Source organism: Pseudomonas viciae, assembly GCF_004786035.1.
In the GTDB taxonomy this organism is placed as follows: domain Bacteria; phylum Pseudomonadota; class Gammaproteobacteria; order Pseudomonadales; family Pseudomonadaceae; genus Aquipseudomonas; species Aquipseudomonas viciae.
Window position 1 is genome coordinate 780,001 of sequence record NZ_CP035088.1, and the last position, 230,686, is coordinate 1,010,686.

Annotated in this window: 175 protein-coding genes, 3 tRNA genes, 2 rRNA genes, 1 other RNA gene and 2 pseudogenes (2 of these 183 running past the window's edge); 111 read left to right on the plus strand and 72 right to left on the minus strand. The window is 58.7% G+C overall.

Going from position 1 to position 230,686, the window contains the following annotated elements:
- The 8 genes from EPZ47_RS03475 to yfiB form a co-directional block, all read left to right on the plus strand.
- Nucleotides 1-2,604: ribosomal RNA gene (locus tag EPZ47_RS03475) — 23S ribosomal RNA — on the plus strand; it begins 288 nt to the left of the window's first position.
- A 149-nt stretch (nt 2,605-2,753) separates the two neighbouring features.
- Nucleotides 2,754-2,869: ribosomal RNA gene (gene rrf / locus EPZ47_RS03480) — 5S ribosomal RNA — on the plus strand.
- 154 nt (nt 2,870-3,023) lie between these two features.
- Nucleotides 3,024-6,476, plus strand: coding sequence for an exodeoxyribonuclease V subunit gamma (gene recC, locus EPZ47_RS03485; RefSeq protein ID WP_135843546.1), 3,453 nt, complete (start codon nt 3,024-3,026; stop codon nt 6,474-6,476).
- Nucleotides 6,473-10,162 (plus strand): exodeoxyribonuclease V subunit beta, encoded by a 3,690-nt coding sequence (gene recB / locus EPZ47_RS03490; RefSeq protein ID WP_135843547.1) that lies wholly within the window; start codon nt 6,473-6,475, stop codon nt 10,160-10,162. The genes recC and recB overlap by 4 nt, the downstream gene beginning before the upstream one ends.
- On the plus strand, nt 10,159-12,249 hold the full coding sequence (gene recD, locus EPZ47_RS03495) for an exodeoxyribonuclease V subunit alpha (protein ID WP_135843548.1): 2,091 nt from the start codon (nt 10,159-10,161) through the stop codon (nt 12,247-12,249). Before recB ends, recD begins: the two co-directional genes overlap by 4 nt.
- Nucleotides 12,250-12,388: 139 nt before the next feature.
- The gene (gene yfiR, locus EPZ47_RS03500) at nt 12,389-12,964 is read left to right on the plus strand and encodes a regulatory sequestration protein YfiR (protein ID WP_135843549.1); all 576 of its coding nucleotides are present in this window, start codon (nt 12,389-12,391) and stop codon (nt 12,962-12,964) included.
- On the plus strand, nt 12,961-14,229 hold the full coding sequence (dgcN, locus tag EPZ47_RS03505) for a diguanylate cyclase DgcN/YfiN (RefSeq protein WP_135843550.1): 1,269 nt from the start codon (nt 12,961-12,963) through the stop codon (nt 14,227-14,229). The genes yfiR and dgcN overlap by 4 nt, the downstream gene beginning before the upstream one ends.
- Before the next feature lie 3 nt (nt 14,230-14,232).
- Nucleotides 14,233-14,736, plus strand: a complete 504-nt coding sequence (gene yfiB, locus EPZ47_RS03510) for an outer membrane lipoprotein YfiB (RefSeq protein ID WP_135843551.1) — start codon at nt 14,233-14,235, stop codon at nt 14,734-14,736.
- On the opposite strand, the gene EPZ47_RS03515 is transcribed toward yfiB, so the two are convergent.
- Complete coding sequence (locus EPZ47_RS03515; protein WP_135843552.1) at nt 14,733-15,680, minus strand: LysR family transcriptional regulator; 948 nt, start codon at nt 15,678-15,680, stop codon at nt 14,733-14,735. The two genes, yfiB and EPZ47_RS03515, sit on opposite strands and share 4 nt — an antisense overlap.
- Before the next feature lie 138 nt (nt 15,681-15,818).
- On the opposite strand from EPZ47_RS03515, the gene EPZ47_RS03520 reads away from it, so the two are divergent.
- From EPZ47_RS03520 to gntB, 8 genes are all read left to right on the plus strand, one after another.
- A complete protein-coding gene (locus EPZ47_RS03520) occupies nt 15,819-17,345 on the plus strand; it encodes a CoA-acylating methylmalonate-semialdehyde dehydrogenase (RefSeq protein WP_135843553.1) in 1,527 nt (508 codons plus the stop codon).
- Between the two features lie 10 nt (nt 17,346-17,355).
- Nucleotides 17,356-18,243: a 3-hydroxyisobutyrate dehydrogenase gene (gene mmsB / locus EPZ47_RS03525; protein WP_135843554.1), complete on the plus strand. Its 888-nt coding sequence runs from the start codon at nt 17,356-17,358 to the stop codon at nt 18,241-18,243.
- Nucleotides 18,244-18,553: 310 nt separating this feature from the next.
- A complete protein-coding gene (locus EPZ47_RS03530) occupies nt 18,554-19,516 on the plus strand; it encodes a proline dehydrogenase family protein (RefSeq protein WP_135843555.1) in 963 nt (320 codons plus the stop codon).
- An 11-nt stretch (nt 19,517-19,527) separates the two neighbouring features.
- Nucleotides 19,528-20,589 (plus strand): threonine aldolase family protein, encoded by a 1,062-nt coding sequence (locus tag EPZ47_RS03535; protein ID WP_135843556.1) that lies wholly within the window; start codon nt 19,528-19,530, stop codon nt 20,587-20,589.
- Nucleotides 20,586-21,890 carry a hypothetical protein gene (locus EPZ47_RS03540; RefSeq protein WP_135843557.1) on the plus strand — a complete coding sequence of 435 codons (1,305 nt, stop codon included), beginning with the start codon at nt 20,586-20,588 and terminating at the stop codon, nt 21,888-21,890. Before EPZ47_RS03535 ends, EPZ47_RS03540 begins: the two co-directional genes overlap by 4 nt.
- Nucleotides 21,887-23,095 (plus strand): MFS transporter, encoded by a 1,209-nt coding sequence (locus EPZ47_RS03545; RefSeq protein ID WP_135843558.1) that lies wholly within the window; start codon nt 21,887-21,889, stop codon nt 23,093-23,095. The genes EPZ47_RS03540 and EPZ47_RS03545 overlap by 4 nt, the downstream gene beginning before the upstream one ends.
- A gap of 3 nt (nt 23,096-23,098) precedes the next feature.
- Nucleotides 23,099-24,214, plus strand: coding sequence for an aminotransferase class V-fold PLP-dependent enzyme (locus EPZ47_RS03550; protein WP_238346741.1), 1,116 nt, complete (start codon nt 23,099-23,101; stop codon nt 24,212-24,214).
- 195 nt (nt 24,215-24,409) lie between these two features.
- Complete coding sequence (gene gntB, locus EPZ47_RS03555; RefSeq protein ID WP_135843560.1) at nt 24,410-25,396, plus strand: guanitoxin biosynthesis L-arginine gamma (S) hydroxylase; 987 nt, start codon at nt 24,410-24,412, stop codon at nt 25,394-25,396.
- Between the two features lie 73 nt (nt 25,397-25,469).
- Here the strand turns inward: gntB and EPZ47_RS03560 are convergent, their stop codons facing one another.
- Nucleotides 25,470-25,814 (minus strand): cupin domain-containing protein, encoded by a 345-nt coding sequence (locus EPZ47_RS03560; RefSeq protein ID WP_135843561.1) that lies wholly within the window; start codon nt 25,812-25,814, stop codon nt 25,470-25,472.
- Between the two features lie 97 nt (nt 25,815-25,911).
- Entirely contained in the window at nt 25,912-26,793 is an 882-nt protein-coding gene (locus EPZ47_RS03565; protein ID WP_135843562.1) for a LysR substrate-binding domain-containing protein, read from the minus strand.
- A 216-nt stretch (nt 26,794-27,009) separates the two neighbouring features.
- Between EPZ47_RS03565 and EPZ47_RS03575 the strand changes: the two genes are divergently transcribed.
- On the plus strand, nt 27,010-27,774 hold the full coding sequence (locus EPZ47_RS03575; RefSeq protein ID WP_135843564.1) for a sulfite exporter TauE/SafE family protein: 765 nt from the start codon (nt 27,010-27,012) through the stop codon (nt 27,772-27,774).
- Here EPZ47_RS03575 and EPZ47_RS03580 read toward each other — a convergent pair.
- On the minus strand, nt 27,764-28,078 hold the full coding sequence (locus tag EPZ47_RS03580) for a putative quinol monooxygenase (protein ID WP_135843565.1): 315 nt from the start codon (nt 28,076-28,078) through the stop codon (nt 27,764-27,766). The two genes, EPZ47_RS03575 and EPZ47_RS03580, sit on opposite strands and share 11 nt — an antisense overlap.
- A 202-nt stretch (nt 28,079-28,280) precedes the next feature.
- Here EPZ47_RS03580 and mdaB point away from each other — a divergent pair, with 202 nt between their 5' ends.
- The 3 genes from mdaB to EPZ47_RS03595 all read left to right on the plus strand — a co-directional run bounded on the left by mdaB (nt 28,281) and on the right by EPZ47_RS03595 (nt 30,891).
- Complete coding sequence (mdaB, locus tag EPZ47_RS03585) at nt 28,281-28,871, plus strand: NADPH:quinone oxidoreductase MdaB (RefSeq protein ID WP_135843566.1); 591 nt, start codon at nt 28,281-28,283, stop codon at nt 28,869-28,871.
- Nucleotides 28,872-28,982: 111 nt separating this feature from the next.
- A complete protein-coding gene (locus EPZ47_RS03590; protein ID WP_135843567.1) occupies nt 28,983-29,894 on the plus strand; it encodes a LysR family transcriptional regulator in 912 nt (303 codons plus the stop codon).
- A 103-nt stretch (nt 29,895-29,997) separates the two neighbouring features.
- Nucleotides 29,998-30,891, plus strand: coding sequence for an NAD-dependent epimerase/dehydratase family protein (locus EPZ47_RS03595; RefSeq protein WP_135843568.1), 894 nt, complete (start codon nt 29,998-30,000; stop codon nt 30,889-30,891).
- A 123-nt stretch (nt 30,892-31,014) separates the two neighbouring features.
- Here EPZ47_RS03595 and EPZ47_RS03600 read toward each other — a convergent pair whose 3' ends face one another.
- Nucleotides 31,015-32,460 (minus strand): SulP family inorganic anion transporter, encoded by a 1,446-nt coding sequence (locus EPZ47_RS03600; RefSeq protein WP_135843569.1) that lies wholly within the window; start codon nt 32,458-32,460, stop codon nt 31,015-31,017.
- 333 nt (nt 32,461-32,793) lie between these two features.
- Here EPZ47_RS03600 and EPZ47_RS03605 point away from each other — a divergent pair, with 333 nt between their 5' ends.
- From EPZ47_RS03605 to EPZ47_RS03620, 4 genes are all read left to right on the plus strand, one after another.
- Nucleotides 32,794-34,143, plus strand: coding sequence for a GntT/GntP/DsdX family permease (locus EPZ47_RS03605; RefSeq protein ID WP_135843570.1), 1,350 nt, complete (start codon nt 32,794-32,796; stop codon nt 34,141-34,143).
- Between the two features lie 22 nt (nt 34,144-34,165).
- Nucleotides 34,166-35,026 (plus strand): MurR/RpiR family transcriptional regulator, encoded by an 861-nt coding sequence (locus tag EPZ47_RS03610; RefSeq protein ID WP_135843571.1) that lies wholly within the window; start codon nt 34,166-34,168, stop codon nt 35,024-35,026.
- 1 nt (nt 35,027) lies between these two features.
- On the plus strand, nt 35,028-36,500 hold the full coding sequence (locus EPZ47_RS03615; RefSeq protein ID WP_135843572.1) for an N-acyl-D-amino-acid deacylase family protein: 1,473 nt from the start codon (nt 35,028-35,030) through the stop codon (nt 36,498-36,500).
- A gap of 124 nt (nt 36,501-36,624) precedes the next feature.
- A complete protein-coding gene (locus tag EPZ47_RS03620; protein ID WP_135843573.1) occupies nt 36,625-36,993 on the plus strand; it encodes a glyoxalase superfamily protein in 369 nt (122 codons plus the stop codon).
- A gap of 87 nt (nt 36,994-37,080) precedes the next feature.
- Here the strand turns inward: EPZ47_RS03620 and EPZ47_RS03625 are convergent, their stop codons facing one another.
- The 6 genes and pseudogenes from EPZ47_RS03625 to EPZ47_RS30725 all read right to left on the minus strand — a co-directional run.
- Complete coding sequence (locus tag EPZ47_RS03625) at nt 37,081-39,909, minus strand: RHS repeat-associated core domain-containing protein (RefSeq protein WP_135843574.1); 2,829 nt, start codon at nt 39,907-39,909, stop codon at nt 37,081-37,083.
- Nucleotides 39,906-44,387 (minus strand): SpvB/TcaC N-terminal domain-containing protein, encoded by a 4,482-nt coding sequence (locus EPZ47_RS03630; protein ID WP_135843575.1) that lies wholly within the window; start codon nt 44,385-44,387, stop codon nt 39,906-39,908. The genes EPZ47_RS03625 and EPZ47_RS03630 overlap by 4 nt, the downstream gene beginning before the upstream one ends.
- Nucleotides 44,384-48,307 carry a Tc toxin subunit A-related protein gene (locus EPZ47_RS03635; RefSeq protein WP_238346703.1) on the minus strand — a complete coding sequence of 1,308 codons (3,924 nt, stop codon included), beginning with the start codon at nt 48,305-48,307 and terminating at the stop codon, nt 44,384-44,386. The genes EPZ47_RS03630 and EPZ47_RS03635 overlap by 4 nt, the downstream gene beginning before the upstream one ends.
- Before the next feature lie 34 nt (nt 48,308-48,341).
- Nucleotides 48,342-50,861, minus strand: a complete 2,520-nt coding sequence (locus tag EPZ47_RS03645) for a Tc toxin subunit A (RefSeq protein ID WP_135843576.1) — start codon at nt 50,859-50,861, stop codon at nt 48,342-48,344.
- Nucleotides 50,862-51,035: 174 nt separating this feature from the next.
- Entirely contained in the window at nt 51,036-51,899 is an 864-nt protein-coding gene (locus tag EPZ47_RS30720; protein WP_406550203.1) for a methyl-accepting chemotaxis protein, read from the minus strand.
- Nucleotides 51,900-51,941: 42 nt separating this feature from the next.
- Nucleotides 51,942-52,955, minus strand: a pseudogene (locus tag EPZ47_RS30725) (methyl-accepting chemotaxis protein); the annotation flags it as partial.
- Between the two features lie 261 nt (nt 52,956-53,216).
- On the opposite strand from EPZ47_RS30725, the gene pmrG reads away from it, so the two are divergent.
- Together pmrG and EPZ47_RS03660 are read left to right on the plus strand one after the other, a co-directional pair.
- Entirely contained in the window at nt 53,217-53,888 is a 672-nt protein-coding gene (gene pmrG, locus EPZ47_RS03655) for a lipopolysaccharide core heptose(II)-phosphate phosphatase PmrG (RefSeq protein WP_135843578.1), read from the plus strand.
- A 24-nt stretch (nt 53,889-53,912) separates the two neighbouring features.
- Entirely contained in the window at nt 53,913-54,761 is an 849-nt protein-coding gene (locus EPZ47_RS03660; RefSeq protein WP_135843579.1) for a phosphatase PAP2 family protein, read from the plus strand.
- Between the two features lie 152 nt (nt 54,762-54,913).
- On the opposite strand, the gene katG is transcribed toward EPZ47_RS03660, so the two are convergent.
- Nucleotides 54,914-57,178 carry a catalase/peroxidase HPI gene (katG, locus tag EPZ47_RS03665; protein WP_135843580.1) on the minus strand — a complete coding sequence of 755 codons (2,265 nt, stop codon included), beginning with the start codon at nt 57,176-57,178 and terminating at the stop codon, nt 54,914-54,916.
- Nucleotides 57,179-57,534: 356 nt separating this feature from the next.
- Between katG and EPZ47_RS03670 the strand changes: the two genes are divergently transcribed.
- Nucleotides 57,535-58,125, plus strand: coding sequence for a hypothetical protein (locus EPZ47_RS03670; RefSeq protein WP_135847943.1), 591 nt, complete (start codon nt 57,535-57,537; stop codon nt 58,123-58,125).
- A 50-nt stretch (nt 58,126-58,175) separates the two neighbouring features.
- Here the strand turns inward: EPZ47_RS03670 and EPZ47_RS03675 are convergent, their stop codons facing one another.
- From EPZ47_RS03675 to EPZ47_RS03700, 6 genes are read right to left on the minus strand one after another with little or no spacing between them, the layout of a single operon-like run.
- Nucleotides 58,176-59,690: an ABC transporter substrate-binding protein gene (locus tag EPZ47_RS03675; protein WP_135843581.1), complete on the minus strand. Its 1,515-nt coding sequence runs from the start codon at nt 59,688-59,690 to the stop codon at nt 58,176-58,178.
- A 29-nt stretch (nt 59,691-59,719) separates the two neighbouring features.
- Nucleotides 59,720-60,691 (minus strand): ABC transporter ATP-binding protein, encoded by a 972-nt coding sequence (locus tag EPZ47_RS03680; protein WP_135843582.1) that lies wholly within the window; start codon nt 60,689-60,691, stop codon nt 59,720-59,722.
- Nucleotides 60,688-61,674: an ABC transporter ATP-binding protein gene (locus tag EPZ47_RS03685; RefSeq protein ID WP_135843583.1), complete on the minus strand. Its 987-nt coding sequence runs from the start codon at nt 61,672-61,674 to the stop codon at nt 60,688-60,690. Before EPZ47_RS03685 ends, EPZ47_RS03680 begins: the two co-directional genes overlap by 4 nt.
- On the minus strand, nt 61,671-62,528 hold the full coding sequence (locus EPZ47_RS03690; protein ID WP_135843584.1) for an ABC transporter permease: 858 nt from the start codon (nt 62,526-62,528) through the stop codon (nt 61,671-61,673). The genes EPZ47_RS03685 and EPZ47_RS03690 overlap by 4 nt, the downstream gene beginning before the upstream one ends.
- Nucleotides 62,525-63,472, minus strand: coding sequence for an ABC transporter permease (locus EPZ47_RS03695; RefSeq protein ID WP_135843585.1), 948 nt, complete (start codon nt 63,470-63,472; stop codon nt 62,525-62,527). Before EPZ47_RS03695 ends, EPZ47_RS03690 begins: the two co-directional genes overlap by 4 nt.
- A 3-nt stretch (nt 63,473-63,475) precedes the next feature.
- Nucleotides 63,476-64,363, minus strand: coding sequence for a proline iminopeptidase-family hydrolase (locus tag EPZ47_RS03700; RefSeq protein ID WP_109753433.1), 888 nt, complete (start codon nt 64,361-64,363; stop codon nt 63,476-63,478).
- A 164-nt stretch (nt 64,364-64,527) separates the two neighbouring features.
- On the opposite strand from EPZ47_RS03700, the gene EPZ47_RS03705 reads away from it, so the two are divergent.
- From EPZ47_RS03705 to EPZ47_RS03745, 10 genes are all read left to right on the plus strand, one after another.
- The gene (locus tag EPZ47_RS03705; protein ID WP_135843586.1) at nt 64,528-65,289 is read left to right on the plus strand and encodes a LuxR family transcriptional regulator; all 762 of its coding nucleotides are present in this window, start codon (nt 64,528-64,530) and stop codon (nt 65,287-65,289) included.
- A gap of 90 nt (nt 65,290-65,379) precedes the next feature.
- Complete coding sequence (locus EPZ47_RS03710) at nt 65,380-66,279, plus strand: proline iminopeptidase-family hydrolase (RefSeq protein WP_135843587.1); 900 nt, start codon at nt 65,380-65,382, stop codon at nt 66,277-66,279.
- Between the two features lie 176 nt (nt 66,280-66,455).
- A complete protein-coding gene (locus EPZ47_RS03715) occupies nt 66,456-68,162 on the plus strand; it encodes a ShlB/FhaC/HecB family hemolysin secretion/activation protein (RefSeq protein ID WP_135843588.1) in 1,707 nt (568 codons plus the stop codon).
- A 24-nt stretch (nt 68,163-68,186) separates the two neighbouring features.
- Complete coding sequence (locus tag EPZ47_RS03720; RefSeq protein WP_238346705.1) at nt 68,187-77,402, plus strand: hemagglutinin repeat-containing protein; 9,216 nt, start codon at nt 68,187-68,189, stop codon at nt 77,400-77,402.
- Nucleotides 77,402-77,860: a hypothetical protein gene (locus EPZ47_RS03725; RefSeq protein ID WP_135843589.1), complete on the plus strand. Its 459-nt coding sequence runs from the start codon at nt 77,402-77,404 to the stop codon at nt 77,858-77,860. The genes EPZ47_RS03720 and EPZ47_RS03725 overlap by 1 nt, the downstream gene beginning before the upstream one ends.
- Before the next feature lie 262 nt (nt 77,861-78,122).
- Nucleotides 78,123-78,644, plus strand: a complete 522-nt coding sequence (locus tag EPZ47_RS30310; RefSeq protein WP_238346706.1) for an IS110 family transposase — start codon at nt 78,123-78,125, stop codon at nt 78,642-78,644.
- 14 nt (nt 78,645-78,658) lie between these two features.
- The gene (locus EPZ47_RS30315) at nt 78,659-79,135 is read left to right on the plus strand and encodes a transposase (protein WP_238346707.1); all 477 of its coding nucleotides are present in this window, start codon (nt 78,659-78,661) and stop codon (nt 79,133-79,135) included.
- A gap of 497 nt (nt 79,136-79,632) precedes the next feature.
- Nucleotides 79,633-80,268, plus strand: a complete 636-nt coding sequence (locus EPZ47_RS03735; protein ID WP_238346708.1) for an SMI1/KNR4 family protein — start codon at nt 79,633-79,635, stop codon at nt 80,266-80,268.
- Nucleotides 80,269-80,376: 108 nt separating this feature from the next.
- Nucleotides 80,377-80,826 carry an SMI1/KNR4 family protein gene (locus EPZ47_RS03740; RefSeq protein WP_135843590.1) on the plus strand — a complete coding sequence of 150 codons (450 nt, stop codon included), beginning with the start codon at nt 80,377-80,379 and terminating at the stop codon, nt 80,824-80,826.
- A gap of 258 nt (nt 80,827-81,084) precedes the next feature.
- A complete protein-coding gene (locus EPZ47_RS03745; RefSeq protein WP_135843591.1) occupies nt 81,085-81,723 on the plus strand; it encodes a hypothetical protein in 639 nt (212 codons plus the stop codon).
- Nucleotides 81,724-81,928: 205 nt separating this feature from the next.
- Here the strand turns inward: EPZ47_RS03745 and EPZ47_RS03750 are convergent, their stop codons facing one another.
- A complete protein-coding gene (locus tag EPZ47_RS03750) occupies nt 81,929-82,372 on the minus strand; it encodes a hypothetical protein (protein WP_135843592.1) in 444 nt (147 codons plus the stop codon).
- 431 nt (nt 82,373-82,803) lie between these two features.
- Between EPZ47_RS03750 and EPZ47_RS03755 the strand changes: the two genes are divergently transcribed.
- Nucleotides 82,804-83,145, plus strand: coding sequence for a DUF6124 family protein (locus EPZ47_RS03755; protein ID WP_135843593.1), 342 nt, complete (start codon nt 82,804-82,806; stop codon nt 83,143-83,145).
- A 250-nt stretch (nt 83,146-83,395) separates the two neighbouring features.
- Nucleotides 83,396-83,857 (plus strand): hypothetical protein, encoded by a 462-nt coding sequence (locus EPZ47_RS03760; protein ID WP_135843594.1) that lies wholly within the window; start codon nt 83,396-83,398, stop codon nt 83,855-83,857.
- Between the two features lie 47 nt (nt 83,858-83,904).
- Here the strand turns inward: EPZ47_RS03760 and EPZ47_RS03765 are convergent, their stop codons facing one another.
- Nucleotides 83,905-84,177, minus strand: a complete 273-nt coding sequence (locus EPZ47_RS03765) for a hypothetical protein (RefSeq protein ID WP_135843595.1) — start codon at nt 84,175-84,177, stop codon at nt 83,905-83,907.
- A gap of 366 nt (nt 84,178-84,543) precedes the next feature.
- On the opposite strand from EPZ47_RS03765, the gene EPZ47_RS03770 reads away from it, so the two are divergent.
- Nucleotides 84,544-86,025 (plus strand): leucine-rich repeat domain-containing protein, encoded by a 1,482-nt coding sequence (locus EPZ47_RS03770; RefSeq protein WP_135843596.1) that lies wholly within the window; start codon nt 84,544-84,546, stop codon nt 86,023-86,025.
- A 79-nt stretch (nt 86,026-86,104) separates the two neighbouring features.
- Here EPZ47_RS03770 and EPZ47_RS03775 read toward each other — a convergent pair whose 3' ends face one another.
- A complete protein-coding gene (locus EPZ47_RS03775) occupies nt 86,105-87,133 on the minus strand; it encodes a GlxA family transcriptional regulator (protein WP_238346709.1) in 1,029 nt (342 codons plus the stop codon).
- 158 nt (nt 87,134-87,291) lie between these two features.
- Here EPZ47_RS03775 and EPZ47_RS03780 point away from each other — a divergent pair, with 158 nt between their 5' ends.
- The 15 genes and pseudogenes from EPZ47_RS03780 to EPZ47_RS03850 all read left to right on the plus strand — a co-directional run bounded on the left by EPZ47_RS03780 (nt 87,292) and on the right by EPZ47_RS03850 (nt 103,024).
- Nucleotides 87,292-88,161 carry a substrate-binding periplasmic protein gene (locus tag EPZ47_RS03780; RefSeq protein ID WP_135843598.1) on the plus strand — a complete coding sequence of 290 codons (870 nt, stop codon included), beginning with the start codon at nt 87,292-87,294 and terminating at the stop codon, nt 88,159-88,161.
- Nucleotides 88,162-88,239: 78 nt separating this feature from the next.
- Nucleotides 88,240-89,028: an amino acid ABC transporter ATP-binding protein gene (locus EPZ47_RS03785; RefSeq protein WP_135843599.1), complete on the plus strand. Its 789-nt coding sequence runs from the start codon at nt 88,240-88,242 to the stop codon at nt 89,026-89,028.
- Entirely contained in the window at nt 89,028-89,684 is a 657-nt protein-coding gene (locus EPZ47_RS03790) for an amino acid ABC transporter permease (protein ID WP_135843600.1), read from the plus strand. The genes EPZ47_RS03785 and EPZ47_RS03790 overlap by 1 nt, the downstream gene beginning before the upstream one ends.
- Nucleotides 89,681-90,364 carry an amino acid ABC transporter permease gene (locus EPZ47_RS03795; protein WP_135843601.1) on the plus strand — a complete coding sequence of 228 codons (684 nt, stop codon included), beginning with the start codon at nt 89,681-89,683 and terminating at the stop codon, nt 90,362-90,364. The genes EPZ47_RS03790 and EPZ47_RS03795 overlap by 4 nt, the downstream gene beginning before the upstream one ends.
- Nucleotides 90,365-90,368: 4 nt before the next feature.
- Nucleotides 90,369-91,796 carry an amidase gene (locus EPZ47_RS03800; RefSeq protein ID WP_135843602.1) on the plus strand — a complete coding sequence of 476 codons (1,428 nt, stop codon included), beginning with the start codon at nt 90,369-90,371 and terminating at the stop codon, nt 91,794-91,796.
- Nucleotides 91,796-93,028, plus strand: coding sequence for a D-amino acid dehydrogenase (locus EPZ47_RS03805; protein ID WP_135843603.1), 1,233 nt, complete (start codon nt 91,796-91,798; stop codon nt 93,026-93,028). The genes EPZ47_RS03800 and EPZ47_RS03805 overlap by 1 nt, the downstream gene beginning before the upstream one ends.
- A 26-nt stretch (nt 93,029-93,054) precedes the next feature.
- The gene (locus tag EPZ47_RS03810) at nt 93,055-93,423 is read left to right on the plus strand and encodes a RidA family protein (RefSeq protein WP_135843604.1); all 369 of its coding nucleotides are present in this window, start codon (nt 93,055-93,057) and stop codon (nt 93,421-93,423) included.
- A 730-nt stretch (nt 93,424-94,153) separates the two neighbouring features.
- Entirely contained in the window at nt 94,154-95,332 is a 1,179-nt protein-coding gene (locus tag EPZ47_RS03815) for a reverse transcriptase family protein (RefSeq protein ID WP_135843605.1), read from the plus strand.
- Nucleotides 95,322-96,032 (plus strand): retron Ec48 family effector membrane protein, encoded by a 711-nt coding sequence (locus EPZ47_RS03820; protein WP_135843606.1) that lies wholly within the window; start codon nt 95,322-95,324, stop codon nt 96,030-96,032. The genes EPZ47_RS03815 and EPZ47_RS03820 overlap by 11 nt, the downstream gene beginning before the upstream one ends.
- 235 nt (nt 96,033-96,267) lie before the next feature.
- Complete coding sequence (locus EPZ47_RS03825) at nt 96,268-97,230, plus strand: hypothetical protein (RefSeq protein WP_135843607.1); 963 nt, start codon at nt 96,268-96,270, stop codon at nt 97,228-97,230.
- 228 nt (nt 97,231-97,458) lie between these two features.
- Nucleotides 97,459-98,727 (plus strand): annotated as a pseudogene (locus EPZ47_RS03830) (transposase).
- Nucleotides 98,728-99,076: 349 nt separating this feature from the next.
- Nucleotides 99,077-99,733, plus strand: a complete 657-nt coding sequence (locus EPZ47_RS03835) for a hypothetical protein (protein WP_135843608.1) — start codon at nt 99,077-99,079, stop codon at nt 99,731-99,733.
- A gap of 207 nt (nt 99,734-99,940) precedes the next feature.
- Complete coding sequence (tnpB, locus tag EPZ47_RS30320) at nt 99,941-100,375, plus strand: IS66 family insertion sequence element accessory protein TnpB (RefSeq protein WP_238346743.1); 435 nt, start codon at nt 99,941-99,943, stop codon at nt 100,373-100,375.
- Between the two features lie 577 nt (nt 100,376-100,952).
- Entirely contained in the window at nt 100,953-101,948 is a 996-nt protein-coding gene (locus EPZ47_RS03845) for a hypothetical protein (RefSeq protein ID WP_135843609.1), read from the plus strand.
- Nucleotides 101,949-102,343: 395 nt separating this feature from the next.
- Entirely contained in the window at nt 102,344-103,024 is a 681-nt protein-coding gene (locus tag EPZ47_RS03850) for a GNAT family N-acetyltransferase (protein WP_135843610.1), read from the plus strand.
- A gap of 396 nt (nt 103,025-103,420) precedes the next feature.
- On the opposite strand, the gene EPZ47_RS03855 is transcribed toward EPZ47_RS03850, so the two are convergent.
- The 8 genes from EPZ47_RS03855 to EPZ47_RS03885 form a co-directional block, all read right to left on the minus strand.
- On the minus strand, nt 103,421-103,726 hold the full coding sequence (locus EPZ47_RS03855) for a hypothetical protein (protein WP_092474948.1): 306 nt from the start codon (nt 103,724-103,726) through the stop codon (nt 103,421-103,423).
- A 247-nt stretch (nt 103,727-103,973) separates the two neighbouring features.
- The gene (gene mobH, locus EPZ47_RS03860; RefSeq protein ID WP_135843611.1) at nt 103,974-105,803 is read right to left on the minus strand and encodes a MobH family relaxase; all 1,830 of its coding nucleotides are present in this window, start codon (nt 105,801-105,803) and stop codon (nt 103,974-103,976) included.
- A gap of 543 nt (nt 105,804-106,346) precedes the next feature.
- The gene (locus EPZ47_RS03865; RefSeq protein ID WP_135843612.1) at nt 106,347-107,210 is read right to left on the minus strand and encodes an integrase domain-containing protein; all 864 of its coding nucleotides are present in this window, start codon (nt 107,208-107,210) and stop codon (nt 106,347-106,349) included.
- 1,187 nt (nt 107,211-108,397) lie between these two features.
- Nucleotides 108,398-109,198 (minus strand): GIY-YIG nuclease family protein, encoded by an 801-nt coding sequence (locus tag EPZ47_RS03870; protein ID WP_238346710.1) that lies wholly within the window; start codon nt 109,196-109,198, stop codon nt 108,398-108,400.
- A gap of 82 nt (nt 109,199-109,280) precedes the next feature.
- Nucleotides 109,281-109,616, minus strand: a complete 336-nt coding sequence (locus tag EPZ47_RS30325; protein WP_238346711.1) for a DUF4238 domain-containing protein — start codon at nt 109,614-109,616, stop codon at nt 109,281-109,283.
- A gap of 16 nt (nt 109,617-109,632) precedes the next feature.
- Complete coding sequence (locus tag EPZ47_RS30330; protein WP_238346712.1) at nt 109,633-110,283, minus strand: DUF4238 domain-containing protein; 651 nt, start codon at nt 110,281-110,283, stop codon at nt 109,633-109,635.
- A gap of 150 nt (nt 110,284-110,433) precedes the next feature.
- A complete protein-coding gene (locus tag EPZ47_RS03880; protein WP_135843613.1) occupies nt 110,434-110,991 on the minus strand; it encodes a hypothetical protein in 558 nt (185 codons plus the stop codon).
- A 678-nt stretch (nt 110,992-111,669) separates the two neighbouring features.
- Entirely contained in the window at nt 111,670-112,065 is a 396-nt protein-coding gene (locus EPZ47_RS03885) for a DUF6338 family protein (RefSeq protein WP_238346713.1), read from the minus strand.
- Nucleotides 112,066-112,439: 374 nt separating this feature from the next.
- Between EPZ47_RS03885 and EPZ47_RS03890 the strand changes: the two genes are divergently transcribed.
- The 4 genes from EPZ47_RS03890 (at nt 112,440) to EPZ47_RS03905 (ending at nt 118,663) form a co-directional block, all read left to right on the plus strand.
- On the plus strand, nt 112,440-113,543 hold the full coding sequence (locus EPZ47_RS03890) for a ComEC/Rec2 family competence protein (RefSeq protein ID WP_135843614.1): 1,104 nt from the start codon (nt 112,440-112,442) through the stop codon (nt 113,541-113,543).
- A gap of 2 nt (nt 113,544-113,545) precedes the next feature.
- A complete protein-coding gene (locus EPZ47_RS03895) occupies nt 113,546-115,777 on the plus strand; it encodes a Mov34/MPN/PAD-1 family protein (RefSeq protein ID WP_135843615.1) in 2,232 nt (743 codons plus the stop codon).
- Nucleotides 115,770-116,978, plus strand: coding sequence for a patatin-like phospholipase family protein (locus tag EPZ47_RS03900; protein ID WP_158296347.1), 1,209 nt, complete (start codon nt 115,770-115,772; stop codon nt 116,976-116,978). Before EPZ47_RS03895 ends, EPZ47_RS03900 begins: the two co-directional genes overlap by 8 nt.
- 311 nt (nt 116,979-117,289) lie before the next feature.
- Entirely contained in the window at nt 117,290-118,663 is a 1,374-nt protein-coding gene (locus tag EPZ47_RS03905) for a ComEC/Rec2 family competence protein (RefSeq protein ID WP_135843617.1), read from the plus strand.
- A 240-nt stretch (nt 118,664-118,903) separates the two neighbouring features.
- Here the strand turns inward: EPZ47_RS03905 and EPZ47_RS03910 are convergent, their stop codons facing one another.
- Nucleotides 118,904-119,269 (minus strand): SMI1/KNR4 family protein, encoded by a 366-nt coding sequence (locus EPZ47_RS03910; RefSeq protein WP_135843618.1) that lies wholly within the window; start codon nt 119,267-119,269, stop codon nt 118,904-118,906.
- A gap of 365 nt (nt 119,270-119,634) precedes the next feature.
- Between EPZ47_RS03910 and EPZ47_RS03915 the strand changes: the two genes are divergently transcribed.
- Nucleotides 119,635-119,934 (plus strand): hypothetical protein, encoded by a 300-nt coding sequence (locus tag EPZ47_RS03915; RefSeq protein WP_135843619.1) that lies wholly within the window; start codon nt 119,635-119,637, stop codon nt 119,932-119,934.
- Between the two features lie 322 nt (nt 119,935-120,256).
- On the opposite strand, the gene EPZ47_RS03920 is transcribed toward EPZ47_RS03915, so the two are convergent.
- The 11 genes from EPZ47_RS03920 to EPZ47_RS03970 all read right to left on the minus strand — a co-directional run bounded on the left by EPZ47_RS03920 (nt 120,257) and on the right by EPZ47_RS03970 (nt 133,140).
- Complete coding sequence (locus tag EPZ47_RS03920) at nt 120,257-120,502, minus strand: hypothetical protein (protein ID WP_135843620.1); 246 nt, start codon at nt 120,500-120,502, stop codon at nt 120,257-120,259.
- Nucleotides 120,503-121,038: 536 nt separating this feature from the next.
- A complete protein-coding gene (locus tag EPZ47_RS03925; protein WP_135843621.1) occupies nt 121,039-121,371 on the minus strand; it encodes a hypothetical protein in 333 nt (110 codons plus the stop codon).
- Nucleotides 121,355-122,749: a YfjI family protein gene (locus EPZ47_RS03930; protein ID WP_135843622.1), complete on the minus strand. Its 1,395-nt coding sequence runs from the start codon at nt 122,747-122,749 to the stop codon at nt 121,355-121,357. Before EPZ47_RS03930 ends, EPZ47_RS03925 begins: the two co-directional genes overlap by 17 nt.
- Before the next feature lie 412 nt (nt 122,750-123,161).
- Nucleotides 123,162-124,418 (minus strand): integrase domain-containing protein, encoded by a 1,257-nt coding sequence (locus tag EPZ47_RS03935; protein ID WP_135843623.1) that lies wholly within the window; start codon nt 124,416-124,418, stop codon nt 123,162-123,164.
- A 183-nt stretch (nt 124,419-124,601) separates the two neighbouring features.
- Nucleotides 124,602-124,999, minus strand: a transfer-messenger RNA (tmRNA) gene (gene ssrA, locus EPZ47_RS03940).
- 95 nt (nt 125,000-125,094) lie between these two features.
- Nucleotides 125,095-125,385 (minus strand): hypothetical protein, encoded by a 291-nt coding sequence (locus tag EPZ47_RS03945; protein ID WP_135843624.1) that lies wholly within the window; start codon nt 125,383-125,385, stop codon nt 125,095-125,097.
- A 148-nt stretch (nt 125,386-125,533) separates the two neighbouring features.
- On the minus strand, nt 125,534-128,350 hold the full coding sequence (locus tag EPZ47_RS03950) for an FAD-binding and (Fe-S)-binding domain-containing protein (protein WP_135843625.1): 2,817 nt from the start codon (nt 128,348-128,350) through the stop codon (nt 125,534-125,536).
- On the minus strand, nt 128,347-129,018 hold the full coding sequence (locus EPZ47_RS03955) for a LutC/YkgG family protein (protein ID WP_135843626.1): 672 nt from the start codon (nt 129,016-129,018) through the stop codon (nt 128,347-128,349). The genes EPZ47_RS03950 and EPZ47_RS03955 overlap by 4 nt, the downstream gene beginning before the upstream one ends.
- A complete protein-coding gene (locus tag EPZ47_RS03960) occupies nt 129,015-130,472 on the minus strand; it encodes a LutB/LldF family L-lactate oxidation iron-sulfur protein (protein WP_135843627.1) in 1,458 nt (485 codons plus the stop codon). The genes EPZ47_RS03955 and EPZ47_RS03960 overlap by 4 nt, the downstream gene beginning before the upstream one ends.
- Nucleotides 130,469-131,293 (minus strand): (Fe-S)-binding protein, encoded by an 825-nt coding sequence (locus EPZ47_RS03965; RefSeq protein WP_135843628.1) that lies wholly within the window; start codon nt 131,291-131,293, stop codon nt 130,469-130,471. Before EPZ47_RS03965 ends, EPZ47_RS03960 begins: the two co-directional genes overlap by 4 nt.
- Nucleotides 131,294-131,445: 152 nt before the next feature.
- The gene (locus EPZ47_RS03970) at nt 131,446-133,140 is read right to left on the minus strand and encodes a lactate permease LctP family transporter (protein ID WP_122569129.1); all 1,695 of its coding nucleotides are present in this window, start codon (nt 133,138-133,140) and stop codon (nt 131,446-131,448) included.
- 262 nt (nt 133,141-133,402) lie between these two features.
- Between EPZ47_RS03970 and EPZ47_RS03975 the strand changes: the two genes are divergently transcribed.
- Nucleotides 133,403-134,170 carry an FCD domain-containing protein gene (locus EPZ47_RS03975; protein WP_135843629.1) on the plus strand — a complete coding sequence of 256 codons (768 nt, stop codon included), beginning with the start codon at nt 133,403-133,405 and terminating at the stop codon, nt 134,168-134,170.
- Nucleotides 134,171-134,316: 146 nt separating this feature from the next.
- Here EPZ47_RS03975 and smpB read toward each other — a convergent pair whose 3' ends face one another.
- A complete protein-coding gene (smpB, locus tag EPZ47_RS03980) occupies nt 134,317-134,799 on the minus strand; it encodes an SsrA-binding protein SmpB (protein WP_135843630.1) in 483 nt (160 codons plus the stop codon).
- A 117-nt stretch (nt 134,800-134,916) separates the two neighbouring features.
- On the opposite strand from smpB, the gene EPZ47_RS03985 reads away from it, so the two are divergent.
- The 3 genes from EPZ47_RS03985 to EPZ47_RS03995 are packed head-to-tail and all read left to right on the plus strand — an operon-like array spanning nt 134,917 to nt 137,070.
- Complete coding sequence (locus EPZ47_RS03985) at nt 134,917-136,320, plus strand: sodium-dependent transporter (protein WP_135843631.1); 1,404 nt, start codon at nt 134,917-134,919, stop codon at nt 136,318-136,320.
- Between the two features lie 7 nt (nt 136,321-136,327).
- On the plus strand, nt 136,328-136,771 hold the full coding sequence (locus EPZ47_RS03990; protein WP_135843632.1) for a type II toxin-antitoxin system RatA family toxin: 444 nt from the start codon (nt 136,328-136,330) through the stop codon (nt 136,769-136,771).
- Nucleotides 136,768-137,070: an RnfH family protein gene (locus EPZ47_RS03995; RefSeq protein ID WP_135843633.1), complete on the plus strand. Its 303-nt coding sequence runs from the start codon at nt 136,768-136,770 to the stop codon at nt 137,068-137,070. Before EPZ47_RS03990 ends, EPZ47_RS03995 begins: the two co-directional genes overlap by 4 nt.
- A gap of 60 nt (nt 137,071-137,130) precedes the next feature.
- Here EPZ47_RS03995 and EPZ47_RS04000 read toward each other — a convergent pair whose 3' ends face one another.
- Nucleotides 137,131-137,658: an outer membrane protein assembly factor BamE gene (locus EPZ47_RS04000; protein WP_135843634.1), complete on the minus strand. Its 528-nt coding sequence runs from the start codon at nt 137,656-137,658 to the stop codon at nt 137,131-137,133.
- A gap of 97 nt (nt 137,659-137,755) precedes the next feature.
- On the opposite strand from EPZ47_RS04000, the gene fur reads away from it, so the two are divergent.
- A complete protein-coding gene (fur, locus tag EPZ47_RS04005) occupies nt 137,756-138,160 on the plus strand; it encodes a ferric iron uptake transcriptional regulator (RefSeq protein ID WP_135843635.1) in 405 nt (134 codons plus the stop codon).
- Between the two features lie 76 nt (nt 138,161-138,236).
- Here fur and recN read toward each other — a convergent pair whose 3' ends face one another.
- Nucleotides 138,237-139,910, minus strand: a complete 1,674-nt coding sequence (gene recN, locus EPZ47_RS04010) for a DNA repair protein RecN (protein ID WP_135843636.1) — start codon at nt 139,908-139,910, stop codon at nt 138,237-138,239.
- A gap of 240 nt (nt 139,911-140,150) precedes the next feature.
- Here recN and grpE point away from each other — a divergent pair, with 240 nt between their 5' ends.
- The 8 genes from grpE (at nt 140,151) to EPZ47_RS04050 (ending at nt 150,628) form a co-directional block, all read left to right on the plus strand.
- Nucleotides 140,151-140,717, plus strand: coding sequence for a nucleotide exchange factor GrpE (gene grpE / locus EPZ47_RS04015; protein ID WP_135843637.1), 567 nt, complete (start codon nt 140,151-140,153; stop codon nt 140,715-140,717).
- A 102-nt stretch (nt 140,718-140,819) separates the two neighbouring features.
- The gene (gene dnaK / locus EPZ47_RS04020) at nt 140,820-142,736 is read left to right on the plus strand and encodes a molecular chaperone DnaK (protein WP_135843638.1); all 1,917 of its coding nucleotides are present in this window, start codon (nt 140,820-140,822) and stop codon (nt 142,734-142,736) included.
- 321 nt (nt 142,737-143,057) lie between these two features.
- Complete coding sequence (gene dnaJ, locus EPZ47_RS04025; protein ID WP_135843639.1) at nt 143,058-144,182, plus strand: molecular chaperone DnaJ; 1,125 nt, start codon at nt 143,058-143,060, stop codon at nt 144,180-144,182.
- A 9-nt stretch (nt 144,183-144,191) separates the two neighbouring features.
- Entirely contained in the window at nt 144,192-144,998 is an 807-nt protein-coding gene (dapB, locus tag EPZ47_RS04030; protein WP_135843640.1) for a 4-hydroxy-tetrahydrodipicolinate reductase, read from the plus strand.
- 254 nt (nt 144,999-145,252) lie between these two features.
- On the plus strand, nt 145,253-146,389 hold the full coding sequence (gene carA / locus EPZ47_RS04035) for a glutamine-hydrolyzing carbamoyl-phosphate synthase small subunit (RefSeq protein ID WP_135843641.1): 1,137 nt from the start codon (nt 145,253-145,255) through the stop codon (nt 146,387-146,389).
- A gap of 105 nt (nt 146,390-146,494) precedes the next feature.
- Complete coding sequence (gene carB, locus EPZ47_RS04040; protein ID WP_123342831.1) at nt 146,495-149,716, plus strand: carbamoyl-phosphate synthase large subunit; 3,222 nt, start codon at nt 146,495-146,497, stop codon at nt 149,714-149,716.
- A gap of 2 nt (nt 149,717-149,718) precedes the next feature.
- Nucleotides 149,719-150,195: a transcription elongation factor GreA gene (gene greA, locus EPZ47_RS04045; RefSeq protein WP_135847946.1), complete on the plus strand. Its 477-nt coding sequence runs from the start codon at nt 149,719-149,721 to the stop codon at nt 150,193-150,195.
- Between the two features lie 28 nt (nt 150,196-150,223).
- Complete coding sequence (locus EPZ47_RS04050; RefSeq protein WP_135843642.1) at nt 150,224-150,628, plus strand: MFS transporter; 405 nt, start codon at nt 150,224-150,226, stop codon at nt 150,626-150,628.
- A 9-nt stretch (nt 150,629-150,637) separates the two neighbouring features.
- Here EPZ47_RS04050 and EPZ47_RS04055 read toward each other — a convergent pair whose 3' ends face one another.
- Complete coding sequence (locus EPZ47_RS04055; protein ID WP_003177852.1) at nt 150,638-150,946, minus strand: YhbY family RNA-binding protein; 309 nt, start codon at nt 150,944-150,946, stop codon at nt 150,638-150,640.
- Between the two features lie 106 nt (nt 150,947-151,052).
- On the opposite strand from EPZ47_RS04055, the gene rlmE reads away from it, so the two are divergent.
- The 16 genes from rlmE (at nt 151,053) to EPZ47_RS04135 (ending at nt 166,598) form a co-directional block, all read left to right on the plus strand.
- Nucleotides 151,053-151,703, plus strand: a complete 651-nt coding sequence (gene rlmE / locus EPZ47_RS04060) for a 23S rRNA (uridine(2552)-2'-O)-methyltransferase RlmE (RefSeq protein WP_135843643.1) — start codon at nt 151,053-151,055, stop codon at nt 151,701-151,703.
- Nucleotides 151,704-151,896: 193 nt separating this feature from the next.
- Nucleotides 151,897-153,807 (plus strand): ATP-dependent zinc metalloprotease FtsH, encoded by a 1,911-nt coding sequence (gene ftsH, locus EPZ47_RS04065; RefSeq protein ID WP_135843644.1) that lies wholly within the window; start codon nt 151,897-151,899, stop codon nt 153,805-153,807.
- Between the two features lie 8 nt (nt 153,808-153,815).
- Nucleotides 153,816-154,667 carry a dihydropteroate synthase gene (gene folP / locus EPZ47_RS04070; RefSeq protein ID WP_135843645.1) on the plus strand — a complete coding sequence of 284 codons (852 nt, stop codon included), beginning with the start codon at nt 153,816-153,818 and terminating at the stop codon, nt 154,665-154,667.
- A gap of 16 nt (nt 154,668-154,683) precedes the next feature.
- Nucleotides 154,684-156,021: a phosphoglucosamine mutase gene (gene glmM, locus EPZ47_RS04075; protein ID WP_135843646.1), complete on the plus strand. Its 1,338-nt coding sequence runs from the start codon at nt 154,684-154,686 to the stop codon at nt 156,019-156,021.
- 66 nt (nt 156,022-156,087) lie between these two features.
- A complete protein-coding gene (gene tpiA / locus EPZ47_RS04080) occupies nt 156,088-156,843 on the plus strand; it encodes a triose-phosphate isomerase (protein WP_135843647.1) in 756 nt (251 codons plus the stop codon).
- A gap of 4 nt (nt 156,844-156,847) precedes the next feature.
- Nucleotides 156,848-157,231, plus strand: coding sequence for a preprotein translocase subunit SecG (gene secG / locus EPZ47_RS04085; RefSeq protein WP_135847947.1), 384 nt, complete (start codon nt 156,848-156,850; stop codon nt 157,229-157,231).
- A gap of 21 nt (nt 157,232-157,252) precedes the next feature.
- Nucleotides 157,253-157,338 (plus strand) — tRNA-Leu (locus EPZ47_RS04090).
- 97 nt (nt 157,339-157,435) lie between these two features.
- A tRNA-Met gene (locus EPZ47_RS04095) sits at nt 157,436-157,512 on the plus strand.
- 140 nt (nt 157,513-157,652) lie between these two features.
- Nucleotides 157,653-158,111 carry a ribosome maturation factor RimP gene (rimP, locus tag EPZ47_RS04100; RefSeq protein ID WP_025211790.1) on the plus strand — a complete coding sequence of 153 codons (459 nt, stop codon included), beginning with the start codon at nt 157,653-157,655 and terminating at the stop codon, nt 158,109-158,111.
- Nucleotides 158,112-158,170: 59 nt separating this feature from the next.
- Nucleotides 158,171-159,652: a transcription termination factor NusA gene (gene nusA / locus EPZ47_RS04105; RefSeq protein ID WP_003197716.1), complete on the plus strand. Its 1,482-nt coding sequence runs from the start codon at nt 158,171-158,173 to the stop codon at nt 159,650-159,652.
- Nucleotides 159,653-159,679: 27 nt separating this feature from the next.
- Complete coding sequence (gene infB / locus EPZ47_RS04110; RefSeq protein WP_135843648.1) at nt 159,680-162,202, plus strand: translation initiation factor IF-2; 2,523 nt, start codon at nt 159,680-159,682, stop codon at nt 162,200-162,202.
- A gap of 159 nt (nt 162,203-162,361) precedes the next feature.
- On the plus strand, nt 162,362-162,763 hold the full coding sequence (rbfA, locus tag EPZ47_RS04115) for a 30S ribosome-binding factor RbfA (RefSeq protein WP_003177871.1): 402 nt from the start codon (nt 162,362-162,364) through the stop codon (nt 162,761-162,763).
- A gap of 3 nt (nt 162,764-162,766) precedes the next feature.
- Complete coding sequence (gene truB / locus EPZ47_RS04120) at nt 162,767-163,684, plus strand: tRNA pseudouridine(55) synthase TruB (RefSeq protein WP_060739216.1); 918 nt, start codon at nt 162,767-162,769, stop codon at nt 163,682-163,684.
- Nucleotides 163,685-163,827: 143 nt separating this feature from the next.
- On the plus strand, nt 163,828-164,097 hold the full coding sequence (gene rpsO / locus EPZ47_RS04125) for a 30S ribosomal protein S15 (RefSeq protein ID WP_003197723.1): 270 nt from the start codon (nt 163,828-163,830) through the stop codon (nt 164,095-164,097).
- A 194-nt stretch (nt 164,098-164,291) separates the two neighbouring features.
- A complete protein-coding gene (pnp, locus tag EPZ47_RS04130) occupies nt 164,292-166,397 on the plus strand; it encodes a polyribonucleotide nucleotidyltransferase (RefSeq protein ID WP_060739215.1) in 2,106 nt (701 codons plus the stop codon).
- A 125-nt stretch (nt 166,398-166,522) separates the two neighbouring features.
- Nucleotides 166,523-166,598, plus strand: a tRNA-Thr gene (locus EPZ47_RS04135).
- Between the two features lie 9 nt (nt 166,599-166,607).
- On the opposite strand, the gene EPZ47_RS04140 is transcribed toward EPZ47_RS04135, so the two are convergent.
- Entirely contained in the window at nt 166,608-167,156 is a 549-nt protein-coding gene (locus EPZ47_RS04140) for a hypothetical protein (RefSeq protein ID WP_135843649.1), read from the minus strand.
- Between the two features lie 299 nt (nt 167,157-167,455).
- Between EPZ47_RS04140 and EPZ47_RS04145 the strand changes: the two genes are divergently transcribed.
- A complete protein-coding gene (locus EPZ47_RS04145) occupies nt 167,456-167,761 on the plus strand; it encodes a DUF6388 family protein (protein WP_060739213.1) in 306 nt (101 codons plus the stop codon).
- Nucleotides 167,762-167,800: 39 nt separating this feature from the next.
- On the opposite strand, the gene nadC is transcribed toward EPZ47_RS04145, so the two are convergent.
- A complete protein-coding gene (gene nadC / locus EPZ47_RS04150; protein ID WP_135843650.1) occupies nt 167,801-168,649 on the minus strand; it encodes a carboxylating nicotinate-nucleotide diphosphorylase in 849 nt (282 codons plus the stop codon).
- Nucleotides 168,650-168,892: 243 nt separating this feature from the next.
- On the opposite strand from nadC, the gene EPZ47_RS04155 reads away from it, so the two are divergent.
- The 4 genes from EPZ47_RS04155 to EPZ47_RS30730 all read left to right on the plus strand — a co-directional run bounded on the left by EPZ47_RS04155 (nt 168,893) and on the right by EPZ47_RS30730 (nt 174,865).
- Nucleotides 168,893-171,112, plus strand: coding sequence for a DUF1631 domain-containing protein (locus EPZ47_RS04155; protein ID WP_135843651.1), 2,220 nt, complete (start codon nt 168,893-168,895; stop codon nt 171,110-171,112).
- 64 nt (nt 171,113-171,176) lie between these two features.
- Nucleotides 171,177-171,737 (plus strand): 1,6-anhydro-N-acetylmuramyl-L-alanine amidase AmpD, encoded by a 561-nt coding sequence (gene ampD, locus EPZ47_RS04160; protein ID WP_135843652.1) that lies wholly within the window; start codon nt 171,177-171,179, stop codon nt 171,735-171,737.
- On the plus strand, nt 171,734-172,570 hold the full coding sequence (gene ampE / locus EPZ47_RS04165) for a regulatory signaling modulator protein AmpE (protein WP_135843653.1): 837 nt from the start codon (nt 171,734-171,736) through the stop codon (nt 172,568-172,570). The genes ampD and ampE overlap by 4 nt, the downstream gene beginning before the upstream one ends.
- Before the next feature lie 1,590 nt (nt 172,571-174,160).
- Nucleotides 174,161-174,865: a methyl-accepting chemotaxis protein gene (locus tag EPZ47_RS30730; protein ID WP_406550204.1), complete on the plus strand. Its 705-nt coding sequence runs from the start codon at nt 174,161-174,163 to the stop codon at nt 174,863-174,865.
- 119 nt (nt 174,866-174,984) lie between these two features.
- On the opposite strand, the gene EPZ47_RS04175 is transcribed toward EPZ47_RS30730, so the two are convergent.
- Both EPZ47_RS04175 and cra read right to left on the minus strand, forming a co-directional pair.
- The gene (locus EPZ47_RS04175) at nt 174,985-175,761 is read right to left on the minus strand and encodes a TatD family hydrolase (protein WP_135843655.1); all 777 of its coding nucleotides are present in this window, start codon (nt 175,759-175,761) and stop codon (nt 174,985-174,987) included.
- A gap of 20 nt (nt 175,762-175,781) precedes the next feature.
- The gene (gene cra, locus EPZ47_RS04180; protein WP_135843656.1) at nt 175,782-176,777 is read right to left on the minus strand and encodes a catabolite repressor/activator; all 996 of its coding nucleotides are present in this window, start codon (nt 176,775-176,777) and stop codon (nt 175,782-175,784) included.
- Nucleotides 176,778-177,066: 289 nt separating this feature from the next.
- On the opposite strand from cra, the gene ptsP reads away from it, so the two are divergent.
- The 4 genes from ptsP (at nt 177,067) to EPZ47_RS04205 (ending at nt 184,373) form a co-directional block, all read left to right on the plus strand.
- Complete coding sequence (ptsP, locus tag EPZ47_RS04185; RefSeq protein WP_135843657.1) at nt 177,067-179,931, plus strand: phosphoenolpyruvate--protein phosphotransferase; 2,865 nt, start codon at nt 177,067-177,069, stop codon at nt 179,929-179,931.
- A complete protein-coding gene (pfkB, locus tag EPZ47_RS04190; RefSeq protein ID WP_135843658.1) occupies nt 179,931-180,872 on the plus strand; it encodes a 1-phosphofructokinase in 942 nt (313 codons plus the stop codon). Before ptsP ends, pfkB begins: the two co-directional genes overlap by 1 nt.
- Before the next feature lie 14 nt (nt 180,873-180,886).
- On the plus strand, nt 180,887-182,629 hold the full coding sequence (locus EPZ47_RS04195; protein WP_135843659.1) for a PTS fructose-like transporter subunit IIB: 1,743 nt from the start codon (nt 180,887-180,889) through the stop codon (nt 182,627-182,629).
- A gap of 202 nt (nt 182,630-182,831) precedes the next feature.
- On the plus strand, nt 182,832-184,373 hold the full coding sequence (locus tag EPZ47_RS04205) for an alkaline phosphatase D family protein (protein WP_135843660.1): 1,542 nt from the start codon (nt 182,832-182,834) through the stop codon (nt 184,371-184,373).
- A gap of 148 nt (nt 184,374-184,521) precedes the next feature.
- On the opposite strand, the gene EPZ47_RS04210 is transcribed toward EPZ47_RS04205, so the two are convergent.
- From EPZ47_RS04210 to EPZ47_RS04235, 6 genes are all read right to left on the minus strand, one after another.
- Nucleotides 184,522-187,047 (minus strand): PepSY domain-containing protein, encoded by a 2,526-nt coding sequence (locus EPZ47_RS04210; protein WP_178084294.1) that lies wholly within the window; start codon nt 187,045-187,047, stop codon nt 184,522-184,524.
- A gap of 122 nt (nt 187,048-187,169) precedes the next feature.
- Nucleotides 187,170-188,333 carry a type III PLP-dependent enzyme gene (locus EPZ47_RS04215; RefSeq protein ID WP_025211808.1) on the minus strand — a complete coding sequence of 388 codons (1,164 nt, stop codon included), beginning with the start codon at nt 188,331-188,333 and terminating at the stop codon, nt 187,170-187,172.
- Nucleotides 188,334-188,810: 477 nt separating this feature from the next.
- On the minus strand, nt 188,811-189,968 hold the full coding sequence (locus EPZ47_RS04220; protein WP_135843661.1) for an osmoprotectant ABC transporter ATP-binding protein OsmV: 1,158 nt from the start codon (nt 189,966-189,968) through the stop codon (nt 188,811-188,813).
- Nucleotides 189,965-190,618, minus strand: coding sequence for an ABC transporter permease (locus EPZ47_RS04225; protein ID WP_003197757.1), 654 nt, complete (start codon nt 190,616-190,618; stop codon nt 189,965-189,967). Before EPZ47_RS04225 ends, EPZ47_RS04220 begins: the two co-directional genes overlap by 4 nt.
- A gap of 15 nt (nt 190,619-190,633) precedes the next feature.
- Nucleotides 190,634-191,536, minus strand: a complete 903-nt coding sequence (locus tag EPZ47_RS04230; protein WP_092464705.1) for a glycine betaine ABC transporter substrate-binding protein — start codon at nt 191,534-191,536, stop codon at nt 190,634-190,636.
- A gap of 25 nt (nt 191,537-191,561) precedes the next feature.
- Nucleotides 191,562-192,278, minus strand: a complete 717-nt coding sequence (locus EPZ47_RS04235) for an ABC transporter permease (protein WP_135843662.1) — start codon at nt 192,276-192,278, stop codon at nt 191,562-191,564.
- A 331-nt stretch (nt 192,279-192,609) separates the two neighbouring features.
- On the opposite strand from EPZ47_RS04235, the gene EPZ47_RS04240 reads away from it, so the two are divergent.
- Nucleotides 192,610-194,193, plus strand: coding sequence for a peptide chain release factor 3 (locus EPZ47_RS04240; RefSeq protein ID WP_135843663.1), 1,584 nt, complete (start codon nt 192,610-192,612; stop codon nt 194,191-194,193).
- Between the two features lie 264 nt (nt 194,194-194,457).
- Nucleotides 194,458-195,561 carry an RHS repeat-associated core domain-containing protein gene (locus tag EPZ47_RS04245; RefSeq protein ID WP_135843664.1) on the plus strand — a complete coding sequence of 368 codons (1,104 nt, stop codon included), beginning with the start codon at nt 194,458-194,460 and terminating at the stop codon, nt 195,559-195,561.
- 815 nt (nt 195,562-196,376) lie between these two features.
- Here EPZ47_RS04245 and EPZ47_RS04250 read toward each other — a convergent pair.
- Complete coding sequence (locus EPZ47_RS04250) at nt 196,377-196,736, minus strand: DUF6124 family protein (protein ID WP_135843665.1); 360 nt, start codon at nt 196,734-196,736, stop codon at nt 196,377-196,379.
- A gap of 674 nt (nt 196,737-197,410) precedes the next feature.
- On the opposite strand from EPZ47_RS04250, the gene EPZ47_RS04255 reads away from it, so the two are divergent.
- On the plus strand, nt 197,411-197,662 hold the full coding sequence (locus EPZ47_RS04255) for a hypothetical protein (RefSeq protein ID WP_135843666.1): 252 nt from the start codon (nt 197,411-197,413) through the stop codon (nt 197,660-197,662).
- 261 nt (nt 197,663-197,923) lie between these two features.
- Here EPZ47_RS04255 and EPZ47_RS04260 read toward each other — a convergent pair whose 3' ends face one another.
- The 9 genes from EPZ47_RS04260 to EPZ47_RS04300 form a co-directional block, all read right to left on the minus strand.
- Complete coding sequence (locus EPZ47_RS04260) at nt 197,924-198,904, minus strand: peptide ABC transporter ATP-binding protein (protein ID WP_135843667.1); 981 nt, start codon at nt 198,902-198,904, stop codon at nt 197,924-197,926.
- Nucleotides 198,904-199,872: an ABC transporter ATP-binding protein gene (locus tag EPZ47_RS04265; protein ID WP_135843668.1), complete on the minus strand. Its 969-nt coding sequence runs from the start codon at nt 199,870-199,872 to the stop codon at nt 198,904-198,906. Before EPZ47_RS04265 ends, EPZ47_RS04260 begins: the two co-directional genes overlap by 1 nt.
- A gap of 10 nt (nt 199,873-199,882) precedes the next feature.
- Nucleotides 199,883-200,794, minus strand: coding sequence for an ABC transporter permease subunit (locus EPZ47_RS04270; RefSeq protein ID WP_135843669.1), 912 nt, complete (start codon nt 200,792-200,794; stop codon nt 199,883-199,885).
- A 10-nt stretch (nt 200,795-200,804) separates the two neighbouring features.
- Nucleotides 200,805-201,815, minus strand: coding sequence for an ABC transporter permease subunit (locus tag EPZ47_RS04275; protein WP_135843670.1), 1,011 nt, complete (start codon nt 201,813-201,815; stop codon nt 200,805-200,807).
- 74 nt (nt 201,816-201,889) lie between these two features.
- Nucleotides 201,890-203,485 (minus strand): ABC transporter substrate-binding protein, encoded by a 1,596-nt coding sequence (locus tag EPZ47_RS04280; protein WP_135843671.1) that lies wholly within the window; start codon nt 203,483-203,485, stop codon nt 201,890-201,892.
- A gap of 75 nt (nt 203,486-203,560) precedes the next feature.
- A complete protein-coding gene (locus EPZ47_RS04285) occupies nt 203,561-204,982 on the minus strand; it encodes an OprD family porin (RefSeq protein WP_122569171.1) in 1,422 nt (473 codons plus the stop codon).
- A gap of 173 nt (nt 204,983-205,155) precedes the next feature.
- The gene (locus tag EPZ47_RS04290) at nt 205,156-206,757 is read right to left on the minus strand and encodes an ABC transporter substrate-binding protein (protein WP_135843672.1); all 1,602 of its coding nucleotides are present in this window, start codon (nt 206,755-206,757) and stop codon (nt 205,156-205,158) included.
- 304 nt (nt 206,758-207,061) lie between these two features.
- Nucleotides 207,062-208,687, minus strand: coding sequence for an ABC transporter substrate-binding protein (locus EPZ47_RS04295; RefSeq protein WP_135843673.1), 1,626 nt, complete (start codon nt 208,685-208,687; stop codon nt 207,062-207,064).
- Between the two features lie 256 nt (nt 208,688-208,943).
- Nucleotides 208,944-210,545, minus strand: coding sequence for an ABC transporter substrate-binding protein (locus EPZ47_RS04300; RefSeq protein ID WP_135843674.1), 1,602 nt, complete (start codon nt 210,543-210,545; stop codon nt 208,944-208,946).
- Nucleotides 210,546-211,001: 456 nt separating this feature from the next.
- Here EPZ47_RS04300 and EPZ47_RS04310 point away from each other — a divergent pair, with 456 nt between their 5' ends.
- Nucleotides 211,002-212,303 (plus strand): IS4 family transposase, encoded by a 1,302-nt coding sequence (locus tag EPZ47_RS04310; RefSeq protein ID WP_135847938.1) that lies wholly within the window; start codon nt 211,002-211,004, stop codon nt 212,301-212,303.
- Nucleotides 212,304-212,774: 471 nt separating this feature from the next.
- Here the strand turns inward: EPZ47_RS04310 and EPZ47_RS04320 are convergent, their stop codons facing one another.
- Entirely contained in the window at nt 212,775-213,491 is a 717-nt protein-coding gene (locus EPZ47_RS04320; protein ID WP_135843676.1) for an SIMPL domain-containing protein, read from the minus strand.
- Between the two features lie 254 nt (nt 213,492-213,745).
- On the opposite strand from EPZ47_RS04320, the gene EPZ47_RS04325 reads away from it, so the two are divergent.
- The 4 genes from EPZ47_RS04325 (at nt 213,746) to EPZ47_RS04340 (ending at nt 218,260) form a co-directional block, all read left to right on the plus strand.
- The gene (locus tag EPZ47_RS04325) at nt 213,746-215,008 is read left to right on the plus strand and encodes an ATP-binding protein (RefSeq protein ID WP_135843677.1); all 1,263 of its coding nucleotides are present in this window, start codon (nt 213,746-213,748) and stop codon (nt 215,006-215,008) included.
- Entirely contained in the window at nt 215,001-215,561 is a 561-nt protein-coding gene (locus EPZ47_RS04330) for a response regulator transcription factor (RefSeq protein ID WP_047229017.1), read from the plus strand. Before EPZ47_RS04325 ends, EPZ47_RS04330 begins: the two co-directional genes overlap by 8 nt.
- A 97-nt stretch (nt 215,562-215,658) precedes the next feature.
- Nucleotides 215,659-217,386 carry an ABC transporter ATP-binding protein/permease gene (locus tag EPZ47_RS04335; RefSeq protein ID WP_135843678.1) on the plus strand — a complete coding sequence of 576 codons (1,728 nt, stop codon included), beginning with the start codon at nt 215,659-215,661 and terminating at the stop codon, nt 217,384-217,386.
- Between the two features lie 127 nt (nt 217,387-217,513).
- Nucleotides 217,514-218,260 carry a FadR/GntR family transcriptional regulator gene (locus EPZ47_RS04340; protein ID WP_018601868.1) on the plus strand — a complete coding sequence of 249 codons (747 nt, stop codon included), beginning with the start codon at nt 217,514-217,516 and terminating at the stop codon, nt 218,258-218,260.
- A 99-nt stretch (nt 218,261-218,359) separates the two neighbouring features.
- On the opposite strand, the gene EPZ47_RS04345 is transcribed toward EPZ47_RS04340, so the two are convergent.
- Nucleotides 218,360-218,704 (minus strand): hypothetical protein, encoded by a 345-nt coding sequence (locus EPZ47_RS04345; protein ID WP_135843679.1) that lies wholly within the window; start codon nt 218,702-218,704, stop codon nt 218,360-218,362.
- Between the two features lie 368 nt (nt 218,705-219,072).
- On the opposite strand from EPZ47_RS04345, the gene kdgD reads away from it, so the two are divergent.
- From kdgD to EPZ47_RS04370, 5 genes are all read left to right on the plus strand, one after another.
- Nucleotides 219,073-219,984 carry a 5-dehydro-4-deoxyglucarate dehydratase gene (gene kdgD, locus EPZ47_RS04350; RefSeq protein ID WP_135843680.1) on the plus strand — a complete coding sequence of 304 codons (912 nt, stop codon included), beginning with the start codon at nt 219,073-219,075 and terminating at the stop codon, nt 219,982-219,984.
- A 68-nt stretch (nt 219,985-220,052) separates the two neighbouring features.
- Nucleotides 220,053-221,498: an aldehyde dehydrogenase family protein gene (locus tag EPZ47_RS04355; RefSeq protein WP_135843681.1), complete on the plus strand. Its 1,446-nt coding sequence runs from the start codon at nt 220,053-220,055 to the stop codon at nt 221,496-221,498.
- 87 nt (nt 221,499-221,585) lie between these two features.
- Nucleotides 221,586-222,950 (plus strand): MFS transporter, encoded by a 1,365-nt coding sequence (locus EPZ47_RS04360; RefSeq protein WP_135843682.1) that lies wholly within the window; start codon nt 221,586-221,588, stop codon nt 222,948-222,950.
- Nucleotides 222,951-222,963: 13 nt separating this feature from the next.
- Nucleotides 222,964-224,517: a galactarate dehydratase gene (gene garD / locus EPZ47_RS04365; RefSeq protein ID WP_135843683.1), complete on the plus strand. Its 1,554-nt coding sequence runs from the start codon at nt 222,964-222,966 to the stop codon at nt 224,515-224,517.
- Between the two features lie 259 nt (nt 224,518-224,776).
- Complete coding sequence (locus tag EPZ47_RS04370) at nt 224,777-225,718, plus strand: AEC family transporter (RefSeq protein ID WP_135843684.1); 942 nt, start codon at nt 224,777-224,779, stop codon at nt 225,716-225,718.
- Nucleotides 225,719-225,856: 138 nt separating this feature from the next.
- Here the strand turns inward: EPZ47_RS04370 and EPZ47_RS04375 are convergent, their stop codons facing one another.
- From EPZ47_RS04375 to gatA, 5 genes are all read right to left on the minus strand, one after another.
- Nucleotides 225,857-226,234 (minus strand): carboxymuconolactone decarboxylase family protein, encoded by a 378-nt coding sequence (locus EPZ47_RS04375; RefSeq protein WP_135843685.1) that lies wholly within the window; start codon nt 226,232-226,234, stop codon nt 225,857-225,859.
- Nucleotides 226,231-227,292 (minus strand): calcium/sodium antiporter, encoded by a 1,062-nt coding sequence (locus EPZ47_RS04380; RefSeq protein WP_135843686.1) that lies wholly within the window; start codon nt 227,290-227,292, stop codon nt 226,231-226,233. The genes EPZ47_RS04375 and EPZ47_RS04380 overlap by 4 nt, the downstream gene beginning before the upstream one ends.
- A 49-nt stretch (nt 227,293-227,341) precedes the next feature.
- Nucleotides 227,342-227,719 carry a septal ring lytic transglycosylase RlpA family protein gene (locus EPZ47_RS04385; RefSeq protein WP_092225335.1) on the minus strand — a complete coding sequence of 126 codons (378 nt, stop codon included), beginning with the start codon at nt 227,717-227,719 and terminating at the stop codon, nt 227,342-227,344.
- 106 nt (nt 227,720-227,825) lie between these two features.
- Nucleotides 227,826-229,271 (minus strand): Asp-tRNA(Asn)/Glu-tRNA(Gln) amidotransferase subunit GatB, encoded by a 1,446-nt coding sequence (gene gatB, locus EPZ47_RS04390; protein WP_135843687.1) that lies wholly within the window; start codon nt 229,269-229,271, stop codon nt 227,826-227,828.
- Nucleotides 229,272-229,281: 10 nt separating this feature from the next.
- On the minus strand, nt 229,282-230,686 hold the 3' portion of the coding sequence (gene gatA, locus EPZ47_RS04395; protein WP_135843688.1) for an Asp-tRNA(Asn)/Glu-tRNA(Gln) amidotransferase subunit GatA. The gene runs 47 nt beyond the window's last position; the window shows 1,405 of its 1,452 coding nt (coding positions 48-1,452); its start codon lies off the right edge, out of view — the gene reads right to left on this strand; the stop codon is at nt 229,282-229,284.

Below are 230,686 nucleotides of genomic sequence, written 5' to 3' on the forward strand. Positions count from 1 at the left end.
GCGGAACGCTCTGGAAAGTGCGGCCATAGTGGGTGATAGCCCTGTACGCGAAAGGATCTTAGAAGTGAAATCGAGTAGGACGGAGCACGAGAAACTTTGTCTGAATATGGGGGGACCATCCTCCAAGGCTAAATACTACTGACTGACCGATAGTGAACTAGTACCGTGAGGGAAAGGCGAAAAGAACCCCGGAGAGGGGAGTGAAATAGATCCTGAAACCGTATGCGTACAAGCAGTGGGAGCCCACTTTGTTGGGTGACTGCGTACCTTTTGTATAATGGGTCAGCGACTTATTTTCAGTGGCGAGCTTAACCGAATAGGGGAGGCGTAGCGAAAGCGAGTCTTAATAGGGCGTCTAGTCGCTGGGAATAGACCCGAAACCGGGCGATCTATCCATGGGCAGGTTGAAGGTTGGGTAACACTAACTGGAGGACCGAACCGACTACCGTTGAAAAGTTAGCGGATGACCTGTGGATCGGAGTGAAAGGCTAATCAAGCTCGGAGATAGCTGGTTCTCCTCGAAAGCTATTTAGGTAGCGCCTCATGTATCACTGTAGGGGGTAGAGCACTGTTTCGGCTAGGGGGTCATCCCGACTTACCAAACCGATGCAAACTCCGAATACCTACAAGTGCCGAGCATGGGAGACACACGGCGGGTGCTAACGTCCGTCGTGAAAAGGGAAACAACCCAGACCGTCAGCTAAGGTCCCAAAGTTATGGTTAAGTGGGAAACGATGTGGGAAGGCTTAGACAGCTAGGAGGTTGGCTTAGAAGCAGCCACCCTTTAAAGAAAGCGTAATAGCTCACTAGTCGAGTCGGCCTGCGCGGAAGATGTAACGGGGCTCAAACCATACACCGAAGCTACGGGTATCACGTAAGTGATGCGGTAGAGGAGCGTTCTGTAAGCCTGTGAAGGTGAGTTGAGAAGCTTGCTGGAGGTATCAGAAGTGCGAATGCTGACATGAGTAACGACAATGGGTGTGAAAAACACCCACGCCGAAAGACCAAGGTTTCCTGCGCAACGTTAATCGACGCAGGGTTAGTCGGTCCCTAAGGCGAGGCTGAAAAGCGTAGTCGATGGAAAACAGGTTAATATTCCTGTACTTCTGGTTATTGCGATGGAGGGACGGAGAAGGCTAGGCCAGCTTGGCGTTGGTTGTCCAAGTTTAAGGTGGTAGGCTGAGATCTTAGGTAAATCCGGGATCTTAAGGCCGAGAGCTGATGACGAGTTACCCTTTGGGTGACGAAGTGGTTGATGCCATGCTTCCAAGAAAAGCTTCTAAGCTTCAGGTAACCAGGAACCGTACCCCAAACCGACACAGGTGGTTGGGTAGAGAATACCAAGGCGCTTGAGAGAACTCGGGTGAAGGAACTAGGCAAAATGGCACCGTAACTTCGGGAGAAGGTGCGCCGGTGAGGGTGAAGCACTTGCTGCGTAAGCCCACGCCGGTCGAAGATACCAGGCCGCTGCGACTGTTTATTAAAAACACAGCACTCTGCAAACACGAAAGTGGACGTATAGGGTGTGACGCCTGCCCGGTGCCGGAAGGTTAATTGATGGGGTTAGCTAACGCGAAGCTCTTGATCGAAGCCCCGGTAAACGGCGGCCGTAACTATAACGGTCCTAAGGTAGCGAAATTCCTTGTCGGGTAAGTTCCGACCTGCACGAATGGCGTAACGATGGCGGCGCTGTCTCCACCCGAGACTCAGTGAAATTGAAATCGCTGTGAAGATGCAGTGTATCCGCGGCTAGACGGAAAGACCCCGTGAACCTTTACTATAGCTTTGCACTGGACTTTGAATTTGCTTGTGTAGGATAGGTGGGAGGCTTTGAAGCGTGGACGCCAGTTCGCGTGGAGCCATCCTTGAAATACCACCCTGGCAACTTTGAGGTTCTAACTCAGGTCCGTTATCCGGATCGAGGACAGTGTATGGTGGGTAGTTTGACTGGGGCGGTCTCCTCCTAAAGAGTAACGGAGGAGTACGAAGGTGCGCTCAGACCGGTCGGAAATCGGTCGTAGAGTATAAAGGCAAAAGCGCGCTTGACTGCGAGACAGACACGTCGAGCAGGTACGAAAGTAGGTCTTAGTGATCCGGTGGTTCTGTATGGAAGGGCCATCGCTCAACGGATAAAAGGTACTCCGGGGATAACAGGCTGATACCGCCCAAGAGTTCATATCGACGGCGGTGTTTGGCACCTCGATGTCGGCTCATCACATCCTGGGGCTGAAGCCGGTCCCAAGGGTATGGCTGTTCGCCATTTAAAGTGGTACGCGAGCTGGGTTTAGAACGTCGTGAGACAGTTCGGTCCCTATCTGCCGTGGACGTTTGAGATTTGAGAGGGGCTGCTCCTAGTACGAGAGGACCGGAGTGGACGAACCTCTGGTGTTCCGGTTGTCACGCCAGTGGCATTGCCGGGTAGCTATGTTCGGGAAAGATAACCGCTGAAAGCATCTAAGCGGGAAACTTGCCTCAAGATGAGATCTCACTGGGACCTTGAGTCCCCTGAAGGGCCGTCGAAGACTACGACGTTGATAGGCAGGGTGTGTAAGCGCTGTGAGGCGTTGAGCTAACCTGTACTAATTGCCCGTGAGGCTTGACCATATAACACCCAAGCAATTTGCTGACCTGAAAGGGCACCAGATTGCGGTGTGTGAAGACGATATGAACCGAAAGTTCGCAGCAAACACACAAACTATCGCATACCCATTCGCTGGCACGTGACCGCAAGGCACGCACCGGCTACCGAATTTCTTGACGACCATAGAGCATTGGAACCACCTGATCCCATCCCGAACTCAGCAGTGAAACGATGCATCGCCGATGGTAGTGTGGGGTTTCCCCATGTGAGAGTAGGTCATCGTCAAGATTAAATTCCGAAACCCCTATCTGCTGACGCAGGTAGGGGTTTTGTTTTGCCCGCGAGAAAGTTCTTACGACAAGCACGGACAGCTCCCGGCTGTCACAGCCCCCCGACAGTGCTAAGGTTCGGCCCTAGCTTTTGCATTTCAAGGATGCCCTTCATGCCGGACGCGACGTCCCTTAGCCCTGCTTTCATGGTGGTTCACGGGAATCGCCTTGATGAGCTGCGCAGCCTGGTGATCAGCTTGATGCGGCGTTATCCGCTGGGCCCTCTTGAAAATGAAATTGCGCTGGTACAAAGCAACGGTATCGCCCAATGGCTCAAGTTGGCACTGGCTGAAGATCCGGAAGACGACGACACGGGCGGCTGCGGTATTGCCGCTGCCATTGATGTGCAGTTGCCAGGCAGCTTCATGTGGCAACTTTATCGAATGGTTCTGGGACGTGACGAGATTCCGATCAAGTCCTTGCTGGATAAGGCGCCGCTCACCTGGCGACTGATGCGTCTGCTGCCGCAGTTGATCGAGCAGCCTCATTTCGAGCCTCTGCGGCGATTCCTTACCCACGACACCGACTTGCGCAAGCGCTATCAATTGTCCGAGCGTCTTGCCGATCTGTTCGACCAATACCAGGTGTACCGGGCCGACTGGCTTGAAGACTGGGCGGAAGGTCGACACCAGACCAGAAACGTCCGAGGTGAAATCAAGCCGCTCGCGCCAGCCAATTGTTGGCAAGCTGAACTGTGGCGAGCCTTGTTACTGGACGTCGGAGAAAAGGGCATGGCCCAGAGCCGTGCTGGCGTTCACCAGCGTTACATCGAGCGTATCAACAGCCTGGAGGTCGCGCCGAAAGGTCTGCCCGCGCGGGTGATCGTGTTTGGCATTTCTTCGTTGCCTGCCCAAGCCCTCGAGGCGCTCGCCGGCCTGTCCCGGTTCAGCCAGGTCCTGCTGTGCGTCCACAACCCGTGTCGTCACCATTGGGCGGACATCGTGGCCGACAAGGACTTGCTGCGTCACCAATACAAGCGTCAGGCACGCAAGACCGGCATGCCCGTCGTCCTCGACCCGCAAACCTTGCATCAGCATGCTCATCCGCTATTGGCTGCCTGGGGCAAGCAGGGGCGTGACTACATCAACCTGCTCGACAGCTACGATGACCCCAACAGCTATCGCTCGGTATTTCGCGATGGACGAATCGACCTGTTCAGTGACGGGAATCCCACGACCCTCCTCAGTCAGTTGCAAGATGACATCCTGGAGCTGCGTCCCCTGAATGAAACCCGGGAACACTGGCCTACCGTCGATACGGCACGAGATGGGTCAGTCCGTTTTCATATTGCCCACAGCGCTCAGCGCGAGGTAGAAATTCTCCATGACCAGTTGCTAGCCCACTTTAGTGCTGATCCGACCCTGCGCCCTCGGGACATCATCGTCATGGTCCCGGATATCGACAGTTATGCCCCGCATATCCGTGCAGTGTTCGGCCAACTGGATAGAACCGATCCCCGTTTTATTCCATTCACCCTGACCGACCAGGGCCAGCGTGGACGTGATCCGCTGCTTATCGCCGTCGAGCACCTGCTCAAGCTGCCTGACAGCCGCTTCCCGGTCAGTGAAATCCTCGATTTGCTGGATGTCCCGGCGTTGCGTGAGCGTTTCGGCATCGATGAGGCTGACTTGCCGACACTGCACCGCTGGATCGAGGGTGCGGGCATTCGCTGGGGCATGAGCGCCGAACACCGTGCCGGGTTGGGGTTGCCTGCGGAACTTGAGCAGAACAGCTGGCATTTCGGTCTGCATCGTATGCTGCTGGGGTATGCCGTCGGCAGTTCGCTCGCCTATGAGGGCATCGAACCCTATGATGAAATCGGCGGCCTTGATGCAGCGTTGATTGGGCCTTTGGTTGCCTTGCTGGATGCGCTGGAAGTCGCCCATAAGGAACTCACCCAACCCGCATCGCCGCAGGAATGGGGTTCGCGTCTGCACGACCTGGTGCAAGTGTTTTTCCAGGCGAGCAACGAGCATGACGACTACCTGTTGGCCCAACTCGAAGATTTGCGCGAAACCTGGTTGGAAACCTGTGAGTCAGTGGGGCTGCACGATGAGTTGCCGCTGACGGTCGTGCGCGAAGCCTGGTTGGCCGGACTGGATCAAGGTCGACTGTCCCAACGTTTCCTGGCCGGGGCGGTCAACTTCTGTACCTTGATGCCGATGCGTGCGATTCCCTTCAAGCTGGTGTGCCTGCTGGGAATGAACGATGGCGATTACCCGCGAGCCCAGCCCCCCTTGGATTTCGATCTCATGGGCAGCGACTATCGCCCTGGCGATCGGTCCCGGCGTGAGGACGACCGCTACCTGCTATTGGAAGCGCTGCTTTCGGCCCGGGAAAAGCTTTATATCAGTTGGGTGGGGCGCAGCATCCGCGATAACAGTGAGCGCCCCGCATCGGTGTTGATCGGTCAGCTGCGCGATCACCTGGCCAGTGGATGGCGACTGGCAGATGACAGTAAGAATCTTCTCGAAGCACTGACTCAGGAGCACCCTCTGCAACCGTTCAGCGCTCGTTATTTTCATCAAGGCGATGAGTTGTTCAGTTACGCCAGCGAATGGCGAATGCTTCACGCCGCCCACGATCACACCGGCAAGACCCAGGTGCTGGAGCCCTACCTTCAGGAAGAACCCTTGGGCCTTGGCCAGTTGCAGGACTTCCTGCGCAATCCCGTCCGCCATTTCTTCAGCCAGCGACTGAAAGTATTCTTCGAGGTCATCGAAGCGCCGCTGGCCGATGATGAACCGTTCGTTCTCGATGCCTTGCAACGCTACAGCCTGAGCGACAGCTTGCTCGAGGCCGCGCTGGTTCGCCTGGACCAGCCGGAGCTTGCCTTGGCCGCCCACGCCAAAAGGCTCCAGAACAGCGGCCTGTTACCGATGGCCGGTTTCGGTGAGTGCATGCAGCGCGAGTTGATCGAGCCCTTGCCTGATCTGCTCCAGCGTTACCAACAGCTCCTGGCGTTATGGCCCACGCCGCTGACCAGTGCTGTGCCTGTCAGCCTGCAATTGCATGGGGTAAGCGTCGAAGGCTGGCTCAGCGGCCTGCACCAGCGCTCCGACGGTGCGGTCCTCGCCATTACCGCGATTCCCAATAGCATTGGCTCTATCAAGACCCGCAAATGGCATCGCCTGATACGTCCCTGGGTCAACCATCTGGTGGCCTGCGCTAACGGTTTGTCGATGACGACGGCGCTGGTGGCCAGTGATGACAGCTTGCTGCTGGCGCCTTTTGATCAGCCAGTCGCGCAGAGACTGCTCGGCGATTTGTTGCAGGCTTGGCAGACCGGGATGCGCCAGCCGCTACCGGTCGCGGTGAAGACTGCGTTTGCCTGGCTGGGCCAGAGCGATCCGGCCAAAGCCGATGCGGCGGCTCGAAAAGCCTACGAAGGCGATGGACAGACCTCTGAAGGCGAACGACGGGAAAGTCCGGCCTTGGCCCGACAGTTTGCGGATTTTGATGTCCTGACGGCTGACGAAACATTCCCCGATTGGTGCAATGCGCTTTACCGGCCTCTGCTCGACGCGCCATGGCGTTCATTGGTCAGCGAGGAGGCACGCTCATGAGTCATCAGACACCATTGGCCCTGGCCTTCCCGCTACGTGGCAGCCAGTTGATCGAGGCCAGTGCTGGTACCGGCAAAACCTTTACTATTTCGGCGCTGTATCTGCGTCTGGTACTTGGGCATGGCGACTCGGCAAGTGGCTTCGGTCGCGAGCTGCTTCCTCCGCAGATCCTGGTGGTGACCTTCACTGACGCTGCCACCAAAGAGTTGCGTGAACGTATTCGCACGCGCCTGGCCGAAGCTGCGCGTTTCTTTCGTGACGAGATTCCTGCTCCGGATTCGCTGATCGCAGAGTTGCGGGACGAGTTCCCTGCCGAGCAATGGCCTGGCTGTGCGAACCGGCTGGACATTGCCGCGCAGTGGATGGACGAAGCGGCGGTCTCGACCATCCATAGCTGGTGTCAGCGGATGCTGCGCGAGCATGCTTTCGACAGCGGTAGCCTGTTTACCCAAACCCTGGAAACCGACCACAGCGAATTGCTTGGCGAGGTGTTGCGCGACTATTGGCGGCTGTTCTGCTACTCGATGCAAGGTGAGGCGCTGAACTGGGTGCGTGCTCATTGGGGAGGGCCTGCTGCACTGTTGCCCCGTGTGAGAGGGTTGTTTTCCAGCGAGCGTGGCAACGGAGAGGGGCTCGAACCTGCCGAGCTCATCGCGGCCTCCCTGCAGGAGCGCAGTGCCGCTTTGCTCGATCTCAAGGCGCCGTGGCGGCAATGGGCCGTGGAGCTGCTGGAGATCTGCCAGCAAGGTGTCGCCAGCAAGAGTGTCGATGGTCGCAAGATGCAGGCACGCTACTTCGAACCCTGGTTTCAGAAAATCACGGCGTGGGTGGATGACGAAAGCCTCGAGCTGTTGGACATTGGCACCGGGTTCACCCGGTTGACGCCCGAGGGCATGGCCGAAGCCTGGAAAGGCGAAGTGCCAAGCCATCCCGGGCTGGACGCCATGGCCGCTCTCAAGGCCAGCCTGGATGCCTTGCCCACGCCGGATGCCGCGGTGCTGCAACATGCCGCGCAGTGGGTTGGGGCGCGCTTCGAGGCAGAGAAACGTCGCCGCGCGGAGATGGGCTTCGACGACATGCTGCTGCGTCTTGACGCCGCTCTGCAAGCCGAGGGGGGAGAGCGTCTGGCGAGCCTGATCCGCGAGCAGTTCCCGGTGGCATTGATCGATGAGTTCCAGGACACCGACCCGGTTCAATACCGGATCTTCGAAGGCATCTACCGCATCGAAGATAACAACCCTGAAACCGGCCTGTTCCTGATTGGCGATCCGAAGCAGGCGATCTACGCGTTTCGCGGTGCCGACATCTATACCTACCTGCGAGCCCGCGAAGCCACCGCTGGCCGGCTGCATACGCTGGGCACGAACTTCCGCTCCAGCCACGCCATGGTTGGCGCCGTGAACCATATTTTCCAGAACGCCGAAGCTCGCCCGCAGGGGCGCGGAGCCTTCCTGTTCCGGGAGCCATCGGGTGTGAACCCGGTGCCGTTTTTGCCTGTTGAGTCCCAAGGACGCAAGGAGTCCCTGCTGATCGCAGGGCAAGCCGTTGCGGCATTGAATATCTGGCACCTGCCTTCGGATCAGCCGCTCTCCGGTGCGGTGTATCGGCAACACATGGCGGCGGCCTGCGCCAGTGAGATCACGGCGTTGCTCAATGGCGGCCAGTCGGGACGCGACGGTTTCACGGTCGATGAAAAAACGCTCCGAGGGTTGCGACCGGCGGATATCGCCATCCTGGTGCGCGACGGCAAGGAAGCGCAGGCCGTGCGAGACCAGTTGTCCGCACGAGGAGTACGCAGTGTCTATCTGTCCGATAAGGACTCGGTCTTTGCTGCTCAGGAAGCACGGGATTTGCTGATATGGCTCAGGGCCTGCGCCGAGCCGGATGTCGAACGGCCGCTGCGGGCAGCACTGGCCAGCATTACCTTGAACCTGTCGCTGACGGAGCTGGAGCGGCTCAACCAGGATGAGTTGGCCTGGGAGGCCCGGGTCATGCAGTTCCGAGGCTATCGCACAGTCTGGCGTACCCAGGGGGTGCTGCCCATGTTGCGCCGTCTGTTGCATGATTTCGAATTGCCCCAGGCCTTGATGGCGCGCAGCGATGGCGAGCGGGTGCTGACCAACTTGTTGCATCTGTGCGAACTGTTACAGCAGGCCGCCGGCGAGCTGGATGGCGAGCAGGCCTTGATTCGACATTTGTCCGAGCACCTGGCCTTGTCCGGGCAGGCGGGAGAGGAGCAGATCCTGCGCCTGGAAAGCGATGAACAACTGGTCAAGGTGGTCACGATCCACAAGTCCAAGGGGCTTGAATACCCGTTGGTCTTTTTGCCCTTTATCTGTTCGACGAAACCGGTGGATGGCAGTCGATTGCCTTTGCATTACCACGATGAGTCCCGCCAGGCGCAGATCAGTCTCAAGCCCACCGCCGAGTTGATTGCCAAGTCCGATGACGAGCGTCTGGCCGAGGACCTGCGGCTGCTTTACGTGGCGCTTACCCGTGCGCAACATGCCTGCTGGCTGGGTGTCGCTGATCTCAAACGGGGCAACCACAGCAGCTCGATCCTGCATTTGTCCGCGCTGGGGTATCTATTGGGTGGCGGTGTGCCGTTGGCCGAGTCGGTGAAGTTGAGGGGCTGGCTGGAGGCGCTGCAACAGGGCAGCGATGCGGTGAGTTGCCAGGAAATGCCCCAGGCCACCGATGAGTGCTACCGCCCCCCGCGTAACGAAGCGGTGTTGCTCGAGCCCTTGATACCCGTGCGCAAAGCCAGCGAAAACTGGTGGATTGCCTCCTACAGCGCATTGCGCATTGGCGAAAGCCTGAGCGAAGGCAGCGATAGCGCGCCAGAGAATCCGCAGGCCCAGAAACTGTTCGACGATGAGCGACTTGACCCGGATGCCCCAAGGGAAGTCATTGCCGTGGGCGGCGACATCCATCGCTTTCCCCGCGGGCCCAACCCTGGCACCTTTCTTCATGGACTTCTGGAATGGGTCGCCGGGGAAGGGTTTTCATCGGCGCCGACGGATATCGAGGATGCCATTGCCCGACGCTGCAATCGCCGTGGCTGGAAAGGCTGGATCACCACGCTGAGCGAATGGCTGCAACACCTGATCCAACTGCCTTTGCCTGTCGGTAACGGCCAGACGCCGGTGGTGTTCGAGCACTTGACCCATTTCCAGGTCGAAATGGAATTCTGGTTCGCCAGTCATAAGGTCGATGTGCTCAAGCTCGATCAACTGGTTTGCCGCTTCACCCATGGCGGTGTGGCCCGTGTCGCCGCCGAGCCGGTGTTGCTTAACGGCATGTTCAAGGGCTTCATCGATTTGACCTTCGAGCACGACGGCCGTTACTACGTGGCCGACTACAAATCCAACTGGCTGGGTGTCGATGACATGGCCTATACCGCGCAGGCCATGGAGCAGTCGATCCTGGACAATCGCTACGACCTGCAATACGTGTTGTATCTGTTGGCCCTGCATCGTCAGCTCAAGGCACGCCTGTCCGACTATGACTACGACCGGCATGTCGGCGGTGCCTTGTATCTGTTCCTTCGGGGTACCCGCTCAGCCAGTCAGGGGGTGTATTTCACCAAGCCGCCACGGGCATTGATCGAGCAGCTGGATCGTCTGTTCCAGGGGGCACCCGAACCCAAGGCCGAGCCGGCGTGGGTGCAGGGAGAGTTGCTATGAGTCGTTCTTTTGCCGACCTGCGGCCCACATCGTCCGATGACGAGAACCTGGTTGAGCTGGCGCCTTTGACTCGTGCAGATGATCTGCTGCTGTTGCTGACGCGTTGGGTCGAACGCGGTTGGTTGCGTGCCCTGGACAAGGCATTCGTCGCGTTCCTCCATGAGCTGGCGCCTGACGATGATCCGTTGGTCCTGCTCGCCGCGGCCCTCACCAGTCATCAGTTGGGCCATGGGCATGTCTGCCTGGACTTGTTCGAAACCCTCGAGGAACCGGACTTCGCCCTGTCGCTGCCCCCGGAGGGTGACTTGCAGACCGGCGTGCTGCCGTCGCAAATCTTGCGGACCCTGGATGGCGCTCATTGGTGCAACGTCCTGGCCTCCAGCCGCCTGGTGGCGCTGGCGGTCGATGGGAGCGAAGAGGCGCAGCAGCGCCCGTTGGTGTTGTCCGGCAAACGTCTCTATCTACGCCGTTACTGGGCCTATGAACGGCGGATCGATGAGACATTGCGCCAACGGCTTGCCGAGCAGGAAGCCGCGCCTGGCGACCTGCGCGAGCGTTTGGACGGGCTGTTCGGGCCGGCCAGCGCCACCGCTCCTATCGATTGGCAGAAACTGGCCTGTGCGCTGGCGACTCGGGGGGGCTTCAGTATCGTCACCGGCGGCCCAGGCACCGGCAAGACCACCACCGTTGTACGCTTGCTGGCGTTGCTGCAGGCGCCAGCGGTGGAAGCCGGGAAGCCGCTGCGGATTCGCCTGGCCGCTCCGACCGGCAAGGCGGCAGCACGTCTGACCGAGTCCATCAGCCAGCAGGTGCGGACCCTGGATGTGGACGACGCTGTGCGTGAACGCATTCCCTGCGACGTGACCACGGTCCATCGTTTGCTGGGCAGTCGGCCCGGTACCCGCCATTTTCGTCACCATGCAGGTAATCGGTTGCCACTGGATGTGCTGGTGGTCGATGAAGCATCCATGATCGATCTGGAGATGATGGCCAATCTGTTGGATGCGTTGCCGGCTCACGCGCGACTGGTGTTGCTGGGGGACAAGGACCAGTTGGCCTCCGTGGAGGCCGGTGCGGTGCTGGGGGATTTGTGTCGGGACGCCGAGGAGGGCTGGTACAGCCCGCAGACCCGAACCTGGCTTGAGTCGGTCAGTGGTGAAAATCTTTCGGCCAGTGATCTGCAGCAAGACCTCGACGGCACCCATCCCTTGGCGCAGCAAGTGGTCATGCTCAGGCATTCCCGTCGCTTCGGCGAGGGCAGTGGCATTGGTCAGTTGGCCCGCTGGGTCAACCAGCAACAGCCTGAAAAAGCCCGTCAGTTGCTGATCGATGGCCAACATGCCGACCTGTGTTCCCTGGCGTTAAAGGGCGAGCATGATGGGGCGCTGGAGCGTTTGTTACTCGAAGGCCGGCCGGAAGGGCCGCAGGGGTATCGACATTACCTGAGCCTTCTACGGCAGCGACGACCGGCCATTTCTCGTCCATTGGAAGATGCTTGCTGGGCCGATTGGGCTCGGGAGGTCTTGTCGGCATTCGACGAATTCCAATTGCTCTGTGCTGTGCGTAAAGGGCCATGGGGTGTTGAAGGACTGAACCAGCGCATCACCGCCGCGCTGCTCAAGGCCCGCCTGATCGATAGCGATCACCAGTGGTACGAAGGACGCCCGGTGTTGATGACTCGCAACGATTACGGGCTGGGGTTGATGAACGGCGATATCGGCATTGCCCTCAAGTTGCCCGAGCGTGCAGGGCCGGATGCCGGTAAACAGGTGCTGCGTGTCGCCTTCCCCCGCAACGACGGCCAGGGGGGCGTGCGTTTCGTCCTGCCCAGTCGGCTCAATGATGTGGAAACCGTGTATGCGATGACCGTGCACAAGTCCCAGGGCTCGGAATTCACCCACACGGCGTTGATTCTCCCGGATGCGCTGAACCCCGTATTGACCAAGGAACTGGTGTACACCGCCATTACCCGGGCCAAGCAATGGTTCAGCCTGATCGAGCCGCGGGCGGGAGTGTTCGAGGAGGCGGTGCGGCGCAAGGTCAAGCGCTTGAGTGGGTTGATGCTGGCGTTGGAACGAGATGACTGAATGATCAGCTTTCGTGATTCAATGCCTGGGTCGCGATTTTGACTGTTTTCTGTCGGATATGTCCGTAGAGCGCCGGCTCGCTGGCTTTTTGGCACTGTGCTATCGTTCCGGCACTTATCGTATGACCAAGAGATTTTCCATGAGAGTGGTGGTTCGGGAGGCAGTGCGCAGCAAGGACTGGAGGCATTATCTGCTTACCGGTCTTCTGTGGTTGCTGTCGCCTGTGGTGGTTGCCGAAGACCCGTCATCCACGAGCCGGGCCGAACAGCGGGCCGAAGCGGTCACTCAAGTCGTCTTGGGCATTCTCAGCTACGCTCGCTGGCCATTGGAACCCGCGCAACTGCAACTGTGCATTGTCGGGCCGACCCAATACACCGACGACCTGGTAAAAGGCACCACCCAGGCCACCGGCCGACCAGTGACCGTGCAGAGGTTGCTGGCCGATCACCCCAGCATCGCCACGGATTGCAACGCCGTCTACATCGGCAGGCTGACCAGCGACGAGCGCACCCGTCTGTTCGCCTCCTTGATCGGTAAGCCTGTGTTGAGCATCAGCGAGGGTGGTGACCAGTGCACTGTGGGTAGCCTGTTCTGCCTGCGGGTCGGTGATGAGCAGGTATCGTTCGAGGTCAACCTCGACTCGGTGGCGCGCAGTGGCGTGCGTATCCATCCGAGCGTTCTGCAGCTTTCCCGTCGCAGGCCGGCAACACCATGAGTCTGGCCAAAACACGGATCCGTCCCACCCTGGGTTCGGTCATCGGGCGCGGTCACCTGATCGTCGCGTTGGTGGCAATCACCATGGCCAGTGTTTCCCTGACTTTGCTGGGTGTGCTTGCGTTGCGGGTCTACGCCGATCATAACCTGCACCTGATCGCCCGCTCGATCAACTACACCGTGGAAGCGGCGGTGGTGTTCGATGATTCGGCTGCGGCTACCGAAGCGCTGGCCTTGATCGCCACCACCGAAGAAGTCGCCGATGCCAGGGTGTTCAATGAGCACGGGCGCTTGTTGGCGCGCTGGCAGCGACCGGAAACCGGTCTTTTGTCGGAGCTGGAGATGCACATCGCCAAGGCATTCCTGGAAAAACCCATCAGCCTGCCGATCGTTCATCAGGGGCGGAACATTGGCAGCATCTTGTTGGCGGGGCATGGTGGCAGCCTGTTGCGCTTTTTGCTCAGCGGTCTGGCGGGGATCATTTTGTGCACGGCAGTGAGTGCCTGGGTGGCGCTGTACCTGGCGCGGCGCCAGTTGCGCGCGATCACGGGGCCGCTGCGTAGCCTGGCCGAGGTAGCCCACGCGGCCCGCAGCGAGCGAGCCCTGGACCGGCGCGTGCCGCCGGCCGCCATCGCCGAACTGGATAACCTGGGCAATGACTTCAACGCATTGCTCGATGAATTGGAATCCTGGCAGACCCACCTGCAAAGCGAGAACGAAACCCTGGCCCATCAGGCCAGTCACGACAGCCTGACCGGGTTGCCGAACCGGGCGTACTTCGAAGGCCGGTTGATCCGTGCTTTGCGCAATGCCAGCAAACTCGACGAACAAGTGGCTGTGCTGTATCTGGACAGCGACCGGTTCAAGGGCATCAATGATAATTTCGGCCACGCTGCCGGTGACGCGGTGCTGACGGCGGTGGCGACGCGGGTTCGCGCACAATTGCGTGAGGATGACCTGGTGGCGCGTCTGGGTGGCGATGAGTTCGCCGTGTTGCTGGCACCGCTGCACAATGCCGAAGACGCCGAGTTGATCGCGGAAAAAATCATCGCCAGCATGGAAATGCCGATTCAATTGCCCGGCAATGCCTCAGTGCTGACGTCCCTCAGTATCGGTATTGCCGTTTACCCTGATCATGGCGCCACGCCAGGCGCCTTGCTCAACGCCGCCGATGCGGCGATGTACCAGGCCAAACGCCTCGCCCGAGGCGGCCAACACACGGCGGGGTCGGAGCATTCCGTCGCGGATCTTCAAACCAGGAGCTGACTCGTGCGTTTATATCCTCAACTTTCCTTGCGGCACTTCGCCGCGTTTTTGTTTCTCGCCGTCCTGGCCCTGAGCGGTTGCCAGACTGCACCGCAGAAAGGGCTTACCCCGGCGCAAGTGGCCGTGCTCAAACAGCAAGGGTTCGAATTGACTGACGATGGCTGGGCCTTTGGTCTGTCAGGCAAGGTGCTGTTCGGCAGCGATGTGGAAAACCTCAACCCGGCCAGCACCGAGATCGTCGAGCGAATTGGCAAGGCGCTGCTGGGGGCTGGAATCGAGCGGGTACGCGTCGATGGCCACACCGACGCCTCGGGTTCTCAAGCCTATAACGAACAACTGTCGATACGTCGCGCCCTTAGCGTGAGCAAAGTATTGATAGGCGTAGGCATGCGTGAAGAAAACGTCCAATCACGCGGTCTCGGTAGCAGCAAGCCAGTCGCATCCAACGACACGGTCGATGGGCGTACCGAAAACCGTCGCGTCGCCATCGTGGTCATCGCCGACTAGTCGGCAAACACCATCTCCCGGCTGTCCCCCATCAGCAGTGGCTGGTTCTGTTCAGTCACTTCGCGGATGTAATCCCACAGCAGGGTAATGCGCTTGAGCTTGCGCAGGTCCTCCCGGCAGTACATCCAGAACTGCCGGGTGACATTGATTTCCTCCGGCAGCACCGGCAAAAGCCTTGGGTCCTGGGCGGCAAGGAAGCACGGCAGAATTGCCAGCGAACGCCCTTGCTGCGCCGCCACGAATTGCGCGATCACGCTGGTGCTGCGCAGATGAGCGTGGGCGCCGGGCAGTACGTTGGCCAGGTAGAGCAACTCGGAACTGAACGCCAGGTCATCCACGTAGCTGATGAACGAGTGATTGCTCAAGTCTGCCGGGCGCCGGATGGGTGGGTGGTTGTCCAGGTATGGCTGGGTGGCGTAGAGCTGCAGCCGGTAGTCGCACAGTTTGCAGCACACATACGGGCCGTGTTCGGGGCGTTCGAGGGCGATGACGATGTCGGCTTCGCGCTTGGAGAGGCTGATGAAGTGCGGCAGCGGCAGGATGTCCACCGAAATGGCCGGGTAGGCGTCGACGAAGTGGCTCAACTGCGGGGTGATGAAGAAGCTGCCGAAGCCTTCGGTGCAGCCCATGCGCACGTGGCCGGACAGTGCGACCCCCGACCCCGAAACCTGTTCGCAGGCCATGTGTAGGGTGCTTTCGATCGACTCGGCGTAACCCAGCAGGCGCTGGCCTTCAGCCGTCAGGACAAAACCGTTGGTCCGGGATTTCTCGAACAGCAGCGTGCCCAATGACGTTTCCAGCGAACTGATGCGTCGTGACACCGTGGTGTAGTCGACGGCCAGGCGCTTGGCCGCCGTGCTGGCCTTGCGGGTGCGGGCCACTTCGAGGAAAAACTTGAGGTCGTCCCAATTGAGCGACCCCAGGGAGGTGATGTTTTTTTGCATGTTGGACCGGTTTTTATGTGCGTTCTTATTAGAAGTTTGCACATCTATACTCCAAAAACAGTCCCATCACCAAGGTGTCTATGCGCCTTGGTCTCTGCTGAACCAGCGCGCCCTATAAGAACAATCCCGGAGGCCAGCATGAATGTTTCCCTTACGCCCAACGACACTGCCCTGCAAACCGTCAGACTGCTGATCGATGGCGAGTGGGTTGAATCCCAATCCAGCGAATGGCACGACATCGTCAACCCGGCCACTCAGCAGGTGCTGGCGAAGGTTCCGTTCGCCACCGCATCGGAAGTCGATGCCGCCATTGCTGCCGCCCAGCGTGCCTTCCAGACCTGGAAGCTGACCCCCATCGGCGCGCGGATGCGCATCATGCTAAAGCTCCAGGCGTTGATCCGCGAGCACTCCAAGCGTATCGCCGCGGTGCTCAGCGCCGAGCAGGGCAAAACCATCGCTGATGCCGAGGGCGATATTTTCCGCGGCCTGGAAGTGGTCGAGCATGCCTGTTCAATCGGCACGCTGCAGATGGGCGAGTTCGCCGAGAACGTTGCCGGCGGCGTTGATACCTACACGTTGCGCCAGCCGATTGGGGTGTGTGCGGGCATTACCCCGTTCAACTTCCCGGCGATGATTCCGCTGTGGATGTTCCCGATGGCCATCGCCTGTGGCAACACCTTCGTGCTCAAGCCGTCGGAACAGGACCCGCTGTCGACCATGCTGCTGGTGGAACTGGCCATCGAGGCTGGCGTGCCGGCGGGTGTGCTCAATGTGGTGCATGGCGGCAAGGATGTGGTGGATGCGCTTTGCACCCACAAAGACATCAAGGCGGTTTCCTTTGTGGGCTCGACGGCGGTCGGCACTCATGTGTATGAGCTTGCGGGTCGCCATGGCAAGCGCGTGCAGTCGATGATGGGCGCCAAGAACCACGCCGTGGTGTTGCCTGACGCCAATCGCGAGCAAACCCTCAACGCCCTGGTCGGGGCCGGTTTCGGCGCGGCGGGCCAGCGTTGCATGGCCACCTCCGTGGTGGTGATGGTGGGCGCGGCCAAGCAATGGTTGCCGGAACTCAAGGCCCTGGCGCAGAAGCTCAAGGTCAACGCTGGCAGCGAGCCGGGTACCGATGTCGGGCCGGTGATTTCCAAACGGGCCAAGGCGCGGATTCTCGAGTTGATCGAGAGCGGCGTGAAGGAAGGGGCGAAGCTGGAACTCGATGGCCGTGACATCAGCGTGCGGGGCTTCGAGCAGGGTAACTTCGTCGGCCCGACCCTGTTTTCCGGCGTGACCACCGACATGCGCATCTACACCGAAGAAATCTTCGGCCCGGTGCTGGTGGTGCTGGAAGTCGACACCCTCGATCAGGCGATTGCCCTGGTCAACGCCAACCCGTTCGGCAATGGCACGGGCCTGTTCACCCAGAGCGGTGCGGCGGCACGCAAATTCCAGAGTGAAATCGACGTCGGCCAGGTGGGGATCAACATCCCGATTCCAGTGCCGGTACCGTTTTTCAGCTTCACCGGTTCCCGGGGTTCGAAACTCGGCGACCTCGGCCCGTACGGCAAACAAGTGGTGCAGTTCTACACTCAGACCAAGACCGTTACCGCGCGCTGGTTCGATGATGACAGCGTCAATGACGGCGTGAATACCACCATCAACCTGCGTTAAGGAGCCGGACATGAACATCGCCTTTATCGGCCTCGGCAACATGGGCGCCCCCATGGCGCGCAATCTGCTCAAGGCCGGCCATTCGCTGAACCTGTTCGACCTGAACCAGACGGTGCTGGCCGAGCTGGCAACGCTAGGTGGCACTATCAGCACCTCGCCGCGGGATGCGGCCCAGGGCGCGGCACTGGTGATCACCATGCTGCCGGCCGCGGCCCATGTGCGCAGTGTCTGGCTGGGGGAAGACGGCGTGCTGGCCGGTATCGCCGCTGGTACGCCAGCGGTGGATTGCAGCACCATCGATCCACAGACCGCCCGCGATGTCGCCGCCGCTGCCGCCAGGCAGGGCGTGGCGATGGCCGACGCTCCCGTCTCGGGCGGCACCGGCGGTGCGGCAGCTGGCACGTTGACCTTCATGGTCGGTGCCAGCGCTGAGCTGTTTGCCACCTTGCAACCGGTGCTGGCGCAAATGGGCCGTAACATTGTGCGTTGCGGAGAGGTCGGCACCGGGCAGATCGCCAAAATCTGCAACAACCTGCTGCTGGGAATTTCCATGGTGGGCGTCAGCGAAGCCATGGCCCTGGGCGACGCTCTGGGGATCGACACCCAGGTGCTGGCCGGGATCATCAACAGCTCGACGGGTCGTTGCTGGAGTTCGGACACCTACAACCCATGGCCGGGCGTGATTGAAACGGCGCCGGCGTCCCGAGGTTACACCGGCGGTTTCGGTGCGGACCTGATGCTCAAGGACTTGGGCCTGGCCACCGAAGCCGCGCGGCAGGCCCATCAGCCGGTGGTGCTGGGGGCGGTGGCTCAGCAGTTGTATCAGGCGATGAGCCAGCGGGGCGAGGGCGGCAAGGATTTTTCGGCAATTGTTAACAGCTATCGCAAGCCGCAATAGGCGCAGCATTGCATGAAGCGTTCATCCCCCGGCGACGTAGCGGATTGAACCTGTTTAAAGCGGCGTGAGCCGCGTTGCAGGTTTAAGGCTGCGTCGCTGGCGCAGGAAATAAACCCCTGGGCGAGGTCTCGCCGCGAAGCTGTAATAAACGATATCTAATATGAATGTGTCCTGAGTAATCCTCGGTTTCATATATATGAAACGCCGCGAGTGATAACAAGTTGTTATAGTTGTGGAGCCTTGACAGAAAAAAATCGTTGCACAATACTCGGCGCTCAGGACGAGCAATTATTATCAAGGAGCGATACCCATGCCTTCGCAGGATACGTGCGTACTTATATCTGCCGGCCTTAAAAAGTTGGCGCTGAATCAAGAATGTCGAGACGCCTTCAGTAAAGACTCATTATTCTTCAGGTTATTCGAGCAAGCGGCTCACCGCTATATTATCGCCTCGGATCGAGAAACACTCCGTGATAAGCTGCAATTACTCCGCAATAAAGGCTATCGACTCGGTGTTGAGTATGTCGGCGAGGAGAATCATGATCCTCACGTCGTACAAACGTTCGTCGATGAGTACCTGAAATCTATCCAGACTTTCTCCAAGGCTGGATTAACTCCACAGTTGGGTTTCGATTTAAGCGCAGTGGGCATGCTTATTTCCCAGGAAACTGCCTATCGCAACGCCGCCACTATCTTGTCTGCTGCCGCAGAACATAACATTCCCGTGATGATTAGCATGGAACACTCTTCGGCGGTCGATAAGATCCTCGAAGTGTATTCCCAGTTGGCCCCAGATCACGCCAATATTGGCCTCACTGTGCAAGCCCACTTGCATAGAACAGTTGATGATCTATCTGCAATCATTGGTTATGGTCGTAAAATCAGATTGGTCAAAGGCGTTTATAACGAAGCGCCTGAAATAGCCCTGCCGCGGGGAGCGGAACTGGATGAGCGCTATTTGACGTTACTCGCCGAAATCCTCGAGGCCAGGATTGCGGTCAGTTGTGCGACGCAGGATCCCACCTTGATCAAGCGCATTTTCGACCAGGGGTACCATTCGCAGATCCAGGAACTGGAAATGCTCCACGGGGTGCAACCCGAGACGTTGCGCAAAGCCAAAGAAGCAGGGCTGGCTTGCCGTATCGCGGCGGTTTACGGCGACAGCTGGTACCTGCATTTTCTGCATCGACTCGCGGAGTCGCCTGAAAACGTCCTGGAAGCTCTCGCAGACTTCTACGACCCCTCCCGCATTGTCTTTGGCGCAGGTTATTAACGGAGCATCTCATGTTTATCGATCTCAGAAGCGATACGGTAACCAAGCCAACGGAAGGCATGCGCAAGGCGATTTATCAGGCAGAAGTGGGTGATGACTGTTTCGGTGAAGACCCGAGCGTGCGTGCGCTGGAGGAATACTGTGCCAATTACTTCCAGAAGGAAGCGGCGCTGTTCACCTCGGGTGGCACCTTGAGCAACCAGTTGGCAATCAAGGCACTGACCAACCCGGGCGATGAGATATTCCTGGACGCCTCGTACCACATCAATTTCTACGAGTCCGCCTCGACGTCGGCCTTTTCAGGGGTCAACTTTTCGCTTTCCAATCACGACAATGGCCTGTTCGACGTCAGTGACCTGGAAAAGCTCCACGCCTCCAAATGCCGCTGGAGTCAGAACTACGCGTTGCCACGGGTGGTGGTGATTGAAAACACCCTCGGCTGTAAAGGTGGTGCCATCTTTCCTCTGCAGCAAATGAACAATGTCTTTGCCTATGCCAGGGATATCGGTGCCTATCGTTATCTCGACGGTGCACGCATTCTCCATGCGTCTATTGCCTCCGGCATCGATGTGACGTCATACACCGACAACGCTGATCTGCTGTCCATGTGTCTGTCAAAGGGGTTGGGAGCGCCGATCGGTTCGATCATGGTGGGTTCCCAGGAGTTGATACTGCGCGCTAAAAAATACCGGAAATGGTTCGGCGGCGATCTGCACCAGGCCGGCATGATGGCGGCTGCCGGGCTTTATGCGATGCAGAATCACGTTGAACGGCTGGTCGAAGACCATGAGCACGCAGCCTTGCTGCACCAGTTGCTCAACGATATCGACGAGACGCCCGCGCGCTACAAGGGCACTAACATGGTCACCCTGGACGTTGCCTCGCTGGGTGTTGCACCGGTGCAGTTCGCAGCTGTTCTGCGCCAGAACGGGGTGGGGGGCTTGCCGTATAACGCCAGGGAAATGCGCTTCATGCCGCATATCGACATCAGTCGCGACGATATTTATAAAGCCGCCGGGATTATCAAGGATACCGTTCGAGCGCTCAGTCGGGCCGGGGAGACGGTCAAGTGATCTATAAGAAAAACATTGTGCTGATCGTCGATGCCTATTCGACCGGCAGTCTTATTGCCCCCGCCTTTATTTCCCGTGGATTCGAATGCGTGCATGTGCGTTCCACCGCCAATGTCAACGAGTTCTATAACGCCTGGTTCCGTCCGGCGGACTTTACCCAAGACATTCTCTACAACTCGGACGCCGAGCTGCGTCAGGCGTTATCCGAATATTCCGTGCAGTTTGTGCTGGCTGGTTGCGAATTTGGTGTTGAACTGGCTGCTCATCTGGCTGGACTGTTTGATATTCCACGCCGTAATGATCCGTCCCACGCCATTCGCTGGCGCGACAAGTTTGAAATGCATGAAGCCTTGCAGCGCGCGGGTGTACGCTCGATCAAGCATTTCAAATCGGATTCGCTGGCCGCCATTCTGGAGTGGATAAAAGAGCAACGCATCCTGCCGGTGGTGTTGAAACCGATCAAAAGTGCCGGGTCGGACAATATTCATATCTGCACGCAGGAAAGCGAAGTTGAACAGGCCTTCGAGGTCATCAAGTCGAGCCGGAACCTGTTTCTCGAAAGTAACGAGCAGATTCTGGTCCAGCAGTATCTGGATAACTCGGATTTCAACTCGGAGTTGTCGGCGAGCAAATCCACTGATGTGGACATTGAATATTGCGTCAATACCGTGAGTGTCGACGGTCAGCACTATGTCAGCGAAATCATCCGGGTGTACCGCACTCGGATCGGCGATTCGCCGGTGCACGACTACAACCAGTTGATGTGCCCGGTGGACAATGCCGATGTCTACCGTCGTCTGTCGCAGTACATCTTTTCCGTGCTCGATGCACTGGGTATCCGCCAGGGCGTAGGCCACAGCGAACTGATGATTGTCGACGATGAACCGGTGCTGCTTGAAACAGCGGCACGGATGCCGGGTGGCATTGATCTGTCGGCTTATACACGGGCCTTGGGGCATAACCAGTTGAGCCTGTGGATCGACTCGCTGGTCAACCCCCAGGCTTTTCTCGATGACCGACAACGCCCGCGAAACAAGCTCTATTTTCATTCCAGCTGTGTGTTTCTGATTGCTCGACAGGCGGGGCCGATCAAGCGAGTACCGAACCTGGCTCGGTGGAAAGCGATTCCTGGGGTACACAGCATCAAGATCCAGGATGAAGGGACGCTGAAGAAAACCGTTTCCCTGGAAAACTGCCCAGGTCACGTGTTCATTCTCGACCGCGACCGTGCCGCCATTCAGAAGAGCATAGAGTTGCTGCGCGAGGACGAACCCGGCGTCTACAGGGAAATGCTGGCATGAAAGACGTGTCGGGTGAGTTGGCCGTGCAAGGCGGGCTCAAGGTGTATAGCAGGCCCGTGGTCCTGTTGCTGTCGGCGACGTTTATCCTGACCGTTGCCCGGGCGCTGGCCTTGCCGTATCTGGTGGTTTATTTCTCCCAGGCCTTTGGCCTGGGGGTCACCGATATCGGTCTGGTGGTGGGCGGCGCGTTGATCGTCAGCTCCATCCTGGGTGTCTACGGCGGCTTTCTGGTGGACCGGTTTTCCAACTATCGGATCCTGCTCGGCGCCGCCACATTGTTTGCCTTGGCATTTGCCGTGGCTTATCAGGTCGCCAGCCTGGTGCCGTTCATCATCGCCATCGTGGTGGTCAATCTGTCCTACGCGGTGATCGATATCGCGGTGAAATCAGGCATCGGTTTTCTGGTGACGGCGGACAAGCGCGCCAGCGTGTTTTCCATGAAGTACACGCTGACCAATGTCGGTTATGCCATCGGCCCTTTCCTGGGTGTGCTGTGCGCGAAAATCAGCCCCGGCCTGCCGTTTGCGGTCTCGGCGCTGATCGGGGTGGCTTTTGTGGTGCTGTACAGCGGGATGGGCGAGCGACTTCCTCGCGGCGAGGGCGTGGCGCGGCCAAATAATGATTTTGCCCGCGTACTGGTCCATTTGGTGCGTAACTACCGGCTGGTGTGTTTTACGATCGGCGGCATTCTCAGTGCCATCGTGTTTGGTCAGTTCACGGCCTATCTGTCGCAATACTTGATCGTGACCAGCACTGCGGAGAATACCTACAACATCATCAACTATTTGGTGACCACCAATGCTTGCGTGGTCATTGGTCTGCAATACCTGGTCGGCTCCAGGATCAACCAAGGCAATCTGTTCCGGATGCTGATGCTGGGCATGCTGTTCTTCGTGGTCGGCCTGATGGGTTTTTGTTACGCACAGACCCCGGTTGTCTGGGTATTGGCCATGATCGTTTTTACCGTGGGCGAGATCATTATTATCCCGGTGGAATACCTGTTCATCGACTACATCGCCCCGGAGGACATGCGCGGCGTGTACTACGGTGCGCAGAACCTGTCGAACTTGGGGGCTGCGCTGGGGCCGGTGTTGTGCGGTGTTGCATTATCACTCTATGCACCTCAGGCCGTGTTCTACATGTTGTCCATGTGCGTGGTCGTGGCCAGTCTGTTTTATTTCCTGGGTTCAAGGCGCGAGAGGTGATTGATGATTCACTTCAATACGGCGGGTTCGGGGCTTATGTCCGCCGAGACGCTGAAGCTGATGCAACGTTACTTGCAGGACGAGTTTGAATCGGGGGCCTATGAAACCGAGTTGAATTACTCAGCGGTCCTGGACGTTGAGGTCTATGAAAACATTGCCCGGCTGCTGGGTACCGATGCACGTAACGTGGCACTTTTTGATGGCGCGACCAAGGCTTGGGTGACCGCGCTGGAGGCATTGGACTGGTCCGAAGGCGCGCGCGTGCTGGTCACTCCTTACGAATACGCGGGCAACCTGATCGCATTGGCAACATTGCAGCGCTTGTACGGCGTAGTGGTTGAAGTGATGCCGCTGCTGGCCGAGGGCAACCTCGACCTGCCATGGCTGGCCCGGCACATGAGCGCCGAGGTCAAGTTGGTCTCGATTGTCCATGTCCCTTCTTGCTGTGGGATCGTGAATGATATCGAGGCGGTGGGGCATATCCTTCGCGACTACCCGGCCTGGTACTTTGTCGATGCCTGTCAATCGGCGGGCATGCTGGCGCTGGATGTGCGCGCCGCCGGCTGCGACGTGTTGACGGCTGCCGGTAGAAAGTTCCTGTGTGGGCCGAGAGGAACAGGGTTTGCCTACTTGTCCGATCGTTTCCTGGCCACCGCGCAGCCTCGTTTCACCGACCTGGGCCGGGCCACTGTCGATGCATCCGGAGTCGTCACGCGGGGGATGGGAGATGCCCGCTGTTTTGAATATGCCGAACGTAACAATGCGGCCGTGGTGGGTTTGAATCAGGCGATCAAAGAGCGTTTGTCGAGCGCCTACGGGACGGAGTCCGAGCTCTATCGAGCGCTGTTCCGTCGTCTGGCAGACACCCCCGGCGTCAACTTGATCGCACCGGGTACCGAGCATCAGGGCATTATCGCTTTCACCCATGAGCGCTGTTCGGCGACAGAAGTCGTCAGCTATCTGCGAGCACGAGGTATCAACGCTTGGCCGGGATACGCTGCGCATACACCGTACTTCATGTTGCAGCACGGGCATCAGCGCTTTGTGCGAGTGTCCATCAACGCGAGGAACAGCGCTCAAGAGGTGGATGAGTTCATCGCGTTACTGTCCGAGTTGTAAATGATGAGCAAGACAACAAAGAGCATATAAATAGAAAGTCTATGTCGTGCGGTGTGTCGCAATGGAATGTGCGTCGTGTGTTGGCAGGTGACCGTCTGCGGCAGTGGTACTGCACTAATTGTTTGGAAAAATAATTATGGCTGTGCAGGCGTTCGCGTCTGTATTCATCACTTCGAGTTATGAAAGGGAATTCCGATGAACGATGTAAACAGGTTTAATCCTTCTGCTGAACTCAGGCTGCGCTTGCGTCCTCTGTACAAAAAAGACAATTGGCACTGGCTGGTTGCCCTGGGCGCGGACCTGCTGGTCATTGCCTCGGCGATCTTTCTAGCCAATCGCTATAACGCTCTGTATCCGCTGGCACTGCTGCTCATTGGCTCCCGGCAGAGGGCGCTCGCCTCGCTGTTGCACGAAGCGGCGCACATGACCCTGGCGCAAGGCAAGGCGCTTAACAAATGGGTCGGTGAATACCTGCTGGCCTACCCCATCTTCCAGGACTATGAAGCCTATCGTCGATCCCATGTGCAGATGCACCATCACCATCTGGGCGACAAGGATAAGGATCCCGACCATCGTTTCTACATCGAGTCGGGCCTGTATGAGGCTCAGGACCGTATGGATTTCCTGTTCCGACATCTGTTCAGGAGCGTAACGCTGGTCAATACCTACAAGTATTTCCTCTACCTGGTCAAGAACCGGGCGGGTGACATCCTGGCCAACCCGTTACAGGGCGTGAAGCTTCTGGCGGTTCATGGCGCGATGCTGCTGCTCTTCAGCTACTTCGTCGGCCCGTGGGCCTATGTCCTGTTCTGGTTGGTCCCGTACTTCACGGTATTCCAGGTGATTGGCTGGCTCTCCGAGATTTCCGAGCACTTCGGCATGTTCGGTGTGTACAAGGATGAGGTCCAGCTGACGCGCAATCGTTTCCCCTCGCTGATCGAGCGACTGTTTATCGGCATGCATGGCGACAACTATCATCTGACGCACCACCTGTTTGCCGGCGTGCCGTTCTGGAATCTGAAGCAGGCGCACCTGATATTGATGGAGGACGAAAGCTATGCGGCTGCCAACCGCGGCTGTGGCGGTATTTTCACCGCGAAAGGGCAGGCCCGATCCAGCCTCCATCAGATATTCGAGGCGTATCGAAGCGGTAAAATCAGCACCGTTGACGTGGCGGTGTAGCGGGCGGTCCGATCGCGCTGTGCTCCAAGCTTGCTTTGAGCACAGCGTATCGACAAAAGCGTACGAGGTATTGTCAGGCGAAGACGAAGTACTTGCGCACGGTCTCGACCACTTCCCAGGTGCCTTTCATGCCTGGCTCGATGACAAAAATGTCGCCGGCGCGCAGATGGATCGGCTCCATGCCTTGCGGGGTGATGATGCAGTAGCCTTCCTGGAAGTGGCAGTATTCCCACTTCACATACTCCACATACCATTTGCCGGGGGTGCAGATCCAGGTGCCCATGATCTTGCTGCCGTCTTCGCTGGTGTAGGCGTTGAGGTTGACGGTGTGCGGGTCGCCTTCGAGTTTTTCCCATTTGCAGGCATCGAGTACGGGCAGCGGGTGGGTATCGCGCAGGACGGTGATGGGTGCGGTCATGTGAACTCCGAAAGGGGCAGAAGAGAACAGGCACCCTAACGCGCGGCATGAACGGGTAGATGCCTGTGCTCGACACCGGGCTATCCAGAAGCGCACATCAGTCGGCTAGATGCCGAGCCAGGGCCTTGGCGTAGGCCGGCAAACCTTCGAAGTTACGGGCGCACAGCAACAACGCCCGGTGCGCCCAGGCCTCTTGCAGCGGGACGTATTGATACGTGGACTCGGGCGGGCGGCGGGCGATGGCGGCCTTTGGCACGATGGCGATGCCTGCGCCATGGGCCACCATGCGAATCACCCCATCGAAACCGTCGGCGCGAATGCGGATTTGCATACGCATCCCGGTGTGCAGTGCCTGTTCTTCGAGGTAGATGGCCAAGGCGCTGGAAGCGTTCAGGCCGACATAATCGTGGCTGAGGGTCTCGCTGAAACTCAGCGCTCGACCGTCAGCCAAGGGATGTCCGGACGGTAGGATCAAGACCAGTGGATCGTCGCGAAAAGGCCAGGTCTGAAGACCGGCGGTATCCACCGCGTCGGAAACGATACCCAGGTCCGCCGCGCCTTGGCGCAGCGCGTGGGTGATCCGTGAGCTGGGCAATTCCTGCAGGTCGATATCGAGGTTGGGGTGGTCCTTGAGGAAACCGGCCAGCAGCTCGGGCAGGTATTCGGTCGTGGCGCTGGTGTTGCACAGCAAGCGCACCTGGCCTTTGACACCCCTGGCGTACTCGGCCAGATCCTGTTGCAAGCGTTCGGCGTGTTGCAGCAACACCCGGGCATGTTGTGCCAGTGCTTTGCCGGCCGGCGTCGGGGTGACGCCGCGCCGGCCGCGTTCAAGCAAGTCAATGCCCAGGGACGCCTCCATGGCACGCACTCGTGCGCTGGCGGCTGCCAGGGACAGATGGCTACGGGCCGCACCGGCGGTGATGTTGCCGGTGTCGAGGATATTCAGGTAGAGGCGCAGGTCGGTGAGGTCGAAGTGCATGGGCAATGTGATCCTGTGCCGGGGTTCTGTGGTGGCTGATCTGGCGCCTTCGCGAGCAAGCCCGCTCCCACATTTGAAATGCAATCCCCTGTGGGAGCGGGCTTGCTCGCGAAGGCGGCGGTAGCACCCACAAAATTATTAGCCTCTTGCTGAAAGAGAGGCACCCTCAGTATATGACAGCTTTTCAAGCCAAAGACCAAGGCCCACGATAGCCCGATGAACACTCTCATCGCTTTCTATCAAAACCTCGGCTTGACCCTTTCCCTGCTGGTCATCGGCACCTTCCTGCTGGCCGGCACCATCAAGGGCGTGATCGGCCTCGGCCTGCCGACTATCTCCATGGGCCTGCTCGGGCTGGCTATGGCCCCGACGCAGGCTGCAGCGCTGCTGATCATTCCGGCCACCCTGACCAACCTCTGGCAACTGGCTTTCGGCGGCCATCTGCAAACCTTGATCCGACGTCTGTGGCCGCTGCTGCTGGCGATTTTCCTTGGCACCGGTCTCGGTACGCTGTGGATCGGCATGACGGGAGGCGCTTGGGTGGTGCGGGCCTTGGGCGGGGCATTGTTGCTGTATGCGCTGAGCGGGCTGTTGCTGCCAACGCTGCGGATCGCGGCCAACGTTGAACGGTGGCTCGCCCCGTTCTGCGGGCTGCTCACCGGCATCATCACTTCCGCCACGGGGGTGTTCGTCATTCCGGCGGTGCCCTATCTGCAAGCGCTGGGTTTGAGCAAGGATGAGTTGGTGCAGGCCCTGGGCCTGTCGTTCACCGTTTCGACGATGGCCCTGGCCGCCGGCCTGTTGTGGCGCGGCGCCTTGGGCGGGGGCGAGCTAAGCGCTTCCCTGCTGACGCTGGTGCCGGCGCTGCTGGGGATGTGGCTGGGGCAATGGTTGCGTCAGCGCATCAGCGCCGTGCTGTTTAAACGGGTGTTTTTCATCGGCCTCGGCGTGCTCGGCGGCCATCTGCTGGTCAGCGGTTAGCCGAGGACGGGCTGAGCATGTCGACGCGACGGATTTCGAAGTCGCGCTCCAGGTAATCCATGCGTTGTTCGAAGAACTGCTTCATGTGCGGCAGGTTTGAATGCACATCCAGGTGCGCCTGGGAGGCCCAGATCTCATAAAAGATAAACAGCGTCGGGTCTTGCTGGTCCCGCAGCATGTGGTACTCGATGCAGCCGGGCTCGGCGCGGCTCGGTTCGACGTAGGCGCGGAACAGCGCTTCGAAGGCTTGGGCTTTTTCCGGACGGGTCTTGGCGTGCAGGATGAAACCGTGCAGTTCACTCATTGGGCGGGCTCCTGGAATAAAAAGTGTCACGGAGTCTGCAGCAATAATCGACTGGTCATTCGTGCGTATAGGTCAAATCAGTTTTGCCATTGTGGTGCTTATTCCGCGCGAAGCTCATCGGTACGCTGCCGCCATCGTTTTCAACCTTTCCGTTCGGCGGCCATCCAAATGGCCCACGCCGTGGAACCCGATGAGGCTCTCCATGAAAAAAGTCCTGTTGCTCAATGGCGGCAAACAATTCGCCCACTCCGACGGTCGCTACAACACGACCCTTCACGACACGGCGCTCAGCGTGCTGGACCGTGGCGGTTTCGACGTAAAAACCACTTTCATCGACGGCGGCTACGACCTCCAGGAAGAGGTCGCCAAGTTCCTCTGGGCCGACGTGATCATTTATCAGATGCCAGGTTGGTGGATGGGCGCACCCTGGACCGTGAAGAAGTACATCGACGAAGTCTTCACCGAAGGCCATGGCAGCCTCTACGCCAGCGACGGTCGTACCCGCTCCGATGCTTCGCAGAAGTACGGCAGCGGTGGCCTGGTGCAGGGCAAGCAATACATGTTGTCACTGACCTGGAACGCCCCGCAGCAAGCCTTCGACGACCCCACCGACTTCTTCGAAGCCAAGGGCGTGGACGCCGTGTATTTTCCGTTCCACAAGGCCAACCAATTCCTCGGCATGACCGGCTTGCCGACCTTCCTCTGCGTGGACGTGATGAAACGTCCGAACATCGAGGCCGATGTGGTGCGGTATGAGCAGCATTTGATTGAGGTGTTCGGCCTGAAGGCGTGACCTGTCTTTTGCTACGTATCCCGATACTATCCTGTGGCGGGTGGGGAAACCTGCTCCCACATAGCGGGGATAAATCCCCTCGCCACACAAGATCAATCGATAGGGGAATACGTGAAAGCCAGATCCGACGAGTTGCAGATTTTCGTCTGCGTGATCGAGTGCGGATCCATCTCCGCCGCCGCCGAGCAGGTCGGGCAGACGCCGTCGGCGGTCAGTCGGACCTTGTCGCGCCTGGAGGCCAAGCTCGAGACCACGCTGATCAACCGCACCACGCGGCGCATGGACCTGACCGAGGAGGGCAAGTATTTCTTCGAGCAGGCCAAGGGTATCCTCGACCAGATGGATGTGCTGGAAGAGCGCTTGTCGTCCCGCCAGAAAAACCCCGCAGGACGCTTGCGGATCAACGCCGCGTCACCGTTCATGCTGCACGCCATCGTCCCGCACATCGAAGAGTTCCGCGGGCTCTACCCGGACATCCAGCTTGAGCTCAACAGCAACGACCTGATCATCGACCTGCTGGAGCAAAGCACCGACATCGCCATCCGCATTGGCACCCTCAGCGACTCGACGCTGCACGCCCGTTCCCTGGGTTGCAGCCCATTGCATATCCTCGCCAGCCCCGCCTACCTGAAGCAGCACGGCACGCCCTTGAGTGTCGCCGAACTGGCGAACCATGCGCTGCTGGGCTTTGCCCAGAACGAGGGCCTCAACCAGTGGCCGCTGCGTCATGTGCACGGTGATCGCTGGCCGATCCAGCCGGCCATCAGCGCCTCCAGCGGCGAGACCGTGCGCCACCTGGCGCTGCAAGGGCAGGGGATTGCCTGCCTGTCGGATTTCATGACCCGCGAAGACATTCGTGACGGTCGGCTGAAGGTGTTGCTGGCCGACGCCAACAGCGGATATCGCCAGCCGATCAACGCGGTGTACTACCGCAACTCCCAACTGGCGCTGCGGATCCAGTGTTTCCTGGACTTCATCCAGGGCAAGCTAGCCGACTACGCCTCGCGGGAATTCAAGGGCTGATTCGTGACTTCAAGGCAAGAGTGATTTGGGCAATGTGGACTGTTTCGTCAAGAAGTGGTCCTCGATACTTGTTTCATCACTTACCTGGCCAAGGAGTTTGTCCATGAACGTATTCGTCACCGGCGCTGCCGGTTTTATCGGCGGCTCCATCGCCACCGGCCTGGTACGCGCCGGGCATCACGTCACCGGTCTGGTGCGCAACGCCGAGCAGGCGAGCGAACTGAGTGCGCTGGGCATCCAGCCGATCGTCGGCACCCTGGAAGACAGCGCGCTGCTCACCGCGCAGGCCCGTGCCGCCGACGCGGTGATCAATGCCGCCAGCAGCGACCATCGCGGTGCGGTCGAAGCCTTGATCGATGGGCTCAAAGGTTCGAACAAAGTGCTGTTGCACACCAGCGGTTCGAGCATCGTCGGTGACGCTTCGGGCGGTCGTTCCAGCGAGACCATCTACTACGAAAACAAGCTGCCGCCACCCACCGCCGACAAGGCTGCCCGTGTCGCGATCGACAACCTGGTCCTGGACGCCGCCAAGCAAGGCGTGAACTCGGCGGTGATCTGCAACACCCTGATCTACGGCCACAGCCTGGGCGTCAAGCGTGACAGTGTGCAGCTGCCGCGGCTGCTCAAGCAGGCGCGTAAAAGTGGGGTGGTGCGGCATGTGGGGTTGGGGCAGAACATCTGGTCCAACGTGCATATCGAGGACGTGGTCGAACTGTACAAACTGGCCCTGACCCGCAACCAGCCTGGCACGTTCTACTTCGTCGAAAGTGGCGAAGCCTCGTTCATCGACATGACCACCGCCATGGCTCGTGCATTGATGCTTGGCGAACCGCAGGACTGGCCGTTGGCCGATGCCGAAGCCGAGTGGGGCTACGAAATGGCCAACTACGGCCTGGGCTCCAACAGCCGCGTGCGGGGTAAGCATGCCCGTGAGTTGTTGGGCTGGGCGCCGAAGCGGACTTCGGTGGTGGAGTGGATTCTTAACGAAATGGTGTGAGGCAGACATCGACTTGTGGGAGCGAGCTTGCTCGCGATGGCGTCGGGTCAGTGGTATTGAAGGCGACTGACACACCGCTATCGCGAGCAAGCTCGCTCCCACAGGTTTTGTGTTGGCATATCGTCAATCGTGATGCACACCCGCCCGCTTGAGCATCTGCTTGCAGCGCTCGGACAGGTGAAACACTCGCAGGTGTTTGCCGGCTTTGCCGTAGCGCTCGCGCAGGGTCTTCAGTGCGGCAATCGCCGAGTAGTCGACGAAGCTCAGGTGACGGCAGTCCAGGGTGACCAGGGGTGGGTCGTTGGCCGGGTCGAACTGGTTGAGGAACCGTGTCGTCGAGGCGAAGAACAGTGTGCCGTGCAGGCGATAAAGTTTGCTGTCGTCGGCTTCCAGGTGCGTGTCGGCGTACAGCTCCCGGGCTTGTTGCCAGGCGAAGTTCAGCGCCGCAATGACAATCCCGCACAACACCGCGACGGCGAGGTCGGTGAACACCGTGATGACCGTCACCGCGATGATCATCAGCACATCATTCTTCGGCACCTTGTTGATCACCCGCAGCGAGGCCCAGGCAAACGTCTGTTGCGCGACCACGAACATCACGCCCACCAGCGCGGCCAGCGGAATACGCTCGATCAGCGGCGACAAAAACAACACGAACAGCAGCACCATCAGCCCGGCCACCACACCCGACAGCCGCCCGCGCCCGCCAGAGCTGAGGTTGATCACCGTCTGGCCGATCATCGCGCAACCGCCCATGCCGCCGAACAATCCAGACGCCATGTTCGCCGCGCCCAATGCCACGCATTCACGGTCCGGATAACCGCGGCTCTCGGTGATTTCATCGGTCAGGTTCAGGGTCAGCAAGGTTTCCAGCAGGCCGACCATGGCCATGATTACCGCGTAGGGTACGACGATCTGCAGGGTTTCCAGGTTCCAGGGGATGTCCGGCAGCGCAAAGGCCGGCAAGCCGCCGGCGATGTGGGCCATGTCACCCAGTGTTCGGGTCGGTAGGCCAAGCAGGTAGACCGCCAGGCCGATGCCGAGGATCGCCACCAGGGCCGGTGGCACGCTGCGGGTCAGGCGCGGCAGCAGGTAGACGATGGCCATGGTCAGCGCCACCAGGCCAGCCATCAGATACAGCGGGGCACCGCTCAGCCAACTCCCGCCGCTTTTGAAATGCTCCAGTTGGGCCAGCGCAATGACAATCGCCAGGCCGTTGACGAAGCCGAGCATCACTGGGTGCGGGACCATGCGCACCAGCTTGCCCAACCGCAGCAGCCCGAAGGTCATCATGATCAGCCCGCCGAGCAACACCGTGGCCAGCAGGTATTGCACACCGTGCTGCACCACCAGCGCGACGATTACCACGGCCATCGACCCCGCCGCCCCCGACACCATGCCCGGCCGGCCACCGAACAGGGCGGTCAGCGTGCAGATGATGAACGCGCCGTACAGCCCCATCAGCGGGTTGAGGTGGGCCACCAGGGCGAAGGCGATGCACTCGGGAAGCAAGGCGAAAGACGTGGTGAGGCCGGCGAGGGCGTCGGCGCGAAGACGTGCTGGTTTCATGGTTTACCTGATTGGGCGCCGGTGGAGAGTCGGCTGCCGGGGGAGCGGTGCAAAAACAGGTGCGAATGGTACGGAATTGAGTGCCGCGCGACCAGTCATTGGCTGCCGGGGGGCTGCTTTGCAGCCCAGCGGGAGCTAGCTCCCTCGCCACAGAAGATCAATCCGGGGATGAAAGTTCGGTGGTGAATTTTCATTGCCGCTGCTTCGCGATATCCGTCAGCGACACTTCTTATCTGTGTACGAAAATTACTTTCAGTGCGTTTGAAGATTTCTCCTCGAAATGATTTATGAGTTTCACGACACATCGACGTGACCCCATTCGAGGAGTAACGCATGGCACCTGAATTCGGTTATTGGCTGTTGGTCTACGCGGCCATCGCGATCATTGCGCTGATCGTTCTGATCGCCCGCTACCGGCTCAATCCGTTCATCGTGATTACGTTGGTGTCCATCGGTCTGGCACTGCTGGCCGGAATGCCGCCGTCGAGCGTGGTGGGGGCGTATGAGGCGGGTGTCGGCAAGACATTGGGGCACATTGCGCTGGTGGTGGCCCTGGGCACGATGCTTGGCAAGATGATGGCCGAGTCTGGCGGGGCCGAGCGGATGGCGCAGACGCTGATCGAACGCTTCGGCGAGCGCAACGCCCATTGGGCGATGGTGTGCATCGCGTTTCTAGTCGGGCTGCCGTTGTTCTTCGAAGTCGGTTTTGTGCTGTTGGTGCCCATCGCATTCACCATCGCCCGGCGCGTCGGCGTGTCGATCCTGATGGTGGGGTTGCCGATGGTCGCCGGGCTCTCGGTGGTCCATGCGCTGGTGCCACCCCATCCGGCGGCGATGCTGGCAGTGCAAGCGTTCCAGGCCTCGGTGGGGCAGACCTTGCTCTACGCGATCCTGATTGGCATCCCCACCGCGATCATTGCCGGTCCCCTGTACGCCAAATTCATCGTGCCACGCATCCAGCTGCCGGCCGACAACCCGCTGGAGCGGCAGTTTCTCGACCGCGAACCCCGCGCCGACCTGCCAGGTTTTGGCGTGACCCTGGGGACGATCCTGCTGCCGGTGGTGCTGATGTTGATCGGCGGCTGGGCCAACCTGATCTCCACGCCGGGCAGCGGTTTCAACCAGTTCCTGCTGTTCATCGGCAACTCGGTGATCGCCCTGTTGCTGGCGACCATCCTGAGCTTCTGGACCCTCGGCCTGGCCCAGGGCTTCAACCGTGAATCGATCCTCAAGTTCACCAACGAATGCCTGGCACCGACGGCCAGCATCACCTTGCTGGTGGGCGCGGGCGGCGGTTTGAACCGGATCCTGGTGGATGCTGGCGTCACGCAACAGATCGTCGGTCTGGCCCAGGAATTCCAGCTGTCGCCGCTGGTCATGGGCTGGCTGTTCGCCGCACTGATGCGTGTTGCCACCGGCTCGGCCACGGTGGCGATGACCACGGCCTCGGGCATCGTCGCGCCGGTGGCGATCGGTCTGGGGTATCCCCATCCCGAACTGCTGGTGCTGGCCACTGGCGCCGGGTCGGTTATCTTTTCCCACGTCAACGACGGCGGCTTCTGGCTGATCAAGGAATACTTCAATATGACCGTTGCCCAAACCTTCAAGACCTGGACGGTACTGGAAACGCTGATCTCCGTGGTCGCGTTCGGCCTGACCCTCGGGCTTGCGCGTTTACTCTGAACGCAACCACACCGGAGCCGCCATGGACATCCTCTACCAGATCCGCTCTCGCCAGGATTCCTTCAGCGCTGGCGAAGGAAGAATCGCCCGGCTGATGCTCGACGACGTAGGCTTTGCCGCCTCCGCCAGCCTCGATGAACTGGCCCAGCGGGCCGAAGTCAGCAGTGCCACGCTGTCGCGCTTCGCCCGTACCGTCGGTTGTCGCGACCTGCGCGATCTGCGCCTGCAATTGGCCCAGGCCAGCGGCGTCGGCAGCCGTTTCCTCGACCCGGCCGGCGCGCCCGAGCAGTCGGCGTTTTATGGGCAGATTGTCGGCGATATCGAGTCGACCTTGCGCCAGCATCTGTCGGCGTTCGAAGAGTCACGGTTCGCCGATGCCGTGCGTCTGCTGGGCAAGGCGCGGATGATTCATGCGTTCGGTCTCGGTGGTTGGTCGGCGCTGTGCGGGGAGGAGTTGCAGGTGCGGCTGGTGCGTTTCGGCTACCCGATTGCCGCCTGCCGCGACCCGGTGATGATGCGCATCACCGCCACCTCCCTGAGCGACGAACATCTGGTCATTGCCTGTTCCCTCACCGGCATCACCCCGGAACTGTTGGGCGCGGTTGAGCTGGCCCGCAGTTACGGTGCGGCCATCCTGGCCATCACCCGCGCCGACTCGCCGCTGGCCCGATTGGCCGACGTGGTGCTGCCGCTGCAAGGCGCGGAAACCTCGTTCATCTACAAACCCACGGCGGCGCGCTACGGCATGCTACTGGCCATCGATGTGCTCGCCACCGAGCTCGCGCTGGCCCGCCCCGAAGACAATCAAGAGCGCCTACGACGAGTCAAACTCGCCCTGGACGATTACCGCGGCGGCGACGATGACTTGCCGCTGGGAGACTGACATGGTGTACGACACGCTTATCCGCAACGCGCTGGTCATCGATGGCAGCGACACACCCGGTTACCGCGCCGACGTGGCGATTCGCGCCGGTCGCATCGAGCGCATCGGCGACTTGCACGATGCCCGGGCCGTTGAAGAAATCGACGCCGCAGGACGGGTGCTGGCGCCCGGGTTCATCGACGTGCACACCCACGACGATACGGTGGTCATTCGCCAACCCCAGATGTTGCCCAAGCTCAGCCAGGGCGTGACCACGGTCATCGTCGGCAATTGCGGCATCAGCGCGGCACCGGTCAGCTTGCGGGGCGATCCACCGGACCCGATGAACCTGCTCGGCAGCGCCCAGGCGTTCGTGTACCCGCGCTTCGCTGATTATCGCGGAGCAGTGGAAGCGGCAACGCCTGCGGTCAACGTGGCGGCGCTGGTGGGCCATACGGCCCTGCGCAGTAACCACATGGACAATTTGTTGCGCACGGCCAGCGTCGGAGAAATCGCCGCCATGCGTCAGCAACTGCGTGAAAGCCTGGAGGCCGGTGCGCTTGGCTTGTCCACAGGCCTGGCCTATGCCAACGCGTTTTCGGCCTCTACCGATGAGGTCATGCAACTGACCGAAGAGTTGAGCGCCTTCGGTGCGGTCTACACCACTCACCTGCGCAGCGAATTCGAACCGGTGCTCGAGGCCATGGAGGAGGCGTTCCAGATTGGCCGTCATGCGCAAAGCCCGGTAATCATTTCCCACCTCAAATGTGCAGGCGCCGGTAACTGGGGGCGCAGTCCGCAGGTGCTCGCGGCGCTGGAAAACGCCGCTAAAAACCATCCTGTCGGTTGCGACTGTTATCCCTACGCGGCCAGTTCCTCGACGCTGGATCTCAAGCAAGTGACCGATGCCCATCGCATCACCATCACCTGGTCGACGCCCTATCCGCACGTGGGCGGTCGCGACCTCGCCGACATTGCCAGCGAGTGGGACGTGTCGTTGCTGGATGCGGCGCGTCGGCTGCAACCGGCCGGCGCGGTGTACTACGGCATGGATGAAAGCGACGTACGACGGATCCTCGCCCATCCGTTATCCATGGTCGGCTCCGACGGCTTGCCCGAGGACCCGTTTCCCCACCCGCGTTTGTGGGGCGCTTTCCCACGGGTGCTGGGACATTTCAGTCGTGACATCGGGCTTTTTCCGTTGCACACCGCCGTGCACAAAATGACCGGTCTGTCGGCGGCACGCTTTGGCCTGAAGGAGCGTGGTGAAATTCGTGAAGACCATTGGGCGGACCTGGTGTTGTTCAATCCGCACACCATTCGCGACGTCGCCGATTTCAACGAACCGCAACGGGCGGCCGAAGGGATTGATGGCGTGTGGGTCAATGGTGTCTTGAGCTATCGCGAAGGGCAGGCAAACGGGTGTCGGGAAGGGCGGTTCCTGGCGCGCGAGGGCGATCTGCGCCTGGGGTTTAGTCCAGCGAATGGCGTGTAAGGGGCTGAGAATGTGTAAATTGGCGTCACAATAATGGCGTCGTGGCACTAAAGAAGCCGGGCCCAAGGCCGAAGCACTAAGGTCAACCCATCTACACTGGGTCTTTTCAGCCAGGGAGCAACCCATGAGCTTCGGTAAAACCACTCCGATCCTGCGGATCTTCGATGAAGCCAAGGCGTTGGCATTCTATGTCGACTTCCTGGGGTTTACCGTCGACTGGCAACATCGTTTCGGCGACGACTTCCCGCTGTACCTGCAAGTCTCCCGTGGCGACTGCGTGCTGCACCTGTCCGAACACCATGGCGACTGCACGCCGGGCTCGGCGCTGCGGATCGAGACCGATGAACTGGAAGCCTTCCAAGCGCAACTGCTCGCCAAACAATACCCCTTCGCCCGCCCGCAAATCCAAGCCATGCCCTGGGGTAGCCAGGACATGACGGTGGTCGATCCGTTTGGCAACCGGTTGGTGTTTACCAATGGGATCTGTGTGTAGCGGCGGCTGTTCGGGGGGCGAGATGATCAATCCGTGGAACGCTTGAGTGATGGATTGATCATCTCTTGATTGGAGCGTTAATGAAGCCTAGGGGATGGAGTATCGGCCTAACGATTGGTTGTATTTGTTAAGTCGGAACAGCAGTTCCCGTCCACGTTGTATCGTCGCCCGGGTGGCGTGGATCTCGCGTTGTATTTCCGCGCGGCGTAGTGTGCGGCCCCCCGCCTGGTTGGTCATCCGGTCCAGGGTTCGATCCAGGGAGCCTTTTACACCGGGGGCATAGAATTGCTCCACGCCAAGGGTATCGAATGCCGTATTTATGGCGTTGGAGTCATGCTCCAGATTGTCATCGAGCTTCAGTAAGGCGTCGTTCAATCGTTCGATTTTCTGTCCCGGGACACCGTTCGAGTTTTTGGTCGCCTGGGTAGACGCTTCGAAGTTTGGAATCCACGCGCCCGGGATCCGAAGGCCCTTTGTCAGGATAAAACTGGTCACCAACAACGATATTTTTTTTTGTCCTTTGGAGGTGCGTGGGCTCAGATCCTTCATGGCCTTATGGGACTTCCTGATCAGGTCGTAGGAGGCGGTCCTGCCGTCATGCTCTATCTCCTCGGGGTCCAGTCGGCTGACCTGTGGATAGATCGACTCCGTCAGGTGTCGTGTTGCCTCTATTTTGCTGGCGACTGCGTGAGTCGCTTGAGAGGTGCCGCCCATGGCGGCCAATGAGGCGACCCATCCGCCAGGCGCTGCCAGCACGCCGGCCCCGAGCGAGATCAGGTTATTGAGTGCGTTGTAGGCGTAGGTTTGAAAAACCCTTTTGGTGATGTCCTTTGTGCGCATGCTGTTGTAGAGCTGATAGTTCAGCGTGCCGACCCGGTTATTCACCTCGGCCAGAATACCCGGGTAGGCGGCTATTTCGGCCTTGAGGTCATTGAATTCTTCTTTGTCGTGGCCGTTTGGATCGGTGTAGCGCAACGGGTTGTTTCCCACCATGCGATACAAGTTCAAGCCGTCGACCGCCCCCGCCGGATCTGGGCTGATCCAGCGCTGTAACCATGGCGCGTAGTACCTGTGCCCGTAGTAATACAGGCCGCTGGCATCGCGCTCCTTGCCGGAGTAGCGAATGGTCCGGTAGTCGGCCTCCACGGTTGAACGGGAGGCCGCCCAGGCGGTTCCACCGTAGGGCAAATAGCTTTCCTGGCTGATCAGCCACGCCTGGTCGTCGAGCTCCATTGAGCTGGAACCCAGGTGATCTTCGAGGCTATAGCGCAGTGGGTTGGCGGCGATGCCGGAGGGTCGGCCTTCAGTCCAGTGCAGATAACGGACGTTGTAACGACCGGCTTGCAGGGTAATGACTTCCAGGCGCTCGTTATGCCGGGTGCGGATTTCGAGGCCCGGCAAATAGCGGACTTCCCGGGTGTGAGTCACTGCCGACGCATAGGTCGTTTGTATCTTGCGTACCCGTTGACCCGTGCTGTCATAGGCATAGCGCTCAATGTCATCGCGGCCATCTTCGCGGTGAACCAAGACCACGCTGGCGAGTTGGTTGCGGGCGTTCCATTGCAGCGCCTGGCCTGGAGAGAGCATTTGCTGATTGCCGTGGACATCGAAGTTCGTGGGCACGTCGGGCATTGAGTGGCCCTTGTTCCAGGACAGGAGGCGATTGCTGGAGGCGGCAATGTTCAGTGTCCGGGTGTAGTTGTTACGCTCGCGAACATGGCGCAGTTCGATCAGGTTGCCTCCGGCGTCGTACTCGTAATGCTCGGTAAACTTGAACAGTTGTCGGGCGTCGAACGGTGTCCTGCTGAAGGCCGGAATATCAGGGTTGCTGGTCAGCCCCGCCGCCTCACGGCCCGTCGCGCTGATCAACTGGTAGAGGCTGTCGTAGGTGAATGTACCGATGGCGTCGACCCGCTGGTTACTGCCGAACTGCACCGGTTGGGCCCGGTCCTGGATTTGCGTCACGTTCCCCACCGCATCGTAGGTGTAGTGCAAATTCTGCAAGGTGCTGGCAGACACCGACGCGCTGAGCGAGGTCAGTCGACCGCTGGTCGGATCGAACACGGCGCGACTGACCACGCCATTGCCGGCCACTTGGGATTCGACCTGACCGAAGGCGTTGTAGACCAGATCCTTCACGATGACTTTCTCGGTCGCCGCGTCTTTTGGTTTCAGGCTCACGGACTTGAGTTGGCCTGCGATATCAAACGAGTAGCGCTGTCGGTGCTGGGCGGCGTCGAATTGCACGATAGGCGCTGCGAGGGCGTCATAGCGCCAGCGCGTCGTGTAGCCATGCCCCTTTTCCAGCAAGGCATCGCGATCTTTCTCATCGGCGGGCCAGTCCGGCTGGGTAACATCGGCGAGGAAGTGCCTGGTCTGGTCAAGCGGTTTGCCACAGAGCGCATATCCATTGATGAGCAGGCTGCCCGCGCTGTCATCGTGGCGGGTCAGTGCACCACACACATTACGCGCCGCCGATTCTGGCGAACTGTCGCCGTAGCGCAGGCATTCGACTCGACGCGGATCTTGATCGGGCGCGTGTTCGTGGATGGCGGTCGGCCTCAACTGATCATCGTAGGTGGTTCGCCATTGGGTGCCGCGCTGATCCCAGCTGCGCAGGACTTGTCCGGCGGCGCCAGGCAAACTCAGGCGCCAGCCGGCATCGACACTGTTCACCAACAGCGGCTTGCCGGAAAAGCTGTAGACGGTCGTCAGATTGGCGTCAGGTGTTTCGCCAGACCGCCGAGGGTCCCACTGCGCAACCTGCCTCCCGGTCGTGTCGTGGCGTTGGCGGGTGATGCGCGCTTGGGCTGTTTCGTCTGCGTTGCGCCGGCAGTAAGCGACCTGCCGCACGGGCTGTCCTCGGCTGTCGACCGCGTTGATCGTGGGCGTCTTGCGGTGAAGGCGTGGGTTCATGCTTGACCTCCGGTCGCCAGGGGGTGTTCTGGCATGACTTCTTCCAGTGTGTCGTTCTCGTCCTCGTCCAGGGTGTACCAGGGATGGCGGGTGTGCCGCCGCATTGGTGAGAGGCCATCACGTGTGGCAAGGCGCGTGCGGGTAGGGCGGCCCAATGCATCGTAGAACTGCTGGTCACAATGGCCGAACTGCCGCAAGGACTCGTCATTGATGTAGTGCGGCTGGTCGGCGAAGTAAGGACGATAGAGGCGGATCGGCAATCCCTTGCTGTTGTATTCCACCCGTTCGCTGACACGCCAGCGTTCAGCGGCGGTCTGCTCCAGTGGTTTTCCATCCTTGAGCGTCAGTGCTCCCTGGGCGTTGACGACACAGGCCATGCCCGGTTCGACCTGTTGCTTGCTTTGCAGCGTTCGACCGAAGCCATCGAAGCAAGTGATAGCGGTGCGGATTTGTTGCTGCTCGTCGTCGGGGTAACGGTCGGCGAGCAGCACGGCGATGTGCACCGGCTCGCGTACCAATGCATCAATTTGCTTTTTCAGTTTCACGTCATCGGCAGAGCGTATTGCAAGCGCCGCCAGCCGGGTTCGCGCCGAAGCGCGGATGTGCCCGCTGGGCAGCAGGTCACGGTTGGCCACGCACCGCGCCAGCCAGTCGGTGTCGGCCAATGCGGTGTCCGATATGCGCCCCATCCAACTGAAGGGCGCGTAATAGAGGGCGCTGGCAGCATCTTGCAGGGCTTGCCTGTTCTGTTTGATCGCCTCCGTCGGACTGTCGAATAGTGGCCGTTTGAACTGCGCTATGGGTTTGAAACCGACCGGTGCGTTGTTCTCGTTACCGTAAAAAGTCGTGGCCAGGACTTGGCCGAAGGCATCGACGAGACCTTCCTGTACGTTGCCGTTGGGATCGGTAATGCGCCATGGCTGGAGTGAACGGTAATCGTGGAGCGCCTGGGTGGCACAGCCATCGGGCTGTTTGAACGCGGTGATAAAACAGTGGCAGTTGTCGTAGCTGAACTCGGTCACACCATGGCTTTCACTCGCTTGCAGGGTCTGGATTTTGTAGAAGCCTTGCAATTGGGCGTAGGTCGCGAAGCCACTTTTGACTGACCAGAGTTTTTTGAGTGATGGGGTCGCCGGCAGGAAGCTCTCCATGCGGTGATAGCCCAGTCTTTCCAGCAGTTTTCCCTTGGGGCGGGCGTCCTGCGGCAAGAGATGGAAGGCTTTCAGGGTTGTTTCGTCCAGCTCGACGCTTTCCAGATGGTCGCCCAGGGCCTCGAAGTGAGCGACGCCGTCCGGCAGGGTTTCTGCGGTTGTGGCGTCCTTGTAGCGTTGCACGGACAGGCCTGTCAGGACACTTTGGGTGGTCCAGGTGGTTTCCTGGGTGAGTTCGATGAGCGTCTCATGTGTCATGTCCTGCGTGGCCAGCCCACCGTCTTCAGGGGCCTTGGGGCGTTCCAGGGCATTCGTCCGCTGGCGATAAGGCAGGCCCAGTCGCCAACCCTGAGGGGCTTGCAGATGGATGAATTCGGCACGGGTTTCGGTCAGGTAGTGGACCTGTTGCGCCGGATCATGGGCATCGCACCACCATTGCTGTTGGTCGGTATCGCTGAACGGCGGGGTGTCGCTGGCGGTTTTGCGTCGGGCGTAATGGACGTTGACGCTGTGAGTCAGCGAGCCAAACAGGTCGTGCTGCAGATTGAAGGTGTGCTGGCATTGCGGGTCGTCGCTCAGGCCTTCGTACTGATAGTGGATGGACTCCAGCAGCAGCGGCAACATCCGGGCATAGCGCTGTTTGCCGCCGGGGGCCTGGAGCAAACGTATCGCGTAGCGGTTTTCCTGGACCGAATACAACGTCCTGCTGTTCCGGTGAGGATCGATTGCGAAGACCTCGCTTCGCAGCAAATGACCGCTCAGGGCGCGGGACATTTCCAGGGTCGTCGCTGCGGTGGGCGAGGCCATGGGTGTGTCATTGCCGGTCTCGGGCTGGTATTGGCAAGGCAGGGGCTTGCCCAATGGCACGGCCAATGGGTCGACGCGGCTGTAACCGATTCGAGGCAGGTCCAGCGCTTGCCCGGTGTGAAACCAGGTCTTGGTCAGGCAAGGTGCGGTGAAGTCTGGCGAGTCAGTATCTTCGCAGGTGGTTTCATTGTCGGTTTGCAGCAAGAGGCCAAAGCCGCGAAATTCCCGTTCGACACCGTCGTAGTAGCCTTGGCGATAGGCGAATGTCTGCGACAGTCGATTACCCGTGATCTCATCCACCTGGGTCTGGCTCGACACCAGATGCAGGACCAGTGGTACATGGCAGGTAGGGGGCGTGTCGGTGGCTAATCTTTCGACTTTTTCATCGAGCCATTCCTGCGCCGAGCTGCGGTAGCTGATGCTGTTGGCGGCGCCCATATTGTTGTTGGTGCCGGTGAGCAGATAGGGTTTTTCGCTGACGAAGTCATAGCGCCAATGTTGTTGGGGCGTCATGTGTGGCGCGCTCAGGATCAGGCTGGAACAGCCGAGCCCTTGCAGGTCGGTGATGCTCACCTGGCATAAGCGATCGTAGCGCAGGCCTTGTGGCCAGGGCAGCGCAACGGGAGAGTTGAAGCCGTTGCCGCCGCGGTTCATGAAGATCAGCGCCTGATCGGCTTGCAGGTAGATCAGGTCGGCGGCGCCGGAGCCATCCAGGTCCGCCAGACGGACCCGCGAGGCGTCGAAGCTTTCGTAGGCAAGGCCCGGCGAACCCAGCACGATGCCTCTGCCGAAACGTCCACGCCCCAGGTTGGGCCAGCACTTCACTTCGTCATGACGGATGCGCACCAGGTGCGGTTGCCCACTGCCCAGCATGTCGCTGAAGGCCACCAGCTCGCAGGGCGAAGGGCTGAGCAACGCCAGGGTGTCGTCATCTTCGTGGCGGCGCACTTCTCGCGCTGGCGCAAACCCATGTTCGCGCTGATTGGCGTACAGGCGCACGCTGCGCGGGCCGATCAACGCCAGGTCACTGAGACCGGCGCCCATCAGGTCGGCCAACTGCCCTTGTGGCTGAAAAAACTCTGCGGGGAACGCCTTGAACGTGGCGAAGTCCGACCAGTCTCGGTTGGGGCCCAGGGAGAAAAAACCACTCAACCCCGGCGCGGCAACGACCCAATCCAAGCGACCGTCGCCGGTCAGGTCACTCAGTGACTGGCCCATGGGTTTGGCCGGGTCGGCCACAGGAATGCGCGGCAACGGCCGCCATTGGTCGTAAGCCACTTCATCGCTTTGGGCCTTGGCCCGCATGGGTTCGCGGTAATACCAACCGGCATCGCTTCGACAGAGCACCCCCGGCAGGCCTTCGCCGTACAGATCCACCAGTTGATAGCCTTGCGTTTCGTTGAACCGCGGCATGTGGTGCCAGGATTGGGCTTCAAACGGGAGCTTGAACTCGCTGTAGCTGAACTCGACAGGAGGACGATTGGCAATGGTCGGCGAGTCGTCGAACGCTTGGTCATGGGCTGCGATCAGGTGGTGATAGCCCAGGTGCGTTTGGCGGTATTCGAGTAGCAGGCGGCGCACCAGAACGGGAGCACTCCCCAATTCATCGGGAAAGCGGTGAAACATCAACACTTGGTGGCACAACCGTTGTGTGCGGAGTTCAAAGCCGTAGGCGAAGCTGGAACATGCATCGCTGCGGGTTTGCCACGGCTGGCCTTCATAGCGTGGTTGCTGCGAGTACTCCGTGCTGCGCTCGCCATAGTCGAACAGCAATTCGAAATGCCATTGCACCGGCTTCAACCGTTCGCTTGTCCACGAATAGAGGTTCGCATCGGCCGCGAAATTGCCATAGCTCACCCGGCTCAGGTAGCGCTGGGCCGTTGCGTCTGCCTGGTATTGGTAGAGGATGTGCTCGCCGTGGGCGTTCAGGCTTTCTTCCAATAACCATTCGCCTACCCGATTGGCATCTTCAGGATCGGCCCGGCGCGATGCCGGATTTTTTCCGAACACATGGAGGCTGCCGTCGGCGCCGTGTACCAGCCAGAAACCCGCTTTGTCATGCTCCGATGCCCAGCGCTCAATGCGGTCGAAGCTGCTTTCAATGCTCGGGAAGTGGCGCGTTACCGTGTAGGTCCTGCCCAGGTCCAGCGTGTTGTAGCGGTCGATCCGCGTTGAGCGTACGGCGCCCTGTGGATCTCGCTCGGGCAACCACACCACGCCGCTTGGACCGAGGATCTCGTCATCTTCGGTGTAGGCCGGCACACCCTGGCTGGTGCGGCGCGCCACGCAGGGTAATGACAGCCCCCAGCCGAGGCCGAACACGCCGTTGCCGGCCGAACTGACATACCCCAGCGACAAGGAGGGCGCAAAGCCGCGCCCCGGCGAAATCGGCAGGGCAAGCTCATAGGAAGCCGTGCCGTGGGCGCCGATGGTGCCCCAACCCTTGCCGATGCTCTGGATGGCGCCGCCGCCCTTGGGCAACGCTGGCATGGTCACGGGCAATACATTGGGTTCACTCATCGCGAACCTCCGCCGGCCCTGGCCGTGTAGCTCACATGCACGATGATGTCGGTCAGGGACTCAAGCATGTCCTTTTGTGCTTCGGGGTTTGGGAAGGTCAGGCACCACGTGGAGATCGCCCCGGTGTATTCGAAAGGCAGATAGCGTTCATCGTTGAAAGCCAGGGTGAACAGGCCGTTATCGTCGACCCCGGTGGAAAGCGCGATCTGTTGGTTGGCGCGGCGGCTTTCCAGGGCTGGGCCCTCTGGCGACAGGAACACTTTGCTGGCGGTCTGGGTCAGCGTGGCCCGGATGTTTTCATACGGGCCGACGATGGCCGGCAAGGAGACGCTGATGGTTCTGATGCGCCGCAGGTAATGCTGCTGATCCTTGTAGTCGTCTTCGAACAGCTCGTGGGTCAGCTCGAATTCGCACTTGCCCGCCCTCAGGTCGGCGTGAAGCTGTGCCCAGTCTTGGTTGATCGTGCTGGTTGTGGTTTTGCTCTTCAACTGACGCAGCGATACCGTCTTGCGAATTTCCAGCTCGCGTACGTTCGCTCGCAAGTACTCGGCCTGCATGTTCAACAGGGTCAGTTTCAACTGCTCGCCCGCGCCGAGTCCTCGATAGGTTGCATTCCAGGTGCCGGGTTGAATGAAGCGCCTGTTGAAGTCCGCCAATTCATACTGCCAGCAGGCTTCGGCGGCCAGGCACAGCGCCAGTGTTGCGTCGTAGGCTTGGCGGTAGAGTGTGGCAAATTGGCTGTTCAGCCATTGGTACAGTTGCGTTTTGGTAAAGCGCTTGCGGAAAAAGTCGTAGTTGGCCTTGGCCTGGTTCAGGCTCGATTCAGCCAGGCGTAGTTGCAGGCGCGTGGCCGTTTCCTGCTCGGCGAAATGCGCCAGTTGCGCATCGATCTGGTGCAGTTCGAGCAAAGCCTGATGGCGAGCCAGGATCCACTCCTCCCGGCGACGACTGAACTGCGCGGTACGGTCGAGATGGGCTGCGGAGGTACGATGGGAGACGGCGGCGCCTTGGGCGAGGGCAGTGGTCGTGTGCAGCGCACCTTCCCAGCGACAGCCGCCATTGCTGAAACCGAAAATGTTGGGCGTCATCATGAGCCCGCCCGCCACGACCTGGGCGCGGGATACATCGAGCTCGAATCCGCCGCTGCGCAAGTACAGGTGACTGGCCTGCCGCTCGGCCTCACTGATGCCTTGTTCCAGCAAGTGATGGTAGTGGCTGGCCCGGTTCTGGATGATCGCTTTACTGGCCAACAGCGCCTGGCGGTTATGACGATCGACGTTCAGTGCCTGGCGTTGCAGGTCGACGGAGATTTTCGCCAGGTCCCAGGCTTGCTGTTGTTGAAGTTCCTGCAATTGCGCCTGTTCTTTGCGTTCGATCAGAGAAAGCAGCGTGGCGCCGAACTGGCTGAGGCTTTCAACCGCACCCTGGGCCTGGCTGTGCATGACCGTGAAACGATAGTGCGCATGGTTTATGTCTGGCAGTCCTTGTGCGGCATTGCTCGGGATATTCAGGGTGTGGGCGCCGGGCAACGCGCGAGGGTCCAGCGGGGCCGCGAATATCGGCAAGTGCAGCGGTTTGCCGGCGATATCGAGGTTATGCCGCAGGTTGTACAAGCGACTTTCGGTCATGTCCCAGCGCTTGAGCAGCTCGGGGTTGAACGGCAAGCGCAACTGCGCACTGTCGATGCCCGGTAAGGTGGGCTGTGAACTGTCTTTGCGAATCAGCAACGTGGGGGTGGCACTTGAGCGGGCCAGTGAGCGTTCAAATGTGCGCAGGTGGCTGTTGGTTGTTTCGCTCAACGTCTGCAGGCTGACGGTGTTCCACTGATCGACCGGCTGCACGACTGGCCGTGGCCCCAGCAGGTCCAGTGCTCGTACATACCACAGCTTCGCCTCGCTCAGGCTATCGGCGGTCTGCTCGCGGTAGGCGGCGTCGCCACGGTTGATCAGGATATCCAGATAGAGAAAGTACAGCGCCTTGCGAAAGTGTACCGGATGACTCAGGGCAATCTGGTGCGGGTCATGGGGGGCCTGATCGGCATAGGCTGAGGTGTGGGTGCCGACCAACGGGACACTCTTCCAACACGCATCACTCCCACGCCCCGGATCGAAGACATAGCGCAGCCAGCGTTCGGCCTCCTCGTAGCGGTGTTCGTTGCTCAATCGATCGGCGACCAGCCACGGTACGTAGAGAAATAGCTCCGTGAAGTAACGACCATAAGGCCCATGGAAGTCCATCCGCGTGCTGGGAGCACCTGGCAAGTCGGGTTCCGGCAGGTGTTGCGTCTCCCAATCGAACAGTTCATCCAGGCTGTTTTCGGTTCGCCGGATCAGTTCTGCGGCGAACACGGTGTTCAACCTGATCGGCTGGCGTGGTTGGTCTTGGGCGTCGCTGTCACTGATCGCGGAGTTGGAAAAATCCAGCAGTTGGCTGGTGCCCAGGCTTGATCTCACAGAGGTGATGTCGGGGGTGAGGCGTTTGGCAGGGGGATCCTGCTCCAAGCGGATACCCGTTTCCGTTGCCGTTTCAAGGCTCGCTTCTTTGGTGTTCCGTTGAGCGCCAGTGGCTGTGGCCTCGGTTTGTGCGCTGTAGTAGACATCGGTGACAGGCAGCTTGCCTTGTGCCCCGGTGTAAACATCAGTGGCCGGTGACTCTTCTTTGGTTTGCAGGGGCACCTTGGCCTGAATGCGGTGGGCACTGCTGTCCAGGAGTGCTTGCTCAGCGCTTGGGTACTGCAGGTACTTTTTTGTCCCTGGTGCTTTTGCTGTGTGTGAACGATCAGCTTCGTGGCTGAGGTTTTTATCGATGCAAGTCGTTTCAATGAAAATGAAGTGGTTGGCCGAGTCGGTCTGGGAGCCCCTGACACACAACGCGAGGAAGAGTAAGTGCTGCGAACCTTTGCGCTGATGTGTTGCAACACTACCCAACAGCGGCTTGATGGCCTGCACGTCCTTGTCGCGCAGCGCTTTGTCCTGGCAATAGCCTTGCAGGCAAACACGCGGGGTGCTCCAACTGCCATCCTGTTTTTTGTAACACAGGCTCAGGCGCAACAGCGGCGCGCTCGGGCCTGGCTGGGCTGTGCTTGAGTCCGTGTGGGCAATGCGGGTGGCCGGATCCTGATGGATGCATTCAGCCCATATGACGAACAAGCGATTGTTGAACCAGACCGTGCGTATCGAGTGTTCGGCCGCGCTGTCGGGGATGGGCACGTCGGCCTTTTCCCAGTCCGACCAGGCGTATGGATCCGGCGGGTCAAGTTTGGGTGGGGTAGCGGGCGGTTGCGGCGGGGTACCATCGAGGGGGCGTTGAGCCATGTCCAGGGAACGCCAGAAGTAGGTGTTTTCGGACCTTGATTTGGCAATGAAGTAATAGGTGCTGTTGGCGAAGTCCTCGCCGTCGACGTAGCCATTGAGAATATTCAGGTTGGCGACTTCTTCGAGTCGGCTCAGGTAGGCCATGACTGCCGACTGAACCGCATCGGGTTGGATCCGGTGCTGGTTGAGGTCGTTTTCCAGTTGCCGGAAGTTGGCGCTCTTGTTGGCCCTGAGCGATGGCTCCAGATACGCGGCGGGAAAGTAGAGCAGCTTTTGATGGGCCGCCCAGCTCGGGTACTGATGCATCTCGTTGCGCCACGTGCGCAGGTGTTCGGTGGTTATGTCATCCGAGTCGTAACCGGGCTCCATGTTCATCAGGATCCGATGGATGTATTGCTGCAGGCTGGCAATGGCGCACGCCACGGGCGTGGTGGGCACATCCTGGCTGACTAGCACGTCGAGCAACCAGTATTCGTAGAGGTCCTGGGCCGTCTTGAGCTTCAGGTTCCTTGTCGTGGCGTTATTGGGCACGACCTTGTTCAGGTAGAACGCCAACTGTGCATCGCGCAGGCTTTCATCAAGCTGCTTTTTTATGGCAACGGTCATATTCAATCCTTGAATGTCGAAGGGGGGGCGGGTGTCAGTGGCAGGCCGCGATCAGTGTTTCACCGACGGTCTTCCAGTCCGAGGTCGCGCTGTCGGCGTTTAGTGCGGTTGCCTTGAGCAAGAGACTGGCCGACAGTCCTGTACTTTTGCAGCAGGCCTGGCAACGCATGACCCAATCCACGGCCTCCATTGATGTGGCGCGTTTGTGCTGCAATTGCGCGGTCAGGCAGCTCACTTCATCGGTGCTCCACTCCAGAAGCCTGGCCAGCAGGCGGTTGGCATCCTCCTCCGGGTCCTGCGTTCGTTGGTTGGCAAGGTGCAAGTAATGCAACAGGCTTTCTTCTGACTGCGCGTGATGGCGAGCGCAGTGGCTGAAGCGTTCGAGCAGGTACCGCGTGTGTGGCGTCAACGTTCCCGAACTCTTGGAAGTCAGCCACTTTGGCTTGTTCATCAACTGCTGGAGTGTGCTGCTGCCCAGGTGCAATCCATGGCAGGCCTGGGCCGCGCGAAGCACCGTCGCCAACAGGAACGGCATTTTCCCCGGGGAGGCCTTGATGGCCTCGACAATCGCCATGGCGCTGGTGTCGGCCATTTGCAGTACGGCGGGAACATATTCGGCGGACACGTCAGCCATGTCGTGCAGCAGGGTTTCCACCAGGCGTCGCTCATCGCCGAGGTTGGCGTCTGCCAGCAGTGTCGCCAGTCGCTTCTCCAGGTTCTGATTCAGCGGCAGGTCATTTTCCGTGGTGTCGAACAGGCGACACCATTGCAGCACATCACGGTTGTTTTGCCTGAGCCAGTCGACGGCCCAATCCAATGCCATCAGCACGTCGAGCATGTCGGGGCTCAGGGATTTATACGTGCGCAGTGACCCGGTCACCAAGGTTTTGCAGAAATGTTCCCCGCCCAATAAATGGGCCAGTTCTGTGCACTCCAAGGGCGTGAGCCCGAACATCCGCGCGATACGGGCCTGGCGATAGAGTGACGAGACAGTGGATAAATCATGTTTCAACGATGAAAGGTGTTTCTCGGCCTGTTTGGCAAGCAGCAGCAGCGAATCCTGCGTGATGGGAAGTCCAAGGCCGGCACTGAGATAGCTGAAGGTCTTGAGGTCCGTCGTGGCAAGGTCTTCAACCTGAGGGTGTTCAAGCAGTTGGGTGCGATTGAACACTTGGTCGAACAACGGAACGCGCTCACCACAAGCATGGGTCGGCATGTCATGCAGTAGCGAAGCAAATTCTTCAGGCGCGATGCCATGGCGCTGATTCAGGTACCGATAGACCCCTAGCGTGCGCAAGGTATTGGTGTTGAGCGCCATCGTTGTGCTGCCTTCGGCGCGCAGGGCATTGACGATCAGCGTATCCAGTTCGGCAACGGGAATACCGGTCCAGCGGTGCAGTCGGATCATTCGCTGCAAGCGGGCCAGACGTTCACGGGATACATGGGTAAAGGTCTTCGCTGAATTGAGGAGCGCCAGGGCTGGCGTCGAGGCCGGCCAGTTGATGTAGGCGGCCCCATAATTGGAATGGTTGGAGGATGGGCTGTTGGTTGAGGGGCGAGGGCGGTAGGTGCCTTGCGCCAGCAGTTGCTCCAGCTGGTCGGTCGTCAGCCCGGTGCGTGCCTTGAAGAACTCGGGATCATCCAGCAGATTGATATTTTCAATGCCATAGCTTTTCCTCAGGATGCCGATGTTGGCATCTGGACCGGGCGGTTCGATCAGGAGTATCTGCTGCTCTGGACTGAGCCCGGACAGCAGTTTTTGCGCCTCGATACGCGATTGCGAAACGACCCCGTAAACGGTGTCGCCTGGGGCAAACGGCACCTTCAGGCTCGCCCGATAATTCAACTCGCCGAGGGCCGGTTTGTTTGCGCCCAGCCCAAGCAGGCATTGGTGATGATGCAGGTCGTAGGGCAGGGTGAAGGGGTAATGTTCGCTGGCCAGTACTTCGTGGACGGTCTTGCCGGTGTCTGCCAGGTGCGCCTCGATATGGCTGCGCAAGGTTTCATTGACGATGCCGAGCATTGGTTGCGCGACGAAGGCACTCTGCCGATTGATCTCTAACCCTTTGAGATCCGGTCGACGTTGTTCCAAGGTGATTTTGTCGGCGGACGGGGAGGCTTTTTCCAGCTGCCCGGCAAACAGATACAGCGCCCGCAGATAGGCCACGGGGGAGTCGAATGCGGTGATATCGCCTTCGTTGCAGAATTGATCCCAATTCTCTTTGAACAGCGCCTGATAGCGAGTGGACTCCGATAGCGTGTTCGAGCCCAGGCTGCGGCGCACGCGCTGGCTGGTGTCGTTGGAGGATATTTGCTGCTCTTGATACAGGCGACTGATCTGGCCGGCATAGCACGCCGCGTTGTCATAGACCTGCCCGGCATCCACGTCTGTGTGCTGGCCGAGCTCAAGGGCGAACTGCGTCTTGCCCATGCGCATGATGTCGAAAACCGAGTTCAGTCCCATGCGCTGCAGGGCGGTTCTGAAGTCGGTGTTGTCCTTGCCGATGGGGGCTTCGATGAGCCTGTGCAACAGAGAGTCGTCGCTTACGTCCATGTGTTGTCCATCTCCTGTTCGAACGAAATGTTCGGGTTCAGGAAACCGTACAGGAGCGCGCAATAAAAGGCGGTAGGACGAGGGCGGAGGATGTGTACGAAAGGGCGATGCGTGGTCTGTTCTGATGCAAACCCTGTGGGAGCGGGCTTGCTCGCTCCCACAGTGAGTCGGACGTTAGACGCGGAAGTGACTCACCATCATCTGCAACTGATTGCCCAACCGCGCCAGTTCGACGCTGGACGCAGCGGTTTCTTCGCTGGCGGCAGCGGTCTGTTCGGACACGTCGCGCACGTTGATGATGCTGCGGCTGATTTCCTCGGCCACGGCGCTTTGCTGTTCGGCGGCGGCGGCGATCTGCTGGTTCATCGACTGGATGTTCGACACCGTGCGGGTGATGTTCCCCAGTGATACGCCGGCTTTGCGGGTCAGGGCCACGCTGCTGTCGGTGAGGCTGCGGCTGTTGTTCATCACGGCGGCCACTTGCTGGGTGCCGTTCTGCAGGCCGGCCACCAGGCCTTCGATTTCCTCGGTGGATTTCTGCGTGCGCTGGGCCAGGCCACGGACTTCGTCGGCCACCACGGCGAACCCACGACCGGCTTCACCGGCGCGCGCCGCTTCGATGGCGGCGTTGAGGGCCAACAGGTTGGTCTGTTCGGCCACGGCCTTGATCACGTCCATGACGCTGCCGATCTTGTCGCTTTCCTGCTGCAGCACGGTCATGGCATCGGTGGAACGTGCCACTTCGTTGGCCAGGCGCTCGATCTGGGCAATGGCTTCGCTGACCACCTTGTCGCCGGCACGGGCTTCGCCGTCTGCGGCGGCGGCTGCTTGGGAGGCTTCTTCGGCGTTGCGTGCGACTTCCTGAACGGTGGCGGTCATCTCGTGCATGGCGGTCGCGACCTGATCGGTCTCGACTTTCTGGCTGTTGACCCCGGCGCTGGTCTGCTCGGTCACGGCAGACAGCTCTTCGGCGGCGCTGGCGATCTGGGTCACGCCATCGCGGATGCCGCTGATCAAGTCGCGCAGGGTCACGCCCATGCGCGCAATGCCTTGTTGCAGGACGCCCAGTTCATCGCGGCGGGTGACGATGACCGTGTGCGACAGGTCGCCACTGGCGATGCGTTCGACCACGGCCAGGGTTTCACGCAGCGGTCCAGTAATCTGGCGCGTGATGATCACGGCCGCAATGATGCCCATCAGCAACGCCAGCAAGGTGCTGGTCAGTTGCAGGGTCCGCGCCTGGGCGCTTTCGGCGTCGCGGCGGTCGAGCTGGATCTGATACAGCTGCTCGCTCAGGGACACGATGGTCGCGCCCTGTTCAGTCATTTCCTTGCGTGCCTGCACCACATCGGCCGTGGCCAGCTTGAAGGCCTGCAAGGCGCTGCGGTATTGGGCCAGGGCGTTTTCCAGCTGGCGCAGTTCATCCTGGCGGGAGCTGGAGAAATGCTCATTCAACGGTTTGAGCGAGACAATGGCGGCGTCCAGTTGGGTAACGGCCTTGCGTTCGGTGTCGGCGTTGCTGTTGGCGGTGTAGCCGCGCACTTCATAGCGGGCCAGCATGAACGCCTGCTTGGCCTGGGTGATGGCCTGGAACTGGGCGAAGCGTTCATCGCCGAGGGCCATTTGCCGCACGTCGGCATCGATGGTCTCGATCAGCTTGTAGGCGATATCGGCGTTCGCGCCCATGGCGTCACGCGCGGTGTTGCCGGTGCGATAGGCGCTGCGCATTTTGTTCAGGGACACCTGATAGGCACTGATGGTCGCGCTCTGCTCCTTGAGCAGTTTGACGTTTTCCGGGCTCTTGAAACTGCTGAGCAGTGCGTTCTGTTGCGCCACGAAACCGTCGAGGGTGGTCTGCACATTTTGTGCGGCGGTCTCGTCGCCATTGGTCAGCATGTATTGCAAACGCGTGACCCGCAATTTGGTCAGGCCGGCATTGAGCTGGGTGATGTCGCTCATCCAGTTGCTACGGTCGATCAGACCGCCCAGGCTGGTCCAACTGGTCAGGGCCAGCAGGCAGGTCAGGACCAGCACCAGGCCGAAGCCCAGGCCCAATTTCATGTTGACGCTAATGTTGCCAAACCAGCTATTCATCAAAATCCTCCAGGAACGTTGTGTTGCTTGATCGTCGGTACGCTGGAAGGTTGTTGTTGTTAAGAGCCAGCAAAAACGTGTGCAGGGCTATATCGGCCGCTGCTCCTGGATCTGAAAGATTTTTTTAGACACCAGGATTGCTGAATATCCAGGTGCATACCTCCAAGCTTTTTTTCACATCGGTTTCACTGCCTGCCGACGTCGGTCTCTCTACTGTCGCGCCATCGAATGACTGGGTGGATGCCGTCGGGGCGGCTTGATGTGGAACTGAGACTGAGCCTTTTCGGCCTGACGCGCTCGATCGATGCGCGCCGGTTTGCCCGTTACCGAAACGCCGTGGTGGTCGTGGCGGCGGCACTGCTGGTGATCCCGTTGACCCTCTGGCTGCTGAGCCCGGCTGCGATACCGGATCTTGCCCACGGCAACGTCGCCGGCGCCCGGGCGTTGACCGAGGGTTGGGCCAAGGGGGAGATGATCGTGCTGGTACGCCATGTCGAACGCTGCGACCACTCCAAGGCCGCGTGCCTGAATGATCGCGAAGGCATCACTGACCGGGCCCGTGCCGTTGCGGTGGGCCTGGGGGCGCGGTTCGAACAACTGGGCCTGGACAACGCCGACCTCTACAACAGCCCTCTGGTCCGTGCGGCCCAGACGGCGGGCTACATGTTCAACAAGGTGAGTGCTGGCGACACCTGGCTGTTCAATTGCCGCCACGACCTTCTGCGCAATGCCCTGGCCCATAAAGTAGCCGGGCGTAACCTGATTCTGGTCACCCACAGCGAATGCATGCAGGCATTGGAAACCACGCTCCAGCGGCCGACCTCGACGTTTGGCTACGGCGCTTCGCTGTTCGTTTCCACCGCCCAGCCACAAGCACCGCAGTTGCTCGGTTTTATCGAAGCATCTGACTGGCGCTCGGTGGCGTTTCAGTAATTTTTCCCACGATCAGGACCGCCCATGCTGACGTCTGCTCGCGCCCGTTTCTATGGGCTCAATCTTGGAATTCCCCTGGTCTTCGCCGTGGTGGTGTTCCTGCTGTTTGACATGACCCGCATCGACATCGCTTTCAGCGATTTATTCTACGACCCGCTGCATCAGGTATTTCCGTTGGGGCACGTGGGGCTGTTCGAGAAAATCACCCACAAGTGGGCCAGGATCATCCCGAACTGGACCGGCGAGGCAGCGATTATCGGGGCGCTGTTGTCGTTTGTCTGGCCGATCTTCAAACCGGAAAGACGCCCGGGATTACTTCGCCTGCTGGAGAAGACCCGCTTGGCCGCGCCGTTGCGTTTTGCCCACAAGCATCGGCGCGATTTTCTCTATGTGGTCTTCGCATTTTCCCTCAGCACTGGCGTCATTCATTACCTCAAAGGTCATACCAGCGTGTATTGCCCGGTGGAAACCACCCAGTACGCCGGCAAGATCGAGCACAAGGAATGGTTCCAGAATTTCAACCTGCTGAAAGTCGCCGGCGACGGTCGTTGCTGGCCAGGCGGTCATGCTTCCGGCGGCTTCACGATGCTGGCGTTGTATTTCGTTGCGCGCCGTTACCGCTGGCGCCATTCCAAAGCCTTGATGTATGGGGCGCTGGCCCTGGGGTTTATCTACGGCACGACACGGGTCCTGCAGGGTTGGCACTACATGTCGCACACGTTCTGGGCGGGGATTTTCGTCTGGTTGAGTTGTTGGCTGATGGCGCTGGTGTTTTACGGGCGGGAGGCCCTGGAGCAGCCTTTGTCGAAGCGACCTCAACCAACGGTGGCGCGAGCCTTGCCTGAGTTGGATAACGCTCAATCCCAGGCCTGAATGCCAGGCAAAAAAAAGCCCGCTGGGAGAGCGGGCTAAAACCTTAGTTTCTTGAATGAGCGAGGGGACTTTACCCAATCACACGGGGGGGTGGGGTGAAGAAAAGTTCATGAGGCCGCTTCCTTGCAAGACCTCATGCCCTCGGCCTCTGCTTACCTGAGGTCAAACCGATCCAGGTTCATCACCTTGACCCACGCCGCGATGAAGTCTTTGACGAACTGCCCCTGGGCATCCGCGCTGGCATAGACTTCAGCCAAGGCCCGCAACTGTGCGTTGGAACCGAAGACCAGATCGACACGAGTGCCGGTCCATTTGACTTGGCCGGTCTTGCGGTCGCGGGCTTCGAACGCTTGCTGGGTGTCGGAGAGCGGTTTCCATTCCACGCCCATGTCGAGCAGGTTGACGAAGAAGTCGTTGGTCAACGCCCCTGGCCGTTGGGTGAAGACGCCGTGCTGAGCATGGTCGGCGTTGATATCAAGCACCCGCAAGCCGCCGATCAGGGCCGTCATTTCCGGCGCGCTGAGGGTCAGCAGTTGGGCCTTGTCGATCAACAGCGCCTCGGCGGACACGCGGTAGCGGCCCTTGAGGTAGTTGCGAAAGCCATCGGCGATGGGTTCGAGAAAACCGAACGACTCGACATCCGTCTGCTCCTGGCTCGCATCCATGCGTCCCGGCGAGAAAGGTACCGTCACGCTGAGCCCGGCATTTTTTGCCGCCTGTTCGATGCCGGCACTGCCGCCCAGTACGATCAGGTCCGCCAGGGAGATCTTTTTGCCACCGGACTGGGCAGTGTTGAACTCGCTCCGGACTTTTTCCAGGGTCGCCAGCACTTGAGCCAGTTGTTCCGGCTGGTTGGCGGGCCAATCTTTCTGCGGGGCCAGGCGCAGGCGTCCACCGTTGGCGCCGCCGCGCTTGTCGGAACCACGGAAGGTGGATGCGGCGGCCCACGCAGTAGACACAAGCTGTGAAACCGACAGGCCCGAGGCCAGCAGCTTGCCCTTGAGGGCGCTGACGTCGCTGTCGTTGACCAGGGCATGGTCCACCGCTGGGATAGGGTCTTGCCACAGCAATTCTTCGCTGGGCAGTTCCGGGCCCAAATAGCGCGAGAGCGGGCCCATGTCGCGGTGGATCAGCTTGAACCAGGCGCGGGCGAAGGCGTCGGCCAATTGCTCCGGGTTCTCCAGGAAGCGCCGCGAGATCTTTTCGTAGATCGGGTCGAAGCGCAGCGCCAGGTCGGTGGTCAGCATTGTGGGGTTACGCCGTTTGGACGGGTCATGGGCATCGGGGATGATGCCGGCGCCCGCGCCATTTTTTGGTGTCCATTGGTGCGCACCGGCCGGGCTCTTGGTCAGCTCCCACTCAAAGCCGAACAGGTTTTCCAGGTAGTTATTGCTCCAGCGGGTGGGTGTGGTGGTCCAGGTCACTTCCAGGCCACTGGTAATGGTATCGGCGCCTTTGCCGGTGCCGAATGTGCTCTTCCAGCCCAGGCCCTGCAGCTCCAGGCCGGCGGCCTCAGGCTCGGCGCCGACATTGTCCGCGGGCCCGGCGCCGTGGGTCTTGCCGAAAGCGTGGCCACCGGCAATCAGCGCCACGGTTTCTTCATCGTTCATGGCCATGCGGGCGAAGGTTTCGCGGATATCCAACCCGGCGGCGACCGGATCCGGTTGGCCCTCGGGGCCTTCCGGGTTGACGTAAATCAGCCCCATCTGCACCGCTGCCAGTGGGTTCTCCAGGTTGCGCCCCTCGTCGGTACGGCTTTCTTCGTTGCCAGGTTCGGCCACCAGCTGTCCTTCACCAGGATCCTGCATGGCGGCTTTATCCGGTTTGCCATAGCGGACATCGCCGCCCAGCCATTTGTTTTCGGAACCCCAATAGACGTCTTCATCCGGTTCCCAGACGTCCGCGCGGCCACCGGAAAAACCGAAGGCCTTGAAGCCCATGGACTCCAGCGCGACGTTGCCGGTGAGGACGATCAGGTCGGCCCAGGAAATGTTCCGGCCATATTTCTGCTTGATCGGCCAGAGCAGCCGACGGGCCTTGTCGAGGCTGACGTTGTCCGGCCAGCTGTTGAGCGGCGCAAAACGCTGCTGGCCGGAACCTGCCCCACCGCGCCCGTCACCAGTGCGATAGGTGCCGGCACTGTGCCAGGCCATGCGGACAAAGAGCGGCCCATAGTGGCCGAAGTCCGCCGGCCACCAGTCCTGGGAGTCGGTCATCAGCGCCCGCAGATCTGCTTTCAGGGCTTGGAAATCCAGGCCCTTGAACGCTTGGGCGTAATCGAAGTCCTCGCCCATGGGGTCGGACAGCGAGGAGTGCTGGTGCAGGATCTTCAGATTCAGTTGGTTCGGCCACCAGTCGCGGTTGGTCGTGCCACCGCCGGCGGCATGATTGAACGGACATTTCGATTCGTTTGCCATGAGGAGCTACCTTTGGTCGTGTTCATCCAGCTATCCGGCCCGGTCGGGCTTTATAGCGGTAGGTGAAATCAAGGACGTAGGTGCAGGGCTCACAGTTCGTTCAACTGATCGTTGTGACCACACGGCAATCTGGTTGCCAATACGGCGGCCCACGGCAAGCCCAGTACGCTTCTGAAGTCTTCGTATCTCTTATCAGGTTTCAACGGGCCGGATTACACCAGCCTGAATTAAGGCTAGCCCCCCTCTGCCAGATAGCTAATAGGCGCAGTATTAACGGGCGATAGGAATTATCTTTTATCGGGGGCCGGCAGACGAGGTAGATGATATGAATGGCGCCTGCCGTGACGGACCCAATAATGAACAAATGCCCGCGCAGCACGGCCTTCCATGAAGCGGGTCATGCCCTGGCCTTTTGGTGGAACGGTCAACCTATAAAACGCATCACCGTGCGGACCAAGGCCGAGGCCTGCACCGGCCCTCTGTTCGACCTGTGCGGTAATCCCCTTTACGCAGAAGGGATGGTGGAAGCGGATTATCTTGTCCCGCGTCCGGCCTTCAACGCTCCGGGGATCGCTGAATACCTGCCCTCGATGGTCGATGCCATTGAACGTGACCTGCTCCATTGCTTCGCGGGGCCGGTGGCCGAGGCGGTCTACCGGCACCGCAGGTCCGACCGGTTGATCAGGGGCAGCGGCCGGGGAGACCTGGACCGGGGGCTCGAATTGATCAGCCTGCTGCCCTCGCGCAAGCTACTTGATGCCGAATCCCAGGCCATTGCCCGTTGCAGCTGTCTGGTGCATCGCTACTGGCCGGCTGTCAGCGCCGTGGCGGGCTTTCTGCAAGAGCACGGCACGGTTGAGGGGAACGCCGTCACAGCGCTGCTGTGCGAGATGACCGGGGAGCGACCGATGTTGCTTGGCCATCAAGTGGCAAGCCTCGACTCGTGATCGAGGCGTTGCCACTGGCCCTATCCGACTCGGATGAAAGCCACTGCTCGCTAGCGCTTCACCGTTTCCTCAAGAGAGAAGCGCCCCAGTGGGTTCTGTTGGAAGTGCTCGATGTTCTTGCGCGAAATATTGATGTACGGGCTGTAGTAGAGATCGATCCAGTTGACGTCCTGCTTGGCGATCGCCTGAAGGTCGGTATACATCTGCTTGCGCTTGGTCGGGTCTACTTCTACCCGCGCGGCCGCGACCAGATCCTTGACCTTGTCGTTCTTGTAGCGGGTCATGTAATTCATGTTGGTGTCATGTCCCAGCACGAAGGTGGTCTTCTGGTCCGGGTCGAGGATGTCGTTGGTCCAGTACATCACGGACAGATCGTAATCGCCGTCGATCAGCATTTGCCAACTCTGGGTTGGGTCGACTTTCTGTAACGTGGCTGTCACGCCGACCGCTGCGAGCTGTTGCTGGACCAGCACGGCGATCTGCTCGTCGGCTTCATTGCCCGCATTGACCACATAATTGAGCTTCAGGCCTGAGGCGCCTGCATCCGCCAGCATTTTCTTGGCTTTTTCCGGGTCGTACGGGCGCTGCAGATTATCGGCATTGTGATAAAGCGCGCCTTTAGGGATGTAGGAATAAGCCACCTGGCCATGGCCGAACGTCACGGTATCGACCAGGGATTTTTTGTTGATCGCAAGGTCCAGGGCCTGACGTACTTCAGGCTTGCCCAGCAGTCCGTGCTCATGGTTGATCAGCAGATGGTCCTCGCGGGTGGAGGGATCCATGTGCACGACCAGGTTGGGGTCTTTCTTCAGGGTTTCGACGCGCGAGAAGGGCACGAAGATCGCCGAATCCAGTTCACCGGCCTGTACCTTCAACATCCGCGTATTGTCATCCGGGATGGAGATCCATTCCACGCCATCCAGGCTCACCTTGTCGGCCTGCCAGAAGTTGGGGTTCTTCTCCAGCACCACGCGATCACCGCGTAGCCACTCCTTGACGATGAAGGCGCCGGAGGCAACGGGGTCCTGGGCGTAGGCTTCCTCACCCATTTTTTCCATGGCCTTTTGCGACAGGATGGAGACGTTGGGCAACGCCAGCTGCGCGAGGAAGGGGACTGAAGGGCTCGTGAGTGTCACCACCAGTGTCTGCGGGTCGGTTGCTTGGGCCTTGTCGATAATCTTGTAGGAGTCGCTCCACAGCGACCCTTTGTTGTCGCGAATGCGCAACAGACTGAACGCTGCGTCGCTGGCGGTAATCGGTGAGCCGTCGGAGAATTTGGCCGAGCGTAGTTTGAAGGTATAGGTCAGGCCATCGTCGGAAACGTGCCAGCTTTCGGCCAGCCCCGGTACCAGCTTGGTGCCGGTGTTGTCGACGCGCACCAATACGTCGTAAACATTGGAGAACACCCAGTTATCACGGTTTTGCGCGCTTTTGATCGGGTCGAACGTCGTACTTTCTTCACGGCAACCGATGGTCAGCACGCCCGCAGCCTGGGCGACACCGGCCGCCAGGGTACAAACGGTCAACGTCGCGGCGGTCAGCAACTTCAAATGTTTCGATCGCATGGTCAAACTCCCTATTGATGAATGTTTTTTTAGAGCAATGGCTCTCCGAGCACACAGCTATAACGATGTCCATTGATGTCATGGATGGGGGGCGGCGTTTTCGCGCAGATGGGTTGTGCATACCGGCAGCGCGGGTGAAAAGCGCAGCCGGATGGAAGGTTCAGGGGGCTGGGTGGCTCGCCAGGCAGGGGTTCGCTCAGCAACGATCGAGTCGGGTCGATGTGTGGAATGGACTGGATCAGCGCGACGGTATAGGGATGCCGCGGGCTGCTGAACACGGCCTCCGTGGGGCCTTGCTCGACGATCTCGCCGAGGTACATCACGGCGACCCGATCACATAGCCGCCGAACGATCGCCAGGTCGTGAGCGATGAACAGAATCGCCAGGTTCATGCGCTGCCGCAGTTCCAGCAGCAGGTTGATGATCTGTCCCTGGATGGAAACGTCCAGCGCGGCCACGCATTCATCGGCAATGATCAACCGTGGCTCGATGGCCAGTGCCCGGGCGATTCCTACACGTTGGCATTGACCGCCACTCAACGAACCCGGTTTGCGGTTGGCCAGCTCCGGCCGCAGGCCGACCAGGGTCAGCAATTCATCGACCCGATGGCGAATCAGCGATGCAGGGATCGCACATCGCACTCGCAGCACTTCAGACAGGGTGTCGCCAATGCTCAATCGCGGATTGAGCGCGGTATAAGGATCCTGGAAAATCATCGCGGTTTCGTGGCGCAATCGCTCGATGTCGATCCGCTTGCCTTGAGCCATATCCACGCCATCGAACAGGATTTGTCCGGCGCTGACCTCAGTGAGGCGCAAGATGGCCCGACCCAGGGTGCTCTTGCCGCTGCCCGACTCACCCACCAGCCCGAGCACTTGCCCGGTGGCCAGACTCAGCGATACACCGTTGACGGCTTTCACCCATTGCCTGTTGATCCCGAACGGACCACTGCCAGGGGCGGCGAAGCGCACCTGTAGATCCTTCACTTGCAACAGGGTCATGACGAAGCTCCCACAGGCAACGGGTAATGGCAGGCGATTCGGTGTGCCTCGGCCGTGACTTGCATCTGTGGCAACAGCAGCGTGCACTGGCTGCCCTGCTGAAGGCAGCGTGGATTGAAGCGGCAACCGGTGGGCAGCGCATCCAGCAGAGGAGGCTGGCCGGCGATGGTTTTGAGCATGGCATGGCCGGCGCTGGTAGCCGGTTGGCAGTCGATCAGGGCCGCCGTATAGGGATGTCGTGGGTGAGCCAGCAGATCAAGCTTGGTGCCGTGCTCGCAGAGCCGACCGGCGTACATCACCGCGATCGAGTCACAGGTCTGGGCGACGACCCCCAGGTCGTGGGTGATCATGATGATTGACAGGCCACGTTGGTCGCGCAAATCCAGGAGCAGGCGCAGGATCTGTGCCTGTACCGTGACATCCAGGGCGGTGGTCGGCTCATCGGCGATCAGCACCTGAGGGTTGCAACCTAATGCCACGGCGATCATGGCGCGTTGACGCATGCCACCGGAAAACTCATGGGGATAACTGTCGACCCGCCGTAGCGGATCGGGAATGCCCACCTGGCGTAACACATCAATGGCCTTCGCCCGAGCTTCACGTTTGGACACCCCCTGATGCAGGCGTATGCCCTCGCCGATCTGTTCGCCGATACGCATCAACGGGTCAAGATGACTGCCGGGATTCTGAAAAATCATCCCCAGCCGCCGACCTCGTATGCCCCGCATGCCGGCTTCATCCAGCGACAGCAGGTCCTCACCGGCAAGGCGCACGGCCTTGCCCTGGACCCGCAGGTTTGAAGAGGGTAGCAAGCGCATCAAGGCCCGGCAGGCCATCGTCTTGCCTGAGCCGCTTTCACCCACCAGACCGAGGATTTCGCCTTCGGCCAGGTCAAATGACACACGATCCACCAGCGTGACTTCGCTCTCACCGTGGCCGGCGATCACGCTGAGGTCCTCGACGTGCAACACCGGTGTGCTCATGGACGCTCTCCGAGGTGCTCGGCGACACCGTCAGCCAGCAGACTGAAGCCCATGGCCAGGGTGACGATCGCCAGTCCCGGGAAGGTGCAGATCCACCAGGCATTGGTGATAAAACTCTGGCCCTCGGCGACCATCGTGCCCCACTCGGCGGTGGGCGGCTGAACCCCCAGGCCGAGGTAGCTGACCGCCGCCCCATTGAGCAGTACCAGCACCGCGTCGGACATGGAGAACACAATCGAACCGAACATGGCATTGGGCAACAGGTGCCGAAACAGAATGCGTCCATGACCGAAGCCCAGGCTTTTCGCCGCCAAGGCGAAATCGCTTTCCTTGAGCACCAGAATCTGCGAACGGATCAGCCGTGCATAGGACACCCAACCCACCAAAGCCATCGCAATATAAAAGCTGCTCAGGCCGGGGCCGAGGATGGCCATGATCGCCAACATCAGCACCAGGAAGGGGAAGGCCAGAATAATATCGATCAGGCGCATGCAGATCGTGTCGAACCGGCCACCGATATAGCCGGCCAAGGCGCCGACGCAAGTGCCGATCAAGAACGGGAAAATCACCCCGATCACGGAAATCTGCAAGTCGATGCGCGCGCCCCAGATCACTCGGGAAAGAACGTCGCGACCGAAATTATCCGTGCCGAACGGATGGGCCAGGCTCGGCCCCAGCAGGCGGATATCGGTGTTCTGGGCAATCGGATCGAAGGGCGCGACCCAGGGGGCCAAGAGTGCGAGCAACAGCCAGCCAAACAGAATCGCCAGGCCCAGCACGGTGGCCGGGCGACCGTTGCGCAAGCCGAAACGCAGCGCAAGACGCCAGGCGGGACTGAGGGTTTGGCCGCTCATCGCATGTTCACCCGCGGATCAATCATCACGGTCAGCACATCGGCGAGGAAATTGACCGTGACGGTGGCGAGGGCCAGCACCATGGCCACGCCCTGGACCACCATGTAGTCACGGGTAAAGATGCCGCGTACCAGCAATTGGCCGATGCCGGGAATGGCAAACAGACTTTCGATGACCACCGTGCCGCTGATCAACCAGCCGATGTTCACCGCCAGCAGGTTGACCGCCGGCACCAGGGAGTTGGGCAGCACATGCCGATGAAATATCGCCCGCTCGGACAAGCCCCGGGCCCGTGCGGCGGTGGCATGATCGGCTTGTAGCTCCATGAGCATGCTGGCGCGCAGATTGCGCACCAGAACGGCGGAGAGTGCCAAGGCAATGGTCAGGCACGGCAAAATCATGTGATGCAGTTTGTCCCACCCTGTACGTCCATAGCCTGAGACCGGGAACAGCCCCAACTGCACGCTGAGCAGCAGGATCAACATGATGCCTAGCCAAAACGCCGGCATGCCGAGCCCTGCCGTGGTGAACAGACGAATCAGGTGATCCTGCCAGCCGCCCTTGTTGCGCGCCGCCACCGTTGCCAGCGGCACGGCAATCAGCAGCGCCAGCAGTACGCTGCCGAGCACCAGGAACAGGGTTGGCTCAATGCGGGTACTGATCAACTTCAAGGCATCGACTTTGTAGAGCAGCGATTGGCCGAGATCGCCTTTGAGCAGGTTCTTGAGAAAGTAGAAGTACTGCATCCACAGCGGCTGGTCGAGACCGTACTGGGCACGAATCCTGATCAGCGCCTCCGGCGTGCTGCGCGAGCCCAGCAGTGCCCGGGCGGGATCCCCGGGGATTGAGCGCACAAGCACAAAGGTGATCATGCTGATGCCAAACAGCACCGGCAATAGCTGTAGCGGGCGCGACAGTATGAAACGGTAGCGCGCCAGGTTCATGGGTTAGTTCCGATGGCGGTGCAGAAAATCCAGCAGGACTGGAAAATAGGCTTGGGGCTCTTCGTAGAACGGCATGTGGCTGCTGTTGGGGAACACATTCAGTTGTACATCCTTGAGCGCCATTTTCATGCGCATTGCGCAGGCTGGCGTCAGTTCATCATGTTGACCGGTGGTGATCAGCACAGGCATTTCGAAGCCGGCCATCTGCTCGATGCGATTCCAGTCCTTGAGATTGCCGGTATAGAGAAATTCGTTGGGGCCTTGCATGGTCATGTAGGGCCCCATGTTCCAGTCGCCCAGGGAACGTGTCACCGGTGCTGGCCACTCGTCCAGACGGCAGACATGGCGATAGTTGAGCAGGGTTATGGCCGCCTGGTATTGCGGATGATCCAGGGTGCCCAAGGCTTCATGGCGCTGCATCATCGCGACGGTCTCACTGCCCAGGGCCGCCCGCAGACGCTCGAGCTCCAGGGACAGGTGAGGGATATCGCCGGCGGTATTTTCCAGGATCAGGGTTTTCAGCGATTGGGGGTGATGAATGGCGTACTCGATCGCCAGCCAGCCACCCCAGGAGTGCCCTAGCAGGTGCACTTTGCCCAGGTCGAGGGCTTGGCGGACGGTCTCTACCTCCGCCACATAACGGGTGATGTCCCACAGGGATTCGTCAGTAGGCCTGGCCGAGGCACCGGTACCCAACTGATCGAAAGCGATGACCCGCAAGCCCTTTTCCTTGAGCCAGCCGTGGCTGTCACGCAGATAATCGCAAGGCAATCCCGGGCCGCCATTGAGGCACAACAGCACCTCGTCGCCGTCGCCAAAGCCATAGGCCACCAGATGATGACCATCGACTTCCAGGTCGTACCGCTGGTCCGGCTCGATCTCACGCCACATCATTGCTCTCCTGCCCAGGTGCCGCCCTTTGGCTAAACCTTACCGAGGAAGCTACGTGCCCATAAGCTAGCAATTCTTATAGGTTTGATCTGGCATTCCCTCGCTCAGGCGTGGCATTCTACTTGCACGATTTCAGGATTGAAATTAATAAGGGAGCTGAATGGATGCAGGCCAAGCTGTCTGACTTCAATACCCGTCTTTTGTCTGGCAGGAGCCTGGACGAGCAGATGGACAACGCCCTGGGGATGGCCCAGGCGTTAGGCTTTGAAGCCTTGGTGTATGACTACAGTCCGGTGCCGCTGGATCATGATGGGGCACTGATCACCCCGACTGTGCTGAAGTTGCGCAATACCCCCCGTGATTGGCACTCGCTCTGGTGTGAAGAAGGTTATTACCAGATCGACCCCGTCCAGCATCTGGCAATCAATGCCATTTCTCCTTTTGTCTGGTCCTATCGACCGGAGGCCGACACGGTGCTGCAGCCGTTCATCGGCCAGAGTCATGCACCGGTCGTGAGCTATCTGCAGGATTCGCGCATGACCTGTGGCGTGACGGTGCCGATGCATTTGCCCAAGGGCGGCTTTGCGACATTGACCGGGCTGCGCGCCGATACGAAGGGCAGCACCCTGCAGGATGTCCGGCAAACGCTGGGCGACTTCAGCCTGATTTCCCATGCCCTGCAAGAGGCGGCTTTTCCGCTACTCGTCAAGGAAGCCCGCACATGCCCGGTTCGCCTGACCAAACGCGAGCGTGAGTGCTTGAGATTAGCCGCTGAGGGGTTGACGGCGGCGGACATTGCCAGGCAACTGAATCGCTCCTTGGCCACCATCACCCTCCACCTGACTTCTGCAATGCACAAGCTCGGCGCCAGGAATCGGGTCCAGGCCGTGGTCAGGGCAGTGCATTATCGGTTGCTCGATAGCTGAAGTCGGGCAAAAACCTATCTGTTTCTCTAGTTATTCCGCCGGCCAGTCCCCGGTATCGTGTGCCGCAGGATTCCTAGGGGGCGGCACGAAATGGATCTTCCCGTAACACACGAAGGCTTTGCGCCTTTTGGTCCGTATCAGACCTGGTATCGCATCACTGGCGATTTCAGCAGTGGCCGTACGCCGCTGCTGATCCTGCATGGCGGCCCGGGCTGTACACACGATTATGTCGATGCTTTCAAGGATATTGCCAACAGTGGCTATCCGGTGATTCATTACGACCAACTGGGTAATGGGCGTTCCACCCATCTTCCGGAAAAAGACCCCTCGTTCTGGAACGTGGCGCTCTTTCTCGATGAGTTGGGGAACCTGCTGGATCATCTGGGCATTCGCGACAATTACGCACTTTTGGGGCAATCCTGGGGCGGCATGTTGGCCAGCGAACATGCGGTGCTCCAGCCTGCGGGCTTGCGCGCGTTGATCATCGCCAACTCCCCGGCGGACATGTCCACCTGGCTCCTTGAGGTCAATCGCTTGCGCCAGCTGCTACCCATTGAGGTGCAGCAAACACTGCTCAAGCACGAGCGGGCTGGAACCTTGACGTCTACCGAGTACTTTGAGGCCGCTCGGGTTTTCTACGACCGTCATGTCTGTCGTATCACGCCCTGGCCCGACGAAGTCGCCCGTACCTTTGCCCAGATCGATGCCGATCCTACCGTTTATCACGCCATGAATGGCCCCACCGAGTTCCATGTGATCGGCAGCATGAAGGACTGGTCCATCACCGATCGCTTGCCTCGCGTCAGGGTGCCGACCCTGTTGATTTCAGGCCGATACGATGAAGCGACGCCGTTGGTGGTCAAGCCCTATGTGGATCATGTTCCCGACATTCGCTGGGCGTTGTTCGAACACTCCAGCCATATGCCCCATATCGAGGAGCGGATGGCTTGCATGGGAACTGTGGTGAGTTTCCTGGATGAGTGTTTGTAGGCGTCTGCGCAATCCGAGCAGTCGTTTTGTGTTGTGTTTTTCGACGCGTCCTGTGAGACGCGTCTCTTTTTTGAGTGGAAAATTCCCGCTCTCTTGAACCGAAAGCGATATGCAGGGTCTGGTGTGCGCGCATTGCTGTGCATGCCTGCTGTCATTTCTGTATCGAGGGATCGAACATGTCCGTATTCGCCTTAGGGACGAGGCTAGTCGTTGCGTCGCTGTGTTTTCTAGCGATGAACATTGCCGTCGCCGCGCCAACCCCCGGCGACACGGACCTGATCCGTGAACGGCAGGACCGTCTGCTCCAAGAGCAGCGCCGACGCCTTGAAGAACTCAAGGACCTGCCTGGCAAGGAGGCGAAGCCGGCCCAGCCCACGGCACCTGCCGATACCCGTTGTTTCCCGATCAAGACCATCGAACTCAAGGGCGCCGACGCCCTGTCCGAAGGCGAGCGCCAGCGCCTGCTCAAGCCCTTCCTCAACCAATGCCTGGGCGTGCCGCAGCTTAACCAGTTGCTCAAGGTCATCACCGATTACTACCTGGAAAAAGGCCTGGTCACCAGTCGCGCCTACTTGCCGCAACAGGACCTGTCCAGCGGTCACCTGCAAGTGCTGGTGGTCGAGGGGCGCCTGGAAGGCCTGAAAGGTGCCGAGAACAGTAAGCTGTCGGAGCGCGAGTTGGCGATGGCGTTTCCCGGCAAAACCGGCGAACTGCTCAACCTGCGGGAGATGGAGCAGATGGTCGATCAGCTGAACCGTTTGCCGTCCAACCGTGCACAAATGGAACTGACGCCGGGGCAGAACATCGGTGGCAGCCAGGTGCTGGTCAATAACACCGCGCAGAAACCTTGGCGCGCCGGCCTGTCACGGCATAACGACGGGCAGAAAAGCACCGGCGAACAGCAATGGGGCGCCTCTCTGGACTGGGACAGCCCCCTGGGCCTGGCCGATCAACTGGCCTTGCGCGGCGGCCACGATGCCGTCAGCGATCACCAGAAAACCTCGCGCAACGGCATGCTCTATTACAACCTGCCGTTTGGCTGGTGGAACCTGAGCTACACCTACAGCCAGAGCGAGTACCGCGCCCTGGGCCAGGCCAACGGCTTCAATTTCAAGCAGAGCGGCGACAGCCAGAACCATCAGGTGCGCCTGGAACGGGTGGTCCATCGCGATGCCATGAGCAAGACCTCGCTCAACACCGGCCTGGCGTACCTGCGCACCAACAACTTCATCGAAGACAGCAAACTCGCCGAGAGCAGCAATCGCATCAGCGAAGCGCAGTTCGGTATCAACCATGGACGACGGGTCGGCAACGCGTTCATCAACCTCGACCTGGGCCTGCAACAAGGTATCGGCGCCCTCGATGCCCAGGGCGATCACGAGCCGGGGCCTGGGCTGCCGGATGCGCGCTATCGCAAATACACCGCCACCCTCAGCTACCTGCAACCGTTCCAGATGTGGGGCGAATCGTTCAGCTTCAGCAGCCTGATGACCGGCCAGCGCAGTGAGGACGTGTTGTTCAGCCCGCAGCGCATGAGCCTGGGGGGCCTGTCGTCGATTCGTGGCTACAAGGACCAGACGCTGTCCGGCGACAGCGGCGGCTACTGGCGCAACGACCTGCGCTGGAGCCGGCCGGTGACCCTGGAGTGGCTGCGCCCGGTGTTCGCCGAATACGGCACCAGCCTCGGTTATGACCAGGGCGTGATTCGCGGCAATCGCTACAACGGCGATGAGCACGGGCGCATGTCGAGCAACTCGCTGGAATTGTTCGCCCGCGGCGAGCACCTGAGCGCCAGCGTGACCTTCGCCCACTCCCTGGAACGTCCGGATGCCCTGACCGAGCGCGAAGCGCCGATCTACTTCCGCGTGGATGTATCTATCTAATTTTTGCTGTAACGAGACCTGATCATGGACGACCGCCAATACGCCTTCCTGGCCCGCCAGCCTTCTGCCACCCTGAAAACCCGCGACGCCTTCTGGGGCATGCCCAAGCGCGGCCTGGCATTCCTGCTGGCCAACGTCATGTTCTGGCAGCCGATGTGGGCCCAGGCGGGCGGCATCGTGGTCAGCGCGCCGGGCACCAGCCTCGGCCAGGCCGGCAACGGCGTACCGGTGGTCAACATCGCCAAGCCCAACGGCAGCGGCTTGTCCCACAACCAGTTCAAGGACTACAACGTCGGCAGCAACGGCGTGATCCTCAACAACGCCACCAACCCCGCCCAAGCCACGCAACTGGGCGGGATCATCCTTGGCAACCCGAACCTCAAGGGCACGGCCGCCAGGGTCATCCTCAACGAAGTCAACGGCGGCAACCCGAGCCAGTTGCGCGGTTACACCGAGGTGGCGGGGCAGTCGGCCCATGTCATCGTCGCCAACCCTTATGGCATCACCTGCAATGGCTGCGGGTTCATCAACACCCCGAAGGCGACCCTGACCACGGGTAAGCCGATCATCGAAAACGGCCAGGTGAACCGCTATCAAGTGGATCAGGGCAGCGTTGCCATTGAAGGCGCGGGCCTCAACGCCAACAACGTCGACCGTTTCGAAATCATCACCCGCAGCGCCAAGATCAACGCCGAGATCCAGGCCAAGAACCTGACCATCGTCGCCGGGCGCAATGACGTTAACGCCGGCACCCTGAATGCCACTGCGCGCGCTGACGACGGCAGTGCCAAGCCGGAACTGGCTATCGATTCTTCGGCCTTGGGCGGGATGTACGCAGGTGCCATCAAGCTGGTGGGGACTGAAGCTGGGGTTGGGGTGAAGCTGGACGGCAAGATGGTCGCCAGTGGGGGGGATATTCAGCTTGATGCCAATGGGCATTTGAGCATGGCCGAGACGGCCGCCGCCGGTGCCGTCAACATCCAGGCCAACAGCCTGGAAACCCGTGGCCAGGTGTACGCTGGTAGCCGCTTGGACGTTAAGACCCAGGGCGACCTGACCAGCCAGAACAACCTGGTGGCCCGCGACAGCGTTCACCTGGACAGCGGTGGCACGTTGAGCAACAACGGCATCATCGAAGCCGGGGTCAACGCCGATAACAGCCGCAACACCACAGGTGATGTCACCCTCTCTGCCAAGCAGTTGAACAACGCCGGAAAAACCGTCATCGCCAGTCGCGACCTGAATGTCACGACCAGCGTCGGGCTGAACAACCAGGGCGGCACCCTCAGTGGGCAGGGCAAGACCACCGTCACCGGCAACGCTGTGGATAACCGCAACAAAGGCCGAATTCTCGGCGGCACCGAATTGCACCTGGCCGCCAATCAAGTCCTGAACAGCCAGGGCGGCCTGATCAATAGCCAGGGCCTGCTGACGGCCAACCTGGGCCATCTGGAAAACAACGCGGGTGAACTGTCGAGCCTGAACAGCGCGACGCTGATCCTCGGCAGCCTGGACAACCTGACCGGCCTGGTCATGGCTGGCAAAAACCTCGACATCACCAACACCGGCGCGATCAAAAACCAGGGCGGCGAGCTATCCAGCCAAGGCGTCATGACCGTGCGCACCGCCAGCCTGGACAACAGCAACAAAGGCACCGTCGCCGCCAATGGCAAGCTGCTGGTCAGCGCGACTGGCGCGGTGAACAACGCCGACAAAGGCCTGATCGCCAGCCGTACTGACGAGGTTGAGTTCGATGCTGCCAGTCTGAATAACGCCAAAGGCACGCTGCAAGGCAAAGGCTTGGTCACCGTGGATGTCGCGGGCGATATCGATAACCAGGGCGGCAGCATCATCGCCCAGGACGCCAACCTGAGTGTCTTCGCCACCAACCTGGACAACCGTGGCGGCGTGCTCTCCAGCGTCAAGGCCGCGTTGGAGGCGCGCACCACCGGCGTGCTGAAAAATGGCTATGACGTGAATCGCCAGGGCGGCACGATCCAGGCCCAAGGACTGAACATCCAAGCCTTGGCGGGGCTGTTCAACGACGGCGGGCGCCTGGCCGCGCAAGCGGGCGATATCGTGATCAGCAACGCGGGTGCGGACATCAACAACCGCAGCGGCGGGATGTACGCCACGGGCAAGGTCCAGGTCATTGGCCGGGACATGGACAACAGTGGCGGCGGGCAGATCAGCGCCAGTCGCATCGACTTTGACCTTTCGGGCGCGCTGAACAACAACGCCGGCATTATCGAAAGCCAGGACAGCCTGGATGTTCTGGCCGCTAGCCTGAGCAATCAGAAAGGCCAACTGCGCACCCTGGGCAAGAACAGCACCACGGCGTTCAACATTGGTGGGTTGTTCGATAACAGCGACGGCACCCTCGAAACCGCCAGTAATGATGTGGGCTTCGACACCGGCAGCGTCCAGAACGTGGGTGGCAAGCTGCTGCACACCGGTCTGGGATTGTTTGGTATCAGCCAGGCCAATCTGGGCCAGGCGGGTGGGCAACTGGTGACCTACGGCAACCTGACGGTGACCGCTGACCGCTGGACCAACAGCACCGCGATCCAGGCCGGGCACCTGGTGGTTCATGTCGATCAGTTGACCCAGACGGCCACCGGCCAGTTGCTCAGCGCCAATAGTATGGAAGGCCGTGGCAGCAACTGGCGGGTTGATGGCCTGATCGGCAGCGATGGGGCGATCGACCTGCAACTGACCGGCGCCTATGCCGGCAACGGCCGCTTGAGCAGCCTTGGCACCTTGGGCCTCAAGGCCGCGCTGATCAGTCTGGAGCAAAACGGCAGTATCGCTGGCGGCGGCAACACAACCGTCGTGGTCGATGGTGTCCTCAACAGCTACGGTCGGCTGACCTCGGCGGCGGACCTGAGCGTCACGGCCGCCACGATCAACAACTACGGCACGTTGGGCAGTGCCGGCGCGCTCGGTGTCACAACCGGCGACCTGCTCAACGAACACGGATTGATCTTCAGCGGCGGCAACACCAGCCTGCGCGTAAACAACCTGACCAACCGCTATGCCGACATCTACAGCCTGGGTGATCTGAGTATCGATCGCGACGGCCTCGGCACCCGTGCCAGCCGCATCCTCAACAGCTCCGGCACGCTGCAGAGCGACGGCAACATGCGTCTGGCGGCCAGCACGATCGACAACGTCCGCGAGGTCTTGACCACCCACGACGCCGGCATCTATACCGCCTCGATCAGGGAAGTGGCCTGCATCGAAGGGGTCAATGCCGGTGATTGCAGCGGCGGCAAGGAAAACCACGTCTGGCAGATCATCCAGCGCGACAAGTTCGAAGTCACCGCCGCCAGCGCGGCCTCCAGCATCACCACCGGTGGCAACCTGGATATCCAGGGCGACACCCTGACCAACCGGAGCAGCAGCATCGGCATCGGCGGCGCATTGACCGCCAACCTCGTCAGCCTGAACAACATCGGCATCGAGACCGGCGAGACCGAAACCTCGCGCACCTTCATGTCCGAGCGTACGCGTAGCCCAGGTGGCTGGCGCGCCGCCGCGAATGACTTCACCAATAAATACTGGCTGCAGAGCCCAGGCTACAACGCCAATAACCTGGGTGGCCTTGAAGCAGCGATGAGCCGCTTCATCGGCATGACCGAACGTGAGCTCCCGCAGTTCCGCACCCAGACAAGTACTACCGATAACCAGACCTACGCCGCGATTATCCAGGCCGGCGGCGCAGTCGATGTCCGCACCTCGGGCAACGCCGACAACAGCGTCGTGCGTGGCGGCTACAACTACGTCGGCGCCGGCCCGCGCACCGATACCCAGGCTGACAACGTTTTCTCGACCCGCATCAACGTCAATCGGCAGCTACCGCCGAACCTGACTCAGCAACAGGTCGATCCGCTGGCCTTGCCGGGCTTCGACTTGCCCACCGGGCAAAACGGCCTGTTCCGCATGAGCGGCGACGGCTCGGCCACGCCCACCCAAGGCAGCGGCTTGCAACAGGTGCGCGGCCTGCCGGACAGCTCGATCAAATCCAACCCGCACAAGTACCTGATCGAAACCAACCCGGCGCTGACCGACATGCGCCAGTTCATGAGCTCGGACTACCTGCTGACAAACCTGGGCTACGACCCCGACACCGCCGCCAAGCGCTTGGGTGACGGCTTCTACGAACAACGCCTGATCCAACAGGCGGTGATCGCCCGCACCGGCCAACGCTTCCTCGACGGCCAGACCTCCGACGACGGCATGTTCAAGTACCTGATGAACAACGCCATCGCCAGCAAGGACGCCCTCAACCTCTCCCTGGGCGTGAGCCTCAGCGCCGAACAAGTCGCGGCCCTGACCCACGACATCGTCTGGATGGAAAACCGGACGGTGAACAACGAACAGGTGTTGGTTCCGGTGCTTTATCTGGCCCAGGCCAACCATCGTCTGGCGGCCAATGGGGCGTTGATCCAGGGTGCGGATGTCAGCCTGATCGCGGGTAAGAACCTGAGCAATGCGGGCACTTTGCGTGCGGCCAGCAACCTGAGGGCGACGGCTGGCGACAGTCTGGTTAACAGCGGGTTGTTGGAGGCGGGGAATCGTCTTGAGGCGTTGGCGGGGAATGATCTTACTAACCGGGCCGGCGGGGTTATTGCTGGGCGGGATGTCAGTGTTGTTGCCGTGACCGGTGATGTGACCAATGAGCGAACCATCACGCGGCATGCCAGCAGCACTGGCTACAAGACTGAGCAACGCGACTTTGCTGACAGCGCGGCGCGGATTGAGGCGAGTCATGACCTGAGCGCGGGCGCTGGGCGGGATATCGCCAATGTTGGTGGTGTGCTCAAGAGTGGTAACGACATGAACTTGCAGGCGGTGCGTGATGTGAACATCACCTCTGCCGAGCAGGTGGACAGCAACACGATGGGTAGCAGGCACCGGGACCAAACCATCACCCAACATGGTTCCAGCGCTACCGCGGGCCGCGAGATGAAGGTGACCGCTGGGCAGGACCTGAGGGTGGTCGCCAGCAACGTCATCGCCCAGAGTACCCTGGCACTGACTGCCGGGCGCGATATCGCTATCACGTCTGCGGCCAACGAAAGCCATCGTTTCTCCCAAAGTAAAAAAGTCAAAAGCAGCAGCGACCTTGTTCGCCAGCAGTCTTCGGTTATCCAGTCAGGTGGGGATCTGAGCGCCAAGGCCGGGCAAGACCTGAGCCTGGTGGCCAGCCAACTGAAAGGGGCCAAGGACGTTGCCCTCGACGCCAGTCGCGACATCAGTCTGTTGTCCGCGAAGGACGAAGCCGCAGAGTTCTACTCGAAGAAAAGCAAAGGTTCTTTTGGCCGCAGTAAAAGCGAACAACGGGAAAGCTATGACAGCACCAACGTTGCGTCGGTGGTGGAGGCCGGGCAAGACCTGACCGTCAATACCAGCCAAGCCGCCAGTGGCGGTGTCACGCTGGACGGCGGCCGCAACGTCACGGTGATCGGCAGTCAGTTGAGCGCCGGCAATGATCTGGTGGTTGGGGCCACTGGTGATGTGGCGGTGCTCTCAGGTATCGAAGAGCACGGCTCCTACAGCAAGAAAACCAAATCGGGTTTCCTCGGCCTGTCCAAGAGCGGCAAAAGCGAGTTGAAAACCACAGCCTCCCAAGTGGCCAGCGAGCTGGAAGCGGGCAACGATGTGGTGCTGGTCGCGGGCAATGACTTGCGTTTGCGCGCCAGCGAAACCACTGCCGGTAATGACGTGGAACTGCGTGCGGGCCTGGTCAAGGACAGCGGCGACATCAACCTCGTCTCTGCCAACGACACCGCTTACAGCCATAGCGAGCAATACAAGAAAAAAACCGGGCTCTCGGTCTCGGGTGGTTTCTTGTCGTTCTCCTCAGCCAAAGAGTCGGGCCGGATTGCGCAAAGCAGTACCAGCGTTGGTAGCCAGGTGACGGCTGATCGTGATGCGACTCTACAGGCTGAGCGCGATATCAACCTAGTGGGTAGTGGCATCGATGCCGGGCGCAATGTCAGTTTGAATGCCGGGCGTGATGTGAATGTTCTGGCTGCGCAGAACAGTCGTTCCGAGCGGGATTGGGAGAAAAACAAGCAAGCTGGGATCGGTGTTTCTTCGGATGCCAATGGGATCAATTTCTTTGCAGGTGCCGATAGCCTCAAGGAAAAGAACCGTCTGGAACAGCAGACCGCTGCCGCCAACCAGATCAGTGCAGGGCAAGATGTTGCCATCAACGCTCAGCGCGATATCAACCAGACGGGTTCTGATCTGCGTGCCACCCGTGACATTGGCCTCACGGCCGGACGCAATATCAACATCGATGCTGCACGCGAGACCCAACTGACCGAGCAGGAGCGCGAAGCCAGTCGTAATGGGCTTGGCATTTCGTTCAATCATAACTACGGCAACACCAAGGACGCGGTCAGTGGCGCAGGGAAAGGGGAGAACGGCGTCAGCAAGGCGTCCAGCACCCTTAAAGGCATTGATGCCGTCACTCAATTCGTCAACGGACCGACCGTTGACGTCAAGTTCGGCAACAGCACACAAACCAGTAGTCAGCAGGTCATTGAGCAGACCAACCGCGCGTCGACGTTCGATGCGGGCAACGACCTAAATCTCAATGCCGGTAGCGACGTCACGGTCAAAGGGGGGCAGCTAAAGGCCGGGCGGGATATCAACGTCACAGGTCGCGACGTCACGCTGGATGTGGCGAAGGGAAGTGTCAGCCAGGAAAGCACTGATCGCCAAAGCTGGAGTGGGATTCATGGTGGCACCAGTGGCGGCTTTAAACTGGGTGTCGGTGGCAGCTACGGTGTTGCCACCGAGGACGGCGTTCACGGCAATTCGACGGCCACTCAGGTTGCCGCTGGAAGGGATGTCAACGTGGACGCCAGCCATGACATCAACCTGGTAGGCACTCAGGTCAAAGCTGGGCGAGATATTGCGCTCGATGCCGGTAATGAGCTGAACATCAGGTCGGCGCAGAACGCCAGCGACAGTGAGAGCAACCGACACAACGGTGGTGGCGAGGCAGGCCTGACATTCGGTTCTCAAGGCGTAGGCGTCTACGTCAGTGTGAACATCGGCAAGGGCAATCTTGAGCGCGAAGGTAACCGCCAGCAAGAAGCCTATCTCTACGCGGGCAATCGCCTGGGCTTCACCAGCGGCAAAGACACCAACATCAGCGGTGCCACCCTGCGCGGCGATGAGGTTGTTGGCCGTGTCGGCGGCGACCTGAATGTCTCCTCGGTGCCTGACACAGGCGAAGTCAAAGGCAAAGAGTTCGACCTCAGCGTTACAGCGACCTTTGGTCCAGGGGCTGGCGTCAGTGGCTCTGTGGGATATGGGCAGACGACCGGTGAGACCCATTGGGTCGAGCAGCAAACCAGCATCACCGGCAAAAACAAAGTCGATATCCGGACCGAGGATCACACTCAACTGGATGGCGCCCTGATCGCCGCCGACAACGGCAACCTCAAACTGGACACTGGGACTCTGGGCTTCAGTGATATCGCCGGTAAGGACAAGGAACATGGCTATTACCTGAACGTGGGTGGCAGCTACTCCCAGGGGGGAGGCGGCGCCCAGGACAGCAGTCAGGTTGGCAAAGGCGAGAAAGATAAAAACGGCTGGAGCATCAGCGGTTGGGAGTACGAAAAGGATCGTCAACAGATCGTGCGGGCGACTGTTGGGGCCGGTGAAGTGGCGGTACGCAATGATGCTCAGACCGGGACCGATTCGACGGCAGGGCTCAACCGGGACGTGAGCAAGGCCTACGAGATCACCAAGGATGAGGAATCTCGGACCGACTTGTACGTCACCAAGTCCTCGGTGGACGCGGTGATGGATACCTCTGGGACGGTGCAGGCTTGGAAGAACAGCATCAAAAGCTACCCCGATAGCAGCCTGAAAGCGTATGAGGACGCGCTCAAGTTGGTTAATGGGCCGGTGGAGGCCACCAAGCAGATCTGGACCAACATCCAGGCGCAGCGGGTTTCAATTGATGAGGTGCCTGCTGCGGCGAGAGCTGCGCTGGGGGATGAGGTTGCGCTGAATGTTGCGAAGAACTTGGTTCGCAATGGTAAGGATCCTGATGACATCGCGAAGCTGGAGCCTAAGGATGTAATCGCTATCCAATACTTCGCGGAGCTATTCACAACGTTTGCCAAGCAACAAGAAAGCTGTGGCGCTACAGGAGGCTGTGCATCGGGAGAGGAGGGCCAGAAGGATCCGGTCCACTATGTTGATGCGGATGGCAACAGCAGGATTGTGAATTTTAAGCCGGTGGTACCAAGTACCCCCGGCGGAAATGTGTTGGTTCAAGCTGACGCTTTACAGACCTATCTCGATAAATTGAACCCAGCGCAAGCGCAGCTTGTACGCTTGGGAATACAAGCCGTCATGGGACCAGTCAAAGCCGCGGTGAGTCTGGCCGGTAATGTGGTGGTGGATAAGCTGTTCGGAGACAAAATCGCCGACGCTAAAGATGCTTTGTCAAAATCCCTAGCGAGCGAGCTCAGTGGCAAGAGCAAGGACGATTTGGAGCATAGCGATGATCGTTTCAAGGAGCTTTCCGAGCGTGGGGCAACTGATCAAAAAGGTGATGTATACGTTCGTGGTGCAACCACGCTGCTGGATATTGCCTTGGGGACCGTCACCAACGCTGCCGGGTCCGTAGCGGGCAAGGCCATTGGTATTGTGGGTAAGGGGGCTTCGGATGGTGTAACGAAAGGGCGCGATGGGCTGGGGGGGGGGCCGAGGGATCCTGATTGGGACAAGAAGTTTGCGGAGAATCCGCCGAAGGGGTGGGTGGAAACGGGGGGTGCAAAAGAATCCGCGCCTTCGAAAACGGCGGTTCAAGAACTTGAGGTCGACGCCTATAAAAACCTTAAGGCAAGAGAGGTTGTTGGAGATGGTCTAGAACACGACCATATCCCTTCATTTGCTGCGTTGCGCACAGCAAAGGAAGCAGAGTTGGGCCGCCCCCTTACTGAGTTGGAGACCAAGACTCTCTACCAAAACTCTACTGCTGTAGAGGTTCCACGAGATGTACATATTGCAGGTCCGACGTATGGCGGGAAAAATACTCCTGCTCAGATTCAGCAAGATGCTGCGGATCTGTGCGGTGCAGTTTGTCGTGACACAGAAGCTTTGCGGGCAAATCTGAACAGTAGAGGTTATGATTCGAAGTTGGTAGATGAAACTGTTCAAAAAATAGTGGAAAGAAATCGCAATACGGGGGTTATTAAATAATGAACACTTGGTCGGATTTTGTTCGGGCTCTTGGTCAAGATGAAATCGGGGGAATAGTCACCGACTTATGTCGAAGAGTCGGAGAGTTGCCAGCCGTTTCGGAAACCCCGGATAACTATAATGACCCGGAAGGTAAGACAAGATTCTATAAGTTTATTAAATCTGGCATAGAGATTGGGTTTCGTTCGGGAAAATTAAATCACATTCATTTTTTGGTGCAGCCTCACGAAGGTTATTCGGCATATAAGGAAGATGTGCTTGGTCGTATAGCTCAAGCATGGCGTGTTGAAGATGTTATTGCAGAGCTAGGCTCGCCTAGCAAAGAGGCGCCAGGTAGAGTCGATATGTTAATCGGCTATGTACAGCAGTGGCTGAAATATGAGTTTAAGACGTACGCGCTACGCATGGAATTTTCGGAAGATGGACGCTTGTGGAAAGCGACGCTAATATCAAATTGATCGCTTTAAGCGTAGCAATGGATTAGATGTTTGTGTGATTTTTAGATGGTGCAAAAGGGCCCGACCAGGCTCTGCACAATAATCAAAGGCTGCTTTCTGAGCAAAAAGGGGACAGATTTATTTTGTGAAACGCAGAGGGGCAGATTTGTTGGTTTTGCTCGGGTTGTAAATAAATCTGAGAATCATCTGGCCGGCCTCCCCACCTCACAGAGGTGGCGCAAAATTCAAGGTGCGAACTTAGACTTTTGCTGAGGAGGCCGTGATGAAATTCTGTGGCATAGACCTGCATTCGAACAACAGCGTTGTCGTGGTTACCGACGAAACGGATAGAGTTTTGGTGAGCCGGCGCTGTCCCAATGAGCTAACGCCGATTATTGCGCTCCTCGATCCGCACCGTGACGAGTTGGCCGGCGTGGTGGTCGAGTCGACGTACAACTGGTATTGGCTTGTCGATGGCCTTATGGCTGCGGGCTTGAACGTCAAATTGGCGAACCCGGTGGCGATGAAACGCTATGACGGTTTGAAGCACTCGGACGATAAGGATGATGCTGTATTTCTCGCGCATTTGCTGCGACTGGGGATTCTGCCGACGGCTATATTCATCCTCCGCACGAACGAGCGCTACGAGATTTGGCGCGTAAACGAATTCAATTGGTTCGCACAAGAACCCAGCACATCCTGGCCGTCGAAAATATCGCTGCACGTCAATTTGGGCATAGTTTTAGCTGTAATGAAATCAAAGGCTTTTCAGCCGCATCTGTTGACAGGCTGGGCCTGCCAATAGATGTGGCTTTGGCGATGAAGGCCAATGTGGTGGTCATCCAAGCGCTCGAGGCGCAGATCGCCGAGCTAGACGCGCGACTGCTTCAACAGGCCAAGCTACGACCTGAATATTTGTTGCTAAAAACGATGCCAGGCGTGGGTGAAGTACTGGCAACGATCATCATGTTGGAAACCGGTGACATAGACCGTTTTGCAGAGGTCGGCAACTTCGCCTCTTACGCTCGCTGCGTAAAAAGTGCGCATTACTCCAACGGAAAAAAGAAAGGTGAAGGCAACGCAAAAAATGGCAACGCTTACCTCATTTGGGCTTTCATTGAAGCAGCCAATTTTGCCCGGCGTTTCAGTGACGATGCCAAACGATTTTTCGAGAAAAAGAAAGCCAAGACAAACAGCGTGGTCGCGACCAAAGCACTGGCTCATAAATTGGCGCGTGCGAGCTACCACATACTTAAGGAGAAACAGCCTTTTGACGCTAAACGCTGTTTCGCCTGAAGGGCGAGTTAGGTGATGGCCGGCCAACCAAAAGGGGACTGGGCATGAACCACGAAATCCGAGTGGCGCCCGACCATCACCGCCTGAGTGTGTTGTAACCGGGTCGTCCGCCAAGTGAGCCAGTTGAGACTGGACGTGCGTGCCACGCGCGAGCCACAGTTCTGCGACACGTTTTGGACACATTGGCGGCACCAACGTTTCTCTGGGGCAGTTCACTGCCAGGGCGGTGCGTGCTGTATCGCTACCGCTTGATCCAAATGGGTGTCTGGCACGACTCGGTCGTAGCCATTGATGAGGAAACGGGGACGACAGGTTCAACCAGGCAGGTTGAGATAAAGGGGAACCCTACAGTTAAAAGCTGCAGGGCGAGTTGGCTTTTAGCCTTGACTTGAGACCGGCTAATGGGTGTCCCCTTTTTGGCAGGTGCTTGTATTGGCGCTCAATGCAGAGGGTTGCCAAACGGAACGAAGGTTCGAATAGATGTGGTGGATTAAAATATGACTAGCTTAGATACTTTACTATCGAACGCAAGTTCGTCTTTGAGCGAGCATGAACCGGAAAGGTTAGGTCTATCGCATGGATTACTAGATAGGTTAGCTGATCAACTTTTTGGAATGCTGCGCAGGCGTAATGGTTTTTATGCTTTCGAATGCGCTTTGCACGTATTTCCAACACACTCTAGTCAGCAAGAAATTGGAATTTATGACTGGAATGCGAATGCTCTGTGGCGCAGCGGCTACAAATACATGGCCGATGGGTGCTTTTTTTTTGCTGAAGATGTTTTTGGTGGGCAGTTCTGTTTTAAAGATGGCAAGGTCTATATTTTTGATCCAGAAATAGGTTCGCTAGAGTACTTGGCTGACGATATTGAAAGCTGGGCGAAAAGCATTCTTGTTGATTTTGATGTGCTTACAGGGCATCCATTGGCGCATCAATGGCAAAAGCAGAACGGTCAACTCCCTGCGGGGAAACGTCTGTTGCCTAAAGTGCCTTTCGTGCTTGGTGGTGAGTTTGTGCTAGATAACTTGTACTTAGCTGATGCTGTGGAAGGGATGAAGCTTAGAGCTGATATAGCTAGCCAAATCAGAGACCTGCCAGATGGTGCCCAGATTAAATTTAATGTTGAAAGTTAATTGTTAGAGGTGAGGAAAAAAAGGGGGCAGATTTATTTTTAAGCGTAAGCGGGCTGATGTTCTGCTTCCGAAGTAAATAAATCTGTCCCCTATCTTGTGTGAATGATTATGAAAAATAAAGAAGAATTAAAGTCTTTGGTTGAAGTTCTGACGTCCTCAGAAGACTATGAGGGAAATTACGGCTACCGTGTAACAGATAAGAATGCGATGTTAAGCAATGTTGATGAATTAGATCGGCAGCAAGCTCCAGCGGATTATCTGGAATTTCTCACTGAGTTTGGTTTCGGCGAATTAGATGCGGCATTTCATCTCGATGATGGTCCGGAGAAGTATTCGACTATATGCGGTCGGGAAATTGAGGGCTATGAGGGTGTTTACGTATTCGGTGGAAATTCGAGCGATGTACTATATGCTTTCGACGCAAAACATAATTGGCAGGTCGTAGAAATTAGTTCTGAGTTGGATGGGGTTGATGTGTTGGCGTCAAATTTTTCTGATTTTATTTTGGAGCGGCTGAGGTACATCAAGTCGTTAGTTGAAAGGCGTGCGGCGGGTTGATTGTTAGTGTTGCGCTTATAGAAAAATAGCGAAAAGGGGACTGAGCGAAAAGGGGACAGATTTATTTTGTAAACACAGAGGGAGTGGGCTCGTTGGTTTCTCGGTCTGTAAATAAATCTGTCCCCTTCTCTGATAGCCCCCTTTTCTGTTGAGTAGGGCAGAAGCAGACTTGGTAAACGTAATGCGTGATGGCGAGTGCTTGATCAAGGGCTGTGTACCGGCCGGCTATATTAAATTTATCCAGAAATAGGATTTACTATGGATCGGAAAACGTACGACCTACTTAATAGCATCCCGGATCAAGCAGACTATGCCGCCGAGGCGGGAGAGCTGGATCCTGAGGATATTCCGCAGGAGAGAATGAGTGCGGTGCTGGATTTGCTCCACAATTCAGATAATGATGTGGTGCGCTTCCACGCAGCGAAATTGCTGACCAGTTGGGGTGTCCTTGAAGGCCTGGCCGCTTTGGAAAAAAGCATGGAAAGGCCTGAGCTTATAAAAAATGTCTATCTTCATAGGCTACATGGATACGATGATACTTATCGTCAGATTCTTATGGCTGTAACTATGTATTTTGCCAATATGGCTGGCAGGGGAGGTCGAGAGGAAGCGAGGGCTCAAGTCTTCTCACCTTTATCTAAAATCATAGAGTTTGCAGGTAATGAGCCTTTTGAAATAGCCGATGCTCTTGCCTTTGTGACGCGTGAAAAATATCTAGAATATATCCCGCTTATTAAGCAGTATCTCAGTTCAATAATCGATTGTCCGGAAATACATCGGTGGAAAATTCATGACGCTATTGAGTTTTTAATAGGATTTGAGCTGGAGTTTGTTTTGTCTTTATTGAAGGAGAAAAACAAAAGTATTGATGGTTTTTTACCAAGGCTACAGCGATGAAGTTGTTTAGTCTGATGGCGAGGCTGCCGCACGGCTTCTGAATCGGCCGGGCAGGCGGTCCAATAATTTCATTGTGGCGAGGGAGCAAGCTCCCTCGCCACAAAAGCCGTATTGTAGATCGCTCGCCATGGGCAGGTTTATTTTGCTGTCCGCTTCTTTTTCTTCCTGTCGCGCCTTGGGTACCCCGGGTTTGCGTACAACGAGTTTACAGCGGGCACCACGGGGCTCCCCCCTTCGCGCTTTCCAGGATCTTCGGAAAGTTTCGCTCAAAGGCCCAGCCTGAAGCCACGGCAGTCATGGTGGTTTTGCAGGCGGGGTTCTTTTCCGAGACGATCACGTTCATATAGAACTGGCTGCCGTAGATTGTCGGCGCCCATAGCACCATGTCGCTTCTTTCGGCATTGCTGTCGACTTTCAATTGGATGGTATTGACGAGTCTCCCCCCGTCGTGAGCTCGGTCACTTGTGGGTGAAAGCAGTGGTTCAGGTAGCCTTGCACCCGTTCTTCCACCACCGCCCGCTCTTGTGTCAGGCAGTATTCGGGGCTGGTTTTGCCAGTGTTCAGCAGCTCGTCCTTGGTATACGGATGCAGTGAGCAACCGCTCAATAGCAGAAAAACGATCCCTGTAAATTTCTTGTACAAAACTCATGCTCCATCAGAGGTTGTGGGCTGCCAAAACTGTTTGCCGCAAGGGCGGCGGGCGGGACTATACGCAATTTGTTTCTGTATGGAATGGTTGAACTGGCTTGTCGTAGGAATCGACGGAGCGAATATTCCCCATTGACTTGCAGGACATTTCCTAGAAAATTCCAGTCCCTTGCGCCTGCTGATTTCGGTGCCTAGTCTTTGTCCACCGCTGCCAATTCAGCGGTCGGGTTTAGTCGCTCGGTATTTCGTTAGGCGCAAGGTCTCCTTGAAGTCAGGCTACGATTTTCTCGCTGATTTTTATGGTGGCTGTGCGCAGGGCACTTTCGAGTGCGCCGGTTTCCTAACGTCCCGGTCGACTAACCTGCGCATAGCCGCCACCCCCTTCGTTTAGTCGCGAACAGTGGCGGATCCGACTGACGTTAGGAGGTCCATATGGACAAACTCATCCCCGACCCACCCGTTCCACCGCTGCATCTAGACATCGCAGCCGACGCCAACGCCGAGCGTGTCATCGATTCCTATCTGAACCCCAAGCCCGCCCAGCCTGACAAGAAGCCACCTCCGGACCAGTTGTTCACCGTCATGGAGGGCGTCGATGCTGAAAGCCTGTTGGCCAATCTCAGCGAAACCTTGGCCTCCGCCAATGCCATGGCCGGCGATCTGGCGTTCGATCTGGAGGATTCTCGACGGTATGTTGCACTAGGGCTGCAACAGTTGATCGAGCTGGGTCAGCTATTGGCAAACCGGGCGCTGGATGTAGTCGATCCCAGGTAAGCGCAGGAGGTGGGTTTTGATCGATGTGGATCGATCAAACCCACTTGCATTCCCGTAAAGCCACAAAATCCCTGAATCGACCCGGTCCGTTGGCGAGTGCTTTGCACTCGAGCGGGGATAAATCCCCTCGCCACGTGGCAAACAGGGACAGACCCTGGGGGGGCCGGAATGTGCGACCACCAGCTATGGCGACCACCGTGTGTTCTTGGTGGATAATCAATTTTTTATTGGGCGAAGGTAGAGTTTGTAAATGAAAAAAATGTTCATGCCGGCTTTCATCATGCTCCTAAGCCTCTATGGCTGCGCAGAGATGCCTGCCTACTCGAATGTCGAGTCCCGCGAGGCAGGTGATGAGTCTCGCTATACCGTGTTGGAAACCGATACGTATGCGGGAAGGCCACAACGGCATCTTTTGGATTCCGAGCCTGATCTGAACATCATAAGGATTAACGACAAGAAGGTCGGGAACATCCCATTCTCCACCTACTATTACAGGAACGACTCTCCCCAGCGTGCTGTGCTGACACCAGGAACCTACACCGTGCAGTTGGAGTACCGGCTGCCTCTGCACTTCATGTTTGCGGACTTGGAGTTTGAGGGTAAGCCAGGCCAAAAGGTCATCGCCCGTACCAAGTACGTGGGGCCTAGCCGATTGGAGATATGGTTGGAGGATGCCGCTACTGGCGAGGTAGTCAGTAAGCGAGTGCGTTGATAGGAGCCTGAACGAAACGGGCGACCCCAAAGGTCGCCCGTTTTCATTTATTCAACCGCCTGCGCCCGCAACCGCCTGCCAATCACATCCATCACATCACACCCATCGCGCAGCGCTATCGTCAGCATTTTGCAAAGGTCGGAAAGCACCAGCGTGTCGGAACTGATCTCCGAGCGGAACGCGATATTTTCCAGCAGTTGGGTCACGGTGCGGATGCGGTAATCAGCGGTTTCGAAGAGGACGTCGAGGGGGGCTTCGGTGTCGATCAGCAGGGTAGCGGGGATGCAGTCGATGCCGGTGATGGGCATGTATCGATTCATCGGTAGTACCTCATTCAGTTGAAAGGAGCTACCTCGTTCATCGAGTCGCCAAACCCGAGTCGCCATTTGGGCGACGAGGAACTATAGGCCGCCCCGCTCAAGTGCTACAAGACGCCACTTTCCGAGCTTCATGTAGGACCGTTGGCTTTTCAGCGGCTGCATTTCCCTACATTGGGTTCGCAGCTATCAACGGGCTCGAACCAGCCGTCCATTCGACACATCGTCATGGCTAGAGACGGGATCGTGGCGAGGAAGGTGAAAACGATATGGCGCGACCCAACCGTGGCAGCCTCTTCAGCAAGACTCTTTTTTATGCTTCCCTATCGGTCATATTTTCTTTCAATTCCTTTCGCAGACTCCTAGACCGTGCAGACTCCCGACCGCAACGCGCTGATCGCCCAACTCGCGGCCAACCCTGATGACATCGCCGCACGTGCTGCGCTTTATCGCGACCTGCTCGACACCGCAGAGGCATCACTGGAGGGTGTACGCGTTGCGGCTGGCCTGTGCGATCCGGCGGCTAACGTCGTTATTGCTCACCTGAACACCACCGCCCATAAAAATCGCCCCGGCCCATTGCTGCCTCAGCTTCGCAACCTGCCGGTCGATCATGTGGAGTTGAACAATGCCGAGCCAGAGTGGTGTGACGCCCTGGCTGGGTTGCCCTTGCGCACGCTGAAACTCAACAGCCCGAGATTCAGCTGCGGCCCGGATGTGTGGCAACGCTTGCCAGGCTTGGCCCTCGACACCTTGGAAATCAGCGGATTTTCTCGCAACGATAACGCCACCAGCCTGCCTTCAGTCGAGCGACTGCGCCGGCTCAAGTTAGGCACCTACGGCGAAGACTTCGACGACGCTTTTCTCCAGCAACTCAGCAATAGCCCGCTGCAGGAATTGTCGTTGAACCGTTGCGATGACGTCACCGACGACGGTCTTCTCGCCTTGTCGAAACTCCAGTTGCGATCACTCACGTTAGAACGCGTCGGCGAGCTGACTTCCCGTGGGATGGCGCACTTACGCAATCACCCACTCGAACAACTGTCCCTCGGTTGGAGCAGTGCAATCCTGAAGGACCCTTCCTGGCTTTCCAGCCTGACGGCATTGCGCGCGCTGAGTCTGGATCACTGTTACGCAACAGACGCCACGCTCGACGCGATTCGGGAGCTGCCCATCGAACGGCTGTCGCTCCAGTCTTCGTATATCGCTGATGACGATCTTGAAGTATTGGAAGGCATGCCGCTCGCCGATCTGGATCTCAAGTCGTCCCGCCAAGTGATCGAAAGACTCGATGTGCTGCACGCTTTTCCACTGAAGCGGCTGGGGCTTTCCGATGTGCAAGGCGTGTGTGCAGATACCTTGAGCGACCTGCGTGGTTTGGACTTGGAATCCCTGGACCTTTCCTTGAACGACACCACTTGGAAGGAGTTGAAGCAACTGGCTGGCCTGCCGCTGAAGCGGCTGAACCTCAGTTTCTGTCGCGGCGTCGATGGCAAGGTTTTGCGCAAGCTCGCCGAGTTGGGATTACCGTTGGAGCAACTTGAAATAAGTGGTCTGGACCTGCGCGATGCCGATCTCGCTTGCTTGCGGGATTTGCCTTTGCAGCGCTTGGGTTTGTATGACAGTTCCTGGCTCACAGACGTCGGAGTGGCCCATCTCGCGGGTATGCCACTACGAGATTTGACGCTTGCGGCAGATCCTGGGGAATCGCAGATCACTTCAGCCGTGGTGCCGGTGTTGGAGCAGTTGCCGCTGCAAACATTGTCGTTGTTTAACTGCAGCGAGATCAGCGCAGACGGTTGGGATCGTTTGGCCAGGTTGCCTGCGCGGGTGATGGGGCCGGGTATCTGACGCTCGGTTCATGCCATCGATACTGCGAATCTTCAAAACACAGCGCTGGGCCGTGTATCAGGGACACTCACTTGCAGGGCTACTTCCCCTCTTGTTGCATCAAGGCTTTGCGTAGCTTCCCAGGCGACATACCAAACATGCTCTGAAAGTGCCGAATGAAATGCGGCGCATCCGCGAAGCCACATTCAAAGGCGATCTCGCCGATCTGGCGATCGGAACTCACGAGCAGCCACCTGCCGAACCTGAGTCGGACCTGGCGGTAGAACTGGGCCGGGCTGTTGTTGGTTTCAGCGACAAACAGGCGTTCCAATTGCCGCTTGCTGGTGCCGACCAGATGCGCAATGGCCTCGATATCCAGGGGTTGGGCCATGTGTTTTTCCATCAACATCACGGCTTCGTGCAGCCGACGGTTGGAGGAGCTGGCGTAGCCGAGCGCCTTGCGTCGGTCGACGAAACTGTTGGACGTGTTCTTCGCCACCGTCATCTGATGCACGACTTTGCCCGCTCGATCCGGTCCGCAATGCAGGCCGATCAGATGAAGGGCCAGTTCGATCACTGACACACCGCCCGCGCAGGTGATCCGGTCCTGGTCGATCAGAAAGTCCCTGTTGATGACAAAGCGCGACGAGGGAAACAGCCGCTTCCAGTCGTCGCCATGGTAGGCGTGGACACACGCCGTTCGCCCCTCCATCAGGCCATGTCGCGCGAGCACGAAGCTGCCGGTGCACAGGCCGATCAACGGCACCTGTGCCGCCGCGGCCTGTTGGAGGAACGCGGGATAGGTTTTCGGCACCGCCTCGATGGAGTCGAGCAATCCACCAATCACCACGATGTAGTCGAAACGCGCCGGGTCAGCGAGTTCACTGTCGATCGGCACGTCCAGTCCGCTACTGGAAATGACTCTTTGCCCGGGCGTGCCGAGTACTTTCCATTGGCAGCGGATGGGGCGGCTTTGATCGCCCGTATCGGCGGCGTGCCGCAAGGCATCGGTCAGTCCTGACAGTGACAGCAAGGGGAAGCGTGGCCACAACATGATGCCAATAGACAGCTCGGCGGTGCCGCGGCGGATGGGCGGATGACGCGCCTGCCCATGATCGAGCCCTTCCACGAGGCTTTCCTGGGGTGTCCCGTTCTCTGCACCGCCAGAATGTCGCAAATATTCAATCATTCGTGCAAAGCATCCAACCAGTTATAGCGCCGGTCCCACTACGATGGCGCCATGCGAAACGTTCTGCTGCCACAATAAAAACTATCGAGGAGCATCCGATGAAGACGTCCAAGGTTCAGCGTTTTTCCGGCATTTGTGCCGGTTTTCTGGTGTGCGTTCTGGCTGCGGCACCGGTGTTCGCATTGCAGACAGTAGAGCCGGGAAGCCTGACCATCGCCTTCAGTGGTGATATGCCAGGAACAGGGTATCAAGATAGTCGGATGGTCGGCTATGACGGTGAAATCCTTCAACAAATTTCCGAAAAGCTGGGGCTCAAGGTCAAGCCGGCATTGATGGAGTGGTCGGGGACGATTGCGTCGGTGCAGTCCAAACGAGTGGATGTCATGGCAGGCACCATGGGCTGGACCGAACAACGCTCGAAAATCATGGCCTTGAGCGATCCTATTCACTACTTCAAAAACGGCATCACCCAGACAGACAAGACCAACTGGAACAGCCTCAAAGATTTGCAAGGCAAGAAAGTCGGGACCATCACCGGCTTTTCGTTCATCCCTGAGATGCGCAAGATCGATGGCCTGCAAGTCGCCCTGTACGACACGTCCGACGCGGCCGTTCGCGATCTGCTCGCCGGACGTATCGATGCGGTGATCGGCGATCCACCGGTCATGCAATACGCCATTTCCCGCAATGAGCAATGGCACCTGCATTTCAACGCCTTTGTCGACAACGATCCGAATTTTCCACTGCTGACGGGCTTGGGTCAGGTGGTGTTCGGCTTCAACAAGGCCAGCCCGGAACTGGTGACGGCGGTCAACGCACAGATTCAGACGCTCTGGAAAAACTGTGAGATGCGCAAGATCGGCGCTCGCTACGGCCTGACCCAGGATGTCTGGTTCATGCCCGAAGGCAAGGACCTGCGGCTCGGCGTCGATCGCCCTGCAGGCTGGACGTTACCTGGCTGCAAATAAGTGTGTGAGGCGATGGGGCGGACTCATGCAGATGCACCGACTTATCGCCATGCCTACAACAAAAAGAGGTTAGCCAAGATGTCGAGCCTGTCTGACGACGCGTTGCTGCGCGTGCACGAATTACACAAGAACTATGGCGATCTGGAAGTGCTCAAGGGCATCAGCCTGGAGTTGAAGCCCGGTGAGACCCTGTCGCTGATTGGCCCGAGCGGATCTGGAAAGTCCACCTGCCTGCGTTGCATCAATTACCTGGAAAAACCTACCCGTGGCGAGATCTGGCTGGGGGACGAGCTGATCGGGCAGGTCAAGGACGGCAGGCGTTTGCGTCTGATGAGTGACCGGGAGATGGCTCCGCAGCGCCGCGAGATCGCCATGGTGTTCCAGTTGTTCTACCTCTGGCCGCACTTGAGCGTGCGCGATAACGTCGCCCTCGGTCCCATCAAGGCCCAGGGTATGCCGCGCAAGCAGGCGTATGAGTTGGCCGACGCGATGTTGGAAAAAGTCCATCTGCGGCACAAGGCCGAGTCTTATCCCGAGCAATTGTCCGGTGGTCAGCAACAGCGGGTCGCCATCGCCCGGGCCTTGGCTCAGCAACCGAAAGTGATTCTGTTCGACGAACCGACCTCGGCGTTGGATCCCGAGTTGGTGGGCGAAGTGTTGGCGGTGATTCGCGAGCTGGCGGAAGAGGGCCGCAGCATGATCATGGTCACCCACGAAGTGCGGTTTGCCCGCGATGTGGCGGATCGGGTGATCTTCATGGACGGTGGGCGCATTGTCGAACAGGGGCCGTCGGCGCAAGTCATCGACAACCCTTGTCACGAACGTACCCGCAGCTTTCTTGGGCGTATGGCTGTGGAGAGCGCTTGATGGCGAATCTGGAAGCTTTCTTCGGGCTGTTGCCCTTGCTGTTGAAAGGCGCAATGAGTGCGCTGGAAATTGCCCTCTGCACCTTGGTGCTGGCCAGTGCCGGTGGCCTGGTGCTGGCGGTTTTACTGACGTTCAGCCGATCGCGACTGGTACACGGCGCCATTGCCTGTTTCATCGAATGGATGCGCAACGTGCCTGCGCTGGCGCACCTGTTTCTGATCTACTTTGGGCTGTCCTACCTGGGCATCAATTTGCCCGCGTGGCTGGCGGCCATCTTCGGTTTGAGCCTGGTAGGCAGCGCAGTGCTGGCCGATACTTTCCGCGCCGGCCTGCAATCGCTGCACGTCGGCCAGCATGAAGCCGGGCAGGCCGTCGGCCTGAACCGTATGCAAATCCTGCGCTACATCCTCTTGCCCCAGGCCCTGCGCGTTGCGTTGCCAGCGTATGCCAACTATGTCACGCAACTGATCAAGGATACGTCCATCGCCTCGGCCATTGCCGTGCCGGAAATCATGTTCCTGGCACGCAATCTGGTGACCTCCACGTTCCAGACCTCGCTGATTTATCTGGCGGTGATGTGCATCTACGCGGCGATGATCCTGCCAATTGGCGTGGGATTCATCCGACTTGAACGTCATCTGGGGGCGGCGCGATGATCAGTTTTTTCCAGCAATACCCGGAATACTGGAGCGACTGGATCGCTCGCCTGCTACTCGGCGCACGGGTCAGCGCCGAGTTGTCCCTGACAGGCTTCGCCCTGGCGGCGCTGTTGGGCGCGTTACTGGCCTGGGCGATGAAGAGTCCCAGCGCATTGCTCAAGCGTCTGGCCGTGTTTTTCATCCAGGGGATGCGTGCGGTGCCGCTTCTGGCGTTGCTGCTGGCGCTGTACTTCACCTTGCCCAGCCTCGGGCTGACGTTGTCCGGTTACTGGGCCGGAGCCATCGGTTTGGGGTTGCAGGGCAGCGCCTACGTCGCGGAGATCCTGCGCGGAGGACTGGATTCCTTGCACCGAGGCCAACGTGAGGCGGCCATCGCCACCGGCCTGACGCCATTGCAAGCCTTCACTGCAGTGATCTTTCCGCAAGCCATTCGCGGCATGTTGCCGCCGTTGCTCAATGCCTACGTGTCGATTCTGAAGGACAGCTCTCTGTGCGCCCTGATCGCCACCGATGAGTTGATGCTGGCGGCCAGGGCCATCGCCTCCGAGTCCTTTTTGCCGATGCACATTTTCCTGTTGGTGGGGTTGTTCTATTTCGTCATCGCTTTCCCTCTTTCTCTGTTGTCGCGAGTGTTGGAAGTACGATTTTCTCGCGGACGCAAAACCATTCGAGGTTGAACACATGAGCATCATGGATCGAACCGCTGCCCACAGCATTGGCCAGTTGCGGCAAGCACTGGAGTCCGGAACACTCACGAGCGAGTCCCTGGTCTGCGCGCAACTGGAGCGAATCGAGCGCTTCAACGGGCAACTCAATGCTTATGTCGAGGCCTATCCTCAGCGCGCGCTCGGTGCCGCCATCGCTGCCGATCGGCAGCGGGCCGCAGGTATCGACCAGGGGCCACTGCATGGCATTCCGATCGCGATCAAGGATTTGTTCGAGATCGACGGCAAGGCCATAACCGGTGGTTCGCTGGCGCAGACGCCGCGTATCTCGCGGCTCACCGCCACGGCGGTCCAGCGACTGGAACGCGCCGGGGCGATCATCATGGGCAAGACCCACACCGTTGAATTCGCTTTCGGCGGGTGGGGCACCAATGCCGTGATGGGCACGCCGTGGAACCCATGGGACCGCGACGTGCATCGTGCTCCAGGGGGTTCCAGCAGTGGTTCAGCGGTGGCCGTGGCCGGCGGGTTGGCGAGCGCGGCATTGGGCACCGACACCGGCGGCTCGGTGCGGATTCCTGCGGGCATGTGTGGTCTGGTTGGGTTGAAAACCACGCGTGGGTTGGTCAGTCGTCACGGTTTGATTGAGTTGTGTCCATCGCTGGATTCGGTGGGGCCGATTACGCACACCGTCGAAGACGCTGCATGGATGCTTGACGCGCTGCTGGGGCCGGACCCGCTGGACCCGGTCTCGGCCAAATCGCCAGTTTTCAGCGCCGCAGCAGGCTTGAATCTTCCGGTGGCCGGTCTACGCATCTGGGTGCTGCCACAGGCCGAACGCGTACACATCGCGCCTGGCGTATTGGCAGCCTATGACCGGGGGCTGGAGCAATTGGCCGCACTGGGCATGCACCTGGTCGAACAGCCGCTACCGACTTCGCTGGATCAGTGCATGCGTGTCGCCGGTGGCCTTATGAGCGCCGAAGGCTATGCCAGCCTTGGCAGCCTGTTCGAGCGCGATGATCTGCGCTTCGATCCTCATGTGCAGCGTCGGGTGTTGAGCGGACGCGCCGTCGACGCGGCGGCTTATATCCATTTGCACCACCAGCGACGTGCTGCCCGTCGAGCCATGGACGAGGCCATGTCCAATGTCGATGCCTGTGCGTTTCCAACCAACGCCATTGGCAGTGTGCCGTTGAGTCAGGTCGATGAGTACGGGACGCCGCTGGCCCTGCTCGGCCGTTTCGCCAACCTGCTCAATCTCTGCTCCGTGGCGCTGCCGGTGGGCTTCGACGAGCAACGCATGCCGGTCTCGATGCAGATTGTCGGTCGTGCTTTCGCCGAACCACTGGTCCTGCGGATCGCCCACGCCTATCAGCAAGTCAGTGATTGGCACCAACAGCGGCCTGTGGGGTGGGACCTGTCGGACAGGGTGGTGGCGTAATGGAAATCTGTGTCGTCGGCGCCGGAATCGTTGGCTTGAGCAGTGCCTGGTTTTTACACAAAGCGGGTCATAACGTCACGGTTATCGATCGTGCGGGGGAGGCGGGCATGGGGGCCAGTGCGGCCAATGGGGCGCAATTGAGCTACAGCTATGTGCAACCGTTGGCGGATCCCTCGCTGTTGCCGGGCATTCCAAAGATGCTGCTGGAGCGCAACGGCCCGCTGAAGTTTTCGCCGCAATGGAGCTTGGAACAATGGCGCTGGTGTATGGAATTTCTCGCGGCCTGCCGTACGTCCATTTCGCGTCAGACCACTGTCGAGTTGCTGGAACTGGCGCATGAAAGTCGGCTGGCGCTGGACGCCTTCATCAGTCAGGAAAAGGTGCACTGCGATTTCGCCCGTACCGGCAAACTGGTTCTATACCCGGATGCTGACAGCCTGCGCAAGGCCAGCGAGCAGGTGAAATTCCAGGCCGCCCAAGGCTCCAGGCAGCAAAAAATAGTGAGCCCGGCCGAAGCCGTGTCGATCGAACCTGCACTTGAGGGCTATAAGAAGGCGTTTCACGGCGCGATCCATACCGACAGCGAATGCGCGGTCGATGGGCGCAAGCTTTGTCAGGAGCTTGCAAGGTTGCTGAGCAAGCAGGGTGTGCGTTTTCTATTCGACAGCGAGGTTGCCGCTTTCCGACGTGAACGCGGGCGCATCACCGCGTTGGAGATCCACCACGCCATCGACGGCCCTGGTCTCTTAGGGACGCAGGCAGTGGTGCTGGCGGCTGGCGCTTACAGTGCACGGTTGTTATCAGCATTCGGTGTGCGCATGCCGGTCTACCCGCTCAAGGGATACAGCATTACGTTGCCGATCACTGACTCGATGAATGCACCGACGGTCAGCGTTACGGACATGCGGCGTAAAACGGTGTTCGCCCGGATCGGTGATCGCCTGCGCGTTGCCGGGATGGTCGAGTTGTGTGGGCTGGATGCGTCGATTCCCGTTAAGCGTATCGAACAACTGAAAGCCTCGACGCAGGCATTGTTCGGCCAGGGATGGAATGCCGAGGATTGTCAGCCCTGGACCGGTTGGCGTCCGGCGACCCCTACCGGGCGGCCGATTCTGGCCGTCAGTGGTTGTGACAATCTGTACGTCAATTGCGGCCAGGGTGCGCTGGGCATGACCTTGGCATTCGGTAGTGCCCAGCGTCTGGTCCGGTTGATCGACGGCACGGTGCCTTAGCTTTCTCAATTCATGGAGTAAAACCGATGGCAACGATTCAACGTTTTCAGAGCAGCGCGCGGATTTCCGGCGTGGTCAGTTACGGCGATCTGCTTTACCTCTCCGGCCAGGTGCCCACTGATCTACAGGTTGGCATCGAAGAGCAGACGCAGCAGGTGCTGGCCAAGATCGAAGCCTTGTTGTCACTGGCGGGCAGCAACAAGGGCCAGCTTTTGAGCGCACAGATCTGGCTCAAAGACATTGATCGTGATTTCGCGCTGATGAATTCGGTGTGGGACGCTTGGCTGCCAACCGACAGTGCTCCGGCACGGGCCACTGTTCAGGCTGGTCTGGCGCGGCCTGAGGTGCTGGTCGAGATCATGGTTATAGCCGTGAGATCTGCTTCTGGTGTTTGATCCAATCAGCTGTGGTAGATATTTCAGGCACAAAAAAAGACGTCCGTGGACGTCTTTAGATGATGAAATGGTGGGCCGGGGTAATTTGAACTGACCGTGTATCTATCTGATTTTGAATAATAAATTTTGTAAGATTTTTTTGATGGAATACGTTATGGAATACCCTTGAGCGCACCGTGGTTGTGTAACCGAGATGGCATGCTCGCAAGAGGGCACATTATCTCCCGAGGTATGTCGCCCAGAAGGACCCATTGTCGGCAGTAACCGATCCGTATCTGACGTTTGCCAAAGGTAGAAAACGGCCAAAAGTAGACGACCGACGACAGGCTTGAATCGGAGGGCGACTTTCTTAAATATCCGAAAACCTAATATGATTGGAATAACCGCCCTGTTATTCACTTAAGGTATAAAAAGATAATTGAACAGAGAATATGAATGCGGTAATGTCAATTTGGCATGAGCGTTTCGCTCATATGTTGCACTTGAGCAGAAAATCCCGAGATACCTTGCTGTGTCCTTAAATGGAAACGGCGGTGGTGCCTGATTTAGGTATTACCAAGTGGGCTGGCGGCGGCAAGGAACCAATCCGCACCGACGATACCATCTCAATGATTAGCTCCGCTCGTAGGGTAGAGGCAAGCCAGTTTCGGGTTGCTCAAACGTACGCATCTCTGCTCTTTTCCTTCGCGAGAAGGCAGCGGACTAATACATCAAAGGATCATCAAGCAGCATGGACGAATACGCCCCCCAAAAAACCACTAGTGAATCAATTTTTTCAATAGATAATTTGCTTGCGGCACTAGGTCTTAGTGAGGCCGAGTATAAGAGCATTCAAGATTTAGAAGAAAAAAATCGATACACGCCATTACATCTCAAAAAAAAGAATGGAGATGATAGGGTTGTTTTCGACCCTCATCCCCTCGTAAGAAAATTTCAGCGCAGAATAAAAAACAGGCTGTTCAATCAAATCAGATATCCTACGTACCTTTACGGTTCAATTTCTGATCCAGAACACCCACGAGACTATATATCCTGCGCACAACGACATTGCAAAGCCAAGACGATATTAAAAATTGATATAACTTCATTTTTTGACTTTATAGACTATGATTTAGTATACAAAATCTTCAATGAATTATTTTTTTATTCTGATGAGATATCTGAAGCATTAGCAAATATTTGCACTAGAGAGGGAGTTGTACCGCAAGGGGCGCCGACATCTAGCTTTATAGCAAACTTGTGTTTTTTTGACACTGAAGGGCGGATCGTTAAAGGGCTAGAGCGGCAACAACTAAGTTACACTCGATTAACTGATGACATCACTGTTTCATCAGCGATACAGGATAAAGATCTAAATAAAGCTAAATCCACTATAGTATCAATGATCGAGCATGCAGGATTTAAAGTAAACGAAGCGAAAACAAGTATAGAGTCAATTTCAACAACCGCTTTCAAAGTTCATGGGCTGAGAGTTAACAAAGAAACCCCCCAGCTTCCGCGAGATGAGATCAGGGCGATTCGGGCTGCGGTCAACAACCTCAAAATCCTTTCGCGAGAACCCAATGCGAGGACAAGCTTTGACTATAGAAAACGTTATGAAAGCATATCTGGTCGAGTTAATAAGCTGGCGCGCACAGGACATCCCAGATATAAAAAACATCGACTAGAACTAAAATCCATATTGCCCCTTCCGTCCCAAAAAGATATTCGGCGCTGCCTCACTATGCTTTCTACTTTGATGAGGGACTACGATGTTTTTTGCAGCACCCCACTTTATATGAAACGATATCATCGCCTTCGGCATAGGTTGATACTGTTGCAGAGAGTTTATAAGCATGAAGCAAAAAAAATATGGACAGAGTTGAAAGTGCTAACTCCGACAAAAAGCAAAGCTGAACATGAACTATAAAAAGTACATTTTTTCAATAGCCGTTTTTTCTGCAACGGTTTTGTGCGCAATCACACTCACATCTATATTCTTGGCTCTATTAATTGCTCATAATAACTCTCTAGAATTCTGTTTCTCACCTGGATGTTTTGATTTCGCTGCAAAAGCTTTCCAAGAACCTATAAAAATCTTCAAAATCGGCGTTGGGTTTGGAACATATGCATTCGCTGCAATCGGAGCGGCAACCGCCATACTGACTTATGTAAATTCTGTAAAGGCAGAAAAAAACAACCGACATTTTCAAAAACACTCTGAATTCAAAGCTTTTACTTCGGGGCTGGTAGCACGACAAAACTCTGGTATAAGGCAAGAAGATTTCAATGCTAACAAATACTATGGTTTTTTATTTCCCCTATCGGCTGAGGCATATTTTATTCCCTCCGAGTCATACGATATTGTTATCAATAGTATTGAACGACAGATCGCAGAAACTCAAGCAAATTTTATTCCCGGTGATGTACGATCAATTGAAGAGCATTGCAGGAATATGTTGGGGTATTTCCATTCTTTGGGGATAGCTGTAGAAGAGCCAACTGAGGAAACGTTGATGATGCTTGAGCCCAAAATATTTTCTTTCATAGATAATATAAATCAACAGTTTACAGATATTGAGGTCAGCCTTAGAAGCAAGTCGAGGGATTACATGCGCAGCATTCAATAATGTCATTTGTCGAACGCTGATTTTGGCAGTGCGTATTAGGTACATAAAGGATGCTGCCGGATCAAAGTAATAGTTAGATATTACTGCCGGCGGATAATGCTTAAGAGCCAACCGTCCGCTGTACACCGATGCATAATTGTCGAGAGCGGCGGACACTGGCCAAATGTAGGCGTTCAAATTTGCAAACATGGGAATGACCTCCAACATTAATTTTTAATCGATTGTAAGAGGATGCATGATGCTTAGCCAAGATAGATATTGCTTAACGATTAATGTTCTTGGTCGTGCTCCTGAAACCGATATATCGAAGGAGGAGTTTGAGAGCATTAAGCAATGCAATGCGGCGTTAAATGCCGCTTTAGCTGTCGAAGAAAAATACGAGCTTATCACTTGCAATTATTTAGAATATGAGCAAGACCTTTTGAACTGCGCTCTAGCTCATCAGTTGCGGTTCTCAGCTGACTATACTGACATGTTTGATGAAATCACAAAATTTAATAGACGGATCACAAATATTTTAACTTCGACGCGTATGTACATGGATCATATGCCGAGACATTTAAAAAGGTGCTTGCCAGCCGAAGATAAAACTGAAGTGGAGTCTTTTTTTGAGGGGCTCACACATGGCGAATACGACGCATACTTTGAATATGCTTTCCTCGAAGCCTTGAGAAACCATCTTCAGCACGCCGGCCTATGCGTTAGCCAAGTAACTTTAGATAATAGGAATTATCCGGTAAGCGATGGGGGGCGTCTATGGGAAAATCGCACTCTAGTCTTCACCGATAAAAAACTGCTTGGTGGAAATCCAGATTTTAAGAAAGCTGTAATTAATAGAATGCCTGATAAGATAGAACTAACAACCGCAATACGGGTTTACGTCGGCTGTATTTCTCGAATACACGATAAGGTTCGCGATAAAATTCAAATATCAGTTGATGCTGCTCGCGCCTCGCTTGAAGAAATACTCAAAAATTATAGCGACCTGTGCGCGTCACCCACAAAGATGGTGCACGCTAATCGTTATTCATCTGCTCAAGACAGCCCGGAAGAGATCGTGCTGATTTTTTTCGAGTGGGACAACATTAGAATCAAGTTGCAAAATAAGAACATGAAGAATTCAAATCTTGCACGGCATTATGTCAGTAACCGTACGAATACAACAACGATCCTACCTGAGACGAGTGACCCTGCCTGATTCAGCGCGGCCATGTGAGCGGCATATTAACGTGGAGGGGGTACGGGAGTTTCGCCATAGGTTTGCCACGTCTTACATTTTTTTGCAAGTGAGGGCGTTCATAGTGATGGCTATTTGCTGTGTATGCCGTTCTGGAATGGCTGCTTCTGGCCGATTCTGTTGAAAAAGTAGCTCCTCTGTCTGGCCTGCGGCAAAATCTTCGCACCGGCCAGCAGGGAAGCACGCAGCATGATGGGACAGTTATCAAGTGGGCAGGAACGGCTGTTTTACTCGTTCAATCTAGAAGATCACATCCCAACCAATCACCTGCTGCGCAGCATTGATCAGTGCCTCGATCTGAGCGATCTACGCCATTACCTCGCCGACTTCTACAGCCCGATTGGGCGTCCATCGATTGATCCTGAACTGATGATCCGCATGCTGATCGGTCGGCTACTGCTATGGCATCCGCTCTGAGCGGCGACTGTGCGAAGAGGCCCATTTGAATCTGGCTTATCGCTGGTTCTGCCGGTTGAGCCTTGAAGATAAGTCCCTAATAACTCAACCTTCTCCAAGAATCGACACGGTCGTTTTCGGGACAGCGATTTGTTTCGCTGGTTGTTCAATGAAGTGCTGCGTCGCTGCATGGACGCTGGCCTGGTCAAAGGCGAAGGCCTTGCCGTGGACGCCAGCATCATCAAAGCGGATGCGAGTCGGCAGCACGGCGTACCGGGTGATGAGCCAGTCAACTGGAGCGATCCGTCCCTGAGCAGCCGCGCCGTGCGTGAGTACCTTGAGGCACTCGATGAGGAGGCTCTGGCCGAAATGCTACCGAAGCGCCTATCGCTGACGGATCCTCAAGCCCGCTGGACCGCAGCTCCAGGTGGCCCGGCGTACTATTCCACGAACTGATCGATACCGAGCACGGCGCCATCGTCGATGTGGAACCCACACCGGCTTATCGGACAGCTGAGGTCGAGAGCACCAAGACCATGATCGACCGCGTCGAAGCGCACGTGCCGGTGTGGGACAAAACCGAGCGCAAGAACGACAGTTTTTCGAGCAACGATTTCCACTGGAATGAAGAGGCTGAGGAATACTGCTGCCCGGCCGGCAATGCATTGCACAGTGAATGGCGAGCCTTCAAGAATGAGCGTTCGCATGTTACCAAAGCCAACACCATCATCTTCCGATCCCGACAAACCGACTGCGCGAACTGCCCGATGAAAGCCCAGTGCTGCCCGAACACTGCGTTTCGCAAAATCGCTCGCAGCGTCCATGAAGCGGCGCGAGATGTGGCTCGGCTGCATCGCAGCGACGGCGCAATACGTGCGCTCTCGCCACGAACGTAAAAAGGTCGAAATGTTGTTTGCCCACCTCAAGCGCATCTTGAAATTGGATCGCTTGCGACTACGTGGCATGAGTCGCGCCAACGATGAGTTCACGCTGGCCGCCGCGGTGCAGAACCTGCGCCGGCTGGCCAAATTTTTACCGCAAGGGCCACCGGTCACGGGATAGGTGCGCCTGCACCAAGCAAAAACCTCAAACTAACCCAATAACCGAGCAGCAAAGGTCAACGAAGGGCCGAAAAACCACTCAATGTGGTGAGTAGGTTCTCTGGTGGTGCCGTGCCTGAGTTCAGGCGAGCTGAAAATCCGACTTTTTCAACAGAATCGGCCGATAGCTGACCTTCGAGAATCGCTCCTTTCGGCCAGAAGCCGGCTCTTATCGTCTATGGCTATTGCTCGCTCTCTATAGCATATTGAATTTTCTTTGAAACATATCAACCTGAGAGCCTGAATCAATGGATTGGAATCGTGTCAACGTATGGACTCGGACCCTGTACGCAGTGGTGCATTCATTGCACATGGCGAAAGAAGTGGATTTTGGTGAGCTGGGGTCTCTGGATGAAAGATTCCGCGATGCGAACGGATGGATTTCACCAGCCTGTTCGTACCCCTCTACGCTATTGCCCTCAAAAACCAGGAACAAAAAACTAGAGTTCAGATTAGATCCGGGTGAGTATTTTGGGGAAATTTCTAGCCAGTTAATCAAGATGCTTATTCAAGATCTGGCCGTGATTTTTGACGAGATGATGGGAGATGCCTTAACCAAGCTTGGACTTAAAGCGGGCGATATGCCGCAATCCAAAGTTGAAAAGCTAGCAACTCTAATTAAGAAAGAATATAAGTGGTCAGAGCAGGGGTGCCTTGAACTCATTGCTGTAAGAAACTCTTTGTGTCACGCGAACGGGCGCTGGAACAAAAAATCCCTGGCTATAATTTCTGAGTTTATTGAGCCCTTACCTGAGGTTGGAGAGGAAATCACCGTCGGCTTTGAGATGCTATTTAATTATAGGAAGGCGATTCGTACGTTTCTTAATCAAGCGTGCCCGCCGGCGGATAAACCAAAATTGAGTAAAAAGAAAAGTAGTTCCACAAAATCAAAGAAGAGAGAAAGGCGCCTCTTAAAGCAGGAAAGAAAGGCCCTTGCCAGAACTATAATGTACGCTTCTAGTCCCTGAGAAACGGGGTAAGTGATCCATGATCCCCACATTCCAAGCCCACACTTGATCCCCGATGCTGCGCTCCCGATCTCTTTTTGGAGCCAGCCCCGCCATGATGCGACCCGATGCCAAAGTCGAAACAGTGTACCTCTACCCCAAGCCGGTGGACTTCGAAAGTCCATCGATGGCCTCGCCGCGTTGGGCGAGCTGGATATAAAAGTGGCCGTGTTCGATCCGGTGCTTTTCGTTTTCCTCAACAAGTCCCGCAACCGCGTGAAGATCTTGTACTGGGAGTGCAACAGCTTCTGCCTTTGGCTCAAGCGCCTGGAATCCGAGCGCTTCAAAACGTCGCCCGATACTACGGACGAGGCGATTATCCTCAGCGTCCAGGAACTGAACTGGCTGCCCGATGGTTTCGACCTCTGGCGCAACCCTCCTCATCAGGTTTTGACGCCGCGCTTCGGCCTGGGTACCATTCCCATGGCAGATGCGGAATGCTTCAATATGGTCGACGACGCGCTGCACGGGGCCTCCGTGCAGGATGGCAACCGGCTCCTCCCCGAGGAGAACCTTCACTTCCCCCCAGTCCTCCTCCGGCACGTAATCCTCCAGCATGGGAACGTCCGGCAAAGCTTCAATCATCGCGGCACAAAACTCTGAGAACTCCTCATAAGTGGTCATGCGGGCTGGCGAGAAACTATTTTCCGGCGTAGATACCAACAAGCTAAAAGCAAGTAGGTGCTTGACTTGGCTCGCACGATTCGGCTGCCAGAGGTCAGAGATATTCACGGCCATCAGAGCATCCCCCGGATGGAACCGTGTGAGAACCTCGCGCACCCGGCCACAAGAGATTTGGAAAGCCTGGTCAAATATTTTCCGTCGTTCGGCCATCGCCTCCTGCATTACGATCGATAGGTATGGTTTTTTGGCCGGCACTCGATTCGACTTTTTGATCTTCTTTTTGCTCAATTGCCTTCTCCTTGTGTCCCTGGCTGGCCGGACGAGATCAAACGGGTAAATTGGCCCGGGATCTTTAGACACATTTTCCCGTCGGCTTTTGGCCGATTATTGCCTCTCGCGAAGGGCAGGAGTCGGCTGAAGCGTTCAGTACGACGTGATTACGAAATCTGAGGGTACTTATGCTGTACGTTTGGACAGGCTGGTTGCATAGCCACTGATGTGACGATACCATCATTAATCGATGGTCAAGCCTCGCCCATGAATTGTGGAGTAGCCCATGTCGTCACCTCTTACAGCCACTTGCGAAATTAGGTATCTAGAGGAAATCAAAAGTCTTTTCGCTATTGATTTCGATTGCCTGTTGTCCAAAGAGACCTACAGCCATCCTTTACGCTCCTATCATCTGATCAAATCGGAAGCGCAGTGCCAGTTTCTCAAGAAAGGTAGTCGGTGCGGGCAAGAGCACTCTCATGGCTACGCTGTGGAGTGCAAAGGAGGGCAGCAAGTATTGATTGGCAATTGCTGCGCATTCAATCATCTAGGTCTTGATGACGACCAGGTCAAGAATGCACTTCGAGAGCTGAATACCGCAGAGCGTATTTCTATCCGTGCCCATAAAATAAGCGAAAGGCTTAAGGAAAGAACGGAACTGTTAACGCGCGTTAAAAGCGCTCTCAAGCAGTTACGCCACCTAGAGGCGCAAATTTTCCGAATCCGAGAGGCGTTCCCCGTGCCGGTTTTCGATAATCTGGTGGAGCGCTGGCGTCGCAACTCCCTTCAGGTAACGTGGGAATACCAGATCACCAAGAAAGACGAAAAGGCAAAAGGCAGGGACGCAATTGAACGCCGGTGGTATCCACACATTTGTGGACTCATTAAAGGGCTAGGCCTTTGGCTGGATTTGGACGCTCAAAACTATCAGGAAAAGCTTTACGCCTTTCTACATCGAGTCGAAGCAATTCCTACCAAGAAACGTCTATCCAAGGCTGAACTGGACGCAACTGAGTCAATATTTCGAGAGCTTGGAGCTATTGCAGTGATCGAACGAGAATTTGGAAATCAGCAAAAATTGATTGTCGATTTCCTTGAACCATCGAACCTGGTGTTGACAGTCCAGCTGGTTAAAACCCAAACGCTCCGAGCCAAGAATGTTGAAGCCATACAGCAGCTGACTTCGACATTGCTCGACGTACGTCCCGATCGCTTCGTGGCAGAGGTCGATCAAGACCTCATCCGCCGTTACGGAGCAACGGGTATTCGCATCGCATCATAAAACCAATTCACAATAAAGGCGCTCGGCGCAGCGCCTTTATCTAAGCTATCGACTGCTCACTCTCTGACTTCGAGTCAACCTGCGTAGAATCACCGTTCATGATACGCCTAGAGTTCGCTTTTTCCGTAAAACACTAAGAAAGTTGTTAGGCGATACGTATGCTGTTGACGAAACCAACTCCAGAATTTCTGCTCATTGTAATAGGTTTAAATCTAGGCCTATGTATCGGGAGCTCCCGACGACGACAGACGTGCAGTGCGGGCTGACAGAGGTTTTTCCGGGGGTAGAGCCTCCTTTCAGTCGAGTAGGACTTGAGCGACTGGCTCAATGCGTCGAGGACAGCCCTACTATCCTCACTTCCTCTCAAGCCGCGTCCAAAAAATCAAAGGAATAAAATGTCCATCGTTTTGTATCACCAAGCCGGTCCAGATAAGTCATCAATTGATCAAGTTTTGAACCTGGTAGCATCTTTCTGCACGGATCTCAGGCTTGATGCTATTCCAATCAGTAACGCTTTCTACAGCTTGTACCAATGGGCGCTCGTACGTGAAGTCGATTCATACATCAGGCGAATAGGACACACGAGTGCTCCCGTTGAACTGCTCTTGGCTTTCGATGAAGTAAAGCTAGACGAAGTAGTTGGATTTCTTCTCTACCTCCCGGTGATGAAACAGCCCAATGCGTGTGGGGTGTGCTACATGGCCGTGAAGAGTTCTTATCAACGGCGTGGGATTGGGAAATCGCTGCTAGCTACAATGCTTGATCGTTATCCTCACGCCGAGTTGACGTGCTCAGTCTCGAATGTGCGCTTTTACGAGAGCGTGGGATTTAGCGTGGTTGGCACTCACAGCTCCCAAGTAGCGATGAGTACCAGAGAGCAGCCCACAGAAGGAGAGATATTACTCATAGACGCGAGATCGATCCTTGGATCTCCTGAGGCGCGGCAACGCCAAATGGAGCTAGAGCAGCGTTGGGGCAAAAAAGAGATGCGATACGCGATACAGCAGTTTGAACGTCACGTTTCCAAGCTGGTTCTTCAAACCAATGAGTTTGTAAAAGCGCGGCTTGGGCGGTAGAAAGTGAAACGTCCCTAATTTTCAAGACTCATTCGAAAGTCCGCCGTTGGCCGTTCTCTACCGGTCATGTCTGCTGGTCAAGTCCGATGCAAATGACTGGTCAGGTCGAATGCAAATGGGTGGGCAGGTCCGTGCAATTACCCAAATTACTCAACGGCAGGAGAAGTTCTTAAAGAATTGGTAGATAACGCATGGGATGCGGATGCAGAAGAGATGGGACGTGCATAAAAAAGGCGGCGTCCAATCAAGGGAAAGAAAGGGTGGGCGGAAAATTTGCTGGGTGATGTCCGCTGTGGGAGAGTCGAGCTCGCTGTCTTGCCCTTTGCCAAGAACCGCGAAAAAAATCACCTGTCGAAGGACAGGTGATTTTCGTGGTTTCAGTAATCGCTAAGAAAACTATAAGAAGACTTTCATCGCCCCGATCAAAATGCCAATCGTCACGGCGAGCATGGAAGCCATACGAATGGACAACTTGAGATCGGATTTAGCGATCTCTACAGTCAGCCGATGATTAGTATTAGCAATCTCAGCGGTCGCCTTGCCGATTTCAGCAGTTAACCGCTGGTCAAGACTTGTGAGATCACTTTTCGTCGCGAGTAGTGTGAGCATGTCAGATTCCAATGCTTGGATAACAGCTTCGGCTTTGAGCTCAGGCACGTCGATTGCGCGCAGTGCCTGATACATCGCCAGTTCCATTTTCATTAAGGCCTCCTAAAACAAAAAAAGGCCTTCCCCACGACGGGAAAGGCCCGTCGTGGGTGGGAAAGTCATGCTTCCATCGACATTCAAGTCGACTGTCCGCGCTGCCGGAAGCTATGCGGTCATATGATGGATCCTGCGGAGAACCGCAGCGCCGTCTTGAAGATCCTGGCGGCTGGTGCTGAACGAATCAGCCAGATGCATAGCAAAAATGCCCCTGGGGGGCGTTTGCTGTCAATCCGAAAAGCGGTTATCGAGTGTTTCCTAATGTTGTGTGAGGCTTCTCACTGCCTGGCGTCACCAACTTCAAATTCGGGTTGTTGGAGGACGAATCGCTTATCAAGCCATAGTGCTTTTTCAAGAAATAGCCGTGCAAGAAACGTGTTCTACGCGCGCCGCTGAGCTCACATGTCCAGATGCAGCGACCGTTCGCTTGTATACGGTGCAGTTTCATTTTCCCAAAGCGCCTTTGAACCCATTCCCAGTCAGACTGGCCCTGTCTTTTCGAGATGCAGGCGAAATGGGGAAATGCTTTCGCGTAGCGTTGGAAGATTCCAGGAGTGACCAAGAAGAGTGTGTCTTCGACGGAGTGCACCAGCGCTTGATCGTCATTCATGATGATCTCCTGAGTACGCACGCCTTCGATCAGCCACTCCATGAAGTGTTCGCCGCTTGGCTTCGCATACTTGTCTGGTACGGACGGTTCTTCTGCTGAAGGGGCACATTCGGTGATAGGTGCGGACTCGGAGTCTTCAGGCCACTTGGAAGGCGCGCCGAATTGATTCCTCAATGGGTCGAGAGAGTCGGGTGATACTGTATCTGACAGTGATGGATCTGGTTGTATGGTTATGGTCGCTGGCTTATTGGTCTCAGTTGCAGTGGTCGCCCGCGCGGGGTCATCGCTGGTAAACGGTGCCGCAGACGGGCCCTCAAGTAGATCAACTGTCACCTTGCCCGTGAAAGCAACTGGACGCGCTCTACCGTTCCAGATCAATGCCGGTAATAGTTTCAGGACAGTGAAGTTTTGCAACCAACCCCTCTCGCTCGTGACAGTCACTTTCCAGATGGCTTCCCCATCGGCCGTGGGCAGGGCAATACCGTACTCCAGCAGTACATCGAGTACAGCGATCTCTTGTTCTGGCACTCCATCAACACCCTGAGAGAGGAGGTGGTGATGAAGCTTGTCTGATACGTTTTTGCTGACCAGCCATAGAGCCTCTCGCGTGAGCCAGCCATCCGAGGCTTCGGGCTGGTTGAGCTTTAGCTCTGAGGCGAGCAGGTAGCGAAGGCTGTCGAGGAGTTTGTGTCGCAGTGCATGTTTTGCGGCAGACATCGCGTTAATTGGGCCACTTCCCATAGCTTTGGCTACTGAAGCTTGATTGGCTTGAGTAATGAGGGCGCCGAGTTCGCCAGTATGTTCGCTATGGCCAGACCAGTGGAATATTAGAGAGGCCCACAGTTCAGGAAAGGCGGAAAGCCAGTCTAGGATTTCCCTGCTTAATAGCTGCTGGATCATCAGGCAGGATGCGGTCCCGCGCAGTCGATGCTCGCGGTCCTTCCGGTATCGAAATTGGTAAGGTCGAGTCAGCGGTCCGTGCCATGGGTGCCAGGCGCAGCCATCCGAATATTCGACTTGGACATCAATCGCAATCTTGCCAAGGTTTTCTCCCAGGCTGGCGTATACCAGTGCGGCATTCCACGCTTCCGCTTGAGCTATCTGAACTTCTGGTTGAGCTCCTGAGGGCAGTAATCGTGATGGGCGCATTTTGAGAGCGTACGTAATTACTTCCAGGCCATGGTCCAACATCCCACCGGAATATGCATGGTGCTGGCTTTCGGAGGCTGGCAGAAATTGGACCAGTTCGGCGTATCGTCTAATTGGGTCGAGATAAAGTTTATCGAATTGAGGGCGGGATACGGCGGTGCACTGCCAGATCTGCTCCAGCAATTTTTGTTTGTGGGGAGCGGCCAAGAGTGATTTTGCAGATTGGGGAGTGGTCAGACCGGCGGGTGATGTTGGGCTGGCTGCAGCGGTAGGGCCGAGTGCACGCCGAAGCTTGCGATGGAACAGCGAGAACATAATTGCTCCTGTCGAGAAGAAGAGGAGGTATTCGCTTGGCAACGATATGGGCAGCACTCATGAGTGATGGAGGAGTGCTTAGCTTCGAAGCGCCGATATAGACTTGTCAGCGGGCAAAGCGCGGGCGAGTGAGCTGGATTAATCCCTAGAGACAGCGAGCGGCTTCTTGCCACGTCAGAGAAGTCCCTCAGTCATCCACGTTTGCATGGCTGACCAGATGACCGAAGCCGGGAATGCTCGCCGAGCAGGCATTCAATGTCTCGTGCCCATAGGACACGCATCCGGCAAGCGCAGAAAGATTAAATGCGTTACTACGCATCTCCGTATTTGCAGGAAATACGCTTGGTTAGGTCGAGGCGCTAACGAGGTGCGGAGCAAGACCGCCAGAGTCCAGCTCTGAGAATGGCGACTGTCATGGAAATGGCCGCTCGATCGTTCGGGGCAACATTCGTTGAAGCCTAGGCATCACGAGTACCTGGAGCTTTAGCCCCCGAATGTATGGAGAAGCAGACTTTCACGACTCATTGAGTTCGAGCCCCCTGATTATCGTCCAAGGTATGTCGCAGTAATTTGTGTTCTCTCATGCCCAAGTTCACGGCTGATAATTTGTCGAGCGACACGGTCTTGAGAACGCTGCATTGGGCTCAATTCCCTGGAAGAGATTCCTCCTGCCGCCGGTGCCTTCCGCCCTGTCAAAGCTACGTAACGGCTTTGTGCATAATGATGACGTAGCCCATGCATGTGGCTCAGGCCTGCTGCCTTGCACTGACCGTCGTAAGTGTTTCTCTGCTGGATATACGTTTTCTGAGCCGGGATTAATGAGCCGGTTCCCGCTAGACGATGCGCCGCGTTCAATACCTCGCGCTGTAGCGAAGTGGTGACCGGCACAGAGCGATCACGTCCACCCTTCGTCCATGAGCCCTTGAGGAGAATGTGATCTCCTTGATCCGCATACTTGGGCTGAAACTTGATCGCTTCCTCACGGCGCAGTCCAAATGCCGACTGAAGCTGGAGGCTCATGTGCACATGAGCGTCGGTGATCTTGCCAAGGCCTGTTCCCAGTTCCTGGGCTTTGCTGACGTTAGTGACGAAGCGCCGGTCGGCCACTCCCAGTTGCGTGTTGTCCGTGGGGAGAATGCCAGCCTTGCCGATTTTTTCAGCCCACCATCGAAGGTGCGCAAGCCGATTTTTGATGGTGCCAGGTGACAGGCCTTCGCCTTGCCAGCGATCCAGCAGTGCCAGTACGTGTTTGCCCTTGAGCGAGGGCGCTTTCATCTGCCGGAAACCAGACTCGCGCAGTTGGCGGGCGATCAGCCCCAGTGAGCGGATACGGTCGGCCTGAGTGTTGTGACTGCCATCGCGATTGCGTCGGCAAAGTTGTCGCAGGGTGTAGGTCAAATCGTCCATATCCCATCTACGCTCACGGGCTTTGATTTGTGTTGCTGTTCTGTCCTGAAAATCATTGGTAAGTGTTGGTGCCAACTCGCTAGGCGAGATCCCCAAAGGGCAGGGGCATGGTGTTCAGGAAACACCGGTGTCTCGGTTGAGACGTCCGTCTTTCTTCCTGCTGGAAGGTCATACGGAGATGGAGCGGGATGAACGAGTTTTTAGCGTCGATGAGTACTCCAAGGAAATGGTGGGATAGTTAAATGGGAGCAGTCGGCGTTGCATAAAGGACCGCTGCCTAGGACGATGCAGTAGCGGAACATCATGGAATAAATCCGATAGAACAAAAGTGGCTCCGCCCCATCGGGTATGGGTCGGTATGCTTTTGGAGCCTTGCTTACCTGGCTAACTCCATCCTGCTGGATCAGCGCTTGCAGGAGTCTTGCGCTGTTGGGATGACGACGTTCGAACCTGTCGTCTTAGGTTTTTGCTGGGCCAGTGTATGGGGGCATCATCATGTATGCCGCACTCTTTAGGGTTCAGGATTTGCCCGTGATGTTGGGGCGTCGGCTGGGCCGTCACTGCGGATTGCAGTGACGGCCCGGCTCATGACTTGTGTGCATCCGTGCAGAGATGGGCTCTACGGCAGGTGCATATTTATCCATGGCTTGTGGTACTGACGTGGCCTTCGGCCTTGTCGGCTTCCTGCGCAGGTGCGGCATGGTCCCCATGCCACGCCTGCGCAGGAAGCTGGTGTGAAAAGCGGAGGAGGGAACTACATCGTCCATGCACGCCATGTGAGTGGCACTGTATGTCGCTCGTTACCGAGCCGTATCGACTATGTCGGGTCCAGTTGGTCCAGCGCGCGGTTCAGCGCCAACTCGCACAGCATGATGACCTGCGCAATACCCGGCAGGGTATGCGATTGATGCCCTCCAACTGATCTACCAGGTCCAATGCATGATATTAGCCAATGCCAGCGGCTCGCAGACATGGGCGAGCAGGTCGGCGACGTTGGTATCTGGGTCGACCGAGAGCTTTCTGTCGGAGGTCTGAAGTGGCTGATAATTAGCACCGCAATGGGGCGATTACGATCCATTGCAACGAGCAGCAGTCGATCTGTATCTGACGTTTGCCAAAAGGCAAAAAACGGCCGAAGCAGCCTCTTAAATGTGTCTACGAAACCCGCGGCGATTCAAATGGTAGGCTCACGTTGGGGATAAGATCTGAAGCGGTTCTAAAGATTCGGCTTCGAGGTATAGGGGCTTAGGGATAATCTTTTGCATGACTACTTCAATAAGAGATATGGAGTTGGCTTGCGCCGCTACTGCTGGCCAGTATGTTGGCTGGCCAGGTAAGCTCGTTGGCTTAGGTAGGTTCCCCCAATTCTGCACATCGGGAGCGTCAAAGCTGGCGGCGAGCGCCCGCTGAAGCCAATAGCCTTCAAAGTAAGTGGCGTTGCTCTGAGTACCTGCAGCCCAAGTGAGCACTACTGCTTTTACGTCAACTTGTTCGCGCGCCGCCCACTGGAACAAGGCAAAAGAACCGCGTCCCTCCCGTTGCCGATGAAGGTGATCGCGAAACCGCTTGCGCAGATCGGCAGCCTGCCCCACATAACATGCTTTGCGTTCGCCATCATCGCTATGGGCGGTCAGAGCGTAAATCCAGAACCCTGTTGTTACCTTGCGAGGTCTGGGTCCCTTAGCTCTGTGTTCTTTTGGTGGGAGATCATTGAAATTGAAACGGACCCGCAGCCGCTTTCCGTTTTCACACTTGAAACCCGCGTAGTCGATGCCGTTCCTCGTGCCGATCAAACCATGGCAGGCTGCAACTTCCATCAATTGCTCGCGGCTCTTGATTTCTCCTGAGTCGATTGCTGCCTGCATTGAATTCTTCAACGTCAGTATGTTTTCGATTGCTTCCCGATTCATTCCAGCTCCTTGAACTACTCCAACTACGTAAGAGATCGCACTGACTTGAGCAGTCGTTGCATTGGGTTTGACCGTCATGTTTCGTTGTCCTGACCTGTCGAGATCGACCAAAAGCAGATCCTCAAGGCGATGACACCGAAGCACACTGTGGTAGTTCGGCTTAGTCAATCAGTCCCTCGGTCGCCAATTTTTTATGGTGTCGCCGCCCGATCTGCGCTTTGAAGGGCCGAATCGCGCTCTCGGTATCTCCGATGATATGCACCATGGCTTGGGCAGCCACTTTGGAATTGAGCTCCAAGACAGTAGCTTCATCAACCTCATTCTTGCCTGGAGTGAACCGCTTAGAATCGCAAATGATGTAGGCTATCCGGGGTGAGATTGGGTAATAGAAGTCAGCATGCTTAGGTGCAGCGAATTCAGTCTCTGATACACTGGGGTGCACATTGACAACAGGTTGATCGGAAGTGATGAACCTCGACTTGGTGTCATTTATCAATAATGCGTGTCTAGCGTTATTTGCGATCTGCGTACAGGCTTAATCCAAGATTCATCCCGAACATGTAACTCAGAAACCACCATGCATGCGCGATCGCGTCGGTCACTTCAATCTCAAGGGCAGTGCGCCGAGATAGAACTTGAATCGCACCATCTCGGAAGGTCTTCGTGCGGGATATCTGGTGACCGAAAAACGCCATGAACTCGCCCATATTTTGTTGATCCTGCAATACATCGAGTTGCTCATCGGCCAGCGCAGCCAACACTGGGAGCGCCGCTTTTTCGTGGGACGCGTGTAGATTTTCGAGCAAATTACACTTCATTGCATGGAGATGACGCTCGACTTCCGGGGTCTCGGAGCCAGACCTACGGTAGATCGTCTCTGCGTGCTGCATCATCAGGAAGTCATTTAGGTACGACATGTGCTGTTGTTGAAGACGTTCGGGGCTTTGTTGGGAGAAGCTTTTGATTACTTCGACATGTATGTTGGTAAGTGTTGTAGCCTTGTAAAAGTTGTCGTCAGCAGCTATGGCTCGTACGCTGTCGAGAGCAATTTTCCCTGTCTTCGTGGTATAGAAAACATTCTTCGTCCCGTTGCCCCATCGGGTCAGGTACTTTGCCCAGATGTAATGGTGCCGCTTCTTGGCTTCGAGGTCTTTAAGCGACATGGGCGTCCCTTCCATTGTTTGTTAGCTCGCAAGCTCTCAGCCTACAAGTATCTCGTCAAGCCGGAGCCTGTACCTGCTTTGCTGGATGCTCATCGGTGAACTTCCGGTCAAAGGCCCGCTTCGGGTCGAAATCGGCCTGTTGCGAGCAGCTTATTTGGCTTCAGAGATAGCAGGTCCGACCGCCTTCGCCTTCCTCCCCTTAATCGAGTCTTTGAGCATCCTCCTGAATGACCGATCTGGCTTGACGACACGTGACTGCCCGTTTGTGAAGCGAATGGCAATCCGGAAGGTTGCTACGTCCAGCGCATTGCGCATTTCTTCGCGAATCGTGAAAACCCAGTTTTGCTCTCCCTCGATCGGGAACCCGAAATGAGTTTGGTCGCCATCGTTGAGTGGCAGGAATAGTCTGTCGGCGAACGATGTTGGCCTATCCATCTTGATGAAGCCCCAGTTCCGTTTGAACGGAAGCCCATACCTCATCCAGATGCCAGACACCTTGAACTGACGCCCTCCAGTATTCGTCACCATAATGGAGACGACTCTGGTGACTGTGGTGCCGTCCACCATGTCTTTAACGGAGCAGTCCACTGAGGCTTTCAGCCGGTTCGCATCAGCGGCTAAGTACAGCGCGACGCCCGATGCGAGCACCGATCCGGCTGCTGACGCCCAGTCAGCGACGGAACCCCAGTTCAAATTTGGAAGATCCATTCTGCACTCCAATAGTCGCTCGATTTCTAGATGAAAGCCTTTGGCCATCTGGGCAGCGTGTGCCAGAAGCCCCCCACTGACTGGTGAAGCTGATCAATGGGATGTCTGGATGCTAGTAAACATTGGAGCGTTGATACGCAACATGGAGCTTCCGATCAGAGAACAGTATATCGACACTGTCATCCCCTACGCCGTTGCCACACCGTGGAGCCAGCCCATCAACCCACCTCTCGATAGTTCCTCCTTGATCTTATGAGCTCAGCCTCATCATGCTAGCAGCGGTATGGGCCCAACACCCTGGTGGAATTTCGCCGCATGTTTTTGGCTCGATATAGTTCGTCCGCTATGATTCGATACCTACGTGCCGAGTGGGCATGACTACTACAGGGAACAAAAAAGTGGATGAGAGAGGGAAACTAGCGCTGAGTGCTGTGGGGCTCATGATGCTGTTTGGATCGATTTCATGCGCCAGCTCCACAGTCACCCTGATCTTGCACACCTGGGGTATGGCCGTTGAGTTCGGCGTGAGAGAAGTACTCGGTTACATAGTGGCCACTGGCATTGTGGGCATCCTGTCCCTAGTAGCAGTGCCGGTGCTCTTTTCGATTGGTGCTGTTATGGCCGTCGGGCCATGGACGGAGGAACGGAGTAACTAACGTGGCTGCGTGGGTGCACACATTAGTGATCTGACCCCTTGCGGAACGCAAATACCCATTCTGGATACGAGGCCCGCGACGTGAATCCGAGCTTCCTTGCGATTCCGTATAGATAGTCATGATTGGATGCGTATGACAAACCTAGGCCCAGGCATACCGCGAGCGCAATCCCCCACGTAGCCTCTACATCGGTGGTCCATAACCCAATCACCAACCAATGATCACCCATCCACAGGAGGGCTTTTGAGATTCCCGATACGATAATGGTGATGATGCCGGTACCAATCAGAGCCTGAACCGTCCGCTCGAACTGACCTGGTTTTTTTACGTCTGCCAGCCAGTAAAAAATCATCGTCGTGATGAAGCCCGGTATCAGCATCTGCACCAGAGGGAGAATCTTCGTTGCTAGGTCTTCCACTGCCTATTCCATTGAGTGATGCCTGTTAGCCATCGCTATAGCGGTGGGGGCTGGATCTTAGATAGCCATTTTTGGGGCGGTGTCCGTTCAACACATTGGAGGAGGACGGTGTCCTTTTTAGCCGTCAGAGATGCGTCTCAAGTGCCTATACCCCAAGCTAGGGGTTAGGGCGAAGGTACGACAGCAACCTCGTGTTCGCCTTTAGGATAAGGGAAGGGCTGTGTGGTCTGCACCAGCCCTAAGAGACAAGAATTCCTGAGGAAGTCGCTTATTGTGCCTGAATTGATTTTCAGGCACTGCATGTAGTAATTTCCAATTGTGATGGATGATGGCCAAAAGCCAGTCTAACGACTACCCATGCTAAGGGACCTAGTATGCATATTGTTCGGTTTTTCCCCATCGGCAACGCCGATACCTGTCTCCTCGAGCTGGCCAACGGACGTCGGATTCTCTTCGACTTTGCTGACATGCATAAAGCCGATGATCCTGAGGACAAGCGTTGCGACTTGGAAAAGGAGCTGCGGGACATTCTGGGTGACGACAAGACAATTGACGTAGTCGCGTTCACCCACCTCGATAAAGACCATTGCAATCGCGCGAAAGAGATTTTTTGGCTGGATCATGCCGCCAAGTATCAGGGTGACGATCGCATCAAGATCAAAACTCTTTGGGTACCAGCACACGCCGTCCTGGAGGTGGGGGTCGAAGGGCAAGCTCGTACGCTTCGTTCTGAGGCGCGCCACCGCTTCCTTCAGGGGGAAGGAGTACGGGTATTCTCTCGCCCTTCGGAGTTGGATGATTTCCTCACCGAGCGGAATATCGACCCGGCGAAACGCCGCAACCTAATCAGCGACGCAGGCACAATTTGCCCAGAATTCAATCTTGCTCATGATGGTGTTGAGTTCTTTGTCCATTCGCCGTTCGGCAAGCGCGAAGGTGACGAGGTCGTTCGCGTTCGCAACGCCGATGCGTTGTTTATGCAGGCTACGTTTGAGGTCGAAGGTCAGCAGACCAAGATGATCCTATCGGCAGATGTACCCCACGACGTCATCGATGACATTGTGTTTGTCACCCGATACCACGACCGTGAGCACCGCCTTGAGTGGGACATCAACAACATCCCGCACCACTGTAGCTATACGGCTCTGAGCGACGAAAAAGGCGAAGAGAAGACCGTCCCTTCTGAGTCGTCGAAATGGCTCTACGAAGAGGCCGGCCAACCGGGCGGGCTCTTGGTATCTACCAGTAAGGTCATCCCGACTGACGACCAAGATAAGCAGCCACCGCATCGCCAGGCAGCCGCATATTACAAAGATGTAGCCAAAAAGCTGGGCGGTGAGTGGGTCGTCTCCATGGAGCATCCGACGAAGACGAAGCCAGAACCGCTAGTCATTGAAATCAAGAGCACCGGCTACAAAGTCCGTAAGCAGACGCCGAAGGTGGTCATCACCACCCCCGCACCACGCGCGGGAATTTGACCATGGGCCAGGAGTACGAAGCGCCGCGCTCCTCTCTGGCTCGCTCAGTAGTGCGGTACTTGAGTGAGTCGCCGAACCACCCGTATGCGACTCTGACGAAGGTGAGCCGTAACGGTACTCACGACATTCTCGACATTGAGCTTGACATCGAGCTGGAGCAGCGGCGCCGGGTACCGATTCAACCACGGGAGCCAATTCAGCTTGTTTTCATGTCCAACGACGACTCTTGGCAGCCACGGGTGCTGTCGAGTCGTGAGGATTTTCCTGTAGGTATGGTTCACACCAACCTGGATCGTGACGTAAGCGGTGGTCTGGGTTTGTGTATTTGGGAGGAGGGCTGGACCGACTTGGCAACCAATCTCACAGGTCAAGCCTTGATTGAAAGGATTCGAACCTGGTTCTCCTCGATGGCCGCCGGCACTGTTCACGATGAAAATCAGTTCCTCGAACCACTGATTCATTCGGGTTCAAATACCCTGATAATTCCTTCAGGGGAGATGCTCGGCCCGTGGTATATCCAGATTGCATTCAAGCACGAAGGCCATACCACCATTGGAATGTCTAGAGAGAAGCCCGAGAAAAATGTAGAGGGCAATAATTTCGCCATCTATACACCGCAACTTCCTGGACTGCTCCACCGTGGTCTAGCCAGAACGCCTTATGATTTAGGGGCGTTACAGCGCCTCTGCCTCGACCTAGGGTTTGATTTGGTACAAGACTTGGCTCGGTGGTTGATAGAACCTGCTCAATTGAATGGTGCAGATAGTCGGCAACCGATGTTGATCCTCACGGTACCCAAGCGACGGAGGGCCGATGGGCCAGATGAGCAGCCGGAGGTATGGTGTTACACGCTTGGTGAAAACCTTGCCCAGCTGGGGGAGCGACTGGATGTAACCATCACCGAACCAAGAACTGGGCTCACTACTTCCAAGCTCTTCGGAAGTACTGCTAACGCAGATATTTCGTCCATCGCCATGGACCCTTGGCGTGTCGTTCAGAGACTCGATCGCGCGACCGCTCGTCACTTCGCCGGGACTGGGCATGGGAGTGATACTCCATTGCTCGCGATTGGTGCTGGGGCAATCGGCTCGAATGTGGCTATGATCGCAACCCGTTCGGGGATTGGGCCGTGGGTCTTAGTCGACGGAGACATTACGCTGCCGCATAACACTGTGCGTCAGGTGCAGAGGAATGCTTCGGTAGGATATCCGAAGGCTTCCGTGTTACAGATCGATCTAGATTACGTCTTGGAAGAGGGCGGGAATATCTCGATCCCGGTCAGCGTCTTCACACCAGGTGATCATTCGGCGGCACTCGATGCTGCAATACGTAGTTCTGAGATTGCTGTGGACTTTAGTGCATCTCCTGCGGTGTTGGGCTGGTTATCGGATCAACCCGTGAAGCGTGGTGTCAGCGCATTCTTCGGCCCTGACGGATCTGATTTGGTTGTCCTAGCCGAGGATAACGCCCGAGATACCCGAATCGATGAGCTTGAGGCTCAATACTTCTGGGCTGTGGCTACCGAAGCGCAGCTGTATGGGCACCTGGCTGCCGCACGAGTGGATCGAATTCGGTATGCAAATGCCTGCCAAGATCTTTCACGTCCTCTTCCTCCATGGCAGCTTCAGACGCTTTGTGGTCTTGCTGCCGGGCAATTGGCGCAGCTCATTGAAAGCGATAATGCAAGCTTCAAAATCTGGAGGCTCACTGCAAAAACAGGCGCTGTACACGCATTGGCTTTGTCGGTGCAATCAGTCAGTCGGTTTGAAACTGGTCAGATGCGAGCAACGATTACAGCCGAAGCCGTTCGAACAATGCGAGAGCTGCGTCGCCAATCGGGAAGGAACGAGACAGGAGGTGTTCTGATCGGTACTTTTGACTTGGTGCGCAACGTGCTACACGTTGTTGCAGCACTTCCTGCTCCTCCAGATAGTAAGCAAGCACCAACCTATTTCATTCGAGGCATCAAAGATCTTAAGCCGCGCATCGAAGCGTTGGCTGACGGCTCTGCTGGACGTTTGCATTACATCGGCGAGTGGCATAGCCATCCCGGAGGTGTGGCGGCTCGGCCTAGCGCTGACGATGAGAAGGTCTTTGCCCACCTGGATACCCATTTGGGGCCACTAGGGTCGCCATATGCGATGTTTATTTGTGGTGAGCGGGACAGTTGGCTTCGTGCGGGATGGAGCGAGCGTGGCGTGGTGGAGGGAGTAGTGACCTATGAGAGTGAGTGATGCCCTGCTGGTTTCTCAGGATGAAGGTACCGACAAGATAGCTCTAGCTCTGTCGGGCGGTGGCTCTCGGGCTATGGCATTCCATTTGGGCTGCCTCCGCGCATTGCATGACCTTGGTGTGCTTCAGCGGGTGTGTACCATCACTGCGGTTTCGGGTGGGAGCGTATTGGCAGGCCTGTATTGCAGCCACCCTGGAGACTTCGAGGCCTTCGAGGCCAGATCACGTGAGATTCTTCGTGAAGGCTTCGCCAAACCTGCGCTCTGGAGGGCATTAAGTTCTGCTGACGGGGTTAAAGCCGTAGCTTATGCCAGTGCGCTGGTGGTCGAGCGAGCGGTAGCATTTTTCTGGCGAATGGGTCAGCGGGTACTCCGTAAGTGGAAGGCGGGGGAGCATTGGCCTAACTCAGCACCATTTCTGCGCAAGGCCAGCCGAACCACCATCATGCGAAATGTCTTCAGCAAGACGTTCAACGGCTGTCTGCTCAAAAATCTCCGAAAGGATCGACCACAGCTCATTGTCATAGCCTGTGAGCTGCGAGCAAAGGCAGCGTTCTACTACACCAGAGATCGCCTTCATTGCTGGCGGTATGGATCCGCTAGCTCTGAAGGCGTCGAGCTGGCTGATGCTGTCGTGGCCTCAGCAGCATACCCGGCATTTCTTCCTGCTCTCGATCAGCGACTGCTTTTCAGTAGGGCATCGGAAGAGCAGGCTTATAGGATTACCCTCACTGACGGGGGTGTTTACGACAACCTGGGCTTGGCTCCACTTTGGCCCGACCGAGACTTTTCGGAAAGTCTCTCGGTGCCGCGCCATGATTGGATTATTGCCTGCCGAGCAGGTTATGGCCTCGAGGTCACTGAGCCCGCTTCGATGTGGGGGGCGCGCATGGGGGCGTCGTTTGAGAGCGTGTTCGCAAGAGCCCAGAACCTTGCAATGAAACGTCTTTTTGACCTCAAAGACCTAGGCAAGCTCAAGGGCTTCATGTTGCCCTATCTCGGCCAGAAGGACAGCACCCTCAAATTTACTAATCTGGACATGGTTACCGCCGAGGCCACCGCTGGTTATGCGACCAATTTCAATGCAATGGACAAGGAGTGGATTGAGCGGCTAGTAAGGCGAGGAGAGCAGATTGTCCATGCGCAGTTTAAAGAGCATTGGCAGTCATACATGTCCCCTCCGCCAGTCAAGGCCGAGATCTAATCTCCTAACGCAGTGATGGCCATATGTGATGAGCGAGATGCCTGGTTTCGAGCCGGTTGGCAGGAGCGTGGAATAGTGCACGGAGTAATTGTTCATGAAAAAGTATGAGACTTTCCTGCTATCTGCTGGGAGCAGCTCAGACAAGCTGGCGTTAGCTCTCTGACTCGCGGAGAGCAAATTGTGCTGGCCCAAGTTGAGCAACACTGGTCGTGGATACAGCAGGCGCAGCAGGCATAGCCGCAACCTAACCAAGAAACTAGCAGGCTCTAATCTCCGAGCTTGGCATTGCAGAGAAAGGGACACACTCGCTTATGTTCAAAAACCAATTTTTTGCTTCTCCTGGTCAGGTAGATGGCGAACCGCGTCGTAAAGGGCGCGTTTACGCTGCCATAGAAGTTCCTGAGCTAGATGACGGTTTGCAGCCGTATGAGGCTGAACCAGTCTACCTTGAGTGTGTCGATACCTCTTGGTTCAACTCTTTTGAGGCGAGCGAGAATGGCGCGCTTTGGAGCAAGTTATTTCAGGCGGCACCGCTATCAGTACTTGAGCTGACTAGCTACAAACTTCCTCTATTCCCTGAAGGTTCTAAGCCCGGTGATATTGCGTGGTTCGAGTTTGGGTACGAGCCCGCTTCTAGCTCGGAGAGTGATGCGCGGATTTACACCAATCTCCTTTCTGAAGGGGCGACGGTAAAAATATCCTTCCATGAGCCTCGTCCGATTGGCTGGGCAGAAAGGGGGATAATAGGGGAGGCCGCACAAGCTCTGGCTAAATACAATTCTTCTAGTAGCTCTCAGTATTCTCTGAAAAAGCGATTAGCGAGGATATCCACTGCTGGCGGAGTTGCGTTTTATGATGTTGGGCAGGGCGCGTGTCAGGCTGCCATTGATAATGAGCTGCACATTCCTCAACTTTACGTAGATTTCGGAGGGGGGGTGCTCACTAACAAAAAGACATTCCCCGATGGTTTTGCTGGTTTCTGCTTCACCCGCGACCCCATGGTCATTCTGTCTCATTGGGATTGGGATCACTGGTCTTCAGCTCAAAGGTGGCCTGAGGCTCTAAATACGCCTTGGCTGACACCGCCAGTGCCCTTGAAACCAATCCAGTTGACATTCGCTGCTGAGTTGCATGAACGAGGTTCCTTGCACATATGGGACGCTGCATGGCCTGGGACTATCACTGCTGGAGCGGTCACTATTGAGCGATGCACTGGACGGACGGCTAACGATTCTGGGCTGGCAGTCACGCTGCGTCGGCGGCGCAATAGCCCCAAGAACTGTCTCCTGCCTGGCGATGCCGATTACGCCTGCATTCCTTCTGTTGTGGCTGGGGAGTCGTTCAACGCTCTGTGCATGACTCACCATGGCGGCAGGCTGCATTCCCCGACTTATCCAAAAGCAAAGCGCGGCGCTGCATCCGTACTTTCTGCGGGGCCACGGAACTCCTATCGTCATCCGCTGTTCGACACAGTCGCGACTCACCTAGAACACGGATGGAGCTTGCCAACAGGTACGGCCCTGTCAGGACAGCGCCCATGCCATGTATTAGTTCCGTGGGGGGGAAGGCCACACATATTACAAGGTGGCTGTCACGGTGGGATGTGCGCCACCGCTGTTTCGGCCATTGCTCCGGCAAACGGAAAAATCACCAAATTTGCCCGCCGCAGAGGGGACGCTATGTGAGTCGGAGCAGCTAAGCCCAGCCTCACCTCAACGACCGCTTCTGGCCGATTCTGGTGAAAAAGTTGGCTTCGGTTTCCAAGGCAGAAAAGTACGCGTCGTAGATTGAAATCCTAACTTTCGGCAGTGGCTTCCCTAGCTCAGATTTCACGTAGCAGCGCGCAAAAGAGGTGTTTCCACCCATCAATTTTCGAGCTGTTTGGGGACACCGACTTTTTCAACAGAATCGGCCGGAAGCGGACACTACTCAAGGGCTATGCAGACCTGCTCGAACCAGGCGGAAAAGGTTGGCCAGCTTTCGTCTGTACTTCCGTTGTGTGACCAGTATCGAACAACACCAGCCTGCGATATGCAGAAGTAGTCGCTGTTATCTTCAATGAAAGGCAACCAATCCCGCGGAACACCCTGAGCCCAGGCGGCTTCGGCAATTTCAAAGATATTCAGATGGCTGCATCCACCCAAAATTACCGCGGGCTCAAATACGGTGTTTGCGACATCGCTGCCACCTTTCAGGAACTGGATATATTCATCGGGAAAGCGAAAGTTGAGCCTGCTCTCCGCGTCAGCAATTTCAGCATCTGTTGGAATACGAAAAGGATTATCTGTCATTCGTTCAAGTCCGAGTGTTGATCAGTATCGTGCGGTGGGCTTATTCAATCAGAAAGTGCAGAAGTCCGCTTTGGGTCCAGGCTGTGTGAAAACGTAGCCGAGCCTTTAGGGCTTCCAGAAACAGGGCGTAAATCGCGTCTGTACGCAAAATCTAGCTCTGCCAATGAGCTAAACATTTACGGATTTCACATAGAAACGCTCTGTTTAATTCGTCGATGACGTTTTCACACTGCCTGGGTCGTTTTCAGTCCTTCGCGACGGGCAGTAATCGACCCAAAGCGGTTTTTTGCTTTTGCCTGTCTGAGAGTTTATATAACCTCGCGAAATTCGTTTCGCACACTCGTTGCAATATCCAGGATCCTTTTATGCTGACTGACCAGACCAGGCTACTCGCCCTCGCATTGCTTGAGATCAGGACATTGCTTGCTGATTATCTGGGCAGCGATGTAGATGCTCCAATGAGCGTCCGTGTCGCGGCGCATATGGCCTATGCACTCCACAATGAGGCGGAGGCTGCATACAGCAACGCTGACTTTCAGCTCGACCACGCAACCCGGAAAATTGCCGCGATCGATGAGATTCTTGGTGTTACGGATGGTGCCGCGTTGTTGAGCAGATTTGAAATCAAGGCCAAAGTCATTCTGGATAGCGCTCAACCGGGATGACCGCTTCTGGCCGAGGCTGTGTAAAAACGTTTTTGAGTGCGACAGGTACTCAAAACCGCACTGAAAATCGCGCTTCTACGCGAAATCCACATCTGCTGACGTGCCAATAAATTTCAGATTTAACGTAGATGCGCACACTTCAATTTTGGCGAAGCGTTTTTACACACTCTGGGCCGATTGCTGCCCCTAGCCACGCATGCACCTCTAGCTAGGCGCCGCGGCTAGTTAACACTGTCTGCGGGATCCAGTGCCTGGCACCTGAGCGAAAAAAACCACCTGTCCTAGAACAGATGGTTTCTGATTTTGCTGGAAGAGAGAGTTGTCAGTGGATAAACGCAATCCCAGCGAAGAGAATCGCCATCACGAGGGCGAGCATCACGCCAATATCCATAATGAGACCCACCCGAAACCGGGATAGCTCTGCTCGAAATTGTGCGAGGTCAGGATGGGATATATCTGCAGTAGATAAATGCAAATCAGAATCCATGGCTTGGATAACTGTTTCGATTTTCTGCTCAGGTACGTTGATCGCCTTCAGGGCTTTATACATTGCCAGTCGATTTTTCATTAAGACCTCCAAAATAATAAAGGCCTGCCCCAAGACGGGGAGGCCCGTCTTGGGTGGGGAATATCATGCTTCCATCGACATTAAGTCGACTGTCAGCTCCTCCGGAAGCGATGCGACATTGGAAGGATCCTGCGGGAAACCGCAGCGCCGTCTCGAAGATCCCGACGGCCAGTGTGAGCTTGTAAATTGCATGTCCCTGATATTGCCGTCAATCCGAAAACCGACTATCGAGTGTTCCCGAATGTTGGCCTAGGAATGTTTACGGGCCGGTAATTTCATCTTCAGATTTGGGGGTAACGGCGCAAGCCTTTGATCAGCCAGCGGTGGTCGCTTACGGGGCTGCAGGCATGCATCGATTCTGTCGCCAGATCTCAACGGTCAGTATCTCTCGCATGCTGTCGGTCTGCGGACGGAAAGTCTCATGCTGAGTTCACCGTAAAGATGTGAGCACTGGCAACCAGATGTTTTGAGTGTTGGTGGTCTCAACTGGAGATAGCCAATGTTATGGCTTTCACGTTGATCGATCCAAACCACAGTCATCCATTTTCATTCGTTTGAAGGAAGAGAAGCATAGCTTTCCAGTAGCCGCTGATTCGATCCAGCTGATGCCAGTGTCTCGGTCGGATGTGCAGAGTATTTTCATGGTGGTACAGCACTACTCCGTCTTTGCGCAGTTGCTGGATCAGCAGTTTGATGTCGACAGGGTTTGAGCTGGATGCGGCGACAGCGGCGACACTGGCGACAATCTGCGGGATGCCATGGTTGGCATCTTGCGACAGTTTGGCGACGGAAGTGGCGACACACCGCAGGACAGGGGGCGTCTGATTTTTCGACTGAAAGCGGCGTACTGCGTCATTCAGACGGAACACGGCACACCTCGAAAGTCTTGGCGTCTTGGCTCTTCACACAGTTCGCTGTGAGTAACTCAACTAGAAGCGTGGCGGTGTGATTACAGCTTTTGCGTGCAAAGCGAGGGCCGTTGCGATTGATGTCTCGGATGGTAAAACGGGTCCAGCCTTTCTGCTTCAGCCAGCGTAACAAACGATCCGCTTCTTCACGTAGGGTGTTAACCGGCTCTTGCTCAGTCAAGCGCTGGATCTCGGCCAGGTAATAATCCATTAGCGTTGAAGCGCGCTGAATATGCTCTTCGTTCAAGGCACAGGCTTCTTCGATTGCCGCCAGAACCCCGGCGATGCGCAGTACATTGGCAGCAGCTTTACTTGCGACGGATTGAACGCCGGCCAACTCGCCGAACTCGCCAGACTGACACTCTATGGTGTCGTGAATATCAATCCAGGCCATGCGGGCGCTGTCCGTCAACTCCAATGTCGTGAGCTTGAGCGATCCGTCCTTGTTGGTCGCTAACGGCTTCTTCAGCAGATCAGTGATATGCGTTTGGTAGCGTTGGACCTTGGAGTCTTGCGTTAGATCTACCGCCTTGTACAGGCGCTGACCGATCAAACGTTCAGGCCAACTGATGAGGAATCTACCGAGCACACCTTGACCATTGATCATCGGATCTTTGAGGAACTGGTTGGCCACGTACGGCTGCAGCATCAGATGCATGCTGAGACGACGATCATAGGCTCGCAGGCTTTCCCCGGGCATGGACCGTGTCCGGTCAATGGGACTGCCATCCCAGATTCTCGACAGCGTGGTGATCGCTTTGAGCTGGTTCTCTTTGCTCATGGTGCTGCCACCGAGGAATTGACCGCCTTCGTCATTGAACAGGCCCATGCTCGGCAGCCCATAACAGAGGTTTTTTATGAGTGCTTCGATGGTGGGGTCGGTGGAGATCAGCCTGGGCTGGACGGGTTCGGATAGTTCACAGATTTCATGCTTTGCCTGTCGGTGGGCTTTGGCCGTAAGACGAATTGCAGATTGGTAGGCGTTGAGCTTTTCCGTGTACACAGACCACTGCTCTCGCTCCCAGTTACGCGCTGCCGAGAGAGCTTGATGATCCACTGCACTTTTACGGTCACCTGATGATGCGACCGTCAGCAGATACAGAGACAGCGGATAGGTACGGCCATCGAGTTGTACGTTGACGTGGCCTTGAGTCACTAGAGCTGCGGTGGCCAGCACCGATTGTGCGGCCATGGCACTCGGTGCGCCGATGACCTCTGCCATCCGCTCTACTGCGCCCCCCAGGAGTTCACCCAGCGCTTCGACCGGGTAGGTCAATGGTTGGGGCTGATAGTCCAGCAGAGGGCGCGGTGGTGGATCGCATTTTTCGCACAATTGCATCGAGTACTATCTCCTTATGAGGTCAGTTTTTTCCTCGCTACTTAGGAGAAAGCACGACGATTTGTCGTAGTTTCAGCGCTCTGTAACTACTCGGATCGCCGCTAACTGCTCCTCGTCAGGCGCTGGTGTACCCCACGATCGAACTGGCGATCAACCGGGCCATCGGGGAATGCAACTGACGTAGAAGACCTTGGTTCTCGGTGGCTCTAGATAGATTTATTACCGTTTGTAAGATCGCCAAGCGAGCCACTGCAAACGTTGCTGCGAAGTCTTCCCGAGCGCAACGGCTTTGGCGGAAAAGCATGATCGACACTTGTGGTGGCGACGGCCGCCAGTTTGTCGCCTCGCCCGTGGTCAGAGACGACGAGGGTTGTCGCCGCTGTCGCCGTCGTCGCCATAAAGTTGATTTTGCTTAACGAATCGAGACGACTTTCCGGCTTCTGTTTTCATGGATTGCTGCTATTGAAAAGTCACCCGTGGCCGCCTTTTGAATGTGCTCGCTCCACCAGGCCATCATTGGGCGTCGACGCTCAATGTAGTCCGCGCGGTTGTAAGCGCTTCTAACCTCATCTTTGTCGACATGAGCCAAGGCAACCTCAATCAGTTCGGCATCCCAGGCATGCTCGTTCAGGATGGTGCTCGCCATGGAGCGCATTCCGTGGCTTACGAGTCGCCCTTCAAACCCCATCCGTTTCAGCGCCATGTTGGCGGTCTGGCTGTTGCAATGGGTGCGCGGATTGCGGTCGGCGGGAAACACGTACTCCCTGTGTCCGCTGTAGGGCTTGATGGCCTCCAGGAGCGCCAAGGCCTGCTCCGTGAGCGGAATGATGTGTGTGCGGCGTTTCTTCATTCGCTCCGGTGGAATCGTCCAGATCTTCTTCTTGAAGTCGATGTCAGCCCATCGGGTGGTCGCAGCTTCGGATGGCCGAGTCATCGTGTGCAGCTGCCACTCGATGAGGCACCGGGTGGTTCTTTTGATGCTGGCGTTGGCAATCGCCACCATGAGTTCATTGAGCTCATCGGGTGGTAATGCCGCCATGTTTTTCTTCTTTGGTTTTTTGAAGACCGATCGAATTCCGCTCAAGGGGTTGGCATGAATGAGTCCGTAGTTCACCCCGTAAGTCATGATTTCGTTGAGGCGTTGGGTCAGGCGCTTGACCGTTTCCAAGCTGCCTTTGGTCTCAAGTGGCTTAAGCAATTTGATGACCTGAGGAGCGCTGATTTCAGAAATTGGAGTCGCGTGCAAATCGGGGAAGACGTGAAGCGTGAGTGATCGCCAAATGTCTTCAGCGTAGGCGGTTGTCACGGAGTCTTTCTTCAGTTCAAACCATGCCGTCGCCACGTTTTGAAAGGTGTGCTCTGTCGCAGCTTTTTTCGCTTGGCGATCTGCATCGCGTTGCTCTTTCGGGTCCAGTCCTTGGGCAACCAGCTCCCTGGCCTCAACCGTGCGTTTTCGCGCATGAGCCAGGCTGAGTTCCGGGAACGTCCCCAGTCCCATGTTGATCCGTTTCTTGGTCACGGGATGGATGTAGTTGAAATTCCAAAGCCTCGAACCGTTGGTTCGGACTCGTAACTGAAGACCGTCGCCGTCGGTCAATGTGTAGTCTTTGTCCTTGGGCTTGGCGGCTTTGATTTTCAGGTCTGAAAGGCGTGTGGCTCGGGCTCCCATGGGTACTCCAACGCTGTTTGTGTATTCCAAAATTTACCAGTCACGGGCTTGGAATACGCCTTGGAATACATTTCAAAATGGATCTGCCTGAAGCGCTGTGGAGCTCAATGGCCCTGAAACCCCCGTATTTACTGGATTTCAGGCACAAAAAAAGACGTCCGTGGACGTCTTTAGATGATGAAATGGTGGAGCCGGGGGGATTTGAACCCCCGTCCGCCAGTACTCCGCTGTCGGTACTACATGCGTAGCCGTGTCTATTAAGTTAACCCTCAGCGACCCGACGGGCAGGGTGCTTTGGGCGAGTTGTGTAAGTTTTAGCCGCTTCGTCCACAACGTACTGCACGGCGATTCTGTTCTATATGACAATCACTTTGGGTTTACAGACATCCCCTGGTGATTGCTGGACCCGAAGGTACCAGAAGCTCAGGATCTAAGGCTGCTTACGCAGCGAGAGAGAATTCCTGGCCGTAGTTTTCGTCATTGGCAACTATAAGAAGTTGCAACAGTGGATTTACGAGTTCTGTTACCAACTCGGCATGCACCTAAAGTTTCGCAACCGGCGTCGAATCCTAAACGGCCCCGAGCCTGTCGCTTCGTGAATCTGCTGAAGCGCCAAGCATTTGCAGTGTACGCCAATCCGCGTCGAAGGCCAACCCGAAGGTTGGCCGGGCGCGAGTTACTGCTGACCGCCTTTGGTGTTGTTCTGTAGCTTCTGGATAGCCTGGGTGGTCAGCGAGATGCAGTTCTTGGTGCCTTCTTCGGTGCCTTTGGCTTGCTCGGCCGAGGCCTGTCCGACGGTCGCGTCAATATCGGTCTTCAAGCCTTCGCTCATTTGTTCGGTACTGACCTTGGCGTCCTTGATTTTCTGCAGATTGATCTGGCAAAGGTCTGCCTGGCTATCTGCAAACACCGGAGAGGCCAACATCGCAGCGGAAATGAACAAGCCAGCAAATGCAATGTGCTTCATGTGTATCTCCTTGAACGTATGGTCTCGGCGCTGCCGGAGGGTCGCGGCCAGGCCCGAGTCGGTTGAGGGCCCGACACCGTCGGGCCTATTCAAGTGACTACCGCGAAACGCAGGAATTCGATTTTTCTTCGAGTCCTCTAGGGCGTTCCTATGCGTTGACGGGTTTGGGCCGGGTGACGCGGTCCACCAGATACACCAAACCGTGGTAGTCGATTTCACCGTGGTGTGTCAGACCGATCTCGCACGTGCGGCTGGTGGAAATCCCCTCGGTGCAGTACTGAACCGCGTCTTTGAGGGTTCGCAGTGAGTGGGCGTTGAGCTCAGGGGTGGTGAAGCCTTTATCACCGGCAAAACCACAGCAATGGATGCCTTCCGGTATCACGACGTTCTTGCTGCATTGGCGCGCCAGATCAATCAGTGCCTGGCTTTCGCCCAGATGTTGGGTGCTGCAAGTGACGTGTATGGCAATGGGCTCATCCTGGGGGGTGAATTCGAGACGCTCCATCAGATGCGTACGGATGAAGCGCACCGGATCGTACAGGTCCAGGCGAACATTCCCCAGGTCCTGGACCAGGCGCAGTGTGCAGGGGCTGGTGTCGCAATAAATCGGATCGAGCCCGCCGCGACTGGCGTGCAGCAGGGCGCCGATCAGTTCCTGGCGTTTGTGTTCGGCTTGTTCGGCATAGCCTTTGGATGCGAAGGGCTGGCCGCAGCAGAGGTTGTCGACGTTGTCGGGAAAGACGACTTGATAACCGGCCTTTTCCAGCAGCCTTTGGGTTTTTTCGTACAGTGACATCTGCTCTTTATCCCCCGCCGCCGGAGCCATGACCCGCGACACACAAGCCGCCAGATACACCACTCGTGGGCGTTCGTCGGATACGGCGGGGCTGAAGCGGATGGCCTTCTCCGCTTGGGGCATGGCGTTGGTCCATTGTGGGACCTGGCCCTTCGACAACCGCGTCAGATTGGCTGACAGGCGAGCCAATCGCGGTGCGCCCAACAGCATTCGTGCGCCGTTGGCAACGTGCAGGGTAAAGCGAGCCCCTTGCAGGGTTGTGGCGAAATTGCTTGCAAGCCAATCGGCGGTTTTCGTACGCGTTGCGGTACGACTGCGAAGCTTTTTCACCAATTCCCCGGTATTGATGCCTACCGGGCAACGTTGTGCGCACAAGCCCGTGGCGGCGCAGGTATCGATGCCTTGGTATTGGTAGGCACGTTCCAGTTCGATGGTGTCGATGCCTGCGCGTTTCTTCGCCTGAATGTCACGCCAGATCACGATGCGCTGGCGCGGGCTCAAGGTCAGGTCCTTGGACGGACACACGGGCTCGCAGAAACCGCACTCGATGCACTTGTCCACAATCTCATCGGCGGCTGGCAGCGGCTTGAGATGTTTGAGGTGGATCTGCGGATCCTCACTGAGCACCACATCCGGGTTGAGGATCCCGTTGGGATCGAGCAGGCGCTTGAGCTGCCACATCAATTGATAGGCATCGCTGCCCCATTCCAGCTCGACGAACGGCGCCATGTTGCGCCCGGTGCCGTGTTCGGCTTTCAGCGAACCGCCGAATTCCACCGCCACCAACTGCGCCACGTCATCCATGAACGCCTGGTAGCGTGCGACTTCTTCAGGGTTGTTGAAGCCTTGGGTGAAGACGAAGTGCAGATTGCCTTCCAACGCGTGTCCGAAAAGGATCGCTTCGTCGTAGTGATGTTTGTCGAACAGCTCGATCAGGCGATTCACGCCAATGGCCAGTTGTTCCACCGGAAAGGTCACGTCTTCGATGATCACCGTGGTGCCGGTTTTGCGTACCGCGCCCACCGCTGGAAAGGTGTCCTTGCGAATCGCCCAGAGCCGGGCGTTTTCCCGTGGGTCTTCGGTAAAATCGACCTGTTTTTCCACCGGGAAACCGGCCAGCGAAGCCATGATCCGGGTCAGTTGCTCTTGGAGCAAAGACGAAGAAGCTGCGCGGGATTCGATCAATAGGGCGCAGGCATTGATCGACAAATGCTGTACGAAATCCGGCATGCCCGGTTTGTCCTGCACCGAGCGCAGGCTGCGGCGGTCGAGCAGCTCCACGGCCGATACCGGTTGGCTTTTCAGCACGGTGACCGCGTTGCAGCAGGTTTCCACATCGGGGAAGACGATCAGCGCCGAGGCTTTGTTCGGGTGGTCGATGACGGTGTTGTAGGTCACCGCGCTGATGAAGCCGAGGGTGCCTTCGGAGCCCACCAATAAATGGCTCAAGATATCCACAGGCTCGTCGAAATCCACCAGGGCATTGAGTGACAGGCCGGTGGTATTTTTCAGACGGTATTTGTGGCGAATTCGCGCAGCCAGTTCGGTGTTGGCGCGGGTTTCGCGGCCCAGAGTCGCCAGGCGTTCCAGCAGTTCGCCGTGGCTTGTACGAAAAGCCGCCACGCTGGTGTCGTCCTCGGTATCCAGGCGGGTGCCATCGGCCAGTACCAGACGGATACCGGCCAAGGTGTGATAGGTGTTCTGTGCGGTGCCGCAGCACATGCCGCTGGCGTTGTTGGCGACGATGCCGCCGATTTTGCAGGCGTTGATCGAGGCTGGATCAGGGCCGATCTTGCGCCCGAACGGCGCCAGCCAGGCGTTGGCCTGGGCGCCAATCACGCCGGGCTGCAAACGGATCTGTGTGCCTTGCTGACGAATCTCGCGACCGTTCCAGTTATCCCCCAGCACAATCAGCACCGAGTCGCTGATGGCTTGGCCAGACAAGCTGGTGCCAGCCGCACGGAAGGTGACGGGCACCTGATCGCGCTGGGCCAGTTGTAGCAGCGTGACCACTTCGTCTTCGCTTTCGACCCGTACCACCAGTTTCGGAATCAGCCGATAGAAACTGGCGTCGGTGCCGAAGGCCAAGGTCGACAGTGGATCGTCGAAACGTCGCTTTTGCGGGATCAGTTGCTGTACATCGCGCAGGAATGGGGCCGGAAGAGTCATTGGTCCTCCAGAATCAAGACCACCAGATCCTTTGGACCATGGGCGCCGTAGGCCAGGACTTGTTCGATGTCGGCGGTTTTCGACGGGCCCGACACCAGCAGGGCGTTGGTGGGCATGCCTTGGGCCCATTCGAATTCCTGTTGCACTTCATAGAAGTTGTCGCGGATTTCACTGGCCTTGAGCAGGGCGAAATGCACCGGCGGTACCAGGCTCATCAGCCGTGGTTCTTCTCGCGTCGGCCAGAGAATCAGGCTACCGGTGGCGGCGATGGCGCCGAGGGTTCCGGTCAGGCTGGCGGGGGTGTCGTTGAACAGTTCGGCTTTCCATTCCTCTACCGGCCGGTCGTAGTACTTGAGGGCCGGCAGGTCCGGATTGTTCGCCCAGAACTGTGTGATTTTTTGCCCGTGCGCTGTGGTCGGGGCGATGAGCAAACTCGGCAGCTGACGGTCACGCAGCAATTGCGCCAGCAGCGCCGGCCAGCCTTCGCCGGACGTCAGGTGGATTTCGGTGTGCACCGCTTCCATCAATTTGCGCAATTGTGGGATGCGTTCCTCGGGCGCGTAGCGGTAGGTTTGCGTCACCAGATCGACATCGAAGTTGTCGGCAACCGGCGTGGTGCCGGTCAGACTTTTGCGCAGCTTGGCGAGGATATTGTTTTTGGCGCTCATCGGCGGTCTCCCTGCTGGTTCAGGTGTTCGCGGGCCAGGTCATGCAATGAGCGGGCGGCGGGTTTGGGGGCGCTGTGGTTTTGGGTCCACGGGCCGATGTTTTTGGGCGTCAGGGCGCGCAAGCGGGTGGCGAAAAAACCGAATAGCCGATACAGCCGCGGCGAACTGTTGAGCCGGGCCCAGGTATTCCAGATGAAGCGTTCCTTGGGCGAGTATTTGCTGCCCTGGCCGCGCATTACCTGGTTCGGGCTGTTGGGCGCCTTGACGTTTTCTTCGCGCAGCCGCCGCAGCAGGGCGGGGATCGGAATCTTCACCGGGCAAACTTCACCGCAGGCGCCGCATAAGGAAGAGGCGCTCGGGTGGTCTGGCACTTTGGCCAGGCCGACCATGTGCGGCGTGATGATTTTTCCGATAGGCCCCGGGTAAACCTCACCGTAGGCATGGCCGCCGATTCGGGTATAGACCGGGCAATGATTCATACAAGCGCCGCAGCGAATGCAGTTCAGGGTCTGGCGCAATTCGCTGTCGGCAAACGCCTGGCTGCGACCGTTGTCCAGCAGCACCAGGTGGACTTCCTGGGGACCGTCCAGTTCGTTGGCCTTGCGCGGGCCGGAGATCATGTTGACGTAGGTGGTGATGGGCTGGCCGAGGGCCGAACGGGTCAGCAGCGACAGTAGCGGCACGACATCGCGCAGGTTCTCCACGACTTTTTCGATGCCGGTCACGGCGATGTGCACTGGTGGCACGGTGGTGGACATCCGCCCGTTGCCTTCGTTTTCCACCAGCAACAGCGTGCCGGTTTCGGCGACGGCGAAGTTGACGCCCGAGACGCCGACGTCGGCCTCGAAGAATTTCTGCCGCAATACCTTGCGACCGATCTGAATGAGTTGGTCAACGTCCTTGGTGTACTCCACGCCGAGTTTGTCGTGGAACAAGGACGCGACCTGACCGGCGTTCTTGTGGATCGCCGGCATAATGATGTGTGAAGGCTTCTCGTGATCGAGCTGGACGATGTACTCCCCCATGTCGGATTCGAGACATTCAATGTCCCGAGCCTCGAGGAAATGGTTCATCTCCATCTCTTCGCTGACCATCGATTTGCCCTTGATCACTTGCCGCGCCTCGTGAGCACGGATGATCGAGAGGACGATGCCATTGGCCTCGTCCACCGTTTCCGCCCAGTGCACGTTCACACCGTTGCGGGTCAGGTTGGTTTCAAGTTGCTCGAGCAGGTCGGGCAGCTTGGATAACGCGCGGGCGCGGACGGCATTGCCGAGCACTCGCAGGTGTTCTCTTTCGTGGGCATCGCTGAAAGACGTTGCCCGTTTGGTCATCAGTGAATCCATCGCGCTGCGAAAGTTGTTTCGCAGTTGCGTGTCGTCCAAAGCCTTGTGGGCTCGGGCGCGAAAATCTTCCTGCACCTCTACAGTCGGGATCAGCGTCGGCGTGCTCATGCAACACCTCCGGTACGCTGCCAGAGGAAGCTCGCCAGATGCTGGCCGCGTAACGCCTCCTGCTGTTTTTCCAGTGCGCCGTTGATGTTCATCAGGCAGCCGCAATCGGCACTGATGACCTTGTGCGCGCCGGATTCCTTCAGCGCCCGGGTCTTGTCGGCCACCATCGCGCCGGAAATATCCGGCATGCGCACGCTGAACGTGCCACCAAAGCCACAGCATTCACTTTCATGGCTGTGCTCGACGCGCTCCACGTTGCGCAGCTGTGCCAATAACGCACGGCCATGCAGGTGGGTGTTCATTTCACGCCGGGCCGAGCAGGACGTGTGCAACGCGATTTTCACCGGCGCGCCGCTGTCCTGCAGCTGCACCTTGCAGACAAACAGCAGGAATTCGGCCAATTCATAGGTCCGGGCCGCCAGGGCCTGGACCTGTTTGAGCGTGTCGGGCTCATCCTTGAACAGGTCGGCGTAATGCTCGCGCAGCATGCCGGCGCAGGAGCCCGAGGGCACCACCACCGGATAATCGCCGGCAAACAGGGCCAGTTGCGCTCGCGCTACCGTCCGCGCCTGCTCGGTGTATCCCGAGGTGTAGGCCGGTTGACCGCAGCAACTTTGTCCTTGCGGGTACTCCACCCGGATCCCTTCGCGCTCCAGCAGATGAATCGCATCCATCCCGGCTTCGGGATAGAACAGATCCACCACACATGTTCCGAACAGATAGACCCGTTGCGGTTTTTCGCTGGGGTACTGCCGAGGCTCGGGCAATGGCGGGGCGACTCGGGTCGCGTTCGGCACGGCGTTATAAAAAAGCTCGCTCATCAGGCGTGTCTCCGGGTGGTCCCGGTTATCCGTCCGCTGAGGCTGCTGAAATATAGACAGGAAATCTTTCAGTAGCCTTGCAGACCCGGTGATCAATAGCAGACGCCGAATCGAGGTTCGGCGTCGGTTTTTTTCGCTGTTACCTGTAGTACTCAGTGCACCAGCATGCCGGTAAACCAGTAGGCCTGGGCCAAGGTGATCAGGCCGACGATCGTTGCAAAGAATAGGCTGTGTTTGAGGGTGAAACGGAACAGATCCGACTCCTTGCCCACCAGCCCGGTCGCCGCGCAGGCCACCGCGATCGATTGTGGCGAAATCATCTTGCCGGTCACGCCGCCGCTGGTGTTCGCCGCGACGAGCAAGGTGTCGTTGACGCCGATCTGGTGCGCGGTGGTGGCTTGCAGCGAGCTGAACAGAGCGTTGGATGAGGTATCAGAACCGGTCAGGAATACCCCCAGCCAGCCCAGGAACGGCGAGAAGAACGGGAACGCCGCGCCGGTGCCAGCCAGCACCAAGGCCATGGTCGACGACATGCCCGAATAGTTGGTGACGAAGGCGAACGCCAGCACCATGCCGATGGACAGAATCGGCCAGCGCAGCTCGTAGAAAGTCTCTTTTAAAGTGGTAAGACCAGTTTTAAGGTTGATCTTCAACACCAGCATCGAGATCAAGGCCGAGAAGAAAATCGCCGTGCCGGTAGCGGAAATCGGATCAAGCTTGAAGACCGCCGGGATGGCTGTCGGATTGACCACGATCGGCGCGACCTTGATCACCATCTGGTCCAGGTGCGGGATGGCGAAGTTGAACACCCAGCCGTACATGGAGCCGCCGGCGGCGAACATCGCCTTGAACGGTTTCAGGGTCCAGATTGTTACCAGCACGGTGAGGATCAGGAACGGTGACCAGGCCTTGATAATTTCCCCCAGGCTGTAGGGCGAAACCACAGTGCTGCGCGGCTGGCCGAAACCGCCGACGCTGGCGGTAACCGTTGCGCTGGAAGTGGCGCCAGCAATCTGGGCACCTGCGCTGCGCTTGGGCTGCCAGACTTTCAGGAACAGGGTCAGGGAAATCAGGCTGGCCAGGGCCGAGGTGATGTCCGGCAGTTCCGGGCCGATGAAGTTGGAGGTGAAGTACTGGGTGATGGCGAAGCTCAAGCCAGCGACCAACGCTGCTGGCCAGGTTTCCCGCACGCCGCGCAGGCCGTCCATCATGAACACCAGCCAGAACGGCACGAACAGCGACAGCAGCGGCAACTGGCGACCGGTCATGGCGCCGATCTTGAACGCATCGATCCCGGTGACCTGGCCGGCCACGATGATCGGGATACCCAGCGCGCCGAACGCCACCGGGGCGGTGTTGGCGATCAGGCACAGGCCGGCGGCGTACAGAGGGTTGAAACCCAGGCCGACCAACAGGGCGGCGGTGATCGCCACTGGCGCACCAAAACCGGCGGCACCTTCCAGGAATGCGCCGAAGCAAAAGCCGATCAACAGCACTTGCAGGCGTTGGTCATCGGTAATCGACAGCACCGAGCTGCGGATCACTTCGAACTGGCCGCTCTTGACCGTCAGTTTGTAGAGAAACACAGCGGCGACAATGATCCAGGCGATGGGCCACAGACCATAGGCAAAGCCATAACCGGCAGCGGCGAAGGCCATGTCGGCGGGCATTTGGAACGCAAAGATCGCCACGGCAATCGCCAGGGCCAGGGTGATGCTGCCGGCCACGTGCCCCTTGAGGCGAAACACCGCCAGGGCCAGGAAGAAAAACACGATGGGAATAACGGCCGCGAGTGCGGACAAGCCGAGGCTGCCGAGCGGGCTGTAGAGCTGTTGCCAGGTTTGCATAGTGGGTGGGCCCCTAATTGTTGTTGGTCAGGCACTGGTCAGCGGCTTGGTTAATTGGTAATACCAATTTACAATCGCTGTTGGCTAGGGTAAAAGCCTTGGTTGTCGTGTGTCAATTTGCCGCCCTGAAACTTTCGTCGAATAAGCGGTGCAGAGGGCATCTGATCCGTTCGTGAAAAGCGCTTTTGGTGGGTGTGGCCGGGGCCCGGATGGGCCAGAATAGAGAGCCCGGCGAGCCGTCGGGATCGTGGAGAATCGAGTTATGGGGTTTGATCAGATTCGTCAGCGCCGTTTGTCTGACGATATTGTCGAGCGGCTTGAAGGAATGATCCTTGAGGGCACGCTGAAATCCGGTGAGCGGCTGCCGGCTGAGCGGACCCTGGCCGAGCAGTTCGGCGTGTCACGCCCTTCGTTGCGCGAGGCGATCCAGAAACTGGCGGCCAAGGGCCTGTTGGTCAGTCGCCAGGGCGGCGGCAACTATGTGGTGGAGTCGCTGGGCTCGACGTTCAGTGATCCGCTGCTGCAACTGCTGGAAAGCAATCCCGAGGCGCAACGGGATTTGTTGGAGTTCCGCCATACGCTGGAAGCGTCCTGTGCCTACTACGCGGCGCTACGGGCTACGGATGTGGATCGCGAGCGACTGACGGCGGCTTTCGATGAGCTGCAGGATTGCTACTCACGGCACGACGAAGTCAGCCGGGCCGAGGAGGGCGCAGCGGATGCGCGGTTCCATCTGGCGATTGCCGAGGCCAGTCATAACGCGGTGTTGCTGCACACCATTCGCGGGCTGTTCGATCTGCTCAAGCGCAACGTGGTGACCAACATCGGCGGCATGTACAAGCAGCGCAGCGAAACCCGCGACATGCTGATCAGCCAGCACCGAGAGTTGTATCAAGCCATTATGGAAGGGCAGGCCGAGCAGGCGCGGGAAATTTCCAGCCGACATATTTTGTATGTGCAGGAGGTTTTGGAGGAGGTGCGTCAGGAAGTGCAGCGGGTGGCGCGGGCAGAGCGGCGCAAGGGGATGTAGCCAGTTGGTTCTATAGTGATTGGGCGGCCGCATTCGCGAGCAAGCCCGCTCCCACACTGGATCACTGTCGTACACATATTCTGTGTTCGCTAAAGATCCAATGTGGGAGCGGGCTTGCTCGCGAAAGCGGTCTCAAGGCGAAAGAATCAGTCTTCCTTGCCCTTGTTCCGCACCGCACGCTGCAGCTCGCGACCAGCGTCGCGTTCGCGTTCGGTATCGCGCTTGTCGTATTCCTTCTTGCCCTTGCCCAGCGCGATCTCGCACTTGATCAAGTGCTTGCTCCAGTACAACGACGTGCAGACGCAGGCGTAACCCTTCTGTTGCACAGACGCGAAGAGTTTTTCCAGCTCGCGTTTGTTCAGTAGCAGTTTGCGCGAGCGCGTCGGATCGGCAATCACGTGGGTGCTGGCGGTGGTCAGCGGCGAAATGTGGCTGCCCAGCAGCCAGGCTTCGCCGTCCTTGAGCAGCACATAGCTGTCGACCAGTTGCGCCTTGCCGGCACGCAAGCTCTTTACTTCCCAGCCGGCCAGGACCATGCCAGCCTCGAAACGTTGTTCGATGAAGTAATCGTGTCGCGCCTTTTTGTTTTGCGCGATGGTCCCTGTGGGGTGTTTCTTCTGTTTAGCCATAGGGGCGGCATTATAGGCAGTTGCGTGCGTGTCGGCTACGGTGAAGCTGCGTGCTTGAGCACGTTGAGTGAATCCCGGACAATGCGGCCTCTTTTTCGAACGCTGGGCGTGATCACGATGTCGACAGACAAGGTTTCTGTCCACGGCAGTTGGGCTAGCCGCTGGGTCTTTATATTCGCTGCAACCGGTTCGGCGGTGGGGCTGGGCAGTATCTGGAAATTCCCCTATATGGTCGGCGTCTACGGTGGCGGCGCCTTCGTATTGATGTTCCTGGCGTGCATTGCGCTCATCGGTGCGCCGGTGATGTTGGCCGAAACCCTGATCGGTCGTCGTGCCCGGCAGAGCCCGGCCAACGCCTTGAAGGTGCTGGCCGTGGCGGCAGGGCATTCGCCCAAGTGGTCGTGGGGCGCGTTCGCCGGGATGATCACGGCGCTGCTGATCCTGTCTTTCTACAGCGTGGTCGGCGGCTGGTCGCTGGACTACATCATCGACATGGGGCGTGGGGATTTTCAAGGCGTGACGCCCGATCAGGTCGGCGCCTACTTCGGTAACGTGATCGCCGATCCCTGGAGGCTGACCCTCTGGCATACGATTTTCATGGTGCTCTCCGCCGTGGTCATTGCTCGAGGTGTGGTCGCCGGGCTTGAGCGCAGCCTGCGGATCATGATGCCGCTGCTGTTCGTGATGATCCTGGTGCTGCTGGGGTACAGCATGACCACCGGGCATTTCATGGAAGGCGTGCACTTCATGTTCGATTTCCAGCCGGAGAAAGTCATGGACGGCCTGTTGCCGGCCATGGGGCATGCGTTTTTCTCCCTGAGCGTGGGGGTTGGCTCGATCATGATCTACGGCGCCTACATGCCCAAGAACGCATCCCTGACCCGGACCGTTGTCGGCGTCGCGCTGCTGGATACCTTCGTGTCGCTGCTGGCGGGTGTGGCGTTGTTTCCGATTGTGTTTGCCGCTGGCCTGAACCCCAGCGAAGGGCCTGGACTGATGTTTGTCAGCCTGCCGTTTGCCTTTGGCAGCATGGCGTTCGGTCAAGTGATGGGGGTGGTGTTTTTCGTCCTGGTGGCAATTGCGGCGTGGAGTTCGGCTATTTCCCTGCTGGAGCCGATGGTGGCCTACCTGGTTGAGCGGACCCGGCTCAGCCGCGCCTGGGTGACATTCTGGCTGGCGTTTACCTGCTGGTTTGTGGGCCTGGGGACGGTGTTTTCCTTCAATATATGGAAGCAGGCTAAGTTTTTCGTGAACGAAGACGGGCTGTTCCATCTCTACCAGTGGGGAGCAACCGGGGGGCTGGACTTCTTCGGCGTGATTGATTTCTTCACATCTCGGATCATGTTGCCACTGGGTGGTTTGTGTTTCGTGGTGTTTGCAGGATGGATCATGGGGCGTGAGGCGGTGCGCGATGAACTATCGCTGCGCAGCCCTGTATTGTTCGCCTCGAGCCTGTTCTTGATGCGCTATGTGGCGCCCATCGGCATTCTCGTAGTGTTTGCCGCTCAGCTGTGGAAGTGACGCTTACATGACGACACACATTCAACGCTCGGCCTTGCTGCCCTATCCGGCACAGGCGCTGTATGACCTGGTCAACGATGTGGCGAGCTATCCGGAGTTCTTGCCTTGGTGCTCATCCGCTGAAGTGCTGGACAGTTCCGAAACCCACATGCGCGCCAGCCTCAACATTGCCAAGGGCGGGTTGAGCCAGCGCTTCGTCACGCGCAATACCCTGGTGCCCGGGCAGTCCATCGAGATGAATCTGGAGGAGGGACCTTTCAACCAGCTTCACGGCGTCTGGGTGTTCAAACCGCTGGGTGAAAAGGCCTGCAAGATCAGTCTCGATCTGTCGTTCGATTACGCGGGTCCCCTGGTGCGAGCCACGTTGGGGCCACTGTTCAATCAGGCGGCCAATACTCTGGTCGATGCGTTCTGCCAGCGCGCCAAGCAGAATGCCGAGCTCAAGCGTTGATTGAGGTAGAAGTGGTGTATGCCTGCGTCGACCGCCAGGTCTTGCGCACATTCGCAGTGCCACCAGGCACCAGTGTTCGTGCGGCGCTGGAGGCATCGGGCATTACTGATGCATTTCCGGAGCTGGATCTGGCGACTTGCCCAATCGGGATTTTTGGCAAAGTGGTCGCCGATCCTGATCAGCAGGTGGTGCAGCGGGGTGATCGGCTTGAGATTTATCGTCCCTTGCTGGCCGATCCGAAAGAAATTCGGCGCTTGCGTGCGGCCAAGGCCGCCCAGGCGCGACAATCCGATCAGTAAATCGAGCTTGAATCGCAGGCAATAAAAAACCCGGCATGCCGGGTTTTTTTACGTCGTGATTTATTGCGGCGAGGTATCCAGAGGTTCTGGAGTCGGGACAGGTACGGTCTCGACCTTGTCCACGTCCTTCTGGATCTGGTCCAGCAACGAACCTGGCTTGACCGGTTTTTCCGGTTTCGGCTGTTCGGCATTCTGGGCCGGGTCGGTCACGGTAGTGTCGCTGTCCTTGCCCATGATGGCTTCATCGCGGCTCACGCCAGGCATGAAATCACCCGACAGGCTGACGAGTTGGTCATTGGGGCTAAAGATAACGCTGATGCGTTCCTGTTGCCGCTCGCCGCCGCCTGGCTGCAAGCTGTACAGGTAATCCCAGCGATCGGCATGGAACGTGTCGGTCAGCAGGGGGTTGCCCATGATAAACCGTACTTGCCGACGGGTCATTCCCGGGCGTAACTGGTCTATCATGTCCTGCGTGACGACATTGCCCTGCTGGATGTCGATTTTGTAAACCCCGGGGAATGAACAACCGGCGAGTGCGAGCAGTCCCACGAAGGTGAAACTGGTTAGCAAGAGCTTGGTGTTTTGCATCGGTGGGCGACTTCCACTATCTTGGCTGGGACAACGTAAACGCCGATCATACCCGCATTAAGAGAAGCTGCGAAGCAGCATCGCGAGAAAGCTGACCATGGTTGAAAATAGCGAACTACGCAAAGCCGGCCTCAAAGTGACCCTACCAAGGGTCAAGATTCTACAAATGCTCGATTCCGCAGAGCAGCGTCACATGAGTGCCGAAGACGTCTACAAGGCGCTTATGGAGGCTGGCGAGGACGTTGGTCTGGCCACGGTTTACCGTGTCCTGACTCAGTTCGAGGCTGCGGGGCTTGTGGCCCGTCACAATTTTGATGGCGGTCATGCGGTCTTTGAATTGGCTGACGGGGAACACCACGATCACATGGTGAACGTGGAAACTCGTGAGGTCATCGAGTTCTTCAGTCCTGAAATCGAGAAACTGCAAAAGGATATTGCTGAAGAGCATGGCTTCGAGCTGATCGATCACCATCTCGTCTTGCATGTACGCAAGAGGAAGTAAGCACGTCGCGTGAGCCCAAAGCTCCCAAAACGAAAGAAGGCGACCCCAGGGTCGCCTTCTTGCTGTGCGGCGTTTGTCAGGTTTTTGCAGCGACGACCATTTTTTTCGCGTGAGCCAGGGACTCCTTGGTGAGGTCGATACCCCCGAGCATGCGTGCAACTTCTTCCACTCGCTCGGTTTTGTTGAGTTTGGACACCGCGGTACGTGTGGCGTCCTCGCCGCGCACCTTGTGCACAAATAAATGCTGATGACCCTGGGCGGCCACCTGGGGCAGGTGAGTCACCGTCAACACTTGGCCGCGGTCCCCCAGTCGGCGGAGCAACTGGCCGACAATTTCCGCCGTTGGCCCGCCAATACCCACGTCCACTTCGTCGAATACCAGCGTCGGTACGCGTGAGGTCTGCGCCGTAATGACCTGGATGGCCAGGCTGATCCGTGACAGCTCGCCACCGGAGGCGACTTTTGCCAGGGCCTTGAGCGGTTGCCCGGGGTTGGCGCTGACCAGCAGCTCTACCTGTTCCAGTCCGTTGGGCTGAAGTTCATCGCCGGCATTGGGGCGCAATTCGATGGTAAACCGTCCGCCCGGCATGCCCAGGCGCTGGATTTCCTGCTCCACGGCGCTGGCCAGGCCGGTTGCGGCTTGGTGGCGCAGTGCGCTGAGCTCGTTGGCCTTTTCCTGATAGTGACGGGCATAGGAAGCCAGTTCATCGCCCAGGCGCTCGATGGATTCATCGTTGGCGTTCAAGGTTTCCAGTTCTTCCAGCAAGCGTTGCTGGAGTTCGGCAACGTCGGTTGGCTGGACGCGGTGTTTGCGAGCCAGGGTATAAATAGTGTCCAGGCGCTCTTCCAGGTATTGAAGGCGTGCCGGGTCGGCATCGAAGTGATCAAGAAACCGGTTGAGTTCCCCGACGGCTTCTTCGACCTGGATCTGCGCGCTTGTCAGCAGGTTGGTCGCTTCGCTCAACGCGCCTACCGAATTGTTCACGCTGGAGAGGCGGTTCAGGCTCGCTGTCAGTGCGTTGAGTACATTGCCCGAATCACTCTCGCTGCATTGTTCGACCACTTGGCGGCAGATACCCAGCAGGGTTTCGGCGTTGGTCAGGTTCTTGTGTTCCTGCTCCAGTTCTTCCAGTTCGTTTTCACCCAGGGCCAGGTTTTCCAGTTCTTCGAGCTGATAGCTCAATAGCTGATGGCGGGCACGTTGTTCGTCGCCGGAGTTGGAGAGCCGGTCCAGTTCCTGTCGGGTCTGGCGCCAGCGCTGGGCGGCCAGTTGTACCTGGCGGGCCAGGTCGGTGGCGCCGGCGTATTCATCCAGCAGGCGGCGATGGGTGTCGGTCTTGAGCAGGGATTGGTGTTCGTGCTGGCTATGGATGTCGATCAGCAGTTCGCCGAGGGCTTTGAGATCGCCCAGGGTGCAGGGTGTGCCGTTGATGTAGCCCCGTGAGCGACCTTCGGCGGTGATGACCCGGCGCAGGATGCACGGGCCGTCGCTGTCCAGGTCGCGTTCGGCCAGCCAGGTGCTGGCCTCGGGGATGTCGACCAGGTCGAAAGTCGCCAGGATGTCGGCCTTGTCCGCGCCGGGACGCACCACACCGTTGTCGGCGCGATCGCCCAGGGTCAGGCCCAGGGCGTCGAGCATGATCGATTTGCCGGCGCCGGTTTCACCGGTGATCACGCTCATGCCGCGATCAAGCTCGAGGTCGAGGTGTTCGACAATGGCGTAGTTGTGTACGGACAGGTGCACCAGCATAAGGCCGCTCCCAGGCTTTAGGTCTGGTTATTTATACAGTGTTTTGTTTCGGGCTGACAATGCCTTCGCTTAGCTCGATTTGCTTGGGGCGATGGGTTTTTTAGTGCTGCTTGGAATGGAATGCAGGTGTTTTCTGTAAGGTTAATTCGTCGGGCGGCCCTTGAAGCTTAAAAACCCGGCCCCATATACCGGGGCAGAAGCGCGAGTCGAGCTCGCGGACGAAGTTGAAAGGAGAAATCTATGGCTGACGAACAGACGCAGGATACGCAAAATCTAGACGCCAATCAGGCTCCCCAGGATTCGGGCGACGACCTGGTGGCACGTGTACAAGTGCTCGAGGAGCAACTGGCCGGTGCGCAGGATCAGGCTTTGCGTGTAGCCGCCGACCTGCAGAATGTCCGCCGCCGCGCCGAGCAGGATGTAGAAAAGGCTCATAAATTCGCCCTGGAACGTTTCGCAAGCGACCTGCTGCCGATCATCGACAGTCTGGAGCGCGGCCTGGAACTGTCCAACCCGGACGACGAGAACATCCGTCCGATGCGTGAAGGCATCGAGCTGACCCTGAAAATGTTCCAGGACACCCTCAAGCGCTATCAGCTCGAAGCCCTTGATCCCCATGGCGAGCCCTTCAACGCCGAACACCACCAGGCCATGGCGATGCAGGAAAGCGCAGACGTCGAGCCCAACAGTGTCTTGAAGGTTTTCCAGAAGGGTTACTTGCTCAACGGTCGCCTGTTGCGCCCGGCCATGGTTGTGGTCAGCAAGACGCCGGCACCGGTTTCGCCTTCTATTGATGAGCAGGCTTGAAATCGGTCGTAACGGCCCCCATTAAGAAGTCAAGCGTTTAAGTGCTACCGCAGTTAGCCACCACTGCTGCGGCAACAAAATCCAAGTTCCGGGAGAGTTAACATGGGCAAGATTATCGGTATCGACCTGGGGACCACCAACTCGTGCGTCTCCGTGCTGGAAAACGGCAAGGCCAAAGTGATTGAAAACGCTGAAGGCGCGCGCACCACGCCGTCGATCATCGCGTACGCCAACGATAGCGAGATTCTGGTTGGCCAGTCGGCCAAGCGTCAGGCCGTGACCAATCCGCATAACACCCTGTACGCGGTGAAGCGTCTGATCGGTCGCAAGTTCGACGAAGAAGTCGTTCAGAAAGACATCAAGATGGTGCCTTACAAAATCGCCAAGGCTGACAATGGCGACGCCTGGGTTGAAGTGAACGGCCAGAAAATGGCGCCGCCACAGATCTCGGCTGAAATCCTGAAGAAAATGAAGAAGACCGCCGAAGATTACCTCGGCGAGGCGGTGACTGAAGCGGTCATCACCGTTCCTGCCTACTTCAACGACAGCCAGCGCCAGGCGACCAAAGACGCCGGCCGCATCGCGGGCCTGGACGTAAAACGCATCATCAACGAACCGACCGCGGCTGCTCTGGCCTACGGTATGGACAAGGCCAAGGGCGATCACACCGTGATCGTTTATGACCTGGGTGGCGGTACCTTCGACGTCTCCGTGATCGAAATCGCTGAAGTCGATGGCGAGCACCAGTTCGAAGTGCTGGCGACCAACGGCGACACCTTCCTCGGTGGTGAAGACTTTGACATCCGCCTGATCGACTACCTCGTCGACGAGTTCAAGAAAGAAAGCGGCATGAACCTCAAGGGTGACCCGCTGGCGATGCAGCGCCTGAAAGAAGCTGCTGAAAAAGCCAAGATCGAACTGTCCTCGAGCCAGTCGACCGACGTGAACCTGCCGTACATCACTGCAGACGCCACCGGTCCTAAGCACTTGAACGTGAAAATCTCCCGCGCCAAGCTCGAAGCGCTGGTGGAAGACCTGGTTCAGCGCACCATCGAACCTTGCCGCATTGCGATGAAGGACGCCGGTATCGACGTTGGCGCGATCAACGACGTGATCCTGGTTGGCGGCCAGACCCGTATGCCGCTGGTGCAGAAGCTGGTAACCGATTTCTTCGGTAAAGAAGCACGTAAAGATGTGAACCCGGACGAAGCCGTTGCCATGGGTGCTGCTATCCAGGGCGCCGTTCTGGCCGGTGATGTGAAGGACGTTCTGCTGCTCGACGTCAGCCCGCTGACCCTGGGTATCGAAACCATGGGTGGCGTGATGACTGCGCTGATCGAGAAAAACACCACGATTCCTACCAAGAAATCCCAAGTGTTCTCGACTGCCGACGACAACCAGGGCGCCGTGACCATCCACGTGCTGCAAGGCGAGCGTAAGCAAGCCGCCCAGAACAAGTCCCTGGGCAAGTTCGACCTGGCCGAGATTCCACCAGCGCCACGTGGCGTGCCACAAATCGAAGTGACCTTCGACATCGACGCCAACGGCATCCTGCACGTCGGCGCGAAAGACAAGGCCACCGGCAAGACCCAGTCGATCGTGATCAAGGCCAACTCCGGTCTGTCCGAGGAAGAAATTCAGCAGATGGTTCGCGATGCTGAAGTCAACGCCGAGGAAGATCGCAAGTTCGAAGAGCTGGCCAGCGCCCGCAACCAGGGCGATGCCTTGGTGCACTCGACTCGCAAAATGATCGCTGATGCTGGCGAAAAAGTAACTGCTGAAGAAAAAACCGCTATCGAAGCGGCTGTGGTTGCCCTGGAAGCTGCCGTCAAAGGCGACGACAAGGCTGCCATCGAGGCGAAGATCGAAGAGCTGTCCAAGGTCTCCGCACCCGTGGCTCAGAAGATGTACGCCGAGCAGGCTCAGCCAGCTGAAGGCGCGGCTGCTCAAGGCGAATCGGCTGAAAAAGCCGATGACGTCGTCGACGCCGAGTTCGAAGAAGTGAAAGACCACAAGTAATCGCTTGTTGGTCGGCCGGTTGACTGCATTTGTGCGGTGGCTGGTAGGATGTCGCCGCGCGGGAGCTTGCTCCCGCGTTGGCGTGTCTGGAGCCAGTGAATTTTTACAGCATGCGACAACGCTCGGATGCTGGCGGTGTGATCGGGAATGCTCCTGCTTTCCGAGCGACGGACGCCGCGTTTTGGCCGGGGCCCTGGCTGAAAGATTAAGACCAGGATCGTTGAATTGACGTGAGTTGGGTCCGGGCCTGTATTGGGGCTCAACGAGTTTGGCAAGGTTCAGGAGAGGTTTGCCGGACGTCCTATAAGAGTGCAAAGACTAATGGCAAAGCGTGACTTTTACGAAGTGTTGGGTGTCGAGCGGGGCGCCAGCGAGGCGGACCTGAAAAAGGCCTATCGTCGCCTGGCGATGAAGCACCACCCGGACCGTAATCCCGATGATAAAGCGTCGGAAGAGCTGTTCAAGGAAGCCAACGAGGCTTACGAAGTATTGTCCGATTCGAGCAAGCGCGCAGCTTACGACCAGTACGGTCATGCTGGCGTCGATCCGAGCATGGGCGGCGGCGGTGCCGGTTTCGGCGGCCAGAATTTCTCCGATATTTTCGGCGACGTGTTCAGCGATTTCTTCGGTGGCGGTCGCGGCGGTGCTCGTGGCGGCGCCCAGCGTGGCAGTGATTTGCGCTACACGTTGGAGCTGAACCTGGAAGAGGCGGTGCGCGGCACTACCGTCAACATTCGCGTTCCGACACTGGTCAATTGCAAACCGTGCGACGGCTCGGGCGCCAAGAAGGGCTCCTCGCCCGTGACTTGCCCGACCTGCGGCGGCATTGGCCAGGTTCGCATGCAGCAGGGCTTCTTCTCGGTGCAGCAGACCTGCCCGCGTTGCCATGGTCAAGGCAAGATCATTTCCGATCCGTGCGACTCCTGCCGCGGCGAAGGGCGTGTCGAAGAGTACAAGACGCTGTCGGTCAAAGTGCCGGCCGGTGTCGATACCGGTGACCGCATTCGTCTTTCCGGCGAAGGCGAGGCGGGCGCCCAGGGTGGCCCGACCGGCGACCTGTACGTGGTTATCAATGTGCGCGAGCACGCGATTTTCCAGCGCGATGGCAAGCATCTGTTCTGCGAAGTGCCGATCAGTTTCGTCGATGCGGCCTTGGGCGGCGAGCTTGAAATCCCGACCCTCGACGGTCGCGTCAAGTTGAAAATCCCCGAGGGTACGCAAACCGGCAAACAGTTCCGGATTCGCGGCAAGGGCGTTGCGCCGGTGCGTGGTGGCGGTGCGGGTGATCTGATGTGTCGCGTGGCAGTGGAGACGCCGGTCAATCTGAGCCGACGCCAGCGTGAGTTGTTGGAAGAGTTCCGCAGTTCTCTGGCGGATGACAACAGCCATTCACCAAAAACCACGGGTTGGTTCGAAGGCGTGAAGCGCTTCTTCGGCGATCTGTAAGGAGCTCGCATGCGACGTATAGCTGTGATGGGCGCTGCGGGGCGCATGGGTAAGGCGTTGGTCGAGGCGGTGCAGCAGCGCTCGCCGCTCTCCGGCCTGACGGCTGCCATCGTGCGGCCCGACAGTACGCTGGTGGGCGCTGATGCTGGCGAGCTGGCTTCGCTCGGGCGTATCGGTGTGCCGATGTCTGGCGGCCTGGAGAAGGTGCTCGATGAGTTTGATGTCCTGATCGACTTCACGCTGCCGGAAGTGATGCTGAAAAACCTCGCCATTTGCCGCAAGCACGGCAAGGCCATGGTGATCGGCACCACGGGGCTGGATGCCGCGCAGAAGCAGTTGCTGGCCGATGCGGGTAAAGACATTCCGATCGTGTTTGCGGCGAACTTCAGTGTGGGTGTGAACCTGTCGCTGAAGCTGCTGGAGATGACGGCCCGGGTCTTGGGTGACGATGCGGATATCGAAATCATCGAGGCGCATCACCGGCACAAGATCGATGCGCCTTCGGGCACGGCTTTGCGCATGGGTGAGGTGATTGCCGATGCGCTGGGTCGCGATCTTGAGAAGGTGGCTGTCTACGGGCGCCAGGGGCATACCGGTGCCCGTGAGCGCGACACCATTGGTTTTGCGACCGTGCGTGGTGGTGACGTGGTGGGTGATCATACGGTGCTGTTCGCCACTGAGGGCGAGCGCTTGGAGATCACTCACAAGGCTTCCAGCCGGATGACCTTCGCCAAGGGCGCGGTTCGCGCTGCGCTGTGGCTGGAGAGTCGTGAGCCAGGTTTGTACGACATGCAGGACGTTCTCGACCTGCGTTGATGCCATCGGCAGGGGGTTCAGTTATACTGAGCCCCCGTTTTATACCGCTTCGCGACGCCCTGTCGCATTCCCCTGCCTTTAAGGCTCATTAGCGGTGGACCAAAAAAGCCTTTTTCTGTAAGCTACAGCTTTAGTGTGTCCACTAAAAGCGCGCAGAATAATTCAGTGAACAAGCGGGGTGACGTGTCCATACGTCACTCCGCTTTTTTACAACCTGCGATCGCCCTTTCAGGCTTTATTTACGGGAGGTCTTCTTGACTAAGCCAGCCATACTCGCCCTTGCTGATGGCAGCATTTTTCGCGGCGAAGCCATTGGAGCCGACGGTCAGACCGTTGGTGAGGTGGTGTTTAACACCGCAATGACCGGCTATCAGGAAATTCTTACCGATCCTTCCTACGCCCAGCAAATCGTTACTCTGACTTACCCGCACATCGGCAACACCGGCACCACGCCGGAAGACGCCGAGTCCGATCGTGTCTGGTCCGCCGGCCTGGTCATCCGTGACTTGCCGCTGGTAGCGAGCAACTGGCGTAACACGATGTCCCTGTCTGATTACCTGAAAGCCAACAATGTCGTGGCGATCGCCGGTATCGACACCCGTCGCCTGACCCGTATCCTTCGGGAAAAAGGTGCGCAGAACGGCTGCATCATGGCCGGTGACAACATTTCCGAAGAAGCCGCCATCGCCGCTGCCCAGGGTTTCCCTGGCCTCAAGGGCATGGATCTGGCGAAAGTCGTCAGCACCAAGAAGCAGTACGAGTGGCGCTCCACGGTCTGGGACCTGAAAACCGACGGTCACGCGACGATCGAAGCGTCCGAACTGCCATACCACGTGGTTGCGTACGACTACGGCGTCAAGTGGAACATCCTGCGCATGCTGGTGGAGCGTGGTTGCCGCGTGACCGTGGTGCCGGCGCAAACTCCGGCCGCGGACGTCCTGGCCCTCAAGCCCGACGGCGTGTTCCTGTCCAACGGCCCGGGTGATCCGGAGCCTTGCGACTACGCGATCCAGGCGATCAAGGACGTGCTGGAGACCGAAATCCCGGTATTCGGCATCTGCCTCGGCCACCAGCTGCTGGCCCTCGCTTCGGGCGCCAAGACCTTGAAGATGGGTCACGGCCACCACGGTGCCAACCACCCGGTGCAGGACCTGGATACCGGCGTCGTGATGATCACCAGCCAGAACCACGGTTTTGCGGTGGATGAAGCGACCCTGCCGGCCAACGTGCGCGCGATCCATAAGTCGCTGTTCGACGGCACGCTGCAAGGCATCGAGCGTACCGACAAGAGCGCGTTCAGCTTCCAGGGTCACCCTGAAGCCAGCCCGGGCCCGAACGACGTGGCGCCGCTGTTCGATCGCTTCATCAATGAGATGGCCAAGCGACGCTGACCGCGTGAAGCCCGAAGGCGGCCCCGAATGCGGCGGCCCCTTCGGGCGCTACAAAGATTGTTCGACGGCCTAGCCGACTGACCTGCGGATTTGAGTGACAAACCCATGCCAAAACGTACAGACATAAAAAGCATCCTGATTCTCGGCGCTGGCCCGATCGTGATCGGCCAGGCCTGCGAATTCGACTACTCCGGCGCCCAGGCCTGTAAAGCCCTGCGCGAAGAGGGTTATCGCGTCATCCTGGTGAACTCCAACCCGGCCACCATCATGACCGACCCGGCCATGGCCGACGCCACCTACATCGAGCCGATCAAGTGGCAGACCGTTGCCAAGATCATCGAGAAAGAGCGCCCTGACGCGCTGTTGCCGACCATGGGTGGCCAGACCGCGCTGAACTGCGCCCTGGACCTGGAGCGCGAAGGCGTCCTGGAGAAGTTCGGTGTGGAAATGATCGGCGCCAACGCCGACACCATCGACAAGGCCGAAGACCGTTCGCGCTTCGACAAGGCGATGAAATCCATCGGCCTGGACTGCCCGCGCTCGGGCATCGCCCACAGCATGGAAGAGGCCAATGCCGTCCTGGAGCGTCTGGGCTTCCCGTGCATCATCCGTCCGTCCTTCACCATGGGCGGCACCGGTGGCGGCATCGCCTACAACCGTGAAGAATTCGAAGAAATCTGCGCCCGTGGTCTGGACCTGTCGCCGACCAAAGAGCTGCTGATCGACGAATCCCTGATCGGCTGGAAAGAATACGAAATGGAAGTTGTCCGCGACAAAAAGGACAACTGCATCATCGTCTGCTCCATCGAAAACTTCGACCCGATGGGTGTGCACACCGGCGACTCGATCACCGTCGCACCGGCCCAGACCCTGACCGACAAGGAATACCAGATCCTGCGTAACGCCTCCCTGGCGGTATTGCGCGAGATCGGCGTGGAAACCGGTGGCTCCAACGTCCAGTTCGGCATCTGCCCGAACACTGGTCGCATGGTGGTCATCGAGATGAACCCGCGGGTGTCCCGTTCGTCGGCCCTGGCCTCGAAAGCCACTGGTTTCCCGATTGCCAAGGTCGCTGCCAAGCTGGCCGTGGGTTATACCCTTGACGAACTGTCGAACGACATCACCGGCGGCAAGACCCCGGCGTCCTTCGAGCCGTCCATCGACTACGTCGTTACCAAGCTGCCACGTTTCGCCTTCGAGAAATTCGCCAAGGCCGACGCCCGCCTGACCACTCAGATGAAGTCGGTCGGTGAAGTCATGGCTATCGGCCGGACCTTCCAGGAATCCCTGCAGAAAGCCCTTCGCGGTCTGGAAGTGGGTGTCTGCGGCCTGGATCCGAAGCTGGACCTGAACGATCCGGAAAGCATGAGCGTGCTCAAGCGCGAGCTGACCGTGCCGGGCGCCGAGCGCATCTGGTACGTGGCTGACGCCTTCCGTGCCGGCATGACTGTCGAGCAGATCTTCGGCATGAACATGATCGACCCTTGGTTCCTGGTGCAGATCGAAGATCTGATCAAGGAAGAAGAGAAGGTCAAGACCCTGGGCATGTCCAGCATCGACCACGACACGATGTTCCGCCTCAAGCGCAAGGGCTTCTCCGACATGCGCCTGGCCAAGCTGCTGGGTGTGACCGAGAAGAGCCTGCGTGCTCATCGCCACAAGCTGGAAGTGTTCCCGGTCTACAAGCGCGTCGACACCTGCGCGGCCGAGTTCGCCACCGACACTGCTTACCTGTACTCCACGTACGAAGAAGAATGCGAAGCCGCGCCGTCGACCCGCGACAAGATCATGATCCTGGGTGGCGGTCCAAACCGGATCGGTCAGGGCATCGAGTTTGACTACTGCTGTGTGCACGCGGCACTGGCCCTGCGCGATGACGGGTATGAGACCATCATGGTCAACTGCAACCCGGAAACCGTGTCCACCGACTACGACACCTCCGATCGCCTGTATTTCGAACCAGTGACCCTGGAAGACGTGCTGGAAATCGTCCGCGTCGAGAAACCTAAAGGTGTGATCGTCCAGTACGGCGGCCAGACCCCGCTGAAACTGGCTCGCGCCCTTGAGGCCGCCGGGGTACCGATCATTGGTACCAGCCCGGATGCGATCGACCGCGCCGAAGACCGTGAGCGCTTCCAGCAGATGGTCGAGCGCCTGAACCTGCGTCAGCCGCCGAACGCCACCGTGCGCAGCGAGGACGAAGCGATTCGTGCCGCAGCCAAGATCGGCTACCCGCTGGTGGTGCGCCCGTCCTATGTACTGGGCGGTCGTGCGATGGAAATTGTGTATCAGGAAGACGAGCTCAAGCGTTACCTGCGCGAAGCGGTCCAGGTGTCCAACGACAGCCCTGTGCTGCTGGACCACTTCCTCAACTGCGCCATCGAAATGGACGTGGATGCGGTCAGCGACGGCAAGGACGTGGTGATTGGCGCGATCATGCAGCACATCGAGCAGGCCGGCGTTCACTCCGGTGACTCTGCCTGTTCGCTGCCGCCGTACTCGTTGCCGGCCCACATCCAGGACGAGATGCGCGAGCAGGTCAAGAAAATGGCCCTGGAGCTGGGCGTCATCGGGCTGATGAACGTGCAGCTCGCCCTGCAGGGTGAGGACATCTACGTCATCGAAGTCAATCCACGCGCTTCCCGGACTGTACCGTTCGTCTCCAAGTGCATCGGTGTCTCCCTGGCGATGATCGCTGCGCGGGTCATGGCTGGCAAAACCCTGAAAGAGCTGAACTTCACCAAGGAAATCATCCCGAATTTCTACAGTGTGAAAGAGGCGGTGTTCCCGTTCGCCAAGTTCCCTGGCGTGGACCCGATCCTTGGCCCGGAAATGAAGTCCACCGGTGAAGTGATGGGCGTGGGCGACACCTTCGGCGAAGCCTTTGCCAAGGCCCAGATGGGCGCCAGCGAAGTACTGCCGACAGGTGGCACGGCGTTCATCAGCGTGCGTGATGACGACAAACCACTGGTTGCAGGCGTGGCCCGTGATCTGATCAACTTGGGCTTTGAAGTGGTCGCCACGGCCGGTACCGCCAAGCTGATCGAAGCGGCAGGCCTGAAAGTGCGCCGCGTGAACAAGGTGACCGAGGGGCGTCCGCACGTGGTCGACATGATCAAGAATGACGAAGTCACGCTGATCATCAACACCACTGAGGGGCGTCAGTCGATCGCCGACTCCTATTCCATTCGTCGTAACGCACTGCAGCACAAGATCTACTGCACCACGACCATTGCTGCGGGCGAAGCGATCTGCGAAGCGCTCAAGTTCGGTCCCGAGAAGACCGTGCGTCGCTTGCAGGATCTACATGCAGGATTGAAGGCATGAGCATAACCAAGTACCCGATGACTGTTCAGGGCGCGAAGGCCCTGGAAGAAGAACACGCTCACCTGACCAAGGTCATTCGTCCCAAGCTCAGCCAGGACATCGGCACGGCCCGGGAGTTGGGTGACCTGAAGGAAAACGCCGAATACCACGCTGCTCGCGAGCAGCAGGGGATGGTCGAGGCGCGTATCCGCGACATCGAAGGCCGCATGCAGAATGCGGTCGTCATCGACGTCACGACGATCCCGCACACCGGCAAGGTGATTTTTGGCACCACCGTGGAAATCGCTAACGTCGAGACCGATGAAAGCGTCACTTACCAGATCGTGGGTGAGGACGAGGCTGACATCAAACTCGGCAAGATTTCCGTCGGTTCGCCAATCGCTCGCGCCTTGATTGCCAAGGAAGAGGGCGATGTGGTGACTGTGAAGACGCCGAGCGGCGTTATCGAGTATGAGATTGTCGAAGTCCGTCACATCTGAACGAAGGCGCCCGCTGCGAGCGGGCGCCATGATCTGGCAGCTCACCCAGATGTTGTGGGTGGGCGGCGTCTGGTTGTTGCACGTCGGTTTGTTGCCGGTGCTGGGGCGAATCGGCCTGGCGCCGCTGCTCATCGATGAAATCGCAGGCATGCTGACGGCGCTGCTGGTGGGTTTTTCCGCGGCGTGTGTGGTGTTTCAGGCTTTGGTGCTGGTTCAGGCTGAGGGCCTTGCCAGTCTATGGCGCGACATTCGAGGGCAGTTGCTGCTCATGTCGTTGTACGCGAGCGGGATGTTTTTCGCGGTGCGTCTCGGCTGGCCGGATGCGAGCCAGTGGCAGGTATTCAGTTACCTGGTGCTGGGGTTTTCCGGATTGGTGCTGGTGTTGCAGCCGGTTCCTGGGTGGAGCGCAAGGGTGTACGAAGCACACCCTTGACCCTTGGCATCACTTGAAGCGGTGAACGTTCGACAGTTGCTTGTTGACGCTGAAATTCTTGCGATAAATCAGCGCCATCTTGCCGATGACCTGTACCAGGTCTGCCTTGCCGGTCTTGCACAGTTCGGCAACGGCAGCCAGGCGGGCTTCGCGATCGAGGATGTTGAGCTTGATTTTGATCAGCTCGTGATCGCCCAGTGCGCGTTCCAGTTCGGCGAGTACGCCTTCAGTCAAACCGTTGTCAGCCACAGTCAAAACCGGTTTCAGATGGTGGCCAATGGATTTGTATTGTTTCTTCTGCTCTTGAGTGAGCGGCATAATCTGACCCCTGCGTCTGATCTTGTAAAAAGCGGCGGCCAGTTTACCCGAGCGAGTCCGGGACCGCCCACTTAATCACGACCCGTTTTATTTTTAGAGGTGGCCCGTGGCCCGTTCCAAGACTAGCCAGAACTGGCTCAGAGAGCATTTCAACGATCCGTACGTCAAAATGGCGCAAAAAGACGGCTATCGCTCGCGTGCCAGCTATAAATTGCTGGAGATCCAGGAAAAGGATCGTTTGATCCGTCCGGGTATGACCGTGATCGACCTCGGCGCGGCGCCGGGAGGCTGGTCCCAGGTGACCAGTCGTCTGATCGGCGGTCAGGGCCGCTTGATCGCTTCCGATATCCTGGAAATGGACAGCATCCCCGATGTGACCTTCATCCAGGGTGACTTCACGGAAGACGCCGTCCTGGCAAAAATTCTGGAAGCCGTCGGAAATACCCAGGTTGACCTTGTGATTTCCGATATGGCCCCCAATATGAGTGGATTAGCGGCTGTCGACATGCCTCGTGCAATGTTCCTCAGCGAGCTGGCCCTGGATCTTGCCGGGCGGGTTTTACGGCCGGGTGGTGATTTTTTGATCAAAGTCTTCCAGGGTGAAGGCTTCGACGAATACCACAAGGGCATGCGAAAACTGTTCGACAAGGTGCAGATGCGCAAGCCATTGTCGTCCCGCGACCGCTCTCGCGAGCAGTATCTGCTGGCGCGTGGTTTTCGCGGAGTTGAAGGCGCAGCCAGTGATGAGCGTCTTTAATACAGGCCGATAGTTTTTTTTGTCTCGCATTGCGAAAGACGCGTAAACGAAAATTACGCGGTCAAAGTTTCACAAAGGGTTACAGACGGCGCCTGCCAGAGTCGTAGGTAATGTAGTAAGTTAGGCCGGTGAATATCATGCGAAGCGCGCGCCAGTAGCGGAGCTTGCTTCAGAGGGTAGTTAATTGAACGATATGGCAAAGAATCTGATCCTGTGGTTGATCATCGCCGCTGTCCTTGTGACCGTGATGAACAACTTCTCCAGCCCTAACGAGCCGCAGACCCTCAACTATTCCGACTTCATCCAGCAGGTCAAGGATGGCAAGGTCGAGCGCGTAGCCGTTGATGGCTATGTGATTACCGGCAAGCGCACCGACGGCGACAACTTCAAGACCATTCGTCCGGCGATCCAGGACAATGGCCTGATCGGCGACCTGGTGGACAATCATGTCGTGGTCGAAGGCAAGCAGCCTGAGCAGCAAAGCATCTGGACCCAGCTCCTGGTCGCCAGCTTCCCGATCCTGGTGATCATCGCCGTGTTCATGTTCTTCATGCGCCAGATGCAGGGCGGCGGCGGTGGCAAGGGTGGGCCTATGAGCTTCGGCAAGAGCAAGGCTCGCCTGCTTTCCGAAGATCAGGTGAAAACCACCTTGGCCGACGTCGCTGGTTGCGATGAAGCCAAGGAAGAAGTTGGCGAGCTGGTTGAATTCCTGCGCGATCCGGGCAAATTCCAACGCCTGGGTGGTCGTATTCCTCGCGGCGTGCTGATGGTTGGCCCACCGGGTACCGGTAAAACCTTGCTGGCCAAGGCGATTGCCGGCGAAGCCAAGGTGCCGTTCTTCACGATTTCCGGTTCCGACTTCGTGGAAATGTTCGTTGGCGTGGGTGCCAGCCGTGTTCGCGACATGTTCGAGCAGGCCAAGAAACACGCACCGTGCATCATCTTTATCGACGAAATCGATGCCGTCGGTCGCCATCGTGGTGCCGGCATGGGTGGCGGTCACGACGAGCGCGAACAAACCCTCAACCAGTTGCTGGTCGAGATGGACGGTTTCGAAATGAATGACGGCATCATCGTGATTGCCGCCACCAACCGTCCCGATGTACTTGACCCGGCGCTGTTGCGTCCAGGTCGCTTCGACCGTCAGGTCGTGGTGGGGCTGCCGGACATTCGTGGTCGTGAGCAGATCCTCAAGGTCCACATGCGCAAAGTGCCGATGGGTGATGACGTCGCCCCGGCAGTGATCGCTCGCGGTACGCCAGGTTTTTCCGGTGCCGACCTTGCGAACCTGGTCAACGAAGCGTCGCTGTTCGCCGCTCGTACCGGTAAGCGCATCGTGGAAATGAAGGAATTCGAACTGGCCAAGGACAAGATCATGATGGGCGCTGAGCGCAAATCCATGGTCATGTCGGAGAAAGAAAAGCAGAACACGGCGTACCATGAGGCGGGTCACGCGATCGTCGGTCGTGTGGTGCCCGAGCATGACCCGGTCTACAAGGTCTCGATCATTCCGCGTGGTCGTGCCTTGGGTGTGACCATGTTCCTGCCGGAAGAAGATCGTTACAGCTTGTCCAAGCGTGCGCTGGTCAGCCAGATCTGCTCGCTGTACGGCGGCCGTATTGCCGAAGAAATGACGTTGGGCTTTGACGGTGTCACCACTGGCGCTTCCAATGACATCATGCGTGCCAGCCAGATTGCCCGAAACATGGTCACCAAGTGGGGCTTGTCCGAGAAGCTGGGTCCGTTGATGTATGCCGAAGAAGAGGGCGAAGTGTTCCTCGGTCGTGGCGGTGGCGGCCAGCATGCCAGTTTCTCCGGCGAGACGGCCAAGTTGATCGACTCTGAAGTGCGCAGCATCATCGATCAGTGCTACGGCACTGCCAGGCAGATCCTCACGGACAACCGTGACAAGCTCGATGCCATGGCTGACGCCCTGATGAAGTACGAAACCATTGATGCCGACCAGATCGACGACATCATGGCAGGCCGTGTGCCTCGTGAGCCTCGTGACTGGTCCGGTGGCACCGGTACCTCCGGTACGCCTCCGGCAGTGCAGGGCGAACGCCCCGAGACACCGATCGGCGGTCCGGCTGCTGACGTCTAAGGCTTGAAATGACTTCTGTTCAGTCCTCAACCCGGTTGCCTTGCGGCAACCGGGTTCTTGATTTGGCCCATGTGCATGTCATGGGCATCCTCAATGTCACTCCCGATTCCTTTTCCGATGGTGGTCGATTCAGCCAGCTCGATGCGGCTCTGCGGCATGCCGAGGCGATGGTGGCTGCCGGTGCTACGCTGATCGACGTTGGCGGCGAGTCGACCCGGCCGGGTGCGCGTGCGGTCTCGCCTACCGAAGAACTGGAGCGAGTCGCGCCGATTGTCGAGCGCATACACCGCGAACTTGATGTCATTATCTCGGTCGATACGTCCACGCCGGCGGTCATGCGTGAAACTGCACGACTGGGCGCAGGCTTGATCAACGATGTACGATCCTTGCAGCGCGATGGTGCCCTGGATGCCGCAGCGGCCACCGGGTTGCCCGTTTGCCTGATGCATATGCTCGGCGAGCCCGGAACCATGCAGAACGACCCGCACTACCAGGATGTGACCAGGGAAGTCGGTGAGTTCCTGGCGGAGCGTCTGAGTCAGTGTGCTGCTGTGGGTATTCCTGCCGAGCGGATCATTCTTGATCCAGGGTTCGGCTTTGCCAAGACGCTGGCCCACAATTTGAGCCTGTTCAAACATATGGACGCCTTGCATGCCCTGGGGCGGCCCCTGTTGGTTGGGGTCTCGCGAAAGAGCATGATAGGCAATGCCTTGGGCCGTCCGGTGGGAGAGCGTCTGTATGGCGGTCTCGCCCTTGCGGCCTTGGCCCTTACCAAAGGTGCACGCATATTGCGCGTGCACGATGTAGCCGAAACGATGGATGTCGTGCGGATGATTGCAGCTGTGGATTCAGCCGAATAAGAATGACGGAGCACTTATGAGCAAGAAATACTTTGGCACCGACGGTATTCGTGGTCGGGTCGGCGAATACCCTATTACCCCTGATTTCATGCTCAAGCTTGGCTGGGCGGCCGGCATGGCGTTCCGTAAAATGGGCGCCTGCAAAGTGTTGGTCGGCAAGGACACGCGAATTTCCGGCTACATGTTCGAATCGGCGCTCGAGGCCGGCCTGACGTCGGCGGGCGCCGATGTGATGCTGCTCGGTCCGATGCCGACGCCGGCCATTGCCTACCTGACGCGTACGTTCCAGGCCCAGGCGGGTATCGTGATCAGTGCTTCGCACAACCCGCATGATGACAACGGCATCAAGTTCTTCTCCGGCCAGGGTACCAAGCTGCCGGATGATATCGAGCTGATGATCGAAGAACTGCTGGACACGCCGATGACTGTGGTCGAGTCGAGCAAGATCGGCAAAGTGTCGCGGATCAACGATGCGTCGGGTCGCTACATCGAATTCTGCAAAGGCAGCGTGCCGACTGGTACTAGCTTTTCGGGCCTGAAAGTCGTGGTCGATTGCGCTCACGGTGCGACCTATAAAGTCGCGCCGAGTGTATTTCGCGAGTTGGGGGCCGAAGTGATCGTGCTCTCCGCTTCGCCAAACGGGTTGAACATCAACCACAACTGTGGCTCCACCCATACCGAGGCGCTGCAGGCGGCGGTACTGGCCGAACAGGCCGATATCGGGATCGCCTTCGATGGCGACGGTGATCGAGTCCTGATGGTCGATCACACCGGTACAGTCGTTGACGGTGATGAGTTGCTGTTCATCATTGCTCGCGATCTGCACACGCGGGGTAAGCTGCAGGGCGGAGTGGTCGGTACGTTGATGAGCAACCTTGGGCTCGAGTTGGCCCTTGCGGACCTGGATATCCCCTTCGTGCGGGCCAATGTGGGAGATCGCTACGTGATCTCGGAGTTGCTGGAGCGCAATTGGGTGATCGGGGGCGAGAACTCTGGTCACATCGTGTGCTTCGACCATACCACCACGGGCGATGCCATCATCGCGGCCTTGCAGGTGCTGATGGCGCTGAAGGCGCGTAATGAAGGGCTCGCGCAGTCGCGCCAGGCATTGCGCAAATGTCCACAGGTGCTGATTAACGTACGTTTTGGTGGTGGTGAGAACCCTATCGAGCATGCGACGGTCAAGCAGGCCAGTGAGCGTGTAACGCAGGCGATGGCCGGGCGTGGGCGCGTGCTATTGCGCAAGTCCGGCACTGAGCCTTTGGTGCGTGTCATGGTTGAAGGCGAGGATGAGGCACAGGTCCGCGGTTATGCCGAAGAGCTGGCGAAACTGGTTACTGAAGTTTCTGCCTGAATTCGGCTTGCCAGTCATGCATCGGTTGGGTAACATCTGCGCCCACTTTGACCGACGAGGTACAGCATGCGTCGCCCTATGGTAGCTGGTAACTGGAAGATGCACGGTACCCGCGCCAGCGTCGCTGAGCTGATCAATGGCCTTCGTCATCTGGCCTTGCCAAGCGGTGTTGATGTCGCGGTATTCCCGCCTTGCTTGTATATCAATCAAGTGATTGATGGCTTGAAGGGTAAGTCGATTTCAGTCGGCGCGCAGAACTCTGCGGTGGAACCCATGCAAGGCGCGTTGACTGGTGAGATTGCGCCGAGTCAATTGGTGGATGCAGGTTGTTCCCTGGTTTTGGTCGGGCACTCCGAGCGTCGCCTGATCATGCGCGAGCAGGACAGTGCCCTGATTCGCAAATTTGCGGCGGCTCAGGCCTGCGGTCTGATTCCGGTGTTGTGTGTAGGGGAAACCCTCGAGCAGCGTGAAGCCGGGAAGACCCTTGAGGTTGTCGGGCGTCAGCTCGGCAGCATCATTGAAGACCTGGGTGTCGGTGCTTTTGCAAAGGCAGTCATTGCTTACGAGCCGGTCTGGGCCATTGGCACCGGGCTGACTGCTTCGCCGCAACAGGCGCAGGATGTGCACGCCGCCATCCGCGCGCAGTTGGCGGCAGAGAATTCTGAAGTGGCACGAGGTGTGCGGCTTCTATACGGCGGCAGCGTGAAGGCGGCCAATGCGGTCGAACTGTTCGGCATGCCGGATATCGATGGGGGGCTCATTGGTGGAGCTTCCCTGAATGCAGATGAGTTCGGTGCGATTTGTCGCGCCGCGGGAAACTGAAAAAATGCTGGAAACAGTCGTAGTCGTTTTTCATCTGCTGGGTGCACTGGGCGTAGTTGCTCTCGTATTGCTGCAGCAGGGTAAAGGTGCGGATGCTGGTGCGTCTTTCGGTGCAGGTGCTTCAAATACTGTATTCGGAAGCCAAGGTTCCTCTACCTTTCTTAGTAAGTTTACTGCTATACTTGCCGCCGGTTTCTTCATAACCAGCTTGGGGTTAGGTTACTTTGCTAAAGAGAAGGCTCAAGAGCTGACTCAAGTAGGTTTGCCAAACCCAGCAGTGTTGGAAGCGCCAAAGCAACAACCGGCTTCTGATGATGTCCCGGTGCTTCAAGAGCAAAAGTCGGCCAATCCGGCGACTGACGTACCTCCAGCTCAAGAGCAGAAGTAAGAAGGTTTCAAACGCTGTATTGCCGAGGTGGTGGAATTGGTAGACACGCAACCTTGAGGTGGTTGTGCCCATAGGGTGTAGGGGTTCGAGTCCCCTTCTCGGTACCAATTATCAGGAGAGCCCGCAATTGCGGGCTTTCTTGTAGGTGGAAGGGTTACATTGACCCTGTAAAGGATCGGTCGTATACTTCCGCCCCAGCTTTGTCGCGGGATGGAGCAGTCTGGTAGCTCGTCGGGCTCATAACCCGAAGGTCGTCGGTTCAAATCCGGCTCCCGCAACCAGTTTCAGGGGCCCCTTCCAAGGGGCTTTTTGTTAGCTGGACACTTTATAACGCCGCTGTTCGACGGCGTTTCAGGGATGGGCGATTCGCCCATTTTTTTTTATTTGCACAGCATGCACAAACATGCACGAGGGGGTTCAGGTGTCGAGCAAGCTAGAACAGTTGCAGGCCTTGTTGGCCCCGGTGGTCGTGGCCCTTGGCTATGAATGCTGGGGTATTGAGTTTTCGGCTCAAGGTCGCCACTCACTGTTGCGCGTTTATATCGATAAGGAAGGCGGCGTGTTGGTGGATGATTGCGCCATCGTCAGCCGTCAGATCAGCGGTGTATTGGATGTCGAAGACCCAATCACCTCCGAATACACCCTTGAAGTTTCCTCGCCTGGCATGGAACGCCCTCTGTTCACCCTTGAACAGTTTGCTTCGTTTGCCGGTGAACAAGTGAAGATCAAGCTGCGCTCGCCTTTTGAAGGTCGACGCAACTTTCAAGGCCTTCTGCGCGGTGTAGAAGAGCAGGACGTCGTGGTGCAGGTAGAAGACCATGAGTTCCTGTTGCCGATCGATATGATCGACAAGGCCAACATTATTCCCAGTTTTGACTGATACGTGCCAGATACTGCGGATCCCGCGGATCCAATGGCTTGCGAAAGGCGAGGCGTACGATGAGCAAAGAAGTACTGCTGGTTGTTGAGTCGGTATCCAATGAAAAGGGCGTACCGGCTAACGTTATTTTTGAAGCGCTGGAGTTGGCTCTGGCCACTGCCACTAAAAAGCGGTTTGAAGACGAAGTTGATTTGCGTGTGGAAATCAATCGCCACACCGGTGCCTATGAGACTTTCCGTCGCTGGACGGTAGTCGAGGAAGCCGACCTGGACGATCCGGCTATCGAAACCTGGCCGAGCAAGGTTGCAGAAACGCATCCTGGCGCCAAGGTAGGTGATGTAGTCGAAGAAAAGATCGAGTCCATCGAGTTCGGTCGCATCGCTGCACAGACTGCCAAGCAGGTCATTGTGCAGAAAGTTCGCGAAGCCGAACGTGCACAAGTCGTCGACGCCTATCGCGAGCGCCTGGGGGAAATCATCTCCGGCACCGTGAAAAAGGTTACCCGTGACAACGTGATCGTTGACCTGGGCAACAACGCCGAAGCGTTGCTGGCCCGTGAAGACATCATTTCTCGCGAAACTTTCCGGGTTGGCGTGCGCCTGCGTGCGCTGCTCAAGGAAATCCGCACCGAGAACCGCGGCCCGCAGCTGATCCTGTCGCGTACTGCGCCGGAAATGCTGATCGAGTTGTTCCGCATCGAAGTGCCGGAAATTGCTGAAGGCCTGATCGAAGTAATGGCCGCCTCCCGTGATCCGGGTTCGCGTGCCAAGATCGCGGTCCGCTCCAAGGACAAGCGTATCGACCCGCAAGGCGCCTGCATCGGCATGCGTGGTTCGCGTGTCCAGGCCGTATCCGGCGAGTTGGGCGGCGAGCGCGTGGACATCGTCCTGTGGGACGACAACCCGGCTCAGTTCGTGATCAACGCCATGTCGCCTGCTGAAGTGGCGGCAATTATCGTCGACGAAGATGCCCATGCCATGGACATCGCCGTTGGCGCAGACAATCTCGCTCAGGCCATCGGTCGCGGTGGTCAGAACGTGCGTCTGGCTAGCCAGTTGACCGGCTGGACCCTGAACGTGATGACCGAATCGGACATCCAGGCTAAGCAGCAAGCTGAAACCGGCGACATCCTGCGCAACTTCATCGACGAGTTGGAAGTCGACGAAGAGCTGGCACAGGTGCTGGTGGATGAAGGCTTTACCAGCCTGGAAGAGATTGCCTACGTACCGGTGGAAGAAATGCTCAACATCGACGGCTTTGACGAGGAGATCGTCAACGAGCTTCGCGCTCGGGCCAAGGATCGTTTGTTGACCAAAGCTATCGCTACTGAGGAAAAGCTGGCAGACGCCCATCCGGCCGAAGACCTGCTCTCGCTTGAGGGCATGGACAAGGATTTGGCGATGGAACTGGCGGTGCGCGGCGTAATTACCCGCGAAGACCTGGCCGAGCAGTCTATTGACGATCTGCTCGACATCGACGGCATTGACGATGATCGTGCCGGCAAGTTGATCATGGCCGCCCGAGCCCACTGGTTCGAGTAATTAGGCGCGGCCTGAGGAGAGAAGTGCATGACGCAAGTCACGGTGAAACAACTGGCCGATGAGGTCAAAACACCGGTAGAGCGCCTGTTGCAGCAGATGCGTGAGGCAGGTCTGCCGCACACCGCCGCCGAGGAACATGTGACCGACAGTGAGAAGCAGTCCCTGCTGACTCACTTGAAGAGCAGTCACAAGGCGAAAGTGGAAGAACCACGCAAGATTACTCTGCAGCGTAAAACCACCAGCACCCTGCGTGTTGCCGGTAGTAAAAGCATCAGCGTTGAAGTACGCAAGAAGAAAGTCTTCGTACAGCGCAGCCCGGAAGAAATCGAAGCCGAGCGCAAACGCGAACAGGAAGAACGTCGCGCAGTAGAAAATGCTGCACGTCAGAAGGCTGAAGAAGAAGCCAAGCGTCGCGCCGAAGAAGAAGCGCGTCGCCAGCCTGCTGCTGCGCAAACCGCTGCGGTCGAAGCCGTTGCGGCGCCTGCTGCGGTCGCCGAGCCTGTGCGCGAAAGCGCGCCGGTGGTGGCACCTGCTCCGGTACCTGCGGTTGATGCTCGCAAACGCGACGAACAGCGTCGTCCCGACAAGCCACGTGCTGACGACAACCGTCGTGGCAGTGGCGATGGCGAGCGCAAAAACGCTCCTCATCGTGCTTCGGTCAAGGAAAAGGCGCCGGCACCACGTGTTGCGCCACGTACCACTGACGAAGAAAGCGATGGCTTCCGTCGCGGCGGTCGCGGCAAAGCCAAGCTGAAGAAGCGCAACGCCCACGGTTTCCAGAGCCCGACCGGCCCTGTCGTGCGTGAAGTGAAGATCGGCGAGACCATCACTGTGGGTGATCTGGCCCAGCAGATGTCGGTCAAGGCTGCTGAAATCATCAAGTTCATGTTCAAGCTGGGCACGCCGGCCACCATCAACCAGGTACTGGATCAGGAAACTGCTCAACTGGTTGCCGAAGAGCTGGGCCACAAAGTGACCCTGGTCAGCGACACCGCCCTGGAAGATTCCCTGGCTGAGTCCCTGAAGTTTGAAGGTGAGGCGGTTTCCCGTGCGCCGGTCGTGACCGTAATGGGCCACGTTGACCACGGTAAGACTTCCCTGCTCGACTACATCCGTCGTGCGAAGGTTGCGGCAGGTGAGGCTGGCGGTATTACCCAGCACATCGGCGCCTACCACGTTGAAACCGACCGCGGCATGGTGACGTTCCTCGATACCCCTGGTCACGCCGCGTTTACCGCAATGCGTGCCCGTGGTGCCAAGGCGACCGACATCGTGATCCTGGTGGTTGCGGCGGACGACGGCGTGATGCCACAAACCATCGAAGCCGTTCAGCATGCCAAGGCTGCTGGCGTGCCACTGGTGGTTGCGGTGAACAAGATCGACAAGCCGGGCGCTGATCTCGATCGCATCCGTAGCGAACTGTCGGTTCACGGCGTGACTTCCGAAGAGTGGGGTGGCGACACTCCATTCGTACCAGTCTCGGCGAAGATGGGTACCGGCGTCGACGAACTGCTTGAAGCCGTTCTGCTGCAAGCCGAGGTTCTGGAACTGACCGCTACGCCTTCGGCTCCAGGTCGTGGTGTGGTTGTAGAATCGCGCCTCGACAAGGGCCGTGGCCCGGTGGCGACCGTCCTGGTTCAAGACGGTACCTTGCGCCAAGGCGACATGGTACTGGTCGGTTCGAACTACGGCCGCGTACGTGCCATGCTCGACGAGAACGGCAAGCCTATCAAGGAAGCCGGTCCGGCCATTCCAGTCGAGATCCTCGGCCTGGACGGCACACCGGACGCTGGCGACGAGATGAGCGTTGTGGCTGACGAGAAGAAAGCCCGTGAAGTGGCTCTGTTCCGTCAAGGCAAGTTCCGCGAAGTCAAACTGGCTCGTGCTCACGCCGGCAAGCTGGAAAACATCTTCGAGAACATGGGTCAGGAAGAGAAGAAGACGCTCAACATCGTCCTCAAATCCGACGTCCGTGGATCGCTCGAAGCGTTGAACGGCGCCTTGAACGGCCTGGGTAACGACGAAGTGCAAGTGCGTGTGGTCGGTGGCGGTGTCGGTGGTATCACTGAATCCGACGCCAACCTGGCACTGGCTTCCAACGCTGTACTGTTTGGCTTCAACGTGCGTGCCGATGCTGGCGCTCGCAAGATCGTCGAGCAGGAAGGCCTGGATATGCGTTACTACAACGTGATCTACGACATCATCGAAGACGTCAAGAAAGCCCTGACCGGTATGCTGGGCAGCGATGTTCGCGAGAACATCCTGGGTACCGCGGAAGTGCGTGACGTGTTCCGTTCGCCGAAGTTCGGCGCGATCGCCGGTTGCATGGTGATCGAAGGTGTCGTTCACCGTAACCGTCCGATCCGTGTACTGCGTGAAGACATCGTTATCTTCGAAGGCGAGCTGGAATCCCTGCGACGCTTCAAGGATGACGCTTCCGAAGTGCGTGCCGGCATGGAATGCGGTATTGGCGTCAAGAGCTACAACGACGTCAAGGTCGGCGACAAGATCGAAGTCTTCGAGAAGGTCCAGGTTGCTCGCAGCCTCTGACTCGCGCACTTCAAGAGCCGCACCGGGCAGCAGCATGAACATGCGCTGCCTGGCTGTCGGACTCTAAACGCAACGCCCGGTCTGGCTTTTGTCAGGCCGGGCGTTTGCCGCTTTCAGACCTCACGGGTTTGACCGTGGGGCAGTAACAGGTAACAAGACATGGCAAAAGAATATAGCCGTACCCAACGAATCGGCGATCAGATGCAGCGTGAGCTGGCTCAACTGATCCGTCGCGAAGTCAAAGACCCGCGCGTCGGTCTGGTCACCATTACCGCTGTGGAAGTTAGCCGTGACGTCGGTCATGCCAAGATTTTCATCACGGTGATGGGGCAGGACAGCGCCGAGGAAATTGCCCAAAGCATCAAGGTGCTCAACTCGGCAGCCGGCTTCCTGCGTATGCAGTTGGCCCGCGAGATGAAGTTGCGCAGCGTTCCACAATTGCATTTCCACTACGACGAAAGCGTCGTGCGAGGTGCGCACCTGTCGGCGTTGATCGAACGTGCCGTGGCTGAAGATAGCCAGCACCCGGTTGCGGCTGAACCCGAAGACACCAAGGAGTAATCGGTGGCTCAGGTCAAACGTATCCGTCGTAACGTCAGCGGTATCATCCTGCTCGACAAGCCGTTGGGGTTCACTTCCAACGCGGCGTTGCAGAAGGTTCGCTGGCTGCTCAATGCCGAGAAGGCCGGGCACACCGGTAGCCTCGATCCGTTGGCCACCGGCGTATTGCCGCTGTGCTTCGGTGAGGCGACCAAGTTCTCCCAGTACCTGCTCGATTCCGACAAGGGTTATGAAACCCTGGCGCAACTGGGCAAGACCACCACCACGGCGGACGCCGAGGGTGAGGTTTTGCTGGAGCGCCCGGTGACCGTTGGTCAGGCTGATATCGAAGCTGTGCTGCCAGGATTTCGCGGGCAAATCAGTCAGATACCGCCGATGTACTCGGCCCTCAAGCGTGATGGCCAGCCGTTGTACAAGCTGGCCCGTGCAGGCGAAGTAGTGGAGCGCGAACCGCGTTCTGTTACTATTGCGCGCTTGGAATTGCTGGCCTTTGACGGTAATACTGCGCGGCTTGCCGTGGATTGCAGCAAAGGCACCTATATCCGTACCCTGGTGGAGGATATCGGCGAGCAGCTCGGCTGTGGTGCGTACGTGGCAGAATTGCGACGGACCCAGGCCGGACCTTTCACGCTGGCCCAGACGGTCACGCTGGAAGAGCTCGAAGCGGTACATGCCGAAGGCGGCAACGAAGCGGTCGACCGTTTCCTGATGCCATCGGACAGCGGGTTGCTGGACTGGCCGCTGTTGCAGTTCTCGGAACACAGTGCGTTCTACTGGCTCAACGGCCAGCCGGTACGTGCCCCTGATGCGCCGAAGTTCGGCATGGTTCGGGTGCAGGATCACAATGGTCGCTTCATCGGTATCGGTGAAGTGAGCGAAGACGGGCGCATTGCGCCGCGTCGACTGATTCGGTCGGAATGACCGGAACCAGCCTGTGTAACAGCGGGCTGGCGAGTGTGGCTGTTAACAGGCACGGTCACTACTCATTTATAGATACAGGGATTTGTCCCTGGCCTGTTGAAGCTGTTTCTTTGAAACAGTTTCCTGACTAAAAGGATTGCCTCATGGCTCTCGACGTTCAAGAAAAAGCTCAAATCGTAGCTGACTACCAGCAAGCTGTTGGTGACACTGGTTCGCCAGAAGTGCAAGTTGCACTGCTGACCCACAACATCAACAAACTGCAAGGTCACTTCAAGGCCAACGGTAAAGATCACCACTCCCGTCGTGGTCTGATCCGCATGGTAAACCAGCGTCGTAAGCTGCTGGACTACCTGAAAGGCAAGGACGTGAGCCGTTACAGCGCTCTGATCGCTCGCCTGGGTCTGCGTCGCTAATCAGCGATTGCGCTAGAGGTTGGTTGTCTGTCGTACGTCAGTGGGTTTCCCGCTGGCGCATGGCAGGCTCCCAGCCTCAAGTTTTATCTGGATACACGTTTTACCCTGGACAGGCGTCGGGCCGATTCCCGTCATTGCCCAAGAATTTCGCAAGAAGACAAGTTCCCCAAGAGCCACAAAGAAGGTAGGACACCGTGAACCCGGTAATCAAAAAATTCCAATTCGGTCAGTCGACCGTTACCCTCGAGACTGGCCGTATCGCCCGTCAGGCCTCCGGCGCAGTGCTGGTCACCGTTGACGACGACGTCAGCGTATTGGTGACCGTTGTTGGTGCCAAGCAAGCCGATCCAGGCAAGGGCTTTTTCCCTCTGTCTGTTCACTACCAGGAAAAGACTTACGCTGCCGGTAAGATCCCTGGCGGTTTCTTCAAGCGCGAAGGCCGTCCTTCCGAGAAAGAAACCCTGACTTCCCGACTGATCGACCGTCCGATCCGTCCGCTGTTCCCAGAAGGCTTCATGAACGAAGTGCAGGTTGTCTGCACCGTCGTTTCCACCAGCAAGAAAACCGATCCGGACATCGCTGCGATGATCGGTACCTCGGCTGCCCTGGCCATCTCCGGCATTCCTTTCGATGGCCCGATCGGCGCTGCCCGCGTGGCGTTCCACGAAAGCACCGGCTACCTGCTGAACCCAACCTACGAGCAACTGAAAGCTTCGAGCCTGGACATGGTCGTGGCCGGTACTTCCGAAGCCGTGCTGATGGTTGAATCCGAAGCCAAAGAGCTGACCGAAGACCAGATGCTGGGCGCCGTACTGTTCGCCCACGACGAGTTCCAGGTGGTGATCAACGCCGTCAAGGAACTGGCCGCCGAAGCCGCCAAGCCAACCTGGACCTGGGCTCCGCAAGCCGAAGCCACCGAACTGCTGGGCGCTATCCGTGCCGAGTTCGGCGAAGCGATCTCCCAGGCCTACACCATCACCGTCAAGGCTGACCGCTATGCGCGTCTGGGCGAGCTGAAAGACCAGGTCGTTGCCAAGCTGTCCGGCGAAGAAGGCCAGCCGTCTTCCGCTGAAGTCAAAGCTGCTTTCGGTGAAATCGAATACCGCACCGTTCGCGAAAACATCGTCAACGGCAAGCCACGTATCGATGGTCGCGACACCCGCACCGTACGTCCACTGAACATCGAAGTTGGTGTTTTGCCAAAGACCCACGGTTCGGCACTGTTCACCCGTGGCGAAACCCAGGCCCTGGTCGTTGCCACGCTGGGCACCGCCCGTGACGCGCAACTGCTGGACACCCTGGAAGGCGAAAAGAAAGACCCGTTCATGCTGCACTACAACTTCCCTCCGTTCTCGGTGGGCGAGTGTGGTCGCATGGGTGGCGCCGGTCGCCGCGAAATCGGTCACGGCCGTTTGGCCCGTCGTTCGGTCCAGGCCATGCTGCCTGCCGCTGACGTGTTCCCGTACACCATTCGCGTAGTCTCGGAAATCACCGAGTCCAACGGTTCGAGCTCGATGGCTTCGGTTTGCGGCGCTTCCCTGGCCCTGATGGACGCCGGTGTGCCGATGAAGGCGCCGGTTGCCGGTATCGCCATGGGTCTGGTGAAGGAAGGCGAGAAATTCGCCGTCCTGACCGACATCCTGGGTGACGAAGACCACCTGGGCGACATGGACTTCAAAGTGGCCGGTACCGCCAAGGGCGTCACCGCACTGCAGATGGACATCAAGATCAAGGGCATCACCGAAGAGATCATGGAAATCGCCCTGGGCCAAGCCCTGGAAGCGCGCCTGAACATCCTCGGTCAGATGAACCAGATCATTGGTCAGTCCCGTACCGAACTGTCGGAAAACGCTCCGACCATGATCGCGATGAAAATCGACACCGACAAAATCCGTGATGTCATCGGTAAAGGCGGCGCGACCATCCGTGCGATCTGTGAAGAAACCAAGGCTTCGATCGACATCGAAGACGACGGTTCGATCAAGATCTTCGGCGAAACCAAGGAAGCGGCAGAAGCAGCACGCCAGCGCGTTCTGGGTATCACTGCCGAAGCCGAGATCGGCAAGATCTACGTCGGCAAGGTTGAGCGCATCGTCGACTTCGGTGCCTTCGTCAACATCCTGCCGGGCAAGGACGGTCTGGTCCACATCTCCATGCTGAGCGATGCTCGCGTCGAGAAAGTGACCGACATCCTCAAAGAAGGCCAGGAAGTGGAAGTGCTGGTACTGGACGTGGACAACCGCGGTCGTATCAAGCTGTCCATCAAAGACGTGGCAGCAGCCAAGGCATCGGGCGTTTAATCAACCCCTCGCTTAGCCGCTGAACAAGCAAACGCCCCGACTGGTTCGGGGCGTTTTGCTGTGTGGTGAAAATCCCTGTGTCGCAGGTTGCCTGGCCACGGGGGACGGTGCTAGTTTTAGCCACCGCCCGTGTAGCTCAGCCGGTAGAGCAGCGCACTCGTAACGCGAAGGTCGCAGGTTCGATTCCTGTCTCGGGCACCATTCTCCTTGTTATTTCACCTTCCTGCTCAGCTCCTCGACGGTGCGTTTGAGCTGGTCCATCTCGCGATCCTGATCACTGAGCTCCCGTTTCAGGGATGAGATTTCGCTGTTGTTCGAGCTCGAGCTGGAGCCGCTATTGCGCTTTAGATCTTCCACTTGCTTGCCAAGGTCGTTCAGGTCGCGTTCCTGTTCCTTGATCGTGCGCTTGAGCTCGTCAATTTCCTTGCTGCTGGAGGTGGAGCTGGACCCACTGTTGCGTTTGAGTTCTTCGATCTGACGGGCCTGTTCGCTAAGGGCGCGCTTCTGGTTTTCCAGTTCGTCAGTATTGTTCTTCACGGTTTTTGGCAGGTTTTCCAAGGCGCTGGCGCTGACGTTGGTCTTGACGAGTTTGTACTTATCAAATTGGTCATGTTGAAGGGCAGGAATGGCGTCGTCGTAAGACGGCCCAGCGGAGGAGACTTCAACAGCCGCTTGAGCAAGGCCGGCCAAGGTCAGGCTGCCGAGCAGCAAGGTTGCGGTAGCAAAGCGGGTAGACGAAAGCTTGGAAAAACTGCGCATCACTGGGTTCCTTGTGAAGTGCCGATGTGGCACATGGCTATGACTGGACGTTTTGACATATGTTCCCTGCACCTCCTGCGTCTTGTGCAACTTGTTTTGTGGAATAGATGTAAAGAGCCGTGTAAATCATTGGCAAAACATCCTATATTCGTCGCTGCATGAGCATCGCCCAGCAGTTTTCAGATGATCCCCGAATGGTTCTGAAGGCCAGATAAACCGGGCTTCACACGGTTTTTTGCGTCAGAGAGATCCTTGATGATCCAGATCCATCTTCCATTCCCCAGATCAACGAGAACGCCATGACTGTTAAAGAATTGACCCAGGAAGCCAGGCACGAAGAAGCACTGAAGAAGTACGTTCTGGATGCGCCCCAGTTGCTGGAAGAGATCAAGGACTTGTCCGCCGACGATCAAAAAGATCAGATCCAGTGGGCGTTCGAGGATGAGGCCGAAGCCCAGGGGCTGCAGCCTTGGGAGTTGACGCTCAAGTACACCAGCACGCCTGAAGAATTCGAGGTGCAGCGCCTTGCGTTGCACAAGGAAGCGGCCGAGGTGTTGGGTGTGGAATGGGATGAGTACTGCGAGATGAATAATCTGGTGGTCTGAGAAAAACGCCAGCCTTTTTGAGGCTGGCGTTTTTTGTTGTCAGAGGCTCAACCGCATCGACAGATCCACCGCTTTCACATCCTTGGTCATCGCCCCGATCGAGATGTAGTCCACCCCGGTCTCGGCAATCGGGCGCAACGTGCTTTCGTTGATCCCGCCGCTGGCCTCCAGCTTCGCCTTGCCGCCATTGAGGCGCACGGCTTCACGCATGTCGTCCAGGCTCAGTTCGTCGAGCATGATGATGTCGGCATTGGCCGCCAGTGCTTCTTTCAATTCCGCCAGGCTTTCCACCTCGACTTCCACCGGCTTGCCCGGCGCGATCTTGTGGGCGGCGGTAATGGCCTGGGCGATGCCACCGCAGGCGGCGATGTGGTTTTCCTTGATCAGGAAGGCATCGTACAGGCCGATGCGATGGTTATGGCAGCCGCCGCAGGTGACGGCATACTTCTGGGCCAGGCGCAGCCCGGGCAGGGTCTTGCGGGTGTCCAGCAGCTTGACCTGGGTGTCGGCGACGAAATCGGCCAGGTAACGGGCGCGGGTGGCGACGCCCGAGAGCATTTGCAGGAAGTTCAGCGCGCTGCGTTCACCGGTCAGTAGCGAGCGGGCCGGACCTTCGAGGTGGAACAGCGCCTGATCGGGACTCACCCGGTCGCCGTCGCGCACTTGCCAATGCACTGCGACGCGCGGGTCCAGTTGCCGGAACACGGCATCGACCCAGGCGGTGCCGCTGATGATCGCGGCTTCGCGGGTAATGATGGTGGCCTTGGCCAGGCGTTCGGCGGGGATCAGTTGCGCGGTGATGTCGCCGCTGCCGATGTCTTCGAGCAACGCACGGCGCACGTTGGCTTCGATTTCGGCGGTCAGATCGGCGAGACGTAGATTCGGCATAACGGGCTCCACAAACAAAGTGGCCCGATTATAGGGCCAGTGGCCTGCCGAGCATATCGAACCTGCATTTGGTCGCATCCGCGCAACGTTTTCCCATTTCTCCGGTCACTTATTGCGTTGTATTTCGAGCTGGGTCACAGAGTCTGCTGGTACGACGGGGTTCTTTTACCAGATAATCCGCCTTTCGATTGACGTCATAGCTTTGACGTCTCGTGCCGAAGAATGCCGTTTCAGGAGGCTTGGATGCACAACGACGGGACTGGGAATGTAGTGCCTTTGCACAAGGTTTCTACTGATCAGGCGAATCATTCGCCGCTCGCCCGCCTGCCTGTGATTCTGCTACAGGTTCGCGACAAGGCTGCGCAGCAGTTGCGCTTTGGCTTGCAGGGGCTGTTCGATAACGCCGACGACACGCTGTTCGAGATGGCTGACCGGGCGCGCAATGATGTCGAGCAGAATCTGTTCTTCGAAGCCATGCGTGACCTGCGCCTGAAACGCAAAAGTATGGAACGCGGGTTTATCGAGCAGTTTTTCGAGGCGTTTGTCGGCCTTGCGCAATACGACCTGGCTCAAGCCTCCTTGGCCCCCGTCCTGGCCCCTGGCCCCCTGGCGCAGCCGACTCACGATGACCTGGAGCGCCATGTGGCGGTCGAGACCATGGTCACGCGGGTACTCGGTCGTGAGGGTGTGTCGCTCGATCAACTGACAGCCCGCCTCAGCGTGCTTTTGGACCGGCCGTTGGCCAATCAGCAGAATCCCCTGAGCCCCGCGCTGCTGTGTGAAAATTTTCTACAGGCCGGGCGCAACCTGGGGGTGGGAATCAAGGTCAAGCTGATCCTGCTCAAACTGTTCGAGCGCTATGTGCTCAGCGAGTGCGACCAGCTCTACGCCGAGGCCAATCAGTTGCTGGCCGCCACCGGTGTGTTGCCGGACCTCAAGGCCTCGCCGTCCCGTCGTGCTTCGGATCGTCTTGACGATAGCCCTCGGCCCACCGTCGACAACGTGGCTAAACCCAAGGCGGCGCAGGTCGATGACAGCGTGGAGGAGGTGTTCTCTGCGTTGCAGAAGCTGCTGCGCCAGGTCCGTGGCAGTGTGGCGCCGACACTGGAGGCCAGCGCTGCGCCCCAGCCGATCTCGACCCAAGACCTGCTGCGATTGCTCTCTCATTTGCAGCAGTACGTTCCGGCGCCGACCCTTCAGGACGAATTCGATCTGCGTAGCCAGCTCGAACAACTGTTGACCCGGGTCAGCGTCAGGAGCGGCAAGTCCCGGGTGGTCGAAGGCGCCGATGAAGACGTGATCAACCTGATCTCGATGATGTTCGAATTCATCCTCGACGACCATAACCTGCCGGACTCCCTCAAGGCCCTGATCGGCCGCCTGCAAATCCCGATGCTCAAAGTCGCGGTGCAGGACAAGAGCTTCTTCAGTCGCGGCAACCATCCGGCCCGGCGCCTGCTCAATGAAATTGCCGCCGCCGCCATGGGCTGGGGCGCTTGTGATGATCATCAACGCGACAGCCTGTACCTGCGCATCGAGCAGGTGGTGCAGCGCTTATTGAATGACTTCGTCGATGACCCGGCGATTTTTTCCGAACTGCTGGCCGACTTCCTGGCCTTCACCAGCGACGAGCGGCGCCGCAGTGAACTGCTTGAGCAGCGCATTCGTGACGCTGAAGAGGGGCGGGCCAAGGCTGAACTGGCGCGCCACCGAGTCGAAGGGGCGCTGAACCAGGTCATGCTGGGTAAAGTGTTGCCGCAAGCGGTGGTGGAGTTCGTGCAACAGGCCTGGAGCCAGGTGTTGTTGCTGACCTGTTTCAAGCATGGCAAGTATTCAGCCGAATGGCTGGCCGACGTATCGACCCTGGAACAACTGATCTGGAGCGTCCAGCCTCACGATGAGCCCGACGCTGGCCTGCAGTTGCTGGCGATTGTGCCGGAGCTGCTCAAGGCTCTGCGCGAAGGCCTGAACCGTTCGGCGTTCGACCCGTTTGCCACCAGCGAATTCTTCAGTGAGCTGGAGGTTCTGCACGTGCAGGCTCTTGAGCGTACGGGGCAGGCGACGGAGCAGGCCCAGTCGTTCAACTCTCCGGTCATGGTCCAGGTGCAGGAGAAAATTGTCCTGCGTCCCGCTCACCAAGCGCCGGCGGACAACGCAGAGGTACGCTTGCCAGCCGATGATGTGGGCCTGATGCAGGTCGACCAATTGCGTTTGGGAAGCTGGGTGGAGTTCCAGGAGGACGATGACAATAGCCTGCGTTGCAAATTGGCGGCGATCATCGGGGCTACCGGCAAGTACATCTTCGTCAACCGCACCGGCCTGAAAGTGCAGGAGCACAGCCGCACCAGCCTGGCCCTGGAGTTTCGCCGGGGCGCGGTGCGCCTGTTGGACGATACCCTGCTGTTCGACCGGGCGCTGGAGTCGGTGCTGGGCAATCTGCGTCAGCTCAATCGCGCCAAGTGATCGCGCGATCTGGCCCGATCGCGGCATACTGACGGCATTCACTGTCGTTATCAAAGGAACCTGTATGCAGCTGGACCCCGCGAGCGGCTGGTGCGATGGCGTGCGTCATTGCCCATCGCCCAACTTCAATGCGCGCCCCGAGGGCGAGATTTCCCTGCTGGTGATCCACAACATCAGCCTGCCGCCGGCACAATTCGCGACGGGCAAGGTGCAGGAATTTTTCCAGAATCGTCTGGATGTCACGGAACATCCCTACTTTGCCGGTATTGCCGACCTGCGTGTGTCTGCGCACTTTCTGATCGAGCGTGACGGCGCCGTCACCCAGTTTGTCTCCTGTCTGGATCGTGCGTGGCATGCGGGCGTCTCGTGCTTCGAGGGGCGGGAGACGTGTAACGATTTTTCCATAGGCATCGAGCTTGAAGGCACCGATGATCTGCCTTTCACCGACGCACAATATGCCGTATTGGTGGACTTGACCGGGCAGTTGCAGGTGGCGTTCAGGGCGATCACGGTGCAGCGTATCTGTGGGCACAGTGATATTGCCCCTGGGCGCAAGACCGATCCGGGACCAGCATTCGACTGGGCGCGCTATCGCGCAGCCCTGACAGAAGGGGAAGGACAATGAGTTTTCTGGTGTTGCTGCTGGCGGTCTGGATCGAGAAATTCTCGGCCTTACGCCAGCGGATCCAGCGGGACGGTGGTTGGTTGCTCGAACTGAACAAGCTTGAAGCCAGCCCTCGTTGGGTTAACCGGCCCTGGCTGGTGCTGGTGGTGATGGTTTTGCTGCCGGTGGCACTGCTGGCGTTGCTGTTGTGGGTGTTGGATCCGGTGGCCTATGGCCTGCTGGCGCTGCCGGTGCACCTGTTGGTGGTGATTTACAGCCTGGGGCGCGGTGATCTGCTGGCGGACCTGGGGCCGTTTCGCGATGCCTGGCGGCGCGAAGACCTGCAAGCGGCGGCCCACGTGGCCAAGCGTGATCTGGACATTGAGGCCGATGATGGCGAGCGGTTGTTGGAGCGGGTCCAGGGCCATTTGTTGTGGCAGGCCTACCAGAGCTTTTTCGCGGTGATTTTCTGGTACTTCCTGCTGGGCCCGGTCGCGGCCCTGAGCTATCGCCTGCTGGCCCTGGCCGCCGAGCACAGCCAGAACGCCGGCGTGGCCGAGCGGGCCGCGCAGATGCGCCATGCCTTCGACTGGGTGCCGGTGCGGCTGCTGGCGGCGAGCTTCGCCCTGGTGGGCAACTTCGTGGCGGTCAGCCGAGTCATGCTGCATGAGTTGTTGAACTGGAACATCAGCGCCGCCGCTCTCATCGACAAGGTCGGCCTGGTGGCCGGCGAGATTCCCGCGCCCGTGGCCGGGCCGGATGGCATCAACAGCCTGGATCGGCTCTGGGAGTTGCTGCTGCGTTCGGCGGTGCTCTGGTATGCCGGGTTTGCGTTGTGGACGGTGCTGGCCTGATCTCGGCGAAATCACACTTATTTATTGAGTGAGCTTGCTCCCGCTCGGTTGCGCAGCAACCGCCGCCTTTAGGGAGGTGCTTCGCACCTCAGCGGGAGCAAGCTCCCTCGCCACAGTGCCTGCCCACCAAACATCTGCCGTTAACCTTAAGTTACAAATCTCCCCGCCGATTTAAGCTATACAGGAACAGCGCCCGAATAGTGGCTTTCTGCTGTCTCTGTGCGCCTGCCTATAAAAATAAAAAACCTATCGGGAGACTTCCTAGTGAAGAGTTTGCTCTGGCCCGCCGTCGCGCTGATGAACCGCCTGAGCTTCGGCATGAAGTTCAGCCTGATCAGCGTGCTGTTTCTGCTGCCGATGCTGGTGACCAATTTCTTTCTGGTGCGTGATTCCTATCGGGAGTTCCAAGGTACCCAAGTGGAGCTGCAAAGCCTCGACCTGCTGGGCAGCAGCCTGACCCTGCGCCGGGACTTGGAAACCCTGAATAACCTGGTGCAAATCAACGCCAGTCTGGGGCAGTCCGGCAAGGCCGGTGACGTCGAAGCGAAGATCGGTGCCCTCGAGCAGCAAGTGCTTGCGCGCCTGCAAGGGATGGCGGCCATGGCGGTCGAGCCTGAGCAGGTCAGCGCTTTCGATGCCAAGCGCGACGAAATGATTGTCGCGTTCAAGGCCCAGCAGGCCGAAAGCTCCCTGCAAAGCAAAAGCGCGTCGATCGGCAAGTTGCTCAACAGTGCGCAGATGTTCAGCCAGATCATCGCCAGCCAGGCGGGCCTGAGCCGTGACAACCAGAGCGACATCCGTCAGCTCAGTGAACTGATCATTGGCATCACCCCCAAGGTCACCCAGATCCTCGGTGAAGGCCGTGCGTTGGGGGCTTCTTCATTGGGGTTGGGATTTCTCAATTCGGCGTCGAGTACCCGGTTCGACGAGTTGCTGGCGCAGATCGACAAGCTCCAGGGTGAATATGAACTGAAACTGCAAGACGCCCTGGGTTCCAGCCAGGCGGCCGCACAAGCCCTGGCCGATCAGGCCAATGGCAGTAAGAACAGCCTCAAGAAGGCCAGTGAGCTGATCGAAGAGCAGGTGGTGATGGCCGATACTCTCGATGCGCCATGGCCGGCGTTTTATGAGCAGGTCAGCGGCCTGATGGAGCAGACTTACCGGCTGAACGAAGCGACCCAGGGGTTTCTCGGTGTCCAGTTGCAGCAGCGCCTTGAGCAGAATCGCAGTCACATGGTGCTGCAAGCGGTGGCGCTGGCGGTGGTGTTCCTGCTGATTTTTTATCTGTACGCCGGCTTCTATGCGTCGACCCGTACCACCCTCCAGCACTTGGGCCAGATGATGGACAAGGTGGCGGCGGGGGACATGACGGTTAATTTTGTGGCCCGCAGCAAGGATGAACTGGGTGAGTTGGGCGAGGTGTTCAACGGTACGGTGGCGAAGATCCATGACCTGATCGAACAGGTCGGTCGGACCGTCGCCGAAGTCGAACGCCAGGCCGGGCAAGTGGAAACGGTATCGGCTCGCAGCAACCTGGCCGTCGCCGGGCAGCGCAGCCAGATCGAGCTGGTGGCCACGGCGATGAACCAGATGTCGGCCACCGCTCAGGAAGTGGCCCGCAGTGCCGCTGCGGCAGTGAGCAGCGCCCACAGCGTGAACGACGAAACCCTCAGCGGGCGTGGGCTGGTGGAGTCCCAGCAGGGCAGCATCGCCCGGTTGGCCAGCGAGATCGATCAGTCGGTGCAGGTGATCAATCAACTGGCGACCGACAGCCAGGCCATCAGCCGCGTGCTGGACGTGATCAAGAGCATCGCCGAGCAGACCAACTTGCTGGCCCTCAACGCCGCCATCGAAGCGGCCCGGGCCGGTGAGCAGGGGCGCGGTTTTGCGGTGGTGGCCGACGAAGTACGGACCCTGGCCAAGCGGACCCAGCAATCGACCGAAGAAATCGAAGCGATGATCAGCCGTCTGCACGGCGGTGTGGGCGCAGCCGTCAAGGCCATGGGCTCTAGTCATGAGATGGCCAGCGGCACGGTCAGTCAGTCGGAGAAGGTCCAGCAGGCCCTGGAAAATATTCTCGGTGCCGTCGGCATGATCGTCGATCAGAACCAGCAGATCGCCGCCGCCGTGGAACAGCAGACGGCCGTGGCCCATGACATCGACCAGAACATCGTCGAGATCAACCGCGCCGGCGAACGCACCGCCGAAGGCGCGCACCAGACCGAAGACGCCAGCCGTGAGTTGTCCGCGCAGGTGGTGCAGCTCAAGCTGTTGATCAATGCGTTTCGGGTGTGATTTTTAGGCCCACCACAGACCCATTGTGGGAGCGAGCTTGCTCGCGATGGCGGAGTGTCAGGTAACTATTTGTCGACTGATGCACCGCTATCGCGAGCAAGCTCGCTCCCACAGGTGTTTTACCAGTTGAACAGTTCGCGGGCGTTGGCGGTGCTGGCCTCGGCCAGGCGCTCAGGCGTCACCGCCATGATCCCCGCCAGCGCCGCGCAAATCGCCGGCAAATGTGCCGGGCTATTGCGCACGCCGGGAAACATCGCCGGGGCCATGTCCGGTGAGTCGGTTTCCAGCACCACCGCTTCCAGCGGCAGTTTCGCCAGCACCCGGTGCATGCGCAGGGCCTGGGGCCAGGTGGCGGCGCCTCCGAGGCCGAGCTTGAAGCCGAGCTTGAGGTACTCGCGGGCCTCCTCAAAACTGCCGGCGAAGGCGTGGATGATCCCTCCGCGCTTGAGGCCAAGGCGCTTGAGGGTGGCGATCACCGCGGCATGGCTGCGGCGCACGTGGATCAGCGCCGGCAGTTCGAATTGCGCCGCCAGTTGCAGTTGCGCTTCGAACAACGCTTGCTGACGCTCGCGATCGAGGGTTTCGATGTAGTAATCCAGGCCGATTTCCCCCACCGCACACAACTGCCGATGCCCGGCCAGGCGGGTCAGCCACTCGCGCAATTGCACCAGGTCTTCGGCGCGATGCTGATCGAGGTAGACCGGATGCAGGCCCAGGGCGGCGTGCAAGTCGGGGTCGCTTTGCACCAGGTCCCAGACCCGTTGCCAGTTGTCCCGATACACCCCCAGCACCACCATTTTCCGGACGCCCAAGGCGCGGCTTGCGGCCAGCAGCGCCGGGCGATCCGCGTCGAAGTCCGGGAAGTCCAGGTGGGTGTGGGTGTCGACCAGCTCCATGGGTTAATCCTGAAGAATGCTCAGCCCTGATGAATGCGCTGCTTGAACGTCCGCGCGATGGCCTGCACACCAGGCTGGTAGTCATCGTTTTCGATGGCTGCCAGCGCCAGCTCCAAAGCCTTGTCGGCGATCAGTTGATGCTGCTGGGACATGGCGTTGACCGGCAACGGCAGGAAATCCAGCAACTGCGTGTCGCCAAATGTGCCCAGGCGCAGCGGGCGCGACTTCAGCGGGAAATCGTGCAGGGCGTCGAACACCCCTTGCAGCAGCACATAGGAGGTGGTGATCAGCGCATCGGGCAGGTGCCCCAGGCGCGCGAGCATTTCATCCATCAACTGGCGGCCGCATTCACGGCTGAACGATTCTCCGTGTTCGATCAGCACTTGGCCTTCGAACCCGGCCAAGGCCTCGCTAAAGCCGGCGGTCCGCTCCTGGCTGATACTGAGTTCGGGGCGGGCGCTGATCAAGGCGATTTGCCGAGGGTGGGTCTCCAGCAGGCTGCGGGTCAGTTGCAGGCTGGCCTGGCGGTCGTCGCTGATCACCGAACAGAAATGCGCGGGCTCCATCACCCGGTCGATGGCGATGATCGGAATGCCCTTGGCTTGCAACTGGCGGTAACTGTCGTCCCCGGTTGGCAAACAACTGGCAACGATCAGCGCATCGCAGCGCCGGGCGCGGAACAGCTGCAACAGTTGCCGCTCGCTGTCCGGGGCGTCGTCGGAGCTGGCGATCAACAACTGATAACCCCGTGCCCGCGCGCCCTGTTCCAGCAGCTTGGCGATGCGCGCATAACTGGGGTTTTCCAGGTCCGGCAGGATGAAACCCAAGGTGCGGGTGTGCCGGCTGCGCAGCCCGGCGGCCTGGGGATTGGGCGTGAAACCATGTTCTTCGACCACCGCCCGCACCCGTTCAACGGTGGCGCTGCTGATGCGTTGCTGTTCGGCCTTGCCATTGATGACATAGCTGGCGGTGGTCACGGACACACCGGCCAGCTGGGCAATATCACTGAGTTTCAACCCGGTTTTCCTTATTTTTTCGAGTTTGCCCCGACAATAAGGGCCATCCTACCCGATTCGAGATGACGGTCACCGTCCAAGCGCTTACGACAAGTTGCACTTCAAGGATGAGAGATTATCGAGTAACGTGCCAATCTTTCTAGATTAAACGTTTCAGCAAGCGTATTTTCAAGGTTAGCAGGATTTTTTGGCTGTGCTGCCGCGATACCGCCAAAAGCCGTCCTGTCACGCTAAGCTGATTCATTCAAAACAATACCTGGCGCCAACCGGACGCCAAAAAGGAGAAAGCATGCTCGAGCTCACTCTAGAGCAGATATCCATGGCTCAGACGGCTGTGGATAAAGACGCTGCGCTGCAACTGCTCGCTGACAAACTGCTGGCCGATGGCCTGGTGGCTGAGGGTTACCTCGCCGGCTTGCAGGCCCGCGAAGCCCAGGGCTCGACCTTTCTTGGCCAAGGTATTGCCATTCCCCACGGTACTCCGCAAACCCGCGACCTGGTTCATTCGACCGGCGTGCGTCTGCTGCAATTTCCCGAAGGCGTGGACTGGGGTGATGGCCAGATGGTTTACCTGGCCATCGGCATCGCCGCCAAATCCGACGAACACCTGCGCTTGCTGCAACTGCTGACCCGCGCCCTTGGTGAAACTGACCTGGGCGAGGCCCTGCGCCGCGCCGGTTCCGCCGAAGCCTTGTTGAAGCTGTTGCAAGGCGCGCCACAGGAATTGGCCCTGGACGCGCAGATGATCGGCCTCGGTGTATCGGCTGACGATTTCGAAGAGTTGGTGTGGCGCGGTGCCCGGCTGCTGCGCCAGGCTGACTGCGTAAGTAACGGCTTTGCCGGCGTGCTGCAACAAGTCGAGGCGCTGCCCCTGGGCGATGGCCTGTGGTGGCTGCACAGCGAACAGACCGTCAAGCGCCCGGGCCTGGCCTTCGTGACTCCGGACAAACCGATCCGCTACCTCGGCCAGCCGTTGAGCGGGCTGTTCTGCCTCGCCAGCCTCGGCGAGGCCCACCAGGCCTTGCTGGAACGGCTCTGCGCGTTGCTGATCGAAGGCCGTGGCCACGAGTTGGGCCGCGCCACCAGCAGCCGCAAAGTGTTGGAAGTGCTCGGCGGTGAATTGCCTGCCGACTGGCCCAGCGCACGCATCGGCCTGGCCAACGCCCATGGTTTGCATGCGCGGCCGGCGAAAATTCTCGCGCAACTGGCGAAAAGCTTCGAAGGCGAGATCCGCGTGCGCATCGTCGACGGCCAGGACAGCGCCGTGTCGGTCAAGAGTCTGAGCAAGCTGCTGAGCCTGGGCGCCCGTCGCGGTCAGGTGCTGGAGTTCATCGCTGAACCGAGCATTGCCAACGATGCTTTGCCGGCACTGCTGGCAGCCATCGAAGAAGGCCTTGGCGAAGAAGTCGAACCGCTGCCACCACCGAGCGCGCCGCGCGAAACCGCGATGGCCGAAATCGCCACCGTCATGCTCGCCCCCGAATCCGGCAGCCTGATCCAGGCTGTCGCCGCGGCACCAGGCATTGCCATTGGCCCGGCCCACATCCAGGTGCTGCAAGCCATCGACTATCCGTTGCGTGGCGAGTCGGCGGCCATCGAACGCGAGCGCCTGCAAAACGCCTTGAACCAGGTGCGCCGCGATATCCAAGGCCTGGTCGAACGCGCCAAGGCCAAGGCCATTCGCGAAATCTTCATTACCCACCAGGAAATGCTCGACGACCCGGAGCTGACTGACGAAGTCGACACCCGTTTGAAGCTGGGCGAAAGTGCGCAAGCGGCATGGATGGGCGTGATCGAAGGCGCCGCGAAAGAACAGGAAGCCTTGCAGGATGCCCTGCTCGCCGAACGTGCCGCCGACCTGCGGGATGTCGGCCGTCGGGTGCTGGCGCAGCTGTGTGGCGTCGAAACCCTGAGTGAGCCCGATCAACCCTACATCCTGGTGATGGACGAGGTCGGTCCGTCCGACGTGGCCCGCCTGGACCCGACCCGGGTGGCAGGCATCCTGACCGCACGGGGCGGCGCCACCGCCCACAGCGCCATCGTCGCCCGGGCCTTGGGCATTCCGGCGCTGGTGGGCGCCGGTGCGGCCGTGTTGCTGCTGGCGCCGGGCACGTCCTTGCTACTGGACGGCCAGCGCGGTCGCCTGCACGTCGACCCGGACGCTGCCACTCTGCAACGGGCCGCTGAAGAGCGCGACACCCGTGAGCAGCGCCTCAAGGTCGCCGCCGAGCAGCGCCATCAACCGGCGCTGACCCGTGACGGCCACGCCGTGGAAGTGTTTGCCAACATCGGCGAGAGCGCCGGCGTCGCCAGCGCGGTGGAGCAGGGCGCCGAAGGCATTGGTTTGTTGCGTACCGAACTGATTTTCATGGCCCACAACCAGGCGCCGGACGAAGCGACCCAGGAAGCTGAATATCGCAAGGTGCTCGATGGCTTGGCCGGTCGGCCGCTGGTGGTACGTACCCTGGACGTGGGCGGCGACAAACCGCTGCCGTACTGGCCGATCGCGAAAGAAGAAAACCCGTTCTTAGGTGTGCGTGGCATTCGCCTGACGCTGCAACGTCCGCAGGTCATGGAAGCGCAATTGCGCGCCTTGTTGCGCTCGGCGGACAACCGTCCATTGCGAATCATGTTCCCGATGGTCGGCAGCGTCGATGAGTGGCGCCAGGCCCGGGCCATGACCGAGCGCCTGCGCCTGGAAATCCCCGTGGCGGACCTGCAACTGGGGATCATGATTGAAATACCGTCCGCCGCCTTGCTGGCGCCGGTGCTGGCCAAGGAAGTCGACTTTTTCAGCGTCGGCACCAACGACTTGACGCAATACACCCTGGCGATCGACCGTGGCCACCCGACTCTTTCGGCCCAGGCCGATGGCTTGCACCCGGCCGTACTACAACTGATCGACATCACCGTGCGTGCCGCCCATGCCCATGGCAAGTGGGTCGGCGTGTGCGGCGAACTCGCGGCTGATCCGCTGGCGGTGCCGGTGCTGGTGGGCTTGGGGGTAGACGAGTTGAGCGTTTCGGCGCGCAGCATTGCCGAAGTCAAGGCGCGGGTCCGCGAGTTGAGCCTTGCGCAGGTACAAACCCTGGCCCAAGAGGCCTTGGCCGTGGGCAGCGCCGATGACGTGCGCGCATTAGTGGAGGCGCTGTAATGGCGAAGATTCTTACCCTGACCCTCAACCCGGCGCTCGACCTCACGGTGGAGTTGGCGCGCCTGGAACCGGGCCAGGTCAACCGCAGCGAGGCCATGCACGCCCACGCCGCCGGCAAGGGCGTGAACGTGGCGCAGGTGCTGGCCGACCTCGGCCATACGCTGACGGTCAGTGGCTTTCTGGGTGAGGACAACGCCCAGCTGTTCGAGGCGCTGTTCACCCAGCGTGGCTTTGTCGACGCTTTTATCCGCGTGCCCGGGGAAACCCGCAGCAACATCAAGCTGGCCGAGCAGGACGGACGCATCACTGACCTCAACGGCCCGGGACCGGTGGTCGACGAAGCCGCGCAGCAAGCGTTGCTGCAACGCCTGGAACAGATCGCCCCTGGGCACGACGTCGTCGTGGTGGCGGGCAGCTTGCCCCGCGGCGTCAGCCCGCAATGGTTGCAGGCGTTGATCACGCGCTTGAAAGAACTCGGCCTGAGGGTGGCCCTCGACACCAGCGGTGAAGCCTTGCGCGTCGCCTTGGCGGCGGGCCCCTGGCTGATCAAGCCGAACACCGAAGAGCTGGCCGATGCGCTGGGCTGCGAGGTGGTGAGCGAATTGGCCCAGGCTCAAGCAGCACAGCGCCTGCATGCCCAAGGCATCGAGCATGTGGTGATTTCCCACGGCGCCGACGGCGTGAACTGGTTCAGCGTCGGTTCGGCCCTGCATGCCTCGCCGCCCAAGGTCACTGTCGCCAGCACCGTGGGCGCTGGGGATTCGCTGCTAGCGGGCATGCTGCATGGCCTGCTCGGCGCTCATACCCCGGAGCAGACCCTGCGCACCGCCACGGCCATCGCGGCCATGGCGGTCACGCAGATCGGTTTTGGCATCCACGACACCGCGTTGCTGGCGTCGCTTGAACAGGGCGTGCGCGTGCGCCCCCTGACAGAACAATAAGAGGGTTCGCGAGAATGAAATTAGCCATTGTGACGGCCTGCCCGAACGGCATGGTCACCAGTGTGTTGTGCGCCCGTCTGCTGGACGCGGCGGCTCAGCGCCAGGGTTGGAGCACCAGCGTTGAAGTGCACGACGCGGCTCACCCGGAACGCCAGTTGTCGGCGGCGACCCTTGAAGCGGCCGAGTGGGTGTTACTGGTTGCCAGCGGCCCGGTGGATATGTCGCGTTTCGTCGGCAAGCGCCTGTTCCGCAGCACCCCAGCCCAGGCCCTGCAAGATGTCGATTCGGTGCTGCGTCGCGGCGCCGAAGAGGCCAAGGTTTTTGTCGAGTCGGACGTACTGGAGGAGTCTCCGGCGGTATCGGCTGAACGTGCTCCGCGTCTGGTTGCCATCACCGCTTGCCCAACCGGCGTTGCCCATACCTTCATGGCTGCCGAGGCGTTGCAGCAGGCGGCGAAGAAGCTCGGTTACGACTTGCAAGTGGAAACCCAGGGCTCGGTGGGCGCACGCAACCCGTTGAGCCCCGAGGCCATCGCTGAGGCGGACGTGGTGCTGCTGGCCACCGACATCGAAGTCGCCACCGAGCGTTTTGCCGGCAAGAAGATCTATCGCTGCAGTACCGGCATCGCCTTGAAACAGGCCGAAGCGACACTGAACAAGGCGTTGGTCGAAGGCCGCCAGGAAAGCGCCGCGAGCGGTGCCACAGGCCCGGCCAAGGCGGAAAAGACCGGTGTCTATAAACACTTGTTGACCGGCGTGTCGTTCATGCTGCCGATGGTGGTGGCCGGTGGTCTGTTGATTGCCCTGTCGTTCGTGTTCGGCATCACCGCGTTCAAGGAGCCCGGCACGTTGGCGGCGGCGCTGATGCAGATCGGCGGCGACACCGCGTTCAAATTGATGGTGCCGTTGCTGGCCGGTTACATCGCCTATTCCATCGCTGACCGTCCGGGCCTGGCGCCGGGGATGATTGGCGGGATGCTCGCGAGCACCTTGGGCGCCGGGTTCATCGGCGGGATCATTGCCGGTTTCCTGGCCGGGTATGCGGCCAAGGCGATCAGCCGTTATGCGCGCCTGCCCCAGAGCCTGGAAGCGCTCAAGCCGATCCTGATCATTCCGCTGCTGGCGAGCCTGTTCACCGGGCTGGTGATGATCTACATCGTCGGTAAACCGGTGGCGGGCATGCTCGAGGCGCTGACCCACTTCCTCGACAGCATGGGCACCACCAACGCGATTCTGCTGGGCGTGCTGCTGGGGGCGATGATGTGCGTCGACCTCGGCGGGCCGATCAACAAGGCTGCCTATGCGTTTTCGGTGGGGCTGCTGGCTTCGCAAAGTTATGCCCCGATGGCCGCGACCATGGCCGCCGGCATGGTGCCGCCGATTGGCCTGGGTATTGCCACTTTCATCGCCCGGCGCAAGTTCGCCCAGACCGAGCGCGAGGCCGGTAAAGCCGCGCTGGTGCTGGGGCTGTGCTTCATTTCCGAAGGGGCGATTCCGTTCGCCGCCAAGGACCCGCTGCGGGTGATCCCGGCCAGCATCGCCGGCGGCGCGCTGGCCGGTGCGCTGTCGATGTACTTCGGCTGCAAACTCATGGCTCCCCACGGCGGGCTGTTCGTGATGCTGATCCCCAACGCCATCAACCATGCGTTGTTGTATCTGCTGGCGATCGTGGCGGGGAGTCTGCTGACGGCGGTGACGTATGCGCTGCTCAAGCGGCCTGAGGTGGTGGAGATGGCGTTGGAGCCGGCGAAGGCCTGATCACATCCTTTGACGCAATGAAATCCCCCTGTGGGAGCGAGCTTGCTCGCGATAGCGGAGTGTCAGTCCACATTTTTGTCGGCTGACCCACCGCTATCGCGAGCAAGCTCGGCTCCCACAGTGTTTTTGGGTGTTCACGAGATCCCTGTCACACCCGATTAACACTGCCATGCTTAAGTCTCCCCATTTAAGGGAGAGCACCATGAGCGAATTCGACCTGGGCCGTCGCCGTGTGATGCAGGCTGTGGGGGCGGGGTTGTTGTTGCCGGGGCTGGCGCCGGCGGTGATGGCTTCGGTCAAGGATCGCCCGGTGCTCACCGAGGGTGTGCAATCGGGCGATTTGCAGGGCGACCGGGCGATGATCTGGAGCCGCAGCGACCGCCCGGCGCGGATGGTGGTGGAGTGGGACACCCGCAGCAAATTCAGCAATCCGCGCCGCTTCGTCTCGTCACTGGCCGACTCACGCAGCGATTTCACCGCCCGGGTCGAACTCACTGGCCTGCCGCCTGATCAGGCGATTTTCTACCGCGTGCATTTCGAAGACGCCCAGAGCGGCGTTGCCAGTGAGCCCTGGCTCGGTCACCTGCGCAGCGTGCCGCAGTTCAAGCGCAACATCCGTTTTGTCTGGAGCGGCGACACCGTCGGCCAGGGCTTTGGCATCAACCCGGACATCGGCGGCATGCGCATCTATGAAGCCATGCGCCTGCGCCTGCCGGACTTTTTTATCCACAGCGGTGACACCATCTACGCCGACGGCCCGGTGCCGGCGCAGATCACCACCGAGGGCGGTCGCGTCTGGCGCAACCTCACTACCGAAGCCAAGAGCAAAGTCGCCGAGACCCTGGATGAGTATCGTGGCAACTACCGCTACAACCTGATGGATGAAAACGTGCGCCGCTTCAATGCCGAAGTGCCGCAGATCTGGCAATGGGACGATCACGAGGTGGTCAACAACTGGTCGCCGGGCAAACAACTGGACGAGCGCTATCAGAGCAAGGATATCCACAGCCTCGTTGGCCGGGCGCGCCAGGCCTGGCTGGAATACGCGCCAATGCGCTTGCACAAGGCCGACGGCGGCGGGCGGATCTACCGCAAGCTCGGTTACGGGCCGATGCTGGATGTATTCGTGCTGGACATGCGCAGCTACCGTGAAGCCAACGACGCCAACCTCGGCGCGGCCAAACCCTTCCTGGGGCGGGAGCAGTTGAATTGGCTCAAGCGCGAATTGAAGCACTCCCGGGCCCAATGGAAGGTCATCGCCGCGGACATGCCCATTGGCCTGGGCGTGCCCGACGGTGAGGTCAGCCCTGGTGTGCCGCGCTGGGAAGCGGTCGCCAACGGTGACCCGGGGGCGGCCCAGGGGCGCGAACTGGAGATCGCCGAGCTGCTTGGCTACCTGCGCAAACATCAGGTGCGCAATTACGTCTGGCTCACCGCCGATGTCCATTATTGCGCGGCCCATCACTACCACCCGGAACAGGCCGCGTTCCAGGATTTTGAACCGTTCTGGGAGTTCGTCGCCGGGCCGCTGAATGCCGGCAGCTTCGGCCCCAATACGCTGGACAAGACCTTCGGCCCCGAAGTGGTGTTCCAGAAAGCGCCACCGGCCCAGAACACCTCGCCGTTTGCCGGGTATCAGTTCTTTGGCGAGGTGAACATCGACGGGCAGAGCGGGGAGATGAGTGTGGTGTTGCGGGATCTTGAAGGCGTGGCCGTATTCGAGAAGAAGTTGCAGCCAGTGTGAATGTCAGTCGCGTCAGGAGCTTCTGTGGGAGCAAAGCTTGCTCGCGATGACGGTATATCTGTCAATAAATTACTGACTGACAGTCCGCCATCGCGAGCAAGCTTTGCTCCCACAAGGGGAACGGTGGGGTACTTAAGAGTGGGGCCCGTCAGTAGACATCCCGCCGATATCGCCCTTGCTCGATCAGCCGCTCCACTTCCTCGCGCCCCAGTACCATGTTGAGCACGTGATCCACCCCTGAGGCCATGCCCTGCAAGCTGCCGCAGACATAGATCACTGCGCCGTCGGCGAGCCATTGTTTGAGCAGTGCTGCCGATTCCAGCAGGCGATCCTGGACGTAGATTTTCTGTTGCTGATCCCGGGAAAACGCCAGGTCCAGGCGCTCCAGGTCGCCGGAGGTCACCCATTCCTGCAGGTCGTCCCGGCAGTGAAAGTCGTGTTCGCGGTTGCGTTCGCCAAACACCAGCCAGTTGCGCTGCATGCCTTCGGCGACGCGGGCCTTGAGCAGGCTGCGCAGGCCGGCCAGGCCGGTGCCGTTGCCCAGCAGGATCATCGGCACGCCCTGGGGCGGCAGATGGAAACCACTGTTGCGGCGCACCCGCAGGCTGATGGCGCCGCCCAGTGGTACGTGCTCGGTGAGCCAGCCGGAACCGACGCCCAGGCTGCCGTCGGTGTGACGCTCCTGGCGTACGATCAGCTGCAGCACGCCATCGGCCGGAATCGAGGCGATGGAGTATTCGCGCATTGCCAACGGCGCCAGCGCGTCCACCAGCGCCTGGGCATGCAGGCCTACCAGGTGTGCGCGGTTTTGCGGTAGCTGGCGGGTGGCCAAGGCCTGGTCGAGGCGTTGCGACAAGCCATCGACTTGCACGCGAGCGATACCGGCGATGCCCAGGCCATCGAGAAAATGTTCGATGGCCCCCAGGTCATTGCGCGGCAGGACCTCCACCAGATCACCGGCCAGCCAACTGCTCGGGGTGGGGGCGGTGAGGCCCAGCAGGTACACGCCCGAGCCGCTGCTGTCGGGGTTGAGCAAGGTGCGCTGGCTGAGCGTCCAGTTGTCGAAGCTCGGCGCTTGCCAGGTGTTCAGCGGGGCTTGGCCGGTCAGCTCGGCCAGTTGTTGTTGCCAGTGACGCAAGGCATAAGGATCGCCGCTGTCGACTTCCACCGGGGCGAACAGGGTCTTGCCGCCGTGCTCCGCCAGCCAGGCGTGCAGGCGCCGGGCGAAGCCGCAGAAGTTTTCATACTGGCGGTCACCCAGGCCCAGCACCGCATAGTGCAGGTGCTCCAGGCTCAGCTCGCGGCCGAGTACTTTGCGCTCGAAACCCCGGGCGCTGTCCGGCCCTTCGCCATCGCCAAAGGTGCTGACGACGAACAGGGCATGGGTGGCACTGCTCAGGTCCTGCTCAGTGACGCCCGCCAGCGGTTGGACCTTCACCGGCAATCCGGCGGCCTGGAGTTGGCCGGCGGTCTGCCAGGCCAGTTGCTCGGCGAAACCGCTCTGGCTGGCGAAGCCGATCAGCCATGCCGGCGCATCGCTTGGGTTGGTGGCCAGCTTCTGGCGTGCCTGCTTGACCTGGCGCTTCTTGCGGCGACGGTCCAGGTACAGCAACCAGCCGGTGATGAAGAACAGCGGCATGCTCAGCGCGGCGAGCGTCACCAGGATCCGCCCGACCAGGCCGAAATAACTGCCGACATGCAGGGCATAAACACTGGTCAGCAACTGCGCCTTGAGGCTCTTGTCGCTGTAGCGGCTGTGTTGGCTGATAACGCCGGTCACCGGGTCGAGGAGGAGCTGGTTCAGCGCCCGGTCATGGGGTGAGTTTTTCAGCAGGTAGAACACTGTGGCAGGTTGCCCGGCCACAGGTGGCATGCGCACGTTGTAGGAGGAAAGATCAGGGCCTGCGGTGCTGTAGATGCTGCTCCACATCGCTCGGTAATCGGCGACCGGCGGCGGGCCTTCTGGCGCCGGACCACGCTTGCGCACCCGTTCTTCCTTGGGTGAATCCGAGAGCAGGCGGATCACGCCGTTGTTGTACCACTCGTAGGACCAGGTCAGCCCGGTCAGGGCCGCCAGCAGATAGAACACCAGGCACCAGGTGCCGGCCACCGAGTGCAAGTCCCAATTGAAGCTGCGACCTTTCTTCGCCCAGTCGAGGGTCAGCCAGGCGCGCCAGCTTTTCCACTGGCGCGGCCAGCGCAGGTACAGCCCGGACAGGCAGAAAAACACCAGGATCAACGTGCAGGCACCGGTAATCTGCCGGCCCACCTCATCCAGGGTCAGGACGCGGTGCAACCTGAGCATCAGGCCAAAGAAATCCTGGCCCACCACATCACCCATGAACTGAGCGTTGTACGGGTTGAAATAGCGCATGGGCCCGCGTTTTTCCCCGGGCGGCGCGGCGAAAATCGCCCGTGCGGCGTTGCCGCTGTCGGTCTCGACCCAGAGCATGGCGACGGTTTTGCCGGAGGCGGCCTCGATCTGTTCCACCAGCTCGGCGGGCGGCAGGACCCCGGCGGGTTGCTTCTCGACCATCAGCACTTGCGGGTTCAGCGCCCGCAGGATCTCGTCCTGGAACGACACCACGGCCCCGGTAATGCCCATCAACGCCAGGACCAGTCCGGCGCTGATGCCGAAAAACCAGTGCAACTGGAACAGGGTTTTCTTCAACACGTCGCCCGCCTTTGAGTCATTACTGTTCATCACGGCGCGCATGTTATCGAGAACCATTCATAAACACCCACAAAAAAAGCCCGTGACACCGTCACGGGCTTTCGGGTCCAGCCATCAGCGCATTACACGTAGAACGATTTCAGCGGCGGGAAGCCATTGAATTCCACGGCGCTGTAGCTGGTGGTGTAGGCACCGGTCGACAGCCAGTACAGGCGGTCACCGATGGCCAGGTTCAGCGGCAAACCGTACTTGTAATTTTCGTACATGATGTCGGCGCTGTCGCAAGTCGGGCCGGCGATGACCACTTCTTCCATCTCGCCTTTCTTCTCGGTCCAGATCGGGAACTTGATGGCTTCGTCCATGGTTTCGATCAGGCCGGAGAACTTGCCCACATCGGTGTACACCCAACGCTCGACGGCGGTACGCGATTTACGCGCCACCAGCACCACTTCGCTGACCAGAATGCCGGCGTTGGCGATCAACGAACGGCCCGGCTCCAGGATGATTTCCGGCAGGTCGTCGCCGAAGTCTTCCTTGAGGAAGCGGATGATTTCCTCGGCGTAGGTTTCCAGGCTGTTAGTGCGGGTGATGTAGTTGGCCGGGAAGCCGCCGCCCATGTTGATCAGCTTCAGGACGATGCCGTCTTCTTCTTTCAGGCGTTCGAAGATCACCTTGACCTTGGCGATGGCCGCGTCCCAGACGCTGATGTCGCGCTGTTGCGAGCCAACGTGGAACGAAATGCCGTACGGCACCAGGCCCAGGTCGCGGGCCAGGATCAGCAGGTCCATGGCCATGTCGGTCTGGCAGCCGAACTTGCGCGACAGTGGCCAGTCAGCGGTGGTCGAGCCTTCGGTGAGGATCCGTACATAGACCTTCGAGCCCGGTGCGGCCTTGGCGATGTTGCGCAGGTCGGCTTCGGAGTCGGTGGCATACAGGCGCACGCCCTTCTCGTAGAAGTAGCGGATGTCGCGGGATTTCTTGATGGTGTTGCCGTAGCTGATCTGATCCGGGCCTACGCCACGGCTCATGACCTTATCCAGCTCATAGATCGAGGCGATGTCGAAGTTCGAGCCTTTATCCTTGAGCAGGTCGATGATTTCCACCGCCGGGTTGGCCTTGACGGCGTAGTAGACCTTGGCGAAGTCGAAACCGGCGCGCAGGTCGTCATAGGCCTTGGAGATCATCGCGGTGTCGATCACCACGAACGGGGTTTCCTGCTTGTCGGCGAACGCTTTCATTTTCTGGAAGGTTTCGCGCGCGAAATAATCTTCGACCTGGATCGACATACTTGGGACTCCTACTGGCAAACATCAGGATCAATGGGTGTGAGGGCAAGCAGCCCTCGTGAACGTCCTCCGTATCCCCACTTTGGTTCGCCTACTTCCCAAGGCATGTCGCCGAAAGCAAAAAGGCCATGGGATGCGTGGTTCCCTTGGCCTTGCTGTCTCGTCGTCAGTACTTGAGCCGGATGGATCGTTTCCAGCATGGACGTTCGGCGCGAACTTTAGGGCGTGAGGGGCCTGAGATCAACTAAAAATGTCGCGTTTTTGCACACATCCGTCGTGCGGCCCGCGACAGCTCATGATGTAACCGACCTGCGTGACAGATTGATGTTCCCGTTGAAGTTGTTTTTGAGGTGTTTCAGGGGTATTTGTGCAGCCCCATTCGCGAGCAAGCCCGCTCCCACACTGGGCTGTGTTCAACCACAAATTGCCGGTCGATGCAGATCTAATGTGGAGCGGGCTTGCTCGCGAAGGCGTCAGTCAGGCCAACGCGGTTTCGGCCGGCGAAACAATGCTGGTCTTGCCCCCACGGGATTTGCCAGAGCTCAGGTACTCGGCGATCGATTCCTGGGTCACTTCGCCAAGGAACACTCGCTCGGCGTCCATCACCGGCAGCCACGAACGGTTGAATTCGTACATGCGCGACAGCAGGATCCGCAGGTGTTCATCGTAGGCCGCGGTGGAGTTGAACTCGCGCAGGAACTGCGCGCAGGTACCGGCCTGGCGGTACAGGTCGCGACGGCGCACATACCCCAGGGCCTTGTTCTCGGCGCAGGTGACCACCACGTAGCGCCGGTCATGTTCGTCCATCAGTTCCAGTGCCTCGGCCACGGGGGTTTCCGGGCTGACCGACGGGGCGTTGTCCGCCGCGTCCTCGGCCTTGACCAGCAGCAGTCGCTTGAGCGTGCTGTCCTGGCCGACGAAATTGCTGACGAACTCATCGGCCGGATGCGCCAGCAAGGTATCCGGGTGATCGCACTGGACCAACTTGCCGGCGCGGAAGATCGCAATCTTGTCGCCCAGCTTGATGGCTTCGTCGATGTCGTGGCTGACCATGATCACGGTCTTGTTCAGCGCCCGTTGCATCTCGAAAAACTCGTTCTGGATCATCTCGCGGTTGATCGGGTCCACCGCGCCGAAAGGTTCGTCCATCAGCAGCAGCGGCGCATCGGCCGCCAGGGCGCGGATCACGCCGATCCGTTGCTGCTGGCCGCCCGACAGTTCCCGGGGGTAGCGATGCAGGTACTGCTTGGGTTCGAGCTTGATCATGCTCATCAATTCGCGGGCACGGTCGTGGCATTTCTGCTTGTCCCAGCCGAGCAGGCGCGGGACCACGGTGATGTTTTCCTCGATGGTCATGTTCGGGAACAGGCCGATCTGCTGGATCACATAGCCGATGTTGCGGCGCAGGGTCACTTCGTCCAGGCCGGTGGTGTCCTCGCCATTGATCAATACCTTGCCCGAGGTGGGCGGGATCAGGCGATTGATCATCTTCAGCGTGGTGCTTTTGCCACAGCCCGACGGCCCGAGGAACACGCAGATCTCGCCTTCGTTGACGATCAGGTTCACCGAGTCCACGGCCTTGACGTCCTTGCCGTTGCTCTTGAAGGTTTTGCTGAGGTTTTGAAGTTCGATCATTTGAGGAGTCCTTTTGGGGTCAGCGAGCGTTGCAGCCATTGCAGAAGCAGGTCGGCGAAGATGGCCAGGAGACTGACCAGCACGGCGCCGACGATCAGCATCGACATGTCGCTGCGGCTGATGGAAGCGAGGATGAGCACGCCCAGGCCACCGGCACCGATGGTGGCGGCGATGGTCATGACACCGATGTTCATGACCACGGCGGTGCGCACGCCGGCCAGGATCACCGGCACGGCGATGGGCAGTTCGACCATGCGCAGGCGCTGGCCGAAGGTCATGCCGATGCCCCGGGCGGCTTCACGGATACCCGGTTCGACGCCGGTCAGGGCCAGGTAGGTGTTGCGCATGATCGGCAGCAGGGAATAGAGAAACACCGCGGTGATTGCCGGCATCGGCCCCAGGCCCTGGCCGAATTTGGAATAGAACGGCAGCAGCAGGCCGAATAGCGCAATCGACGGAATCGTCAGCAGCACCGTGGCGCTGGCTTGCAACGGGCCGGCGAGCGCCGGGAAGCGGGTCATGAAGATGCCCAGCGGCACACCGACCACAATCGCCAGGGTCACGGCGATGCCCACCAGGGTGATGTGCTGCCAGGTCAGGTGCAGTACCAGCGGCCAGTCCAGATGGGAAAAGGCGTCAAGAAAATCCATGGCTTTTCCTCCAGGTCATTGGGTTGAGAGCAGGGAATGCTGGCGCAGGAAATCGGCGGCAACGGTGGAAGGGCTTTCGTGGTTGACGTCCACGCGGGCGTTGAGCTGGCGCATGGTTGCATCGTCGAACAGCTCGGCCAGGGGCTTGAGCTGCGCGGCCAGTTGCGGGTGCGCATCGAGGAACGCCTGGCGCACCACCGGCGCGGCGGTGTAGTCGGGGAAGTAATGCTTGTCGTCTTCGAGCAACTTCAGCTTGAAAGCGTTCAGCCGGCCGTCGGTGGTGTACACCAGCCCGGCGAACACCTGGCCGTTGCGCAGGGCGGTATAGACCAGGCCGGCATCCATCTGCCGGATATTCTTGCGGGTCAGGTTCATGCCGTACTGCTCGACCATGCCCGCCAGGCCATCGGAACGATTGGCGAACTCGGTGTCCAGGGCCACCAGGTGATTGTCGTTGGCTTCGGCCTGCAGCACCGTGTTCAACTGGCTGATGCTGTTGATCTGCGGGTATTGGCGAGCGACTTTCTCCGGCAGTGCCAGGGCGTAGGTGTTGCTGAATTTCGACGGGGCCAGCCAGACCAGGCCTTTTTTCGCGTCGAGTTCTTTCACCCGGGCGTAGGACTGGGCGCTGTCGAGTTTCTCGGTGACATGGTTGTAGGCCACCAGCGACACGCCGGTGTATTCCCACAGCATGTCCAATTGCCCGGTTTCATGGGCACTGCGGGCCAGGTTGCTGCCCAGGCCACCGGTGATCTGCGCGTCGTAGCCCTTGCTGCGCAGGTATTGCGCGGTGATTTCCGCCAGCAGCGTCTGTTCGGTGAACACCCGGGCGCCGAGGCGGATCAGGGGCTTTTCAGCGGCTTGGGCGAATCCTGCGAACAGCAGGACACAGCCCAGTATCAAGCTCAACTTCTTCATAAACGATTCCTTTATCCGGCCAGGCTTATGACGGGCGCAGACCGCGTTCCAGCCAGAGGCGGCTGGCCAGTGTCACCAAACCGTCGAGCAGCAACGCCAGCAAGGCGGTGCAGGCCGCGCCGAGCAGCAGCTGCGGCTGATTGTTCAAGGCAATGCCGGGGAAGATCAGGCTGCCGAGGCTGTTGGCGCCGATCAGGAATGCCAGCGGCGCGGTGCCGACGTTGATCGCCAGCGCCACCCGCACGCCGCCGATGATGATCGGCACGGCATTGGGCAACTCGACTTTCCACAGCACCTGGCGCGGGGTCATGCCGATGCCGACGGCGGCTTCCTTGAGGGAGCCCTGGACGTTTTTCAGACCTTCATAGGTGTTGCGCACGATGGGCAACAGCGAGGCCAGGAACAGCGCAAAGATGGCCGGCCCGCTGCCAATGCCCAGGATGCCCAGGGCGATGGCCAGAACGGCCAGGGGCGGCACAGTGTTGCCGATGTTGAACACTTGCATGAAGCGTTCGGCGCGCCCGACCAGGCTGGGGCGGCTTAAGGCGATACCCGCCGGGATGCCCACGAGCAGGGCCGCCAGCATGGACGCCAGGACAAGCATCAGGTGCGCTTGCAGGTAAAACAGCAGGTCGTCGCGGTAATGTTGGATCGTATCGATGCCGATCCAGTGGACCAACAGGGCCAGGAGAGCGACGACGACCGCCCCCCCGATAAGCCCTTTGCCATAGCGGATAGCCACAGGCGGACTCCTTTGTCTTTCAGTCGGCGCACGCTTTCCCGGGCGGCGAACCATCACTGGTTGCCGGGAAAACGTTCGCGAGAAGCAGCTCTTTGAATGCCGGTAAAACGGCAGCCAAATCGAGCCATGAGCGCAGCCTCGTCAGGCTAACTTGCTGATTTTTCAGACCCTGACGAATAGCCGTAACAGGGGGGTGGACGCCTCCACGCGGCAAAAGGTTCCCATGCCAGGGAAGATCTGGCCACCCTGGATGTGCTCAACGGTTCGGTTCCTGGCGCAAGTTGAGCTATAATCGCCGCCCTTTTTTGAATCACCTGCCAGGCGATTTCCCATGACCAAACAGGCCGCCGAAGTCGCGAAACGCCGCACTTTCGCCATTATTTCCCACCCCGATGCCGGTAAGACCACCATCACCGAGAAGCTCTTGCTGATGGGCAAGGCGATTGCGGTCGCCGGCACGGTGAAATCTCGCAAGTCCGACCGCCATGCCACCTCCGACTGGATGGAAATGGAAAAACAACGGGGTATTTCCATTACCACGTCGGTCATGCAGTTCCCGTATCGCGATCACATGATCAACCTGCTCGACACCCCGGGCCACGAAGACTTCTCCGAAGACACCTACCGCACCCTGACGGCGGTGGACTCGGCGCTGATGGTTCTCGACGGCGGTAAAGGCGTCGAACCACGGACCATCGCGCTGATGGACGTCTGCCGTCTGCGGGACACGCCGATTGTCAGCTTCATCAACAAACTCGACCGCGACATTCGCGACCCGATCGAACTGCTCGACGAGATTGAAGCGGTCCTGAAGATCAAGGCGGCGCCGATCACCTGGCCGATCGGTTGCTACCGCGACTTCAAGGGCGTGTACCACCTGGCCGACGACTACATCATCGTCTACACCGCCGGTCACGGGCATGAGCGCACCGACGTCAAAATCATCGAGAAGCTCGACTCCGACGAGGCCCGCGCACACCTGGGCGACGAGTACGACCGTTTCGTCGAACAACTGGAACTGGTGCAGGGCGCCTGCCATGAGTTCAACCAGCAGGAATTCCTCGACGGCCAACTGACTCCGGTGTTCTTCGGTACCGCCCTGGGCAACTTCGGTGTCGACCATGTGCTCGATGCCGTGGTCGATTGGGCCCCGCGCCCGCTGGCCCGCGTCGCCAATGAGCGCACCGTGGAGCCGGTGGAAGAGAAGTTCGCAGGCTTCGTGTTCAAGATCCAGGCGAACATGGACCCCAAGCACCGCGACCGCATCGCCTTCATGCGCATCTGCTCGGGCAAATACGAAAAAGGCATGAAGATGCGCCACGTGCGCACCGGCAAGGACGTGCGCATCGGCGACGCCCTGACCTTCTTCTCCTCGGAGCGCGAGCAACTGGAAGAGGCCTTCGCTGGCGACATCATCGGTTTGCATAACCACGGCACCATCCAGATCGGCGACACCTTTACCGAAGGCGAGACCCTGAGCTTCACCGGCATCCCGCACTTCGCCCCAGAACTGTTCCGCCGCGTGCGCCTGAAAGACCCGCTCAAGTCCAAGCAACTGCGCCAGGGCCTCCAGCAACTGGCCGAAGAAGGCGCCACCCAGGTGTTCTTCCCGGAACGCAGCAACGACATCATCCTCGGCGCCGTCGGTGTGCTGCAGTTCGACGTGGTCGCCAGCCGCTTGAAAGAGGAATACAAGGTCGAGTGCTCCTACGAGCCGATCACCGTGTACTCCGCGCGTTGGGTGGAATGTGGCGACAAGAAGAAACTCGAGGAGTTTTCCAACAAGGCCGTGGAAAACCTCGCGTTGGACGGCGGCGGTCACCTGACCTACCTGGCCCCGACCCGGGTCAACCTGGCGCTGATGGAAGAGCGCTGGCCGGATGTGAAATTCCGCGCGACCCGTGAGCATCACTAAACATGTGTTAAAACCGAAAATCCCGCGGCGAAAGCCGCGGTTTTTTTTGGTGGGCGAAAAAGTCATTTCAATCCCCCCAATCATCCGGCAACAGGAAGCATGTTGCCCTTCTTGCTATCGGGCACTTCTGGCATGGGTGGCGATGCATGTTATGGGTATCAGAACTGCGATGGATTTCCTGCAGAACCTAACAGTTCTGTTAGTGGTTGAAGGTGGATAACTAGGCTATATATCCGGTCAAGTTTCAATGTTGCGGTGAGCGACATGTCTTCAAAAGAACAAGGTGTTCAGGTTGTCTATAGCTATGACCCGCTTGACCGGCACACACACACCAAACACTCAGACGGTACGCGCGTCCAGATATTTTACTGCGGCGATCGTGTCGCTACTGAACTAGCGGGCGATACTGTACGTACGGTATTTGAAGCCGAAAGCGCTGTCCTCGCCCAACAGACCACGAACGAGGGCGGCCAGGAAACCACGTTGATCGCCCACGATGACAAACGCTCGACCCTTCTCAGCCTGAGGGCGAACGAGGCAGAGCCTGAAACCACGGCATATACCGCGTTCGGCCACAGCCCTGTCGACAAATCCTCGCAGCGGGTGTTGGGCTTTAATGGGGAGCGTCCCGATAAAAACAGTGGTTTCTATTTGTTGGGCAATGGTTACCGCGCTTTTAATACGGTGCTGATGCGCTTTAATAGCCCGGACAACCGAAGCCCGTTTGGCGAGGGGGGTATTAATGCCTATGCGTATTGTGCGGGCGACCCGGTTAATAGAACGGATCCGTTTGGGCACTCCTGGATGTCGCCCTTCAAGGGTATAGCAAATATGTTTTGGCGGAAGGGTCCAGAGAAGTGGACAGTTGGTCAATATGCCATAGTGACGGACAGCGAAACCAAAATCAAACTTCATACAAGATTGCATCCTGACGATCCCTTTACATTAACGGGGGTCTATCGCAAAAAAGGCGGTAATGTTACGAAGGAAAAAATTTTTGAAAAGGCGCAGGGACATAACAAAAAGGTGATTGCTCGGGATAATTTTAAACGAGAAAAAATACAGGTCGCAAGGCGGCTCAATGAACTAAGAGCGGAAGAGGCCTATGCTCTCCGACAAGCAGTAAACGAAGCCATGTCGGTTAGTCCGGAAGTTAAGGTGCTTGAGAGTGCGTTAGAGAATGCTGAAGATCTTCTTTCGAAAGCCGAAAAAAAATATAAAAGGGTTGGAGGTAGGCACAATCATGACAACCCCCATAGCGGCCTTGTAACGGACTTGAGATGGGATGTTAGAAATATAGAGAGCAAGATTAGTAAGATTAGAGGGGCAATTCAAGATCAGTATGTTGCGAATATCGGCCTACCATAGCGCAGGCAGGCACTCTGTTGTCGTAAGGGATGGTCAAAACCCTGTGAGAGCGAGCTTGCTCGCGATAGCGGTGTGTAAACCGGAGACCTCGCGGCGAAAGCCGCGTTTTTTTGGGGGTGTGAAAAAGTCATTTCAATCCCCCCAATCATCCGGCAACAGGAAGCATGCTGCCCTTCTTGCCATTGGGCACTTCTGGCATGGGTGGCGATGCATGTTATGAGTATCAGAGCTTCAGTGGATTTCGTACAGAACTTAACAGTTCAGCTAGTGGCTGAAGGTGGATAACTAGGCTATATATCCGCTCAAGTCTCAATGTTGCGGTGAGCGACATGTCTTCAAAACAAAAACTCAGACGGTACGCGCGTCCAGATATTTTACTGCGGCGATCGTGTCGCTACTGAACTAGCGGGCGATACTGTACGTACGGTATTTGAAGCCGAAAGCGCTGTCCTCGCCCAACAGACCACGATTTTTGAGATCAGGAAAATAGTTATAGCCAGTCTTCCTCGAAGTTAAAGCATCAGGCTGATTGTGTGCCCTAGTGCTCTTTTACGTAACTCCAGTATTTGGGGTTCTGAAATAATCGAATAATTTCTGGCTGTGAGTCGTCAGCATGTTTAAAAAGCGCAGTTCTAAATGTTATCCACACGCTTCATGTTCCGCCCTCCAGGCGGCTGTATTGCACGCGAATCTTTACTGTACGCGCCAACTAAATAAGGGCGCCTGCTCGCGATGTCGTAGGGCTGCCGAGCTGGCGGCCTTGTAGTCGAGGTGTCTACCAGTGCCGGCCAGCCCTTTCGGTTTGGGGCGAGTTGCTAGCGTGGATCGGCGATATCCAGTGCCCGATTCGCCAACAGCTCGCTCAACTCAATCACTTGCTGGATACCCAGAGCAACATGTCGACGAGAACCTTCAAGATCGAACGCCAAGTCGCTGATCATGGCGTTGGCCGAGGCCAGGTTTTCGCTGAGGTTGGCGAGCAGGCTTTCGCTGTCGATGCCCTCCACGACAGTGAAGAACTGACCTGCTGATGGAGCTTTCTTGGCTTTGGCCTGTTCCGGCTTCAAGTAATAATCGAGCGCCCGCTCAGTGGCTTCGTGGAATTTCTCTGGATCGAGGCTTGAGTAGGAAGAGGTGGGGTCCGATTCTGGGGGATTGGGTGTGGCTTTGAACATTGATGACGCTCCTAGGGGTAATGGAGCCGCCAGACATCGCTGCTAAACGAAGAGGGTGGCGACTGTACGCGGGTTAGCAGACCGGACCCCTAGAAGCCGGCAGACCCGAAGGTCTCCCACGCACAACCGCCATTACATGGCAGGCATAAAGACCTGCTCAACAATGTGGAGCACTGTGCGTTTAGGGATTCAGGCTGCTAAACCCGACCGCTGATTTTCAGCGACGAGGTAACCATAGAGTCCCGCCCCAAGGCGCACAAGCGGGCGGATTCTGGCTTAGTTGTAGGCAAAGGCGCAAGGCGACGTAGCCTCAGGATGAACGCTCCTTGTTACTGGGTATTTGTCTGTAAGGCTCAATGCCTGTCGTGAAGGGGGCGGGTCTTAACACCCATGTCATGGGGCCCCAACCTGTGGGAGCAAAGCTTGCTCGCGAAATCGGTGTGCCAGCTTGCCTGGATGTTGGATGTGTCGGCCTCTTCGCGAGCAAGCCCGCTCCCACATTGAATGTTGGGTGTTAGTTGGTTTGGAGATAACACTTATTCGAAACCAATCTGTCGCGTTGCGGCATTTCTAGCGGTTATCGAGCGTCCTATCTGGTGAACCGGCCTGTTCAGAACTAGATTTTCTTGAGCGCCGCCAGGCCCCGGCTTTATCCGGAAAAGAAGGAAATGGCTATGAATAAGCTGCTACGCATGATGTTTTTGCTAAAGGTGTTGGTGATGCTATCCCTCGGCTCCACGGCTGCGTGGGCCGAATGCGATGAGCACGAGAAGCACGCGTCGAGTGGCTCGGTGGTTCAGGGTGAGTTGATGCTTGCCGCGACCGATGCGGACGCAGGTGATCCGGATGATGGCGAGGATGATGATGGTTCGCCGGTCGACACCCCGGATGATGACGAGGATGCAGAGGGCGATAGCCAGACGTAGATTTCTGACCTAAAGAAAACCCCTCCAGCCCCAACTGATACTCAGTCGGGACTGGAGGGGTTTTTCATGCAGGTGCATGACCCAAGGCCAAGACTTACCCCCGTGGCGAGGGACTTGCCCCGCTGGACCTGTAGGCGCTGGCGAAGCCTGCGATCTTTTGATCTTTCGCTTGAGATTCAAGTGGCAGGGGAAAGATCGCAGCCTCGTTGCACTCGACAGCTCCTACAGGCCCGGCGGGAGCAAGCTCCCTCGTACATTGCCTTATGCCGCGCCTTCGAGGAACTGCTCGGCGTAGTGACACGCCACCTGCCGGTTGTCCAGCAAGCGCAGGGCTGGTTCTTCGCTCTGGCAGCGCTCGGTGGCGTACGGGCAGCGCTTGTGGAAGGCGCAGCCGGACGGTGGGTTGAGCGGGTTGGGCAGTTCGCCGACGATCTTGATCTTCGGCTTGTTCGGGTCCGGGTGGATGGTCGGGGTGGCCGACAGCAGCGCCTGGGTGTACGGGTGCAGCGGGCGGCTGTAGATCGACTCGTTGGGGCCCATTTCCACCGGGCGACCGAGGTACATCACCATCACGTCGTCGGCCACGTGTTGCACCACCGCCAGGTTGTGGGAAATGAACACGTAGGCGGTGTTGAATTCCTCCTGCAAGTCCATGAACAGGTTCAGCACCTGGGCCTGGATCGACACGTCCAGCGCCGACGTCGGCTCGTCCGCCACCAGCACCTTGGGTTGCAGCATCATGGCGCGGGCCAGGGCGATGCGCTGGCGCTGGCCGCCGGAGAACATGTGCGGGTAGCGCTGGTAATGCTCGGGGCGCAGGCCCACCTGTTTCATCATCGCCTGGACTTTTTCCCGCCGCTCGGTGGCCGACAGGTTGGTGTTGATCAGCAACGGCTCGGCCAGTTGATCACCGACTTTCTGCCGTGGGTTGAGGGATGCGTACGGGCTCTGGAACACCATCTGCACGTCTTTGCGCAATTGCTTGCGTTCGGCTTTGTTGGCGCCGGTCACTTCCTGGCCGGCGATTTTCAAGGAGCCGGTGGACGGTTCCTCGATCAGCGTCAGGGCCCGGGCGAGGGTGGATTTGCCGCAACCGGATTCACCGACCACGGCCAGGGTCTTGCCGGCCTCCAGTTCGAACGACACGCCATTGAGGGCGCGCACGATCGCATGGCCCTTGAACATGCCGCGGGACACTTCGTAGTGACGGGTCAGGTCACGGGCGGTAAGTACGACGGCCATCACGCCACCTCCTGGTTCAACGGGTAGAAGCAGCGGGCGAGGCTGTTGGATTTCGGGTCAAGGGCCGGGCGTTGCTGGCGGCAGTTATCCTGCACGTACGGGCAGCGCGGCGACAGCAGGCAACCTTGCGGGCGGTCATAGCGACCGGGGACGATGCCGGGCAAGGTCGCCAGGCGCTCGGCGCCCATGCTGTGCTCCGGAATCGCCGCCAGCAGTGCTTCGCTGTACGGGTGGGCGGGAATGTCGAACAGCTCGGGCACCTTGCCCACTTCCACCGCTTGGCCGGCGTACATCACGCACACGCGCTGGGCGGTTTCAGCGACCACGGCGAGGTCGTGGGTGATCAGTACCAGGCCCATGTCCTGCTCTTTTTGCAGGGCCAGCAGTAGGTCCATGATCTGCGCCTGGATGGTCACGTCCAGGGCGGTGGTCGGTTCGTCGGCGATCAACAGTTTCGGCTCGCCGGCAATCGCCATGGCAATCGCCACACGCTGGCTCATACCGCCGGACAGTTGGTGCGGGTAGGCGTTCATGCGGCTGGCGGCGCCCGGGATCTCGACTTTTTCCAGCAGTTCGATGGCGCGCTTGCGGGCGGCCTTGCCGGACATTTTCAGGTGCAGGCGCAGCACTTCTTCGATCTGGAAACCCACGGTGTAGCTGGGGTTGAGCGCGGTCATCGGGTCCTGGAAGACCATCGCCAAGTCTTTGCCGACGATCTGCCGACGTTGGCGGTTGCTCAGCTTGAGCATGTTCTTGCCGTCGAAGTTCAGCGCATCGGCGGTGACGATGCCGGGGTGCTCGATCAGGCCCATCAGCGCCATCATGGTCACCGATTTACCCGAGCCTGATTCGCCGACGATGGCCAGTACTTCGCCTTTTTCCACGGTCAGGTCCAGACCGTCGACCACCGGCACGGCGGTGGCGTCGCCGAAGCGAACGTTGAGATTCTTGATTTCTAACAGTGACATGGGAATCTCCTCAGGCGGCATTCTTGAGTTTCGGGTCCAGCGCATCGCGCAGACCGTCGCCCATCAGGTTGATTGCCAGCACGCTGAGCAAAATGGTCAAACCGGGCAGGCTCACCACCCACCAGGCGCGTTCGATGTAGTCGCGGGCAGAGGCAAGCATGGTGCCCCACTCCGGGGTTGGCGGCTGGACGCCCAGGCCGAGGAAGCCCAGGGCGGCGGCGTCGAGGATCGCCGAGGAAAAGCTCAGGGTCGCCTGCACGATCAGCGGCGCCATGCAGTTGGGCAGCACGGTGATGAACATCAGGCGCGGCAGGCCGGCACCGGCCAGGCGGGCGGCGGTCACGTAGTCGCGGTTCAGCTCGCCCATCACGGCGGCGCGGGTCAGGCGCACGTAGGACGGCAGCGAGACGATGGCGATGGCGATCACGGTGTTGATCAGGCCTGGGCCGAGGATGGCGACAATCGCCACGGCCAGCAGCAGCGAAGGCAGGGCCAGCATGATGTCCATCAGGCGCATGATGGTCGGGCCGAGGATGCGCGGGAAGAACCCGGCGAACAACCCCAGCAGGATGCCCGGGATCAGCGACATCACCACCGACGACAAGCCGATCAGCAGCGACAGGCGCGAACCCTGGATCAGGCGCGAGAGCAAATCGCGGCCCAGTTCGTCGGTGCCCAGCAGGAACTGGAGCTGCCCGCCTTCGAGCCAGGCCGGCGGCGTCAGCAGGAAGTCGCGGTATTGCTCGCTCGGGTCATGGGGGGCGACCCAGGGTGCGAAGAGCGCGCAGAACACCACCAGGATCATGAACATCAACCCGGCCACGGCGCCCTTGTTGCGGGAAAACGCGTGCCAGAATTCTTTGTACGGGGATGGGTACAGCAGGCTTTGATCGACTGCTACCGCGGTAGTTGGAGTACTCATGGTTTTGATCTCAGCGCTGGTGACGGATGCGTGGGTTGGCAAAGCCGTAGAGGATGTCCACGACGAAGTTGACCAGAATCACCAGGCAGGCGATTAACAGGATGCCGTTCTGCACCACGGGATAGTCCCGGGCGCCAATGGCTTCGATCAGCCACTTGCCGATGCCCGGCCAGGAGAAGATCGTTTCGGTCAGGACCGCACCGGCCAGCAGGGTGCCGACTTGCAGGCCGACCACGGTCAGCACCGGGATCAACGCGTTGCGCAGGCCGTGCACGAACACCACGCGCGACGGCGACAGGCCTTTGGCACGGGCGGTGCGGATGTAGTCTTCGCGCAGCACTTCGAGCATCGAAGAGCGGGTCATGCGGGCGATCACCGCCAGCGGAATGGTGCCCAACACGATGGCGGGCAGGATCAGGTGGTGCAGCGCGTCGAGGAACGCCCCCGGCTCATCGGCCAGCAGGGTGTCGATCAGCATGAAGCCGGTCCGCGGCTCGATGTCGTAGAGCAGATCGATCCGTCCGGACACCGGGGTCCAGCCCAGGGACACCGAGAAGAACATGATCAGGATCAGGCCCCACCAGAAGATCGGCATTGAGTATCCCGCCAGGGAGATGCCCATCACCCCATGGTCGAACAGGGATCCTCGCTTGAGTGCCGCGATCACCCCGGCCAAAAGGCCCAGGATACCGGCGAACAACAGGGCGGCCATGGACAGTTCCAGGGTCGCGGGAAACAGAGAGCTGAACTCGGTCCATACGCTTTCACGGGTACGCAGCGATTCGCCGAGATCGCCCTGGGCCAGTTTGCCGATGTAGTCCAGGTACTGGGCATACAGCGGTTTATTGAGGCCAAGGCGTTCCATTGCCTGAGCATGCATTTCGGGATCGACCCGACGTTCGCCCATCATCACTTCCACGGGGTCGCCGGGGATCATGCGAATCAACGCGAAAGTCAGCAAGGTGATGCCGAAGAACGTGGGGATCAATAATCCCAGTCGGCGGGCAATAAAACTAAACATCTTCAGGTGTACCTCATCAGCCGGTTAGGCGTGCCCGGCGGCCCTTGGGTAAGGGATGCCGGGCGTTTTCTTATCTACTTCACCTGGGTGGTGGCGAAGTTATTGGTGGTGAGCGGGCTAATCACATAACCCTCTACGTTGTTGCGCATTGCCGTGAACATCCGGGTGTGGGCCATGCTGATCCACGGTTGGTCCTGGTTGAAAATCACCTGGGCCTGTTCATAGAGCTTGGTACGCTCCTCAGGGTTCACCGTGGCGCGGGCCTGATCAATCAGCGCCTGGAATTTTTCGTTGCACCAGCGCGCGTAGTTTTCGCCGTTCTTGGCGGCCTCGCAACTGAGCATAGGCGTCAGGAAGTTATCCGGGTCGCCGTTATCGCCCGCCCATCCGGCGGAGACCATGTCGTGCTCGCCGTTTTTCGCGCGCTTGAGCATTTCGCCCCATTCCATCACGCGGATGTCGACTTTGATCCCGACCTTGGCCAGGTCGGCCTGCATCATCTGCGCGCCGAGCATCGGGTTGGGGTTGGTCGGGCCGCCGCCGTTGCGGGTGAACAGGGTGAACACGGTGCCTTCCGGTACGCCGGCTTCCTTGAGCAACTCACGGGCCTTGTCCAGGTTGCGGGGTGGGTTCTTCAGGTCGTGGTTGAAGCCCAGCAGGGTTGGCGGATACGGGTTGACCGCGACGGTGGCGTTGCCCTTGCCGAACAGGGCGTTGACGTAGGCTTCCTTGTCGAAGGCCAGGTCGATGGCTTTGCGCACCCGCACGTCGCTCATGTATTTGTGGCTGGTGTTCAGCGCGGTGTAGGAGACGGTCATCGCGTCCAGTTCAGCGACCTTCAGGTTCGGGTCTTTCTTGATGCTGGGGATGTCGTCGGGTTTGGGATACAGCGCGATCTGGCACTCGTTGGTCTTGAGCTTTTGCATGCGCACGTTGTTGTCGGTGGCGATCGCCAGCACCAGGGCATCGGCTGGCGGCTTGCCACGGAAGTAGTCCGGGTTGGCCTTGAAGCGCACCTGGGCATCCTTGTTGTAGCGCTGGAAGACGAACGGCCCGGTGCCCACTGGTTTGCTGTTGAGATCGCCGGCCTTATTGGCCTTGAGCAACTGGTCGGCGTATTCGGCCGGGTAGATCGAGGAGAAGGCCATGGCGATGTCGGCCAGGAATGGCGCTTCGCGGCGGGTCAGGCTGAACTTGACCGTGTGCTCGTCGACTTTCTCGACGCTCTTGAGCAGTTCTTTGAAGCCCATGCTTTCAAAGTAGGGGAAACCCACGCTCGACAGTTTGTGCCATGGGTGATTCGGGTCCAGTTGGCGCTGGAAACTCCAGACCACGTCGTCGGCGTTCATGTCGCGGGTCGGCTTGAAGTAGTCGGTGGTGTGGAACTTGACGCCCTTGCGCAGGTGGAAGGTGTACGTCAGGCCATCGTCACTGATGTCCCAGGATTCGGCCAGGGCCGGAATCACTTCGGTGGTGCCGGGCTTGAAGTCGGCCAGGCGGTTGAAAATGGTTTCTGCCACGGCGTCGGCAGTGACTGCAGTCGTGTACTGGACCATGTCGAAGCCTTCCGGGCTGGCTTCTGTGCAAACCACCAGGGGTTTGGCCGTGGCGCCAACGGCGACACTCAGCAGCGCGGCAGCGATGGCGGCGCGTAGGGGATTCATGTTCATCGTCAATCCTCTGCAATCGGTTGAATGGCAAAAGCCGAACGGTCGACCTCGTGAGTCGACCGTTCGGTGCAGCGTTTAGAGAATGTTGAACGGGATGGTGGTGACCAGGCGGAACTCGTTGATGTTGCCATCAGCCTGGTTTTCGCTGGCGCGGTGAGTGGTGTAGGTGGCACGAATCGCGGTGGCCTTGAGCGGGCCGCTCTGCACAGCGTAGGAGGCGCCGACACCGTATTCGTAGTGAGTTTCGCCGTCCATCAGGCTCAGGTCGGCGCGTTGGTTGCCTGCAACGGTGTAGGCCGTGCCACGGTAATGCGTGCCGTCGATGCCCCAACCGCGTGCCTGGTAGATGTTGAACTTAAGGCCTGGTACGCCGTACTCGGCCATGTTGAGGCCGTAGGCGATCTGGAACGATTTCTCGTTCGGGCTGTTGAAGTCCGACAGCAGGGAGTTGGCCAGGTAGATGCCGTTGGTTTCGTGCAGGTAGTCGAAGTACTCGTCGCCGTTCACTTCCTGGTAGGAGAACGTCAGGCTGTGGGCCTGGTGAGCAAGGCCGAGCGACAGGGAGTAGGTATCGTTGTCGATATTCCCCATCAGCTTTTTGCCTTCGTCGACGGTTTTGTAATAGTTCAGGCTGGTGGTCAGGCTGAGCACCTGGCTATCGCCCAGCTCGTGGGTGGCGCCGAAGTAGTATTGGTTCCAGAAGTCTTCGACCTTGGCGCCATACAGGCTGGTTTTCAGGCTCTTGAACGGCTGGTAGTTCACGCCGGCGGTGTAGACCTTGTCGGTTTCCACGCCAGTGGCGGAATACTCGGTACGGAATTTCGACAGGCTTTGCTCGGTCCGTGGCGAAACGCGATCGAAACCGGCCAGATCGAACGAGAGGTTGTTGAATTCTTCACTGTGCAGGCTGACACCCTCGAAGCTCGAAGGCAGCGCACGGTTACCGATGACATCAATGATTGGCGTACTAAAGTTCTGGCGACCCGCAGTCAGCGTCGTGTTCGATACGCGGAACTTTACGTTAGCCAGGCCCAGTTTGCTCCACTGGTCCACGGCATCACCGTTGGAGTCTGCCAGGGTACGGTTAGAACCACCGGCAATGTGCTTGCGGTCCTGGTCCAGAACGACAGCGTTGTAGGCGGCCACTTCGGTGCTGACGCCGACGGTGCCTTGGGTAAAGCCCGACGTGTAGTTGACGATGGTGCCTTGGACCCAGTTGATACGACGAGCAATGGGAGTCGCCGGCACGGACGGGTCATTTTTTACGCTGTTTGGCTTGTAGCTGAATCGGTCGTCACGACGTTTCAACTCGTTGGAGTACCAGTTACGAGTCGTGCCCCCCAGGCTCTGGCCATCGATGAAGCCTTTTGCTTCGCTCTGGGCGCTGCTGTCGGCCAGCGCGGTAGGAACGAATTCCTGACTGACAGATTCAGCGTAAGCCGTGGCCGTAACGCTGCTGATGGCCAAGGCCAGTATCGCGGTGCTGCTCAGTTTCATCGGTAACGCTCCTTTTCTTTCTTTTTAATGCCGGTCTTTTTAGGTGATACGGCTATTGGTTTTTACAACTCATTCACAGCTAGCAAACGTTTGCATGGCGCCGGATCGGCGAATTAAGGCAAAACATCTGCGAGAGGGCTTCCAAAGGAAACCCTCGCTGTGTGGCTATACGGTTATGGGTTCAGGCTGACGCCCGAGAACACGTTGCGACCGAAGGGGCTGACTTTGAACCCTTCGACTTTGGTACTCAGCGGCTGGTTGACCGTCGAGTGGGCGACAGGGGTGATCGGCACTTGCTGCTTGAGCAACTGCTGGGCCTGTTTGTAGAGCACGGTGCGCTGGTCGCGGTCGGTGACGACCTTGGCCTGCTTGATCAGCTTGTCGTAATCCTGGTCACACCACATGGAGTAGTTGTTGCCGCCAATGGCGTCGCAGCTGTACAGCGTGCCCAGCCAGTTGTCCGGGTCGCCATTGTCGCCGGTCCAGCCGATCAGGCTGATGTCGTGCTCGCCGTTCTTGGTGCGCTTGATGTACTCGCCCCATTCGTAGCTGACGATCTTCACCTTCAGACCGATTTTCGCCCAGTCGGCCTGGAGCATCTCGGCCATCAGCTTGGCGTTGGGGTTGTACGGGCGTTGCACGGGCATGGCCCAGAGGGTGATTTCGGTGCCGTCCTTGACCCCGGCGGCCTTGAGCAGCTCTTTGGCTTTTTCCGGGTTGTAGGCGGTGTCCTTGATCGTGTCGTCGTAGGACCACTGGGTCGGCGGCATGGCGTTTTGCGCCAGTTGCCCCGCGCCCTGGTACACGGCGTTGAGGATGCTTTGCTTGTTCACCGCCATGTCCAGCGCCCGGCGTACTTCGACCTGGTCGAAGGGTTTGTGGCGAGTGTTGTAGGCGATGTAGCCAAGGTTGAAGCCGGGCTTCTCGATCAGTTGCAGCTTGGGGTCGTTCTTCAAGGCTGGCACGTCGGCCGGGCGTGGATGCAGGGTGACCTGGCATTCGTTGGCCTTGAGTTTCTGCACCCGTACCGAGGCATCGGTGTTGATGGAGAAAATCAGATTATCCAGCTTGACCCGTTCCGGCGCCCAGTACTGCTTGTTGGCAACGTAGCGGATATTGGAGTCTTTCTGGTAGCTCTTGAACTCGAACGGCCCAGTGCCGATCGGCTTCTGGTTGATGTCGCTGGGCTTGCCGTTCTTGAGCAACTGCTCGGCGTATTCGGCCGACAGGATCGCGGCAAAACTCATGGCGATGTTCTGGATGAACGCGGCGTCCACGCTGTTGAGGGTCATGACCACCGTCAACGGCCCGGTCGCTTCCACCTTGGCGATGTTCTTGTTCAGGCTCATGCCGTTGAAGTACGGAAACTCGGTGGGATAGGCCTTGCGGAACGGATGCTGCGGGTCAAGCATGCGATTGAAGGTGAACAACACGTCGTCGGCGTTGAAGTCCCGGCTTGGTTTGAAGTAGTCGGTGGTATGAAACTTCACCCCTTCACGTAGGTGAAAGGTGTATTTCAGGCCGTCTTCGGAAATGTCCCAGCTTGTTGCCAGGCCCGGGACGACGTTGGTCGCGCCTTTTTCAAACTCCGCCAGGCGGTTGTACAGCGGCTCCGCGGCATCGTTGTCGGTGGCCGTGGTGTATTGCGCGGTGTCGAAACCGGCCGGGCTGCCTTCGGAACAGAACACCAGGCTGCCGCCAGCGGCCTGGGCCATGGACGCGGCGGCCAAGAGGCCGGTGCCCAACAATGTGGATAAAACCAAGGTATGGCGCATGACGCTCCCTCTCTCGTTCGGGGTGTTTAACAGTGAACCGGTGTCTTTCCGGGACATGTCCGGAACACTGAGCTCAATCCATTGCACAGCAATGCCGCAAGGCTAGCAAACCGACCAGGCCCCGACGGTATGAGCCGTGGGCCAGGCAGTAAATGCGTAATGCCTGAAAGACTTGTGGGAAAAGGCGATACGTCCGAAACCAACTGCTGTGGTACGCAGTGCTTTTGGATGTAGGCGATTTCCTGGGTCTTGGTCTCGGCAGATAAAGCAACGGCGCCGTTAAAAACGTCGCCGTTGCCTACCTTTATTTGCTGACGCTGACGCCGTAGAAGGAGTTCAAGCCAAAGGGGCTGATCTTGAAATCCTGCACGTTGGCGCGCATGGGTTGGAACACCGTCGAGTGAGCGATGGGTGTCATCGGGACAGCATCTTTGAGGATGTGTTGTGCCTGCTTATACAGCTCGGTGCGCTTGGACTGATCCGAAGTGCGCTTGGCTTGCTTGACGATATCGTCGAACTTCTTGTCGCACCATTTCGAGAAGTTGTTGCCTTGCAGCGAGTCGCAGCCAAACAACACGTTGAGCCAGTTGTCCGGGTCACCGTTGTCGCCGCTCCAGCCGATCAGCATGGCGCCGTTTTCACCGCCCTTGGAGCGCTTGATGTACTCGCCCCACTCGTAGGTGACGATCTTGGCCTTGATCCCGATCTTGGCCCAGTCCGACTGCAGCATTTCGGCCATCAGCTTGGCGTTCGGGTTGTAGGGACGCTGGACCGGCATCGCCCACAGGGTGATCTCGGTGCCTTCCTTGATGCCGGCTTCCTTGAGCAGCTCTTTGGCTTTCTCGGGGTTGTACGCGGCGTCCTTGATGGTGGTGTCGTAGGACCACTGGGTCGGTGGCATGGCATTGACGGCCAGTTGGCCTGCGCCCTGGTACACCGAGTCGATGATCTGCTGCTTGTTGACGGCCATGTCCAGCGCCTGGCGCACTTTCAGCTGGGCCATCGGGTTGGGCTGGTCGCTGCCCTTGATCTTGTCCATCACGTTGTAGGCGATGTAGCCCAGGTTGAAGCCCGGTTGGTCCGGCATCTTCAGGTTCTTGTCTTCCTTGATCGCCTTGAGGTCGGCCGGACGAGGGAAGAGGGTGACCTGGCATTCATTCTTTTTCAGCTTCTGGATACGCACCGACGGGTCGGTGGTGATGGCGAAGATCAGGTTGTCGATCTTCACGTCATCCGGAACCCAGTATTCCTTGTTGCCGGTGAAGCGGATGTTCGAGTCTTTCTGGTAGCTCTTGAAGACGAACGGACCAGTGCCGATGGGCTTCTGGTTGATATCGGCGGCCTTGCCTGCCTTGAGCAACTGGTCGGCGTACTCGGCGGACTGGATGGAGGCAAAGTGCATGGCCATGTTCTGGATGAACGCGGCGTCTACGGCATTGAGGGTGAACTTGACGGTCTTGGCGTCGATTTTCTCGACCTTGGCGATGTTGGTGTCCATGCCCATGTCGGTGAAATACGGGAATTCGGTCGGGTACGCCTTACGGAACGGGTCATCCTTGTTGATCATGCGATTGAAGGTGAACAGCACGTCGTCGGCGTTGAATTCGCGGGTCGGCTTGAAGTACGGGGTGGTGTGGAACTTGACGCCTTCACGCAGGTGGAAGGTGTAGGTCAGGCCGTCGTCGGAAATGTCCCACTTGGTCGCCAGGCCAGGAATCACAGCGGTGCCGCCGCGCTCGAACTGGGTCAGGCGGTTGAATACGGTTTCTGCGGAGGCGTCGAAGTCGGTTCCGGTGGTGTACTGACCAGGGTCAAAACCGGCCGGGCTCCCTTCGGAGCAGAACACCAGGTTAGTCGCGGCTTGGGCGAAAGGTGCGCTGGCTAATAAGCTCGCGCCGACTAAAAACGGAATGACCGCTTGTTTAAGCATGTTGGCCTCATGATTTGTTGTCATTTTTGGATTTGAGGGCGACCTCGTGAGTCGTCCTGCGGATACTTATGCAGGCCCCATACCCAATGCAAGATCCAGAGCGGTCACAAGTCCGATTCAGTGGCACGAACGTACCTTAATGTCGCATCTGTATAACTTCTGACGCAGTTGACCGTTTGCGCGGGTTTTTTCGGGGTAAAACTCGCTCCGTACCGGTGCATTGAAAGGGGCGAAATGCACCGGGTTGGGGCGGGTGCTACTTCTTCAAACCCACGCCGTAGAAGGGCGTCAGGCCGAATGGGCTGAGTTTGAAATCCACCACTTGCCTGTTTATCGGTTGAAAGACCGTCGAGTTCGCGATGGGGGTGATGGGCACCTGTTGCTTGAGGATTTTCTGCGCTTGTCGATACAAATCGATCCGTTGCTGGCGGTCGTTCGAGACTTTGGCTTGCTGGATCAGCCGGTCATACGCCGGGTCGCACCACTTGGCGTAGTTGCTGCCCTTGACCGCCGCGCAGCTGTACAGCACGCCCAGCCAGTTGTCCGGGTCGCCGTTGTCGCCGGTCCAGCCGTAAATCATTGCATCATGCTCACCATTTTTTGCGCGCTTGATGTACTCGCCCCATTCATAGCTGACGATGTTGGCTTTGATGCCGATCTTGGCCCAATCCTGCTGGATCATCTGCGCAGACATTCGCGCATTGGGGTTGGAGGCGCGCTGCACTGTCATCGCCCATAAATCGATGGTGGTACCCGGCGCAACCCCTGCTTCCTTGAGTAGCGCCTTGGCCTTGGTCACGTCGTGGGGCGCGTCCTGGATGGCCGGGTCGAACGACCACTGGGCCGGTGGCAAGGCGTTTTGCGCCAGTTGGCCGGCGCTCTGGTACACGGCCTTGATGATTGCGGGTTTATCGATGGCCATGTCCAGCGCCTGGCGGACCTTGAGCTGGTCCAGGGGTGGATGTGTCACGTTGTAGGCCAGGAAACCCAGGTTGAAGCCGGGCTGCTTGAGCACCTGCAGGTTCGGGTCTTGCTCGATGATCTCGATGTCAGCCGGACGCGGGTAGCCGCTGACCTGGCATTCGCCGCGCTTGAGCTTTTGCAGGCGTACGGCGGCGTCCGGGGTGATGGAGAAAATCAGGTTGTCGAGCTTCACGTCCTCGGGTTTCCAGTACGCGGTGTTGGCGGCGTAGCGGATCTGCGAGTCCTTCTGGTAGCGCTTGAACACAAACGGCCCGGTGCCGACGGGTTTCTGGTTGAGGTCCCCGGCCTTGCCTTCCTTCAACAACTGCGCCGCGTATTCGGCGGACTGCACGGAGGCGAAGCTCATCGCCAGGTTCTGCACGAAAGCGGCATCGACGTTGTTCAGGTTGAAACGCACGGTGTGCTCATCGACTTTCTCGACGCTCTTGATCGTGGTGTTCAGGCCCATGTCGGTGAAGTACGGCGACTCGGTGGGGTAGGCCTGGCGGAACGGGTGTTGCGGGTCGAGCAGGCGCTGGAAGGTGAACAACACGTCGTCGGCGTTGAAGTCGCGGGTGGGGGTGAAGTAGTCGGTGGTATGGAATTTCACGCCGTCGCGCAGGTGGAAGGTGTAGATGAGGCCATCGGCGGACACGTCCCAGCTCGTGGCCAGCCCGGGTTCGACCTCGGTGCCGCCGCGCTTGAATTGGGTGAGGCGGTTGAAGACGGTTTCGGCCGAGGCATCGAAGTCGGTGCCGCTGGTGTATTGGCTGGGGTCGAACCCGGCGGGGCTGGCTTCGGAGCAGTAGACCAGGGTGGTGGCGGCTTGGGCCAGTGGTGCGCTGCTGATCAGGGCTAGAGTGAGTAGGAGTGGTTTGAAGGTGGTTCTGTCCATGAAATCCCTTGGGGGGTGGTGACGGTTTTCAGGAGAGTAGCGTTGCGGGTGGGGGTGTTGGAAATATCGAAAAGTGAGGGGGACTGTTGGGTTTGGGCATAGCGCTTTGGACGAGGCGGCCTTATAGCTGGCCTGTCTCTCCCGGTTGTACACCCATCAGGTCTGTGGGAGCAAAGCTTGCTCGCGAGGCAGCCTTATAGCCGACCTGTTTCTTCCGGGTGTACTTCGATCAAACTGTGGGAGCGAGCCTGCTCGCGATGGCGACCTGACAGCCGGCTAGAATGTTGTTGGCTGAGTACATATCCATTGCTGCGGTAACGGCGGCTTAGGGTTCCGCCCTTACGGCCACCCCTTTCAAGGTCTTAGGTAAAATCCCCTGAAGTTTCTATCAGGGATACCAGAACGATGTGGGCCGATGTTCTAGCGCGTTTCGAGAAAAAAGCACCTGCCAGCGTTATGGCCAAATTGGCGCTGGAGCACGCTATTGCCCCTGAGTGGGTCGATCAGGTCTTCGAAGAACATCGGCAACGGCAGTATTCTCGTGAGCTACTGTTCTCGACCATCATCAAGCTGATGTCCCTTGTTTCATTGGGTTTGAAGCCATCCCTGCACGCCGCGGCGCGGCAACTGGAAGATCTTCCTGTCAGCCTGGCGGCCCTCTACGACAAGATCAGTCGTACCGAGCCAGCTTTGTTGCGCGCCCTGGTCACGGGCTGTGCGCAGCGCCTGGCTCCAACCATCAAGGAGTTGGGTTGCACGACGATGTTGCCGGGTTGGCAGGTTCGGGTGGTGGACGGTAATCACTTGGCATCCACTGAGAAACGACTGGGGGCTTTACGCCACGAGCGCGGCGCCGCTCGGCCCGGGTTTTCGGTGGTTGTCTACGACCCCGACCTGGATCAAGTCATCGACCTGCAGGCATGTGAAGATGCCTACGCAAGCGAGCGTGTTTGTGTGCTGCCTCTCTTGGCCGATGCCGAGCCGGGCCAGGTGTGGCTGGCTGATCGACTCTATTGCACGCTCCCGGTCATGGAGGCTTGCGAACAGGTCAAAACCTCCTTTGTCATTCGTCAACAAGCCAAGCATCCGCGCTTGATTCAAGAGGGTCATTGGCAAGAACCCGTGCCTGTGGGCGCGGGCACTGTGCGTGAGCAGATCATTCAGGTCAGAGGCGGTTATCAGTGTCGGCGTGTCGAACTGACGCTTCATTCGCCAACAGACTCGGGTGACAGCAGCTTGATGTTCTGGAGCAACCTGCCTGAAAGCGTCAGCGCGCAGCAGATCGCGGAACTCTATCGCCGCCGCTGGAGCATTGAAGGCATGTTCCAGCGACTGGAAACAATCCTGGAAAGTGAAATCGAAACCCTTGGTAGCCCAAAGGCTGCATTGCTCGGGTTCACTACTGCGGTGTTGGCCTACAACGTCCTGGCCGTACTCAAACGAAGCGTCGAGCAAGCTCATCAGGCTTCCCAGCCTGCCGGCTGGGAAGCCTCAACCTATCACTTGGCGGTTCAGGTCCGGAGTGGTTATGAAGGCCTGCAAATTGCGCTGCCCTCGGAATGTTTTCCCGTCATACCTCTGGAAAAACTGGCCCAGCGCTTGTTGGAACTGGCCAGAAACATCCAACCAAAACAAGTTGCGAAAAATCCCCGGGGCCCCAAGGTGCCTAAACCCAAAACATGGGTGCAAGGCACTGCGGTGCATGCACATGTTTCAACGGACCGGGTAATCAAGGCCGCCAAAACGAAAAGACCTTGAAAGGGATGGCCCTTACGGCGGGTCACTTTTGAAGAGCGCAAAAGTAACCAAAACGCTTCTGCCCCACCACTCGGTGCCTCGCTTAGGCTCGGCATGCCCTCACTCCGGCATTGCTCCGTGGGCCCGCCGCGAAGGGCCATCCATGGCCCAGCGCGGCTATCCCGGCATCCATGCCGGGATGCCCACTACGCAATGCCTGCGTTCGGCCATCGTGGTTAACGGGGCGCCAAAATCTACGTCCACCGCGAGGCGGCCTGACAGCCGGCCTGGTTCTTGGTGGGACCGCGTTCCCCCTGTGGGAGCGGGCTTGCTCCCGCTGGGGCGCGAAGCGGCCCTAAAAACAGCGACCCCATTCATCTGACATACCGCGGTGTCAGGTTTGGGTCTGCTGCGCAGCCCAGCGGGAGCAAGCTCCCTCGCCACGGGGAATTTCGTTGCTGGGTGTTAGCGTTCAGCCAGTACGAAACGGATTTACTGCATCAGTACCTCAATCGCCCCATCCGCCGTCATGCTGACCTGGCTGGTGCCCGCTTCCACTTCCGGCGTGACCGACTCAGCATCCATGGACGCCGCTTTCATCATCATCTGCGGGCGCATGAACGGTTGTGGATAACCGTTGGTGTTGAAGTTCAGGTTGACGATTTTGTAACCCTTGCCGCCCAGGGCATCGGTGGCCAGTTGGGCGCGGGCTTTGAAGGCGTTGACGGCGTCTTTGAGCAGGGCGTCTTCGCTGCTTTTGCGGGTGGCGGTGGCGATGGCGAAGTCCATGCCGCCCATTTTCATGTCGGTGAGCAATTCGCCGGTGAGTTTGGACAGGGCGGCGAAGTCGGCGCTTTCCAGGCGCAGTTCGGCGCGTTCGCGCCAGCCGGTGATTTTTTGGCCTTTGTTGTCGTAGATCGGGTAGCTGTTGCGGCTGCCTTGGCGCAGGGTGATGTCCTTGACCTCTTTGGCCTGGCCGATGGCTTTGTTCAGCGTGGTGCTGACGGCCGCGGCGAGTTTGGCCGGGTCGGTGTTTTGCTCCTCGGTGTAGAGGGTGACGATCATCAGGTCGCGGGCCACTTCCTGGCTGACTTCGGCGCGCAGGGAAATCTGGTTGTAGTGAAGCTCGTCGGCGGCCAGGGCCGGCAGGCTGGCGAGGGTACCGAGGCTGAGGGCGAACAGGGCGGCGGGGCGACTGAACGTGTGCATGAAAGCTCCTTGGGATGAGGCGCAGGGGTGAGATCCGGGCCTGCGTGAACGGTAAGACTCTAGCTTTTATGGGCGGGTTCGCACAGTTACAACTTCTATACAGATACGTGAGGCCAGTGAAGGGCTCTTGTGGTGGGGAGCAAGAGGGATATGTAGCATTTAGAGCTGTGGCGCTTTGCCGCATAGCTGCCTGTGCAACCCGCGCCTTGGTTATACTCCGTGTGATTCGCCTGGAGCGCTCATCAGGAGAGCTCATGCTCGCCCCTTTGCAACTGACTTCCGCCTCTCGCCAGAACCTCTGGCGTCTGACGTTTATCCGAATTCTGGTCCTGGCCGCCCAGGCCGGGTCCGTGGGGCTCGCCTATTGGTTCGAGCTGCTGCCGCTACCCTGGCTGCAATTGGCGATCACCCTCGCCTGCTCTTCGATACTGTGCGCGCTGACCGCCATCCGCTTGCGCACCTCGTGGCCGGTGACTGAGCTGGAATACGCCGTACAGCTGGCCTGCGACCTGTTTATCCACAGCGCGCTGCTGTATTTCTCCGGCGGTTCCACCAACCCCTTCGTCTCCTATTACCTGGTGCCGCTGACCATTGCCGCGGTGACGCTGCCGTGGCGGTTTTCGCTGATCCTGTCCGGTATTGCCCTGGCGCTGTACACCTTGCTGCTGGCGCGCTTCTACCCGCTGGAAACCTTCCCCATCGCCCGGGAAAACCTGCAGATCTATGGCATGTGGCTGAGTTTCGCCCTGGCGGCGGCGGTCATCACGTTTTTTGCCGCGCGCATGGCCGAGGAACTGCGTCGCCAGGAAGAACTGCGGGCCATCCGCCGTGAAGAGGGCCTGCGGGACGAGCAATTGCTGGCCGTGGCGACCCAGGCCGCCGGTGCCGCCCATGAATTGGGCACGCCGCTGGCGACCATGAGCGTGCTGCTCAAGGAGATGCGCCAGGATCACCACGACCCGGCACTGCAAGAGGACCTCAGCGTGTTGCAGGATCAGGTCAAGCTCTGCAAGGAAACCCTGCAGTACCTGGTGCGCGCCGCCGAGGCCAACCGCCGGTTGGCCATCGACATGCAGGACGTTACTGACTGGCTCGACGAGGCCCTGAACCGCTGGCACCTGATGCGTCCGGAAGCCAGTTATCGCTTCCAGCGCCTGGGGCAGGGCCCGGTGCCGCGCATGGCGCCGCCGCCGGATCTGACCCAGGCGTTGCTGAACCTGTTGAACAACGCTGCCGACGCCTGTCCCGAAGGCCTGGAAGTGGCGCTGGACTGGAACGCCTATGAGCTGACCATCAGCATCCGCGACCATGGCGCCGGTGTGCCGCTGGCGATTGCCGAGCAGATCGGCAAGCCGTTCTACACCACCAAGGGCAAAGGTTTCGGCCTCGGCCTGTTTTTGAGCAAAGCCAGCGTGACACGCGCCGGCGGCTCGGTGAAACTCTACCCCCATGAGGAAGGCGGCACGCTCACCGAGCTGCGCCTGCCCCATGCCGACCGAGGAGACGAACATGAGTGACGAGATCCAAGTCGACGGCGAAGAACTGCCGCACCTGTTGCTGGTAGATGACGACGCTACTTTCACCCGCGTGATGGCCCGGGCCATGTCCCGTCGCGGTTTTCGCGTGAGCACTGCCGGGTCCGCCGAGGAGGGCCTGAGCATCGCCCAGGCTGACCTGCCGGACTACGCCGCCCTGGACCTGAAAATGGACGGCGACTCGGGCCTGGTGCTGCTGCCCAAGTTGCTGGAGCTGGACCCGGAGATGCGCGTGGTGATCCTCACCGGCTACTCGAGCATCGCCACCGCGGTCGAGGCCATCAAGCGCGGCGCCTGCAATTACCTGTGCAAACCGGCGGACGCCGATGACGTGCTGGCGGCGCTGTTGTCCGAGCATGCCGACCTCGACACCTTGGTGCCGGAAAACCCCATGTCGGTGGATCGCCTGCAATGGGAACACATCCAGCGGGTGCTGACCGAGCACGAAGGCAATATCTCCGCCACCGCTCGCGCCTTGGGCATGCACCGGCGGACTTTGCAGCGCAAATTGCAAAAGCGTCCCGTGCGTCGCTGAACCTGCGCTGAACAGGTGTTGTCCACCCTCGCGACACATCGGGCCGTTGCTCTATGATCGGCCCGAATCTGTTCTTTTCTTTATTTGAGCCTTAACCATGAATCAGAACGCTGAATATTCCGCGGTCAATGACGCGGTGCGCGGGCAGTTTTTCCGCCGTGTCTGGCAAATGACCACGCCGTACTGGCGCAGTGAGGAGAAGGGCAAGGCCTGGACGTTGTTGATCGCTGTTATTGCGTTGTCGCTGTTCAGCGTGGCGATTTCGGTGTGGATCAACAGTTGGTACAAGGATTTCTACAACGCCCTGCAAGAGAAGGACAGCGCGGCGTTCTGGCAGTTGATCCTGTATTTCTGCGGCATTGCGGCGGTGGCGATCCTTGGCGCGGTGTACCGCTTGTACCTCACACAGATGCTCACCATCCGCTGGCGGGCCTGGCTCACCGAGCAGCATTTTGCTCGTTGGCTCTGTGACAAGAACTATTACCGACTGGAGCAGGGCGGTTATACCGATAACCCGGACCAGCGGATTTCCGAAGACCTCAACAGCTTCACCACTAATACCCTGAGCCTGGGCTTGGGGCTGCTGCGCACGGTGGTCAGCCTGGTGTCGTTCTCGATCATTTTGTGGGGGGTGTCGGGCAGCATCGAAGTGTTCGGCTACACCATCCCAGGCTACATGTTCTGGTGCGCACTGGTGTATGCGGCGGTGGGCAGTTGGTTGACGCATCTGATCGGCCGTCGCTTGATCACCCTGAACAACAACCAGCAACGCTTCGAAGCCGACCTGCGTTTCTCCATGGTACGGGTGCGCGAGAACGCCGAAAGCATTGCGCTGTACAACGGCGAACCGAACGAGAACCGCCGCCTGAGCGGGCGGTTCGGCCTGGTCTGGCATAACTTCTGGGACATCATGCGGGTGTCCAAGCGCTTGACGTTCTTCACCTCTGGCTACGGCCAGATCGCGATCATCTTCCCGTTTATCGTCGCTGCGCCGCGCTACTTCGCCGGCAAGATCCAGCTGGGCGAGCTCATGCAGATCAACTCGGCGTTCGGCAATGTGCAGGAGAACTTCAGCTGGTTCATCAGCGCCTACGCCGACCTCGCCGCGTGGCGCGCCACCTGTGATCGTTTGCTGAGCTTCCGCCAGGCCATGAGCGAGAACGAAGACCGTGTGCCGGCCATTGATGTGCAAAACCAGGGCGACGCATTGAAGGTGCGTAACCTGGGGCTGGACCTGGCCGACGGTCGTCATCTGCTCAGCAGTGCCGAGATGACCGTTGAACCGGGCGAGCGGGTGATGCTCAGTGGCCGTTCGGGCAGTGGCAAATCCACGCTGTTTCGCGCGATGGGGCATTTATGGCCCGCCGGGCATGGCCACATTCTTCTGCCGACGGCGCGTTATCTGTTCTTGCCACAAAAACCGTATTTGCCGATTGGCAGCCTGCGTGAGGTGCTGAGTTATCCACAGGCCGGCGATGTCTATCCCCACGAACGTTATGCACAGGTGCTGGAAACCTGTCGTCTGCCGCACCTGATTGCGCGGCTGGATGAAAGCAACCACTGGCAGCGCATGCTCTCGCCCGGCGAGCAACAACGCCTGGCCTTTGCCCGCGCATTGCTTTATGCACCGCAATGGTTGTACATGGACGAAGCCACGTCGGCGATGGATGAAGAGGACGAAGCGACGCTGTACCAGGCGCTGATTGACCAATTGCCAGGCCTGAGCATCGTCAGCGTTGGCCACCGAAGCAGTTTGAAACGTTTCCACCCGCGCCATGTGCGTATTGAGAATGGCCAACTGGTGGAGCGCACCGTTACCGCCTGAACAACCCAAAACCTGTGGGAGCGAGCCTGCTCGCGATGAAGTCGGCTCGGTTTCTGCACCCACGGTGATCATACAACCACGTTGCGCTATGATGACGCCATTCAGCCGTTTGCCGAGACACAGACCCATGGAAAACCCGATCGACGTACCACGCTTTCCCCGCAAGCGCCGCAGCCTGGCGCAGGAGCTGGTGACGGTGTTGACCGAGCAGATTCGCGACGGTCTGCTCAAGCGTGGCGATAAATTGCCCACCGAGTCGGCGATCATGGAAGCCCATGGCGTCAGCCGCACGGTGGTGCGCGAGGCGATTTCCCGCTTGCAGGCGGCCGGCCAGGTGGAAACCCGCCATGGCATCGGCACCTTTGTGCTGGACACGCCGAGCCCGAGCGGTTTTCGCATCGATCCGGCCACGGTGGTCACCTTGCGTGACGTGCTGGCGATTCTGGAGTTGCGCATCAGCCTGGAAGTGGAATCCGCCGGGCTGGCGGCGCAGCGCCGCAGCGACGAGCAGTTGGCGGCGATGCGCGCCGCCCTCGATGCCTTGAACGAAAGCGCCGCCCACGCCAGCGATGCGGTGGCCTCGGACTTCGCCTTTCACCTGGAAATCGCCCTGTCCACCGGCAACCGCTACTTCACCGACATCATGACCCACCTGGGCACCAGCATCATTCCGCGTACCCGGGTGAACTCGGCGCGCCTGGCCCACGATGACCAGCAGCGCTACATGAACCGCCTGAGCCGCGAGCACGAGGAGATCTACGACGCCATCGCCCGCCAGGACTCCGAGGCGGCCCGTGCGGCCATGCGTTTGCACCTGACCAACAGCCGTGAGCGGCTGCGCCAGGCCCATGAAGAGGCGCAAGCGCAGGGTTAGAAGCGCTTGCCATCCTGTTTCGACCAGGGGGCAGGGTGGGCACATCCTGTGGCGAGGGAATGGGGTCCGCCTGTCTGACCAAATAGCAGGCGCGCAGCCCTACGCGTTGATCCGCAACATTTGCGGCTCGGATTTATCGTTGTCCCAGCCGGCCTCGTAACTCACCTCGTAACGAAGCTCAACCAATTTGCCTTCGAATGCTATCAAGTCGGCGTTGGTTACAGTCAATGTCACCTCTTTGCGTGGCGTAGCCTCCTCGCCCTCAGTCAGGGCGGCAAAAGCGCCCACGCGCTTGGAGCCTAGGGTCAATTGGGCTGACGAGTTCGGGTCGAAATCTGCATCCGGAATCTTTACGGTCAACGTCTTTACGTCTGACAGGCTGATCGTGACTTCTGCAGTGGCTGGAAAATCCTTGAGCGTCGGTTTCGCATAGGTCTTCGCCATGATGTCGCTCCTTGTGAGGCGGCCCTGATCGTCGCGTACGGGCGGGCTCACTTAAAAGATTGAAGGACTACGGCCAGGCATTGCCCGGTCATGCCTGGGTTATGCCCCTATGGCGTGAGGGTGCCTACTGGCAGAGTTGACAGTGGCGATGAGCGGTCCTGGTGCTCGGGCGGCCAGTTTCATCCGTCTTTCAATCCCGCTCAAAGCCCCGATTGACAAGGCTTAGCGATAAAACTCCCTCAGGCCGATCCCCGACAAAAGACGAAATGCAGTTGACGTTCACATTTTAAGTTGTACGATGACCTACAACTTCACTTGAAGCTGAACCGTTTCCTACAACACATCATTGCGTCCAGGGTGTTCGAATAATGAATCCACAAGAACTGAAGTCCATCCTCTCGTCTGGCCTGCTGTCGTTCCCGGTCACCGATTTCACTGCCCAAGGCGATTTCAATCGCGACAGCTACATCAAGCGCCTCGAGTGGCTGGCCCCGTATGGCGCCTCTGCACTGTTCGCAGCAGGCGGCACCGGTGAATTTTTCTCCCTGGCTGCCAGCGAGTATTCCCAAGTCATCAAGACCGCCGTCGATACCTGCGCCACCAGCGTGCCAATTCTCGCCGGTGTCGGCGGTGCGACCCGTCAGGCCATCGAATACGCTCAGGAAGCCGAGCGCCTGGGTGCCAAGGGCCTGTTGCTGCTGCCGCACTACCTGACCGAAGCCAGCCAGGACGGCGTTGCCGCCCACGTTGAAGCCGTGTGCAAATCGGTGAAGATCGGCGTGGTGGTGTACAACCGCAACGTCTGCCGCCTGAACGCCACTCAGCTGGAACAACTGGCCGAGCGTTGCCCGAACCTGATCGGCTACAAAGATGGCCTGGGCGATATCGAACTGATGGTGTCGATCCGTCGTCGCCTTGGCGATCGCTTCAGCTACCTGGGCGGCCTGCCGACCGCTGAAGTCTACGCAGCGGCCTACAAGGCCCTGGGCGTACCGGTCTACTCCTCGGCGGTGTTCAACTTCATTCCGAAAACCGCGATGGACTTCTACCACGCCATTGCTCGTGACGATCACGAGACCGTCGGCAAGATCATCGACGACTTCTTCCTGCCGTACCTGGACATCCGCAACCGCAAGGCCGGTTACGCGGTGAGCATCGTCAAGGCTGGCGCAAAGATCGTCGGCTATGACGCAGGTCCTGTACGTACGCCGCTGACCGACCTGCTGCCAGAGGAATACGACGCCCTGGCCGCGCTGATCGACAAGCAAGGCAAGCAGTAACCGACCCGACAAGGCCGCTGAGCAATCAGCGGCTTTTTGCGTAAGGCTTTTTGTAAGGAGAAGCATCCGTGACAGATGCAAAGCGTTTCGATAACTACATCAACGGTCAGTGGGTGGCCGGTGCTGACTACTGCACCAACATCAACCCGTCTGACTTGTCCGATGTCATCGGTGAATACGCCAAGGCTGACGCAGCACAAGTCAATGCTGCCATCGAAGCCGCCCGCGCTGCATTCCCGGCCTGGTCGACTTCGGGCATTCAGGCCCGTCACGATGCGCTGGACAAAGTCGGCAGCGAGATCCTCGCCCGTCGTGAAGAACTCGGCCAACTGCTGGCCCGGGAAGAGGGCAAGACCCTGCCCGAAGCCATCGGCGAAGTGACCCGCGCTGGCAACATTTTCAAGTTCTTCGCCGGCGAATGCTTGCGCCTGTCTGGCGACTACGTGCCGTCGGTGCGCCCGGGCGTTAACGTCGAAGTCACTCGCGAAGCCTTGGGTGTGGTCGGCCTGATCACCCCGTGGAACTTCCCGATTGCCATCCCTGCCTGGAAAATCGCCCCGGCCCTGGCCTATGGCAACTGCGTGGTGATCAAGCCCGCCGAGCTGGTGCCCGGTTGCGCCTGGGCCTTGGCGGAAATCATTTCCCGCGCCGGTTTCCCGGCCGGTGCGTTCAACCTGGTGATGGGCAGCGGCCGTGTGGTCGGCGAAGTCCTGGTCAACAGCCCGAAAGTCGACGGCATCAGCTTCACCGGATCCGTAGGCGTGGGTCGGCAGATCGCTGTCAACTGCGTGTCGCGCCAGGCCAAGGTGCAATTGGAGATGGGCGGCAAAAACCCGCAGATCATCCTCGACGACGCCGACCTCAAGCAGGCCGTCGAATTGGCGGTGCAGAGCGCGTTCTACTCCACCGGCCAACGTTGCACGGCCTCGAGCCGCCTGATCGTCACTGCCGGCATCCACGACAAGTTCGTCGCGGCCATGGCCGAACGCATGCAATCGATCAAGGTCGGCCATGCGCTGAAGTCCGGCACCGATATCGGCCCTGTGGTGTCCGAAGCCCAGCTCAACCAAGACCTGAAGTACATCGACATCGGCCAGAGCGAAGGTGCGCGGCTGGTCAGCGGCGGCGGTCTGGTGACGTGCGACACCGAAGGTTACTTCCTGGCGCCGACCCTGTTCGCCGACAGCGAAGCGTCGATGCGCATCAGCCGCGAAGAGATCTTCGGTCCGGTGGCCAACGTTGTGCGCGTGGCGGACTACGAGGCGGCGCTGGCGATGGCCAACGATACCGAGTTCGGTCTGTCTGCCGGCATCGCCACTACTTCGTTGAAATATGCCAACCACTTCAAGCGCCATTCCCAGGCGGGCATGGTGATGGTTAACCTGCCGACCGCCGGCGTGGATTACCACGTGCCGTTCGGCGGGCGCAAAGGTTCGTCCTATGGTTCGCGTGAGCAAGGTCGCTACGCGCAAGAGTTCTACACCGTGGTGAAGACTTCCTACATCGGATCGTAAGCGCAATACCGGTCGGCTCCGGGCATCCGGCGCCGATCGCATACAACCTGATTTCCTGTATAAAAATAAATAGTGGAAGTAGATGACATGCAAGAAACCAAGCCGACCCGCGTCCGCTATTTGATCCTGCTCATGCTGTTCCTGGTGACAACGATCAACTACGCCGACCGCGCAACTATCGCCATCGCGGGCTCCAGCCTGCAAAAAGACCTCGGCATCGACGCCGTCACCCTCGGTTATATCTTCTCCGCTTTCGGCTGGGCCTACGTGGCCGGGCAGATTCCCGGCGGCTGGCTGCTCGACCGCTTCGGCTCGAAAAAAATCTATGCCTTGAGCATTTTTACCTGGTCGCTGTTCACCGTGCTGCAAGGCTATGTCGGTGAGTTCGGTGTCTCCACGGCTGTGGTTGCGCTGTTCATGCTGCGCTTTCTGGTAGGGCTGGCCGAAGCGCCATCCTTCCCGGGCAACGCACGTATTGTCGCCGCCTGGTTCCCCACCGCAGAACGCGGCACCGCCTCGGCGATTTTCAACTCGGCGCAGTATTTCGCTACGGTGTTGTTTGCACCGCTGATGGGCTGGATCGTCTACCGCTTCGGCTGGCAGCACGTGTTCATCGTGATGGGCGTGATCGGCATCGTGTTCTCGTTGATCTGGCTGAAAGTGATCTACAGTCCGCGTCAGCACCCGATGATCAACGAAGCCGAGTTCAATCACATCGCCGCCAACGGCGCGATGGTCGATATGGACCAGGACAAAGGCAAGGGCAAGAAAACCGACGGTCCGAAGTGGGATTACATCCGCCAACTGCTGACCAACCGCATGATGCTGGGCGTGTACCTGGGCCAATACTGCATCAACGGCATCACCTACTTCTTCCTGACCTGGTTCCCGGTGTACCTGGTGCAGGAGCGTGGCATGACCATCCTCAAGGCTGGTTTTATCGCGTCCTTGCCGGCGATCTGCGGTTTCATCGGCGGGGTATTGGGCGGGGTGATTTCCGACTACCTGCTGCGCAAGGGCCACTCGCTGACCTTCGCCCGCAAGGCGCCGATCATCGCCGGCCTGCTGGTGTCCAGCAGCATCGTGGCCTGCAATTACGTGGACATCGAATGGATGGTGGTGGGCTTCATGGCCCTGGCTTTCTTCGGTAAAGGCGTGGGCGCATTGGGCTGGGCGGTGGTTTCCGATACGTCGCCAAAACAGATCGCCGGTTTGAGCGGTGGCCTGTTCAACACCTTCGGCAACCTGGCATCGATCACTACGCCAATCGTCATCGGCTACATCATCAGCGCCACCGGTTCGTTCAAGTGGGCACTGGTGTTCGTCGGTTGCAACGCACTGGTGGCGGTGTTCAGCTACCTGGTCATCGTCGGTCCGATCAAGCGCGTCGTGCTCAAAGAGCCAACGGCCAAGGATGCCGGTATCTCCAGCCTGTCTGAAGCAAAATCCTGAAGGAGCGGCGTCAATGCAACTGATTGAACATGCCGATTCGCCCCGTTACATCCGCCTGCACGAGCGGGACAACGTGGTGATTGTCGTCAATGACCAGGGCGTACCGGCCGGGACTGAGTTCCCGGACGGCCTGGTCACCGTGGACTTCGTACCCCAGAGCCACAAAGTCACTCTGGAAGACATTCCCGAGGGCGGCGAGGTGATCCGCTACGGCCAGATCATTGGCTACGCGCTGCAACCGATCCCCCGTGGCAGCTGGGTCAAGGAAGACCAACTGCGCATGCCCACCGCGCCGCCGCTGGACAGCCTGCCGCTGTCCACCGACGTACCGGTGGCCGATGCGCCGTTGGAGGGCTACACCTTCGAGGGCTATCGCAACGCCGACGGGACTGTCGGCACGCGCAACATCCTGGGCATCACCACCACGGTGCAGTGTGTGACCGGGGTGCTGGATCACGCGGTCAAGCGTATCAAGGACGAGTTGCTGCCCAAATACCCGAACGTCGATGACGTGGTGGCGCTGACCCACAGCTACGGCTGCGGCGTGGCGATCACCGCCACCGATGCGTACATCCCGATTCGTACCGTGCGCAATCTGGCACGCAACCCGAACCTGGGGGGCGAGGCGTTGGTGATCAGCCTGGGCTGCGAGAAATTGCAGGCCGGGCAGGTGATGCATGAGAACGACAGCTCCGTGGACCTCAGCGAGCCGTGGCTGTATCGCTTGCAGGATTCCAGCCACGGCTTTACCGAAATGATCGAGCAGATCATGGCGCTGGCCGAAACGCGCCTGAAGAAGCTCGACCAACGCCGCCGCGAAACCGTGCCGGCCTCGGAGCTGATCCTGGGCATGCAGTGCGGCGGCAGCGATGCGTTTTCCGGCATCACCGCCAACCCGGCGCTGGGCTATGCCTCGGACCTGTTGTTACGGGCGGGGGCGACGGTAATGTTTTCCGAAGTCACCGAAGTGCGTGATGCGATCTACCTGCTGACCTCCCGGGCACAAACTCGGGAAGTGGCCCAGGAACTGGTGCGCGAGATGGACTGGTACGACCGTTACCTGGCCAAGGGCGAGGCGGATCGCAGCGCCAACACCACGCCGGGCAACAAGAAGGGCGGGCTGTCGAACATCGTTGAAAAGTCCTTGGGCTCGATCGTCAAGTCCGGCAGCAGCGCGATCAATGGCGTGCTCGGCCCGGGCGAGCGGTTCAAGCAAAAGGGCCTGATCTTCTGCGCCACACCGGCCAGTGATTTCGTCTGCGGTACGCTGCAACTGGCGGCGGGGATGAACCTGCACGTCTTCACCACCGGCCGTGGCACGCCGTACGGCTTGGCCATGGCCCCAGTGGTGAAGGTCTCGACCCGCACCGAACTGGCCCAGCGCTGGCCGGATCTGATCGACATCGACGCCGGCCGGATCGCCACCGGACGCGCGACGATCGAAGAACTGGGCTGGGAGCTGTTCCACTACTACCTGGACGTGGCCAGCGGCAAGAAACAGACCTGGGCCGAGCGGCACAAGCTGTACAACGACATCACGTTGTTCAACCCGGCGCCGATTACCTGATCTGTTGACCACTGAAGAGCCAATGTGGGGGCGGGCTTGCTCGCGAAAGCGGTGGATCAGCTTGCATTGATGTTGGATGTGCCGACGTCTTCGCGAGCAAGCCCGCTCCCACAGAGGGGCTGCGGTGAGTGTAGATTCTGCGTTCATCCGAGAACAAAATGTGGGAGCGGGCTTGCTCGCGAAGGCACTTCACCAGACGCCAATGCCGTGAGTGGCTTATCATTAGCCACCTAACGACGCCCTCTGAAGGTCCCCCGGCATGCTGGCAATTTTCCTCGAAACCCTGAACATCACCGCGCCGGTGTTTGCCATGCTGTTTCTGGGGGCGTTGCTCAAGCGCATCTATTGGATCAACGACAACTTCATCCACATCGCCTCCTCGCTGGTGTTCAACGTCACCATGCCGGCGCTGTTGTTCCTCGGCATCCTCCATGCCGACCTGCACGCGGCGTTGCAGGCGGACCTGTTGATCTATTTCTCGGTGGCCACCCTGGTGAGCTTTGCGCTGGCCTGGGGCTGGTCGATCTGGCGATGCCCGCGCGAAGATCGCGGCATCTATACCCAAGGTGCGTTTCGCGGCAACAACGGGGTGATCGGCCTGGCGCTGGCGGCGAGCATGTATGGCGACTACGGGATTTCCCTGGGGGCGATTCTCGCGGCGCTGGTGATCCTGTTCTACAACACCTTGTCGACCATTGTGCTGGCGGTCTACAGCCCGGTGATCAAATCCGACCCGTGGAGCATCTGCAAAAGCGTGATCAGCAACCCGCTGATCATCAGCGTGATCGTTGCCGCGCCGTTCGCTTATTGGCAGATCGGCCTGCCGAACTGGTTCGAGACCTCGGCCAAATACCTCTCGCAAATGACCTTGCCCCTGGCGCTGATCTGCATCGGTGGCACGCTGTCGCTGGCCGCTTTGCGCAAGAGCGGCAAGATGGCCCTGAGTTCAAGCCTGGTGAAGATGGTCGGCCTGCCGCTGCTGGCCACCCTCGGTGCCTGGCTCTGGGGCTTTCGCGGGGCGGAGCTGGGGATTCTGTTCCTGTATTTCGGCAGCCCCACCGCCGCCGCCAGTTACGTCATGGCCCGGGCGGCCGATGGCAACCATGAACTGGCGGCGGCGATCATCGTCATCACCACATTGATGGCGGCGATTACCACCAATCTGGGGATTTTTGTGTTGCAGTGGGGTGGCTGGATATAGGTTCTGGCTTGTGGTGTTCTTGAGGGCCAATCGCGAGCAAGCTCGCTCCCACAGGTAATCGCAGGTGTACCGGAATTTTATGTACACCGAAGATCCACTGTGGGAGCGAGCTTGCTCGCGATAGCGATCTCCCAGTCACTAAGATTTCTGATAACTGTCGATCACTTCCTGCGCCGCCCGAAACGCATCAATCGCCGCCGGCACGCCCGCGTACACCGCGCAATGCAGCAACGCCTCGCGAATCTCTTCCACCGTGCAGCCATTGTTCAGCGCGCCACGCACGTGGCCTTTCAATTCCTGCGGGCATTTGAGGGCGGTGAGGGCGGCGAGGGTGATCAGGCTGCGGGTTTTCAGCGGCAGGCCTTCGCGGCTCCAGACGCTGCCCCAGGCATGTTCGTTGACGAAGTCCTGCAGCGGCTGGGTGAATTCGGTGGCGTTGCCCAGGGCGCGGTCGACGAAGGCGTCGCCCATCACCTGGCGACGCATGTCCAGGCCGGTTTTTGGAGTGTCGGTCATGGCAAATCCCTCTTGTGGTGTTGGCGGCGCCAGGCGCGCAGGGAGGTGAACAGCAAAAACGCGAGCAAGGCCGGCAGCACATAAAACAGCATCAGCCGTTCCAGTTGGCCGGCCAAGGGCATGCCAGTGGTGAACGACACCACGTGCAGCCCGTAGGCCAGGTACAAGCCCAAAAACAGCAGGCCTTCGGCGCGAGTGACGCGGTAGCCGGAATAGAATACCGGCAGGCACAACACTGCCACGCCGAGCATCACCGGCAGGTCGAAATCCAGGGCGTTGGGCGAGACCGAGAGCGGCGTCGGCGCAACGAGGGCCGTCACCCCGAGCACGCCCAGCAGGTTGAACAGGTTGCTGCCGATCACATTGCCCACCGCGATGTCGCGCTGGCCGCGCAGGGCGGCGATCAGCGACGTCGCGAGTTCCGGCAGCGAGGTGCAGACGGCAACGATGGTCAGGCCGATGACGCGTTCCGACAGTCCCAGGTCCGTCGCCACTTCCACCGCCGCGCCCAACAGCAGATGCCCGGCGAAAATCAGCATCGCCAGGCCCAGTACAATCATCGCCAGGCTCTTGGGCCAAGCCCCTTGCGCCACATCGACACCCACGGGGTGCGGTCGTCCTGAGTGTCGCGATTGGCGCAGCAACAGGCCCAGGTACACCGCCAGGGCCATCAGCAGCAGTACACCGTCCAGTTGCGTCAGTTCCTCGTTCCAGGCCAGCACGAACACCAGCAGGCTGGCGCCGATCATCAACGGGATGTCCAGGCGCACCAACTGGCGTGAGACGCGCAATGGAATGATCAGCGCCGACAACCCGAGGGTGACGAGGATGTTGAAGATGCTGCTGCCGATCACGCTGCCCACGGCGATGTCGGCGTTCTGCGCCAGAGTCGCCTGCAGACTGACGGCCATTTGCGGCGCACTGCTGCCGAAGGCGACGACGGTCAGGCCGATGATCAGCGGCCGCACTTGCAAGCGTACCGCCAGGCCTATGGCAGCCCGCACCAGCAGCTCGGCGCCAATGATCAGCAACAACAGGCCACCGAGCAATTCGATCAGGCTGAGCAGTGGTAGGGCGGTAATCAGGGAAATGGCCGGGCTCCGTCTATCAGTCGTCGAGGGCTTGTACGCGTACCCGTGCGGTGCCGCTGCGTAGCATGCCCAGTTGCTCGGCTGCTGCGCGGGATACGTCGATCAGACGGCCTCGAGTATACGGACCGCGGTCGTTGATACGGACCACGACGCTGTCGTTATTTTTCAGATTGGTGATTTTTACCCGTGTGCCAAACGGCAACTGGCGATGGGCGGCGGTCAGGCCGTTCTGGTTGAAACGCTCGCCGCTGGCGGTGCGTTTGCCGTGGTGTTTTGCACCGTAATAGGAGGCGACGCCGGTCTGGTCGTAGCCGTGTGGATCGACCGTCCCGCTCTGGCTGGCACAACCGGCCAACAGGGACAGCAGGGCGCAGGCGCCGAGGAGACGCTTCATGTTGGGAATTCCCACATCAATGTGGTTGTGGAATGCATTGTGGCGAGGGAGCAAGCTCCCTCGCCACAGGGGAATGAGCCAGATACAGGTACTGGCTCCATGGCAATCAGCCCTCGAGCTTGCTTTTGAGCAGTTCGTTGACCTGTTGCGGGTTGGCCTTGCCCTTGGAGGCTTTCATGGCCTGGCCGACGAAGAAGCCGAACATCTTGCCGCGCTTGGCTTCGTCTGCCGCACGGTACTGTTCGACCTGCTCGGCGTTGGCCGCGAGCATTTCATCGAGCACGGCGCTGATCGCACCGGTGTCGGTGACTTGCTTCAAGCCGCGCTTCTCGATGATCTCGTCGGCGCTGCCTTCCCCGTTAGCCATGGCTTCGAAAACCATCTTGGCGATCTTGCCGGAAATGGTGTTGTCCTTGATCCGCAGCAGCATGCCGCCCAGTTGCTCGGCCGAGACCGGCGACTCGTCGATCTCCAGGCCCTGCTTGTTCAACAGGCTGCCCAACTCCACCATCACCCAGTTGGCCGCCAGTTTGGCGTCGCCGCCGATGCTCACGACTTTCTCGAAGTAATCGGCTTGCTCGCGGCTGGTGGCCAGGACGTTGGCGTCATAGCTCGACAGCCCGAACTGCGCTTGGAAACGCTCGCGTTTTTGCGGCGGCAGTTCCGGCAGGGTGGCGCGTACGTCGTCGAGGAACGAGTTCTCGATGACTACCGGCAGCAGGTCCGGGTCGGGGAAGTAACGGTAGTCGTTGGCTTCCTCTTTGCTGCGCATCGGACGGGTTTCGTCCTTGTTCGGATCGTACAGGCGAGTCTGCTGGATGACCTTGCCGCCGTCCTCGATCAGTTCGATCTGGCGCTGGATCTCGCTGTTGATCGCCTTCTCGATGAAGCGGAACGAGTTGACGTTTTTGATCTCGCAGCGGGTACCAAATTCAACCTGGCCCTTGGGCCGGATCGATACGTTGCAGTCGCAGCGCAGCGAGCCTTCGGCCATGTTGCCGTCGCAGATGCCCAGGTAACGCACCAGCGCATGGATCGCCTTGACGTAGGCCACGGCTTCCTTGGCACTGCGCATGTCCGGTTCGGAGACGATTTCCAGCAGCGGCGTGCCGGCACGGTTCAGGTCGATGCCGGTGGCACCGTTGAATTCTTCGTGCAGGCTCTTGCCGGCGTCTTCTTCCAAGTGTGCCCGGGTGATGCCGACGCGTTTGACCGTGCCGTCTTCCAGGGCGATGTCCAGGTGGCCCTTGCCGACAATCGGCAATTCCATCTGGCTGATTTGGTAGCCCTTGGGCAGGTCCGGGTAGAAGTAGTTCTTGCGGGCGAACACGTTGTGCTGGCCGATCTCGGCGTCAATCGCCAGGCCGAACATCACCGCCATGCGCACCGCTTCGGCATTGAGCACCGGCAATACGCCAGGCATGCCCAGGTCGACCAGGCTGGCCTGGGTGTTGGGCTCGGAGCCGAACGTGGTGGAGCTACCGGAAAAGATTTTCGACCGGGTGGTGAGCTGGGTATGAATCTCCAGCCCGATCACGACTTCCCATTGCATGTGTTTCTCCTCAGAAGCCGGTTGGGGTGCGGGTGTGCCAGTCAGTGTTCAACTGATACTGGTGGGCCACATTGAGCAGACGACCTTCCTGGAAATACGGTGCGAGCAATTGCACGCCCACCGGCAGGCCATCGACGAAGCCGGCCGGCATGGACAGGCCCGGCAAGCCGGCGAGGTTGGCGGTGATGGTGTAGACGTCTTCCAGGTACTCAGCCACCGGGTCGCTGTTCTTGGCACCGAGTTTCCAGGCCGGGTTCGGCGTGGTCGGGCCGAGGATGATGTCGACCTCGTTGAAGGCGGCCATGAAGTCGTTTTTCACCAGACGGCGGATTTTCTGCGCCTTGAGGTAGTAGGCATCGTAGTAGCCGGCGGACAGCGCGTAGGCACCGACCATGATCCGGCGCTGCACTTCGGCACCGAAGCCTTCGCCACGGGAACGCTTGTACAGGTCGATCAGGTTTTCCGGATTCTCGCAGCGATAACCGAAGCGCACGCCGTCGAAGCGCGACAGGTTCGAGGACGCTTCCGCCGGGGCGATCACGTAGTACGCGGGAATCGCGTGCTGCATGTTCGGCAGGCTGATTTCCTTGATGACCGCGCCGAGCTTCTCCAACTCCTTGACGCTGTTGTGAACCAGCTCGGCGATGCGCGGGTCGAGACCAGCGCTGAAGTACTCCTTCGGCACACCGATGCGCAGGCCTTGCAGCGAACCGCTGAGGCTGGCGCTGTAGTCCGGCACCGGTTCATCGATGCTGGTGGAGTCGTTCGGGTCGAAGCCGGCCATGCCTTGCAGCAGGATCGCGCAGTCTTCGGCAGTACGGGCCAACGGGCCGCCCTGGTCGAGGCTGGAGGCGTAGGCGATCATGCCCCAGCGCGATACACGACCGTAGGTGGGCTTCAGGCCGGTGAGGTTGGTGAACGCCGCCGGCTGGCGAATCGAGCCGCCGGTGTCGGTGGCGGTGGCGGCCGGCAGCAGGCGCGCGGCCACGGCGGCGGCGGAGCCGCCGGACGAACCGCCCGGAACGTGCTCCAGGTTCCACGGGTTCTTCACCGCGCCGTAGTAGCTCGACTCGTTGGCCGAACCCATGGCGAATTCGTCCATGTTGGTCTTGCCCAGGGTCACGGCGCCGGCGGCGGCCAGCTTGGCGACCACGGTGGCGTCGTACGGGGCCTTGAAGTTGTCGAGCATCTTCGAGCCGCAACTGGTGCGGATGCCCTGGGTGCAGAACAGGTCTTTGTGGGCAATCGGCGCACCGAGCAGGGCGCCGCTTTCACCGTTGGCGCGACGGGCATCGGCAGCCTTGGCCTGGCTCAGGGCCAGTTCTTCGGTGACGCTGATGAAGCTGTTGATCTGCGGGTTGAGCTGGGCGATACGCGCCAGCAGAACCTGGGTCAGCTCTTTGGAGGAAAACTTT

Excerpts from the sequence above, each read along its gene's own strand:
- recC (WP_135843546.1), top strand. The coding sequence starts at position 3,024 with ATGCCGGACGCGACGTCCCTTAGCCCTGCTTTCATGGTGGTTCACGGG.
- recB (WP_135843547.1), top strand. The coding sequence starts at position 6,473 with ATGAGTCATCAGACACCATTGGCCCTGGCCTTCCCGCTACGTGGCAGC.
- recD (WP_135843548.1), top strand. The coding sequence starts at position 10,159 with ATGAGTCGTTCTTTTGCCGACCTGCGGCCCACATCGTCCGATGACGAG.
- yfiR (WP_135843549.1), top strand. The coding sequence starts at position 12,389 with ATGAGAGTGGTGGTTCGGGAGGCAGTGCGCAGCAAGGACTGGAGGCAT.
- dgcN (WP_135843550.1), top strand. The coding sequence starts at position 12,961 with ATGAGTCTGGCCAAAACACGGATCCGTCCCACCCTGGGTTCGGTCATC.
- EPZ47_RS03515 (WP_135843552.1), bottom strand. The coding sequence starts at position 15,680 with ATGCAAAAAAACATCACCTCCCTGGGGTCGCTCAATTGGGACGACCTC.
- EPZ47_RS03520 (WP_135843553.1), top strand. The coding sequence starts at position 15,819 with ATGAATGTTTCCCTTACGCCCAACGACACTGCCCTGCAAACCGTCAGA.
- mmsB (WP_135843554.1), top strand. The coding sequence starts at position 17,356 with ATGAACATCGCCTTTATCGGCCTCGGCAACATGGGCGCCCCCATGGCG.
- EPZ47_RS03530 (WP_135843555.1), top strand. The coding sequence starts at position 18,554 with ATGCCTTCGCAGGATACGTGCGTACTTATATCTGCCGGCCTTAAAAAG.
- EPZ47_RS03535 (WP_135843556.1), top strand. The coding sequence starts at position 19,528 with ATGTTTATCGATCTCAGAAGCGATACGGTAACCAAGCCAACGGAAGGC.
- EPZ47_RS03545 (WP_135843558.1), top strand. The coding sequence starts at position 21,887 with ATGAAAGACGTGTCGGGTGAGTTGGCCGTGCAAGGCGGGCTCAAGGTG.
- EPZ47_RS03550 (WP_238346741.1), top strand. The coding sequence starts at position 23,099 with ATGATTCACTTCAATACGGCGGGTTCGGGGCTTATGTCCGCCGAGACG.
- gntB (WP_135843560.1), top strand. The coding sequence starts at position 24,410 with ATGAACGATGTAAACAGGTTTAATCCTTCTGCTGAACTCAGGCTGCGC.
- EPZ47_RS03560 (WP_135843561.1), bottom strand. The coding sequence starts at position 25,814 with ATGACCGCACCCATCACCGTCCTGCGCGATACCCACCCGCTGCCCGTA.
- EPZ47_RS03565 (WP_135843562.1), bottom strand. The coding sequence starts at position 26,793 with ATGCACTTCGACCTCACCGACCTGCGCCTCTACCTGAATATCCTCGAC.
- EPZ47_RS03575 (WP_135843564.1), top strand. The coding sequence starts at position 27,010 with ATGAACACTCTCATCGCTTTCTATCAAAACCTCGGCTTGACCCTTTCC.
- EPZ47_RS03580 (WP_135843565.1), bottom strand. The coding sequence starts at position 28,078 with ATGAGTGAACTGCACGGTTTCATCCTGCACGCCAAGACCCGTCCGGAA.
- mdaB (WP_135843566.1), top strand. The coding sequence starts at position 28,281 with ATGAAAAAAGTCCTGTTGCTCAATGGCGGCAAACAATTCGCCCACTCC.
- EPZ47_RS03595 (WP_135843568.1), top strand. The coding sequence starts at position 29,998 with ATGAACGTATTCGTCACCGGCGCTGCCGGTTTTATCGGCGGCTCCATC.
- EPZ47_RS03600 (WP_135843569.1), bottom strand. The coding sequence starts at position 32,460 with ATGAAACCAGCACGTCTTCGCGCCGACGCCCTCGCCGGCCTCACCACG.
- EPZ47_RS03605 (WP_135843570.1), top strand. The coding sequence starts at position 32,794 with ATGGCACCTGAATTCGGTTATTGGCTGTTGGTCTACGCGGCCATCGCG.
- EPZ47_RS03610 (WP_135843571.1), top strand. The coding sequence starts at position 34,166 with ATGGACATCCTCTACCAGATCCGCTCTCGCCAGGATTCCTTCAGCGCT.
- EPZ47_RS03615 (WP_135843572.1), top strand. The coding sequence starts at position 35,028 with ATGGTGTACGACACGCTTATCCGCAACGCGCTGGTCATCGATGGCAGC.
- EPZ47_RS03620 (WP_135843573.1), top strand. The coding sequence starts at position 36,625 with ATGAGCTTCGGTAAAACCACTCCGATCCTGCGGATCTTCGATGAAGCC.
- EPZ47_RS03625 (WP_135843574.1), bottom strand. The coding sequence starts at position 39,909 with ATGAACCCACGCCTTCACCGCAAGACGCCCACGATCAACGCGGTCGAC.
- EPZ47_RS03630 (WP_135843575.1), bottom strand. The coding sequence starts at position 44,387 with ATGAGTGAACCCAATGTATTGCCCGTGACCATGCCAGCGTTGCCCAAG.
- EPZ47_RS03635 (WP_238346703.1), bottom strand. The coding sequence starts at position 48,307 with ATGACCGTTGCCATAAAAAAGCAGCTTGATGAAAGCCTGCGCGATGCA.
- EPZ47_RS03645 (WP_135843576.1), bottom strand. The coding sequence starts at position 50,861 with ATGGACGTAAGCGACGACTCTCTGTTGCACAGGCTCATCGAAGCCCCC.
- EPZ47_RS30720 (WP_406550203.1), bottom strand. The coding sequence starts at position 51,899 with ATGGGCGTGACCCTGCGCGACTTGATCAGCGGCATCCGCGATGGCGTG.
- EPZ47_RS03660 (WP_135843579.1), top strand. The coding sequence starts at position 53,913 with ATGCTGACGTCTGCTCGCGCCCGTTTCTATGGGCTCAATCTTGGAATT.
- katG (WP_135843580.1), bottom strand. The coding sequence starts at position 57,178 with ATGGCAAACGAATCGAAATGTCCGTTCAATCATGCCGCCGGCGGTGGC.
- EPZ47_RS03670 (WP_135847943.1), top strand. The coding sequence starts at position 57,535 with ATGAACAAATGCCCGCGCAGCACGGCCTTCCATGAAGCGGGTCATGCC.
- EPZ47_RS03675 (WP_135843581.1), bottom strand. The coding sequence starts at position 59,690 with ATGCGATCGAAACATTTGAAGTTGCTGACCGCCGCGACGTTGACCGTT.
- EPZ47_RS03680 (WP_135843582.1), bottom strand. The coding sequence starts at position 60,691 with ATGACCCTGTTGCAAGTGAAGGATCTACAGGTGCGCTTCGCCGCCCCT.
- EPZ47_RS03685 (WP_135843583.1), bottom strand. The coding sequence starts at position 61,674 with ATGAGCACACCGGTGTTGCACGTCGAGGACCTCAGCGTGATCGCCGGC.
- EPZ47_RS03690 (WP_135843584.1), bottom strand. The coding sequence starts at position 62,528 with ATGAGCGGCCAAACCCTCAGTCCCGCCTGGCGTCTTGCGCTGCGTTTC.
- EPZ47_RS03695 (WP_135843585.1), bottom strand. The coding sequence starts at position 63,472 with ATGAACCTGGCGCGCTACCGTTTCATACTGTCGCGCCCGCTACAGCTA.
- EPZ47_RS03700 (WP_109753433.1), bottom strand. The coding sequence starts at position 64,363 with ATGTGGCGTGAGATCGAGCCGGACCAGCGGTACGACCTGGAAGTCGAT.
- EPZ47_RS03705 (WP_135843586.1), top strand. The coding sequence starts at position 64,528 with ATGCAGGCCAAGCTGTCTGACTTCAATACCCGTCTTTTGTCTGGCAGG.
- EPZ47_RS03710 (WP_135843587.1), top strand. The coding sequence starts at position 65,380 with ATGGATCTTCCCGTAACACACGAAGGCTTTGCGCCTTTTGGTCCGTAT.
- EPZ47_RS03715 (WP_135843588.1), top strand. The coding sequence starts at position 66,456 with ATGTCCGTATTCGCCTTAGGGACGAGGCTAGTCGTTGCGTCGCTGTGT.
- EPZ47_RS03720 (WP_238346705.1), top strand. The coding sequence starts at position 68,187 with ATGGACGACCGCCAATACGCCTTCCTGGCCCGCCAGCCTTCTGCCACC.
- EPZ47_RS03725 (WP_135843589.1), top strand. The coding sequence starts at position 77,402 with ATGAACACTTGGTCGGATTTTGTTCGGGCTCTTGGTCAAGATGAAATC.
- EPZ47_RS30310 (WP_238346706.1), top strand. The coding sequence starts at position 78,123 with ATGAAATTCTGTGGCATAGACCTGCATTCGAACAACAGCGTTGTCGTG.
- EPZ47_RS30315 (WP_238346707.1), top strand. The coding sequence starts at position 78,659 with ATGAAGGCCAATGTGGTGGTCATCCAAGCGCTCGAGGCGCAGATCGCC.
- EPZ47_RS03735 (WP_238346708.1), top strand. The coding sequence starts at position 79,633 with ATGACTAGCTTAGATACTTTACTATCGAACGCAAGTTCGTCTTTGAGC.
- EPZ47_RS03740 (WP_135843590.1), top strand. The coding sequence starts at position 80,377 with ATGAAAAATAAAGAAGAATTAAAGTCTTTGGTTGAAGTTCTGACGTCC.
- EPZ47_RS03745 (WP_135843591.1), top strand. The coding sequence starts at position 81,085 with ATGGATCGGAAAACGTACGACCTACTTAATAGCATCCCGGATCAAGCA.
- EPZ47_RS03750 (WP_135843592.1), bottom strand. The coding sequence starts at position 82,372 with ATGAGTTTTGTACAAGAAATTTACAGGGATCGTTTTTCTGCTATTGAG.
- EPZ47_RS03755 (WP_135843593.1), top strand. The coding sequence starts at position 82,804 with ATGGACAAACTCATCCCCGACCCACCCGTTCCACCGCTGCATCTAGAC.
- EPZ47_RS03760 (WP_135843594.1), top strand. The coding sequence starts at position 83,396 with ATGAAAAAAATGTTCATGCCGGCTTTCATCATGCTCCTAAGCCTCTAT.
- EPZ47_RS03765 (WP_135843595.1), bottom strand. The coding sequence starts at position 84,177 with ATGAATCGATACATGCCCATCACCGGCATCGACTGCATCCCCGCTACC.
- EPZ47_RS03780 (WP_135843598.1), top strand. The coding sequence starts at position 87,292 with ATGAAGACGTCCAAGGTTCAGCGTTTTTCCGGCATTTGTGCCGGTTTT.
- EPZ47_RS03785 (WP_135843599.1), top strand. The coding sequence starts at position 88,240 with ATGTCGAGCCTGTCTGACGACGCGTTGCTGCGCGTGCACGAATTACAC.
- EPZ47_RS03790 (WP_135843600.1), top strand. The coding sequence starts at position 89,028 with ATGGCGAATCTGGAAGCTTTCTTCGGGCTGTTGCCCTTGCTGTTGAAA.
- EPZ47_RS03795 (WP_135843601.1), top strand. The coding sequence starts at position 89,681 with ATGATCAGTTTTTTCCAGCAATACCCGGAATACTGGAGCGACTGGATC.
- EPZ47_RS03800 (WP_135843602.1), top strand. The coding sequence starts at position 90,369 with ATGAGCATCATGGATCGAACCGCTGCCCACAGCATTGGCCAGTTGCGG.
- EPZ47_RS03805 (WP_135843603.1), top strand. The coding sequence starts at position 91,796 with ATGGAAATCTGTGTCGTCGGCGCCGGAATCGTTGGCTTGAGCAGTGCC.
- EPZ47_RS03810 (WP_135843604.1), top strand. The coding sequence starts at position 93,055 with ATGGCAACGATTCAACGTTTTCAGAGCAGCGCGCGGATTTCCGGCGTG.
- EPZ47_RS03815 (WP_135843605.1), top strand. The coding sequence starts at position 94,154 with ATGGACGAATACGCCCCCCAAAAAACCACTAGTGAATCAATTTTTTCA.
- EPZ47_RS03820 (WP_135843606.1), top strand. The coding sequence starts at position 95,322 with ATGAACTATAAAAAGTACATTTTTTCAATAGCCGTTTTTTCTGCAACG.
- EPZ47_RS03825 (WP_135843607.1), top strand. The coding sequence starts at position 96,268 with ATGATGCTTAGCCAAGATAGATATTGCTTAACGATTAATGTTCTTGGT.
- EPZ47_RS03835 (WP_135843608.1), top strand. The coding sequence starts at position 99,077 with ATGGCGAAAGAAGTGGATTTTGGTGAGCTGGGGTCTCTGGATGAAAGA.
- EPZ47_RS03845 (WP_135843609.1), top strand. The coding sequence starts at position 100,953 with ATGTCGTCACCTCTTACAGCCACTTGCGAAATTAGGTATCTAGAGGAA.
- EPZ47_RS03850 (WP_135843610.1), top strand. The coding sequence starts at position 102,344 with ATGTCCATCGTTTTGTATCACCAAGCCGGTCCAGATAAGTCATCAATT.
- EPZ47_RS03855 (WP_092474948.1), bottom strand. The coding sequence starts at position 103,726 with ATGAAAATGGAACTGGCGATGTATCAGGCACTGCGCGCAATCGACGTG.
- mobH (WP_135843611.1), bottom strand. The coding sequence starts at position 105,803 with ATGTTCTCGCTGTTCCATCGCAAGCTTCGGCGTGCACTCGGCCCTACC.
- EPZ47_RS03865 (WP_135843612.1), bottom strand. The coding sequence starts at position 107,210 with ATGGACGATTTGACCTACACCCTGCGACAACTTTGCCGACGCAATCGC.
- EPZ47_RS03870 (WP_238346710.1), bottom strand. The coding sequence starts at position 109,198 with ATGACGGTCAAACCCAATGCAACGACTGCTCAAGTCAGTGCGATCTCT.
- EPZ47_RS30330 (WP_238346712.1), bottom strand. The coding sequence starts at position 110,283 with ATGTCGCTTAAAGACCTCGAAGCCAAGAAGCGGCACCATTACATCTGG.
- EPZ47_RS03880 (WP_135843613.1), bottom strand. The coding sequence starts at position 110,991 with ATGGATCTTCCAAATTTGAACTGGGGTTCCGTCGCTGACTGGGCGTCA.
- EPZ47_RS03890 (WP_135843614.1), top strand. The coding sequence starts at position 112,440 with ATGCATATTGTTCGGTTTTTCCCCATCGGCAACGCCGATACCTGTCTC.
- EPZ47_RS03895 (WP_135843615.1), top strand. The coding sequence starts at position 113,546 with ATGGGCCAGGAGTACGAAGCGCCGCGCTCCTCTCTGGCTCGCTCAGTA.
- EPZ47_RS03905 (WP_135843617.1), top strand. The coding sequence starts at position 117,290 with ATGTTCAAAAACCAATTTTTTGCTTCTCCTGGTCAGGTAGATGGCGAA.
- EPZ47_RS03910 (WP_135843618.1), bottom strand. The coding sequence starts at position 119,269 with ATGACAGATAATCCTTTTCGTATTCCAACAGATGCTGAAATTGCTGAC.
- EPZ47_RS03915 (WP_135843619.1), top strand. The coding sequence starts at position 119,635 with ATGCTGACTGACCAGACCAGGCTACTCGCCCTCGCATTGCTTGAGATC.
- EPZ47_RS03920 (WP_135843620.1), bottom strand. The coding sequence starts at position 120,502 with ATGAAAAATCGACTGGCAATGTATAAAGCCCTGAAGGCGATCAACGTA.
- EPZ47_RS03930 (WP_135843622.1), bottom strand. The coding sequence starts at position 122,749 with ATGCAATTGTGCGAAAAATGCGATCCACCACCGCGCCCTCTGCTGGAC.
- EPZ47_RS03935 (WP_135843623.1), bottom strand. The coding sequence starts at position 124,418 with ATGGGAGCCCGAGCCACACGCCTTTCAGACCTGAAAATCAAAGCCGCC.
- EPZ47_RS03945 (WP_135843624.1), bottom strand. The coding sequence starts at position 125,385 with ATGAAGCACATTGCATTTGCTGGCTTGTTCATTTCCGCTGCGATGTTG.
- EPZ47_RS03950 (WP_135843625.1), bottom strand. The coding sequence starts at position 128,350 with ATGACTCTTCCGGCCCCATTCCTGCGCGATGTACAGCAACTGATCCCG.
- EPZ47_RS03955 (WP_135843626.1), bottom strand. The coding sequence starts at position 129,018 with ATGAGCGCCAAAAACAATATCCTCGCCAAGCTGCGCAAAAGTCTGACC.
- EPZ47_RS03960 (WP_135843627.1), bottom strand. The coding sequence starts at position 130,472 with ATGAGCACGCCGACGCTGATCCCGACTGTAGAGGTGCAGGAAGATTTT.
- EPZ47_RS03965 (WP_135843628.1), bottom strand. The coding sequence starts at position 131,293 with ATGAGCGAGCTTTTTTATAACGCCGTGCCGAACGCGACCCGAGTCGCC.
- EPZ47_RS03970 (WP_122569129.1), bottom strand. The coding sequence starts at position 133,140 with ATGCAAACCTGGCAACAGCTCTACAGCCCGCTCGGCAGCCTCGGCTTG.
- EPZ47_RS03975 (WP_135843629.1), top strand. The coding sequence starts at position 133,403 with ATGGGGTTTGATCAGATTCGTCAGCGCCGTTTGTCTGACGATATTGTC.
- smpB (WP_135843630.1), bottom strand. The coding sequence starts at position 134,799 with ATGGCTAAACAGAAGAAACACCCCACAGGGACCATCGCGCAAAACAAA.
- EPZ47_RS03985 (WP_135843631.1), top strand. The coding sequence starts at position 134,917 with ATGTCGACAGACAAGGTTTCTGTCCACGGCAGTTGGGCTAGCCGCTGG.
- EPZ47_RS03990 (WP_135843632.1), top strand. The coding sequence starts at position 136,328 with ATGACGACACACATTCAACGCTCGGCCTTGCTGCCCTATCCGGCACAG.
- EPZ47_RS04000 (WP_135843634.1), bottom strand. The coding sequence starts at position 137,658 with ATGCAAAACACCAAGCTCTTGCTAACCAGTTTCACCTTCGTGGGACTG.
- fur (WP_135843635.1), top strand. The coding sequence starts at position 137,756 with ATGGTTGAAAATAGCGAACTACGCAAAGCCGGCCTCAAAGTGACCCTA.
- recN (WP_135843636.1), bottom strand. The coding sequence starts at position 139,910 with ATGCTGGTGCACCTGTCCGTACACAACTACGCCATTGTCGAACACCTC.
- grpE (WP_135843637.1), top strand. The coding sequence starts at position 140,151 with ATGGCTGACGAACAGACGCAGGATACGCAAAATCTAGACGCCAATCAG.
- dnaK (WP_135843638.1), top strand. The coding sequence starts at position 140,820 with ATGGGCAAGATTATCGGTATCGACCTGGGGACCACCAACTCGTGCGTC.
- dnaJ (WP_135843639.1), top strand. The coding sequence starts at position 143,058 with ATGGCAAAGCGTGACTTTTACGAAGTGTTGGGTGTCGAGCGGGGCGCC.
- dapB (WP_135843640.1), top strand. The coding sequence starts at position 144,192 with ATGCGACGTATAGCTGTGATGGGCGCTGCGGGGCGCATGGGTAAGGCG.
- carB (WP_123342831.1), top strand. The coding sequence starts at position 146,495 with ATGCCAAAACGTACAGACATAAAAAGCATCCTGATTCTCGGCGCTGGC.
- EPZ47_RS04050 (WP_135843642.1), top strand. The coding sequence starts at position 150,224 with ATGATCTGGCAGCTCACCCAGATGTTGTGGGTGGGCGGCGTCTGGTTG.
- EPZ47_RS04055 (WP_003177852.1), bottom strand. The coding sequence starts at position 150,946 with ATGCCGCTCACTCAAGAGCAGAAGAAACAATACAAATCCATTGGCCAC.
- ftsH (WP_135843644.1), top strand. The coding sequence starts at position 151,897 with ATGGCAAAGAATCTGATCCTGTGGTTGATCATCGCCGCTGTCCTTGTG.
- folP (WP_135843645.1), top strand. The coding sequence starts at position 153,816 with ATGACTTCTGTTCAGTCCTCAACCCGGTTGCCTTGCGGCAACCGGGTT.
- glmM (WP_135843646.1), top strand. The coding sequence starts at position 154,684 with ATGAGCAAGAAATACTTTGGCACCGACGGTATTCGTGGTCGGGTCGGC.
- tpiA (WP_135843647.1), top strand. The coding sequence starts at position 156,088 with ATGCGTCGCCCTATGGTAGCTGGTAACTGGAAGATGCACGGTACCCGC.
- secG (WP_135847947.1), top strand. The coding sequence starts at position 156,848 with ATGCTGGAAACAGTCGTAGTCGTTTTTCATCTGCTGGGTGCACTGGGC.
- nusA (WP_003197716.1), top strand. The coding sequence starts at position 158,171 with ATGAGCAAAGAAGTACTGCTGGTTGTTGAGTCGGTATCCAATGAAAAG.
- infB (WP_135843648.1), top strand. The coding sequence starts at position 159,680 with ATGACGCAAGTCACGGTGAAACAACTGGCCGATGAGGTCAAAACACCG.
- rbfA (WP_003177871.1), top strand. The coding sequence starts at position 162,362 with ATGGCAAAAGAATATAGCCGTACCCAACGAATCGGCGATCAGATGCAG.
- rpsO (WP_003197723.1), top strand. The coding sequence starts at position 163,828 with ATGGCTCTCGACGTTCAAGAAAAAGCTCAAATCGTAGCTGACTACCAG.
- EPZ47_RS04140 (WP_135843649.1), bottom strand. The coding sequence starts at position 167,156 with ATGCGCAGTTTTTCCAAGCTTTCGTCTACCCGCTTTGCTACCGCAACC.
- EPZ47_RS04145 (WP_060739213.1), top strand. The coding sequence starts at position 167,456 with ATGACTGTTAAAGAATTGACCCAGGAAGCCAGGCACGAAGAAGCACTG.
- nadC (WP_135843650.1), bottom strand. The coding sequence starts at position 168,649 with ATGCCGAATCTACGTCTCGCCGATCTGACCGCCGAAATCGAAGCCAAC.
- EPZ47_RS04155 (WP_135843651.1), top strand. The coding sequence starts at position 168,893 with ATGCACAACGACGGGACTGGGAATGTAGTGCCTTTGCACAAGGTTTCT.
- ampD (WP_135843652.1), top strand. The coding sequence starts at position 171,177 with ATGCAGCTGGACCCCGCGAGCGGCTGGTGCGATGGCGTGCGTCATTGC.
- ampE (WP_135843653.1), top strand. The coding sequence starts at position 171,734 with ATGAGTTTTCTGGTGTTGCTGCTGGCGGTCTGGATCGAGAAATTCTCG.
- EPZ47_RS30730 (WP_406550204.1), top strand. The coding sequence starts at position 174,161 with ATGTCGGCCACCGCTCAGGAAGTGGCCCGCAGTGCCGCTGCGGCAGTG.
- EPZ47_RS04175 (WP_135843655.1), bottom strand. The coding sequence starts at position 175,761 with ATGGAGCTGGTCGACACCCACACCCACCTGGACTTCCCGGACTTCGAC.
- ptsP (WP_135843657.1), top strand. The coding sequence starts at position 177,067 with ATGCTCGAGCTCACTCTAGAGCAGATATCCATGGCTCAGACGGCTGTG.
- pfkB (WP_135843658.1), top strand. The coding sequence starts at position 179,931 with ATGGCGAAGATTCTTACCCTGACCCTCAACCCGGCGCTCGACCTCACG.
- EPZ47_RS04195 (WP_135843659.1), top strand. The coding sequence starts at position 180,887 with ATGAAATTAGCCATTGTGACGGCCTGCCCGAACGGCATGGTCACCAGT.
- EPZ47_RS04205 (WP_135843660.1), top strand. The coding sequence starts at position 182,832 with ATGAGCGAATTCGACCTGGGCCGTCGCCGTGTGATGCAGGCTGTGGGG.
- EPZ47_RS04215 (WP_025211808.1), bottom strand. The coding sequence starts at position 188,333 with ATGTCGATCCAGGTCGAAGATTATTTCGCGCGCGAAACCTTCCAGAAA.
- EPZ47_RS04220 (WP_135843661.1), bottom strand. The coding sequence starts at position 189,968 with ATGATCGAACTTCAAAACCTCAGCAAAACCTTCAAGAGCAACGGCAAG.
- EPZ47_RS04225 (WP_003197757.1), bottom strand. The coding sequence starts at position 190,618 with ATGGATTTTCTTGACGCCTTTTCCCATCTGGACTGGCCGCTGGTACTG.
- EPZ47_RS04230 (WP_092464705.1), bottom strand. The coding sequence starts at position 191,536 with ATGAAGAAGTTGAGCTTGATACTGGGCTGTGTCCTGCTGTTCGCAGGA.
- EPZ47_RS04240 (WP_135843663.1), top strand. The coding sequence starts at position 192,610 with ATGACCAAACAGGCCGCCGAAGTCGCGAAACGCCGCACTTTCGCCATT.
- EPZ47_RS04245 (WP_135843664.1), top strand. The coding sequence starts at position 194,458 with ATGTCTTCAAAAGAACAAGGTGTTCAGGTTGTCTATAGCTATGACCCG.
- EPZ47_RS04250 (WP_135843665.1), bottom strand. The coding sequence starts at position 196,736 with ATGTTCAAAGCCACACCCAATCCCCCAGAATCGGACCCCACCTCTTCC.
- EPZ47_RS04255 (WP_135843666.1), top strand. The coding sequence starts at position 197,411 with ATGAATAAGCTGCTACGCATGATGTTTTTGCTAAAGGTGTTGGTGATG.
- EPZ47_RS04260 (WP_135843667.1), bottom strand. The coding sequence starts at position 198,904 with ATGGCCGTCGTACTTACCGCCCGTGACCTGACCCGTCACTACGAAGTG.
- EPZ47_RS04265 (WP_135843668.1), bottom strand. The coding sequence starts at position 199,872 with ATGTCACTGTTAGAAATCAAGAATCTCAACGTTCGCTTCGGCGACGCC.
- EPZ47_RS04270 (WP_135843669.1), bottom strand. The coding sequence starts at position 200,794 with ATGAGTACTCCAACTACCGCGGTAGCAGTCGATCAAAGCCTGCTGTAC.
- EPZ47_RS04275 (WP_135843670.1), bottom strand. The coding sequence starts at position 201,815 with ATGTTTAGTTTTATTGCCCGCCGACTGGGATTATTGATCCCCACGTTC.
- EPZ47_RS04280 (WP_135843671.1), bottom strand. The coding sequence starts at position 203,485 with ATGAACATGAATCCCCTACGCGCCGCCATCGCTGCCGCGCTGCTGAGT.
- EPZ47_RS04285 (WP_122569171.1), bottom strand. The coding sequence starts at position 204,982 with ATGAAACTGAGCAGCACCGCGATACTGGCCTTGGCCATCAGCAGCGTT.
- EPZ47_RS04290 (WP_135843672.1), bottom strand. The coding sequence starts at position 206,757 with ATGCGCCATACCTTGGTTTTATCCACATTGTTGGGCACCGGCCTCTTG.
- EPZ47_RS04295 (WP_135843673.1), bottom strand. The coding sequence starts at position 208,687 with ATGCTTAAACAAGCGGTCATTCCGTTTTTAGTCGGCGCGAGCTTATTA.
- EPZ47_RS04300 (WP_135843674.1), bottom strand. The coding sequence starts at position 210,545 with ATGGACAGAACCACCTTCAAACCACTCCTACTCACTCTAGCCCTGATC.
- EPZ47_RS04310 (WP_135847938.1), top strand. The coding sequence starts at position 211,002 with ATGGCCAAATTGGCGCTGGAGCACGCTATTGCCCCTGAGTGGGTCGAT.
- EPZ47_RS04320 (WP_135843676.1), bottom strand. The coding sequence starts at position 213,491 with ATGCACACGTTCAGTCGCCCCGCCGCCCTGTTCGCCCTCAGCCTCGGT.
- EPZ47_RS04325 (WP_135843677.1), top strand. The coding sequence starts at position 213,746 with ATGCTCGCCCCTTTGCAACTGACTTCCGCCTCTCGCCAGAACCTCTGG.
- EPZ47_RS04330 (WP_047229017.1), top strand. The coding sequence starts at position 215,001 with ATGAGTGACGAGATCCAAGTCGACGGCGAAGAACTGCCGCACCTGTTG.
- EPZ47_RS04335 (WP_135843678.1), top strand. The coding sequence starts at position 215,659 with ATGAATCAGAACGCTGAATATTCCGCGGTCAATGACGCGGTGCGCGGG.
- EPZ47_RS04340 (WP_018601868.1), top strand. The coding sequence starts at position 217,514 with ATGGAAAACCCGATCGACGTACCACGCTTTCCCCGCAAGCGCCGCAGC.
- EPZ47_RS04345 (WP_135843679.1), bottom strand. The coding sequence starts at position 218,704 with ATGGCGAAGACCTATGCGAAACCGACGCTCAAGGATTTTCCAGCCACT.
- kdgD (WP_135843680.1), top strand. The coding sequence starts at position 219,073 with ATGAATCCACAAGAACTGAAGTCCATCCTCTCGTCTGGCCTGCTGTCG.
- EPZ47_RS04360 (WP_135843682.1), top strand. The coding sequence starts at position 221,586 with ATGCAAGAAACCAAGCCGACCCGCGTCCGCTATTTGATCCTGCTCATG.
- garD (WP_135843683.1), top strand. The coding sequence starts at position 222,964 with ATGCAACTGATTGAACATGCCGATTCGCCCCGTTACATCCGCCTGCAC.
- EPZ47_RS04370 (WP_135843684.1), top strand. The coding sequence starts at position 224,777 with ATGCTGGCAATTTTCCTCGAAACCCTGAACATCACCGCGCCGGTGTTT.
- EPZ47_RS04375 (WP_135843685.1), bottom strand. The coding sequence starts at position 226,234 with ATGACCGACACTCCAAAAACCGGCCTGGACATGCGTCGCCAGGTGATG.
- EPZ47_RS04385 (WP_092225335.1), bottom strand. The coding sequence starts at position 227,719 with ATGAAGCGTCTCCTCGGCGCCTGCGCCCTGCTGTCCCTGTTGGCCGGT.
- gatB (WP_135843687.1), bottom strand. The coding sequence starts at position 229,271 with ATGCAATGGGAAGTCGTGATCGGGCTGGAGATTCATACCCAGCTCACC.